The organism is Streptomyces sp. NPDC007971, from assembly GCF_042958635.1.
Taxonomy (GTDB): domain Bacteria; phylum Actinomycetota; class Actinomycetes; order Streptomycetales; family Streptomycetaceae; genus Streptomyces.
The window spans coordinates 1-229,663 of the sequence record NZ_JBIBJK010000003.1 but is presented as its reverse complement, the minus strand read 5'-3'; the positions used below and the strand labels follow the sequence as shown (position 1 = coordinate 229,663).

Annotated in this window: 192 protein-coding genes and 8 pseudogenes (1 of these 200 cut by a window edge); 102 read left to right on the top strand and 98 right to left on the bottom strand. The window is 70.6% G+C overall.

Features of this window, described 5'->3' with window-relative positions:
* A protein-coding gene (locus tag ACFZCP_RS07820) for a hypothetical protein (protein ID WP_391425076.1) crosses the window boundary here: on the bottom strand, positions 1-363 show its 5' end (the start). Its footprint begins 1,617 nt before the window's first position; the window shows 363 of its 1,980 coding nt (coding positions 1-363); its start codon is at positions 361-363; its stop codon lies off the left edge, out of view.
* Positions 364-553: 190 nt separating this feature from the next.
* Between ACFZCP_RS07820 and ACFZCP_RS07815 the strand changes: the two genes are divergently transcribed.
* The 9 genes from ACFZCP_RS07815 (at position 554) to ACFZCP_RS07775 (ending at position 9,757) form a co-directional block, all read left to right on the top strand.
* On the top strand, positions 554-760 hold the full coding sequence (locus ACFZCP_RS07815; protein ID WP_391425074.1) for a hypothetical protein: 207 nt from the start codon (positions 554-556) through the stop codon (positions 758-760).
* Positions 761-835: 75 nt separating this feature from the next.
* Entirely contained in the window at positions 836-2,185 is a 1,350-nt protein-coding gene (locus ACFZCP_RS07810; RefSeq protein ID WP_391425072.1) for a helix-turn-helix domain-containing protein, read from the top strand.
* A gap of 360 nt (positions 2,186-2,545) precedes the next feature.
* Positions 2,546-3,427 (top strand): hypothetical protein, encoded by an 882-nt coding sequence (locus ACFZCP_RS07805; RefSeq protein WP_391425070.1) that lies wholly within the window; start codon positions 2,546-2,548, stop codon positions 3,425-3,427.
* Positions 3,424-4,380, top strand: a complete 957-nt coding sequence (locus ACFZCP_RS07800; RefSeq protein WP_391425069.1) for an ATP-binding cassette domain-containing protein — start codon at positions 3,424-3,426, stop codon at positions 4,378-4,380. The genes ACFZCP_RS07805 and ACFZCP_RS07800 overlap by 4 nt, the downstream gene beginning before the upstream one ends.
* A complete protein-coding gene (locus ACFZCP_RS07795; RefSeq protein WP_391425068.1) occupies positions 4,377-5,141 on the top strand; it encodes an ABC transporter permease in 765 nt (254 codons plus the stop codon). The genes ACFZCP_RS07800 and ACFZCP_RS07795 overlap by 4 nt, the downstream gene beginning before the upstream one ends.
* Positions 5,138-5,947 (top strand): ABC transporter permease, encoded by an 810-nt coding sequence (locus tag ACFZCP_RS07790; RefSeq protein WP_391425066.1) that lies wholly within the window; start codon positions 5,138-5,140, stop codon positions 5,945-5,947. The genes ACFZCP_RS07795 and ACFZCP_RS07790 overlap by 4 nt, the downstream gene beginning before the upstream one ends.
* A 471-nt stretch (positions 5,948-6,418) precedes the next feature.
* Positions 6,419-7,666: an insulinase family protein gene (locus tag ACFZCP_RS07785; protein WP_391425065.1), complete on the top strand. Its 1,248-nt coding sequence runs from the start codon at positions 6,419-6,421 to the stop codon at positions 7,664-7,666.
* Complete coding sequence (locus tag ACFZCP_RS07780) at positions 7,663-8,568, top strand: hypothetical protein (RefSeq protein WP_391425063.1); 906 nt, start codon at positions 7,663-7,665, stop codon at positions 8,566-8,568. Before ACFZCP_RS07785 ends, ACFZCP_RS07780 begins: the two co-directional genes overlap by 4 nt.
* Positions 8,569-8,671: 103 nt before the next feature.
* The gene (locus ACFZCP_RS07775; protein WP_391425061.1) at positions 8,672-9,757 is read left to right on the top strand and encodes a hypothetical protein; all 1,086 of its coding nucleotides are present in this window, start codon (positions 8,672-8,674) and stop codon (positions 9,755-9,757) included.
* Here ACFZCP_RS07775 and ACFZCP_RS07770 read toward each other — a convergent pair.
* Both ACFZCP_RS07770 and ACFZCP_RS07765 read right to left on the bottom strand, forming a co-directional pair.
* Positions 9,732-10,391, bottom strand: coding sequence for a hypothetical protein (locus ACFZCP_RS07770; protein ID WP_391425059.1), 660 nt, complete (start codon positions 10,389-10,391; stop codon positions 9,732-9,734). The two genes, ACFZCP_RS07775 and ACFZCP_RS07770, sit on opposite strands and share 26 nt — an antisense overlap.
* Complete coding sequence (locus tag ACFZCP_RS07765) at positions 10,384-11,463, bottom strand: TauD/TfdA family dioxygenase (RefSeq protein WP_391425058.1); 1,080 nt, start codon at positions 11,461-11,463, stop codon at positions 10,384-10,386. Before ACFZCP_RS07765 ends, ACFZCP_RS07770 begins: the two co-directional genes overlap by 8 nt.
* Positions 11,464-11,585: 122 nt before the next feature.
* Between ACFZCP_RS07765 and ACFZCP_RS07760 the strand changes: the two genes are divergently transcribed.
* The 8 genes from ACFZCP_RS07760 to ACFZCP_RS07725 all read left to right on the top strand — a co-directional run bounded on the left by ACFZCP_RS07760 (position 11,586) and on the right by ACFZCP_RS07725 (position 20,687).
* A complete protein-coding gene (locus tag ACFZCP_RS07760) occupies positions 11,586-13,052 on the top strand; it encodes a radical SAM protein (RefSeq protein WP_391425056.1) in 1,467 nt (488 codons plus the stop codon).
* Positions 13,053-13,078: 26 nt separating this feature from the next.
* Positions 13,079-14,551 carry a radical SAM protein gene (locus ACFZCP_RS07755; protein WP_391425054.1) on the top strand — a complete coding sequence of 491 codons (1,473 nt, stop codon included), beginning with the start codon at positions 13,079-13,081 and terminating at the stop codon, positions 14,549-14,551.
* 11 nt (positions 14,552-14,562) lie between these two features.
* The gene (locus ACFZCP_RS07750) at positions 14,563-16,020 is read left to right on the top strand and encodes a histidine phosphatase family protein (protein ID WP_391425052.1); all 1,458 of its coding nucleotides are present in this window, start codon (positions 14,563-14,565) and stop codon (positions 16,018-16,020) included.
* Positions 16,017-16,832 (top strand): hypothetical protein, encoded by an 816-nt coding sequence (locus ACFZCP_RS07745; protein ID WP_391425050.1) that lies wholly within the window; start codon positions 16,017-16,019, stop codon positions 16,830-16,832. Before ACFZCP_RS07750 ends, ACFZCP_RS07745 begins: the two co-directional genes overlap by 4 nt.
* Positions 16,829-17,011, top strand: a complete 183-nt coding sequence (locus tag ACFZCP_RS07740) for a hypothetical protein (protein WP_391425049.1) — start codon at positions 16,829-16,831, stop codon at positions 17,009-17,011. Before ACFZCP_RS07745 ends, ACFZCP_RS07740 begins: the two co-directional genes overlap by 4 nt.
* Positions 17,008-17,283: a hypothetical protein gene (locus tag ACFZCP_RS07735; RefSeq protein WP_391425047.1), complete on the top strand. Its 276-nt coding sequence runs from the start codon at positions 17,008-17,010 to the stop codon at positions 17,281-17,283. The genes ACFZCP_RS07740 and ACFZCP_RS07735 overlap by 4 nt, the downstream gene beginning before the upstream one ends.
* Positions 17,280-19,061, top strand: a complete 1,782-nt coding sequence (locus tag ACFZCP_RS07730; RefSeq protein ID WP_391425045.1) for a carbamoyltransferase N-terminal domain-containing protein — start codon at positions 17,280-17,282, stop codon at positions 19,059-19,061. Before ACFZCP_RS07735 ends, ACFZCP_RS07730 begins: the two co-directional genes overlap by 4 nt.
* Positions 19,062-19,127: 66 nt before the next feature.
* Complete coding sequence (locus ACFZCP_RS07725) at positions 19,128-20,687, top strand: hypothetical protein (RefSeq protein ID WP_391425043.1); 1,560 nt, start codon at positions 19,128-19,130, stop codon at positions 20,685-20,687.
* An 83-nt stretch (positions 20,688-20,770) separates the two neighbouring features.
* On the opposite strand, the gene ACFZCP_RS07720 is transcribed toward ACFZCP_RS07725, so the two are convergent.
* Together ACFZCP_RS07720 and ACFZCP_RS07715 are read right to left on the bottom strand one after the other, a co-directional pair.
* A complete protein-coding gene (locus ACFZCP_RS07720) occupies positions 20,771-21,574 on the bottom strand; it encodes an IclR family transcriptional regulator C-terminal domain-containing protein (RefSeq protein ID WP_362683697.1) in 804 nt (267 codons plus the stop codon).
* 92 nt (positions 21,575-21,666) lie between these two features.
* Positions 21,667-22,617 carry a zinc-binding dehydrogenase gene (locus ACFZCP_RS07715; protein WP_391425040.1) on the bottom strand — a complete coding sequence of 317 codons (951 nt, stop codon included), beginning with the start codon at positions 22,615-22,617 and terminating at the stop codon, positions 21,667-21,669.
* 931 nt (positions 22,618-23,548) lie between these two features.
* Here ACFZCP_RS07715 and ACFZCP_RS07710 point away from each other — a divergent pair.
* On the top strand, positions 23,549-24,826 hold the full coding sequence (locus ACFZCP_RS07710; RefSeq protein ID WP_391425038.1) for a hypothetical protein: 1,278 nt from the start codon (positions 23,549-23,551) through the stop codon (positions 24,824-24,826).
* A gap of 138 nt (positions 24,827-24,964) precedes the next feature.
* A complete protein-coding gene (locus ACFZCP_RS07705) occupies positions 24,965-25,465 on the top strand; it encodes a TetR family transcriptional regulator (protein ID WP_391425036.1) in 501 nt (166 codons plus the stop codon).
* A gap of 156 nt (positions 25,466-25,621) precedes the next feature.
* Here ACFZCP_RS07705 and ACFZCP_RS07700 read toward each other — a convergent pair whose 3' ends face one another.
* Positions 25,622-27,124 (bottom strand): long-chain-fatty-acid--CoA ligase, encoded by a 1,503-nt coding sequence (locus ACFZCP_RS07700; protein WP_391425035.1) that lies wholly within the window; start codon positions 27,122-27,124, stop codon positions 25,622-25,624.
* 151 nt (positions 27,125-27,275) lie between these two features.
* Here ACFZCP_RS07700 and ACFZCP_RS07695 point away from each other — a divergent pair, with 151 nt between their 5' ends.
* Complete coding sequence (locus tag ACFZCP_RS07695; RefSeq protein ID WP_391425033.1) at positions 27,276-28,541, top strand: helix-turn-helix domain-containing protein; 1,266 nt, start codon at positions 27,276-27,278, stop codon at positions 28,539-28,541.
* 54 nt (positions 28,542-28,595) lie between these two features.
* Here ACFZCP_RS07695 and mdlC read toward each other — a convergent pair whose 3' ends face one another.
* The 3 genes from mdlC to ACFZCP_RS07680 form a co-directional block, all read right to left on the bottom strand.
* Positions 28,596-30,206 (bottom strand): benzoylformate decarboxylase, encoded by a 1,611-nt coding sequence (gene mdlC / locus ACFZCP_RS07690; RefSeq protein WP_391425031.1) that lies wholly within the window; start codon positions 30,204-30,206, stop codon positions 28,596-28,598.
* A gap of 114 nt (positions 30,207-30,320) precedes the next feature.
* Positions 30,321-31,100: a crotonase/enoyl-CoA hydratase family protein gene (locus tag ACFZCP_RS07685; RefSeq protein WP_391425030.1), complete on the bottom strand. Its 780-nt coding sequence runs from the start codon at positions 31,098-31,100 to the stop codon at positions 30,321-30,323.
* 41 nt (positions 31,101-31,141) lie between these two features.
* Positions 31,142-32,359, bottom strand: coding sequence for a CoA transferase (locus ACFZCP_RS07680; RefSeq protein ID WP_391425028.1), 1,218 nt, complete (start codon positions 32,357-32,359; stop codon positions 31,142-31,144).
* Between the two features lie 762 nt (positions 32,360-33,121).
* On the opposite strand from ACFZCP_RS07680, the gene ACFZCP_RS07675 reads away from it, so the two are divergent.
* Together ACFZCP_RS07675 and ACFZCP_RS07670 are read left to right on the top strand one after the other, a co-directional pair.
* A complete protein-coding gene (locus tag ACFZCP_RS07675) occupies positions 33,122-34,111 on the top strand; it encodes a 3-hydroxyacyl-CoA dehydrogenase NAD-binding domain-containing protein (protein WP_391425026.1) in 990 nt (329 codons plus the stop codon).
* Entirely contained in the window at positions 34,108-35,001 is an 894-nt protein-coding gene (locus tag ACFZCP_RS07670; RefSeq protein WP_391425024.1) for a 3-hydroxyacyl-CoA dehydrogenase, read from the top strand. The genes ACFZCP_RS07675 and ACFZCP_RS07670 overlap by 4 nt, the downstream gene beginning before the upstream one ends.
* A 7-nt stretch (positions 35,002-35,008) precedes the next feature.
* On the opposite strand, the gene ACFZCP_RS07665 is transcribed toward ACFZCP_RS07670, so the two are convergent.
* The gene (locus ACFZCP_RS07665; protein ID WP_391425022.1) at positions 35,009-35,635 is read right to left on the bottom strand and encodes an isochorismatase family protein; all 627 of its coding nucleotides are present in this window, start codon (positions 35,633-35,635) and stop codon (positions 35,009-35,011) included.
* A gap of 221 nt (positions 35,636-35,856) precedes the next feature.
* Here ACFZCP_RS07665 and ACFZCP_RS07660 point away from each other — a divergent pair, with 221 nt between their 5' ends.
* Positions 35,857-36,339, top strand: coding sequence for a MarR family transcriptional regulator (locus ACFZCP_RS07660; RefSeq protein ID WP_391425020.1), 483 nt, complete (start codon positions 35,857-35,859; stop codon positions 36,337-36,339).
* Positions 36,340-36,455: 116 nt separating this feature from the next.
* Here ACFZCP_RS07660 and ACFZCP_RS07655 read toward each other — a convergent pair whose 3' ends face one another.
* The 3 genes from ACFZCP_RS07655 to ACFZCP_RS07645 form a co-directional block, all read right to left on the bottom strand.
* Positions 36,456-37,463, bottom strand: coding sequence for a zinc-binding dehydrogenase (locus ACFZCP_RS07655; RefSeq protein WP_391425019.1), 1,008 nt, complete (start codon positions 37,461-37,463; stop codon positions 36,456-36,458).
* Between the two features lie 57 nt (positions 37,464-37,520).
* Positions 37,521-38,138, bottom strand: coding sequence for an NAD(P)-binding domain-containing protein (locus ACFZCP_RS07650; protein ID WP_391425018.1), 618 nt, complete (start codon positions 38,136-38,138; stop codon positions 37,521-37,523).
* A 168-nt stretch (positions 38,139-38,306) separates the two neighbouring features.
* A complete protein-coding gene (locus tag ACFZCP_RS07645) occupies positions 38,307-39,029 on the bottom strand; it encodes a hypothetical protein (RefSeq protein ID WP_391425016.1) in 723 nt (240 codons plus the stop codon).
* Between the two features lie 649 nt (positions 39,030-39,678).
* Between ACFZCP_RS07645 and ACFZCP_RS07640 the strand changes: the two genes are divergently transcribed.
* Complete coding sequence (locus ACFZCP_RS07640) at positions 39,679-40,623, top strand: alpha/beta fold hydrolase (protein WP_391425493.1); 945 nt, start codon at positions 39,679-39,681, stop codon at positions 40,621-40,623.
* A gap of 228 nt (positions 40,624-40,851) precedes the next feature.
* Here the strand turns inward: ACFZCP_RS07640 and ACFZCP_RS07635 are convergent, their stop codons facing one another.
* Positions 40,852-41,676: a TetR/AcrR family transcriptional regulator C-terminal domain-containing protein gene (locus tag ACFZCP_RS07635; RefSeq protein WP_391425014.1), complete on the bottom strand. Its 825-nt coding sequence runs from the start codon at positions 41,674-41,676 to the stop codon at positions 40,852-40,854.
* Positions 41,677-41,957: 281 nt separating this feature from the next.
* On the opposite strand from ACFZCP_RS07635, the gene ACFZCP_RS07630 reads away from it, so the two are divergent.
* The 5 genes from ACFZCP_RS07630 (at position 41,958) to ACFZCP_RS07610 (ending at position 49,006) form a co-directional block, all read left to right on the top strand.
* Positions 41,958-43,670: an MFS transporter gene (locus tag ACFZCP_RS07630; RefSeq protein WP_391425012.1), complete on the top strand. Its 1,713-nt coding sequence runs from the start codon at positions 41,958-41,960 to the stop codon at positions 43,668-43,670.
* A gap of 183 nt (positions 43,671-43,853) precedes the next feature.
* The gene (locus ACFZCP_RS07625) at positions 43,854-44,603 is read left to right on the top strand and encodes a maleylpyruvate isomerase family mycothiol-dependent enzyme (RefSeq protein ID WP_391425010.1); all 750 of its coding nucleotides are present in this window, start codon (positions 43,854-43,856) and stop codon (positions 44,601-44,603) included.
* A 462-nt stretch (positions 44,604-45,065) separates the two neighbouring features.
* On the top strand, positions 45,066-45,767 hold the full coding sequence (locus ACFZCP_RS07620; RefSeq protein ID WP_391425008.1) for an HAD-IA family hydrolase: 702 nt from the start codon (positions 45,066-45,068) through the stop codon (positions 45,765-45,767).
* A 229-nt stretch (positions 45,768-45,996) separates the two neighbouring features.
* Positions 45,997-47,691 carry a tetratricopeptide repeat protein gene (locus ACFZCP_RS07615; protein ID WP_391425005.1) on the top strand — a complete coding sequence of 565 codons (1,695 nt, stop codon included), beginning with the start codon at positions 45,997-45,999 and terminating at the stop codon, positions 47,689-47,691.
* A 610-nt stretch (positions 47,692-48,301) separates the two neighbouring features.
* The gene (locus ACFZCP_RS07610; RefSeq protein WP_391425003.1) at positions 48,302-49,006 is read left to right on the top strand and encodes a histidine phosphatase family protein; all 705 of its coding nucleotides are present in this window, start codon (positions 48,302-48,304) and stop codon (positions 49,004-49,006) included.
* 75 nt (positions 49,007-49,081) lie between these two features.
* Here ACFZCP_RS07610 and ACFZCP_RS07605 read toward each other — a convergent pair whose 3' ends face one another.
* From ACFZCP_RS07605 to ACFZCP_RS07590, 4 genes are all read right to left on the bottom strand, one after another.
* Entirely contained in the window at positions 49,082-49,969 is an 888-nt protein-coding gene (locus tag ACFZCP_RS07605) for an alpha/beta fold hydrolase (protein WP_391425001.1), read from the bottom strand.
* A gap of 134 nt (positions 49,970-50,103) precedes the next feature.
* Complete coding sequence (locus ACFZCP_RS07600) at positions 50,104-50,847, bottom strand: TetR/AcrR family transcriptional regulator C-terminal domain-containing protein (RefSeq protein ID WP_391424999.1); 744 nt, start codon at positions 50,845-50,847, stop codon at positions 50,104-50,106.
* A gap of 409 nt (positions 50,848-51,256) precedes the next feature.
* Positions 51,257-52,045 carry an AAA family ATPase gene (locus ACFZCP_RS07595; RefSeq protein ID WP_391424997.1) on the bottom strand — a complete coding sequence of 263 codons (789 nt, stop codon included), beginning with the start codon at positions 52,043-52,045 and terminating at the stop codon, positions 51,257-51,259.
* 615 nt (positions 52,046-52,660) lie between these two features.
* Positions 52,661-53,971 carry a serine hydrolase gene (locus tag ACFZCP_RS07590; RefSeq protein ID WP_391424996.1) on the bottom strand — a complete coding sequence of 437 codons (1,311 nt, stop codon included), beginning with the start codon at positions 53,969-53,971 and terminating at the stop codon, positions 52,661-52,663.
* A 376-nt stretch (positions 53,972-54,347) separates the two neighbouring features.
* Between ACFZCP_RS07590 and ACFZCP_RS07585 the strand changes: the two genes are divergently transcribed.
* Both ACFZCP_RS07585 and ACFZCP_RS07580 read left to right on the top strand, forming a co-directional pair.
* Positions 54,348-55,331, top strand: coding sequence for a trypsin-like serine peptidase (locus ACFZCP_RS07585; RefSeq protein WP_391424994.1), 984 nt, complete (start codon positions 54,348-54,350; stop codon positions 55,329-55,331).
* 323 nt (positions 55,332-55,654) lie between these two features.
* Complete coding sequence (locus tag ACFZCP_RS07580; RefSeq protein WP_391424992.1) at positions 55,655-57,244, top strand: multicopper oxidase domain-containing protein; 1,590 nt, start codon at positions 55,655-55,657, stop codon at positions 57,242-57,244.
* Between the two features lie 205 nt (positions 57,245-57,449).
* On the opposite strand, the gene ACFZCP_RS07575 is transcribed toward ACFZCP_RS07580, so the two are convergent.
* Positions 57,450-57,899, bottom strand: a complete 450-nt coding sequence (locus ACFZCP_RS07575) for a hypothetical protein (protein WP_391424990.1) — start codon at positions 57,897-57,899, stop codon at positions 57,450-57,452.
* Between the two features lie 386 nt (positions 57,900-58,285).
* On the opposite strand from ACFZCP_RS07575, the gene ACFZCP_RS07570 reads away from it, so the two are divergent.
* Positions 58,286-58,555 carry a DUF3761 domain-containing protein gene (locus ACFZCP_RS07570; protein ID WP_362683787.1) on the top strand — a complete coding sequence of 90 codons (270 nt, stop codon included), beginning with the start codon at positions 58,286-58,288 and terminating at the stop codon, positions 58,553-58,555.
* Positions 58,556-58,747: 192 nt separating this feature from the next.
* On the opposite strand, the gene ACFZCP_RS07565 is transcribed toward ACFZCP_RS07570, so the two are convergent.
* Together ACFZCP_RS07565 and denD are read right to left on the bottom strand one after the other, a co-directional pair.
* Positions 58,748-59,809: a sulfotransferase gene (locus ACFZCP_RS07565; protein ID WP_391424987.1), complete on the bottom strand. Its 1,062-nt coding sequence runs from the start codon at positions 59,807-59,809 to the stop codon at positions 58,748-58,750.
* 436 nt (positions 59,810-60,245) lie between these two features.
* Positions 60,246-61,241, bottom strand: coding sequence for a D-erythronate dehydrogenase (denD, locus tag ACFZCP_RS07560; protein WP_391424985.1), 996 nt, complete (start codon positions 61,239-61,241; stop codon positions 60,246-60,248).
* Positions 61,242-61,533: 292 nt separating this feature from the next.
* On the opposite strand from denD, the gene ACFZCP_RS07555 reads away from it, so the two are divergent.
* Positions 61,534-61,773, top strand: coding sequence for a hypothetical protein (locus ACFZCP_RS07555; protein ID WP_391424983.1), 240 nt, complete (start codon positions 61,534-61,536; stop codon positions 61,771-61,773).
* A 201-nt stretch (positions 61,774-61,974) separates the two neighbouring features.
* Here the strand turns inward: ACFZCP_RS07555 and ACFZCP_RS07550 are convergent, their stop codons facing one another.
* Entirely contained in the window at positions 61,975-63,225 is a 1,251-nt protein-coding gene (locus ACFZCP_RS07550; protein WP_391424981.1) for an MFS transporter, read from the bottom strand.
* A gap of 201 nt (positions 63,226-63,426) precedes the next feature.
* Between ACFZCP_RS07550 and ACFZCP_RS07545 the strand changes: the two genes are divergently transcribed.
* From ACFZCP_RS07545 to ACFZCP_RS07515, 7 genes are all read left to right on the top strand, one after another.
* A complete protein-coding gene (locus ACFZCP_RS07545) occupies positions 63,427-64,311 on the top strand; it encodes a hypothetical protein (protein ID WP_391424979.1) in 885 nt (294 codons plus the stop codon).
* A gap of 210 nt (positions 64,312-64,521) precedes the next feature.
* Positions 64,522-65,415, top strand: a complete 894-nt coding sequence (locus ACFZCP_RS07540) for a tyrosine-protein phosphatase (protein ID WP_391424977.1) — start codon at positions 64,522-64,524, stop codon at positions 65,413-65,415.
* A gap of 385 nt (positions 65,416-65,800) precedes the next feature.
* Positions 65,801-65,923, top strand: coding sequence for a lasso RiPP family leader peptide-containing protein (locus ACFZCP_RS07535; protein WP_362683808.1), 123 nt, complete (start codon positions 65,801-65,803; stop codon positions 65,921-65,923).
* The gene (locus tag ACFZCP_RS07530) at positions 65,911-67,743 is read left to right on the top strand and encodes an asparagine synthase-related protein (protein ID WP_391424975.1); all 1,833 of its coding nucleotides are present in this window, start codon (positions 65,911-65,913) and stop codon (positions 67,741-67,743) included. The genes ACFZCP_RS07535 and ACFZCP_RS07530 overlap by 13 nt, the downstream gene beginning before the upstream one ends.
* Positions 67,744-67,929: 186 nt before the next feature.
* The gene (locus ACFZCP_RS07525) at positions 67,930-68,187 is read left to right on the top strand and encodes a lasso peptide biosynthesis PqqD family chaperone (protein ID WP_391424973.1); all 258 of its coding nucleotides are present in this window, start codon (positions 67,930-67,932) and stop codon (positions 68,185-68,187) included.
* Positions 68,184-68,642, top strand: coding sequence for a lasso peptide biosynthesis B2 protein (locus ACFZCP_RS07520; protein WP_391424971.1), 459 nt, complete (start codon positions 68,184-68,186; stop codon positions 68,640-68,642). The genes ACFZCP_RS07525 and ACFZCP_RS07520 overlap by 4 nt, the downstream gene beginning before the upstream one ends.
* Before the next feature lie 363 nt (positions 68,643-69,005).
* On the top strand, positions 69,006-69,710 hold the full coding sequence (locus tag ACFZCP_RS07515; RefSeq protein ID WP_391424969.1) for a VC0807 family protein: 705 nt from the start codon (positions 69,006-69,008) through the stop codon (positions 69,708-69,710).
* A 321-nt stretch (positions 69,711-70,031) separates the two neighbouring features.
* Here the strand turns inward: ACFZCP_RS07515 and ACFZCP_RS07510 are convergent, their stop codons facing one another.
* The 6 genes and pseudogenes from ACFZCP_RS07510 to ACFZCP_RS07485 all read right to left on the bottom strand — a co-directional run bounded on the left by ACFZCP_RS07510 (position 70,032) and on the right by ACFZCP_RS07485 (position 75,332).
* Positions 70,032-70,316, bottom strand: coding sequence for a hypothetical protein (locus tag ACFZCP_RS07510; protein ID WP_391424967.1), 285 nt, complete (start codon positions 70,314-70,316; stop codon positions 70,032-70,034).
* Positions 70,317-70,716: 400 nt separating this feature from the next.
* A pseudogene (locus ACFZCP_RS07505) lies at positions 70,717-70,983 on the bottom strand (nucleotidyltransferase family protein); the annotation flags it as partial.
* Between the two features lie 325 nt (positions 70,984-71,308).
* Positions 71,309-71,869, bottom strand: coding sequence for a hypothetical protein (locus ACFZCP_RS07500; protein ID WP_391424965.1), 561 nt, complete (start codon positions 71,867-71,869; stop codon positions 71,309-71,311).
* Positions 71,870-72,188: 319 nt separating this feature from the next.
* Positions 72,189-73,346 carry a DUF4185 domain-containing protein gene (locus ACFZCP_RS07495; protein WP_391424963.1) on the bottom strand — a complete coding sequence of 386 codons (1,158 nt, stop codon included), beginning with the start codon at positions 73,344-73,346 and terminating at the stop codon, positions 72,189-72,191.
* A gap of 184 nt (positions 73,347-73,530) precedes the next feature.
* Positions 73,531-74,229, bottom strand: coding sequence for a DUF6585 family protein (locus ACFZCP_RS07490; RefSeq protein WP_391424961.1), 699 nt, complete (start codon positions 74,227-74,229; stop codon positions 73,531-73,533).
* Complete coding sequence (locus ACFZCP_RS07485; RefSeq protein ID WP_391424959.1) at positions 74,226-75,332, bottom strand: BTAD domain-containing putative transcriptional regulator; 1,107 nt, start codon at positions 75,330-75,332, stop codon at positions 74,226-74,228. The genes ACFZCP_RS07490 and ACFZCP_RS07485 overlap by 4 nt, the downstream gene beginning before the upstream one ends.
* Before the next feature lie 126 nt (positions 75,333-75,458).
* Here ACFZCP_RS07485 and ACFZCP_RS07480 point away from each other — a divergent pair, with 126 nt between their 5' ends.
* The 3 genes from ACFZCP_RS07480 (at position 75,459) to ACFZCP_RS07470 (ending at position 80,020) form a co-directional block, all read left to right on the top strand.
* Entirely contained in the window at positions 75,459-77,984 is a 2,526-nt protein-coding gene (locus tag ACFZCP_RS07480) for a helix-turn-helix domain-containing protein (RefSeq protein WP_391424957.1), read from the top strand.
* A 122-nt stretch (positions 77,985-78,106) separates the two neighbouring features.
* Positions 78,107-78,868 (top strand): PE-PPE domain-containing protein, encoded by a 762-nt coding sequence (locus ACFZCP_RS07475; protein ID WP_391424955.1) that lies wholly within the window; start codon positions 78,107-78,109, stop codon positions 78,866-78,868.
* A 492-nt stretch (positions 78,869-79,360) separates the two neighbouring features.
* Entirely contained in the window at positions 79,361-80,020 is a 660-nt protein-coding gene (locus tag ACFZCP_RS07470; RefSeq protein ID WP_391424953.1) for an NAD(P)H-dependent oxidoreductase, read from the top strand.
* 254 nt (positions 80,021-80,274) lie between these two features.
* Here the strand turns inward: ACFZCP_RS07470 and ACFZCP_RS07465 are convergent, their stop codons facing one another.
* The 4 genes from ACFZCP_RS07465 to ACFZCP_RS07450 form a co-directional block, all read right to left on the bottom strand.
* The gene (locus ACFZCP_RS07465) at positions 80,275-80,550 is read right to left on the bottom strand and encodes a hypothetical protein (protein WP_391424951.1); all 276 of its coding nucleotides are present in this window, start codon (positions 80,548-80,550) and stop codon (positions 80,275-80,277) included.
* Positions 80,547-81,368 carry an HD domain-containing protein gene (locus tag ACFZCP_RS07460; protein ID WP_391424950.1) on the bottom strand — a complete coding sequence of 274 codons (822 nt, stop codon included), beginning with the start codon at positions 81,366-81,368 and terminating at the stop codon, positions 80,547-80,549. Before ACFZCP_RS07460 ends, ACFZCP_RS07465 begins: the two co-directional genes overlap by 4 nt.
* Positions 81,365-81,712, bottom strand: a complete 348-nt coding sequence (locus tag ACFZCP_RS07455; RefSeq protein WP_391424948.1) for a helix-turn-helix transcriptional regulator — start codon at positions 81,710-81,712, stop codon at positions 81,365-81,367. Before ACFZCP_RS07455 ends, ACFZCP_RS07460 begins: the two co-directional genes overlap by 4 nt.
* A 127-nt stretch (positions 81,713-81,839) precedes the next feature.
* Positions 81,840-82,895, bottom strand: coding sequence for a methyltransferase (locus ACFZCP_RS07450; RefSeq protein WP_391424946.1), 1,056 nt, complete (start codon positions 82,893-82,895; stop codon positions 81,840-81,842).
* A gap of 205 nt (positions 82,896-83,100) precedes the next feature.
* Here ACFZCP_RS07450 and ACFZCP_RS07445 point away from each other — a divergent pair, with 205 nt between their 5' ends.
* Positions 83,101-83,661, top strand: a complete 561-nt coding sequence (locus tag ACFZCP_RS07445) for a VOC family protein (protein WP_391424945.1) — start codon at positions 83,101-83,103, stop codon at positions 83,659-83,661.
* An 84-nt stretch (positions 83,662-83,745) separates the two neighbouring features.
* Here ACFZCP_RS07445 and ACFZCP_RS07440 read toward each other — a convergent pair whose 3' ends face one another.
* A complete protein-coding gene (locus ACFZCP_RS07440; protein WP_391424942.1) occupies positions 83,746-84,336 on the bottom strand; it encodes an NAD(P)H-dependent oxidoreductase in 591 nt (196 codons plus the stop codon).
* Positions 84,337-84,612: 276 nt separating this feature from the next.
* Complete coding sequence (locus tag ACFZCP_RS07435; protein ID WP_362683880.1) at positions 84,613-85,536, bottom strand: RNA polymerase sigma-70 factor; 924 nt, start codon at positions 85,534-85,536, stop codon at positions 84,613-84,615.
* A 416-nt stretch (positions 85,537-85,952) separates the two neighbouring features.
* Here ACFZCP_RS07435 and ACFZCP_RS07430 point away from each other — a divergent pair, with 416 nt between their 5' ends.
* A complete protein-coding gene (locus ACFZCP_RS07430; RefSeq protein WP_391424941.1) occupies positions 85,953-86,537 on the top strand; it encodes a TerD family protein in 585 nt (194 codons plus the stop codon).
* 274 nt (positions 86,538-86,811) lie between these two features.
* Here ACFZCP_RS07430 and ACFZCP_RS07425 read toward each other — a convergent pair whose 3' ends face one another.
* Entirely contained in the window at positions 86,812-87,741 is a 930-nt protein-coding gene (locus ACFZCP_RS07425; protein ID WP_391424939.1) for a GNAT family N-acetyltransferase, read from the bottom strand.
* Between the two features lie 200 nt (positions 87,742-87,941).
* On the bottom strand, positions 87,942-88,235 hold the full coding sequence (locus ACFZCP_RS07420) for a twin-arginine translocase TatA/TatE family subunit (protein WP_391424937.1): 294 nt from the start codon (positions 88,233-88,235) through the stop codon (positions 87,942-87,944).
* 225 nt (positions 88,236-88,460) lie between these two features.
* On the opposite strand from ACFZCP_RS07420, the gene ACFZCP_RS07415 reads away from it, so the two are divergent.
* The 3 genes from ACFZCP_RS07415 (at position 88,461) to ACFZCP_RS07405 (ending at position 91,876) form a co-directional block, all read left to right on the top strand.
* Positions 88,461-89,177, top strand: coding sequence for a hypothetical protein (locus ACFZCP_RS07415; protein WP_391424935.1), 717 nt, complete (start codon positions 88,461-88,463; stop codon positions 89,175-89,177).
* 571 nt (positions 89,178-89,748) lie between these two features.
* Complete coding sequence (locus ACFZCP_RS07410; RefSeq protein ID WP_391424933.1) at positions 89,749-91,008, top strand: DUF5933 domain-containing protein; 1,260 nt, start codon at positions 89,749-89,751, stop codon at positions 91,006-91,008.
* A 151-nt stretch (positions 91,009-91,159) separates the two neighbouring features.
* Positions 91,160-91,876, top strand: coding sequence for a PaaI family thioesterase (locus ACFZCP_RS07405; RefSeq protein ID WP_391424931.1), 717 nt, complete (start codon positions 91,160-91,162; stop codon positions 91,874-91,876).
* A gap of 352 nt (positions 91,877-92,228) precedes the next feature.
* Here the strand turns inward: ACFZCP_RS07405 and ACFZCP_RS07400 are convergent, their stop codons facing one another.
* Together ACFZCP_RS07400 and ACFZCP_RS07395 are read right to left on the bottom strand one after the other, a co-directional pair.
* Complete coding sequence (locus tag ACFZCP_RS07400) at positions 92,229-92,699, bottom strand: DIP1984 family protein (RefSeq protein WP_391424929.1); 471 nt, start codon at positions 92,697-92,699, stop codon at positions 92,229-92,231.
* A gap of 106 nt (positions 92,700-92,805) precedes the next feature.
* Positions 92,806-93,384, bottom strand: coding sequence for a TetR family transcriptional regulator (locus tag ACFZCP_RS07395; RefSeq protein ID WP_391424927.1), 579 nt, complete (start codon positions 93,382-93,384; stop codon positions 92,806-92,808).
* A gap of 386 nt (positions 93,385-93,770) precedes the next feature.
* Between ACFZCP_RS07395 and ACFZCP_RS07390 the strand changes: the two genes are divergently transcribed.
* The 3 genes and pseudogenes from ACFZCP_RS07390 to ACFZCP_RS07380 form a co-directional block, all read left to right on the top strand.
* Positions 93,771-93,992, top strand: coding sequence for a hypothetical protein (locus ACFZCP_RS07390; RefSeq protein WP_391424926.1), 222 nt, complete (start codon positions 93,771-93,773; stop codon positions 93,990-93,992).
* Positions 93,974-94,234: a hypothetical protein gene (locus ACFZCP_RS07385; RefSeq protein WP_391424924.1), complete on the top strand. Its 261-nt coding sequence runs from the start codon at positions 93,974-93,976 to the stop codon at positions 94,232-94,234. Before ACFZCP_RS07390 ends, ACFZCP_RS07385 begins: the two co-directional genes overlap by 19 nt.
* Before the next feature lie 959 nt (positions 94,235-95,193).
* Positions 95,194-95,610 (top strand): annotated as a pseudogene (locus ACFZCP_RS07380) (transposase family protein); the annotation flags it as partial.
* 67 nt (positions 95,611-95,677) lie between these two features.
* Here ACFZCP_RS07380 and ACFZCP_RS07375 read toward each other — a convergent pair.
* The gene (locus tag ACFZCP_RS07375) at positions 95,678-96,685 is read right to left on the bottom strand and encodes a substrate-binding domain-containing protein (RefSeq protein WP_391424922.1); all 1,008 of its coding nucleotides are present in this window, start codon (positions 96,683-96,685) and stop codon (positions 95,678-95,680) included.
* A 214-nt stretch (positions 96,686-96,899) separates the two neighbouring features.
* Here ACFZCP_RS07375 and ACFZCP_RS07370 point away from each other — a divergent pair, with 214 nt between their 5' ends.
* Positions 96,900-97,223 carry a hypothetical protein gene (locus ACFZCP_RS07370; protein WP_391424921.1) on the top strand — a complete coding sequence of 108 codons (324 nt, stop codon included), beginning with the start codon at positions 96,900-96,902 and terminating at the stop codon, positions 97,221-97,223.
* Between the two features lie 168 nt (positions 97,224-97,391).
* On the opposite strand, the gene ACFZCP_RS07365 is transcribed toward ACFZCP_RS07370, so the two are convergent.
* Positions 97,392-97,733, bottom strand: coding sequence for a hypothetical protein (locus tag ACFZCP_RS07365; protein ID WP_391424919.1), 342 nt, complete (start codon positions 97,731-97,733; stop codon positions 97,392-97,394).
* Between ACFZCP_RS07365 and ACFZCP_RS07360 the strand changes: the two are divergent.
* Positions 97,687-98,109: pseudogene (locus ACFZCP_RS07360) on the top strand (MFS transporter); the annotation flags it as partial. The gene ACFZCP_RS07365 and the pseudogene ACFZCP_RS07360 overlap by 47 nt on opposite strands.
* Positions 98,110-98,607: 498 nt before the next feature.
* Here the strand turns inward: ACFZCP_RS07360 and ACFZCP_RS07355 are convergent.
* Positions 98,608-100,332 carry an acyl-CoA dehydrogenase family protein gene (locus tag ACFZCP_RS07355; protein WP_391424917.1) on the bottom strand — a complete coding sequence of 575 codons (1,725 nt, stop codon included), beginning with the start codon at positions 100,330-100,332 and terminating at the stop codon, positions 98,608-98,610.
* Positions 100,333-100,543: 211 nt separating this feature from the next.
* On the bottom strand, positions 100,544-101,116 hold the full coding sequence (locus ACFZCP_RS07350; protein WP_362683988.1) for a PadR family transcriptional regulator: 573 nt from the start codon (positions 101,114-101,116) through the stop codon (positions 100,544-100,546).
* Between the two features lie 420 nt (positions 101,117-101,536).
* Between ACFZCP_RS07350 and ACFZCP_RS07345 the strand changes: the two genes are divergently transcribed.
* Both ACFZCP_RS07345 and ACFZCP_RS07340 read left to right on the top strand, forming a co-directional pair.
* On the top strand, positions 101,537-102,802 hold the full coding sequence (locus ACFZCP_RS07345; RefSeq protein ID WP_391425491.1) for an SLC13 family permease: 1,266 nt from the start codon (positions 101,537-101,539) through the stop codon (positions 102,800-102,802).
* Positions 102,799-103,299 carry a universal stress protein gene (locus tag ACFZCP_RS07340; protein WP_362683991.1) on the top strand — a complete coding sequence of 167 codons (501 nt, stop codon included), beginning with the start codon at positions 102,799-102,801 and terminating at the stop codon, positions 103,297-103,299. Before ACFZCP_RS07345 ends, ACFZCP_RS07340 begins: the two co-directional genes overlap by 4 nt.
* 44 nt (positions 103,300-103,343) lie before the next feature.
* Here ACFZCP_RS07340 and ACFZCP_RS07335 read toward each other — a convergent pair whose 3' ends face one another.
* The 5 genes and pseudogenes from ACFZCP_RS07335 to ACFZCP_RS07315 form a co-directional block, all read right to left on the bottom strand.
* Positions 103,344-103,829 (bottom strand): methyltransferase, encoded by a 486-nt coding sequence (locus ACFZCP_RS07335; RefSeq protein WP_391425489.1) that lies wholly within the window; start codon positions 103,827-103,829, stop codon positions 103,344-103,346.
* The gene (locus ACFZCP_RS07330) at positions 103,780-104,535 is read right to left on the bottom strand and encodes a hypothetical protein (protein WP_391424915.1); all 756 of its coding nucleotides are present in this window, start codon (positions 104,533-104,535) and stop codon (positions 103,780-103,782) included. The genes ACFZCP_RS07335 and ACFZCP_RS07330 overlap by 50 nt, the downstream gene beginning before the upstream one ends.
* Before the next feature lie 192 nt (positions 104,536-104,727).
* Positions 104,728-105,893 (bottom strand): annotated as a pseudogene (locus ACFZCP_RS07325) (4-hydroxybenzoate 3-monooxygenase).
* A 349-nt stretch (positions 105,894-106,242) separates the two neighbouring features.
* Positions 106,243-107,484 (bottom strand): D-mannonate dehydratase ManD, encoded by a 1,242-nt coding sequence (gene manD, locus ACFZCP_RS07320; protein ID WP_391424914.1) that lies wholly within the window; start codon positions 107,482-107,484, stop codon positions 106,243-106,245.
* Between the two features lie 206 nt (positions 107,485-107,690).
* Positions 107,691-109,136 carry a gluconokinase, GntK/IdnK-type gene (locus ACFZCP_RS07315; RefSeq protein ID WP_391424911.1) on the bottom strand — a complete coding sequence of 482 codons (1,446 nt, stop codon included), beginning with the start codon at positions 109,134-109,136 and terminating at the stop codon, positions 107,691-107,693.
* A 486-nt stretch (positions 109,137-109,622) separates the two neighbouring features.
* On the opposite strand from ACFZCP_RS07315, the gene ACFZCP_RS07310 reads away from it, so the two are divergent.
* Entirely contained in the window at positions 109,623-109,745 is a 123-nt protein-coding gene (locus tag ACFZCP_RS07310) for a hypothetical protein (protein WP_362684006.1), read from the top strand.
* Positions 109,746-109,855: 110 nt separating this feature from the next.
* Here the strand turns inward: ACFZCP_RS07310 and ACFZCP_RS07305 are convergent, their stop codons facing one another.
* Positions 109,856-109,981, bottom strand: coding sequence for a hypothetical protein (locus ACFZCP_RS07305; protein WP_362684009.1), 126 nt, complete (start codon positions 109,979-109,981; stop codon positions 109,856-109,858).
* A 420-nt stretch (positions 109,982-110,401) separates the two neighbouring features.
* Between ACFZCP_RS07305 and ACFZCP_RS07300 the strand changes: the two genes are divergently transcribed.
* Positions 110,402-111,334: a hypothetical protein gene (locus tag ACFZCP_RS07300; RefSeq protein ID WP_391424909.1), complete on the top strand. Its 933-nt coding sequence runs from the start codon at positions 110,402-110,404 to the stop codon at positions 111,332-111,334.
* 153 nt (positions 111,335-111,487) lie between these two features.
* On the opposite strand, the gene ACFZCP_RS07295 is transcribed toward ACFZCP_RS07300, so the two are convergent.
* A complete protein-coding gene (locus tag ACFZCP_RS07295) occupies positions 111,488-112,294 on the bottom strand; it encodes a hypothetical protein (protein ID WP_391424907.1) in 807 nt (268 codons plus the stop codon).
* A gap of 503 nt (positions 112,295-112,797) precedes the next feature.
* On the opposite strand from ACFZCP_RS07295, the gene ACFZCP_RS07290 reads away from it, so the two are divergent.
* From ACFZCP_RS07290 to ACFZCP_RS07275, 4 genes are all read left to right on the top strand, one after another.
* Positions 112,798-114,042, top strand: a complete 1,245-nt coding sequence (locus ACFZCP_RS07290) for an alpha/beta fold hydrolase (protein WP_391424905.1) — start codon at positions 112,798-112,800, stop codon at positions 114,040-114,042.
* Positions 114,043-114,328: 286 nt separating this feature from the next.
* Positions 114,329-114,721: a hypothetical protein gene (locus ACFZCP_RS07285; protein WP_391424903.1), complete on the top strand. Its 393-nt coding sequence runs from the start codon at positions 114,329-114,331 to the stop codon at positions 114,719-114,721.
* A 7-nt stretch (positions 114,722-114,728) separates the two neighbouring features.
* Complete coding sequence (locus ACFZCP_RS07280) at positions 114,729-118,199, top strand: NACHT domain-containing protein (protein ID WP_391424901.1); 3,471 nt, start codon at positions 114,729-114,731, stop codon at positions 118,197-118,199.
* A gap of 416 nt (positions 118,200-118,615) precedes the next feature.
* Positions 118,616-120,988: a SpoIIE family protein phosphatase gene (locus ACFZCP_RS07275; protein WP_391424899.1), complete on the top strand. Its 2,373-nt coding sequence runs from the start codon at positions 118,616-118,618 to the stop codon at positions 120,986-120,988.
* Positions 120,989-121,151: 163 nt separating this feature from the next.
* On the opposite strand, the gene ACFZCP_RS07270 is transcribed toward ACFZCP_RS07275, so the two are convergent.
* A complete protein-coding gene (locus tag ACFZCP_RS07270; RefSeq protein ID WP_391424897.1) occupies positions 121,152-123,263 on the bottom strand; it encodes a SpoIIE family protein phosphatase in 2,112 nt (703 codons plus the stop codon).
* A gap of 482 nt (positions 123,264-123,745) precedes the next feature.
* Here ACFZCP_RS07270 and ACFZCP_RS07265 point away from each other — a divergent pair, with 482 nt between their 5' ends.
* The 11 genes from ACFZCP_RS07265 to ACFZCP_RS07215 all read left to right on the top strand — a co-directional run bounded on the left by ACFZCP_RS07265 (position 123,746) and on the right by ACFZCP_RS07215 (position 136,660).
* Entirely contained in the window at positions 123,746-124,408 is a 663-nt protein-coding gene (locus ACFZCP_RS07265) for an isochorismatase family protein (RefSeq protein ID WP_391424894.1), read from the top strand.
* Between the two features lie 238 nt (positions 124,409-124,646).
* A complete protein-coding gene (locus ACFZCP_RS07260; protein WP_391424892.1) occupies positions 124,647-125,333 on the top strand; it encodes a DUF1275 family protein in 687 nt (228 codons plus the stop codon).
* A gap of 253 nt (positions 125,334-125,586) precedes the next feature.
* Positions 125,587-127,467 (top strand): amidohydrolase family protein, encoded by a 1,881-nt coding sequence (locus ACFZCP_RS07255; protein ID WP_391425486.1) that lies wholly within the window; start codon positions 125,587-125,589, stop codon positions 127,465-127,467.
* Positions 127,468-127,589: 122 nt separating this feature from the next.
* Entirely contained in the window at positions 127,590-128,084 is a 495-nt protein-coding gene (locus tag ACFZCP_RS07250; protein WP_391424890.1) for a DoxX family membrane protein, read from the top strand.
* A 74-nt stretch (positions 128,085-128,158) separates the two neighbouring features.
* Positions 128,159-128,656, top strand: a complete 498-nt coding sequence (locus ACFZCP_RS07245; RefSeq protein ID WP_362684042.1) for a MarR family transcriptional regulator — start codon at positions 128,159-128,161, stop codon at positions 128,654-128,656.
* Positions 128,657-128,968: 312 nt separating this feature from the next.
* Positions 128,969-130,897: an iron-containing alcohol dehydrogenase gene (locus ACFZCP_RS07240; protein WP_391424887.1), complete on the top strand. Its 1,929-nt coding sequence runs from the start codon at positions 128,969-128,971 to the stop codon at positions 130,895-130,897.
* 17 nt (positions 130,898-130,914) lie between these two features.
* Positions 130,915-132,690 carry an FAD-dependent monooxygenase gene (locus ACFZCP_RS07235; RefSeq protein WP_391424885.1) on the top strand — a complete coding sequence of 592 codons (1,776 nt, stop codon included), beginning with the start codon at positions 130,915-130,917 and terminating at the stop codon, positions 132,688-132,690.
* Positions 132,691-132,701: 11 nt separating this feature from the next.
* On the top strand, positions 132,702-133,487 hold the full coding sequence (locus tag ACFZCP_RS07230; protein ID WP_391424882.1) for a CoA-transferase: 786 nt from the start codon (positions 132,702-132,704) through the stop codon (positions 133,485-133,487).
* Positions 133,484-134,137 carry a 3-oxoacid CoA-transferase subunit B gene (locus ACFZCP_RS07225; RefSeq protein ID WP_391424880.1) on the top strand — a complete coding sequence of 218 codons (654 nt, stop codon included), beginning with the start codon at positions 133,484-133,486 and terminating at the stop codon, positions 134,135-134,137. The genes ACFZCP_RS07230 and ACFZCP_RS07225 overlap by 4 nt, the downstream gene beginning before the upstream one ends.
* Positions 134,134-135,324 carry an acetyl-CoA C-acyltransferase gene (locus tag ACFZCP_RS07220; RefSeq protein ID WP_391424878.1) on the top strand — a complete coding sequence of 397 codons (1,191 nt, stop codon included), beginning with the start codon at positions 134,134-134,136 and terminating at the stop codon, positions 135,322-135,324. The genes ACFZCP_RS07225 and ACFZCP_RS07220 overlap by 4 nt, the downstream gene beginning before the upstream one ends.
* Positions 135,325-135,487: 163 nt before the next feature.
* Positions 135,488-136,660, top strand: coding sequence for a serine hydrolase (locus ACFZCP_RS07215; protein WP_391424876.1), 1,173 nt, complete (start codon positions 135,488-135,490; stop codon positions 136,658-136,660).
* Between the two features lie 87 nt (positions 136,661-136,747).
* Here ACFZCP_RS07215 and ACFZCP_RS07210 read toward each other — a convergent pair whose 3' ends face one another.
* Both ACFZCP_RS07210 and ACFZCP_RS07205 read right to left on the bottom strand, forming a co-directional pair.
* Positions 136,748-136,906, bottom strand: coding sequence for a hypothetical protein (locus ACFZCP_RS07210; RefSeq protein WP_391424874.1), 159 nt, complete (start codon positions 136,904-136,906; stop codon positions 136,748-136,750).
* A gap of 8 nt (positions 136,907-136,914) precedes the next feature.
* Entirely contained in the window at positions 136,915-137,784 is an 870-nt protein-coding gene (locus ACFZCP_RS07205; RefSeq protein WP_391424872.1) for a helix-turn-helix domain-containing protein, read from the bottom strand.
* A gap of 252 nt (positions 137,785-138,036) precedes the next feature.
* On the opposite strand from ACFZCP_RS07205, the gene ACFZCP_RS07200 reads away from it, so the two are divergent.
* From ACFZCP_RS07200 to ACFZCP_RS07185, 4 genes are read left to right on the top strand one after another with little or no spacing between them, the layout of a single operon-like run.
* Complete coding sequence (locus ACFZCP_RS07200; protein WP_391424869.1) at positions 138,037-139,053, top strand: DJ-1/PfpI family protein; 1,017 nt, start codon at positions 138,037-138,039, stop codon at positions 139,051-139,053.
* On the top strand, positions 139,050-140,957 hold the full coding sequence (locus ACFZCP_RS07195; RefSeq protein ID WP_391424867.1) for a thiamine pyrophosphate-binding protein: 1,908 nt from the start codon (positions 139,050-139,052) through the stop codon (positions 140,955-140,957). Before ACFZCP_RS07200 ends, ACFZCP_RS07195 begins: the two co-directional genes overlap by 4 nt.
* Positions 140,929-141,582: an SRPBCC family protein gene (locus ACFZCP_RS07190; RefSeq protein WP_391424865.1), complete on the top strand. Its 654-nt coding sequence runs from the start codon at positions 140,929-140,931 to the stop codon at positions 141,580-141,582. The genes ACFZCP_RS07195 and ACFZCP_RS07190 overlap by 29 nt, the downstream gene beginning before the upstream one ends.
* Positions 141,579-142,598: a 3-oxoacyl-[acyl-carrier-protein] synthase III C-terminal domain-containing protein gene (locus ACFZCP_RS07185; protein ID WP_391424864.1), complete on the top strand. Its 1,020-nt coding sequence runs from the start codon at positions 141,579-141,581 to the stop codon at positions 142,596-142,598. Before ACFZCP_RS07190 ends, ACFZCP_RS07185 begins: the two co-directional genes overlap by 4 nt.
* An 81-nt stretch (positions 142,599-142,679) precedes the next feature.
* Here the strand turns inward: ACFZCP_RS07185 and ACFZCP_RS07180 are convergent, their stop codons facing one another.
* Complete coding sequence (locus ACFZCP_RS07180; RefSeq protein WP_391424862.1) at positions 142,680-142,847, bottom strand: LuxR C-terminal-related transcriptional regulator; 168 nt, start codon at positions 142,845-142,847, stop codon at positions 142,680-142,682.
* Here ACFZCP_RS07180 and ACFZCP_RS07175 point away from each other — a divergent pair.
* From ACFZCP_RS07175 to ACFZCP_RS07165, 3 genes and pseudogenes are all read left to right on the top strand, one after another.
* Positions 142,815-143,294: pseudogene (locus ACFZCP_RS07175) on the top strand (ABC transporter ATP-binding protein); the annotation flags it as partial. The gene ACFZCP_RS07180 and the pseudogene ACFZCP_RS07175 sit on opposite strands and share 33 nt — an antisense overlap.
* Before the next feature lie 582 nt (positions 143,295-143,876).
* A complete protein-coding gene (locus tag ACFZCP_RS07170) occupies positions 143,877-144,056 on the top strand; it encodes a hypothetical protein (protein ID WP_391424860.1) in 180 nt (59 codons plus the stop codon).
* Between the two features lie 177 nt (positions 144,057-144,233).
* Positions 144,234-145,412: a CapA family protein gene (locus ACFZCP_RS07165; protein ID WP_391424858.1), complete on the top strand. Its 1,179-nt coding sequence runs from the start codon at positions 144,234-144,236 to the stop codon at positions 145,410-145,412.
* Between the two features lie 124 nt (positions 145,413-145,536).
* Here ACFZCP_RS07165 and ACFZCP_RS07160 read toward each other — a convergent pair whose 3' ends face one another.
* From ACFZCP_RS07160 to ACFZCP_RS07150, 3 genes are all read right to left on the bottom strand, one after another.
* Positions 145,537-147,138, bottom strand: coding sequence for a M4 family metallopeptidase (locus tag ACFZCP_RS07160; RefSeq protein ID WP_391424856.1), 1,602 nt, complete (start codon positions 147,136-147,138; stop codon positions 145,537-145,539).
* Positions 147,139-147,286: 148 nt separating this feature from the next.
* Positions 147,287-148,267, bottom strand: a complete 981-nt coding sequence (locus tag ACFZCP_RS07155) for a LysR substrate-binding domain-containing protein (protein ID WP_391424854.1) — start codon at positions 148,265-148,267, stop codon at positions 147,287-147,289.
* A gap of 315 nt (positions 148,268-148,582) precedes the next feature.
* Positions 148,583-148,954: a nuclear transport factor 2 family protein gene (locus tag ACFZCP_RS07150; RefSeq protein ID WP_391424852.1), complete on the bottom strand. Its 372-nt coding sequence runs from the start codon at positions 148,952-148,954 to the stop codon at positions 148,583-148,585.
* Positions 148,955-149,128: 174 nt separating this feature from the next.
* Here ACFZCP_RS07150 and ACFZCP_RS07145 point away from each other — a divergent pair, with 174 nt between their 5' ends.
* Entirely contained in the window at positions 149,129-150,130 is a 1,002-nt protein-coding gene (locus ACFZCP_RS07145; protein WP_391424850.1) for a hypothetical protein, read from the top strand.
* A gap of 370 nt (positions 150,131-150,500) precedes the next feature.
* Complete coding sequence (locus tag ACFZCP_RS07140) at positions 150,501-151,538, top strand: NlpC/P60 family protein (protein WP_391424848.1); 1,038 nt, start codon at positions 150,501-150,503, stop codon at positions 151,536-151,538.
* 94 nt (positions 151,539-151,632) lie between these two features.
* Here ACFZCP_RS07140 and ACFZCP_RS07135 read toward each other — a convergent pair whose 3' ends face one another.
* The 5 genes and pseudogenes from ACFZCP_RS07135 to ACFZCP_RS07115 form a co-directional block, all read right to left on the bottom strand.
* Positions 151,633-151,974, bottom strand: coding sequence for a TetR/AcrR family transcriptional regulator C-terminal domain-containing protein (locus tag ACFZCP_RS07135; RefSeq protein ID WP_391425484.1), 342 nt, complete (start codon positions 151,972-151,974; stop codon positions 151,633-151,635).
* 64 nt (positions 151,975-152,038) lie between these two features.
* Positions 152,039-152,266, bottom strand: a pseudogene (locus ACFZCP_RS07130) (6-pyruvoyl tetrahydropterin synthase family protein); the annotation flags it as partial.
* A gap of 4 nt (positions 152,267-152,270) precedes the next feature.
* Positions 152,271-152,938, bottom strand: a pseudogene (locus ACFZCP_RS07125) (7-cyano-7-deazaguanine synthase).
* 525 nt (positions 152,939-153,463) lie between these two features.
* A complete protein-coding gene (locus ACFZCP_RS07120; RefSeq protein ID WP_391424846.1) occupies positions 153,464-155,242 on the bottom strand; it encodes a protein kinase in 1,779 nt (592 codons plus the stop codon).
* A 642-nt stretch (positions 155,243-155,884) separates the two neighbouring features.
* A complete protein-coding gene (locus tag ACFZCP_RS07115; protein WP_391424844.1) occupies positions 155,885-156,478 on the bottom strand; it encodes an ALF repeat-containing protein in 594 nt (197 codons plus the stop codon).
* A gap of 619 nt (positions 156,479-157,097) precedes the next feature.
* Here ACFZCP_RS07115 and ACFZCP_RS07110 point away from each other — a divergent pair.
* A complete protein-coding gene (locus ACFZCP_RS07110; protein WP_391424842.1) occupies positions 157,098-157,994 on the top strand; it encodes a phosphorothioated DNA-binding restriction endonuclease in 897 nt (298 codons plus the stop codon).
* 163 nt (positions 157,995-158,157) lie between these two features.
* Here the strand turns inward: ACFZCP_RS07110 and ACFZCP_RS07105 are convergent, their stop codons facing one another.
* Positions 158,158-158,838: a methyltransferase domain-containing protein gene (locus tag ACFZCP_RS07105; RefSeq protein WP_391424840.1), complete on the bottom strand. Its 681-nt coding sequence runs from the start codon at positions 158,836-158,838 to the stop codon at positions 158,158-158,160.
* A gap of 93 nt (positions 158,839-158,931) precedes the next feature.
* Positions 158,932-159,963: a zinc-binding dehydrogenase gene (locus ACFZCP_RS07100; protein WP_391424837.1), complete on the bottom strand. Its 1,032-nt coding sequence runs from the start codon at positions 159,961-159,963 to the stop codon at positions 158,932-158,934.
* A 128-nt stretch (positions 159,964-160,091) separates the two neighbouring features.
* On the opposite strand from ACFZCP_RS07100, the gene ACFZCP_RS07095 reads away from it, so the two are divergent.
* Positions 160,092-160,757 (top strand): TetR/AcrR family transcriptional regulator C-terminal domain-containing protein, encoded by a 666-nt coding sequence (locus ACFZCP_RS07095; RefSeq protein WP_391424836.1) that lies wholly within the window; start codon positions 160,092-160,094, stop codon positions 160,755-160,757.
* A 60-nt stretch (positions 160,758-160,817) separates the two neighbouring features.
* On the opposite strand, the gene ACFZCP_RS07090 is transcribed toward ACFZCP_RS07095, so the two are convergent.
* Positions 160,818-160,970 (bottom strand): hypothetical protein, encoded by a 153-nt coding sequence (locus tag ACFZCP_RS07090; protein ID WP_391424834.1) that lies wholly within the window; start codon positions 160,968-160,970, stop codon positions 160,818-160,820.
* 24 nt (positions 160,971-160,994) lie between these two features.
* Here ACFZCP_RS07090 and ACFZCP_RS07085 point away from each other — a divergent pair, with 24 nt between their 5' ends.
* Positions 160,995-161,660: an NAD(P)-dependent oxidoreductase gene (locus tag ACFZCP_RS07085; RefSeq protein WP_391424832.1), complete on the top strand. Its 666-nt coding sequence runs from the start codon at positions 160,995-160,997 to the stop codon at positions 161,658-161,660.
* A 38-nt stretch (positions 161,661-161,698) separates the two neighbouring features.
* Here the strand turns inward: ACFZCP_RS07085 and ACFZCP_RS07080 are convergent, their stop codons facing one another.
* Complete coding sequence (locus tag ACFZCP_RS07080; RefSeq protein WP_391424830.1) at positions 161,699-162,316, bottom strand: prolyl oligopeptidase family serine peptidase; 618 nt, start codon at positions 162,314-162,316, stop codon at positions 161,699-161,701.
* 675 nt (positions 162,317-162,991) lie between these two features.
* Positions 162,992-166,771, bottom strand: a complete 3,780-nt coding sequence (locus ACFZCP_RS07075; protein ID WP_391424829.1) for a hypothetical protein — start codon at positions 166,769-166,771, stop codon at positions 162,992-162,994.
* Positions 166,772-166,923: 152 nt separating this feature from the next.
* Here ACFZCP_RS07075 and ACFZCP_RS07070 point away from each other — a divergent pair, with 152 nt between their 5' ends.
* From ACFZCP_RS07070 to ACFZCP_RS07060, 3 genes are all read left to right on the top strand, one after another.
* Positions 166,924-167,391 carry a ricin-type beta-trefoil lectin domain protein gene (locus ACFZCP_RS07070; protein WP_391424827.1) on the top strand — a complete coding sequence of 156 codons (468 nt, stop codon included), beginning with the start codon at positions 166,924-166,926 and terminating at the stop codon, positions 167,389-167,391.
* 767 nt (positions 167,392-168,158) lie between these two features.
* A complete protein-coding gene (locus ACFZCP_RS07065; protein ID WP_391424825.1) occupies positions 168,159-168,638 on the top strand; it encodes a hypothetical protein in 480 nt (159 codons plus the stop codon).
* Positions 168,638-168,949 carry a hypothetical protein gene (locus tag ACFZCP_RS07060; protein ID WP_391424823.1) on the top strand — a complete coding sequence of 104 codons (312 nt, stop codon included), beginning with the start codon at positions 168,638-168,640 and terminating at the stop codon, positions 168,947-168,949. Before ACFZCP_RS07065 ends, ACFZCP_RS07060 begins: the two co-directional genes overlap by 1 nt.
* Before the next feature lie 233 nt (positions 168,950-169,182).
* Here ACFZCP_RS07060 and ACFZCP_RS07055 read toward each other — a convergent pair whose 3' ends face one another.
* The 3 genes from ACFZCP_RS07055 to ACFZCP_RS07045 are packed head-to-tail and all read right to left on the bottom strand — an operon-like array spanning position 169,183 to position 170,947.
* Positions 169,183-169,638, bottom strand: coding sequence for a hypothetical protein (locus ACFZCP_RS07055; RefSeq protein ID WP_391424821.1), 456 nt, complete (start codon positions 169,636-169,638; stop codon positions 169,183-169,185).
* The gene (locus ACFZCP_RS07050; protein WP_391424819.1) at positions 169,635-170,654 is read right to left on the bottom strand and encodes a metallophosphoesterase; all 1,020 of its coding nucleotides are present in this window, start codon (positions 170,652-170,654) and stop codon (positions 169,635-169,637) included. Before ACFZCP_RS07050 ends, ACFZCP_RS07055 begins: the two co-directional genes overlap by 4 nt.
* Positions 170,651-170,947, bottom strand: coding sequence for a plastocyanin/azurin family copper-binding protein (locus tag ACFZCP_RS07045; protein WP_391424817.1), 297 nt, complete (start codon positions 170,945-170,947; stop codon positions 170,651-170,653). Before ACFZCP_RS07045 ends, ACFZCP_RS07050 begins: the two co-directional genes overlap by 4 nt.
* A gap of 586 nt (positions 170,948-171,533) precedes the next feature.
* Here ACFZCP_RS07045 and ACFZCP_RS07040 point away from each other — a divergent pair.
* The 3 genes from ACFZCP_RS07040 (at position 171,534) to ACFZCP_RS07030 (ending at position 173,790) form a co-directional block, all read left to right on the top strand.
* Entirely contained in the window at positions 171,534-172,136 is a 603-nt protein-coding gene (locus tag ACFZCP_RS07040) for a sigma-70 family RNA polymerase sigma factor (protein WP_362684164.1), read from the top strand.
* Positions 172,137-172,161: 25 nt separating this feature from the next.
* Entirely contained in the window at positions 172,162-172,932 is a 771-nt protein-coding gene (locus tag ACFZCP_RS07035; protein ID WP_391424815.1) for a zf-HC2 domain-containing protein, read from the top strand.
* 429 nt (positions 172,933-173,361) lie between these two features.
* Positions 173,362-173,790, top strand: a complete 429-nt coding sequence (locus ACFZCP_RS07030; protein WP_362684170.1) for an ATP-binding protein — start codon at positions 173,362-173,364, stop codon at positions 173,788-173,790.
* Between the two features lie 431 nt (positions 173,791-174,221).
* On the opposite strand, the gene ACFZCP_RS07025 is transcribed toward ACFZCP_RS07030, so the two are convergent.
* From ACFZCP_RS07025 to ACFZCP_RS06970, 12 genes are all read right to left on the bottom strand, one after another.
* A complete protein-coding gene (locus ACFZCP_RS07025) occupies positions 174,222-176,162 on the bottom strand; it encodes an FHA domain-containing protein (protein ID WP_391424813.1) in 1,941 nt (646 codons plus the stop codon).
* A gap of 227 nt (positions 176,163-176,389) precedes the next feature.
* Positions 176,390-178,198 carry a protein kinase gene (locus ACFZCP_RS07020; RefSeq protein ID WP_391424811.1) on the bottom strand — a complete coding sequence of 603 codons (1,809 nt, stop codon included), beginning with the start codon at positions 178,196-178,198 and terminating at the stop codon, positions 176,390-176,392.
* Positions 178,199-178,600: 402 nt separating this feature from the next.
* Positions 178,601-179,203, bottom strand: a complete 603-nt coding sequence (locus ACFZCP_RS07015) for a sarcosine oxidase subunit gamma family protein (RefSeq protein ID WP_391424809.1) — start codon at positions 179,201-179,203, stop codon at positions 178,601-178,603.
* Complete coding sequence (locus ACFZCP_RS07010; protein WP_391424807.1) at positions 179,196-182,456, bottom strand: sarcosine oxidase subunit delta family protein; 3,261 nt, start codon at positions 182,454-182,456, stop codon at positions 179,196-179,198. The genes ACFZCP_RS07015 and ACFZCP_RS07010 overlap by 8 nt, the downstream gene beginning before the upstream one ends.
* A gap of 24 nt (positions 182,457-182,480) precedes the next feature.
* On the bottom strand, positions 182,481-183,713 hold the full coding sequence (locus tag ACFZCP_RS07005; RefSeq protein WP_391424806.1) for a sarcosine oxidase subunit beta family protein: 1,233 nt from the start codon (positions 183,711-183,713) through the stop codon (positions 182,481-182,483).
* Positions 183,710-184,993 (bottom strand): serine hydroxymethyltransferase, encoded by a 1,284-nt coding sequence (gene glyA, locus ACFZCP_RS07000; RefSeq protein WP_391424803.1) that lies wholly within the window; start codon positions 184,991-184,993, stop codon positions 183,710-183,712. Before glyA ends, ACFZCP_RS07005 begins: the two co-directional genes overlap by 4 nt.
* On the bottom strand, positions 184,990-185,850 hold the full coding sequence (locus ACFZCP_RS06995) for a bifunctional methylenetetrahydrofolate dehydrogenase/methenyltetrahydrofolate cyclohydrolase (RefSeq protein ID WP_391424801.1): 861 nt from the start codon (positions 185,848-185,850) through the stop codon (positions 184,990-184,992). The genes glyA and ACFZCP_RS06995 overlap by 4 nt, the downstream gene beginning before the upstream one ends.
* Positions 185,851-185,872: 22 nt before the next feature.
* Complete coding sequence (locus ACFZCP_RS06990; protein WP_391424800.1) at positions 185,873-188,311, bottom strand: FAD-dependent oxidoreductase; 2,439 nt, start codon at positions 188,309-188,311, stop codon at positions 185,873-185,875.
* Between the two features lie 261 nt (positions 188,312-188,572).
* Entirely contained in the window at positions 188,573-189,538 is a 966-nt protein-coding gene (locus ACFZCP_RS06985) for a glycine betaine ABC transporter substrate-binding protein (protein WP_391424798.1), read from the bottom strand.
* Positions 189,539-189,551: 13 nt separating this feature from the next.
* Positions 189,552-191,552, bottom strand: a complete 2,001-nt coding sequence (locus tag ACFZCP_RS06980; protein ID WP_391424797.1) for an ABC transporter permease subunit — start codon at positions 191,550-191,552, stop codon at positions 189,552-189,554.
* Positions 191,552-192,643, bottom strand: coding sequence for a betaine/proline/choline family ABC transporter ATP-binding protein (locus tag ACFZCP_RS06975; RefSeq protein ID WP_391424796.1), 1,092 nt, complete (start codon positions 192,641-192,643; stop codon positions 191,552-191,554). The genes ACFZCP_RS06980 and ACFZCP_RS06975 overlap by 1 nt, the downstream gene beginning before the upstream one ends.
* 20 nt (positions 192,644-192,663) lie before the next feature.
* On the bottom strand, positions 192,664-194,133 hold the full coding sequence (locus tag ACFZCP_RS06970; protein WP_391424795.1) for an aldehyde dehydrogenase family protein: 1,470 nt from the start codon (positions 194,131-194,133) through the stop codon (positions 192,664-192,666).
* Between the two features lie 220 nt (positions 194,134-194,353).
* Here ACFZCP_RS06970 and purU point away from each other — a divergent pair, with 220 nt between their 5' ends.
* Positions 194,354-195,226 carry a formyltetrahydrofolate deformylase gene (gene purU / locus ACFZCP_RS06965; RefSeq protein WP_391424794.1) on the top strand — a complete coding sequence of 291 codons (873 nt, stop codon included), beginning with the start codon at positions 194,354-194,356 and terminating at the stop codon, positions 195,224-195,226.
* Between the two features lie 58 nt (positions 195,227-195,284).
* Here purU and ACFZCP_RS06960 read toward each other — a convergent pair whose 3' ends face one another.
* Both ACFZCP_RS06960 and betA read right to left on the bottom strand, forming a co-directional pair.
* Positions 195,285-196,121: a 5,10-methylenetetrahydrofolate reductase gene (locus ACFZCP_RS06960; RefSeq protein ID WP_391424793.1), complete on the bottom strand. Its 837-nt coding sequence runs from the start codon at positions 196,119-196,121 to the stop codon at positions 195,285-195,287.
* 3 nt (positions 196,122-196,124) lie between these two features.
* On the bottom strand, positions 196,125-197,795 hold the full coding sequence (betA, locus tag ACFZCP_RS06955; RefSeq protein ID WP_391424791.1) for a choline dehydrogenase: 1,671 nt from the start codon (positions 197,793-197,795) through the stop codon (positions 196,125-196,127).
* Positions 197,796-197,950: 155 nt separating this feature from the next.
* On the opposite strand from betA, the gene ACFZCP_RS06950 reads away from it, so the two are divergent.
* On the top strand, positions 197,951-198,748 hold the full coding sequence (locus ACFZCP_RS06950; protein WP_391424789.1) for an IclR family transcriptional regulator C-terminal domain-containing protein: 798 nt from the start codon (positions 197,951-197,953) through the stop codon (positions 198,746-198,748).
* A 66-nt stretch (positions 198,749-198,814) separates the two neighbouring features.
* Here the strand turns inward: ACFZCP_RS06950 and ACFZCP_RS06945 are convergent, their stop codons facing one another.
* The 8 genes from ACFZCP_RS06945 to ACFZCP_RS06910 form a co-directional block, all read right to left on the bottom strand.
* Positions 198,815-199,948: an SRPBCC family protein gene (locus tag ACFZCP_RS06945; RefSeq protein ID WP_391424787.1), complete on the bottom strand. Its 1,134-nt coding sequence runs from the start codon at positions 199,946-199,948 to the stop codon at positions 198,815-198,817.
* A 130-nt stretch (positions 199,949-200,078) separates the two neighbouring features.
* Positions 200,079-201,242, bottom strand: coding sequence for an FAD-dependent oxidoreductase (locus ACFZCP_RS06940; protein WP_391424785.1), 1,164 nt, complete (start codon positions 201,240-201,242; stop codon positions 200,079-200,081).
* A complete protein-coding gene (locus ACFZCP_RS06935; RefSeq protein ID WP_362684227.1) occupies positions 201,239-201,601 on the bottom strand; it encodes a bifunctional 3-phenylpropionate/cinnamic acid dioxygenase ferredoxin subunit in 363 nt (120 codons plus the stop codon). The genes ACFZCP_RS06940 and ACFZCP_RS06935 overlap by 4 nt, the downstream gene beginning before the upstream one ends.
* Positions 201,602-201,851: 250 nt before the next feature.
* A complete protein-coding gene (locus tag ACFZCP_RS06930; RefSeq protein WP_391424783.1) occupies positions 201,852-202,484 on the bottom strand; it encodes an MBL fold metallo-hydrolase in 633 nt (210 codons plus the stop codon).
* Positions 202,484-203,569, bottom strand: coding sequence for an S-(hydroxymethyl)mycothiol dehydrogenase (locus tag ACFZCP_RS06925; protein WP_391424781.1), 1,086 nt, complete (start codon positions 203,567-203,569; stop codon positions 202,484-202,486). The genes ACFZCP_RS06930 and ACFZCP_RS06925 overlap by 1 nt, the downstream gene beginning before the upstream one ends.
* A 281-nt stretch (positions 203,570-203,850) precedes the next feature.
* Positions 203,851-204,993: an extracellular solute-binding protein gene (locus ACFZCP_RS06920; RefSeq protein WP_391424779.1), complete on the bottom strand. Its 1,143-nt coding sequence runs from the start codon at positions 204,991-204,993 to the stop codon at positions 203,851-203,853.
* 418 nt (positions 204,994-205,411) lie between these two features.
* Positions 205,412-208,123, bottom strand: coding sequence for a SpoIIE family protein phosphatase (locus ACFZCP_RS06915; protein WP_391424777.1), 2,712 nt, complete (start codon positions 208,121-208,123; stop codon positions 205,412-205,414).
* A 733-nt stretch (positions 208,124-208,856) separates the two neighbouring features.
* On the bottom strand, positions 208,857-209,684 hold the full coding sequence (locus tag ACFZCP_RS06910; RefSeq protein ID WP_362684239.1) for a ZIP family metal transporter: 828 nt from the start codon (positions 209,682-209,684) through the stop codon (positions 208,857-208,859).
* A 541-nt stretch (positions 209,685-210,225) separates the two neighbouring features.
* Here ACFZCP_RS06910 and ACFZCP_RS06905 point away from each other — a divergent pair.
* Entirely contained in the window at positions 210,226-210,897 is a 672-nt protein-coding gene (locus ACFZCP_RS06905; RefSeq protein ID WP_391424775.1) for an ATP-binding cassette domain-containing protein, read from the top strand.
* 87 nt (positions 210,898-210,984) lie between these two features.
* Here the strand turns inward: ACFZCP_RS06905 and ACFZCP_RS06900 are convergent, their stop codons facing one another.
* Together ACFZCP_RS06900 and ACFZCP_RS06895 are read right to left on the bottom strand one after the other, a co-directional pair.
* Complete coding sequence (locus ACFZCP_RS06900; protein WP_391424773.1) at positions 210,985-212,004, bottom strand: M48 family metalloprotease; 1,020 nt, start codon at positions 212,002-212,004, stop codon at positions 210,985-210,987.
* A 5-nt stretch (positions 212,005-212,009) separates the two neighbouring features.
* A complete protein-coding gene (locus ACFZCP_RS06895) occupies positions 212,010-212,438 on the bottom strand; it encodes a BlaI/MecI/CopY family transcriptional regulator (RefSeq protein ID WP_391424771.1) in 429 nt (142 codons plus the stop codon).
* A 141-nt stretch (positions 212,439-212,579) separates the two neighbouring features.
* Here ACFZCP_RS06895 and ACFZCP_RS06890 point away from each other — a divergent pair, with 141 nt between their 5' ends.
* The 5 genes from ACFZCP_RS06890 (at position 212,580) to ACFZCP_RS06870 (ending at position 218,234) form a co-directional block, all read left to right on the top strand.
* Complete coding sequence (locus tag ACFZCP_RS06890) at positions 212,580-213,968, top strand: glycosyltransferase (protein ID WP_391424769.1); 1,389 nt, start codon at positions 212,580-212,582, stop codon at positions 213,966-213,968.
* A complete protein-coding gene (locus ACFZCP_RS06885) occupies positions 213,965-214,768 on the top strand; it encodes a polysaccharide deacetylase family protein (protein ID WP_391424767.1) in 804 nt (267 codons plus the stop codon). The genes ACFZCP_RS06890 and ACFZCP_RS06885 overlap by 4 nt, the downstream gene beginning before the upstream one ends.
* A 59-nt stretch (positions 214,769-214,827) precedes the next feature.
* A complete protein-coding gene (locus ACFZCP_RS06880; protein WP_391424764.1) occupies positions 214,828-215,496 on the top strand; it encodes a VTT domain-containing protein in 669 nt (222 codons plus the stop codon).
* Positions 215,497-216,204: 708 nt separating this feature from the next.
* The gene (locus ACFZCP_RS06875; RefSeq protein WP_362684347.1) at positions 216,205-216,867 is read left to right on the top strand and encodes a response regulator transcription factor; all 663 of its coding nucleotides are present in this window, start codon (positions 216,205-216,207) and stop codon (positions 216,865-216,867) included.
* A complete protein-coding gene (locus tag ACFZCP_RS06870) occupies positions 216,864-218,234 on the top strand; it encodes an ATP-binding protein (protein WP_391424762.1) in 1,371 nt (456 codons plus the stop codon). Before ACFZCP_RS06875 ends, ACFZCP_RS06870 begins: the two co-directional genes overlap by 4 nt.
* An 84-nt stretch (positions 218,235-218,318) precedes the next feature.
* On the opposite strand, the gene ACFZCP_RS06865 is transcribed toward ACFZCP_RS06870, so the two are convergent.
* Entirely contained in the window at positions 218,319-219,803 is a 1,485-nt protein-coding gene (locus ACFZCP_RS06865; RefSeq protein ID WP_391424760.1) for an ATP-binding protein, read from the bottom strand.
* Entirely contained in the window at positions 219,800-220,558 is a 759-nt protein-coding gene (locus ACFZCP_RS06860; RefSeq protein ID WP_362684266.1) for a response regulator transcription factor, read from the bottom strand. Before ACFZCP_RS06860 ends, ACFZCP_RS06865 begins: the two co-directional genes overlap by 4 nt.
* 589 nt (positions 220,559-221,147) lie before the next feature.
* Here ACFZCP_RS06860 and ACFZCP_RS06855 point away from each other — a divergent pair.
* The 4 genes from ACFZCP_RS06855 (at position 221,148) to ACFZCP_RS06840 (ending at position 227,081) form a co-directional block, all read left to right on the top strand.
* Positions 221,148-222,743, top strand: coding sequence for an IucA/IucC family protein (locus tag ACFZCP_RS06855; protein WP_391424758.1), 1,596 nt, complete (start codon positions 221,148-221,150; stop codon positions 222,741-222,743).
* A 98-nt stretch (positions 222,744-222,841) separates the two neighbouring features.
* On the top strand, positions 222,842-224,557 hold the full coding sequence (locus tag ACFZCP_RS06850) for an IucA/IucC family protein (RefSeq protein WP_391424756.1): 1,716 nt from the start codon (positions 222,842-222,844) through the stop codon (positions 224,555-224,557).
* Positions 224,554-225,765 carry an alanine racemase gene (locus ACFZCP_RS06845; RefSeq protein WP_391424754.1) on the top strand — a complete coding sequence of 404 codons (1,212 nt, stop codon included), beginning with the start codon at positions 224,554-224,556 and terminating at the stop codon, positions 225,763-225,765. Before ACFZCP_RS06850 ends, ACFZCP_RS06845 begins: the two co-directional genes overlap by 4 nt.
* Positions 225,762-227,081, top strand: coding sequence for an MFS transporter (locus ACFZCP_RS06840; protein ID WP_391424752.1), 1,320 nt, complete (start codon positions 225,762-225,764; stop codon positions 227,079-227,081). The genes ACFZCP_RS06845 and ACFZCP_RS06840 overlap by 4 nt, the downstream gene beginning before the upstream one ends.
* Positions 227,082-227,229: 148 nt before the next feature.
* Here ACFZCP_RS06840 and ACFZCP_RS06835 read toward each other — a convergent pair whose 3' ends face one another.
* The 3 genes and pseudogenes from ACFZCP_RS06835 to ACFZCP_RS06825 form a co-directional block, all read right to left on the bottom strand.
* Positions 227,230-228,330 (bottom strand): metallophosphoesterase, encoded by a 1,101-nt coding sequence (locus ACFZCP_RS06835; RefSeq protein ID WP_391424750.1) that lies wholly within the window; start codon positions 228,328-228,330, stop codon positions 227,230-227,232.
* A 392-nt stretch (positions 228,331-228,722) separates the two neighbouring features.
* Positions 228,723-229,373 carry a phosphatase PAP2 family protein gene (locus ACFZCP_RS06830; protein ID WP_391424748.1) on the bottom strand — a complete coding sequence of 217 codons (651 nt, stop codon included), beginning with the start codon at positions 229,371-229,373 and terminating at the stop codon, positions 228,723-228,725.
* Between the two features lie 190 nt (positions 229,374-229,563).
* Positions 229,564-229,663: pseudogene (locus tag ACFZCP_RS06825) on the bottom strand (IS481 family transposase); the annotation flags it as partial.

Sequence of the window (229,663 nt, the reverse complement as noted above, 5' to 3'; positions counted from 1 at the left end):
CAGGATGTCGCCCCTGTGCGTGACTTCGCCAGGTCGCCGGCCTGTCTCCAGGAACGACAGGACGGTCTGTACGGCGCCGTCGGCGTGGGTGGTGCCGGACGACGCGGCGAGTGCGTCCAGCAAACCCCTGGCGGCGTCGGGCCCGTGAGCCGCCGTCAGGGCCGTGAGACGGAAGAGGAGTCCGGCGACCGCGCGGAGGACGCGTTCGGAGGCCGCCGCCTCGTCCGGTTCCCCCGTCGCACCGGCTTCGGCATCGTGTGTCTCTTCCCGCGCGGTGGGGTTGTTGTGCGGCGCACGGAGGCGATCGTGGCCGTCGAGCATCGCGTACGCCGCCAGGAGCCGACGGGCCGTGAGGAGTTCCATGGAGCGGATTGTGTCCGCGGATGATCAACAGGGCCTCTACGGGCCGCCGCCGCTGTCCGCACGGGCGTACAGCGCGCGGGGATCGAACGTAGATCGGGATGCCTCAAGGTCGCTCCAAGCAACGGTGCTCCGGTCCTCCTCGACCTCCGGTCCGGGCACCCCGAATCCCACGAGCACGAGGAGTCTCCCCATGACCACGTCCGCCGTCACCCGCACCTCCGGAATCTCACGGCGCCGCACACCGGCCGTCACGGTCGTCGCCGTCCTGACCCTGGTGTCCCTGCCGGTGCTCATGAGCGGGGCGACGGCAGAACCGTCCGTCGCCCGGGCTCAGGACTCCGCACCGGCCTCCGTCCAGGACGCCTCGGTGGACACGGATTTCCCACCCTGCTGCTGAGCGGCTTGACTGCCTGTTGAACCCTCTGGTTAACTTTCCGGTAACATACCGGAAGGGCTGAATCCAGTGTCCGACATGGCGGAATTGGGATCGCGCATCCGTCGCCAGCGCCGGCTGAGGCGAATGTCGCAAACCGATCTCGCAGGCAGCGATCTCTCGCACAGCTACATCTCACTCCTGGAGAGCGGAAAGCGCACCCCTTCCGAGGAGGTACTGCGCCGTATTGCCGCGCGCCTCGAATGTGAGCCCGGATACCTGCTCGAATGCCTCGCGCCCGAGCTCCCCGGCAGTCTCGAGGTCGAGGTCTCCTACGCGGAGATGTCCCTGGCGAACGGCGAGCCCGAGGCGGCACTGAACGCCTTCCTCGGCGTCCGGGAGCGAGTGGGCGACGACGGACCGGCCGACATCCGGTCCACGGTGGGATTCGGCGTGGCGCGCTCCCTGGAGGCGCTCGGCCGCCTCGAGGAGGCACTGGTCGAGTACGAGCGGCTGCGCGAGACCGACACCGAGAACCAGGGACAGACGTCGAGCGCGGTCGCGGACCTGACCGTGGTCATCGCGCTGTGCCGCTGCTACCGGGAACTCGGCGATCTCGCGCACGCCGTGGAACTGGCCGAGTCCAAGCTGGCCGACCTGCAGCGGCTGGACATCCCGTCGTCCGTCACCGCGATCGAACTGATGTCGACACTGGTGGGGCTGCACACCGAGCGCGGTGACCTGCACCGCGCCGGATACCTCGCCTCCCGTGCCATCGAGCAGGCCGAGCAGCTCACCGACAACCGGGCCCGGGGTGCCGCGTACTGGAACGCCAGCCTCGTCGCACACCGCAACGGCCGGGCGGCGGACGCCCTGACGTTCATCCGCAAGGCCCTGGCCCTGTACGCCGAGGGCGAGGACCAGCGAGCCATGGCCCGGCTGCGCAACGCCTACGCGGTGGTGCTGCTGGACGCCGAGACCCCGGACGCGCCCGCTGCGAAGGAGCAGCTCACCCTCGCGGAGCAGGAGCTCGACCGCCACGGCAGCACCGTGGACCAGGCCTACTGCCAGACGGCGATGGCCCGTGCCGACCTGGCGCTGGACGACTGCGCGGCCGCCGCGGACCGAGCCCGGTCCGCACTGACCCTGCTGGGCACCGGGCACCGGCTGCAGAGCGCCCGGGCCCTTCTGGTGCTGGCCAGGGCCGAGCTGCGACAGGGCCACGCCGAGCGGGCCCGGGCGGCCTGCGAGCGGGCCGCTCTCTCCCTGGAGGCGTCCGAGGCCACCCGCCAGGCCGGCTTCGCCTGGGCCGAGCTGGCCGAGATCCAGCAGGAGTCCGGGGACGAGCGGGGCAGCCTCGCGGCCTACCGGGAGAGCCTGCGCTGCCTCGGGTACCGCTCCGGCACCATCTCCGCAGCCGAACCGGCCCGCGCCACCGCAGACGGCTGACGATCCCTCACACCCCCCGCCCCACTCTCACCCAGCCCGTGGACCGCCGTGGTCCACGGGCTTCTTCTCGCCCCTCCCCTTTTCCCGCCGGGACGACCGGCTTCCCGCCGGGACGACCGGCTTCCCACCGGGACGAACCGGCTCCCCCTCCGACGACGGCTTCCCGCCCCGACAGCCTCTTCCCCTGGACGACCGGGTTTCCGTCCGGACGACCCGGCCTTCCACGACCGAGCGCGCCTCAGAGGCACAGATACACACCCCCATGTTTGTGACTGACAATATTGACTTCCTAGTCACAGACATGTGACCATGGTCGGGACGGCGCAGCCGAATATCGACCGGGAAGGGGTGGTGCTCACCATGAGAGAAGCAGAGTCCATCCCTTTCGGCGGACAGGGCGTCACGGTTCTCGGAATGTCCGCGGGGGTCGGCAAGACCGGTGTCTCGATCGGCATTCTGCGTAATCTCCTTCAGCGGGGTACGAGCTGCGCCCCGTTCAAGGCGGTCGCCGTCGTCACCCCGGACGAGTACGCCGGGCGGTCACTGCCGCCCTGGCGGCGGGGCGCGGTCCAGAGCTGCGCGGCCGCCGGGGTGGTCCCCCGCTGGTGGCACAACCCCGTCCTGGTGGACCTCCCCGCCGCGCGCGCCCCCGAGGGCGATCTCTACGTGCGCGGCCGTCGTCTGGGACGGGTCCCGGTGACCGGGGCCGACCGCCTCGATCTCGGCTCCCTGCCGGACCGGCTGCGCCGTCGCTGCCAGGAGGCGGTGGAGGAGGGCTTCCAACGCCTCGCCGGCCAGGTGCCGTGGGTCCTCGTGGAAGGCGCAGCGGGGGCCGGCGACCTGCCCGCCGCCGCCGACCTGGCCAACCAGATCCTTCCCGAGCGGGCGGGACTGCCGGTGGTCGTGGTCACCAGCGCCCGGCACGCGGACCCCGCGGACGCCTCCCGGCTCGCGGACCGGTTGACCCCGGCGCTGCGCACTCTCCTGCTCGGCTTCGTGCTCAACCGGGTGAGCGACCACCCGGCCGCCGACGCCGCCGCCGAGCGGCTCACCCGCGCCACGGGCCTGCCGGTGCTCGCGCGGATCACCGATGCACCACCCCCCATCGGGTACGACGGCTCACCGGAGAAGATCGACCTCATGTGCGAGTACCGCGCCGCGTGCGTCGGCGAGTCGGGGCTGATGCACCTGCTCGACGCATTGTCCGTCGCCGGTCCCGACCCCGTGGAGGCCCTGCGATGAACGCCGTGGAGGTCCTCGGGCTGCACCGGAGTTTCCCGCCGTCACGAGGCGGGGGAACCGGGCGCATCGCCCTGGACGGCATCGATCTGTCGGTCGGCGAGGGCGAGGTGCACGCACTGCTCGGCCCCAACGGAGCGGGCAAGACGACTCTCTGCAAGATCCTCGCCACCGTCCTGGTGCCCGGCGAGGGCAGCGCGCGGATCCTCGGGCACGACGTGGTGAGCGAACTCGCCGCGGTCCGCCCGCTGATCGGATGCGTCTTCGGCGGCGACCGGGGGCTGTACGGCAGGCTCTCCGCCCGGCGCAACCTGCACTACTGGGGTGCCCTGTACGGCGTACCCGGCCGCGAGATCCGCCGACGCGCCGCCGGGCTCCTGGAGCGCTTCGGCCTCACGGCGCACGCCGACGAGCGTGTGGAGACCTTCTCGCGGGGCATGAAGCAGCGCCTCCACCTCGCCCGCGGGCTGATGCACGGCCCGCGGGTCCTGCTGCTCGACGAGCCGACCACGGGAATGGACCCCGTCGCGGCCCGCGACTTCCGTGCCCTGATCGGCGAGTTGCGCAAGGAAGGGCGGTCCGTCCTGCTCACCACCCACGACATGGCGGAGGCCGAGGCCGTCTGCGACCGGGCCACGCTCATCGACGGCGGGCGCATCCTGCGCACGGCGACCCCCCGTGAACTCGGCTCGCTCCTGACGCGGTACGAGCGCATCGAGGCCAGTGGCGTGCCGGACGACCTCGTCGGGCGGATCAGGGTCCTTCCCGGCGTGGTCACGGCCGGCACCGATCCCCGCGGCACCACCCTGATCGAGGTGCGGGACCAACAGAGGCTCACACCCGTCCTGCGGCTTCTGGTGGACGCCGGGGTCACCGACCTGGCGACCTCTCGCCCAGGGCTCGAAGAGGTCTATCTGGCGCTGATCGGCGAGCGCGGCATGGAGGTCGCCCGGTGAGGGCCTTCCTGGCCGGCCTGAGCCTGCAGGCCGCCCTGCTGCGCCGGTCCCCCGGCGAACTGCACACGCTGGCGACCGTGCCCCTGTACACCCTGATCCTCCTGGCGATGACCGACGACCCCGGCCGGCCCGGCATCGCCGCCAACGCGGTCGTCGCCCCCATGCTGATGGCTCTCTGGTCGCTGGGACTGTTCACCGCCGGAGACCTCATCGACCGGGACCGCTACAGCGGCACCCTCGAACCGACAGTGGCGGCCCCCGCCCCGATGGCTCTGGTCGTCGGCGGCCGCATCTGCGCCGTGACCGCGGCAGGCCTGATCGCCTTCGCCGAGGCCTGGGCGGTCGGCCTGTGCTTCGGGGTCCGTCTGACGGTTCACCATCCGGTCGCCCTCGTCGCCGGCATCCTCGCGTCCTGTCTCGCCACGGCGTGCACGGCCGCGATGATCGCGGCGGTACTGGTCCTCACCCGGCGCGGGCGGCCCTACCAGAACTCGCTGAGCTTCCCCTTCTATCTGCTGTCCGGCATCGTCGTACCCGTCGGGGTGCTTCCCCACTGGCTTCATCCGGTCAGCCGGCTGATCTACCTGTCCTGGTCGGCCGAGCTGCTGCGGTCCGCCTTCCGGCCGGACGCGCCCCGGCAACTGCCGGTGCAACTGCTGGCGCTGGGCCTGCTCGCGGCGGCCGGCCTGGGCGGCGCCGCACTGCTGCTGCGCCGGGTGCTCGCCCGCGTGCGCGTCCTGGGCACCCTGGGGCACGCATGACGCCCCGCCCGCGCCCCAAGGCGCTCACCATCCTGCGGCACGGAGGCGCGATCGCCCTGGCCGAGCTGGCCGCCGTCTACACCTGGCGGACCTGGCTGTTCGGCTGGCTGGTCCGGATGCTCAGCCAGGTGGTGTTCTTCACCCTCGTCGGACGGCTGACCGGCGCCGGCGGCGACGAACGGTTCCTGGTCACCGGCAACGCCCTGATGGCCTGCGCCATCGAGGCCACCATGGTCGTCGCGTCGAGCGCCTGGGAGCGCTCGCTCGGCACCCTGCCGCTGCTGGTCGCGGCGCCGTCACAGCTCGCCTGGACGTTCGTCGTGCGCAGTCTGCAGTGGGTCGTCAGCGGTACGGCCACCTCGGCGGCCGCACTGTTCGCCCTGGGCCCGGTGTTCGGGCTGCGCTGGACGCCGGGCACCGTCCCCATGGCGTTGGTGCTGGTCATGCTGACGGCGCTCGGGACCTACTGCTTCGGGCTCACGCTGGCCGCCCTCGTGACCGACCGGCCGGCGCTGCGCAACGTCGTCTCCAACACGGCCTACCTCGGCATGATGGCGGTCTGCGGGGTGCAGGTTCCGACCGGCTACTGGCCCGGGCCCGTCGAGGCGGTGGCCCAGGCGCTGCCGCTGACCCACGAACTCGCCGCTCTGCGCGGCCTTCTCGGCGGCGCTCCGGCCGTGCGGGTGCTGCAGCAGGCCTCGCTCGGCGCGGCCGTCGGAGCCGGCTGGCTGGCCGTCGCCGTCCTCGCCTTCGGCCGGGTCGCGCAGCGCGGACGGCGCACCGGAGCCATCGAGTTCGGCACATGACCCCACGACCAGCCCGCACCCGGCCGGCAGGCACACGGCCATCGAGCGCACGACCACCCGGCACGGGGCCGTCAAGGACCCGGCCGCCCCTCACGCGACCACCCAGCACGCGGTCATCGAGCACGCGACCGCAGGGGCTCATGGCCCCATGAGCCCGGCCCATGAGCCCCTGCGCGGCGCATGGATCCCGAACCACCGGTACCGCGCCACGGTGCGGCACCGGCGGCCGGCCGGAGGTTCCCGCCCGGCAGGCCATCGTCCCCCGGCCCCGACCCGTGAGAGGAGGTGCACCATGGAGCGCAACCACGTCAGCCTTCTTCGTCCCCGCCTGGACAAGATCAAGGTGAAGCCCGTCAAGTAATGCCCCGCTGCCGGGAAGCCGCCGTGCTTCCCGGCAGCGTTCGTCCGTCCACCGGCCAGGGTCCGCCGTGCGCCCGGCCGACCGGAACGTGATCCGCTGAGCGAGGGTGTATGAGCACGATGATCAGTGACCTGCCGGTTGCGGTGATCGGCGAGAGCGACGGGCGCTGGAGAACCACGACGCTCTGCCTCGCCGTCGACTTCGGTTCCCGTGACGATCCGCCGGGCCGAGGCGGCGTCGCCCACCTGCTGGAGCACCTGCTGATGTCGGCGCCCGTCGACGGCGGCCACTCGCTCAGCGAACGGGTCGAGCGGCTCGGCGGCCAGGCGAACGCCACCACCGGCCTCGACCGCATGTTCTTCCAGGCCCAGGTGCTGGGTGACCACGTTCCGGAGGTGGCCCGCCTCCTCACCCGGGCCGTGCTGGATCCACGGCTCGACCACGCCGTGGTCGAGACCGAGCGCCAGGCGGTCCTGCAGGAGCTGGCCGCCGCGGCTGCCGACCCCAGTGACACCGTGCAGGACGCCTACCTGGCCGCCTGCTTTCCCGGCCATCCGCTCGGCCGCCCGGTCGGCGGATCCGACGAAGCCGTGCGTGCACTGGAGTTGACGGATGTGCTCGGCGTGCACCGAGAGGTCTTCCTGGGCAGGCGCATGGCCCTGGTCTGTACGGGAGGCACCGCGCCCGGCGAGGTGGCGGAGCACCTCGCAGGCACCGCCGTCACCCGTGTCCCCGCGTCCGCCCCGTCCGTCCCGTCCGCCCCGCCCGTCGCGGTGGAGCCGGTGGCCGATCTCGCGGCGCTGCCCTGGGCACCCCAGGGCGCCGGTGCCGATCCGGACGGCTTCTCCTGGCTGGCGACCGGAAGCCGTGCCCCCTCGACCGGCGATCCCCGCCGTCATGCGTTCACCGTCCTCGCCCACCTGCTCGGCCCCTCCCCCGCCTCCTTGCTCTACCGCAGGCTGCGAGGCCAGGAGGGGCTGGTCTACGCCTTCTACACCTGGTCGCGCAGCTACACGGAGACGGGAGCCTGGCGCATCATGGCCGGGGTCGAGAACCGCAATCTGCGGCGCGCGCAGGAAGTCGTCCGCGAGGTGCTGCTGGAGGTCGCCGGGCGCGGTCCCGATCCGGAGGACCTCGCGGTGGCCCGGCGCCAGGCCGTGACGGACCTGGTGACCACGGCCGAGCGGCCCTGGGACCATGCGATGACCCTGAGCCAGGAGACCGGGCTGGGCACCCGGTCGTGGTCCCTGGAGGACGGGATCCGCGCCCTGGAGCGCGTGACGGCCGAAGAGGTACGGCTGGCGGCCGTGGCCGTGACCGAGCGTCAGCTCACCGTGGTACGACCGGAGCCGGCATGATCCCCGATGGGCCCGGCCCCCGGGACGCCGACCCCGCCTACCTGGCGGCCTGCCGGGACGCCGGCCTGCTGGTGGACATCGGTGCGGGGCACTGTGTGCTGGGGGCGACCCGGGACCCGTTGAGCGGCCGGGACTTCTGCCTCGTCGAGTACGCCCACCCGGCTCCCGCGTCGCACGAGGCGGCCGAGGCGCTGCGCCGGCATGCCGCAGCAGTCCATCCCGGCACCAGCGGGGTGCTGCTGCGCACCGCACCCGACGTCCGGCTGTGCGCTCCCTGGACCCCTCATCTGACCTATCTGCGCCGCGACCCGCCGGACCGCCACTCCGGCGGCGACACCGCGTCGGGTTCCCCCGGCAGCGACACCGCGTCGCGTTCCTCCAGTGGCGACACCGCGTCGCGCTTCTCCGGTGGCGTCACGGTGGTCCCGGCGGCACCGGAGCACCAGGGGCGTATCCGTTCCTGGATCGCCGATGCCTTCGCGGCCGGCGCGGCCCAGCAGGGCACGACGGCGCGGCGCGAGGACGCCGAGGCGCAGGCGGACACGGTCATGGCAACACCCGGGCGGTTCACCCTCGTCGCCGTCATCGGCGCCGAGCCCGCCGGGCACGCGACACTGCTGCCGTTCACCGACGAGGTGACCGCCACCGCATATCTCGAACTCTTCGACACCCTGGTCGCCGCCCCCTTCGACGTCCGCGCCGTCACCGGGCTCCTGGTCGAGGCCTCGCTCGCCCGGGCCGCCCGCGCCGGCCTTCCCCTGCTCGGCAATGTCGTGCACGGCGGCGCGACCGGCGTCCCGGAGCACGGCGCCCGCATCGTCGCCTCGCTGCACCGGCGGGGCTGGCGCACCGAGCACGTCTACTGGCACGCCCCGACCCCGACCGATACCCCAGGAAACTGATGTGACCGCCCGCAACCTTCGCCATGAGTCCCATGAGTCCCATGAGTCCCGCCATGAGTCCCGCCATGAGTCCCGCTGTGATCACCGCGGTGGTCCCCGCCCGGTGCCGGACCTGGCCTTCTTCCGCCGCCTGCTGGACCTGCACGAGGAGGCCACGCCCTACGAGACGGTGACGGCGGCGGGCCGGGTCTCGCAGGCGTTCCGGGCCCTGGTGATGACGGCAGCCGCCCGGGAGGGTGTCATCGGCACCGGCTCGGCCGACGAGTTGCGGCGCCGGGCCGAGCGCACCGCCTTCTACGCCCGTGTGCAGCGCAGCTGCGAACCCCTGGGCGCCCGCCCCCTCAAAGGGCTGTCCCTGGCCGCGTGGTACCCGGACGACCTGCCCCGGCCGATGAACGATCTCGACCTGGTCGTACCGGACGCGGCCGCTCTGTGGCGGGTCGTCGGCGCCCTCGTGGCCGATTACGGCCCGCGGGAGGTGGACCTGACGGTGCTCGACGGCGAGGCACGGCACTTCGTGGTGGCCCTGTCCTGGCCGGGGGCGGACCCTCTGCTGGACTACGAGACCCGCGTGGAGATCCTGACCTGCGCGCTGACCGGCGACCAGGGTGCGGTGCCCCTGCGGCCCGGGCTGCCGCAGGACCCGCTCGCCGCCGGGCTCCTGGCCGTCGCCGAGGAGCGCTTCCAACGACCGTTCAACGGCAAGGACGTCGTCGACGTCATGATGGCGCTGGCCCCCGGGCGCACCCTCGATCTGCCGCTGCTCGCGCGCACCGCCGACGAGTTCAGCCTGGCTCCCGAACTCGGTGAGCTCCTCGAACTGTTCGCGGGTACGGAGCAGGACACGGCGCACCTGCCGTCCGGTTTCGGCACGCTGGTGACGGCGCTCGCCGAGGCGTCCTCGCGTGAGCTGCGGCGCCGCGAGAACTGGCGGCAGCGGCACTCGGCGGCGGACCCGGCGGATCCGGGCCCGCTGCGCCACGGCATGCGGCTCACCCCCGTCGAACCCGGGCCCCGACCGCACCGCGCCACGGATGCCGCGACGCTGCATCCCTTCGACGGCGGCACCCTGTTGCTGACCCCGGTCGCCGACTTCCTGCTGGTGACCGGGGCCCTGGTCGATCCCGCGCTGTACGACGCGGCGACGCGTGCTCTTCCGGTAGTCAGTCCAGCAGCCCCAGCGTGCTGAGCAGTGTCCCGAGGGCGTCCGCGTCGGCCGTGCCGAACGGCCTCTCCGGGCGCTCCCTGCGCCCTTCCGAGGCGACGCCGCCCTTGCGTTCCGCGAACGCTGTCAGGTCGCGGTCGAGCCGCACCGCGTACTCGCCCACGGCCGGTCCCCTGAGCAGCAGCGACACGGTTCCGGCCGCGGCGGTCGCGGAGTGCACGGCCTGCGGGGACAGGACGTAGAGGCTGCCCGCCGACTCGGTGCGCTCCAGCAGGGGCCGCGCCGGGCCGCCGCCACCGGCCAGGCGTCGTTCCACGTCGGCCACGTCGCCGTAGAGCCGGTGGACGTAACTGCCGTGCAGGATGGTGGAGGCGAAGGCCCAGCGGTGGTTGTGCGGCCGGCCGTGCGGGTCCTTGTCGCCGCCCGCCCAGTGCTGCAGGCGCAGCCGTGCGCCCGACGCCGGGTCCTCGTGGAGCACCATGCGGTTGCCCCAGGGCCTGACCTCGGAGAGGCCGAGCAGCCGCGGGTCGGTCCGCGCCGAGCGCAGGAGTGCGGCGAGCCGGTCCGGGCGGGCGTACCGGCGCAGCGCCCCCTCCAGGGCCTGGGCGGTCGCGGCCGGGTCGCGCCGGACGGCCTCGGACAGGTGCGGTTCAGTCATGGGCGTGCGCGGCAGCGGCGGGCGGCTGCGGCAGGGCGTACTGCCGGGCGATGCCCCGGGCGTAGGTGTCGCTCAGCCGGCGGCCGTCCGGGACGGTGAGCCACATCCGCATCAGATGGCGCTGCTCGTCGGGACCGGTGCCGTTCTCGAAGCCGTCCCGGGCGTGCAGGACCGTGTGGTTGTTGACGTACTGGACGTCACCCGGCACCAGGTCCATGGACAGGGCGATCCCGGGTTCGCCGGCGATGGCGTCCATCAGTTCCAGCGCGTCCTGCTGCTGCGCGCTCGGCTCGGGGGGCGCCTCGTCGCCCGACGGCTGGAGGTAGGCGGGCTGCCCGTTGGCGGCCGCCCTCCGGCGCCAGGACGGCCGGCGGCGGAAGGACAGCCTGCCGTCCAGCCAGGAGATGTGGGAGGCCGCGTAGTAGGGGACGCGGTCGCCGTCGGCCTCGTCCTTGTTGTTCATCCAGAACGGTTCGTAGAGACCGTCGACGAGATCCGGCCTGCGGCGCAGCAGTTCGTTGTACACGGCGACCGAGCTCGCCACGCGCGAGGCGCCTCCGCTGCGGGACCGGCCGACACACAGCAGCGACACGATGTCGCACCAGTCGGTGTGGAAGGGCAGTTCCACGTTGGTCTGGTAGGCGAACCGGTCGGGACGCGCGGGTCCGTCCTCACGGACGTGGGCCAGGTACAACTCCCGTTTGTCCTGCGGTGTCGGGACCCCGATCGCGCTGGACAGGGCCCAGTACATGAGTTCGAGCCGCTCCTGCGACTGGCCGGCCACCGGCATGCCGCGCACGAGCAGCACTCCGGGACCGCCCTCCAGGTGCCGTCGCCAGCCGACGGCCTTCACCGCGAGCCGCGGCAGGCGCAGTTCCTCGACCGGGATGTGGTGCAACGGGCGGGACCCGCGGGCCAACCGGGCGGCCAGCGCGGTGAGTTCGTCCAGGTCCTGGTCGGTGAGGCGGACCTGCCAGTCGCCGGGGCGGGTGGCCATTCGGTCACCGCGCCAGGCGGCCGGGGAGTCGAGCGGGGCGCGCAGCACCGCGCCTGCCGTGAGGTCGGATTTCATAAGCCGACGCTAGCCGTCGGCGACGGTTTGTGACAAGCAATTGTGACTTGCTTGTCACAAGGTCTTGATGGCTTGCTCGAAGCTCTGCCATGATGGGCGCCCCGACGCCACTCAGGAGCAAAGTGAACGCTCATATCCCTCTCGCGGATCCCCTCGTCCGCCGGTCCACCGTGACCACCATCGAGCCACTGGAGCCCGTGGACGTCGTGGTACGTCACGAATTCTGCGGACCGCTGCTGTGGAGCAATCGCCGCCACGCGTTCTTCCTGCCTCGCGAGAGCAGCGAGAACTCCCTGGTCACCAGGGCCATCGAGCGCAAACGGGCGGGCCAGGACTGGGACGACGGGTCACTTCCCACAACCCTCGCGGACGACCTGCGCGACTTGGGCCTGGACGGCCGGATCCGGGAGATCCGGTCCCCCTATCAGAACCGGCTCAGCGGACCGCTGGAAATCTACTTCGATTACACCTGGCTGTGTAATCTGGCCCGGCACAAATGCGGCCAGGACTCGTTCTGCTACGCGGCCGAGTTCCTCGGACCGACCACGATGCGCGAACAGCGTGTGCGTGAACTCATGGCCGAACTCGCCCAGTGGGGCGTCATGCGCGTCCATCTGGCAGGCGGCGAGCCGACCATCAACAAACGCGCCCTGGCGAACTACCTCGACAGCGCCGGCGAGCAGGGGCTCTACACGTCGATGGCGACCAACGGTCTCCTCATCGACGACGAGACGCTCGACATCATCCTCCGGAACAAGCTCAAGTCCGTCAGCTTCAGCATCGACGGCGCGTCGGAGGAGACGTTCGCGGCGGTGCGCGGCCCCGGTCTCTTCGACAAGGTCGTCGCCGCGTTGCGGTACACCGTGCGGCGCAAGCGCGAGACCGGCTCCGACATGCGGGTGTGCGTCAAGCCGACGTACACGCCGTCCACCCCCTACTCGGAGCTGGAAGCGCTGGTCGAGCTGGGCATCGACGCCGGTGCGGACGTGGTGAAGTTCGCCAACCCGGAGCGCTGCCTCCACCACGAGCAGGGCTTCTACTCCCAGCAGGTGGACGAGTACTACGCGGCCATCGAGTTCATCGGCCAGTTGCAGAAGGCCTACGGCTCGCAGATCTCGATCACCAACGTGAGCAACCCGATGGCCGGCTGCGGCGACATCGGGATCCCGGGCCTGTCCGGCTGCATCGGCGGCCAGGAGCTGATCGCACTCAACCCCGACGGCAGCGTCACGCCGTGTCTGATGCACCCGCGCAAACTCGGCAACATCGACGACCAGTTCACCGGCCTGCGGGACTTCTGGAACGGCTCGACGCAGCTCACCGACTTCTGGAAGGCCCTGGAGAAGCCCGAGGGCTGCTCCGGCTGCGACATCTACAGCTCCTGCCGGTCCGGCAGCACCACGCGCCGCATCGTCCAGATCGGCCGCTTCGACCCGGAGCGCACCACCGGCGACTTCAGCGCGGTCAAGGACCCGCTGTGCACCCGGGACTACCTCGCCCGGCATCCCGAGAAGAAGCTGCCCGAACCGGCCGAGGACCCGACGGCTCTGCGGCACTTCCGCGAGATAGCCGTGCGCCACTCGCTGTGAACTCCCCTGTCCTTCGAGGAGCCCCCATGAGAGTCGCGCTCGTCAGTTTCTTCGACTCGAAGCGCTTCGCCGAGTTCCCCATCACCCACGCGCTCAGCTCCATGCGACTCGGCGCCTACCTGCGCCGTCGGCATCCCGAGTGGGAGATCCGGCTGCGGGCGTTCGACGAGCAGGACTGGTCGGCCCCGGCGGCCGGGGCCTCACTGCTGGCCGAGGGGTTCGACGTGGTGGGCGTCCCCGCCTACATCTGGACCCTGGAACGCACCCGGCAGCTGACCGTGGAACTGTCCGGCGCCCCACAGGCCCCGCTGGTGGTCTGCGGCGGGCCGGAGACGAGGGCCATGCCCTACGCCGACTGGCCCGACGGAACGGTCTTCGCCATGGGCCAGGGCGAGGAGCCGCTCACCTGGCTCTGCGAACAGCGGGCCGACAACCCGGGCTTCGACGGCCTCCACCTGGAGAACGGGCTGGCCCAGCCTCTGTACTCGGCCCGCCGGGAGCGCCGGGACGCCTACCGCCACGCGGTGCCCGACCGGCGCGACCGCCGTCTGCCGCACGGCATCGAGCTGTTCGGCCCGGAGTTCGAGGAACTCCTCGCCGGAGATCCGGTGGAGACCGACTTCACCTGGTACGAGACCGCGCGGGGCTGCATCTACGACTGCAGCTTCTGCGGCCACAACACCCTGCCGTTCTTCGCCACCTTCGACACCGACTTCGTGCGCACCGAGATCAGCAACATGCGCGCCCGGGGGATCCGCCGCCTCTTCCTGATCGACCCGATCCTCGGCGGCAAGGCGGCCCGGGGCAAGGAGATCCTGCGTATGTTCCGGGACCTCGCCCCGGACATCGCGATCAACGCCTACATGCGCCCGGAGTTCCTCGACGACGAATTCGTGGACATCCTCGTCGAGTCCAACATCGAAGAGCTGCTGATGGGGCTTCAGACGACCAACCCCAGCGTGCCCAAGCACGTACGCGGCAACCACTTCGGGAAGATCATGAAGTACGTCCCGCACCTGACGGCCCGGGGCATCCCCTGGCGGGCCGAGCTCATCGTCGGGCTGCCCGGAGACGACATGGCCGGCCTGCGGGAGTCGCTGCGGTTCACCGTGGAGGAGCTGCGCCCCTGGTCGGTGCACTCGTACCACCTGACAGCCATTCCGGAGACCAAGCTGTTCGAGCTGCTCGACCGCACGGACGACGAGATCTGGATCAAGGCCGACGAGAAGCTGCGCGTGGTCTCCGCCAGCAGCTACAACGAGCGCGAGCTGCGGGACATGCTCATCTACGCCGGGGCCGTCACCTCCCTCCACGCCCACCTGCGCGAACAGGGCGAGTTCGACACCCCGTTCAGCGAACTCGACACCCAGGTCGGCCGGATCCTGTCCGACCCCGCCGCGCGGGCGGCCCGCTCGACCTTCCTGCGCATGGGCCAGGACGCGGGGCGGGCCGTCTGGGCCGCGCACGGTGTCGGCACCGCCACGGCCGCCGCCGGCTGAGGGGGACGGTCGTGGCCACACACACCCCGGTACGGCTGATGGTGCGCCGGCACGCCGAGTCGGAGTGGAACGCACAGGCCCGGATCCAGGGCGCCATCGCCTCACCGCCGCTGACCGCGGCCGGAGCCGCCGAGGCCGGCCGCTGGGCGGCCGGGCTCGCGGACGACGCGGGGATCCGCACCGTCTGGAGCAGTGACGCGGTGCGCGCCCGGTCGACCGCGGCCGCTGCCGGACGCCGGCTGGGTCTTCCCGTGACGAGCACCCGCCTGCTCGCGGAAGTCGGCGCCGGCGTGCTGGAAGGGCTCACCCATGCCGACGCCGCGCGGCTCTTCCCCGAGCACCACCGGGTGTGGAAGGCGCGCGGCGACCTGGACGCGATCCCCGGGGCCGAACCGGGCGACCGGCTCCAGGCCAGGGCGATCGCCTTCCTCACGGCCTCGACGGGCCCCGGCGGAGCGGATCTGTACGGCCGCACCCAACTCGCCGTGACGCACGCCGCGTTCCTGCGGAGCCTGGTGAACACCGCGCAGCAGCGAGCGCGCACCACGCCCGTGGCGATCGGTCACGGTGACACCCATCTGCTGGCCGATCCCTGGACGGCCCTGCGGCCGGAGCGGCTCAACCAGCTCTGGCGACCGGCCGCCCACCGGGTCGCCCCGGGCCCCGACGATGCCGCCCCTGTCGTCCAGTACGTGGTCAAACTGGTACCGGGTCTCGGCGCCGAGGGCAGGCTGGGCCGTTACCGCGCCGTCCAGCACGCCGTGAGCACCGCGACCGGCACTCCCCCGCTGCTGGCGGCCGCGGCCCGCAGCGACGGCTCGGCCGTCACGGTGCGCCGGTTCCTACCCGGCGCCACCCTCGGCCACCGTCTCGGGCACGACGAGGAATGGGAACTCCTCGACTTCTACGAACGCTTCAACACACGGCTCGCGGCCGCGGTGGACGCCGATGCCTTCACCGGTGTCCGTTCCCTCGGCGACCGCATCGACATCGCGCTGTGCGGACCGGACAACGAGGCGGTGCGGCAGCTGCGCGCCCTCACCCGCGATCACCAGCTGCGGGAGCTGTTGTACGAGCGCTCCCACGTCACGGACTTCGACCTCCACCGCGACAACACCGTGCGTACCGACACGGGGCAGCTGGTGCGGATCGACCTGGACTCGCTCTGCCCCGGCCCCCGGCTGCTCGGACAGGCCTGCGCCATCGTCGGCGCCTCCGCGCTCTACCCCGCGCTGCAGTCCGCCGCACGGCACGAAAGACCTCACGCCCGGCTGCTCGGCGGCGACTCGGACCATGCCCAGGAGCTGCGGCGACTGGTCCGGGTCCGGCTCCTGCTGGGCCTCTGGTTCTTCCTCACCGCCCCCGGAGTTGCCGGCACCGAGGGCAGCGAACGGCATGCCGCGCTCTACCGCGCGGCCCTGACCGAGCTGACGGCGCTCGACCAGGAGAAAGGCAGTTGCACCCGATGACCCCACCCACCGAGGACTCGTTCCTGCTCCTCAAGCCCGACGCGCTGGAGAGGGGGCTGGCCGACCACGCCGTCGACGCCGTCCGGCGTGCCGGCCTCACCGTGACGGGCCGCGTGCCCCTCAGGCTGACGGAGAGCCAGGTGGCGGGGATCTACCCGCAGGTCGACCCGGAGCAGCGTCCGCTCACCGCGGGCATCATCCGTCGCTATCTGATCGGCAGGCCCGCCGAGTACGTGCGGGTGAGCGGCCGGGATGCCTGCGCGCGCGTGGTGGAGGTCAAGACCGCGCTGCGCCGCGAGCTCAGCGACGTCCTGTACGGCAACCTCGCGCACAGCCCCGACACCCCCGACCAGGCCGCCTCCCAGCTGCTCGTGCTCTCCGGACACGGCCCACGGGCCGTCTTCACGCCCGGGCCACGCCCGTGGCACGGCTGGAGCCAGGAACGCATCGAGGCGGCGCTCGACGTGTGGGCCGCGGATGCCGCCGAGGTGGGCACCCGCAGGCCCACCCGCTGGTCGCCGCTGGAGGCCACGCAGGGGCCGGTGGTACGCGTGGCCGTGCCGCGCCGCTGGGTCATCGCCTTCGACGACATCGCGGCCTTCCTCGCCCGGCTCGCCGGAAGGGACGACCCCGGCTTCGCCGTGCGGGCGACGCTGGCCGCGCTCTACGACCGCGACGGCCTCCCCCTCGAAGCCCCCACCGCCGCCCGGGCGGATGCGCTGGTCGCCCAGGTGACCGGCTTCGGCCTGGAGGCCACACCCGCGGTCGGGACGGACAGTTCGCAACGAGTGGCAAGGAGTGGCACACGATGAACAGCAGGAAGGGCAGCGCCGTCCGCAGAGCGTCGGACCTGTGCTTCCGCGCGCTGTCGGCGGTGGCCAGACGGCTCACCCCGGGAGCGCGCGCCTCCGCCAGGGAAAGCACGGACTCGGATCTGATCCGGTTCCGGCGGGCGCGCAACCGCAGCGGCGACAGCTACCCGCTGTGGTGAGCGCCGTCGACCGGGCCGCGTCCGCCGTGTCGTACGCCCTGACCTGTGCCGTGTACTACGCCGTGCTCACCCCGCTGGCCCTGGTCGTGCGGCTCGGCGGCGCCCGCGACCCGCTCGCCCTGCGGGCCTTCGGCGCCGGTCCGGGCTCGGCCCTGCGCCGGCTGGACCGGACGTACGGCCCGGCCGACTTCCTGGCCGGCCGGGCCGGCACCGCACCCTCCGAACGCTCCTGCCACCGCCGCGGCAAGCCGAAGGGACGGGTCCTGCCATGACCACCATCGTGGGCATCTCGGCCTTCTACCACGACAGCGCCGCGGCACTGGTCGTCGACGGTGAACTCGTCGCCGCCGCGCAGGAGGAGCGCTTCTCCCGGCACAAGCACGACCCCGCCTTCCCCCGGCGGGCCCTGTCCTATCTGCTCGAACAGGCACCCGGCGCAGTGGACGCGATCGCCTACTACGAGTCGCCGTGGCTCAAGCGCCACCGCGTCCGCTGGAGTCTGCTCGGTGCCGCGCCGGACGGGGCCGCGGCGTTCCGGCTCGCCGTGCGCGGCGGCATCGCGCGCCCCGACGGCACGGAGCGGCTGATCCGTGCCGGGCTGCGCTCCGTGGGGCTGTCCGAGGACCTGCCCGTCCTGTGGTCGAGGCACCATCTGTCGCACGCGGCGAGCGCGTTCTACCCCTCGCCGTTCGAGCGTGCCGCCGTCCTGACCGTCGACGGGGTGGGCGAGTGGGCGACCACCGGCATCTTCCTCGGCGAGGGAGCGCGGATCACCGCCCTGGCCGAGCAGGTCTTCCCGCACTCCCTCGGGCTGCTGTACTCGGCGGTGACCCATTTCTGCGGGTTCAAGGTGGACAGCGGCGAGTACAAGCTGATGGGTCTCGCGGCGTACGGCGACCCCGACTCCCCGCAGACCCACGCCTTGCGCGAACTGATCCTGGAACGCCTCGTCGACGTGCGCGAGGACGGCTCGTTCGTCCTCGACATGCGGTACTTCTCCTTTCACCGCGGCGCCACCATCATCGACGTACGGCGCTGGGAGCGGATGTTCGGGATGGAGCGCCGCAGGCCCGAGACCGGCGGTGCGGAGCGGTACGCCAACCTCGCGCTCGCCGTGCAGCAGGTCACCGAGGAGGTGATGGTGCGTCTCGCACGCCACGCGCGGGAGCGCACCGGCGCCGACGCGCTCTGTCTGGCCGGCGGTGTCGCGCTCAACTGCGTGGCCAACGCGCGGGTGCTGCACGAGGCCGGGTTCGACCGGGTGTGGATCCAGCCCGCCGCCGGAGACGCCGGCGGCGCGGTGGGGGCCGCCCTCGCCGCCCACCACCTGGCACTGCACGGACCGCGGCCGGCCGCCCCCGTTCCGGACGGGATGAAGGCCGCCCACCTGGGCCCGGACATACCCCACGGGGCCGTCGACGACCTGGTGGCCCGCTACGGCGCGCACTGCACGTCGTACGACGACTTCGGCAAGCTGGCGGAGGAGGTGGCCGGGGAGCTCGCGGAGGGGAAGGTGGTCGGGTGGGTCCAGGGGCGCATGGAGTTCGGTCCCCGGGCGCTGGGCAACCGCAGCATCCTGGCCGACCCGCGCAACGCCGCCGCCAAGTCCTGGCTGAACTCCCGGATCAAGGCCCGGGAGGACTTCCGCCCGTTCGCGCCCTCGCTCCTCGCCGAGGCGGCGGACGAGTACCTGGAGCCTGCCGTGCCCTCCCGCTACATGCTGCTGACCACCCGGGTCCGCCAGGGCGACGACGGCTCACCCATCCCCGCCGCCACGCATGTCGACGGCACCGCCCGGCACCACACCGTCGAGGCGGCCGACAACCCCCGGTTCTGGCAGCTCATCGACGCCTTCCGTGCCCGCACCGGCTGTGCCGCCCTGGTGAACACCAGCTTCAACGTACGGGGTGAGCCGGTGGTCGCCACCGCCGACGACGCCTACCGGTGCTTCCTGCGCACGGGCATGGACCTGCTGGTCATCGGCGACCACCTGTTCCGTCAGGCCGACCAGTCGGCCGAACTGGCCCACGACAGCCTGCCGCTCGACTGACCCGACCCGGACCGGACGACCGGACGACCGGCCGCCGTGTCCGCCGCAGGAGGAGAAGGACAACTCATGACCACCGCGCTGCTGTGCACCGGCTGGCCCCGCGGGATCGAGGCGGCGCTGGAACGGCTGGAACGCGACGGGCGACGCCCTTCGCTGCTCATCCTGCCGGACTCGGTGGCCGGCGACCGGGAGCGGGCGGAAGACTTGGCCGGCCGACTCCGGCTGCCGGTCCTGGCGCTTGCGCAGGCGGAGATCGGCGCCGGCCTGCTCTCCCGGGAGAGCAGGCGCGCGGTGCGCGAGGCAGGGGTGACCGCTCTGCTGGTGTTCCGCAACGACGGCGGCGCGGTCGACCGCAGGGCTGCGGTCCGGTTCGCCGTCTCGGTCCCGGTGCGCGAGCTGCTGATCATGCACGGGCGCGGGGAGGTGACCCGGTACGGGCGTGCGGCGCTGCTGACCTCGCTGTTCCGCGATCGCAGGCCGGGACGCGGCCGTCGGGAGACCGCCCCGCCGGCGGAGCTGTTCGATCCGGTGGCCGGACGCCACCTCCCGCGGGGCGGCGACTTCGCCGGTGTCGACGCGCGGGGCGGGCTGGAGGTCGGTCCGCTCGGTTTCCTGCGCGTGCCCGGCATGGCGGAGCCCGCCGATCTGGAGCCCTCCGCCCGGCGCAGGGTGATCATGCTGGGCGGCAGCGCACTGTACGGGCTCGGCCTGCCGGACAACGCCGCGACCGTCCCCGCACGCCTCCACCGGCACCTGGGCGGCGCGGACGGCGGCCCCGAGGTGCTCAGCTTCGCCGTGCCGGGAGGGTGGTCGCGCGGCGAGTCCGCGATGCTGCTCTACCGGCTGCGGTACGCCCGTCCGGACAGCGTCGTGACCCTCTCCGGCTGGAACGACTTCAACACCCTGTTCGCCATGGACCTGGTCAACGGGCCGGGGGCACAGGTGCTGAACTGGACCTTCTCCGACTACCACCACTACCTGAGGATCCACGCCCCGCACGAGATCGACGAGACGCACGTCCCCTTCGCCCGCAGACCGTCGGTCGTGCGAAGCCTGCCGCAGCTGGACTCCGCCGTCTTCCCGCGTTCGGGGGCACGGCTGCGCAGTTCCGTCTGGCTGGACAACCAGGCGCTGATGGCGACCGTCTGCGAGCAGCAGGGCATCCACTTCGTGTGTGCGCTGCAGCCGCACTCGCTGCTCCAGCCGGCGCTGGGCACCGCGTTCACGAAGAACTGGGTCACCTCGCACTACGACTTCGCCTTCACCGGCAAGGCCGGGCAGCCCGGCCGGGCCGAGCTCTTCGACGCCTACGCTGCCTCGATCGCCTCCGTCTACCAGATCTACCGGGAGGGCCTGGCCGAGCTGTCCTCGCGTTTCCCGGCCGCGACCTTCCTGGACCTGTCCACCGCGTGCGCGGGCGAGGAGACCCCCTGTTTCCTCGACGGAGTCCATCCGACCGCGCACGGCGCGGACGTACTGGCCGAGGCCCTCGCGGGGGCGCTGCGGCAGCCGGCCGACCGGGTCCGCGACGGGGACGGAACAGCGCCGGCCGGGATCGGCGATCCGATGCGCGCCGAGGACCCGCCGGGTGCCGCGGTGGCTGACCCGCCGTCGGTACAGGCCTGAGCCGTACGCCGTGGCGGGCAGGCGGCGGTCCGGAGAGTCGCCGCCGGTGCGGGGACGAGACGTCCGCGCCGTGCGGCAGGTGCTCAGTCGGCCGGCCACGCTCCGCCGAGCTGGCTGAGCCGGGCGGCCGCCGTGATGGTGGCGTAGATGTAGTGCTGGGGAGCCTCCGGCATGACGTCCATGGGCTTGAGGAGCAGGACCGCGCCCCAGATCGCGCCGTCCCAGATGACGGGGGCGGCGACGGAGTTCCACTTCGCCATGCACTCCTGGTAGCCCAGGGCGTATCCCTGGTCGCGGACGTCGGCGAGGGAGGCGAGCAGTTCGTCGGCCTCCCGGATGACACCGGGACCGGCTTCCTCCGGGACCGGGTCGGCGGCCACCCGCTGCTGGATCTGTTCGGGCAGGTAGGCGAGGATCGTCCGCCCCGAGGCGCCGGTGCGCAACGACCGCGTGACGGAGAGGACGTCGCGCGGTGTCATGCCGAGCTCGACGAGGTCGGAATCCCCCACCGCCATGTCCAGGCACTGACGGCCCGCTATGCCGAAGGGGGCTCTCATGTACAGGAAGACCAGGCCGTTGTCGGTCGCACTGCGCAGGCCCTGCAGGACGTGCGCGGCCTCGCCGCCGGAGAGGTTGTCGTCGGCGAGTGCGTGGAGCCCCAGGTCTGCGACCGTACTGCCGAGCTGGTAGAGGCCGCGGTCGATGCGCACGAAGGTGCTGTTGTAGGTCCCGGCGGTGAGCATGCGGCCGGTGGTGGAGTCGTCGAGATCGGCGGTCTTGGCGATCTCGGACAGCCGGTGGGCACCGGGGCCCAGAGTGATGAACGCCTGTTGCACCCGCATGAAGCGGTCGGCGTAGCTGGTCCCGGTTCCACGCTGTCCACTCATCGGCCATACCCCCTTCGTCGCGACCGCGCCCCCATATGGAGCGCGGCGGTACGCGGTGCTGGCACCACCGCGTACGGTATGGCACAAGATTATTACGCAGTGGTATCGAGGCTGAACTTGCCCATGCTGCTACGGCTGTTGAGTGCATGGTGCACCTTGGCGGCGTCGGCCAGCGGATGGGTTCCGCCGGTGACGATCCTGAGCGTGCCGTTGCCGACGGAGTCGAAGAGCTGCCGCATGGACGCCGCCAGCGGGAGCGTCCGGTCGGCGTACAGGTGCGGGAGCCAGAATCCGGCGACGGTGATGGACTTCTGCAGCAGCGTGTGCACGGGGACGTCGGCGAGCCGGCCGCCGGCGAAGCCGTATACGACGAGCCTGCCGCGCGGGCCGACCGCGTCGAGGGTCTGCTGCAGCGTCCTGCCGCCGGTCATCTCCAGCGCGGCGTGAACGGGCCCTCCCGCCGCGTCGAGGATCCGCTCCGTCAGTCCCTCCTCGTCGGAGGAGTCGACGGCCGCCGTCGCCCCGAGCTCCAGGGCCAGCCGGCGCTTCTCGTCCGTGCCGGCGAGAGCGATGACCCGGGCGCCGGCCCGGCAGGCCAACTGCACGGCCAGCGAGCCGACGCCGCCTGCCGCGGCGGGGATGACGACGGTCTGCCCCTTGGTGATGTGCGCGACCGTGAAGAGGAGGTGGTAGGCGCTGTTCCCCTGCAGAGCCAGCGGCACCGCCTGCTCGTCGGTGATCTCGTCCGGGATCTCCCATTGCAGCCTGCGGTGCACCGCCGCCTTCTGCGCGTAGCCGCCGCCCCGGGTGAGCGCCACCACGCGCCTGCCCTCCGGGGTGGTGCCCACGACCTCGTTCCCGGGGATGTACGGCAGTTCGACCGGAGCAAGGTAGGTATTTCCACGAACGTGGACATCTGCGTAGTTGACACCCGCCAGCCGCACGTCCAGCAGAATTTGCCCGCGCCCCGGCTCAGGCTCGGGAGCGTCCTCCAGCCGCAATACCTCGGGGCCGCCGAATTCCCTCATGACAATGGCGCGCACAGTGCTCCTATCAACGCGGGCCAGATGTGTACGACGACAGGCTAGGGCATCCGTATCACGGCCCCGACCTGGGCCTCTTGCTTCATACATCTTTCTCACGAGGTGAGAAATGACCGCTCATTTCTCATCCGACGAGAAGGTTCAACATCGAACTTCTCGGGAGATGAGAATTGAAATCCGCGGGTTGCATTTGCCCTTTCGGAGAGACATAGTGATGCCGCCTCGCTCTGCCAGGCGGTTCCCCCGCAGCCGAGACCACCACGGGGCGGCCGTCAGCACGGGAGGAGAGGGAACGACTCATCGACCCGGGCCGGAACTCCGGCAAGGACTTGGGGGAACCCGGCTTCAGGGTCGGAACGTGAGCGCTCCAGGAGGCGTACGGGGACAGGTGGAGGACACCGAATGAACGACCAAGTGCCGCAGTGGGCGGCGGCGAACCGAGTCCCCCAGGGGACTGCCCGGCTCTTCCATGTCCCGCAAGGGCGGAGCGCTCACCGTGTGACGGCCGTCCAGCGCCTCGCACCGAGATCCGGCACCGTCTGCCGGACCGCTGCCCAAGACGGCTCCTGAGCCGGGTCCGCGACACCACACCACTGTCGGCCGACCGCAGTGCCGTCACACGGCGGCTGCGCTTGTCACGGCTTCGCCGAAGCGCCTGAGCCGGGGGCGCCCCGGCACCACCCCGAACGGATTCGCTCACGACACCTCCGAGCACGACCGCCGGTGCACGCCGGACGGCGTGGTTCGGCCCCTCATCTACCGGGAGTGCCCATGCCTGCAACTCCGCCCGCCACAGGAACGCCTTCCGGCCCGACCGCATCCGGAGGCGACCGGCAGGGAAACGCGCGCATCTGGTCCTCGTAGCCGGCCCACGCCCGGCTGTACCGCCACCCATCGCCCTGACACATCGTTCGTCCTGGAGCCCGTTGCCATGGCCATCACCACCACCGCACCCGTCCTAGCCCCCCGGTCCCAAGTCGCCGCCGGGACCGTGGCGATCGTCGCTCCTTGCGGCGGCTTCGCCCACGCGGATGCCTTCGCCCGGCAGGGATGGCGGACCGTGGCGGTCCGGCCGGACGCCGGGCACCGGCCGTCGGCACTGGCAGCGGCGCCCGGACCGGGCCGCTGCACGGACTCGGTGGAGCATCGCGGATCCCTGCGGCAGACGGTCAAGGCGCTGCGCGGGCTGGGGGTGTCGGACGTCGTCGCCGGGAGCGCTGCGGGCGTCGAGCTGGCGGAGCGGATCGCCTGGCAGCTGGGTCTGCCGCAGGGGGATCCCGAGACGTCGCGACTGCGCTACGACCGCGGCGCACAGGCGGCCGCGCTGGCGCGAGCCGGCATCGATGCGCCGCGCGGCATCCGCAGCGCGCATCTGGCCGAGGTGCTGGCCTGGGCCGGGTCCTGCCCGCTGCCCGGCTACGTGCTGGCCCCGGCTGCGGCCGGCACCCCCGTCGATCCGGTGGCCTGCGACGGGGCGAACCGGATCGACACCGCCTGGCCCGTCATGAGGCGAGCGCTCGCCCGGTACGCGCACGACGCGCACCTCGTCCTCACCGAGCGACTGCCCGCCCGGCAGTTCGTCGTCAACAGTGTCAGCCGGCCCGGCGCGGACGGGCGGCCGGACCATGTCGTCACCGACGTGTGGGCCGAGAGACGCTCCGGCGACGGATCCCTGGACCGCACGGACCTGTTGCACCGTCACGAACCGCTGGCGCGCGTCCTGTCGGCGTACATGATGCGTGTGCTCGACGTCCTGGGCGTGATGCGCGGTCCGGTCACCGCGCGCGTCGCCCACGACGAGGACCGGGGCCCGCTCCTGGTCTCGGCGCTGGCGGTGCCCGGGATCTCACCGGCCGACGAGGCGCTGCGCAGGGCAACCGGCTACGACCGCGTGACGGACGTACTGGACACCTGGATCCCGCCGGTGCCCGCTCCGCCCGCTCCCGGCCAGGCCGCTCACCGCATCGTCCGGGTACACCTGCACCGGGGCAGTGGCGAGGATGCCGCGCCGGGCGCGGGCCGCATCCTGCGGCGGCTGCCGACCGTGGTCGCGGTCGGCCCGGACCTGCCGGGGTACGCCCCGGTCATGTCGGCGGCCCGGTCCGTCGAGGTCGTCCTCAGCAGCGCCGACCCGGAGGCCGTCGAGGCTGACTACCGCATCGTCCGGGCCCTGGAGTGCGAGGGCGTCCCGGGCGCAGTACGCCCCTGAGCACGGGCGGCGCGCTCCCGGCCCGGAGCGGGCTCTACGACGAACGCGGAGAACTTAACGCCAAGAGGTGCACGTTACAGTGGGTGCATAGTTGGAGAACCGTCCCCGCGGCGGCGCACCGGCGGCCGCAGCGCGCTGGTGCTGGCGTCCGTCCGGAAGGCCGTCGAGGAGCTGATCTCCGAGCGGGGCAGCGAGGCCGTCACCATCCCCATGGTCGCGGAGCGCGCCGGAGTCAATCACTCGAGCATCTACCGACGATGGGGCGACGCCCGGACCATGATCAATGATCTGGCGACCTACCGGCTCGACCCGGACCGCGGGCTTCCCGACACGGGAGACCTGCGCACCGATCTGACCGCCTGGGCACAGGAGATGATCAACCACTACAGCGTCCCGGTGAACGCCGCCCTGCTGCGCGGCGGAGCTGCCTCGGCGGGCGAGAGCGAGTCGGACTGTCTGCGCGACCGGCGGGCGGAGGCGGCCCGCTTCGCCGCGCGGCCCGACAGCGCCTTCAGCGGCGACGACGTCATCGACCGGGTGGTGGCCCCCATCATCTACCGGGCCGTCTTCCTGCCCTGGACGCTGCCCGAGGTGGAGGCGCGGGCCTACGTCGACGACCTCTGCGACCGATCCGGCTGATCGGCCGTCCTCCACGGTGCTCATCGACGGCCGCCTTCTGTACGCGGTCGACGAAACAGGCTCCGCCGCCGAACGGGGGCCACGTGGCTGCACCGGGGTTCCACGGCTGCCACGGCCCCGGGTCGCGCCGCGTCCCCCGTGCTCCCCCGCAGCCACTCATCGGAGGTCCGGCCCGGCCGGCGGGACGATCTCCCTCTTGAGGATCTTGCCCGTGGGTCCCTTCGGCAGGGCGTCCGCGATCCAGACCTTCCGGGGGTACTTGTAGGCGGCGACCTGTCGTTTGACGTACTCGCGCAGTTCCCCGGCCGTGGTGCGGGCGCCCGGGGTGAGGACGACCGCCGCACCGATCTCCTCGCCGAGGTCGGGGTCGGGAAGGCCGACGACGGCGGCGTCGGCGACGTCGGGGTGCTCGTAGAGCACGTCCTCGACCTCGCGCGGGTACACGTTGTACCCGCCGCGGATGATCACGTCCTTCGTCCGTCCGACGATCCAGAAGTATCCGTCCTGGTCGACCCGTCCGAGGTCGCCGGTGTGGAACCAACCGTCCTGGATCGCGGCGGCGGTGTCCTCGGGACGCTGCCAGTACCGCTTCATCACGTTGTGCCCGCGGATCGCGATCTCACCGGTCTCCCCGCGCGGCACCTCCTTGCGGTCCCCGTCGACCACCCGCATCTCCACGCCCTCGATCGGCATGCCGACCGAACCGGGCCTGGGGCCCGCCTGCAGGGTGTTGAACGAGGCGACGGGCGAGGTCTCGGACAGCCCGTACCCCTCCAGTACGACGCAGTCGAACGCGGCCTGGAAATCGTGCAGCACCTGGGCCGGAATCGCCGCGCCGCCGGCGAAGGCCACGCGCAGCCGGGAGACGTCGTAGGAGTCCCGGTCGGACTGCTGCAACAGTCTGCTGTACACCGTCGGCACCCCGGCGAAGACGGTCACCCCGTGCTCATCGAGGATTCCCAGGGCCTTTCCGGCGTCGAAGCGCGGCAGCAGCGTCAGGCACGCGCCGGAGGCGACGGCCGCGTTGAGGGTGCAGGTCTGCCCGAAGGCGTGGAACAGGGGCAGTCCACCGAAAATCACGTTCTCGGCCGTGAGTTGGAACAGCTCGTCGACCACGCTGTGGCAATTGCGGGTGAGGTTGGCGTGGGTCAGTTCGGCTCCCTTCGGCTGACCGGTCGTCCCCGAGGTGTAAAGAATGACCGCGGTGTCGTCCTCGCGCCGGTCGGCCAGGTCCGCCAGAACCGGGGCGGATTCCAGCAGTTCCTCGAATGCGCCGGGTTCGACGACGACCGCGTCCGCCTCCGTCTGTTGCGCACCCGACCGGGCCTCGCCGGCGAAGTCATGCCAGGCGAACAGCAGCCGGGCGCCCGAGTTGCCGAGGTAATAGACGATCTCACGGGACTTGAGCAGGGGATTCATCGGGACGACGATGCCTCCGGCCCGGAGTACGCCGAAGTAGACGAACGCGAACTCCGGCACGTTCGGCACCATGATCGCAACCCGGTCCCCGGGCTGCACGCCACGGTCACGGAGCATTCCCGCCATCCGGGCGCTGACCTCGTCGAGCATACGAAAGGACACAACGGCGTCCCCGAGACGAAGCGCGGTGCGATCCGGATGCGTCCGGGCGCTGCTCACCACATGGGATGCGAGATTCATGCCGGTTCCTTTCCGCCGCGCCCCGGGCAGATCCAGCTCGGCCCGGACGGCTTCGGCGACTGTCGTCCCTCTCTCGTGCGACCGGGTTGAGGCCGGTTCCGCCCTCTTCGAAGAAAAGGATGAATCACGGTCCGCGCTGTAGCATCGGATCATGGCTGCGGAACATCCCGAGGCCGCAAAAATGCTGTCCGTGGTCGCGGAAAACGTAGGGTCTCACCTCCCGGAGGTCAGCCGCGACATCTCGGAGTACGTCATTTCCGAAATCCCGGAGCTGCGCGGGGACCCAACCGTCGTTAAAATTCTCCATGCCAGCATCGCGGAAAATGTCGCCACGTTGCTGCATGTTTTCGAGAACGACATACCCCTGGACCGGATCGAGGGACCCGCTGCGGCCCTCGAATACGCCAGGAGGCTGGCTCAGCGCGGTGTCCGCCTCCATTCGATGGTCCGGGCCTACAGGATCGGGCACTGGCGCTTTCTGCAGTGGTGTCTGGACGAGCTCCACCGGCAGGGCGCCGACGGCTGCGAACTCTCCACCGCGGCCAACCAGCGCATGCTGCAGGTGAGTTTCGGCTACATCGACCGGGTGACCGAACACGTCATCGCGGTCTACCAGAAGGAACGCGATCACTGGCTGCTCAGCCAGACCGCGGCCCGCGCCGCACGGGTGCGGGACATCCTCGCCGAGAACGACGTCGACCTCGACTCGGCAGAACCGGCTCTCGGATACCGGCTCAGGCAGTATCACCTCGGACTGGTGGCCTGGCTGCCCGCGCTGAGCCATGGGGGTGAGGGGCTTGCCCGGCTGCACCGGATCACCGAGGAGATCGCCTCGAAGCTGCCCTGCTCGGGCAGGCCGCTGTTCGTCCCCCGGGACGCCATCCTGTCCTGGGCCTGGCTGCCGCTCGGCTCCCTCGACGACGTCGCCGGCGAGGAACTGTCGAACGTGCTCGAACGCAGCGACCCTTCCATACGCATGTGCGCCGGAAGCGTGGGGTTCGGCATCGACGGGTTCCGCACCACGCACCGGCAGGCACTGCGCACCCAGGAACTCGCGGAAGCCGCCAGTCCGGCACCCCGGTTCACCGACTTCTCCGCTGTCGCGCCCATCGCCCTGATGGCCGGAAACATCGGGGACATGCGCGCCTGGGTGTGGGGCGTCCTGGGCCCGCTGGCGGTCGACGACGAGAACAGCGCCAGGCTCCGGGAGACGGCGCAGATCTTCCTGGACAACGGAGGCAGCTACACGGCGACCGCCAGCGCTCAGATCCTCCACAAGAACACCGTGCAGTACCGCATCCGGAAAGCCGAGGAGATCATGGGGCACCCGGTCCAGAAGGGGCACACCGATCTGGAAGTCGCCCTGCGCGCGGTTCGGTACCTCGGCTCGACGCTCCTGCGCGCGAGCCCCGAATGACCTGCTCGGTGATGCCGTCACTGACCTGTCCAGCCGCTCGTTCGGGCCCGTTTACTACAACATGGCCTTCTGGGGTTGTGTGGGGACCACGATGACCGTGGTGGTGCCGGCGGTCAGGGCCGCCTTGAACTCCCGCTCCAGGTCCTCGGTCGTCTTCACATCCACCGCGAGGCATCCGAAGCCGCGGGCCACCGTGGCGATGTCCAGCCCGGGCAGGTCGAGTCCCGGAACGCCCGGGGTCTCTTCCAGCACCGCGAACGACTTGAGGATCGAGTACTCCTGGTTGCGCATGACCACGTACACGATCGGCAGGCCGTGCTGCGCCGCCGTCCAGACGGCCTGCACGGAGTACTGGAAGGAACCGTCGCCGATCAGGCCGACCACCGGCCGCTGCACGCCCCGCTCCCGGTCGCCGAGCGCGACGCCCACCGCGGCCGGGGTGCCCCAGCCGATCCCCCCGCTCGCCGTGGCGAAGAACGAACCGGAGCGGACGGTGGGAAGCCACTCCACCTGCTGTGCCATCGTGGACGTCGACTCGTTCACGATGACCGCGTCCGGCGGCCGGACCCTGCTCAGGGCGGCGTACACCTCGGGCGGGGTGAGCGGGCTGCTGGGGACCTGCGGCAGTGCGCGCGGCCGTTGCATCGGCTCCGGCGCGCTGCGCGCCGAGCCCTCCGCGACCGTCTCCACGAGCAGTTCGATCGCCAGCCCCGGATCGCCCAGAAGGCTGTCGCCGACCCGCGCCGTGGCCGCAACCCCCGGATCACCGGTGATCTGGAGCAGCTCCGTGCCCGCGGGCAGGTAGTCACCCGGTACGTAGGGGTAGTACCGGAACACCTCCGCACCGATCACCACGACCAGATCGTGCCCCGCGAGCCGGTCGCCGACGGTCTTGACCGACATGCCCAGCGGCCCGGCGAACAAGGGGTGGTCCTCGGGGAAGGAGGTACGGTCCGCCAGCGGGGGGCCGTAGACCGCGGCGTGCAGCTTCTGTGCCAGTGCGACGGCCGCGTCCCAGCCGCCGGCACGGTCGACCTCCGGCCCGAAGACCAGCGCGGGACGGCGGCTCGCGGAGATGCGGTCGGCGAAGGCGCGCAGCCGGCGGGCGTCGGGGGCGACGCGGTCGCTCACCGTCCGTACCCGGGTGAAACCGGACAGCGGTCGCTTCCAGTCGTCCATCGGAATCGACAGGTAGACCGGCCCGGCCGGCGGCTGCACCGCCTGGGCGTAGGCCCGCATGAACGCCTCGGGCACGTCTTCGGCGCGGGCGGGCTCGTAGGACCACTTCACCCACGGCCTGGGCAGCATGGTGGCGTCACGGTTGCCGAGATAGGGCTCCCCGATCACCAGTTCCCGGTGCTGCTGCCCCGAGGTGACGATCAGAGGCGTGTTTCCGTGCCAGGCGGCCACCAGGTTGCCCACCGCGTTGCCCATGCCCGCCGAGGAGTGCACGTTCACCAGTGCCGGACGGCCGGTCACCTGCGCGAAGGCGTCGGCCATCGCGATGACCGACGCCTCCTGCAGTGCCAACACGTAGGTGAAGTCGTCGGGGAAGTCCTGGAGGAAGGGCTGCTCGGTGGAGCCGGGGTTGCCGAAGACCGTGGTGAGTTTCAGGGTCCGCAGCAGGTCGTAGGTCACGCTGTGGACGGTGGACTGCTCGTTCATCGTGGGCGCCCTTCCTTGCGGTGCGGTGGTGGCTGTGCCGACGGGGCCGTGGTGGCTTGCCTGCGGGGCGGGCCCGGGTACAGGCCCGCGGTCATCTGGCGGGCGGGGCCGGTGTCAGCGGCCCTGCCAGTGCGGTGTGCGCCTTTCCGCGAAGGCGTGGGCGCCCTCCTGGGCGTCGTGGGACTCCAGGACCGGCGCGACGATCCGGTCCTGGTCGGCGAAGGCGTCCTGGTCGGAGAATGCCCGCCGCTCGTTGAGGACGCGCTTGACGGCTGCCACGGCCAGGGGCGCGTTGTGCGCGATGCTGGTGGCCAGTTCGAGGGCCCGCGGCAGGGCCTGGCCCGGTTCCGTGAGGTGGTTGACCAGGCCGAGTCGCTCGGCGCGCTCGGCGGGCAGGGGGTCGCCGGTGAGCAGCAGTTCCAGGGCGATGTTGCGCGGGATGCGTTCGGGCAGCCGGACCATACCCCCTTCGGGCGGCACGATCCCGTAGTGGACCTCGGTCTGTCCGAAGGTGGCGTTCCGCGCGGCCACGATCATGTCGCAGGCGAGCGCCATCTCGGTTCCGCCGCCCAGCGCATAGCCCTCGACGGCGGCGATCAGCGGGGTCCTGATCCGGGCCCGGGTGATCCCCGCGAAGCCCCGTCCTTCGACGATGGGCTTGTCCCCCGCCGCGAAGGCCTTGAGGTCCATGCCCGCGCTGAAGATGCCGCCGGCGCCGGTGAGGATGCCGACCATGAGGTCGTCGCGGGAGTCCAGGTGGTCGACGGCGGCCGCCAGGGCGCGGGCGGTGGCTCCGTCGATGGCGTTGCGGGCCTTCGGCCGGTCGATCGTGATCACGAAGATGCCGTCGTTGTCCTCGGTTCGCACCGTCGGTGTGTCCTTGGCCGTGGTCATGATGGTCGTTCCCTTCTGTGCGGCGCTGCCGGGATGGGGCCTCAGCCGATGGCTTCGGCCCTGCGCAGTTCCTCGATTCCGGCGGTGTCGAAGCCGAGGTCGTGCAGCACGGCCTCGGTGTGTTCGCCCAGATCGGGGGCCGGGCCGGGACGGACCTTCTGTTCCTGGTCCAGCCGTACGGGGCTGTCGATGGTCAGATGCGGGTCGTCGCCGCCGTCGTCGATCGGCACGAACACCCGGTTGGCGAGGAGCTGGGGGTCCTGGGCGCACTCTTCGAGCGTCTGGACGACTCCGTAGGTCAGGCCCGCGGCGTCGAGGACCTCGCGCCACTCGGCCAGGGACCGCTTGGCGAACGTCCTGTCCAGCAGGGCTGCGATCTCGGCGGCGTGGGCGCGGCGGCTCGGGGTGTCGGCGTAGCGCGGGTTCTCCGCCGCCTCGGGATGGCCGATGGCCCTCAGGAAGAGCGGGACCTGCTTGTCCTCGTTGACGAAGACGAGGACGATCCACCGGTCGTCGGCCGTGCGGTACATGCTCCCGAGCGCGTTGGGCGGGTCCGACCGGTCGACGGGCCGGGGGGACTTGGCCCCGACCAGGACGGCTTGCAGCCACATGCCCGCTGCCCAGGCGCCTTCGGCGAGCAGGGAGACCGTGACGCGTGCGCCCCGGCCGGTCCTCTCCCTGCGGTACAGCGCGGTCATGATGCCGGCGAACAGCGTGATCGCCGTGGAGTGGTCGCCCGATCCGAACACGTTCATGGCCGGCGGCACGTCCCTTTGGCGGGTGAGGTCCATCAGCCCGCTGCGCGCCCAGAACGCCGTCACGTCGAAGCCGGGCAGCTGCGCGTCCGGCCCCTCCTCGCCGAAGCCGGTGACATCGGCGTAGATCAGCCGGGGGTTGAGGGCGGCGAGAGCGTCGTAGTCCAGGCCCAGCTTGTCGCGGGTCCGCGGGGGGAAGTTGGTCACCAGGACGTCGGCCCACCGCACCAGACTCTCCAGCACGGGCCGTGCTCCGGGCGACTTGAGGTTGAGCGCGATGCTGCGCTTGTTGCGGTTGTCCAGCTGCCAGGGGTAGTTGACCCCTTCGACACGGGGGTTGGGAGGGATACGGCTGAGCGAACGATAGGCGTCGCCGACGCGCGGGGGTTCCACCTTGACGACGTCGGCGCCGAAGTCACCGAGGACGGTGGCCGCGGCGGGCCCGGCGATGAAGCTCGCGAGATCGACGACGTGCAGTCCCTCCAGGAGAGGCGTGTTGCTCATGGCTGTTCCTTGCCTTCGGCGGGGTCGCACGCGGCGCCCGTTGCTCGTCGGTGAGCAGGTTGTCCGGCAGGCAGGAACCGGAGCGCTCGGGTCCGTCCGGGACCGGCTGCTCCGCCCCGGTCGGAGTTCCGCCTGGGCGCGGGAAGGCACTGTTCAGGACGGCGTGACCCGGGATCGGCCGCAGTACGGTGTGCCGCCGTCATCTGCCGCTCCTTCCGGTCGGGGATCCGATGGGATCGGTACGACCGACGCTAGGAGCCGGCAGCGGTCCGGCCACTGGGCGCGGAACACCACATTGACGACTAATTTGGTGTTCATGGACCAATTCGCCCGACGGGTCCTCCCGACCGGGCCTGCGGATCGTCCCCGAGGACCCGACGAACACCCCGGACCGGCGGACGGCGACGCGTTCACACACGGGCCCTCGCACGCGGGCCCCCACACAGGGGGCCCTCACACACGGGCCCTCGCACACGGACCCTCTGTACCGCGACACCAAGGAAACGCTCGAATCCTGGGCGCGCAGCCCGATGTGCAGGCCTTGCCGACAGCCCAGGGTTGGCTCATGCACACCGCACAGCCCTCTGCACGCACCGACGTCCACCGGCGCTCACGGGTGGGCTGACGGCGAGCGAGGACGCGCCGGACAGGCGCGAGGGCGTTCGCCACGGAGCGTGCCCGGCCCGGCCACGGACGCCGGTCCCGCCGGCCGCCTCGCTCCCCCCACAGCCCGTGTCAATCGTTCAGGAGCAGTGACCAGCCATGAAAGCGCACAGGCCCGTCCAACGCGTGGCGATCGTCGGCACCGGCACCATCGGTGCGAGCTGGGCGACGCACTATCTCGTACGCGGCTTCGACGTCACGGCGACCGACCCCGCCCCCACCGCGGAGACGGCCCTGCGGTCCTACGTGGAGGCCGCTTGGGACGCGGCCGCCTCGATCGGGCTCGCGCCCGGAGCCTCGCGCGAGCGGCTGAGCTTCACCGCGGACATGCGCCAGGCCGTCGCGGACGCCGATCTCGTGCAGGAGAACGCGCCGGAGCGCCCGGAGCTCAAGGTCAAGCTGTTCGCCGAGATCGACGACGCCTCGCCGCCGGACGCGATCATCGCGTCGAGCTCGTCGGGCATCACGATGAGCACCATCCAGGCCGACTGCCGGCATCCGGAACGGACCGTCATCGGCCACCCCTTCAATCCCCCGCACATCGTCCCGCTGGTCGAGGTCGTCGGAGGGACGAGGACCGCTCCGGAGACGGTCCAGGACGTCATGTCGTTCTACGCTGCGATCGGCAAGAAGCCGATCCACCTCAAGAAGGAACTTCCCGGGCACGTCGCCAACCGCATCCAGGCCGCGCTGTACCGCGAGGTCGTGTACCTGGTCCAGGAGGGGGTGCTCGACGTCGCGGACTCCGACGACGCGGTGTCCTGGGGGCCGGGGCTCCGGTGGGGCGTCATGGGCCCCCATCTGCTGTGGCATCTGGGCGGAGGCGAGGGCGGCATCCAGCACTTCATGGACACGCTCATGCCGCGGATGGTGTCGTCCTGGCAGGACCTGGGCACCCCCGACTTCACCCCCGAGCTGCAGGAGACGATCGTGGCCGGAGTCCTGAAGGAGGCCGACAGCCACTCGGTCCACGAGCTGGCCGCGCGACGCGACGCGATGCTCTCCGCCTTGCTGGCCGTGCGCGCCCAGCACGACGCGTCCGCTCCGTCGAGCGCCCAGCGGGGTTCCGAGGCCGAGGAGGGACCATGACCGGGCGCCGGGAGAGACTGTTCGTGCTCGAGGCCAGCAGCGGCGGTCGCATGTTCTCCGTGAACCCCGACGGCTCCGACAAGGAGTTCGTCGTCACCGGGTGCAGGGTTCCCGACGGGATCGCCGTCGACGCTGCGGCCGGGCACGTCTACTGGACGAACATGGGCGTCCCGCCGGAGAACGACGGCTCGATCGAGCGCGTGGACCTGGACGGGGGCAACCGGACGACGATCGTCCCGAACGGCGGCACGCACACGCCGAAGCAGCTCCACCTGGAGGCCTCCGACCGGAAGCTGTACTGGGGTGACCGCGAGGGCATGCGGGTGATGCGCTGCGACCTCGACGGCTCGAACGTCGAGACCCTCGTACAGACGGGGCAGGGCGACGACGACCGCCGCGACGAGACCCGCTGGTGCGTGGGAGTCGCCGTCGACCCGGTCGGCGGACACCTCTACTGGACGCAGAAGGGCCCGAGCGACGCGGGACTCGGGAGGCTCCTGCGGGCGGGGATCGACCTGCCCGCCGGGCAGAGCCCGGCCGAACGCGGCGACATCGAGGTGCTGTTCGAGGGACTGCCGGAGCCGATCGACCTGGAGCTCGACCTCGGGGAGCGCACGCTGTACTGGACGGATCGCGGGGACCCGCCGCGGGGCAACAGCGTGAGCCGCTCGCCGATGCAGCTGCCGGACGGGCAGCAGACGCCCGAGATCCTCCTCACCCACCTGATGGAAGGCATCGGCATCGCCCTCGATCCGGAGGGCGGCCACATGTACGTGACCGATCTGGCCGGCAGCGTCTATGCGGCCGGCCTCGACGGATCGGACCGGAAGGAGATTCTCGCCGCGCAGGGCAATCTCACCGGCATCGCCCTGGCCGTGCTGCCCGCCTGAACGCGGGTCAGGCCCGGTGGGCCGCGGCGATCTGGCCGACCAGCACGGCGAACGGCATGTCGAGGGCGGCGTACAGGGCGCCGGCCTCGGGGACCGCGTTGTCGGCGAGGGCCTCGACCATGAGGGTGGCGTAGTCACTGACGACGACACCCGCCTGCTGCATGCGCAGGAGCCCCGCCTCACGCTTGGCCCGGCTGAAGGTGCCGGAGGCGTCCACGGCGACGTACGCGTCGTACCCTGCGGCCGTCGCGGAGATCGCGGGGAGTGCGGCGCACACTTCGAGCGACACCCCCGCGAAGACCAGCTTGCGCCTGCCGGTGGCCTCGATCGCCTCGCGGACCCGGTCGTCGTGCCAGGCGTTGACCGTGCTGCGGTCGATGATCTTCTGCCCCGCCGGCAGCGCCTCGACCAGTTCGGGAGTGGTCGGTCCCCACATGCTGTCGGCCGCGGTGGTGGTGGCGACCAGCGGGATCCCCAGCACGGTCGCGGCTCGCGCCAGGGCCACCACGTTGTGCTTCAGCTCGCCGACCGGGATGTCCCGGACGCCGGACAGCAGGCCGACCTGGTGGTCGACCAGCACCACGGCGGCGTTCTCCCGGGTGATCGATTCCAGGAACTTGCTGCGCTCGCTCATCTTGCCGCTCCTTCGGGGTTGAGCCGCACCCCCATCGGTCAACAAAATTGATAGTCAATTTCGGTGACTAATTTGACGCTATACCTCGCCCCACTGGAGCGCAAGCACCGGTCCGACAGGGCGCCCGGGACCACGACGACGACGCCCGCACCCCTCGGACCGGCGCATAAACTCGCTGGTGACCCCGCACAGCCGCGGACGACCACCGAGAGGGAGAGGCGTTGACCGGGCACGAGAGCGCACAACCGGACCTCGGCGTGCTCGCCGCCCGGATCCTCCTGTCGGTGCAGCGCGAACTGTTCACCGCGCTCGCCGAGCAGGGCTTCGACGACATCCAGCCCCGCACCGGCGCCGTCCTCGCGCACCTGCGGGCCGACGGCATCCGGGCCAGCGAACTCGCCCGCACCTCCGGACAGCACAAACAGGTCATCGGCACCCTCATCGACGACCTGGAACGCCTCGGGTACGTCGAGCGCAGACCCGACCCGGCGGACCGCCGCGCCAAACTGATCTGCCCCACCGAACGCGGTCTGCTCCAGATGGAGGCCGCAGCCGCGATCATGCGCGGGATCGAGGAGCGCCACGCGCAGGCACTGGGCCGGGAGGAGTACGCCTCCTTCAAGGCGGCCCTCCACAGCGTGGCCGAACTCCAACGCGAGGCCGGGCACGCAACCCCGGCTCCGGGACGCGACCAGGACGACTGAGCCACGCCCGGGGCTGGTTGGACCCCACGGCACGACGCCCCAACACCCTGGACGCCGCGTGAACCGGTGCCCACGCCGAACTGCGGCCCGAGCGACCCGACCGGCCGCAGGGGTGGCTACCAGGGGTGGACGAGGACGGTGCCGACCTTGCCGGGCCGTACGGCGTGTTCCACGGCCGCTGCCAGGTCGCCGAGACCGTAGCCGGCGGCTACGTCGAACTGGTCCTGGAACTCCGTCGCGATCAGCTTCGCCGCGGCGACGTCGGATGCCTGCCTCTCGGCGGAGGTGTCCGACATCCAGCGGCCGACGGACATGCCGCACAGGGTCAGCGACTTGTGCAGCAGCGTCGACGCGGGCAGCGAGATCGGCTCCGCGGCCATCTGCCCATAGCAGATGAGTTTTCCGCCCGGCGCCAGCAGGTCCAGAAGGCTCTCGGCGAGTTTCCCGCCGATCGGGTCGAGGGCGACGCTCACCGGACGGCCGTCGGCCGCGCTGCGCACGGCGTCGGCCCAGCCTGCATGCTCCGTCGCCGTCACCGGCACGTCCGGGAAGCGTTTTCGCAGTTCCGCGGCACCGCGTTCGCTGCGGACGACGTTGACGATCGAGATGTTGTGGGCCCGGCACACGGCGGTCAGCAGCCGTCCGACCGACGAGCCGGCGGCGGTCTGCAGCAGCACGCCGTCGTACCCGATGGAGGTGTGCGCCTCCGCCTCGCGGCGCAGCATCACGGCGGTGATCGGGTTCACCAGCATCTGCGCGGCGACCTCGTCCGGCACTTCCGCCGGTACGGCGACCACCACGCGGGCGGCCGCCATGATCCACTGGGACCAGGCGCCGGGGTGCGGGAAGACCGTCACCCGCGCGCCGGGTTCGACCCCCGGTGCCACCGGTGTGTCCGGGCCGATGGCCTCCACCACGCCGGTGGCCTCGACACCGGCCGGGACCGGTGGTCCGCTGGTCCCCGGATACGCCTGGACGGCCTGGAGATCACCAGGGTGCACGGGGAACGCGGTGGTGCGGACGAGTACTTGACCGGTCTGCGGCGCCGGCGGCTCCGGCTCCTCGATGACCGTCAGGACGTCGGCGGGCGCCCCGCCACGGGTGTGGACGACACGACGGCTCATGACGCTCCTCCTGGATGTGCTGGACGTGCGTGCCCGGCGGGACCGACGCCCGGGTCGTCAGCCGGCGTCCTGAAGCAGGAAGTGCCGGGCGCTGAGCGGGCCGTCGAGCTGCATCAGCCGCCCGCCCTCCCGCAGACCACCGAGGTCCAGTGCGGCGAACCCGAACCGGTCCAGCAAAGCGGCCACGGCCGCCTTCGCATCGGCGTCGTCGCCCGCGTAGAAGACCACCTGGCGGCCTTCCTCGTGCCGGGGGTCCGCGGCGATGAAGGCGGCGAACAGGGTGTTGAACGCCTTGACGATCCGCGCTCCGGGAAGGCGCTCGGCCACCCATTCGCTGCCCGTGAGGTCACCGACGTCGTACCGCCCGCGCCAGGGGTTGGCCGCGGCGAACTGATTCGTCGTGTCGACGACGATCTTCCCGGACCAGTCGGTGAGGCCGGTCAGGTCCGGTACGGCGAAGAACGGCACCGCGAGGAGGACGAGGTCCGGCTGCGCCGCCTCCTCGGCCGTCACCGCGTGGGCCTTCGGCCCCAGTTCCTCCACTACCGCCCTGAGTGTCTCCGGGCCCCGGCTGTTGCCGATGAGTACCTCATGTCCGTGACGGACGGCCTTGCCGGCGACGGCCCGGCCGACCTCTCCCGCGCCGAGGATGCCGATGGTGCTGTGTTCGGCCATGCTGCTCATCCTTAGATCGTGTGCAGGGGGCCGTGCCGACGCCCCGGCAGCGGCGGTGTGATCGGCTCCGGCCGCTTCCTGGGGCGCCGTCGGTCAGCACGTCCGACGACGGCGCGCCGGCCGTTGCGCTGGCGCCGTCGAGGCCGAGCAGCGCCGGATCGGAGGACGTCATGAGAAGGACACGTCGCTCAGCTCGATGCTCACCATGACGTGATCGTGGTCGGGGCTTTTGTCGGGCCCGCGCAGATACGCGCGACGTCTGGTCGGGAACTTGATGCCGTCCGCTTCCTCGATGTCAGTGACGTACTGGGCGGCCGCGAAGCCGCCGGCGATGTCCACGTGGTAGTCGTGCCGTCTGAGCAGGAGGTCGTCACCGAAGTAGAAGTCCTGGACCGTGCTGTGGCTTGCGATGCCGTCCGGGAAGGTGACCCGGAGACGGCGCCAGCGCTCGGTCGGCGATTCGGTCCATGGTTCCTTCTTCTCCACGGTCATGCTGCTCATGATCATGAAGATTGGGGTGGCCAGGTACGTCCACAGCGCGTAGCCGTTGAAGTAGGCGCGGTCCAGCGGGTCCCAGGGGGTGTCCAGGACATGCCGCGAGAACGACGTGTGCGGGTCGAGGCGCTCGGCCACGACCGTGCCGTCACTCCGCATGATCGCTACACGGTCGGGCGTGAAGTCGGTGTACTGATCCGGAGAGCCGAAGGGGCTCACCGACGCGCGTTCCTCATGCAGACTGAGTGTCATGCGGCGCGGCTGGAGGTCCTGCGGCAGGCCCTTGGCCGCGAAGAGTTCGCCGCCGCTGACGATGGTGGCCGTCGCGGTCGTCAGCTGCTCCCACCGCTTCACGCCGCCGTGGGCCTCCAGAACGTCCGAGAGCAGGCCGCTCATTCCTTCTCCTCAACCCGTTGGTACGAGAGCACCGTGCACGAGCAGCACGTTGGCGGACGAGGCGGCCGAGGCCATGTCCACCCTCCTCTCGTATCCCGCCGACGACCTCGGCTGCACGGGGAGGCACCGGGCCTGGTGCGGGCGGGCACCCCGCGCTCCAGGCATGCGGGACGCACCCTCGAACACGACAACGTTCCAATGAAACGCACGATCCCGCATCCCGTGCCGTCCACAGTCGGCGGACGACCTCACTGCGTGAGACTCGGACGCGGGTGACGGCATCCCCTCACCACCACGCACCAAACGGAACGGCTTACGCGGTTGAGCGACCGCGGCATCGACACCCTGGTGCTCACGGGGATCAGCACCAGCGGTGTGCTCTGTTTTCACGCTCATCGACGCCGCCGACCGCGACCACCGCTCTCCCACACTGCCCGATGGCGTCGCCGATCCCGATCCGGAGGTCTGCCGACTGCTGATCGACAAGGTGTTCCCGGCCCGGGCCCGCATCCTCGACACCGCCGGGCTGCACGAGCTTCTGCGGTCCGCCTCAGGTACCGAAAGCGGCGACACCGGCCGACGGCGCACCCAGCAACGCACCGCCGTCCGAAGATCAACGCGTACGCTCGCGCACATGGTTGAGCATCGCATGGCTGACGTGAACGGCGTTCGGCTGCACATCGCCGAACAGGGCGAGGGCCCCCTGGTGGTGCTGCTGCACGGCTTCCCCGAGTCGTGGCACTCCTGGCACCACCAGTTCGGCCCGCTGGCCGACGCGGGTTTCCGCGTGGTCGCCCCCGACCAGCGAGGATACGGACGCAGCGACCATCCCGACGGCGTCGACGCGTACACCCTCTTCCACCTGGTCGGCGACGTCGTCGGCCTGATCCGGGCCCTCGGCGAGGAGAAGGCGTACGTCGTCGGGCACGACTGGGGCGCGCCGGTCGCCTGGCACACCGCACTGCTGCGACCCGACATGGTGCTCGGGGTGGCCGGCCTGAGCGTGCCGCCGCCTTTCCGGGGGACGCAGCCTCCGCTGGCCGCCATGGACAAGATGTTCGGCGGCCGCTTCTACTGGAACTACTTCAATCGCCCGGGTGTCGCCGACGCCGAGTTCGCGAAGGACACACGCACCTCTCTGCGGAAGTTCTTCTACTGGGCTTCCGGCGACGCACCCGACGCCGGAGAAGGCAGGCAGCCCCTGGTCGACCCCGAGGTCGGCTGGCTCGGGTCCATGCCGGACCCCGAGGTACTGCCCGAGTGGTTCACCGAGGACGATCTCGACATGCTCACCGCGAGCTTCTCCAACGGCTTCACGGGAGCCCTCAACTGGTACCGCAACCTCGACCGCAACTGGGAACTGACCGCTCCCTGGCACGACGCCGTCATCACCCGGCCCGCCCTCTACATCTACGGCGACCGTGACCTCGTCCCCGCCTTCCCCGGGACACCCGAACTCATCGAGAAACTCCCCGCCCTGATGCCCAGCCTGTGGCGCAGGCCCCTCAAGCTGGAGGGCTGCGGGCACTGGACACAGCAGGAACGCCCGAACGAGGTGAACGCGGCCCTCATCGAATTCCTCAGGGCACATTGAGCAACTGCTCGGACGCGCCGGCCCGGCGGGGGACCCGTACGGCACCTCGGCCGTGCTGGCCCCCCGGCCGTCCTGGCCCCCCGGCCGTCCTGGCCCTCTCGGTCGTCGTCGCCCTCTCGGTCGTCGTCACCGGCTCGGTCGTCGTCGCCGTCTCGGCCACCCTGCCATGGCCGTCAGTGAGAGTCGGTCAGTGAGATTCGATGCGCCGGGCGTCGGTGGTGTTGCCGTTCAGGGTCGGGGAGCGTCCGGAGCCGGGTCCGCATCCGGAGCCGGAGCCGCGTCGGACGCCCGGGCCGGCAGGTAGCTCGCGAGGCCCCGCAGGATGATCTCCAGACCGATGTCGAACCTCTCGTCCGAGGAGCCGGTCACCATCAGCCCGGCCAGGGCGCGCAGGTGGGGAAAGTCCTGCGCGGGCAGGGACGCGAAGTAGTTCTGCATCTCGTCGGCCATCTCGGCCCAGTCGGGCTGGGCCAGGGAGGGACCGCCACCGCCGCGCTCCGTGGCCCGGTCCTGCCACATGCCCTCCTCCAGCACGAACCCGTCGATGTAGGTGGAGATGAGGTCGGGGGCCTCCGCGGCGATGCGGTCGGGCAGCCCGGCGGTACGGAACACGGCGAGCAACGACTCGACATGGGGCAGCAGTTCGGCGGTGAAGGGGACGTGGGCCATGGAGATCCTGGCCATGTCCCGGTGGGACCGCAGTCGCTGCCGTCCGGAGCGGGCGAACTCCCGCACCTGCTGCTGCCACCGCTCCGGATCGGGTGCGGGCACCCTGAAGCCGTCGAAGAGCCGTGTGTACATCAGCTCCAGGAGGTCGTCCTTGGAGCTGACATGGGCATAGAGGGCGGAGACCGTGACTCCCAGTTCAGCCGCCACCTGGCGCATCGACAGCCCGTCGAGCCCCTGACGGTCCAGCACGGTGAAGGCGGCTTCGACGACCCGTTCCCGTGACAGCGGGGCACGCGCGGGAGTGACGTGCGTGCGAGCGGGGCGCCCACGCTCCCAGGGGGAGGGCGGAGGGGTTGCGGGGGTGCCGGCGGCCGCGTCGCTCATGGGGACAGTCTAGGCGCCGGAAGAACAGTGTTCTCTTCGGGTGAGCGCCGTTCACATCCACAACGAACACGATATATCTTGTCCGGTGTCACCGATTGCGCTATATCTTAATGAACAGCGTTCTCCCGGTGAGCACTGTTCTGCTAGGGTGAACACCGTTCTTCAGGTCTGCTCCGTCGTCCGTCTCCCGGGCCGCACCAACCAGCCGGGCAGGCACACCCATCCGTCCCACCGCGCCCGCGGGAACTCCCCGCGGTGCGGCTCATGTGCGAGGAGTCCCCATGTCCACCACCGGTGTCGCGTCGGCCGAGGCGCCCACCGACTCGCCGGCGCCCTACAGATGGCGCTGGGCGGCGCTCTTCGTGATCCTCGCGGCCGAGGTGATGGACCTCCTCGATGCGGTCGTCACGAACATCGCCGGCCCCTCCATGCGGGCCGACCTCGGCGGCGGTGCCTCCACACTGCAGTGGCTCGCCGCCGCGTACACCCTGTCGATGGCCGTCGGGCTGGTCACCGGAGGACGGCTCGGGGACATTCACGGCCGCCGCAGGATGTTCCTGGTGGGCGCCGCCGGCTTCACCCTGGGTTCGCTGCTCTGCGCCGTGGCCGCGTCACCCGAGATGCTGATTGCCGCACGCGTCGTCCAGGGACTGTTCGGCGCGGTGATGCTGCCGCAGGGCCTCGGCATGATCAAGGAGATGTTCCCGCCGAAGGAGTCGCAGAAGGCCTTCGGCATGTTCGGCCCGATCATGGGACTGTCCGCGGTGTGCGGCCCGATCCTGGCGGGATGGCTCGTGGACGCCGACTACTTCGGCACCGGATGGCGGATGATCTTCCTGATCAATCTGCCGCTGGGTGCCGCGGCCATCCTCGGCGCCCTGCGCTTCCTGCCGAGGGGCCGGTCCGCCGACAAGCCGCGCCTGGACATCCCGGGCATGCTCCTGGTCTCCCTGGCCGCGCTGCTCATCATCTTCCCGCTGGTGCAGGGCCGTGAGTACGACTGGCCCGTGTGGACGTTCGGGATGATGGCCGCCTCGGTCGTCGTCTTCGCCGCCTTCGGCCGGTACGAGTCGCGCATCAACAAGGCCGGCCGCGACCCGCTGGTCGTCCCCAGCCTCTTCCGCAAGCGTGGATTCAGCGGCGGCATGGTCCTCGGCCTGGTCTTCTTCTCGACCATGCAGGGCTTCATGCTGGTCTTCAACCTCTACACCCAGATCGGCCTCGGCTACTCGCCTCTCAAGGCGGGACTCGTGATGGTGCCCTGGTCGGGCGGCATGATCGTCGGCTTCGGGATCGCCCAGGGTGTCGCACGGTTCGGACGCGCCGTGCTGCAGGCGGGCACGCTGGTCATGGCCGTCGGCGTGTTCGGCGTGTGGCTGACCCTCGACAGGGCCGGAGACGGCGTCGGTCCCTGGCAACTCGTGCCCTCCCTCCTCGTCACCGGCATCGGGATGGGCCTGCTCATGGCACCGTTCTTCGACATCGTGCTCGCCAGTGTCGAGCAGCACGAGACGGGCTCGGCGTCCGGCACGATGACCGCGATGCAGCAGCTCGGCGGCGCCTTCGGTGTGGCCATCCTCGGCACCGTGTTCTTCGGCCTGCTGGGCGGCGGGATCGCCGACGCCGTCGACCACCACTCGGACGGCCTGCGCAAGCAGCTGGCCGCCGCGCACGTGGCGCCCGCCGATCAACAGCGGGTCGTGGCCGACCTGCGCAGCTGCGCCTCGGACCGCGGTGTCGCCAAGGATCCTGCCGCAACCCCGGCGTCCTGCGCGCGCCTGGAGAAGGACACCCGGTCCGCCGTGACCTCCCCGCAGGCCGGCGCCCGGATACCCGCCGCGCTGACGTCCACCGCGTCGTCCGCCTTCAAGAGCGGGTTCGGCACCGTCATGCAGACGGTGCTCTGGATCGTCGACGGCATGCTCGTCCTGACCTTCCTGCTCGCGTTCCTCCTGCCGCGCCACGCACGCCCCGAGGGGTCGGGCGGGCACTGAGGCCCCGGCCGCACCACGACCGGCGAACGGGACGGCCGGGCACCCCTGAATCAGGGGCTGCCCGGCCGTCCCGTTGCCGCCGGCACCGAGCGCCGAGGTGGGTCGCACCGTTCCGAGGCCACCCGGAGCGCGGCCGCCTGCCGCCTGCCACCTGCCCGGCGGTCGGCCGTAGAGTTCCGAGCCGTGACCGACACCACCGGCCCCGACCGCGCCGACATCGCCCTCCTCCTCGATGACGTGACCGAATCGGCCGCGCGCCTCGCCGCCACCCTCGATGCACTGACCGACGTGAAGGCCCGTGAACCGTCGGCGCTACCCGGCTGGAGCCGCGGTCACGTCATCACCCACCTGGCCCGCAGCGCCGACGCCTACCGATGGCTGCTGACCCTGGCCCGCACCGGTACCGAGCCCGGACCGCGGGCCGACGCCGCCGCCCTGGAACGCGCGCTGCGCGACGGTGCCCGGCGGGACGCCGCCGCCCTTGTCACGGACCTGCGCCAGAGTCTGGACCGCATGCTCGACGCGGCAACAGCCATGCCCACCGGACGCTGGCCCACCCTTGTCAGTGCTCTCGCCGGATGGCGACACCCCGCGTGGTACACCCTCCACCGCGCCCGGCGCGAACTCGAAACACACCACGTCGACCTGAACCTCGGTCACACCACCACCGACTGGCCCGCCGACTATGTCGCCTGGGCACTCGACGAATCCGTAGCCGCCCTGACCGCACGCGGCTTCCCCCTCGCCCGCATCGAGGCCCCCGACCTCGCCCGCGCCTGGACCCTCGCCCCGACCGGACCGACCGCCACCGGCCCCGGCCACGTCCTCCTCGCCTGGCTCACCGGCCGCGCTCCGGCCACGCACCTCCTGTCGGACCGTCAGCTGCCGACCCCGCCGCCGTGGCCCCTCCCACCGGTGCCGGGCTGGACCTGAGCCTCGCCAACTGCGCAGCGGCTGTCGCTGACGGCGGGACCACTGCGGCTGCTCGACGGGGACTTCCCCGACCGGGCGGTCATGGCGGGCATCGCCGAGTACAACCTGAAAGAGGCGCCGCAGTGGGCGGCGGGTTCTTCACGGTCCCGCCGACCGGCCCCCGACCGCGATCGACCCTCATCCATGTGACGCCGTGGCCGCCTGTCCGCGCAACCAGCCTCCCCCACCCGCCGCGAGCGCGTCCGCCGACGGTCCGAGCACTCATCTGCCCGATTTCGGGCAGGATCATGGACGTTCTCTCGTCTGCTGCCTAGGGTGACTGATCATGATCACCCTGTCCGCGTCGGAGACGTTCACCCTGACAGCAGGGCTTCTCACGCTCACTCCCGGAAGGGGAACGGCCGCCGCACGAACCCCCTGCATCGCCCGAAGCGAAGGGACATCTGCATGAAGGAAATCTGCATGCACGCACTCCCCACCAGTACCGAGGCGGTGGTCTTCGACTGCGACGGCCTGCTGGTCGACACCGAAGCGTGCTGGACCGTTGCGGAGACAGCCATCTTCGCGGCGCACGGCCATCCCTTCGGGCCCGAGCAGAAGGCACTCGTCATCGGCCGCACCGTGGAGGCCGCTGGAGAAGCCATGGCCCAATACCTCGGTTTCCCCGGCTCCGGGCCCGAACTCGCCGCCGATCTCCTCGAAGGAGTCCGCAAGGAGATTTCCCGAGGCGCCGCAGCCCTCCCCGGGGCTGCAGAGCTGGTGCGCGCCTGCCGTGCGGCCGTGCCCATCGCCGTAGCCAGCAACAGCCCCCGGGAACTGCTGGACGCGGCACTGTGGTCGGCCGGCCTCGCCGACTGCTTCACCCACTCGTTCGCCGCTGACGAGGTACGGTCCCCCAAACCCGCGCCGGAGCTCTACCTCACGGCATGCGAAACACTCGGTGTGACCCCGGCGCGTTCCGTCGCCTTCGAGGACTCGGCCACAGGCATCGCCTCGGCCCGCGCTGCCGGGCTCTACGTCGCGGTCGTACCGTCCCTTCCGGGAGTCGCCCTCGACCACGACTGGCTGGGCATCAGCCTGGCCGAGCCCGAACTGCAGGAGTGGGCCAGGGAACTTGGGCATGGCACTTCCTGCACTGCCCCCACTGCATGCGCGACAGACTGATCAGCCCCGCTCCCCGAGGTGACGGTCCGCCGCCGATTGCGGGTCAGGTGGTCTCGTCGGTCGCCGCTCCGTCGGTCTTCGGAGTCACAGGCGCGGTCGTCCTCCGTTTTCCTCATGAATGACAGGAATGAGCAGTATCCCGGCCGTTCTTCGCTAGGGTCGGTGCACCCGTCATCGTCGTGTCATCCCGGTCACCGGGGCGGTTGGCCGTCAGCCTGGAGGAGTTCGTATGCGGTACTACGATCTCGGCAGCCACGGCCGGCGCGTGACGACGTCGTCCTCCGAGGCGCAGACATGGTTCGACCGCGGGCTCAACTGGACGTACGCCTTCCACCACGAGGAGGCCGTCCGCTGTTTCGAAGCCGCCGCGGCGGCGGATCATGAGTGTGCCATGGCCGACTGGGGCCTGGCCTACGCGCTCGGCCCCAACTACAACAAGCCCTGGGAGTTCTTCGACGAGCAGGACCTGGGGCGGACGGTGGAACGCGCGCATGCCGCCGTGCAGCGGGCCCACGCGAAGGCTGCCGGCGCCACCCCGGTCGAGCAGGCCCTCATCGGTGCACTGAGTGCCCGCTATCCACGGGCCCAGGCTCCGGACGTCGCGGACTGTCCGGTGTGGAGCGCCGCCTACGCGGACAGCATGCGGGCCGTCCACGAAGGGGCGGCCGACGACCTCGACGTGGCCACCCTGTACGCCGACGCCCTGATGAACCTCACGCCCTGGCAGCTGTGGGACATCCGCACGGGCAGGCCTGCCCCGGGCTCGCGCACCGTCGCGGCCAAGGCCGTACTCGACCGTGCACTAGCCACGGAGGCGGGCGCACGGCACCCGGGCCTGCTCCACATGTACATCCACCTGATGGAGATGTCCCCCACCCCCGAGGCAGCCCTGCCGGCGGGTGACCGGCTGCGCGGCCTGGTGCCGGACGCGGGCCATCTCCAGCACATGCCGTCACACCTGGAAGTGCTCTGCGGCGACTACCGGCGGGTGGTCTCCGACAACTCCGAGGCGATCGCAGCCGACGAGAAGTTCCACGCCAGGGCCGGGGCGATGAACTTCTACACCCTGTACCGGTGTCACAACTACCACTTCAAGATCTACGGCGCGATGTTCCTCGGCCGCTTCCAGGACGCGATCGAGACGACCGCCCGGCTCGAAGCGGCCGTGCCCGAGGAACTGCTGCGCGTGGACAGCCCTCCCATGGCGGACTGGCTGGAGGGCTTCCTCGCGATGCGGGTGCACGTGCTCATCCGCTTCGGCCGCTGGGACGACATCCTGGGCCTTGCGATGCCCGCCGACACGCAGCTGTACTGCGTGAGCACGGCCATGCTGCGGTACGCGCGCGGAGTCGCTCTCTCGGCCACCGGCCGCGTCGACGAGGCCGACAGGGAACGCGAGCTCTTCCGCGACGCGCTCGACCGGGTCCCCCAGTCACGGATGCTGTTCAACAACACCTGTGCGGACATCCTGGCGATCGCCGCCCAGATGCTCGACGGAGAGCTGGACTACCGCAAGGGGAAGTACGAATCGGCGTTCGCGGCACTGCGCCGGTCGATCGAGCTGGACGACGGTCTTCCGTACGACGAGCCGTGGGGGTGGATGCAGCCCGCCCGGCACGCATACGGCGCGCTGCTCCTCGAACGCGGCCTGGTCGCGGAGGCCGAGGCCGTCTACCGCGCCGACCTCGGACTCGACGACACGCTGCCGCGCCCACTGCAGCACCCGGGCAACGTCTGGGCCCTGCACGGCCTCCACGAGTGTCTCGTGCGGCTCGGCAAGGAGGGGGAGGCACAGATCGTGGCCCAGCAGCTGAAGATCGCCGCGGCGATGGCGGACGTGCCGATCGAGGCGTCCTGCTTCTGCCGTCTGGAGACGCTCGCGGGCTCCGCGCCGCGCCACGGCTGCTGCACCGAGGAGGGCTGAGCATCGCAGAGCGTAGTCCTGACCGGCTGTCCCCCGCTCCGCCGGTGCGGCCCGTGGGACGAGGTGCCGTTCTCCCGCTTTCGTGGTAGGAAGCGCCCCTTTGCGGCAGGAGGCGACCTTCCGGGGCGGGGGCGACGGGCCCCGGCGGACGGCCGTCGGCTGCTCCACCACTGTCCGACGACTACCGCACAGGCGGCCTGCAACGGGTGTCGGGTTCGGCCGGGTGGCGGGGCTGCGTCAGTCAGTCGGCGGGGTGGTTCCGGACACGTGACGGATAGGGCGGCGGGGGACTTCCCCGCACGCTGGAGTGCATGAGCCACGACATCGCGCCGGCCGCCTCGTCCTCTGCCGGGACCCGGCCGCTCCGCCTGACGGCCGCTTTCGGCCGGGCCGCTGCACCGCGCCGGTCCGGACGGATCGCTGCACCGTACCGGTCCGGCCTGCGAACCGGCAGCCCCGGGCCCGTACGCGGCTCTGGCCACCAACCCTTCGACGCGGACCGCCGGAGTACCTCCCGCACGCCGCGACCGCACCAGCCCAACTGATCCATTGCCCGTTGCGTGGTCTCGCAGCATCCGGGGCATGCCGGGCCGAGAAGGAGGTCGGTGTCATGACGATCCGCGTCACGTTTCTGTGTGCACCTGGCGGTGACGCCACCGTCGATCCGCTGCTCGGCGACGTCCCCCTGAGCGACCTCGGCCTGCACAGGGCAGCCGCCGCGCAAGCGATGCTCCCGCCCCACGAGCTGGCCGTCCGGGCGCCCTCGATCCGCTGCTCGCAGACCGCCGCCGCCTTGGGTCTGGAGGCAGCGGTCGAGCCCGCGCTGCACGACCTCGGCCTCGGCACATGGTGCGGTCGCACCGTGGACGAGGTCGCCGCGGCCGACCCTCACGGGTTCGCCGCCTGGCTGAAGGACCCCGATGCCGCGCCCCACGGAGGTGAGTCGGTACGCCGGCTGTGCCGCCGCACGGCGAACTGGCTCGGCAGCATGGCGCCCGACACGGGTCACACGGTGGCCCTCACCGAAGCGGCCGTCGTCCGGGCCGCACTCATTCATGCTCTGGGCGTACCGGCGCGAGCCTTCTGGCATCTCGCTGTGCCACCCCTGTCCACGGTCTCCCTCACCCTGGAGGGTGGCTGCTGGGACGTCCGGGTCGATGACGTCGACGCCGCCCCGCAGGACGACCGGCGATGGCCCCACTCGCGGCCGGCCATGCTCGTCCACGCGCGTAGTGATCAGTCGGCGTCGCACCGCTTCGGCGGCGGGAAACGACCAGGCACGCCCCAGGAAGCGGCCTTCGCCGCCTGCCGGTAGGCCCGACCGGCGAACGCTCCCTCCCGGTCGCCGGGCCGGTGCGGTCGCTCGGTCGGTGCCCGTGAGACAGCCGGTTCACCGGATGCCGAGGAAGCGGACGAGGTGTGCGCTGACCTCGTCCGGAGCCTCCACCTGGGGATAGTGGCCGACGGCGGGCGGTCCGGCGAGTTCACTCACGGTCGCCGAGGGCATGCGCCGGCGGATACGGGCCAGCACCTGGGCGCCGCTGATCGGGTCGGCGGGTCCCCACAGGAACAGCGTCGGGCCGCCGTAGCCTTCCAGCGCCGGGACCCAGCGTGCCTGATGCGCGCGCCGCTCGTCGATGTAGCGCAGCAGCCGCGGTGCCAGCCGATGACCCCGGTCGCGGCAGATGCTCTCCCACATGGCGTGCAGATCCTCGCCCGGCACGGGCCTGCCCAGCACCTGGCGCATCGTGGTGCGGAATCCGCGTTCGGTGACGGCACGGGCGAGGAGCGGGCCGAGCGGGCCGTGGAGGAGCCGCTGTACGCGGACGGGGCGGTGCAGGTCCGGGTAGAGGCCGCCGTTCAGCCAGGCCATGCGGGTGATCCGGCCGGGGCTGCGGGCGAGCAGCTCCTGGGCCACGCTCACGCCGTAGTCGTGGGCGACCAATGCGGTGTCGCCGATGTCGAGGCCGCGCCAGACGTCCTCCACCAGATCGGCCTGCTCCAGCACCGAGTAGGCGTGACGTCGCGGTTTGTCGCTGTACCCGAAGCCGAGCAGGTCGAAGGTGGTCACCCGGTGCCCGCGCGCCCCCAGTGCGGGCACGATCAGGGACCAGTCGTGGGAGGAAGTGGGAAAACCGTGCACGAGGGTCACCGGCGGGCCCCCGGCGGGACCGTCCTGGCGGACGAACAGCGTGTGCCGGCCCGTGCGCCCGTGAACGGTGATCCGGCTGCCGCCTGCGGCCCAGTCCGCGCCGCTGGGCATGGCGGTCCGGGTCATCGGCGGCCCTCCCGAGTGCCGGTCCAGGGGCGGCTCTCCCGTGTCAGGGGTCAACGGCGGCTCTCCCGTGCTCGGGGTCATCAGCGGGTCTGCCCTGCTCGGGGTCGTCGGCGGCTCTCCCGTGTTCCGGGTCATCAGCGGGCCTCCCGTGTTGCGGCGATGCCGTCCAGGAGGCACCGCAGACCGAAGTCGAACTCCCCTTCGCCGTCCAGGTCGTTGAGGAGTGCCGAGTGGGTGGTGAGCAGAGGGTGCGTCCGGGCCGGAAGGGAGGCGAACAGGTCGCTCATGGCCGCACGTTCGCCCGGTGTGCGCGCCGCTCCCCCGGTGTCCAGGAGCACGGCGCCGACCACGTAGTGCGTGACCGTCAGGTAGATCCGTACGGCGTTCTCGGCGGGCCAGCCCGCCCCGGTCAGCAGCCGCAGGCCCTGCTCACGGGCGCGCAGGGCATGGGGTCCGAGCAGCTGCCCCCGGGTCAGCAGGGGCACCAGTGCGCGGTGCGCCAGCAGGACACGTCGGTACTCCCGGGCCCCGGCCTCGGTGCCGGCGCGCCAGTCCGGGCCCGGCGCGGGCAGGGAGATCTCCCCCAGCATGTGGTCGACGAGTTCCACGAGCAGTGCCTCGCGGCTCGGGACGTGCCGGTACAGCGAGGTGTGCCGCAGCTGCATCCGCTCGGCCACGGCTCGCATCGTCAGCGCGTCCAGGCCCTGCTCGTCGGCGATCCGGAGCGACGCGTCCATGATCAGGTCGAGGGTGAGACCTCCCGGCCGGGAGCGCTGGCGTGCCCGGGCGGCATGGCGCCCGCTCCACCAGGCGGCCGAGCCGACGACAGGTGTCTGCTCGTCCACCGGGTCGTTCTGTGCGGTGCTGCGCTGGGCCATGTGAGGGCTCACCGTTCGCGAAGGGGCGGGGCCAGAGGCGGGGAGCATGGCATCGCCGCCGCACCGTTCGCCTGGGTGGCGTCGGGCAGCTGTGCGTCCACTGGACGCACCTTATGCGTCCAGTGGACGCATCACAACCATGACGGCTGGTCGCACCCCGTCTCCGTGGTGCCGCAATGCCGGCGCCCCTGGCTGCCGGCATCTGACGACGGTCTGTACATGTGCTGATCGAGGCGTGCGCCGACGGCGCCCTCACCTTCGACGGCGCGGTCAGTGTCGTCGTCCTGCAGCCCAAGGGGCTGGTCCTGGACGTCACCGGCCGTTGACCCGCGATGGCAGCCCGCTGACCAGGGAGGTCAGCGAGCCTCAAGGGTGCGGCGCACACAGGCGGCGATGACCGCACACCCGCTCAGTGCCAACTGCCCCGAGCAGCGCCACTCTCGCCGTTGTCGAGGAGATTCTTCAGGAACCGGCTCGGCGCTCCGAGGAACTCGCGCGTCAGGCGCACGGGGAGGGCCTCGTCGAACGCGACCTGTTCCAGCCCGCCTTCGTCGGAGATCTCCATGATGGTCGCGCCCGGAAGGGCGAGAAGTACCGGTGAGTGTGTGGCCACGAGGAATTGGCTGCCCTGGGCGGTGAGTTCGTGCATACGGGCCAGAAGGGCCAGGCAGCTCTGGACGGAGAGGGCCGCCTCCGGCTCGTCCAGCAGGTACAGTCCCGAGGGCCCGAAACGGTGGGTGACCAGATCGAGAAACGATTCTCCGTGGGAGCGCTCATGCGGAGACACCCCGCCGTAGGCCGACAGCAGCGGCCCTCCTCCGGCCGCATCGAGCCTCTCGATCTCGCTGGCCACGTTGTAGTACGACTCGGCCCGCAGGAAGAAGTCGGTGCGAGGCCGCCCGATCCCCCAGGTCAGGATCAGGTGATCGCCCAGGTCGGACTCGGTGGCGCGGGTGGCGAACCGGAAGTTCCGGCTGCCGCCCTCGGGATTGAACCCCGCCGCCACCGCGATCGCCTCGATCAGCGTCGATTTGCCCGCGCCGTTCTCACCCACCAGGAACGTGACCCCCGGCGGCAGGGTGAGTCCGCCCGGACCGGCGAGTCGCCGCACTGCGGGAAGGGTGAAGGGGTACCGGCTGCCGTCGGCGCCCGGGGCCAGTCGGATCTGCCGGATGAACGTGCCGTGAGCAGAGGCCATCAGACACACGCCCCGCCCGCGTGCAGGGCCATGGCCCGGTGCCTGCCCGGTGGCGACACTTCATCGTCGTTGGCCATGTGGTGCTCCCGAACATCCCGGCTGCGAGGCGAAAGGCTGCGTTTCCGTCACGCTACAGGCCCTCACCCGACAGCCCGGAGGGAGCGGGGCGGGTCGGGGCGGAGCGCGGGTGGCCCACGCCGACGAGAAGTCCGCCGCCTACGCCACCTGCGTCCGCTGCGCCGCCCTCCCGCGGCGCGCGGCGGCCCCCTCCGCTGCACCCGGGATCCGCACCATCGGGGATCCGCAGCATCGGGGGTCCGCCGGATGCGGGACCGGCGGCGTGTGGGGCCGGATGCGGGACCAGCTGCGTGCGGGCTTGGCCGCATCCGGGATCTGCGATCTGCCCCATGCGGGATCGGACGCATCGAGCACGGCCTGGCCCGCCATGTCCGGGTCTCTTTTCCACGCCTCAACACCTGTGGCCTGAGCGGCACTTGACGCAGTCCCACCCCGGCGAGGGCGATGGCCGTGCCTACGGCAGGGCACACATCGCTCCAAGCCCCCGACGGGGTGCGGCTCGCCACGGGAAGGCGTCGCGGTCCTGCGGGCAGTGCCTCAGCGCAGGGTCCTGGCCCACACTCCCGGCGACAGGTCCGCCGTCGGCAGCACCGTCCGGGGCGGCGACGTCACCGCAGCGGAGCCGGAGGGCGGGGCAGGCGTGGTCGCTGGGCACAGTGCGCGGACGACCTCGTTGCTGAGCGCGTCGTCGATCGGGCTCGGTTCGAAACCGGTGCCGTCGGGCTTGAGGCGCTCGTACTTCATGAGGTTCCAGCCCAGGGCGACCTGGCGCTTTCCGTCGGGACTGGAGTAGACGAGGGTGCCGGCACCGAAGACAGCGCCGTCGTGACCCCAGAAGCGGCCGCATCCGGTGATGTCGACGGCGTAGATGCCCAGGCCGTAGTTCATGCCGTCGGCCGGGACGGTGCGCTGCATCTCCCGCAGCGCGGCCGGGCCGATCAGCTTGCCGCCCAGCAGGGCGCGGTAGAAGCGGTTGAGGTCATCGGTGGTGGAGACCAGCGCGCCCGCGGTGTACGCCCAGGACATGTCGTAGTCGCTGTAGTCGCGCGGAGGGTCGATCAGGCCGTAGAACGACTCGTACATACGGGCGTGCGGACCCTCGATGAACGGGGTGCGCGGGAACGAGGTGTGGTGCAGACCGGCCCGGGCGATGACGTGGCGGGTGATGTACGTCTCCGCGTCCTGGCCGGTCACCTTCTCCAGGAGCAGCCCGGCGACGACGTAGTTGGTGTTGGAGTACGACCACTTCTCGCCGGGCTTGCCCGTGGGCGGCGCCGCCAGTCCGAGGCGCACGAGTTCCTCGGGGCGCATGGAGCGGAACCGGTCTTCGTCGAGACTGGCCGTCGAATTGTGGGCGAGGGAGGGGAAGGCGCCGATGACGTAGTCGCCGATGCCGCTCGTGTGGTTCAGGAGCATGCGGACCGTGATCTGACGGCCGCGCTCACCCGGGACCAGGTCGGGGAGATAGTCGCCGATGGGCGCGTCGAGGCGGACACGGCCGCGTTCCACCTGTTGGAGGAGGGCGACGGACGTGAAGGCCTTGCTGACGCTGCCCACCCGGTGGAGCACGCCCGGTCGGACCGGACGCCCGGTCCCGACGTCGGCGACGCCGGCCGCGCCGGTCCAGCGCTGAGCGCCGTCGCGTGCGGAGGCGTAGATGCCGTACATACCCGCGTCGTGAACAGCCCGGAGGCCCTTGTCGAGCGCGGTCTTGTCCAACGCCTGCCCACCTAAGGGAGATTCGGAGGACTTCGTGGCCGTTGTGGCGTCCGCCTGTGCGACCGGCGCCGTGGCGGTCAGCAGCAGTGTCGTGCTCACGGCGGTTCCGACGAGCCGGAGGATGCGCAAGGAGTACCCCTTCCCTCGGATCCGGACCCCGCGTCCGGACCTCGCCCGGCCATCGTCATCGATCATGGATGCGCCTTACATCCTTCCTGCGGAGGATCACCGCGGGCGCACCGTACGACCGAAGACCTGCCGCACGACGATCACGGCTGGTGGAGACGGGCCTCGCCCGCCCGCCCCAGCGCCCCCAGCGCCCCCGCCCATGGGGCACATGGACGAGCACTGCGTTCAGACATCCCAGACACCTCACGCATTGGCGCGCTCCTGACAAGATGAGATTTCCGTGGCACCCTGCCCCACGTACGTCTATCCGCACCGCTCTTCGTTCCCCCACCTTGCCCGGACCCGACCAGTCCCGGCACGGCAGAAGGAGACATGCGTGAGACGCCATCGCACAACTGTGGGAATCCTGCTGGCCGTTGGCGCCCTGTGCACCGGCGGCCTCGTCGACGCCGGAGCCGCCGCCGCAGCAAGCCCCGAAGCGGCATCCGGGTCCTCGGTGCCTGCCCGGATCGCCTCGGCCGCCGAACAGCACGCATCGCGCACCTTCTGGACCCCCGAACGCATGCGCGGCGCGACCCCGCTCGATCTGCTGCTGACCCCCGGCGCGGCCAAGCACCTGAAGACGCCCGGGACCGGTCGGCGGTCGACGACCGTCGAACCCACCGCCGCCCCTGCCTCCTTCCCGCAGGCAGGGGGGCCGTGGACCGGCACGGGCGCCGTCGCCACGACCTCCGGCCGCGTGTTCTTCACCTTCCAGGGGCGCACCGCCTCCTGCACCGGCAACGCCGTGACGAGCCAGAACGCAAGCACCGTCATCACCGCAGGACACTGCGTGAAGTACCAGGGCAGCTGGCACACCAACTGGGTGTTCGTGCCCGGTTACAACAACGGCAATGCGCCATACGGCCAGTGGGCCGCGAGCAGGACGCTCACCACGCCCCAGTGGGAGGCGAGCGAGGACATCAACTACGACGTGGGCGCCGCGGTCGTCGCGCCCCTGAACGGCAAGAAGCTCACCTCGGTGGTCGGCGCACAGGGAATCCAGTTCAACGGCGGCTACAACAAGCAGATGTACTCCTTCGGCTTCCCGGCCGCCTCCCCGTACGACGGCACCAAGCTCATCTACTGCAGCGGCAACAGCTCGAAGGACTTCCTCTTCTCGCAGGACCACAGCCTCGGCTGCAACATGACAGGCGGCTCCAGCGGTGGGCCCTGGTTCACCGGCTTCGACGAAGCCGGCGGCACCGGCCTCCAGGTCTCGGTGAACAGCTTCGGCTACACGTTCCTCCCGAACTGGATGTTCGGCCCGTACTTCGGCGACGAGGCGAAGGCCCTGTACGACAAGGCCCAGACCTCCTGACGGCCGGCCACCGACCAGCACACAGGGTGGACGGGGCCTTTGGCCCGGTCCACCCGACTGCAACCGCCCACGGCCGCGGCCACGGCGCCACCGACAACGACCACGACGGTTGACGACGGCGACGGACGGGCGACGGGCGACGGCGACATCGCCGGCATCGGAAATGGCGATGGCGATCCGATTCTGAGGGTCCTGGAGGTGGAGCCGATCGCCCCCTGCTGACGCAGACCCCACCCGCCAACTGGGGCACCGATAGCCAACATCCCCGGCGCGCATGCCGTATTTCCCCCCTATATCGCCCTAAAACGTGTCTTATTGCAGCCATGCACACACCTTCGCGGCGTACCTTGCTCCGTGCCCCGCTCGCTGCCGCCGGCGTAGGGCTCCTGCCATTCCGTACCGACTTCGCTCTTCGGCCGGACCACCGCCCGGCGGGGACGACGCTCGGCGAGGCCGGTCTCGCCCCGTCGGAGGTCGGGAACTATGTGAACCCGTCGGGTCCGGAGGTTCTCGCCGCCGAGCGGAGACGCGGTTCCGGCCCGGTGCGCAGCTTCGGGTTCACCGCCGCCGAGTCCACGCTGGACCTGGGCGGGAGGACCGTACGGAGCTGGGCCTACAACGAGAGGCTGCCCGGGCCGCTGGTACGCATCACCGCCGGTGACGTCCTGAGTCTCACTCTCGCCAACCGTCTGCCGGCCGCCACCACGGTCCACGCGCACGGAGTGCGACTGCGCAACGACATGGACGGCGTCCCCGACGTGACGCAGAACGCCACCCGCGCGGGAGCGGACTTCACCTACCGTTTCGCCGTCTCCCACCCGGGGACGTATCTCCTCCACTCCCATGTCGGACTCCAGCCCGACCGTGCGCTGTACGCCCCCCTGATCGTCGACGACCCCAGGGAACCCCTCGCCTACGACACGGAATGGGTCGTCGTCCTGGACGACTGGGTCGACGGTGTGGACGGCTCCACCCCGGATCGCGTGCTCGACCAACTCACGCGCGGCATGCGTACCTCCATGCCGGGAGGCGGCATGGCCATGGGGCCCGGCAGGGGCAGCTTCCCATCCGGTCCCTCCCGGGTGCTGCGCAACTCGCACAGCCGCCTGCTGGAGAGCGCCGGGGGCAGTGTGGCCTACCCGTACTACCTGGCCAACGGCCGACTGCCGAGCAGCCCCCCGGTGTTCCGGTGCCGCCCGGGCGACCGCGTCCGGCTGCGCATCCTCAACGCGGGCTCCGAGACGGCCTTCCGGGTCGCGCTGGGCGACCACACCATGACCGTCACGCACACCGACGGCTATCCCGTGGAGCACACGGACACCGACGCCCTTCTCCTCGGCATGGCCGAGCGGTACGACGTCGTCTTCACCGCCCAGGACGGCGTCTTCCCCCTCGTCGCACTCGCCGAGGGCAAGAGGGGCCAGGCCCTCGCCGTGCTGCGCACCGACAGGGGCAGGTCCATTCCCCTGGGAAGCGTCCGCCCGGACGAACTGAACGGACGCGTCCTGCCCGCGCACAACCTCTCGCCGGACGAGTCCGTGGCGCTGGACGAGCAGGAACCCGACCGTGAAATGCGCATCAGGCTCTCCGGCACCATGCAGAGGTTCGACTGGAGCTTCGACCACCAGCCCTACGACCCGCGCAGGCGCCACCCGGTGCGCGCCGGTGAGCGGGTACGGCTCACCCTCATCAACGCCACCGACATGTGGCACCCCCTGCACCTGCACGGCCACACGTTCGCGATGACCGGCCTCGACGCCTCCGGCGCCCGCAAGGACACCGCGCTCGTGCTGCCCCACCGCAAGCTCGTCGTCGACTTCGACGCCGACAACCCGGGTCTGTGGATGCTCCACTGCCACAACCAGTACCACTCGGAGAGCGGCATGATGACCATCCTCGGATACCTCAAGTGACCGGTGTCGGGTACCTCAACTGACCGGCGGCCCCTCGCACGAGGGGCCGCTCGTCGCCGCGGGGCCCAGGAGACCGGCCGCGTTCGCACCGCACACACCCAGTTCGGTCAACACCGCCTGCGCCCTGTGCGCTTGTGTCGACGTACCGCGCGAGGCCGGCCTGTCCTACCGATTCCTCGCCCGACATGGGCGGATGCCTCGCGGCTCAGCCTGCGAACACCCTGCCCTGCTTCACGACGTAGTGCGCCGGCTCGGAGCAGCCGGTCGACGGCGTGATCTGCAGGCTCACGGTGAGGGGAGCGGGCTCCGTGCCGGCCGTCGAGAACTCGCAGACGGCACCGCTGCCCGTCAGCGGGTACCAGAACCAGCCGTCGACGTCGCCCACGGTGACCCGGTCGGACTCCTTCCAGACTCCTTCGGTCTGCTTGTAGACCTGTAACCGTACGGAGGCGGCGAGCTGGTCCCCGGTCGACCGCAGCGCGGTCAGCGTGATCTTGTAGTCGCTCCCGAGGACGGACGAGGCGATCAGCTTTGTCTTCGGTGCCGCGCTGTCGGCGTTGGACGCTCCGGCGCCGGCGGCACCGAGGACGGCCGCCATGAGGAGGGTGCCGGCCGCGGTCGCGGCGACACGCGTGCGGTGGTGAACGAAACTCATGTTTCCCCCTGTTGGGCCAAGTTGTACCGGAAGGCCGGATTGGTTCCTCGGAGACAGAGACCCGTCACCCGGCTCCAGGGTTGTACTGCGATTCCTGCGCCATTGATCGGTGTGAGCCGCTGACGGCAAAGACACGGGCGGGCCTGCGGCCGTCCGAGCCGCGAGTCGTGCCGTGTCGCACTTCCACGGGCGTGCCCGGCAGCGACAACGGAAGCGTCCGGATCATGTCTGCCGTTCGGGCCCCGCCGCTGACACCACCCCTGACACCCAGGCTGTCCCTCAATGTCTGAAGGTTCCTCAAATTCCAGGTACTTCCGTGCTTCGTTCATCCTTGAAGCGATATAAACTCCCGCTGCAATTGCTCACTTCAAGGGGGAGGGATTCCTTTGCGCGCACGTATTGCTGCCTCGGCAGTCGCCGTGGCCCTGGCCGGTGTCTTCTTCAGCGCACCGACCGCTTCGGCGGCGACACTGCCGTCCACCAACACGGCCCACCACTGCACCCACCACACGACCGGCCTGTGCGGATGGACGCACCACCAGAGGCCGAAGGACAAGTACGAGACGGCCAAGTGCAAGGACGCGTCTCTGTCGTACTCACGGCACTCCCAGGGCACCTGCTCGCACCACCACGGCGTCCGGTACTGGTTCAAGTAGTCCGCACAGCACAGGTCGCCTCCTCCGGCCGAGGTAGGGGGCGGCCTGCCGGAGCCGACGACGACGTGCGCGGCCGACGGCCCTACAGGCCATCAGCGAACGCAACTCGGACTACTCCTCCTTGCTCTCATCGCCTTGATCTCCTCATCTTGCTCCGACCACTTTGATCTGATCACCTTGATCTCGTCAGCCCTACGGCCGTCCACGACCCTTTTCCCCGGCCCCCGCCTGCCGTTCCTCCAACACGCGGGTCCCCGGAGCGCAGCTCTCCCTCAGCTCGTCGAATTCAGCGGCCGACAGCCGCCGGGCGGAGCCACGCGGGCTGTGGTCGAGCCGTGCGGCTGAGGTGCGCAGCCACTGCGGGAGGGGGTCGACCCCGATGAACTCGGCCAGGCGGGTCAGCTCTTCGGCGGGACGGTCGAGGAAGTCCTCGTAGGCCAGTGTGGTGCGCTGGTCGTCGGGCAGTCGGCCGAGGAACTCGGTTCCGTCGGTGACCAGGTCCGACCACAGACTGCCGAACGTCCGCAGCGGCATGTCCCGGTCGAGCACCAGGGCGGGATCGAAGCGCTCCTCCAGGAGCGGCGACAGGTCCGCGGGCAGCGAGCGCACATGATCGTCGGTCAGGTCCGCGAAACTGTCGATGCCGGCTCGTGCCTTGATCTCGCGCAGCAGGGAGATCGTTCGGTAGCCGGGATGACGGCTCATGGACAGGGCGCAGTCCGGTCCGTCCCTGAACACGTGCACGAACCTCGCATGCGGGAACGCGGCTCGCAGCCCTGGTGCCCAGCCCGTCGAGTATCCGGATCGTTCCACCACGGCGGAACGTCCGAACCGCGCGCAGAGCAGGCCGAACAGCGCTTGGTGGTGCTCGGCGGCGGTGCGCTCGGGCCATGGGACGACCGCCGCGCCCAGCTCGTCGAGGAGCCCGTCCGGGTCGTCGGTGAGGTGAGGCAGGACCATCAGGGAGAGAGCGGGAATGCCGGTGGTCTTTGCCGCGTACCTCCCGGGACGGCGTGTATAGAGGAATTCCGGCAACGGCAGCCCGCTGCGGATCATCCGCTCGAAGTGCGGGGCGGGCCGGAAGAGCGACTGCCAGAACTCCGTACCGCTCACCTTCCCGTCGGGGAAGGCGGCGTCGCCGACGGATGCCATGAACTCGTTGAGGCTCAGTACGTCCGGGTGGGCGTTGAGGATGCGTGACAGCGCGGTCGAGCCGCTACGCCCCGTGCCGATGACAAAGGTCAAGGTGCGCATGTTCGCCCTCCGCCGCTTCGTGACTCTCACGCCGGGATCAAGCCCCGGTCATCGCAGCCTTCCCGCGACCGGGAAGCCTCCAACGGCTCTGCCACAAGTTCCACAGAGTATGCAACGCACCCGGCAATCGGCCGGAATGCACGGTCCCCGCGGGAGCCTGCCGGGCCGGCCGGGGCTGGTCGCACCACGCCGACGAGCCACGCGCCCGAGCCGAGCTCCGTCGCCGGGCGAACAGGGGCGGCGAACAGCGGCGGCCAACCTGCGCGGTACTCCACGCCCACAGGGCGTCGCATACGGGTCGGTCCCCGTTGCTCGGTTCCCCGCCTCCCGGCCGGAAGTCGATCAGCCTCGTACGGGCGGACGTACGGGCGAGTCATGAAGAGTGCGCGGTCGGGCGAGGGCCTGGACGTCACGGAAGTCACCGACGTCACGAACGTCACTGGGCGCGATCGGCGAGGTAGTCCCGCACGACCGACAGGAAGCTCGGGTCGGGCTCCAGGCCGAGTGCGGCAGCACGCCCGTTGTCGAGGTCCGCGGGCCACGAGGCCACGATGGACTCGACGGCGGGGTCGGGCGCGATGGTCACCAGGTCGGCGACGGCTTCGCCGGCCACCTGCCGCAGCGTGGCGAGCATCTCGGCGACCGAGACCGTGAGTGCGGGAAGGTTGACCGGATTCCTGCCTGCGAGCCGACCGGGCCCGGAGCCGCGCCCGGCCTCCGCAACACGGAGGAGTCCCTGGACCGTACGCCGGGGCGAGGCCAGGGCCACACGCAGGTCGGGCTGTACCGGGCAGGTCGCGGGGAGTCCGGCGAGTGGCTCGCGAATGATGCCGGAAAGGAAGCCGGAGGCGGCCGCGTTCGGCCGGCCCGGCCGTACCGCGACGGTCATCAGGCGTGCGACGCGCCCGTCGAGAAAGCCGCGGCGGGTGTAGTCCGCGATCAGGTGCTCGCAGATGAGCTTCTGCGTCCCGTAGCTCGACCGCGGCGTGGGCAGCGTCGACTCGCTGACCACCGGCGGCAGGGGCGGCGCCGGGTCAAAGCCGTAGACGGCAAGGCTGCTGGAGAACACCACCCGCGGCGCCGGTCCCCCGGCGGTGGTCTGGGCCCGCGCGGCCTCGAGCAGCGCGCGAGTGGTGTCGACATTGGCGCGCATGCCGAGGTCGAAGTCGGCCTCGCACTCGGCCGACACCGCGGCGGCGAGATGGAAGAGCACATCGACCGGCCTGCCGAACAGGCGGGCGAGGTGATCGGTCAGGTCGCCGTGCACGATCTCCACGAGCGGATCGGCCGCCGCCGGAGAGCCGGGCTGCACGACGCGGTCGACGAGCACCAGCCGTTCGATAGGTGCGCCGTCGAATGTCCGGGCCCGCAGCAACGTGCCGGTCAGCCGGCGTCCCAGGAAGCCGAACGCGCCGGTGATGACGATCCTCAAGGGTTGTCTCCTCACGTCCGTGCCCGGCCGGGGCGAGTCAGAGGCCCCGACCTACCCAGGCCGACATGTCCGGCAAACACCCACCAGCCGGATCCACCTCCGGCTGCGTCTCGCTGCGCCTCTCTGACTCTGTCCGCCGCTCGCCGCCACTCGCCGCCCGTGTGACAGCAGCAGGAGCGGCCCTGGGGCCTACGACGACTCCGGCCTCACCGCGCGGCGAATCCGACGCCACCCGATCGGGCGGTACGTCGGACGGTCGGCAAGCAGAGTCGGCCGCCTAGGATCCGTGCCCGTGGCAGACGTCCCCGAAAACCTGGTCGCACTGGAACGTGTAGCGGAGCAGGAGCGCGCCCGCCTGGCGGGACTCACCGGGGAGGAGTACGAGGCACAGTGGCGCCGCTGGCGTACCGCGTCGGAAGCGGTGCGGGCCGCAATCGACTCGCACTCCGCGGAGACAGGCATCGGCCGGTGCGAGCTGGAGCAGTCGGTGAAGCAGGCCGTCCGGCACACCGAGGAGGATCCCGCGCAGTGACCACCCGCGATGCCGGCCGGAAGCGCCTCGGGGCACCGGCGTCGCGGACACGGGCGTGGGTGTGCCGGACACAGGCACGGGTGTGCCGGACACAGGCACGGGTGTGCCGGACACGGGTGAGGGCATCCCGGTCAGGCGCGAGAGCGTCCCGGACACTCGTGCCGGCGCCGCGGACACGGGAGCGGGCGGGCGTCTCGGCCGTCATGGTGCGCCGTGCCTCCGCACGGAAGGGAGCGCCAGTACCACCCCGACAGCGGTCACCTGCCACACCACGCCGAATCCCAGCAGCCGTTCCGCCCCCAGGACACCCGATACGGGCCCTGCCAGTGCCAGCCCGAGCGGCCCCAGGGCGAAGGCTCCCAGACTGTCGAACGCGCTGATGCGTCCGCGGACCTCGGCGGGGATCTCCCGCTGGGTGACGGTCGTGAAGAGGGTGTTGCACACAGCCGCCCCGGCCCCCGCGGGAAGTGCCGCCGCGGCCACCCAGGCCTGCGGCAACCGCGCAGCCAGTGCGGCCGCCGGTATCGCCCAGCCCACGGACGCACCCATGGACCAGGCGAGTGCCCGGCGGGGGTTCCTGCCGAGCATCGCCAGGCCCCCGACGATCGAGCCGATGCCGTACACGGCCAGGACAAGGCCCCAGGCCCTCGCGCCGCCGAGCCGCTGCTGGGCCAGAGTCGGTCCCAGCACCAGGAACGGTGCCCACAGGACGAAGTTGAACAGGCCCACATGGAGGGTCGTCACCCACAGCCATGTGCGCGAGGTGAACTCCTTCCAGCCGCGTCCCAGGTCGGTGAACAACCCCCGGCGCGGCACGGCCGACCGCGACAGCGGCAGCCCCGCCAGGGCCAGGACGCTCACGCCGTAGCTGACCGCGTCGGCCGCGATCACTGTGTCCGCGTCAGAAACAGCGATGAGTACTCCGGCCAGGCCGGGACCGACCACCGAGGCGATTGCCTGGGCGATCTGCAGCAGCGAGTTGGCGTCCGTGAGGTCCTCCGCCGGAACCAGGCCGGGCACAAGGGCCGTCAGCCCCGGGCTGAACCCGCCCTCGCCGATTCCCAGAACCACCGCCAGCGCCACCACTTCCCAGATCCTCGCCCCTTCGGTGAACAGCAGAACGGCCAGGACGCCCTGAGCGGCCGTACGGAGCAGATCCGCTGTCAGCATCACGGACCGGGCCCCGAGCCGATCGGCGAACACGCCGCCGAGCAGCAGCACGACCAGGATCGCCAGGATCCGTGCCGCCATCACCACGCCGACGGCGTCGACCCCGCCCCCGGGCATCCGCAGCACGACGAACGTGGTGCCGATCGTGTTCATCCCGGAGCCGAGCAGCGATGTGCTCTGGCCGACGAGGAAGCGGCGGAACCGGGAGTGCCGCAGCACGTGCAGGCGGCGCGCGACCGTCCGGGATCCCGCCACCGGGGAAGAGCTTGTGCGAAGCGTCATGGCCCAGCAATATTCCGCCGCCTATCCATTTCCCACAACCTTTTCCCGGAAAGAAGGACGCACCCTGCCCAAGTATTTTCACTTCGCGAGCATCGACCGCAGTAAATGCGCTCCATTTACTGCAACATGCCTGCTGGTAGGCTTCGTTGGAGGAGAAGGAAGTCGAATCAAGAGACCTTATTTACTGCGGATGTGGCCACTATGAGTCATCAGCAGACCGACGGCGCCGGCACGCTTCGCACAGCACCGGTGGAATACAGCGCCGCAGTCGACCCGTACCTCGCGGCGGCCGGCCTCGGCAGCTCCTCTCGTCGCATCTACCGAATCTCGCTGCACGGGTGGGCCTGGCCTCTGGTCGACCGTCAGGTCCCGACCGGTCGCGAGCGCAGGGGCGCCCGGCCGCCCGTGGTTCCACTGGCCCAACTCGACGACCCGCACGCCCCGGAACGCCTCCGACGCGGACTCTCCGACCGCGCCGCCGCTGCCGAACCACGCACGCTGGCCCGCGAACTGGCCTGCCTTCGAGCCGCGACCGCATGGTGGCGGTCCCGAGGCTGGATCACCGAGGATCCGGCCGCCGGTCTGGCACTGCCGACACCATGTCGTGGACCGGCACCGACCCCTTCGGGAGTTTCCACGGCCACGGGTGCGCCTGTGGCCGACCCGGATCTGGCCCGCGCCGCCCTCGCTCTGCGGGCCCCGCTCAGGGAGTTGGCCCTGTGGCACTTCCTCCATGAGTCGGGAGCCCCCGTCGAGCGGGTACTCGCTCTCGACATCGGCCACCTCGACCTCCCCGGTCGACGCACCAGGGCGAGCGCGGCAGCGCCGCTGAGCTGGGGATCGGGCACGGCACGCCTGCTGCCCATGCTGCTGGCCGGGCGCACCGCGGGGCCGGTGTTCGTCACCGGCCGACGGGCCCCCGCCACCACACCGGCGGCCGACCGCTGCCCGGTGACCGGCCGAGGACGGCTTTCCTACCGCCGGGCCGCCGAACTGTTCACCACCGCGACCAGGCCCCTCGATCCAGCCGGGCGCGGCTGGACCCTGCTGGTCCTGCGCGACCGCGCACCACGCATCACGCATTAGTCAGTCCGGTCCACCAGTGTTCAGCTCTGCTCAGGCAGGTTGCCTCTCGGCACCCCACCGGCCGGGCGCCTGGTGCCGACGGGCCGTGCCGACGTTCCTCGATGTCCGTCTTCAGATTCCTAGATCCACCCGCTAGCGTCCCGCCTCCCGCCGAGAGAAGGGACTTCCAGCATGCGACCGATGACACGTGCCACCAGATCGTTGGCCCTCATGACAGCCCTCGCCGTCCCCTTGACACCTGCCGCCGCGCACGCCGCGACAGCGACAGCGACCCACGGACGACTGACGTACACCCACGGCACCTTCACCGCCTCCCACCAGCGTGTGCTGGCAGTCGCAGGTACCGTCAACGCCCGTGACACCGGCGGCTACCGCACCTACGACGGCAAGACCACCCGGTCGGGAGTGCTGTACCGGTCCGAGGCCCTGTCCGCGCTGCCGCCGGACGGCGTCACCGCCGTTGGCAGGCTGGGGCTCAGCAGGGTCATCGATCTGCGCACCCCCACGGAGATCCAGTACGACGGCACCGACAGACTGCCTACCGGAGTCGCCGCGACACCGCATCCCCTGGACGACACCGGCCTGTACTTCCTGATGCGCCAGGTCGTCGGATCCAAAGACCCCGCCTACCAACAGGCCACACTCGGCGACGGCAAGGCCGAGGAGCGCATGCGCACCCTCTACCGCGGCTTCGTCACCTCCGCCGCCAACCGCGCCGCACTCGGAGCCGCCGTCAGGGACATCGCCAACTCGACCGGGCCCGTGCTGTTCCACTGCTCGGCGGGCAAGGACCGCACCGGTGTCCTCGCGGACATCGTCCTGCGCGCCGTCGGTGTACCGGCGGCGGTCTCCGAGCAGGACTACCTGCTCTCCAGCGAACTGCGGGCCGCGTCCGACAAGGCTCTGCGCGATCAGCTCAAGGCAACTGGCTACATGCAGAATCCGGACCTGCTGATCCCCCTCCAAGAGGTGCGCACCGACTACCTCTCCGCCTTCCGCGACCAGGCCGTACAGGACTACGGCAGCTTCGGCGGCTTCCTCACCGACGGTCTCGGACTCGACGCGCTCACCCTGGCACGACTGCGGGCCCACACCGTGGGCTGACCACACCCTGAAAGCCTCCGGCCGGCTCCTGACCCCGCGGGAGGACGGTGACGGTTGACCCTGCGCGTCGAGGGCAGCGAACGCCGCCCGTACCGCGTGGATCACCAGGACCGGCAGCAGTGGACCGGCCCGATCGCTCTCCGGACCTGCCCCGTTGCTCCTCGGACCTGCCCAAATTCCTCCTCGGACCTGCTCAAGTCCCTCCTCGCGCCTGCCAGTTTCTCTTGGACCGGTCTCGGCCGCGCACGCGGGCGCACCGTCTCCGCACGCTCCGCCGTTCGGGTGGCATACCAGAAGGCTTCTGGTAACCGCACACGAATGGGCTAACCATGAGAAAACGCGAAGAACCGCGTGTTCTTGTCCTCTTCGTAGGGATGGGAGTGGCATGGAGGAGAAAGAGCAGAAGGTCTACGTCCCACCGGCCCTGGAGGAAGTCGGCGACTTCACCGAGGAGACTCTGGGCTGGGCCGGCACCAACTGGGAGCCGGACTTCTGGTGGGGGATCTGACCGTCGGCGTCGGCGGCAGCTGGTTCGCCGTCGTTCCTGATGGTCCGGCCGGTGCTGCCGCCGCCACGAGGCTGCGGCAGCACTTCCCGGACCGGCTGTCCGTGGTGTCCCACCCGTCCGGCTCGCCTTTCCTGCTTGGCCGTTGGGCGCCTGAGGAGCTCACCGTGATCTCGGCCGGTCCTCTGTGCGTGGTGGTACTCGGCCGGTGCTCGGCGGGCGCCGGGCGTCTGTCGGCAGCGTTGGCGCACACGCGTGATCTGAAGGACCTGGACGCGGTGCTGGATGTGCTGCCCGGTTGCTTCCACATGGCCGCCTCGCTCGGCGGCCGAGTGCGGGTGCAGGGCACCGTATCCGCCGTCCGCCAGGTCTTCCACACGCAGATCGAAGGGACAACGGTTGCGGCCTGCCGCGCCGATGTGCTCGCCAGGCTGTCGGGAGCAGCTCTGGACGAGCGGCTTCTCGCAGCGAGGTTGCTGGTGCTGCCGCCCCCGCACCCGCTCGACACCCGTTGCCCATGGCGCGGTGTGCACTTGGTGCCCGCGGACAGCTTCCTGGTCCTCAACACGGACGGCACGGCACGGCCGGTGCAGTGGTGGCGTCCGCCGGATCCGCTCCTGCCCCTGAAGCTGGGCGTGGCTGGTGTGCGACAAGCACTGGCGGAGGCCGTGGCGGCGCGCACCGCGGCCGGCGGTGTGGTGAGCGCGGACCTGTCCGGGGGCATGGACTCCAGCAGCATCTGCTTCCTGGCCGCACGTGGCCCGGCCCGGCTCATCACCTATCGTCAGGGCACGCGTGATCCGGGCAACGACGACGCACGGTTCGGGGCCTTGGCCGCGGCTGCTCTGCAGGAGGCGGAACACACAGTCGAGGCGCCCGAGCAGATCCCGCCGATGTTCGCTCTGCCTCCCCTCCTGTCCGCGGGCGACGAGCCGTACCGATGGATCCGTTCACAGGCACGTGCGGCGCACACCGCGCACCGGATGGCCTCTCGCGGTTCGCGGCTTCATCTGTCCGGCCACGGAGGCGACGAGTTGTTTCTGGCGGCCCCCTCCCATCTGCACACCCTGGTCCGCACCCGCCCCTGGGCGTCCGTCGGCGCCCTGCGTGCCCGACGGGCGCTGAGCCGCTGGCCCGTCTCCCGGGCGCTCCGGGCGCTGGCCGACTCGGCCGACTACGCGACTTGGCTGGCCGCCACAGCCCGTTCACTGGTCAACCCGTCCCCGGTGACGTCCGCACCGCAGCTTCAGTGGGGCGCTCCCCCGCGGATGCCTCCCTGGGCCAGCGATCAAGCGGTCCACGCCGTACGGGAGTTGCTGACGGAGGCTGCGGCCGACGATGTCGCTCCGCTGCATGTGCTCCGGGCCCAGCACGAGGCCCTGCACCACGTGAGAGTGTGCGGCAGGGCCGCCCGGCAGGCTGACCGGCTGATGTCCATGGCCGGCGTTCCTCTGGAAGTGCCCTTCCTGGACCGCCGAGTGGTGGAAGCGGCCCTGGCAATCCGGCTGGAGGACCGGGGCACGGCTCGGCGCTACAAGCCGCCTCTGGCCGCCGCGATGCACGGCGTCGTCCCCGACCTCCTCCTGCTGCGCACCACCAAGGGCGGTTACGGCGATGACGTCTATCGCGGGCTGCACGACCAACGCACCACGCTGCTCGACCTGTTCGAGTCTGCCGAGCTGTCACGCCTCGGCCTCATCAAGCCGCAAGCCCTGCGGGCCGCGCTGCTCGCACCGCACGCCACCGCCCGCACTCTCATCCCCCTGGAATCCACCCTCGCGTGCGAAGGCTGGCTCCAGAACCTGCCCGACGCCACCCCTTGATGCCGCTCCTGACGCCACCCGCCCATGCGCTCATGCCACTTCTGACACCACCCGCCCATGCCACTTCTGACACCACCCGCTGATGCCACTTCTGCCCCAATCGCCCCCGCCCCACCAATCACCCCTGCCACTACTTCCGCCCCTGCCCCCTACCACCGCTAGCGCCCGTACGCCCCGGGAGTCGCCATGACGTTCGCGTTGAGCCCCCACGTCCATGCAGCCACGACCGGCGACGGCATGGTCCTCCTCGATGAACGCGCCAACCGCTATTGGCTGCTGAACGCCAACGGCGTCCTCGTACTACGAGCGCTCCTGGGAGGAGCCGGCGCAGAGCAGGCCGCCCGACAACTCGCCGACGCCGAGCCGGTGGCGCCCGACCAGGCGACCCGTGATGTCACCGCCCTGATCACCGCCCTGAGCGCGGCTCGCCTGGTCGCGTCATGAGCGCGCCCCTCACTCTGTCGGCGAAGGTTCACGTGCCGCTGCGAGACCGTCTCGCCGCCCGTCTCGCGGTGGCCGTGGCCCGCCCTCTGGCAGCGCTGCCCGCCGGACGGCTGCGGCGCCTCCTGTGCGTCGTACGCCGAGGTGCCTCTCCGGCCACCCCCGCGCAGGCCCTCGCCGCCCGGCAAGCCGTTGTCGCCGTGAGCACCCGCTGCGCAGGCCAGAACTGCCTCCAGCGTTCCGTGGCCACCGCTCTGATGTGCCGGACGCGCTCCGCATGGCCCGTCTGGTGTGTGGGCGTGCGAACCCAGCCGTTTCGCGCCCACGCCTGGGTGGAGGTCGAGGGCCTTCCCGTCGGCGAGCCACACGCTCCCGGCTACTACCACCTGATGCTGGCAGTCGGACCACCGACCGACGGGGTCAACGACGAGACCAGCGAAGTCAGGCATCAGGCATAGGGTTGCGCGATGCGGAGCTGTCGCACTGGGACGGTGTGGCCTGCCTTGTGACGGATCCTGTCGAAGCCCCATGCCCGAAGGCGAACGCCCGGCTGCCGATGCCGGAGGCCGGCTGCCGCGTGAGCGCCCGAAAGGCCTCATTTCGACTCCACCCACGGGTGCGGTGAACCGGTGGAGATCGAGGCCCGCCCTTCCACCCCTTTTCCACCCGGCACTCCACCCCTGCTCCGATCCGCCGACCCCGACCCCTCGCATAGCGTTTTCCCACCGGCCGGCAGCGCCCTGCCGCAGCTCAGGCAGCCTGGCGCCGCCACGACCGCGCCGCCCGGGCTCGGCATCACATCAGGGAGAGGAGTGAGAGCGATGAAGGACATGGCCTGCGCACCACCCTCGGCTACGGCCGAGAAACCGACCGGGACGGTCCGTGGACCGCTGCTCTCGCTCGCCGCCGACATCCTTCTCCCGCTCGCCGTCTACTACGCGGCCCGCGCCCTGGGTGCCGGCCAGGCCCCCGCACTGCTGCTGAGCGGCGCACCACCTGCTCTTCGCCTGCTGGCCGGCGCGGTACGGCAGCACCGGATCGATGGCGTGGACCTGTTCTTCACAGTCCTATTGGCCAGCGCCGCACTGGTCTCCCTGTTGGGCGGCGGCACCCAGGTGCTGCTGTGCAAGGACGCGGTGTTGTCCCTCGTGGTCGGCGGCTGGGTCCTCAGCACCGCATTCACCCACAGACCGCTCGTCCTCCAGCTGGGCCAGCGTCTGCACCGGGGCACGGCTGCCCGGGCGCGGAGCAAGGCGTGGCAGGACTCCGCCGAATTCCGCCGAGGCCTGCGCGTTCTCACTGTCCTCTGGGGTGCCGAGCAGCTGCTCGACGGCGGACTCGGCGCGCTGGCCGCCCTCACGCTGCCCACCGACACGGTGCCCTTGCTCGCTCGCGCCCAGTCCGTCGCACTGCTCGCCCTGGCGGCCGTGGTCACCGCCGTCTACTCCCGCCGCTTCCGCACTCGCCACGGTCTCCCGCTGTTCGGCATACCCACAGCAGCAAGGAGAGCGCCACCAAGCCCTTGAGCGGGAAGCGGCAGGCGGCCCCAGACAAGGCTCTCGGTCGAAGGCTCTCCGTGTTGCGCTGCCGCCCTGCCGGGGCAGATCCTTGCAACGGCGAAACCCAAACCCGCTGCGCCCCCGCTCGCGCGCCGCCACTGCCATTGAGCCGGTCACCGTACCCGTCTCACCTGCAGGGAGGGGACACTGCGTCGCGGAGCGAGAGCTGACACGCAACGGCTACGCCACCGCCCACTACCTCTCCCCCGGCGTCGACTTGGTACCTCAGGTACCGTCCCGCTCTGTTGGCACGGGGGTGTCTGGGAACCAGCGCCGCCCCGGAAGCCGCTACCCAGCAGCCACAACCTGGCCGGCCGCGACCTGAGGGGGGTTGGGGAGAAGTGACTCGAGGTGGTCCCGTACGAAGTCCGCCGCCCTCTTGACCGACTCGTCGGCCCCGGCCTGGTCTTCGAAGACGCTCATGGAGACCATCACTCCGCCCCCGGCATCGACCCAGTAGTAGGCAACGAAGCCGGGGACTTGGCGCAGGAGAGTCACGAACCCCTCGTCCACCCGGCGTCCCGCCTCGGCAGGGTCCGTCACCCCTTCGTACCGCCGCACTACTGCGTACATGGCTCGTCTCCTCATGGATCCCAAGGTCACCTGGCGCGAAAACGACATACCCCGGACCACGTGTCTCTCGCTCGCGGAACGTCCGGAAGGCACTCGGATAGGCGCATGGTAGATCCGAGCCGGGCATCTGCCGTGGCCGCGATCGAGAGCGGGGCTTCTTGGAAATGCGGTCGGAGCCCCCTTCAGGAACCGCCGTCGTGGGGCGGCTGCGGCGACTCACCCAAGCCGCTCGGGACCCGGGCCATGACGCCGGCGCGCGGGGACGGCCGTGGACGGGCCGTTCACCGGCAGCCCGCGCGATGGCGCGCGACGCCCGCCGCCGACACGTCGTAGTCGTCGCCGGAACCGCTGCTGTGGGGACTCGCGCGCTGGGTCGTGTGCCTGTGTCGGCTCCACTCGGTCAGGACGAGGAGCGGGCGGATTCGGTGGGCGCTGAAGGCCAATCCAGAACGGTCAGTTCGGGGCACTGTCGTCGCCATCGTGCCGTCTTGGTCTCGTACACCTCACGCGGGGCGAGCACAGGATTGGGCCGCACCACCAGACTGAAGACGTCGGAGAGGCCGTGGGGCGCGTAGACGCGCCATGCCCCGCCGGGCTCCAGGCGCACGCCCAGGCAGCACGTGGTGGCCGCGAAGCTGTCGATGGCCTCCTCGGTGGAGGCGTAGGGAGCTTGGCCAGGCTCACTGTCCGGCCAGGCTCACTGCCCGGCCAGCCCATGGTGCGACCAGGCCTGCTGTCCGCACGGGATTGCTGTTCGCTCGGGGTGTTTTCCGGGCGGGCGGGCTCACTTTCCCGGCTGCCTCGTCGCGATCTTCTCGACGGCGGCAGCCGCGAGCGCCTTGGCGCCGTCGCACACCTCGGAGTTCCGCCCGTCCCTGTTGCCGCACCGTCAGCCGGAACAGCCCGATGGTCCGGTCGCCGACCGGGTCCGTGAACGTGCGGTGCGGCGCGTAGACGACGCAGCTGTCGTCCCCCTCCTCCTTGGGGGAGATCTAGCTCGTCGTTCCGGCGATCCGCGCCGGCCGTCCGTTGTCCGACAGGTCGTTGTCCTGTGTGAACTGCAGCTGTGCATAGGCGTGTTCGCCGTCGCGGCTCGCCCAGGAACAGGTCCAGTTCGCGAAACCGCGATCCGTCGGCTCCGGGCGAAGGCCGGGCACCCGCTTGAGCGCCTTCGGGCCAAGGAGGGTGCAGGCATCCAGCCGGCCCAGGGAGTCGGCGGGCCAGGCCGCCGAGCGCCGGGGCACCGGCCCCTGGTCCAGAACCGTGACCGCGTGGTCGACGGCGGCGTCCGACAGGGCGCAGGGGTCGGGCCCACCGGCGTCCTCCCGCTTGCCGTTGACCACGATCTGCTTGCTGTCCGAGGTGGTGATGAAGCGCAGGCACTCGTCCCCGTCGCGCTTCAGGGACGCGACCTCGACGTTGCCGACCCTCCTGACGGGTACGCCGCTGTCGAACTCCTGCAGATCGCTGCTGAAGTCGACCTCGGCGTCGGCGGTCTCGTCCCCGCCGGAGTTCTGCACCAAGGCGTCGCAGCGGTTCAACTTCCCGTACATGGGGGCCAGTTGGCGTGCGGCGCAGCCGGAGCGTCTCCTGCGAGGCCCCCCTGCACGCCCTGACTCAGGTGCTCCTGAGCCCTCCGCTCCAGCAGTTCGTCCCGAGCCTGCCAGACGACGCCCATCCCGCCCTGCCCGATGGGCTCCTGCAGCCGGTACCTGCCCCCGACCCTGTATCCGGCCTCCGGTGTCACCGGCACCGCCCCACTCCCTGCCCACACCGACACACCTGGTCCCGCGCCGGTCACAGGGTGTACTCAGCGGCGATCAGCCGCAGGCGGCATCGGGCCGACCGTCACAGGATCCCCTCAGGACCGGTTCACGCTTTGATTCCGTCGAATTGCCGTACCCAGTAAGGTGCTTGGCCGACGACGCCGTTCCACTGCGACACGATCAGGGTCAGTGAGTTCGCGCTCGCGCTGCCGGGGTGGATGTAGCCGCCGTAGAGGTTGGGCACCGTGAGGGCGGTGATCTGGGGAACGGGCAGGCTCCACGCGGCGTCGGGACGGGGAGCGGTGCGAGTGAAGATCGCGCCCATGTCGACGTCGAAGTAGCTCATGCAGTAGGTGCCGCCGATCCGCTTGACGGAGAACTCGCCGGTGTTGTGCCCGGTCAGGATCAGCGACGGCGGCGCCGCGGTGGTCCACTGCCAGGAGCCGTCGAGATAGGCCCAGTTCTGCTGGGCGCCGAAGTTGCCGTCGCGGAAGTCGCCCGGCTGGATCCGGAACAGCTGGACGGCTCCCCCGTCGGCGGTGTTCCTGTGGGTGCCGTTCCAGCGCTTGGAGAAGATGTAGAGCCAGCCGTCGGGGTCGATGCCCGCGAAGGACCACATGCCGTACAGGGACTGGTTCGTGCCCTGGGTGTCGCCGGGCCAGTGGTAGTCATAGTCGTTCCAGGTCACCCCGTAGTCGTCGGAGTACGCGACACCCGACATCAGCGAGCCGTCATAGCCGGCCGGCGGCTCCCAGGTGGCCACGGAGGTGTACTGGATGTACGTGCGGCCGCCGAACTCGATGCAGTCGTTGGGGATGCGGCTCACCTCGTAGCCGTGGCCGTTGTCCGCCCGCGTCCGGTAGTCGAACAGTTGGCGGGCCTGGCCCCCGGTCGGCATCGCCCAGGTGAACGAGACCGGTGCGGCGCCGGACGCGTCGAAGCGGTCCTGGTTCAGCATCACCGGGGAGCCCATGTAGTCGCCGCCCTGCTGCATTCCCGTCCACGAGTCGCCGAAAACGTAGCCCCAACTCCCGTCGTGTTCACGATAGTACGGGATGCCGAGGTCGCCGGAGCCCAGGCCCTGGCGGCTCGCCGAGTCATCGGGCCGGTCACACAGCGGGGTGCCGTTCTGCCCGGCGGCCGCCGCGGGTGCGGCACCGAGCAGACCCGCTCCGGCGAGGGTGACGCCGAGGCCCACGCCCGTCCTGAGAACGGAGCGGCGGCTCGGGCCGGAGGGACGCGGAAGGCGAGAAGGGACGGACATGCGGTTGATCCTCCGGATGTGGTCGGCGTTTCCCCATGTTGATCTTGTTCCCGGACGCGGCCGCGCTTCTGGGAGCTGTCCGTGCCTTTGACGGCGGTAGGTGCTTCCGGATGCGCTCGGTGTTCCGGTGCTGCCGGACGCTAGGAGCTGCCGATGAAATCGTCGTGAAACGAGGCGTCCTGTGTCAGTCGTGGCCCTGTGGAGCGTTCGGTCCGGCGCCCTTCGGTGGCAGGCCGGTCAGATGCTCCGCGAGCGCGTGGACGACGAAGGAGTTGGGGATCCCGGAGGCTATGGATCCCCAGACGTGCCACCGCCCGGCGACACGGACGGCGACGGTACCCGTGCGGATCTCGACCCGCTCGACCTGCGGCCACCGCAACGACACCCGTCCGGATCCGATCCCGTCCCCGGTGATCCAGACTCTGCCGAAGTCGAGCCGTTCCCCTCGGGCCAGAGCGGCCAGGGCCCGCGGCACCTGGGCCTGTGTGACCGCGCGCCGGATCTCGGGCACCCACACCTCCGGGTGAGCGAAGTGGCCGTCGCGCAGCACGATCCGCTCGCCGTCGACATCGGTGAGCACGCAGGCTCGGGTGAAGCCCCGGGCGAACAGGACTCTGCGCCGACGCACCACGGTGGTGTCGAAGCGGACGACGTGGATCCGCCCGTCCACGGCCGCTGTCACCCCGTGCTCGTAGCAGTCCAGCCGGTCCCCCGCGCTCGCGTTCCTCCCGCCACCGCGACGCCGCCGGCGCCGGATGCCCGTCACCGTGGCAGGCGCCCGATGGGTGGCGCGTCGCCTGCCCAGCCGTGCCCGGCCGGCGGCTTCGGAGACCCTCGCCAGCAGCAGCTCCTCCTCGCGGTCCTGGGGCATTCTCCAGGTCACGCCACCTCCGCCCGACCGTGACCGGATCCCGCGGCGCCCTCACGCAGGATCTCCCACCGTGCCCGGCGCAGCAGTTCACCCGGCGCCACCCCCAGGTCGTCGGCGAGCCGCCGTCGGGCACGCTCGAAGACGGACAGCGCCTCGGCCCGCCGGCCGCCGCGCTCCAGCGCGCGCATCAGCAGTGCGGCGACCGGTTCGTTCAGCGGCTGCTCCCGCGCCAGGGCGGACAGTTCGGCGATCGTCTCGGCGACGCGTCCGAGCCTCAACTGCCAGGTGGCCTTGCGCTGCACGAGGGAGACCCGGCGTTCGACGAGCCGCAGCCGCTCCAACTCGGCCAGTGGCCCCGGCAGTCCGGCGAGCGGCTCGCCCCGGAACAGATCCAGCGCCCGGGCACACAGCCGCACCGCCTCGGGCAGCTCCCCGGCCCGCTCGGCCGCACCGGCCGCGGTGACGAGGTCCTCCACGCGCGCCACGTCCACCTCGACCACACCGCGGACCAGCCGATAGCCGTAACGGTCGTACCGGATCACCGAGTCGGGGCACTCCCCGAGACGCAGGTTCTTGCGCAGCCTGTAGACGTAGACCGGTACGACATTTCCGCCCGGCGACTCCATTCCCCATACGGCGTCCAGCAGTTCCTGCCTGCTCACCGAGCGTTCCGGGCTGAGCGCCAGCGCCGCCAGCACGGCCTGCTGCCGTACCGGGCCGATGTCCACGGACCGCCCGGCACGCCAGGCACGCACCGGGCCCAGCACGGAGATCCGCAGCCATGGGTCGCAGGCGCGGCCGGTGCGTTGCCGGGCGCTGAGCAGCGAGGCCGCGCCCGCCCTCGGCCGGCGCGGGCCCTGGCCCGGCACGACCAGCCCGCAGTCGAAGGCGTGCACGATGGCGGCGGCCCGATCTCGCAGCCCCAGCTTGGTCAGGACGCGCCGCAGATGCCCGGCGACCACGTGTTCGGGCAGCGCGAGGGTGTCGGCGATCTCGGAGTCGGCGAGGCCGCAGCCCAACGCGTAGAGCACGTCGCGTTCGTGAGCGGTGAGTACGGTGAGCGCGGCGGATGTGGCGGCACCGGGGTGTCCCTGGAATGCGGTCGTCGAAGGCATGACCCGACGGTTGCTCGGGTGGAGGAAACGTGGACAGGCCATTGAACCGGTCATATGTGACCGGTAGCCACGATAGAGTCCCTCACCTGCGAAAACTCGACATCTCTGAGGGAAGGGCCGTGACTTGTGGCCAGTGGGTTCGGCGCGGTCCTGCGACGGCTGCGAGACCGGGCGGGGCTGACCCAGGAGGAGCTGGAGCGGCGTTCCGGGGTGAGTGTGAGCACCATCCGCGGCCTGGAGACCGGCAAGCGCTCCAACCCCCGCATGAGCACGGTGGAGCAGCTCGCCGGCGGTCTGGCACTGCGGCCCGAGGAACGCGAGGAGTTGCTGGTCGCCGCCGGCCTCCTCGATCCGTTACCCCCCGGTCCGTCGGCGCCCGGGCCGGCACTGCCCGATCCGTCGAGGTCCGGGCCGCCACCGTCCGATCCGTCGGCGTCCGGGACAGCGCCGTCCGATCCGTCGGCGTCCGGGCCGGAGCCGTCCTCTCCATCAGCGTCCACACGGTCAGCGTCCACACGGCCAACGCCCATCCGCTCGGCGTCCGATTCCGTATCACCCGTTCGGGAGCAGTACGGGCCGGCTGACGACCCCGCCGGCGATCCCGCGGCCGAGCAGCTGGCCAGGCTGGTGGCCTCCCGCTGGCAGCGCGAGGAAGAGCAGCGGCAGGTCCAGGATCCGTTTCCGCTGCCGGTCCGCTGGCGGACGGCTCCCGATGCCCTGACCGACCACTGGTCCAACATCCTCCGGCTTCCCCCGAAGGCCACGGCCCATCCCCTCGACCTGAACGGCCGGCTGGACGAGATCACCGGCGTGTACCGGCGCATCCCGTCCGGGCGTCTGGTGGTCCTCGGCAGATCCGGCTCGGGAAAGACCATCCTGGCCCTGCGCTTCGTCCTGGACCACCTGGCCACACGCAAGCCCACGGAACCGGTTCCGGTGATCTTCAGTATCGGCGCGTGGAATCCCACCACCATCACCCTGCGCGACTGGCTGACCGCTCAGCTGACGCGCGATCACCCGGGCTACGCCGCGCGCGTCCCGGGCGGGGAGAGCCAGGCCTCCCAGCTGGTCGAGTCCGGCCGCATCCTCCCCGTCCTCGACGGCTTCGACGAGATCGCCGCCGGCCTGCGCCGCCCCGCGCTGGAGGCCATCAACGCCACCACGCTCCCCCTCGTTCTCACCAGCCGCCCCGCCGAATACGCCGACGCGGTCGCCGAGACCGACGTACTGACCTCGGCCGCCGCGATCGAACTCACCGACCTCACCCTCGACGACCTGGCCGACTACCTGCCTCGCACCACCCGCAAGGCCGGCCGTGCGGACCCGGCCACGAACGCCTGGGACCCCGTACTGACCGCGCTGCGCGAGCGGTCACCACTCGGGCCCGCGTCCCCGCTCGCCGCGGTCCTGGCCACGCCCCTCATGGTCGCGCTGGCCCGCACCATCTACAGCGACACCCCCGAACACGACCCGGCCTCGCTCCTGGACACCGAACGGTTCACCAGCCCCGAGGAGCTGGAGGACCATCTCCTGGACAACTTCATCCCGACCGTCTACCGCCGCCGGCTCCCCCGGTCCCAGGGCACCGCTCCGCATCCCGGCATCGCGCCCGAGCGCGCCCGCCGCTGGCTCGGTCACCTCGCCCACCACCTCAGCCGTCTCGAAACCCCCGACCTGGCATGGTGGCGGCTGGGCAGCAGTCTGCGTCGCTCCACCCGCACCCTGGTCACCATCCTCGTGACGGGACTGGTCATCGGTGTCGTCGACTGCGCCGTCGGCGTGGCCTTCACCGGCACGCTCGCAGGCTCGCTCGTGGACGCGACGGCCGTCGGACTCCTGGCGGGAGTCATGTTCGGGCTCGCGCACTGGCTCACCTTCACGGTCAAGGGCCTGCCCGTGACGCCGTCCGCCGTGCGGCTGCGCATCCGCGGCAGGCCGGCGTCCCTCCAGTGGAGCGCCGGCCCCCGACTGGTGATCGGCACACTGGGCGGGGCGTTCTTCGGCTTCGCGTACGGAGGCGTGGTCGGCCTGGTCAGGTCATACGTCTGGCACACCTCGGTGTCGACGGCACTGCACATCGCGCTCATCGACGGGATCCTCTTCGGCCTTGTCTTCGGCGGCGGCGCCGGGATCACCTTCTGTCTCCTCGGGCTGCTCGAAACCCCCCTCGACATCAGCTCCGCGGTCAACCCGCGCAGTCTGCTGACCACCAACCGGCGCACCGTCACCACCCAACTGCTCGTCTGGGCGCCCGCCTTCGGGACCGTCGTCGGGGTCGGTGCCGGAACGGCGGTCGATCACCTGCAGGGACTCCTGGGGCCCCTGACCTGGAACACCACATCCGGACTCGTCCTCGGCATCATCAGCGGCCTCGGCGGCTCCCTCGGCTACACCCTCACCCTGACCGCCTGGGGCCAGTGGGCCGTACTCACCAGGATCTGGCTGCCGTTGACCGGGCGGCTGCCCTGGGCCGTCATGGCCTTTCTGGAGGACGCCTACCAGCGCGGCGTACTGCGCCAGGCCGGTGCGGTCTACCAGTTCCGCCACGCCCGCCTGCAGCATCACCTCGCCGGTATGCACCGGACCCGGGTTTCACGGCTATTTCATCGTTCCTCCCTAGCGTCCGGAAAGCGCGTCGGGCCCAAGGCGTGAGTCTGCTCCGCCGGCCTCCGGCGCCGTCCTGTCCGTCACCACCGACCAGTAGGAATTCCGGCACCACCGACCCGACGGGCATTCCGTCACCACCGACCCGACAGGAATCCGGGGGAACACCCATGCCGATCAGCAACAGGCTCACGCGCTGCGCCAAGGCCGTCGCCCTGGCCGCGGCGATCACGGCCGCCACGGCCGTAGCTCCCGCAATCGCCCAGGCCGATCCCGTCCACCACTACTACATCGAGCTCGGCGGCACCGGCTCCAACGCAGACGCGCCGACCTGCACCAACACCTATTACTACGCGAACCAGCACCTGGACGGCGGCATCGCCGTTCCGGTCTGCTATCCCGCCAGCGCCGGCCCCTGGCTCAACGGCCACAACGCGCCCGACCTGACCGCGCCGAGCTACGACAGCAGCGTCGGCCAGGGCTATCAGAACCTGCTGGCCACCGCCGAGGACACGTATCACAAGGACCCGGGCGCACGCTTCACGATCGTCGGCTACTCCCAGGGGGCACAGGCCGCCGACCAGCTGCTCGAAACGATCGCCGGCGGTGGCACGGACATCCCGAAGGAGCAGGTCGAGGGCAAGCTGTACGCCGACCCGAAGCAGCCCGACACCGGTCTGTGGGCCAAGGTCCCCAAGGGCCTGGGCGCCCTCGGTTTCACCTCCGCCGGAGCCGGCCCGAAGGACTTCTCCGGCATCCCCGTCGCGCGCTACTGCATCCACAAGGACATGGCCTGCGACGCCACGACTCCCGTGTCCGCCTACAACTTCTTCCTCACCGACACGCACCGGCGCTATGCGCAGGACGGAAACGTGATGACCCAGACCATCGCCCACGACGGCGAGAACGGCGTCTTCTGGTACGACTCCTGACCCCTGCCGCATGAGATGCCCAGGTCAGAACACTCTCTGACCTGGGCTTTGCCGTGCCGCTACGGTGTCGCTGCGCCAAGCGGTCGGCCTGGAACTGCATGAAGATCTGATCCCCGCACTCGCCCGGCCTGCCCTTCAGGGGCCCGGGCCGGGTGGCGAAGGCGCGGAAGACAGGCGGCGGGGAAGCGGCGGACGGCTCAGACGGCTCGCGCGTGACGCCGAGGTCGCGCCGTCGTCGAAGGCGCGACCCCATGATCAGGGCCCCGGGGATGTCATGGCCGGTCCCCGGGGCGCGTGGCGTCCCGACCCGATCAGGACGGATCTGCCCACGCAGCGGCTGCGGCGCCGGTCACGGTCCGTTGTCGCCTGCCGCGGGCAGTGCCGTTCTGGGCGACGTGGACGTGGCCCGGTCGCACGGCAGCCCTCTGCGAACCACACTGAACGGTGGGGCGCCCCGCCCAGGGCGCGTGCCCACGACGAAAGGACAGACCCATGCCCACGGACACGCCTCCCGGCCCGCTGCGCGTCCTGGTCTTCGGCGCGGCACTGCGGGCCGATTCGGCCAACGCCCGCCTCGCCTCCCTCGTGGCCCGGCTCATCTCCGACACCGGTGCCACCGTCGACCTCGCCGCCATGCGCGACTTCGACATGCCCTCGTACGACGGCGACATGGAGACCGCTCAGGGGCTGCCCGACGGCGCGCTCGCCCTGCGCGAGCGACTCGAAGCGAGCGACGCCTTCGTCATCTCCTCCCCGGAGTACAACGCCTCCGTGCCCGGAGTGCTGAAGAACGCGATCGACTGGGTCTCCCGCGTCCGCCCGCAGCCGTTCAAGACCAAACACGCAATGCTCGTCTCCGCCTCGCCGTCCCTGGTCGGCGGCAACCGCGGGCTGTGGGCCCTGAGGGTCCCCCTGGAGCACCTGGGCACCCGTGTCTACCCGGACATGTTCAGCGTGGCCAACAGCTACCAGGCCTTCGCCGACGACGGAACACTGTCCGATCCAGGGCTGCAGCAGCGCCTCGCCGACACCGTGTCGGCATTCCTCAGTCTCGTCGAAGCGGACGTGCGCTACGTCTGCCTGGAACGCCGCTGGTACGAGTTCCTCGGGGACCGCACCGAAGCAGCCATCACGCAGCGAGCCGAGAAATAGCCCCGGCGAGCAGCTCCGACGAAGGCAACGGGCGAGCAGCGCCAGGTAGAGCATCGGCGCGCGAGTCAGCCCGTGGCTGTCGTCACCCGACCGCTCCATCGCTGTCGTCACCCGACCGCTCCATCGCTGTCGTCACCCGACTGCTCCATCGCTGTCGTCACCCGACTGCTCCATCGCTTTCGTGCCACCGGTGTCCCGATCGCACTGACACCGCGGCGGGACGCGGTCGGGTGACGTACGGCGGTGCGTCCCTGTCAGCCGCCTTCTTCACCGAGCGAAGCCGGAGCGCTCGCCGCCCGGTCCGGCTCGGCCTCCCCCACGACGCCCGGACTGCGCCAGACCTGGATCAGCCGGCCCAGGCGTCGGGCCGGGGTTTCACTGGGCCCGAACAGGACGGCCGCGGCCAGGACAAGGGAGGCCGCACACAGTCCCGCTGTCACCCAGGCGGGCGGACCGCCGCCCACGACGGCCATCACGGACGCCGTTGCCGCGGCCCCGAGCAGGCTTCCGGCGCGGGCGGCCGTACTCACCACTGCTGCTCCTGACCCACAGCACGGCGCAGCGTCATCGACAGGGCCGGGGTGTGCAGCAGGACCCGGACCGTGTAGCGGGTCCGGTCCCGGCGGGTACGAAGGGCCGCCAGCTCGGCGGTCCATTCCTCCTGCCACCGCGCGCGTCGGTTCGAGGGGAGCAGCAGTGCGAGGACGGCCAGTGTCCGCCCGGTCACGGCGTAGGCGGCCGGGGGACTCTGCAGAGTGGCCGAGGCCAAGGCGTGCAGCTCTCGGCTCACCTCGGTCAGGCCCGCCGCACGGGCCAGGGGTGCGAAGACCTCCACGGTTTCACGGGCCTTGCGGTAACGGGTGGCCTGGGAGAGGAACGCAATCGTGCGCATGTTGTGCAGCCGATCGGCAAGCCGGATGACCAGGACGGACGTCTCGAAGGAGGGAACGGCTCCGGATGCTTGCGGACCCATGGCCGGGGCGGTGGTCCCGAACGGAGCGGCCGGGATCGCCGCCACCAGTTCGGCGATGCCGGAGCCGAAGAGGTCTGCGATGCGCCCGGGCGGGCAGGAGGTGTCCTCGATGTCGTGCAGCAGGGCGGCGCAGACCACGCTCGGCGGCATACCGCAGTCGGCAACGATTTCTGCGACCGTCAGGCAGTGTGTGAGGACCGGATGGCCGCTGTGGCGTGTGTGGCCCTGGTGCCACAAAGCGGCCTCGACGTAGGCGCATTCGAGCAGCGCCGTGTCGGCCGCGGGATGGTGGGCACGCACGCTCGCCAGGACGTCGTCGAAGGACGTGGACCCACTCGCGCGACTGGCGCGCCATGGCCGTAACCTGCACTTCATGACGCTCCCCCGTCGGCGGTCGGGAGGGCGGCCGCCCATCCCGGCAAGGGCTGCTTGCGGGAACGGTAGGCACGCGCCAGGGCTTCACGAGCGTGTTCGGCACCGTCCCGGGTGATCCGGTAGAAGCGGCGGCGCGGTCGCCCGGCCGCCTCGTGCACGGCCGGGTCCTCCCAGATGCTGTCCACCCAGCCCGCCTGTTCCAGTCGGGCGAGGATCGGATAGATCGTGCCCGATGGCAGTTCCGCCAGTTCGCACAGCTCAAGGCCATAACGCTGCTTGGCGGGATCCTCCAGCAAAGCCCGCAGCACCAGCTGAGTCTGCAGGGTCATACGCAGCATCGCCATACTCGTACTCTACATAGCCCATATACAGGCTGTCTAGAAGAAGGGCCAACCGTCGAGCCCACCCCTCCTCGCCGATCCCCTCTCCCAAGTTCCTCTGCGTCACTTCAAGTTGACTGTCCATCGGCATTCACGGTCCGGATGGCAGCATGGATACTCGCGCGAGGCGTCCCGCCACTCTCAGGCCGGCCTTGGCGAAGAGCGCGGGCAACTCGTCCCGGGAGCGCAGCCCGAGACGTTCGGCGAGGTCGGAGATGATGAGCCATCCCTCACCGCCCGGGGCCAGATGCGCGCAGAGTCCGTCGATGAACCCACGGAGCATACGGCTGCCGGGGTCGTAGACGGCGTGTTCGAGCGAGGTTCGGGCCCGGCCGGGAAGCCACGGAGGATTGCAGACGACCACGGATGCCCGGCCGGCGGGGAACAGGTCCGCCTGCTGGACATCCACGACCGTGGACACGCCCAGGCGGCCGAGGTTCTCCTGCGCGCAGGCGAGTGCGCGTGCGTCGCAGTCCGTGGCCACCACCCGTCGGACACCGCGCCGGGCCAGTACGGCAGCGATCACGCCGGTGCCCGTGCCGATGTCGAAGGCCGTTCCCTGTGCCGGAAGCGGTGCTTCGGCCACCAGGTCGACATACTCGCCCCGTACCGGGGAGAACACCCCGTAGTGCGGCGTGATCGGCTCCCCGAGTGCCGGTACCTGGACCCCCTTCCGGCGCCATTCACCGGCTCCGAGTACCCCCTGCAGCTCGCGCAGTGACACCACATAGGGCTCTTGGCACTGCCCGTAGGCCTGCTCGCAGGCGAGCCGCGCGTCCGGGGCCCGGCGCAGCCGGATGACATGCCCCGCCTCGACCGGCAGAAGAAGCATGCCGAGGATCCGTGCACGCCGCGCCTGCGCTTGACGGTACACATGGAAGCTCTGCAGAAGAGAGCCACCCGGTCTTGGCGCTTTGCGGTCGGCACGACGGGACATCGCCTGCAGCAGCTGACGCGCGTTGTGGAAGTCGCCGCGCCATAACAGCGCCGTCCCTTCGCAGGCCAAGCGGAATGCGGTGTCCGCGTTCATGCGGTCGTCGGCCACCACCACCCGCTTGGGCGGCAGTGCACCGCTCTCCGACCGCCACAGGGCGCAGCGCTCCTCTCCCGAACTCTCCCACCAGCGAATGTTCTGTTCTGCAGTCACCCCTTCATCATCCCGCGTTCACCTGCGCGCACCGCACTCGTCCCCCACCGGCCCCCGGGGTGACTGATTCCGGGTCACCCTCCCCGGTCCTTCTGCTCCGGCCACTGAACTCCTCGGCGCGGGCGCCTCCTTGCTCGGCCGGCCTCCGTGCTCACGACAGGTCGTCGCGCCCCAGCCACGTCGGCCTGACCGGCACCCCGTCCGCGTGCCGCTCCGGCTGCTCCGGCACCTCCGGCGGGGCAACGGCCCCGGCCGACGCCTCCCTCACAGGTTTCGGGCGGCCGGCGAGGCAGAGTCCTCCAGCAGTTCTGCCACCGTGAACCGTGTGACGAACGACTGGCACGCGCCGTCGACGACGAGCAGGAACTACGGTAGGAGGTGCACAGGAACTGGTGTGCGCGTGTGCCGTGATGCAGAACCGACCGTCGGACGTTCGTCGGCACCGTCTGATCAGGTCAGTGGCCCGGGACGCAGTTGGCGATCTGCGCACTGGTCGTCGTCCCGCCGCCGAACCGCGAGCCCTGAGCTTTGCGACCCGTCCAACGCTGTGCCGACCGTCTGGTTCCAGACATCCGGAAGCGAGGAACCCCGTCAGCGCTGGCACCCGGACGTGTGGGTGGATCCCGCGCAGGTCCAGTCCCGCATCGACGCCGCCCTCACCGTCGGCGGCACCCTGGTCAGCGATGCAGAGGCGCCGAGCTTCTGGGTGCTCGCCGACCCCGAAGGCAACCGGGTTTGCCTGTGCACCTGGCAGGGTCGCGGCTGAGACCAGCCGGCACCCGGCATGGGCCGTCCCACCACGAACCCAGCCGCGCCTCGACGCAGAAGACCACCGGCTACTGCTGGAGCACTAGTGGGACGCGCGCGCTCGGGGGGAAGCCGGGCGCAGTGTGCCGAGTGCCTGTGCCCACGCCAGCAGCTCGTCGACCAGCCCGTGCACCTGCGCCGTGTGCAGATCCCGTGGCCGGAACTCGGTGAAGTGCAGGAAGTCCTCGTGCAGCGACAGCGCCACCTGCGGCCCGATGTCGGCCATCCGCAGGGCGCCCGCCTGCGCGCGAAGCTTCTGCACCGCCATGACCGCGCCGTAGATGCCGTAGCCGACGTAGGCGACCGGTTTGCCGCCCCACTCGTGGTGAAGGTAGTCGATGGCGTTCGTCAGGGAGGCGGGCGCGGCGGTGTTGTACTCGGGGGTCACCATGATGTAGCCGTCGTACGTGCCGATCCGCTCGGCCCATCGCCGGGTGTGCGGCTGCCGTCCCGGTGCCTGGGCCGCCGGAACGGCCTCGTCGAGCAGGGGCAGCGCGTATTCAGCGAGGTCCACGAGCTCGAAGTCCGCGGTGTCGCCCGCGTGTTTCGCCGCCAGGTCCCGTATCCAGGAGGCCACCCGGTCGCCGTTGCGGCGGGGGCGGGTGCTGCCGATGATGATGCCGATCCTGATCATGTCCGACTCCCTTGTCCTGGTTGCGGTGTGAAGGGCGCGCCGTGGCCCGGCACGCCCACGAGGCATCGCAGCTCTTCGGGCCTCTGTGTGACCCTCTGCGCGATCCTCTGTGCCGTTCTCTGTACGGGGCCCTCTGTACGGCCCTCTGCGTGGTCCTCTGCATGGCCCTCGGCGCGGCCGGAACAGCTCTCTACGGGTTCGCCCGGTCCACCGATCCCCCCGGTCCGCCCGGTAGGCGTGGCACGACGAAGGGTGGAGCGCAGGCGGTTCTCCCGGTCAGTCCGTGTCCCTGTGGGCCTGCTGCGCTTCGCGCAGGAGGGCCCAGGCGTCCCCGACGGGCCCCACATGCCCGAGCTTGTCAGGGTTGCTCACCGTGCGAATCGCCTGGATCTGCCCGTCGAGGATGTCCAGCGTCCAGATGTTGATGACGTTGGCGTCGCGGTCGCGGAAGATCGCTCCCGGCTGGCCGTTCACCGGGTGCGGTTCCACCACACCGCCGACCCGGTCGAACCGGGGGAACAGCGCGACGAGCACCCGGGACACACGGTCGGCGCCGAAGAAGCCCTCGGCCCAGCGCGGCGCCTTGCCACCGCTGTCCGCGACCATCTGCACATCGGCTGCGAGCAGTTCCCGCAGGCCGTCGAGGTCTCCTTCCCGGAAGGCGTCGAAGAAGCGCTCGGCGAGTTGTTGGCGCGCGCGTCGGTCGGCCTCGAACCGGGGTCTGCCCGCGTCCATGTGACGGCGCGCCCGCACCACCAGCTGGCGGCACGCCGCCTCCGAGCGGCCCACCACCGACGCGATCTCCGGGTAGCCGAAGGCGAACACCTCCCGCAGCACGAACACCGCACGCTCCAGGGGGCTGAGCCGTTCCAGCAGCAGAAGCGCCGCCATCGACACGGAGTCGGCCAGCTCCGCAGAGCGCTCGGGATCCTGGTACGGGTCTGTCACCAGCGGTTCCGGGAACCACGGCCCGTCGTATTCCTCGCGCCGCACTCGGGCCGAGCGCAGCACGTTGATCGAGACGCGGGTGACCACGGTGGAGAGGAACGCCTTGGCCGAAGCAGGGGAGGTCAGGGTTGCCTCGTAGCGCAGCCAGGTCTCCTGGACGGCGTCCTCGGCCTCGCTGACGCTGCCCAGGATCCGGTAGGCAATCGAGAACAGCAACGGCCGCAGTTCCTGGAACTCCTCGGTCCGGGTCACGCCGCCCCCTCCAGCAGGTCCAGGGGACCCTGTCCGGCCGTCTCCCGGCCGCCCTCGCGTTTGCCGTTCGTGCCCCCGGTCCCGCCTGCCACGACCGCCCGCATGGCCATCCCCTTCCCGACGTGAGCATCTGCCTTCGCTACCCGAGACAAGACAGCCCGGTCGGCTGTGACATGGGAGGGCGGAAGTCGGCGTCGCACCGGCGCAGCCCATACGGGCTGCCGGTCGCCGCCGCGCCGACGTCCGCGAGGGGCGGCGGCACCCGCGTGCTCCTGCGCGGCGGCGAGTCCTGGGACACATGGACCCTCGCCCGGGAACCGATCGTGCGTGCAGACCGTGCCCCCTTGGACGGGATGAGAGAAACTCCCGGCACACTCTCCGTATTGCAGTCCCTTCACCAAGAGGATGAACCACGAATGATCACGCTCACCAAGGAAGACGGCCCGGCCGATCTGGACGGAGTGACCCACCTGTCGATCGGCGTGTCCTGGGACCCCACCGGGGGCGCCAGCGGTGGAGTCATGGGCGTGCTCCGCCGCAAGGCCGGCACCGACCTGGACCTCATCGCCATCGCCATGCAGGGTTCGGACCCCGTGCGCCTGGCCGGCCTGGACTCTCTGGACCCCATGGGCAACGGCTCACTGGTGCACAGCGGGGACAATCAGACCGGCCGCGGAGACGGGGACGACGAGACGGTGACCGTCGAGTTCGCGCGCGTCCCCGGCAATGTCACCTCGATAGTCTTCGTCGCCGCCGCCTTCAAGAGGGGCAGCTCCTTCCAGAAGGCGCGCAACATCAGCTTCAAGGTGTACGACGCGACCGGCGGGACCTCCCAGCAGGTCGCCGACATCTGGCCCAGCCTGCTCACCCAGGACAACGGCTGCGCCGTGGCCAAGGCCATCCGCGTGGGCGGCGCATGGAAGCTCGAGGTGATCAACGTGACCGGGAAGATCAAGCAGGGTGACGAGCACGCCCTGATGCGTTTCGCCATCAGCAAGTAGTGCGTCGGCCCCGTCCGTCCCCCGTGGCCCAGGGGCACGCGGGACGGACGGGGCGGCTTGCCCGGGACGGTTTTTCCCGTCACTCCAGCCTGGGAGTCGCGCACGGCGAGCCCTCCGGCTCGCGGGCGGGAGGGCGGCCGAGCCGCCTCCAGCGCCGTCGATGAGCCGGCAGCCTCTCTGTACCTGCACCTGGACCTGGACCTGGACCTGCACCGTCGACCCGGCAGGTGCTTGTCTTCCTCCCTGCTGTCACCAGTGCGTGCGTGTCGGCGGATCAGCTTCGTGGTGCCAGGTGTGTTGTCTGCCGGTCGTGGTTCTCATCGGCGGCTTCTGGTACGTCGCAGGAGAAGTTGTACCCCGTGAAGTCGGCAACCGGTACGTAACCGATTCGCTGGTAGAGGGCGTTGCTGGTGGCGTTGGCAGGGTTCGTGAACAGTACGACCTCGGTCGCGCCCGCGGTCAGTGCGGCTCTGGTCACCTCGACCGTCACGGCACCGGCGTAGCCACGGGCCCGAAGGTGGGCCGGGGTGTACACGGGATCCACCCGGATCATGCCGCCGATCATCGAAGTCGAGCCGGCCATGGAGACGGGAGTGCCGTCCGGGGTCTCCCAGAATGTGAAGTGCTTGTCGGCGAAGCGCGAGCCGGCCCAGGAGTCGGCGTCCAGGGAAGGGGCTTCTCCGACGTCGGCGGCGAACTCGTTGCACCAGCGGATGAGTCGCTCGTGGTCCTGTCCGACCGCGACACGCCCCTGGCCCTCTGGGCGCGGTGCCGGTGGGGTGAGCGTGCCGAGACGGTGGAGACGGCCCCACCAATGGGCCTGCGGCTCTGCGCCTGTGTGCCGCTGCCATGCCTCGGCGAAAACGGTGGCGGTGTCGTGGTCCGCGGTGACGCCGGACACCGGACGGCCGAGGTCGGCCAGGCGGGCGGCGAGATTGTCGGCCTGCCCGGGAGTAAGGGTGGTGACGGTCAGGCGGCCGCGCGGAGTGCGGTAACAGAGGGCGCGAACCTCGCCCCGCGACTCCAGCCGGCCGAAGACGGTGGCTTCGGCGCCGGATGCGTCCGCACCGTGTGCGTGTGCGCGCAGCTTCTCGATCGTCGTCAGCGGCGTGTTGTGCAGGGCGGGGCGCGAGCGCAGGAAGTCTCCGGCTCGGGCGAGGAAGTGGTTGACGTCTTCGGTGAAGTGCCAGTCGTCCAGGCGCATGCCTCATGATTGCCGATGCACTCGACGGAGGGAGCGCTCTCCCAGAGACAAACTGCCGCCACAGCGGGTGCAACGCATGCCGGTCACATGAGGCAACTTCCCCCGATCGCGAGCGGGTTCGCCTCGCCCACCGGCCGACCGGCCGACCGGCCCACCGGCCCACCGGCCCACCGGCCCACCGGCCCACCGAAAGAACCTTCTCAGGTACGTGGTGCGGCGTCATCCCGGTCGACCACCTTGCCAAAGACCACCCGGCCGCCCGCATCGGAGACCACCTGGTCGCCCGCACCGGAAACCACTCGGTCCCCTGTACGGGGCCCCGCCCCGCCACCCGTGCCCGACCCCGACGCGTCCTGCCCCTTGAACGCCTTGGCCTCACTCTTGAAGATCCTGACCGCCTTGCCCGCCGACCGCGTCAGCTCGGGCAGCCTCTTGATCCCGAGGACCACGACGACGACTACGAGAATCACGGCCAGCTCACTCAAGCCGAACATCAGGTCTGCCCTCCACACAGGAATCTACAGCGTTGTAGAAGTATCTCCCTGAATGTGATCACGGAACAAGCCCGACTTCCAGCTCGGACCGGAAGGACCGCAGGAACCGTCAGAGCGGGCGGCCGTCGGGGCTCCTCTCAGAATGGCGGCAGCTGCACGCCGGAGCGGCACCGGCAGGATTTGCCCCGGACCGGCCAGGCCGAGGCACATCCTAGGATCCTCAGCATGGCAAAGCGCGCGGTACACCGACGGGTCCGGAAGATACTGGGCGACGAGCCCGTGGCCCTGGTCTGGTGCGAGATCCACAAGCCGATTCCCGCACCACCCAAGGATGTACACCGCGCGGCAGGCCGGGGGCGACTGAAGCCGGGGCACCACTGGCTGCTGTACGTCGGGGCCGTGGCCTTCTTCTTCGTCGTCATCCCGATGATGCTGATCAGCAAGCTGGACGCCCGGCTCGAACGGTCGCTCCGGTCCCGACGGAGTCACGAACCACACGCGGGTCGGCCGCAGACTCCGCCCGACGCCCGACCCGACACCTCAGCGGCCGCCTCAGCCGCCGCCTCGGATCGCGGCCGTTCCCGCAATCGCCGACAGGACCCGGCCAACGGCGTCTTCGACGGCGACTGGAACCTGACCGCAGGCCAGTTGCTGCTGCGCTGGTACGGGCATTCACCCAACCCGAAACGCCTGGTCGTTCTGGCGCACGACCGCGTCTGCATCGCCGCGTCACCTCGCCGCCGGCTGACGCCCACCAAGGCCGACGACTTCCGGACCGTCGTGGAGTTCCCCCTGGATCAGGTCCGCGTCGAAGGTGAGGCGGGCCAGCCGCGCGGATTCGCCACTTTCCGGCTCTGCTTCGCCGACGGCTCCTGGGTGGAGGCAGGAAGGCTGGCCGAACCCGAGGACGCCGACCACTTCCTCCGTACGGTCAGCGGCTGACGGGCCCTCCCGGGCCGCCGTCGCGCACCACCCCTTGATCCTCGGCCGGGGCGAGACGCACTGGAAGGCCGCCCCGACGGGTGACCCGAATTCGGTGATGGGCGCAGCGTGGTGCCGGTTGAATGGTGGGATGAGCGAATACGGGACGCCCGCCCTTCACGCGGTTGAGCACGACGATGCGGAGCCCTTGGACGGCCCGCCGCCGACGGGAGGCGATCCCATGAGGCTCTCGGCGACGTCGCCGTAGGCGGCCGCAGTCGTGATTCCTGCCGGCTCGGCATGCCGCGAACCGTCGAGCGCAGGTTCGGTTCGCATCGCGCCACGCGTGGCCGACGAAACCCACCCGCACAACACCGATAACATGTTCGAACTCGTGACGATCGGCCCCACCACCCGAGCCTCAACAGAAAACTACGCCATCCAGGCCAACAAATAGCCCATATAGTCAATATCTAACAAATCGGCCAAATAATTGATATCGATAGTATCGCGAGTTTTCTCGCGACTGAACTGCAGAAATGCTCTCGCCGCGTGGCGTCAACCGCGGGCGATACTGTGGACCGCAGCGGCTGTGGTAACCCTCGGGTTCCTCATCACACTTGAGATCGCAGCACGCCACTACGGTCTGCCGGGGCCTGTCACCAACCAGGCGCGAGAGCTGATATTCCCCCCGAAATCGGGGCCGCTGCTGTACGCCAGCATGGCGCTGATGATGGTGGTGCTCACCTGGCGGCAAAGGTTCATCGCGGCCGGCATCGCCATCGGCATCGACATCACACTGTTTCTGGTGCGGTGGGCGGTCGATGCCAGGACGACCGAAGGCCACCCCTTCGGAAACGGCGCGCTGTGGGTGGTTCTGGGCTATGCCGTCGTAGCCGTCACGCGCCGCGTCGGCCGGGAACGCACCCTGCTGCTGAAGGGCGTCGGGCTGGCCCTGCTGCTGGTCGCCGGCCGCAAGACCGGAGATGCCTGGCTGCTCATCACATCGAAGACACGCCCGGCGGTGCTCGACCAGTACGTGGCAACCGCCGACCACGCGCTCGGCGACCCGTCGTGGCTGGTTGGCCGGTTCGTCCGGGCCACCGGGCCGATCGGCTCCCATGTTCTCGACTACGTCTACATTCAGCTCGCGGTGGCCGCGGTCGTCGTCGCGCTGTACCAGCTGCGCAACGTGGCGGTCGAGCGCCGATTCCCGCGCCATCATCTGGTGCGCACCTTTCTCGTGATCGGCCTCCTGGGACCGGGCATCTACATGATCTTCCCGGTGGTGGGACCGGTCTTCGCCTATGGAGCCGACGGCGGGCACTGGGCGGTGGCCAACCTGTGGCCGGACACCCCGCCGGTGAATGCGCCGCACCCGATGGTCTTCGACGAGATCACCCCACGAAACTGCATGCCCAGCCTGCACACGGCGTGGGCCACCGCGATCTTCATTCATTCCCGCAAGGGCCCGCGGATTCTGCAATTCGGCGGCGCGTTCTGGCTGGTCGCCACGCTCGGAGCAACGCTGGGATTCGGCTATCACTACGGCGCGGACATCATTGCGGGCGTGGTGTTCACGCTCACCATCGAGGCGGCCCTGCGCTCGCTCGAACGTGGCTGGGACAGGTCGGGAATCAGACTGGTCGCATACGGCACAGCCGTCTTCACCGCGCTCTTGGTGTCGTATCGCTATCTGCCGGTGACGATGGCCGAACATCCGTGGGTGTTCGGCCCACTGCTCATTCTGGCGATGGCCTCGGTCATCCAGGGCTACATACTCACGACCAAACAGTGGGAGCCGAAGGCCACACCGGCACCGCAACCGGAACCACAACCCGAACTGGTGTGAATCGCGCCGACGACCCGAGGCTCACCAGGCGAGTGACACGCGGGCGCCGAGCGCGTCTCCGGCCCGGTGGGGACGGGACGAGGGCAGCGCATCCGCGCTTTCTGCGATCCCTCCGGCCGTCGGGATCGGGGGGTGTGGTGGAGTGGGCGTCATGACCGACATCGAGACGATCACGGTACCCGGCCATCTTCGGGGGTACCCCGGGGTGGCGTTCGGCGGATACGTGGCGGGGGTGCTCGCCGGGCGGGCGGCAGCGAAGACCGTACGGGTGGACTTCCGGCGGCCGACCCCGGTGGAGGTACCGGTGGGGCTCGCGGAGAGTGCCGATGGCGGGGCCGTGCTGACCGGCGCGGACGGAGTGCTCGCGGTGGCCACACCCGACGAGCTCGACCTCGAAGCCCCCGAACCGCCCTCCTGGGACGAGGCCTCGGCGGCGGCCGATGCGTACCGCGCGGCACCGCCGGAGGGGACCGTCGACTGTTTCGGCTGCGGACTCGACCGCACGCCCGACACCGGGCTGCGCCAGCACTGCGGACTCGTGCCGGGGCGGGATCTCGTGGCCGCGGCGTGGACGGCCGGGCCCGCGCTCGCCGACCCGGAGGGGATGCTGCGGGCAGAGCTGGTGTGGGGGGCGCTCGACTGCCCCGGGAACGCGGCGGGCCGGCTGCTGGGGAAGCTGCGGGAGGGGGCCGTGACGGCTTCGCTCTCGGGTCGGCTGCTCCGGCCCGTGCCCGTCTCCTCACGGCTGGTGTCGTACGCGTGGGTCCTCTCGGAGGAGGGGCGTAAGCACCGGGTGGGTGTTGCCCTGGGCACGGCGGAGGGCGACCTGTGCGCAGTAGCGTCGGCCCTCTGGGTCGACCCTCGTTAGCATCGCATCCCGGCGTCCGCCGAGGGCTCAGGAAACCGGCAGCTCTGCCCCCACGGGGTTCGGCCGACTCGGCGGACCCCGTGCCTGCCCGTCACGGGCGCCGTCCTGCGCCCGTCCGGTGTGTTGTGGAAACCCCGAGCCCACCCTCGCTGTCCTGGATCTGCACGTGGTGATGTGCTGTGCGTTGTGCACCATTACCTGTACGCGATGCTGAGCTGCACTGTTGATGGGGAGTCGAACCCCTGCGTTGCTCCTCACGCGCCAGGCGTGGGCCGGAAACCGCCGGCCCTCGGTGTGTGCACGCCTCCGAGGCAGCTACCTGCTCCACAACGTCACGCCCTGCCGGGACTGCTCAGTCCAGCAGGTCGGCCTCCCAGTTCGTGCGCTGGATGCGCACATCGATCTCCCGGATCTCCCGCGCGAGCGTATCTGCCTGTGCGCGAAGGTCTGCGACGGGAAGTGCGGGAAGCATCATCAGTTCGGATCGGAGCTGCCGACCGTAGCCCCGCTCGCCGGTCCCCGCTGCCGCATCGGCTGCAGCAGTGATCACCGAGTGGCGCAGCCGCAGTGTGTCCCGGCGCGCAAGTGCATCGGTGAGGGTGCCGTCATGGCCCATGTCCGTCGCGGCGTTGGTCCGGTTGATCCGCCGGATCAGTGTCTCCAGGGCGGCCAGCACCTCGTCGGCCTCGGCCAGCAACTGGTCCGCGGCCTCGGCCGGCGTCTCGCCCTCCTGGTAACGCGCGCTGCTCACGATGCGCGCTCGCAGCTGCTCCACGCGGCGTGCCGCTTCGGCTCGTTCCGCGAGCGCCTCGGCAAGCTTCACTGTTTCCCTGTCCTGTCCGTTGCAAATATCGCCTGAGTATACGAATCAGGCGGGACCCGGACGCACATGGCCCGGGTGGCGGGGCGTTGTTCTGTGTCCTGCCCGCCTACTCCGCCGCCACGATGCGCTCCACCGCGGCCGTCACCAGCTGTTCGCGCTCCGCCTCCGTGAAGACGTCCGGCAGGGTGAGCTGCTCGACGATCAGCCAGTTCAGAGCCAGTATGAGCAGCTTGACGGCCATGGCGTCGCCGGGGAGGCCCGAGGCCTCGTGGTAGGCGACGTTGGCGTCGACGTCGGCGCGGACCCGTTCGGTGAGGACCTTGCGCAGCTCGGGGCGGCGGGTGGCCTCCAGGCGGAGTTCGAGCAGGGCCAGATAGCCGGTGCGGAAGGAGGCGACGCGGCCGACGAGTTCCCGCATCGTCTGCGCGTAGGCCTCCCGGTCACGGCCGGCCGCCCGCTGGCGGGCGATGGTGGCCTCGTCGGGCTGGAGCCGCTCGTAGACACGGGCGCCGGCCTGGGTCAGCAAGTCGTCGCGGCTGGCAAAGTAGTTGGACGCGGTACCGGCGGGCACGGAGGCCTCGGCGTCCACCGCCCGGAATGTCAGGCCCCGCGCGCCGTCCCGGGCCAGCACTTCGATCGCAGCGTCGACGAGTGCGGCGCGCCGCTGATCATTCCGCCTCACCACGGGATGCCACTCCATCTGTAGTACTACGTTTGAACCACTTCGGTCAGAGTACTACTTGCCGTGTCGTCGAGTTACTACTTGCCGCGTCGTCGAGGACCCGCCCGCACCGCCGGGAGGGGTCTTCCTTCAGGTCGCCTCGTCTCCCGAGACGAGGACAGCCGCCAGGTGCCGTGCGGTGCAGCGCCTGCGGTACAGCGCAGTGCGGTGCAGTGCAGTGCAGTGAGCCTCCGCCAACTTGAAGTAGCAGGCCAAAGGACTGGTGTGACCGGCTCTCCGGGTGCTCACGCCGGTCGTGGGCGGCAGTCTGCGGAGTAGATCGTCTGACGGAGCGTTCGGCTTGCCAGTTCCTGCTCGCGGTGGCGGGGTGGCCTTCTACGATCCAGTGCATGCTGGATCCCGAGCTGCTGGAACGGATCACCGCGCGGCGCGCGGAACTGGACGAACTCGAAGAAGAGTTAGCCAAGCAGTTGGCGGAGGTACGGGCCGAGCGCGACGAACTCGCGGTCGCCGAAGGGGTCCTGGAGCGGATGAGTGAACAGCTCGCCGGCGAACGCGCCTCGGCCGCGCGGACGCCCGGGCAGGTGGGCAGGTGGGCGGACAGGCGGTGATGCTGATCCCACACCGCACACCGGGCATGGAAGATGCCGCGCTCCCGCCGGACTACCAACGCATTCTCGCCGCCGTGAGACAGGCCGCCGGGCCGGCCATGGCCCGACAGGTCGGCGAAGTGCTGGGAGTGGACGTTAGCGTGCGGGCCAAGCTGGAACCGCTGCGCGGGAAGCTGGTCAGACTGGCCGACCGCGGTTGGCTGCGCAAATTGCCCGACGGCCGGTTCACCACGCGCTTGTGACCAGGTGTCTTCGACTGGGTGTCTCTGAAGACGGACCGCCCCGGTGTACGGGGGAGACACCGGGGCGGAACGCCAGCATCGTACGGCCGCGCCGTGCTTGGCTTTGGTAGCGTGTCAGATCAGAACGCAGACGGCATAGACCTCACTGCGTGTAGGAAGGCCTTCCACGGTCCAGGCGGTCGTGCTGGATGGGTAGCTAGCGGGAATGCCAGCCGGCAGATCGTACGAGCCGAGGATGTTGTATCCGCCACCCGTCACGCTGTAGCCAGCGGGGCATCGCGCGGTCGCATTGTAGAATGCCTCTCTTACTCCGATGGTGTCGCGGTGGGGGGGTGGGGGGAACCTGGGCGAGTGGACTGCGGCACCACGAGTAGGTGGAAGCCTCCCGTTCCTCGACCTCCTTGGCCATCACCCACGCGGGGGGGGCGCAGGCGCGCGTCCCTACAAATCGCCCCCGCAACCGCGGACGCCACGCGCAACCCCCGTCCAGCGAGCCCTTGCTGACTCATCAACCCGGTACCGAGGCGCAACGACCTGTCAGAAAACAGACCAAGCATTACCGCTGCCCGGAGCGGAGCGGCGCGGACGTAACCGGGGCGCCCCCGACGGCCGTTGGAACTGTGTGACGACAACCAAAGGGCACGCCGAGGACACCGCCCCGCCTGTCTACCGGTGCCGTCTGCCGCTGTCCACGCACACCGTCAACCACCTCGCCGATCTGCTGCGACGCCACCTGAAGGCGATACGGTCCAGGTGGCGGATCCTGCCGCCCGGACGGATCGCGGTGATCGTCCTGGCCGTGCTTCGTCACGATCAGCGCCTGGCGGACATGGCCGGCGGCAACAACGTCTCCGAGTCCACCGTCCGCCGTTGGCGCGACGACCTGATCGCTCTGCTCGCCGCGCGGGCCCCGGCGCCTGGATCGCGCTCTGAAGAAGGTCGCCAAGCGGGGCGGGGAGGTGGTCCTGATCGACGGAACCCTCATTCCCATCCAGCGTCGCACCGGAAGGGCCGACCGGCGGAACTTCTCCGGCAAACACCACCATCACGGCCTGCACTTCCTCGCCCTGACCGACGAGAGAGGCCGGCTGATCTGGATATCCGCCCGGCCCGGCCGTACCCACGACATCACCGCAGCACGCCACGACCGAGTCCTGGCCCACCTGCGCGCCGCAGGTCTCGGCGCCCTCGCGGACCTCGGCTTTCGCGGCCTGGACAACGACGTACGCGATCCCGTGATCGTCACCGGCTTCACAGCCACCCGCGCCCACAAGCTCACACCCGGCCAGAAGACTGCCAACCGGGTCCTCGCCACCCGGCGCGCACCAGTGGAGCACGGCTTTGCCCACCTCAAGAACTGGCGGACTCTCACCAAGCTCCGCACCGATCCCGCTCGTGCCACCGACCTCCTGCGCGCCCTGCTCGTTCTGACGAACCTCGAAGTCACGAGGACTGACGGTGGACGAGAACCGGCTCCAGGCCCGGAACGTCGGGCGGCGTGCCTCGGTCGACGAGCTCGTGCAGCGCGTCGGCGACCTGGGACGGCGTGGGCAGGTCCAGCCGGACGGTCGTCAGCGGGGGCTGCTGCAGGGCCGACACCACGAGGTCGTCGGCTCCGACCACGGCCACGTCCTCCGGGACGGCGAAACCCTCGGTGCGCAGCGCGTGCAGCAGCAGCGCCGCGTACTCGTCGTTGTAGGCGAACACTCCGTCCAGGCCCAACTCGCCCCAATTCCCTGCCAGTTCGGCTGCGGACTCGTGGGTGTAGGACATCTCGACCGCGGTGACGGTCGCCGTGCTGCGAGCGGCGACGCCCTGGGCTCCGGCCAGGCGTGGCCGGGCGAAGGTCGCCAGTCCACGCTCCTGCGGCATGAGCACGCCGATGGTGCGCCGCCCGCGCGCGACGAGGTGCTCGGCGGCGAGTGCGCCGACGCGCGCGTGGTCGAAGTCGATGGTGTGGACGCCCTTCACCTCGTGGGAGGCGAACGCCATGACGCCCCGCACGCCGGCTCTGCTCAGGACGTCGGCGGCCTGGTCGGTCAGGCTGTCGCCGTCGAGGGCCAGCACCGCCGCCGGGCGCAGTTCGGCCCAGGCCCGGGCGGCGCTCACCGCGTCGGAGAAGCGCCCGGCGTGCAGCACGGTGACGTACCCGTGGTGTTCCAGTGCGCTCTGCAGGTCGTCGATCCAGGTGCTGACCAGGCGGCCGACCGCCGAGACGGACGCCGGCATGAGCACGAGGTTGCTCCGGCCCGCCCGCAGCGACCGGGCGGCGGCGTGCGGTACGTAGCCGAGCTGCTGCGCCGCCGCCAGCACGCGGGCACGGGTGGTGGCGCTGACCCGGTGCGCCTGCGTGTTGTTGAGGACGAAGGACACGGTCGCCCGCGACACCCCCGCCAGACGCGCCACGTCCGCGCTCGTGACGGCCGCCGGTGCGGCCGGCTCCTTGCCCATGAAGATTCTTACCCCGTCCCACTGGTCACCTGATCAGCTCCCTCCAGGTTACACGCGTTACCGGTCAGCGCCGCAAGGCAGCTCAGAACCGTACGAGCCACCACCGAAGGAGTCCGATGAACCCTGGAGCCACGCCGGTTCCCCGTCCTCGTGCCCGTGCCCCGCGGGCCCGGCCCCACTGCACGGCCGGGGGCTGGAACAGGACCTCGACGCCGTGTACGCCGGTCTGCGCCGGCGCACGGGACCGGTCGTCGCGGTGGAGATCTCCCCGGGCGTCGGGGCCTGGCTGGTGCTCGGCCACCGGGAGGTGCTCGAAGTCGTCTGGCACCCGGAGCGCTACTCCAGCGACCCGCGCCGGTGGAACGCCGTGGTCCACGGACTGCCGCCCGAGGACTCGCCCCTGCTGCCGCCGCTCGGCCCCCGGCCCACCGCCTCCCGGCTCGACGGGGAGGAGCACCTGCGCCACCGCCGCGCGATGACCGCGGCCCTCGGCCGCATCGACCTGCGGCAAAGCTGCGCGTCGATGCATCACGAGTAACTAGGTGGCCCGCTCCACACGACCGGAACGACTGCAACCAGATCACGCCGACCACCTACTCAAAACGCGCCACGGGCCTGCACAAGTCGGCACCGAGTGCTGCAACACGTGTAACCCCTTGGTTCCGTCGCTGCCGCCACACGCACATGTCATCCAGCGTTCGCAGCCTCACCACCTCAGTTCAGCTCTCAGCTCCCCGCCCGAGGAGTAGCCATGTCCTGCCTCGTCCCCGCTGCGCGGACCACGCGCCCGCACTGCCCGGTGGTACCAGTGACCACTGATGAACGCATCCACCCGAAGCTGACGGAAGCGGCGCACGAGCCACGTCAACGCGGCCTGATGCTGCTCCTGCTGCTCGCCAACTCCTCCATGCTCGCCGTGTACACGGGCGTCGGCTCCGTTCTGCTGCCGCCGCAGATCGCCCAGATCGACCCGGCCGGAAAAAGTCACCGTCCTGGGCATCGTGGGCGGTGTGAGCACGGTGTTCGCCACCGCGTTCAACCCGATCACCGGTGCCCTGTCGGACCGCACCGGCCGCAGGAACCCGTGGATCCTCGGCGGTGCGCTCGCCTCGCTCGCCGGGCTGGTGTTCCTCGGCAGCGTCCGCACCGCCCTCCTCGTCGGCATCGGATGGTGTCTGGTGCAGGCGACGATGAACGTCTACCAGGCCGCCGTCACCGCCGTCGTACCGGACCGGATTCCGCCGGTCCGCCGCGGCACGGCCTCCGCCCTCGTCGGACTGGGGCTGCCGATCGGCGGCACCGTCGGCGTGATGATCGCCTCGCAGACGGCCGACCGGCTGCGGGTCGGATACCTGGTGCTCGCAGGGGTGGCGGCCGGTGCAGCACTGCTGCTCGCCGGGTTCTGCCGAGACGTACCGCGCCGGGAGCCCTCGCCCCCTGTGTCACGGCGCGAGCAGCTGGCCGCCTTCCTGTCCGCCCTGTCCCATCACGACGGCCGACCACCGCCTCGATGTGCCGGCAATGACCGCGCCAAGGCCCGCGCCCTGCACGGACTTTCAATCCATGCCCGTGATCGTGTCATTCCGTCACCATGTCGACCGGATCGATTCCATGGTCACCGCACAGGGCGACGAGCGTCTGTCCTGGACGGTACGGGAAAGCAATCTTCGCAAAGGAAACGACGGCGCCGCCGGCCTCGTCGTCGGTATCGGACCGTCTCGGTTTCCGGAGTCTTCGACGAGGCGACCTTCCGCGGAGCCGCCCGGTACCAGCGCAACCGCGGCATCACCGGCGCCCCCTTGGGCGTGTTCGGTCCAGCGACCCGTGCGTCCTCAAAGGCCGCTGGACGATCAGCAGAACATGCCGGGCAGTCGACCGCTGGACGGTGCGGCTGCGGGGTGGTCGACCACCCGGCGGTGCGGCTACTGGCCCATCTCGTACGCGCCGGACAGTGCCTCGACCCGCTGCCAGACCCGGTCCGTGCGCGCCTCGTCGACGACCGGCCGCCGCACCGAACCCAGCGCCCACTCCTGCTGCTGTTCGGTCGCCGAGTCCTTGCCGTGCAGTTCCACGGCGTGCGCGGAGAAGTCCCGTACGAGGACGGCGAAGAGTTCGTCGAGCACGTCCTCGTCGAGTCCGGTCAGGGCCGCCTGCTCCAGGACGAGCTGCCCGTGCACGACGAGGGCGAAGAGCTGTCCGACCGCGAGGAGGAGGTCGAGGTCGCGGCTCTGCTCCGCGTCGGGGGCGGCCGTGGTGACGAACGCGCAGAGCGCGTCGGCCTGTTCGCGGAAGCGGGTCACGTTGGGCAGGTGTGCGTACCCTTCGAAGGCGGGTCGCCAGTCGTGGAAGCGGACCGAGCCGAGGCCGCGGGCCGGACCCTGCCGGAAGAGGAAGTCGTCGTCGGCCGCGTCGAGGCGGGTCGGCACGGCGGGGTACTCGGCCGGGTCGAGGAGGTGGTTGCGCATGAACTTCAGGATCAGGGCCAGGTTGACGTGGACCGTACCCTCCAGCTTCGGCAGGCCGCGGATCTCCACGGCCGCCTGGGCGAAGTAGTTGTCCTTCTCGAAGCCCTTGGCGGCGATCACGTCCCACATCAGGTCGATGACCTTCTCGCCCTCCGTGGTCACCTTCATCTTCGTCATCGGGTTGAAGAGCAGGTAGCGGCGGTCGTCCGGGCCGGCGGAGCGGAAGTAGTCGACGGCGCGGTCGCTGAACAGCTTCATGCCGACGAGCCTGACGTAGGCGTCGGTCAGCTCGCGCCGCACATGCGGGAAGGCGGTGACGGGGCGGCCGTAGAGGATGCGGTTGTGGGCGTGGGTGACGGCCTCGTACATCGCGTGCTCGCAGATGCCGATCGAGGCGGTGCACAAGTTGAACTTACCGACGTTGACGGTGTTGAGGGCGGCGTCGAAGGCGGCGCGCCCGGTGTGCAGGACGTCCTCGGCCGCTACGGGATAGTCCTCCAGGCGGAACTCGCTGACGAACTTCGACGAGTCGACGACGTTCTTGACCAGGTGGTAGGCCGGGTGGCGGCTGTCCGCGGCGAAGAACACATAGCCGTCGGGGCCCTCGACGTCGGTTCGGCGGCCGAAGACGGAGACGAGTCCGGCGGCGTTGCCGTTGCCGATGTAGTACTTGGAGCCGGTGGCGCGGAAGCCGCCGTCGCCGTCGGGCTCCAGCAGCATGTCGGTGGAGTAGATGTCGGCGCCGTGGGCCTTCTCGGACAGGCCGAACGCGAACACCTCGCCCTCGGTGAGGAGTTCCGCGGCGCGGGTGCGGGCCGCGGCGTTGTCGCTCTGCCAGACGGGGCCGAGACCGAGGATCGTGACCTGCCAGGCGTACCAGTAGTCCAGGCCGTAGAAGCCGAGGATCTCGTTGAGCGCGGCGATCCGGGCGGTGTCCCACCGCTTGTCGGGTTCCCCCTCCCCCGCCGCGGACGACGGTGTCAGGAAGGTGGCGAACAGGTTCTCCTTCGCGGCGAAGGCGAGGAAGTCACCGAGCCACGCGCGGGTCCGGTAGTCCTCGATCAGCTGCCGCTTCCCGCGCTCCTCGAACCAGTCGACGGTGGCACGCAGCAAGCGGCGGGTCTCAGGGTCGAAGTGCGCGGGGTCGTACGTGCGCGGGTTGAACAGCAGCTGGTCAGCCATGGTCAGGACGCCTTTCGGCTGGTGGGCGGGCGGGATTCGTGAGGTGTGAGGGCTGGGCGGGCCGGTTCGTCAGGACCGGCGGGGGTGCGGCCGGCCGGGGGACCGGCGGCGGGGTGCGGTCCGTCGGGAGGATCGGCGCCGGGGTGCGGTCGGTCGGGAGGATCGGCGCCGGGCGGCCGGTCGCGAGGACCGGCGGTGGGCGCGGCGGCGGTCAGCGGACCGGACCGAACCGGGCGAGCGTGGCGAGCACGTCGTCCAGCCAGTCGATCATCATCCGCTCGTACGCGATGCCGCCCCGCAGCACGACGTGCTGGAGCTCTCGTTCCGGGTCGAGCGGTGCCTGCGGGCCGGACGCGACCGGCTCGGGCCCCGTGAAGTCCCGCACCTCTCCCGCGAGATAGTGCGCCAGCCGGTCCCGGTGAGCCTGCCGGTGCCGCTCCACCTCGCGGATCAGGGCGGCCGGGTCGTCGAAGGCGGCGCCCCGGATCTTCACGGCCAGATCGTGGCGGACGGTCTCCGGCTCGATCGGGTCGTGCAGCCAGGAGGACAGCGCGGCCCGGCCGAGGTCGGCCACGGAGTACTCCTTCTTGTCCGGCCGGCCCTGCTGCGGGACGTCCCGGACGTCGACCCAGCCGTCGTTCTCCATGCGCTTGAGCACGCGATAGATCTGCTGGTGCGTCGCGGTCCAGAAGTAGCCGATGGACCGCTCGAAGCGCCGGGCAAGCTCATAGCCGGATCCCGGCTTCTCCAAGAGCGACACCAGGATCGCGTGTTCGAGCGCCATGCCGTCGATCCTTCTATGCAACTCGTTGCATAGCAACCCTCGCCCGCTCCGGTGCGACGCGGCTCACCCTGCCGACGGCCCCTGGACGACAGCCGACGGACACCCGGTCGCGACGTGCCGGGCCGAGGCACTGCTGACACTGCGAGAGGCCGGGTGTTGGTCCGGCCGTGTCCTCCGACCAGGGCGCATCTAGCAGAAGAAGGGCTGAGCGCATCCGGGGAAGGGCAGGAGATGGGGGCACGGCGTGCTCGACGCCGCGGACGAGCAGTCTCGGGGTGGTCGTCTCCGGCGTCGGGATGCCACCCCTGAAGGCCTCCGGTCCTGAAGGGCTCCCCCACCCCCGACAGGCTCCGGTCCTGAAGAACCCCACCCCCGACAGGTCCCCCTCCTGAAGGGCTCCGCCCGCGAAAGGCTCCGCCCCTGAACGCGTCCCTCGCAGCCGCGCTCTCCGCTGCCCTGCTCCTGGCCGTGCTTGCCTGCGCGGTGATCCGGCCGTGGGGCTGGCCGGAGGCCGTCGTCGCCGTCCCGGCCGCCGGGGTGGTCATCGCCACCGGGGCGATCTCCCGGGCCGACGCGGCTGCCGAGGCCGCGCTGCTGGGGCCGGTGATCGGCTTCCTCGCAGCCGTACTGGTCCTGGCTCAGCTGTGTGACGACGAGGGCTTGTTCCATGCCTGTGGTGCCTGGATGGCCCGCAGCGCGGCGGGACGCCCGCGCCGGTTGCTGGTGCAGGTGTTCGTGGCCGCGTCCCTGATCACCGCGGTGCTCAGTCTGGACGCGACGGTGGTGCTGCTGACCCCGGTGGTCTTTGCCACCGCGGCCCGGATCGGTGCCCGGCCCAAGCCCCACGTGTACGCCTGCACCCACCTGTCCAACACTGCTTCGCTGCTGCTGCCGGTGTCCAACCTCACCAATCTGCTCGCCTTCGCCGCCAGCGGGTTGAGCTTCACCCGATTCGCCGCTCTGACGGCCCTGCCCTGGCTGGCCGCCATCGGTGCCGAGTACGTGGTCCTCCGGCGGTTCTTCGTCACGGAGCTGGACGCCGGAGCCCAGGCGCCCCCCACCGCCGAGCCGCGTGAGGTGCCGGTGTTCGCGCTGGTCACGGTGGCCTGCACACTGGTCGGCTTCGTGGTGACCTCTGCGGCCGGAGTCAACCCGGCGTGGGCGGCCGCCGCGGGCGCGGCCGTGCTCGCCGCCCGCGCCCTGGCCCGGCGCCGCACCACCCCCACGGCCGTCGTGCGCGCCGCGACGGTGCCCTTCTGCGCGTTCGTCCTGGCTCTGGGCATCGTGGTCCGTGCGGTCGTCGACAACGGCCTCGGCGACGCGCTCGGCCACGTGGTACCGGGCGGGACCGGCTTCGCGGCCCTGCTGGGCCTCGCGGCGCTGGCCGCCGTGCTCGCCAACGTCATCAACAACCTGCCCGCCGTCCTGGTACTGCTGCCGCTGACGGCCCCCTCGGGGCCGGGAGCCGTCCTCGCGGTGCTGCTGGGAGTGAACATCGGCCCGAACCTCACCTACGCCGGTTCACTGGCCACCCTGCTGTGGCGGCGCATCGTGCGCGCCCACGACGGTGACGTGGAACTGGGCGAGTTCACCCGGCTCGGGGCTCTCGCCGTACCCGCCGCCCTGCTGCCCGCGGTGGTGGCACTGTGGATCTCACTCCATGTGATCGGAGGCCGAACACCGTGACCGTCATCGCCTGGATCGTCGAAGGCACCTGGCCCGGCTGCGTCGACGCCGCCCGCACCCACGCCCCCGCCGACGCCGACATCGTGCTGCTGCACGTCACCGGCACGGAAGTGCCCGGCGCCGCCCACGGTGCCTACGCCGGACTCCTGGGCCGCGCCCGCCCCGACCGCGACCCCGGAACCGCCGTGGAGCACCTCGCCGCAGCGGCCGGCGAACATCTCCTGGCCGCCGCGGCCGAACGGCTGGGACGCCCCTGCACCCGCACCGAGCGCCTCGGCCGCATCGAACGGGAGGTCGTCACCGCCGCCGAGGGCGCCGACCTGCTCATCCTCGCCCGGGACGGTGACCGCACCCACCTCGGGCCCCGCAGCCTCGGCCCCGCCGGCCGCTTCGTCGTCGACCACGCGCCCTGCCCGGTACTCCTGGTCTGGCCGGAGGCGGCACCCGGCACGGCCACCATCCCGGCACCGCCTCCCCACCCACCGCACCACCGGTAGCCCGTCCGGCGACCAGCGACGATCGACCACGGCGGGCCGCGGGCTCAGACCGTCGTGTCCCACATCGAGGACCACTCCGCACCCGCTGCGGTGGAGACGCGGTGGGACGCCCCCGCGTACTCCGCCACCGGGGCCTTGCGGGCGTGCATCACGCCGGCGCCCAGGGGCAGTGCCGAGTGGTCCACGGGGGTGAGTCCGGCATCGCCGAGGAGCCGGGCATAGTGGTTTGCGCGGCGTTCGCGGCCGCCGACGTTGCACATCATGTGCAGGTCCCACGAGGTGGCCAGCGAGGGTGAGCCGTCGACGGGCAGCACGCGCTCGACGATGAGGAGGTCGGCGTGGTCGGGCATCGCCCGGGAGCAGTGGCGCAGGATCTCGCGGCAGCGCTCGTCGTCCCAGTCGTGCAGGACGCGGGAGAGGACGTAGACGTCCCCGCCCGGCGGTACGTCCGCGAAGTCGCCCGCCCGGTAGGCGCACCGTTCACCGCAGCCGAGGGCGTCGAGGCACGAACAGCTCCGCCAGTTCGGGATCGCGGGCGAAGTGGTCGAAGTGGTTCTCGCCGAAGAGGTGCTCGAAGGCGACCTGCCCGGTGCGCACCGTGTGTCCGAGGCCGGCGAAGGACTGGTAGAACGGGCCGCCGTACATCAGGGCCAGCGGCCGCATCGAACCCGGCGCGTCCGCGCGCAGCAGTGCGCCGAGCGGAGTGAGCCGGAAGCCGTCCCGGTCCTGTGTCACCACGTCCAGCATCGCCAGGTAGCGCAGGAGCCTGGCCAGGTTCTCCGGGACGGCGCCGACCGTCCGTGCCAGGGCCTCGACGCCGATCCGGGTGTCCGTGTCCATGGCGTCCGGCACCCGTAGCTGCGCGAACGCCGCCAGTGCCTGTGTCGTCCACGCCCCGGTCAGCAGGCGCAGGAGCGCTTCGGCGGGCTGTCGTGCGCTGTGCTCCTCCAGATGGGCGGCGAGCGCGTCCCGGTGATCACCCTGCGCATAGAGTTCCACCCGTCGGTAGCCGGCCTTCGAGTCGGCGGGCGCGGCGAAGTAGAACACGGTGCCGTTCTCGTGCGCGTTGTAGCCCCCGCCGCCGGGAACCGCGCCGCGCCGCGTGAGGACCGCGCACAGGCCGCGCAGCATCAGCGGCTCCGCACGCTCGACCTCGAAGGCGAGGTGCGCCTCGTGCTGCCGGGCACGCTCGTGCTCCGCGATCCCGGCCAGCTCAGAGCCGGGCGGCACGGTCAAGGCGAACACCTCGATCGTGCGGCGTGCTCCGTCCGGACCCCTCACTCCCGGACGCAGAATCCTTACCTCCAGCTCCTTCGCGTCCCGTCCGTGCCGCGAGGCGAGCCGCTCCGTGGCAGGCGGGCTGCGTCGCCCGGCATCGTCGTCATCATCGCGAAGGCATCCTCATTTCGGTGCTGGGTGGAACGGTGCTCATACGCCGACGTAGTTCTCTGCGAACCAGTCCTGTTGACTGCGCGAGGTGCGCAGGGCCTCGATGCGGGCACGCCGTACGGAGTTCTGGAACAACGATTCACCGTCCGTGCCGGACGGGCCGTGCAGCAGCCGGATCATCCACTGCGAGAAGTCCTGGGCACGCCAGATGTGCGGCAGGCACCGGGCCGAGTAGCGGGCGAGGCCCTCCGGATCGCCGTGGGCGAGGTCGTCGATCAGGGCCTGGGCGAGGATCTCCGCCTCCAGCACCGCGAGGTTCGCGCCCTGGCGGCGGACGGGCTGATCAGGCTCGCGGCGTCGCCCGCGAGGAAGAGCGATCCGTGGCGCAGCGGTTCCAGCACATCTGACTGCAGGTCGACGACGCTGCGCTGAAGGATCGGGCCCCGGTGCAGCGGACCGTGGTCCTCGGCACGCATACGCAGCTCCAGCTCGTCCCAGATCCGGTCCTCGGACCACGTGTCGGCAGGACTGTCGCGCTCCCACTGCAGGTAGTAGCGCGTGACCTCGGCGGTGCGGGCCATGTGCCCGGCGAAACCCCGGCCGTGCATCGCGTAACCCACCGCGTCCAGGCTCGGTGGCGCCTCGGCGAGCAGCCCGAGCCAGGACACGCCGTGGTCGCGTCGGCGGTGACGGACCGCGCCGGGCGGCAGTGAGCGCCGAGCCGCGCCGAGCCGTCCGTCACAGCCGGCGACGTACCTGGCTCGCCACTGGCCGGGGCGTCCGTCCGCGTCGCGCACCGTGACCGCGGGCCGGGCGCACTGCGCTCCCAGCACGTCCAGGGCTTCGGTCTCGAAGCGGATCCGGCCGCCGGCGTCCAGGAAATGCGTCAGCAGATCCGCGACCAGATCCTGCTGCGGATAGACGGTGTGCCGCTCGCCCCGCCCGAGCTTGCTGTAGTCGAGGCGGAACCGGCCGTCCTCCGTGCGGAATTCGCAGGTGCTGTGCTCCAGGCCGCGCCGGTGCAGGCCCTCGCTCAAGCCGTGCCGGTCGAGGATCCGCACGGTGTTCGCGGCGAGGAAGCCGGCACGCGCCCGGGTCTGCACGTGCGCGCGGCCGGCGCGCTCCAGAACGACGCAGTCGATCCCGCCCCTGTGGAGGAGATTGCCGAGCACCAGCCCGGCCGGTCCGGCGCCGAGGATGACCACATCAGCCGTGTTTTCGGCTGCTCGAATTGTCTGACCTTCCGTCACAGGAGCGGATCTTAACCACACATAAACACACAGACAGGCCAAGATCACTCGAAGGAGATCAGTACGTGCGAATGTACTGGTGAGAGGCGGGGAAGCCCCGGCACGTGCACGGCGCTCCCCCGCATGGTGATCGGCCGGCCCCTGCCGGACCGGTTGCCCGGGAGCCCCCTCGGCACGGAACCGAACCGCTCGTCGGCGGCGGCCTCCTCGAACCCGGCAACTCCGGGATCACAGCCCAGCACCGTGAGCAGGGGACGTCACCGCCGGCCCGCAAAGATCCGCCCCCGCGGCCTCGTTCCCGCCCTCACCAGTCGTGCATGGTCCCGTCGCTCAGCCTGCTGACCGGCAAGTACGCCTGCTGATAAGGGAAGCGGCGTGCCGCCTCGACGTCCAGGACGACCCCCAGACCCGGTGTGTCGGACGGATGCAGAAGTCCGTTCTCGAAGCGGTAGGAGGTCCGGAACACCTCCAGGGTCCGCTGGGAGTGCCGCATGTACTCCTGGATGCCGAAGTTGTGCACGGCCAGGTCCAGATGGAGGGCGGCGGCCATGCCCACCGGGGAGATGTCGGTGGGCCCGTGCATTCCGGACCGGACGCCGTAGACGGCCGCGAGGTCGAGCAGCTTCTTCATCGCGGTGACGCCGCCGGTGTGGGTCACCGCGGAGCGCACGTAGTCGATCAGCCTCTCGCTGAGCAACGTGGTGTAGTCGTGCACGGAGTTGAAGACCTCGCCGATCGCCAGCGGTGTCGTCGTGTGCTGCCGGATCAGGCGCAGGGCCGCCTGGTCCTCCGCCGGCGTGGCGTCCTCCAGCCAGAACAGGTCGTACGGCTCCAGTGCCTTGCCCAGCCGGGCGGCCTGGATCGGTGTCATCCGGTGGTGTCCGTCGTGCAGCAACGGCAGTTCCGGGCCGAACTCCGCGCGGACGGCCTCGAAGACGCCGGGCAGGTGCCGAAGGTAGGCGCGGGTGTCCCAGGTCTCCACGGTGGGCCGGGACCGGTCGCCGATGGTGCGGCGTGCGGGCTCGTAGTCGTAGCGGTCTCCGCCGCCGGCGCTCGACGTGGCGACTCCGTACACCGAGTCGAAGCCGGGGATCCCGGTCTGGATGCGGATGGCGCGGTAGCCCTGCTCCTGGTGCGCGCGTATGGAGTCGAGCAGCTCGGGGACATCGCGGCCGGAGGCATGACCGTAGGCGAGCGCACCGGTGCGGGAGGCACCGCCGAGGAGCTGGTAGAGGGGCATCCCTGCGTACTTGGCCTTGATGTCCCACAGCGCCGTGTCCACGGCCGCGACGGCCGCCATGGTCACGGGGCCGCGTCGCCAGTACGCCCCTCGGTAGAGGTACTGCCAGGTGTCCTCGATGCAAGAGGCGTCGATTCCGATGAGCAGGGGCACGACATGACTGTCCAGATAGGAATGTACGGCCAGCTCACGGCCGTTGAGGGTGGCATCGCCGAGGCCGACGACGCCGTCCTCGGTGGTGATGCACAGGGTGACGAAGTTCCGTCCCGGGCTGGTGACGATCACCTCGGCGGACACGATCTGCATGGTGGATCCCCCCTCTTTCCGACGTTCGTTCGGTCGGATGGTTCGTTCGGTTCGGCTCGGTTGGTTGAGTCCGTTCACTCGGTTCGGCCCGCTCGGTCGGCGCGGTTGGTTCGGCCCCTTCGCCCGCCCGGCCGAGTCGGATCGGTCGGTTCAGCCGACTCGATCGGTTTGCTCCGTTCGCCCGCTTCGGGGTCAGCGGCCTGGGGTCAGCGGCCCCGGGCGCGCCGGGCCAGCTCGGTCTGGACCTCGGCGACGATGCGTTCGACCGGCAGGGTGGCGTCGACGGTCATCCCGGCTTCGTCGTCCTCCAGTGGCTCCAGGTCCTCGAACTGCGAAGCCACGAGGGTGGCGGGCATGAAGTGGGACTTCCTGCTCTCCACACGCGAAGTCGCCTCGTCCCGGTCGACCGTCAGGTGCACGAAGAACGCATCTGGCCGGGCCACGCGCAGCAACTCACGGTAGATGCGCCTGAGTGCGGAGCAGGTGATCACCAGCCCCTCCTCCGCGCCCGCCGCCCGCATACGGCCCGCAAGGGCGGCCAGCCACGGACTGCGGCTGCGGTCGTCGAGAGGGGTGCGGCTCTCCATCGACCGGACGTTGCGCCGGGGATGGAAGCTGTCCCCCTCCTCGAACGGCACTCTGAGCGACTCCGCCAGGTAGCTGCCCACGGTGCTCTTGCCGCACCCGCTCACACCCATGACGACAACGGGTGCGCGCCGGGCATGGAACAGGCCGGCCATGGCGTCCTGGAACCCGGCTCGGTGAGCGGGGGGCAGACCGTTGGTGTTGAAGTGGTCCAGGCCCGCCCGCAGTCGGTCGCGTACACCGGGGTCGTGCAGTCGTCCGCTGCGGATCTCGGCGAGGAGAGCCTCCGCGAAGGCCTCTGCGGCCGTGGCCAGGCCCTGGTCGATGGCGTAGGCCAGCCCCATGTGCAGCCACATGGCGATCGGCTCCGGGCGAGCGGGATAGCTCTGGACGGTGTCGGTGCCTGCGACGACCGGCGCCGGCGTGATCACCGCCTCCTGGAGAGCGCCGGCCCAGTTCCTGTCGATGCGGTGGTTCAGCGCCATGACAACCGGATAGGAGAGGCGCACGAACAGTTCGTTGCGCGAGCCGGCGAGGAGAGTGCGGTGGAACGCCGCGTCGACATCCCTGAAGCGTTGCCGGATCTCCGCGCCCTCCCGTGGCTGTGCGAAGTCCGGGTCCTCGCTCAGCGCGAGCAGGGTGCGGGCGTGGCTGGTGAGGTCGTGGCAGATCTCCGCGGACCGGCTCAGGGCGGCCAGCCTTGCCGCGCGGGGCTCGATCACCTCTCGCAGCTCGGTCAGCGACCGCATCTGGCTGTCGGGGGCCACTTCCAGACGCCACGCGATCACGTCGGGGTCCAGCAAGTCCCACCGTTCCAGCGCCTGGACGGTGGCCCCGATCCGCGGCTGCAGATTCACCAGGCCCTTCTGGTGCAACGTCTGCAGGGCCTCGCGGGCCATGGGCCGAGTGACCTCGAACTCGTGCGTGACGGCGTCCACGGTGAGGTGGTGGTCGCGGGGCTTGCCGCCTTCCACGATCTGGCAGCCCAGTCGCTCCACCACCCTCGCGGTGGAACCCCTTAACGCGTCCTCGGAACCTTCTGGCAGGTCGACTTCGGGACCAGTCATGGTGGAGATGCTAAGTCACAGCGGCTCACTGGTCAGCCATCCGAGCGCCGCCAAAAGGAGTGCGGAACCCCCTTGGGGCGCACGCCGGAGCGTACGGCTCGCCACAACCACTTCCCTGCGAATCCGAAGCCGGTCGATGAGGCATCAGAAGCCTTTCCTGACTCCCATCAGATGAGTACGGTGGTCACTCATTCGAAGTGCTTCGGTAGTGCGGGAACCGGGCCAGGGCGAGTGGATATGTGCCGTCACATGGCCGGTATCGACGCGCGGCAGTTGATGCAGGGCCGCCTCGTCCACGTTGTGACGCAGCCTCAGGAGATCCGTATGCCCGAACCGACCTCGCCCACGCCACCACCTACGCCACCTTCACCGACGCCTCCACCTTCGCCTTCGCCTTCGCCTTCGCCTTCGCCTTCGCCTTCGCCTTCAACGCCACCTACACCGGAGCGGCTGTCGCTACGCTGGGCGCTCATCCTCTTAGCCGCGGTGGTGGCAGGCCTGCTGGCCGGCCTGCTGACGTACGCCCAGACCCGCAACTGGCCGGGCTCGCTCCTGGCGGCCCTCGGAGCGAGCGGTGCGGCCCTGGTGAGCCTTCCGCTGCTGCTCTGAAGCACTGGCGGAGTCGGTAGGCAAAGCCGGCTGCATCCTGCCCTCGGCATCCTCGCCAGTCTCATCCGCTACTGCCGTCCGGCCCATGGGGACGACCTGTGGTGCGCGCTCTACGACTCGTCGACGTACTCGGTGTACGGCAGGGGGTCCGTGCCCCAGCCCGCCGCGAGCACCAGCCGCGAATGGCGGTGCAGGGCGAGGAATCCGAGGGTTCGTACGCCGCCTCCAACGGCCACTCGTGGAACGGCTGCAGCCACTTCGTGCACATCGCCAGCCCGCTCACCGGCACCAGTTCGGTCTCGTCGGTCAGCGCGACCAGCCAGCGCTCGATCAACCCGCCGGTCCGCTTCACGGCCCAGGCGTCCAGTGCCCCCTGGTCCCCCGTGACGTTCCCGGTGAGCTACGGCTGGGATCCAGCGCCGTTGGACTGTCCCGAAGCGCTCCAGCCCGAGCCGCTGGTGTTGAGGCACTTCCCCTCTCCGTCCCCCCTCCCTCCCCTCCTGCGGCCGGACATGCAACCTGCTCGATCCGTTCTCGGTCCGCGGTGCCAGGTGCGTTCCGCCGGACGGCGGAGGCGGGTACGCCCTGCGCGCGATGTGTCCGGCTGCGGTTGCGGGTGAGGGTGGAACTCCCAACTGCGAGAGAGGGGACCCTCTGTGGACCGGTTCGACCGAGTGGGGCGGCTGGCGGCATACGGGGCGGCGCTGGCCATGACGCCCTACACGCTGATCAAGGTGTCCTGGGTCGTGGGCGCGGTGGCCGGGCTGTTGCCGATCGGTGAGGGGTTCGGCCTGGCCGGCTGGGTGGTGCTCAATGTCGTGACCATCTGTATGGCAGCCATCGGGATCGTCATGGCCCTCGCCCTGGTGCGGCCCTGGGGCATGCGGATACCGGGGCCGCTGGTGGCGTTCGTCGCCTGGGTGGGCACGGGTTTCCTCGTCCCCATACTCCCCTACGCCCTGCTCGACTCGCTGCTGGGACTGTCGAGCAGCGGGCGAGGGCACCAAGACGGCGACGGTGCGGCCATGCCCGGCTGGGAAGCCGCGCTGATTCAGATCAGCTTCGTGGGGATGGGACTGGGCCTGGCGCTCGCGCTGCCGGCGTATCTGCGACGGCGCTGGCCGGACGCGTTTACGGGCCGGGTGTCCGAGCGCCACGAGGGAAGCACGCGCCGTGTGATGTGGGCTGTCGGCGCCGGGGCGATGATCGGTGCGGTGTGGCTGTATTGGGCGTTCGGTGGTACGGCGGGTGTCGAGCATCCGGCGGACCAACACGCAGGCGAGCGCCTGTTGACGGGAATATGGGGACTCTGGGCGCTCATCGCCTCCGTTGCCACATGGGTGGTGAGCCGGGGGCGGCCCGCCCGCTTGGCGCGCTGGATCCCTTTGACGCTCGGCTGGCTGGGAACGGGCTCGCTCTTCACGTGGAGCGGCTGGAAGCTGCCGGTCACGTTGTATGTGGCGCTGGCACATCCTGCTGGTGTGTCGTTGCCGGACAACCTTGCCCTCGCGGCCGCTCTGTACGCCGCCGCCGTAGTGACCAGCGCGGTCATGCTCTCTGCGCTCGTCCGCGAGGTCGGCAGGGCCTGACGGTGTCGGCAGGTCACCGCAGGAGAGGCCTCTGGCCGGGTGGCCAGGCGACCACGCTGAGACTCGCCGCGTCGGGATCCACGTCCAGGCATGGCAACGTGAGCTGCTTGCCACGCTCCCGAGGTGTCCAGCCATGGTGATACAACGCCTGGCTCACTGCCCGAGGATCTGCGAGTTGGGCTCGAAGCGAGGCTTGTCGTCCGACGCCGGGTCGTCTTCGAGATCGGTGAAATAGAACGACGATGTCGTACCGGTCATCACATCGAGGAGGAACTGGCTGCAGGAAACCGGATGGGCCTCCCAGAGGGGGCCCCGGCCTTCGTTGAGGATGACGGTCCATTCCTCAGGCTCGACATCGGGTCGGACGAGCCAGTACAGGAAGTGCCCGCCTCCTTCCGCATATCCCCACGGCACCAACCTGACGCCGCCCTGATCGAGTTCCGACGGCTTCTCCTCACCCGCGTCCCAGAGCCCGGCGAGGATCTCCGCACGTTGCGTCGTCTGGGCGACCAGGTCGTACATGGCATCCGGGCAGTCCGGTTCCAGGAGCCACAGAGCCCCTGCGAAGAGACCGCCCCCGTACTTCTCGACGAGCCGCTTGTAGTCGCCCGGGAGGGCGATACCCAACGCCTCCTCCACGACGGACCACTTCACTGTTCGTCCCTCGCCGGGCGGCGGGCAGAGCCGGACGAGCGGTTCGGTGTGGCACAGGCTCCTGGCCGTCCGTATGTCGCAGGGCAGGGCGCTGAGCCGGGGTGGAGTCCTGGAGGCGTCAAGGACCACGACACGCAGCCGGTCACCTACTTCGGCGCGGGGGGTGTCCGACCTCCATGAGGGGTGTTTGACCTGGTCGATGAACCCGTCGTCGATGAACCCGTCCTGCCCGTCTGCATGGACGACGACTCCGACCGAAGCCACCGCCGTGACGACCACGTCGAGCTCCTGATGATTGGCAAGCATGGCGTCCACCCTCCACCATGGCGGCCGGCGGGAACACAGCGGGTGGCCGGGCCGGGGCCCGGTATCTCCGCGGGCCCGCACGGTGGGGCGGACCAGGGGCCGGCCCGTGACCCACCGTCGGCATGTTGTCTGAGGCGGACATACCCGGAGGCGGGCACAGAAGCAGGAGCGGAAGCGGAAGCGGTGCTTAGCCGCCAGGTGGGCGTCCCCGGGGATCGGTTGGGCGTCCCCTCCGGCCGGTTGGGCGTCCCCTCCGGCCGGGAGACCGGCCGTACCTGGGATGAAGTGGACAGCACTGGACAGCTGTCGCCCACCGTCCGGCCTGGAAAGTGGACACCACTCGCGTGAAACCTGTGCTCCATGAGCCTCGCAGGGGTGCAAACGGATCAGGCACCGTCCCGAACTCCCCGGCCGGGCACACCGGCACGACCGCCGACCGCGCACGACCACCGACCCCGCCGCGCCGCGCCTGACGACAAACACCGACGTCAAGGAGAAGATCCATGGAACAACTGCTGTTTCCCGGTGACGCCCAGTTCTGGTACGAGACCCTGCGCTCGTTCGGTCATATCGCCTACGGCGGCGCCGACTTCGGCGAGGTGGTCGCCACCAGCCAACGTATCACCGAGGGTGATTACGGCAGTTGGCACAACGAGTGGCTGGCCACGGCCGACCGGGTGGCCGGCGAGGCCGCATGGGCCCTGGACGCAGGCCATCCCGTGAGCGCCCGGGACGGTTTCCTGCGGGCCTCGAACTACTACCGGTCGGCCGAGTTCTTCCTGCACGGCCACCCCTGCGACCCGCGGCACGAGCACGCCTACGAGCGCTCCGTGGACTGCTTCCTGTCGGCGGCAGCCCTCTTCGGGCCCCGGATAGAGCCGGTCCGTATCCCGTACGGGGACACCACCCTGCCCGGCTACCTCTACCGGGCCGACTCATCGGGGGAACCTCGCCCGACCGTGATCATGCACAACGGCTTCGACGGCACCGCCGAGGAGATGCACTTCTTCGGAGCGATGGCCGGCGTCGAGCGCGGTTACACCGTGCTCGTCTTCGACGGTCCCGGTCAGCCAGGGCCACTGCACCGCGAGGGTCTGGTCTTCCGCCCCGACTGGGAGAACGTGGTGGGTCCGGTACTGGACTACGCCATGAAGCTGCCCGAGGTCGACAGCCACCGGGTCGGGCTGCTCGGCAACAGCATGGGCGGCCTCCTCGCCCCCAGGGCCGCGGCCTTCGAGCACCGTCTGGCGGCGGTCGTCGCCCTCGACGGCGTCTACGACCTGGGTCCCGCGGTCACCAACCTCCTGCCCGGCGAGCGCAGCGAGACGGAGCGCCGGCTGCGCGCCGACTCCGATCCCGAACTCGATGCCCTCCTCGACCGGATGACCACCGAGAACCCCGTACTGCGCTGGGCGATCAACCACGGCATGTACGTCATGGGCGCGGCCACCCCCCGGGCGTTCGGCGCCGCCTACCTCGACTACCACCTCCGTGACGGCATCGCGTCACAGATCCGGTGCCCCGCCCTGATCTGCGACGCCGCCGAGGACCTGTTCTTCGGCGGACAGGCCAGGCAGCTCTACGACGACCTCACCTGCCCCAAGACCTTCCTGGAGTTCACGGCGGAGGAGGGTGCCGACGCCCACTGCCAGGCCGGCGCGCAGCGGCTGGCACTGGCCCGGATATACGACTGGCTGGACGACACGCTCGGGGCCGTGCGGAGCACTGCGCGCATGCTGGCCGACTGAGTCGGGCATCGAAGGACGGCGCTTCTCCAGGGGTGCCGTCCTTTCACCCGGCCTGCTTCACCTCCGTCTTCAGATCCCTCTACGGATCCCTCTTCTGGCCCTTCTTCAGATCCCTTTTCAGGTCCGCCTTCGTCCGTCTTCATGTCCGTCTTCACGTCCGTCTTCATGTCCGTCTTCATGTCCGTCTTCATGTCCGTCTTCATGTCCGTCTTCGGGGCCTGTCTTCGGGGTAGTTGCCCTACGCTCGATGCACGAAGCGTGTCCAGGCAATCACAAAGGGGTGTCCATGGAACCGATAGCGCCGGAACTGCTGACGGCTCTCGCGAGCGGGACGGCCGGTGCCGCCGGGCAGCAGATGTGGACGGCCCTGCGTGATCTGGTCCGGCGCCGGACGGACGTGGAACCGAACGGCATGGGCGAGTTGACCGCGCTCGCCGCCGCGGTCGGCAGCGCGGAACGCGCCGCGCTCGCCGAGCGGCTGGCGCAGGTGCTGGCCGAGCGGGCCGGGCGGGACTCCGTGTTCGCCGATGCGCTGCGGGCCTGGCGGCAGGACGCCCGCGACGTGGTCCGGACCGGGTCCGGCGACGTGCACAACGAGGTCTCCGGGGGCCGGCAGCAGACCGTCATCCAGGCCCGCGACGTCCACGGCGGCATCAATCTCGGCAACCACGGCGGATAGGCGCCGGGTGACGGGGCACGGGCAGCCCTCGGGGGACACGCACAACGTCACCAGCGGTGGACAGCAGGGCTTCCTCATCCAGGCGCGGGACATTGTGAACCTGTACGTCCAGCCGCACGTGGCGGTGGGCGCACGGGGGCTTGTCGCGGGCTTCGGACTGTATCTCCTGGCCGTGCGGCCCGAGTTGCCGCTCCCCCGCGGCTACGACCCGGGGCCGGTGCGGTTCGGCTGGCTGCTGCTGGCCCTGGCGGTGGCGTCCGGGGTTGCCGCACGGGTGCTGTCCGCGCGGCGCAGGAAGCGTGACCGGGCCTGGCAGTCGCCGGAGCACCTGCAGCGGGTCGCCGACGGTCTCGCCGACGTGCTGCGGCGGCAGTACGCCCGCGACGAGCGGCTGCTGCACATCTCGGAACCCCACCCCATCGAGGTGGAGTGGACGCCCGCGGGCCACAACCCGCGGGCCTCCGTCTCCGAGTACTTCGAGGGCACCCCCGACCGGAGGCTCGTCGTGCTCGGCGGTGCGGGCGCGGGCAAGACGGTGCTGGCCCTGCGGCTCGCCTCCGAACTGCTGGAGGCACGCGCCGCGAACTCTCCCCGGCCCGTCCCTCTGGTGGTCTCCCTCGCGTCCTGGAACCCACGGCGGGGACTGGCCCAGTGGCTGGCCCGGCAGTTGGCCGCCGACTGTCCCCAGGTGTGCACGCCCGTGCCCGGGGTCCGCCCCTACGATGTCGCCCTCCACCTCCTGCGCTCCACCGACCGCGTCCTGCTGATCCTCGACGGATTCGACGAACTGCCCGCCGCGCGCCGCAAGGACGCCCTGCGCCAGCTCGGCGAGAGCCTGCGGGGAAAGCCGTTCGCCCTCACCAGCCGTGAGGACGAGTACCGCGAGCACGCACCCGACCCGAGCGTGTTCACCCGCACGGAGATCGTCCTGCAGAGCCTCACGGACGACGCCGTGGGCACGTACCTCAACCCCTCGGGCTCGGACCGCTCCCCCTGGGCGCCGGTCCTGGACCGGCTGCGCGACACGCACGACGTGTCCGCCGAGACGGTTCGGCTGCGCGAGGTGCTGCGCGTGCCGCTCATGGCCGGACTGGCCCGGGTCGCCTACGGCTGGGACGGCAACCATCCCCGGGAACTGCTGTCCCCTGGCCGGTTCACCGAAGAAGGGGCGCTGGAACGGCACTTGTACGACGCGTTCCTCGACACCGCCTACAGCGCCTCCCACGACGTACGCGCCGAGCACGGCGGCTGGGAGCCCGACGACGCGCGCCGGTGGGTGGGCTTCCTCGCCGTCCGGATGAAGGCCGCCAACGAGCAGGACTTCGCGTGGTGGCGGCTGCAGGAGGAGATGCCGTGGCCGGTGCGGGGACTGTGCCTGGCGCCTTCGTATCTCCTGCTGGTCCTGCTGGTGGCGTGGACCGGCGTGGGAGTCGCGTGGTGGGGTGCACGACCGTCGGTCTGGGCCGCTTTCGCGCTGGTCTGCCTGCTCACCCTCTACGGCTTCGCCGCCGACCCCGAAGACGAGCGGACCTCCCCGTGGCGGTTCGCCCAGCCCACGGGGACGCAGGTGCGCACGGCACTGCGGGCCTGGAAGGTACGGGCGGTGGCCGCGGCCGGCGTGCTCACCGCCGGGGCCGCCGTCGCCGCGGCCGTGACCCACTGGTGGGTGGTGGCGGGCTGTTGTGTGCTCGTCCTCGGGGCCCAGCTGCAACCGGTCGTGCTCGCCGTGTGGCGGTTCGCCGATCCGGCGGCGGGCCTGTCCCCGAAGGAGGTGCTCCACGCCGACCGGCGCCTGGTGCTCACCCTCGGCTGGCTCGCGCCGCTGAGGCTCGGAAAGGGTGACCCGGGGGTCTCGTTGTATCCGCTGGCCCTGCCGCCGATGGTGTTCACCGTCTGGCAGTGGACCGGCCGCGGCCCACACGTCGCGACCCCGCTCGACTGGGCGATCGCCGTGGCCGCCACCCTGCTCGCCTGGTGGCTGTACGCCGCCGGCTTCTCTGCCTGGGGCCGGTACAACGCGGCCCGTGTCTGGCTCGCGGCCACCGGCCGACTCCCCTGGCGCCTCACGGCATTCCTCCAGGACGCGCACGCCAGGGGGGTGCTTCGGCAGGCCGGGGGCGTGTACCGGTTCCAGCACATCGAGCTGCGGAACCGACTGGCGGAGGCCTACGACACGGGTGAGTCCCGGCTCCGTACTCCGGTGCGGGCACCGTTCGCGCTCTCGGCCTCCCTCTGCGGTGGCCTCGCGCTGTTCGTCCTCTTCTTCAGCGCCGCGGCCGCAGAGCCTCCGCCGGACCCGGTCGCCTCCGCTCCCGAGGCGTGTTCGCTGCTGGACGGTCACGAGATGCGGCAGGTGATGACCGACGGCACGAAGTCCAGCAGTACGAAGACACACTTCGTCATGCTGCCGGGCCTGTGGCCGGGCGTCCCGGGCGGCCATGTGTGCGTCGCCTCCGAACAGTCCCCGTTCGCGCCGGACGTGGAGATCGGAACCGCCGCCGTGGGCTGGAAGTCGACCAAGCAGTTCAATGGAGTCCGGTACGCCACCGAGCAGTTCCGCACCATCCGGAAGCAACGCCTCGCGAAGGGAGAACAGCGGCTGGCAGGGCTCGGTGACGAGGCCGCCGAACTCGTCAAGAAGGACTGGTTCGGGATGTCGGCCATGGAGGCCGAGCCCTGGCAGGCGATGGTGCGGGTACGGGTCGGCAACGCACTGTTCGTCGTCACCTACGCCGAGGAGTTCGCCGGCCGGGAGCGCACCAGGGAGATCGCTGAGATCCTGATGCGTGACTTCCTGCGGCGCGCGGGCCTGGACGACTCCGGTGGCGGGCACGGGACGGGGACGCTGACGGCGAGCCGTCGCCGACTGGCCGATGTTCCGCGCGCCGAGATCCCGAAGCAGGGCACCAGGCTGGTCAAGTACACCCGCATCCCGGGCCAGTCCGTGTACGGGGCGACCTGGAAGGAGAAGGAGCGGTCGTACCTGTGGGCAACCTGGCGCCTGCCGTTCGCCTTCCGCGCGCCCAAGCCGCTGTTCTGCCTCACCGGCGGCGAGGGCGATCTCTTCACGTACAAGTGTGACCGCAGCGCCATGGCGACCGCGGCCGGACTGGTGCCCGACATCAGGATCCGGATCGCGTCCAACCTCGGCTGCGGGGCCTCGTGCCACGAAAGAGACGCCGACGCCTACGAACATGCTCTCCTGAAGTACGGCACCCCACGGTGGACGAGCATCCCGTTGGCCCCCGCGCGCGGTACGGCCGACTACGCGCAGGAGACCAGGACCGTGGGCCGGGAGCGGCGCTACGCCATGTATCTGCGCCGGAGCTTCGTCTGGCACAGCAAGGGGAGGCAGCTGACGTGGCGGGTGTGGGTGAAGGTGGACGTGCCGGTGAAGGACAGTGACCTGGCCCAGAAGGTGGTGAACGACATCTTCACGCAGTCCGGCGGGCGGGGCCGGGCCACGGGCGGGAGCTGAAGTCGTTCCGCCGGCGGTTGGGCGGCCGAGGACCGGACACCAGGCACCTGCGCGTCGGCCGCCGCCAGGCTGTGTTCCTCCCCTCCCGGACGCGCCGACAGCGAGGAGAACACCCGAGAGTCCCTCCGGCTCCGGCCGGGTCGGTCAGTTATTCCTTGACCTTGCCGTTCTCGACGGATTCCGCGATTCCGCCTCGGTAGCCATCGCAACTCTCCCCTTCCGTGAAGTTAATCAAATGCTCGATTGATAATATGGGCACCGCCAGAAACCTTGTCAAGCAATCGTTTGAGTTGTTTGGTGTCGCACGTGAGGACCGAGGGCCCCGTCCGCCGGTGCGGTTCCCGTCCGTCCGCGGGTGCGGTTGTCCTCCGTCGTGCGGCACGGGATGCTGAGGGAGCACGAAGGGAAGCGGTGCCATGGATCGTTTTCCGAATGCGGCCAACGTCGATTTCCACAGTCCTCTGGACCTCTCCAAAGCTGCCGCCGCGGTGCTGGACGCCGAGGGCCGCATCTCCGGGTGGGGATCCTCGGCCCAGCGCCTCCTCGGACATTCACCCGAGGATGTCCTCGGCCGGCCCGCCGGCCGACTGCTGGCGACGACCCCCGGACAGCGGCTGTCCGCCTTCTGCAAGTCGCACAAGCCCCGCAGCACCGTCCTGGACCTCTGCTGCCGGGACGGACGTATCCTGCGCGCGGCCGTCACGTTCAGCCCGCTCGATCATCTGGGCGTCGCCGCGACCGTCGTGGCCGCGGCCGACGTGGAGGCGCTGCGCAGTTGGGAGGCGCAGCTGGCGATGCTCCAGGGACTGGCGACCGAGTCCTCCGTGGGGCTGACGATCTTCGACACCGACATGCGCGTCGTGTGGGGGAACGTCTCCACCGACCTGGAGCTGGCGGGGATCGCCCAGTACATCGGCCGGCCGGCCGCGGATCTGTTTCCCGAGGGGGAGTTCATCTCCCGCCACCACCCCCCGGACGAAGACCAGATCATGGAGCACGTGCTGACGACGGGGGAACCGATCATGGGCATGCACTATCGCGGGCGTGCCCCCGCCGACCCAGTGCGCGAGCACGTCTGGTCGTGCTCCTACCACCGGCTGGTGGACGCCCGGGGCGAACCCCTGGGGCTGTTCGAGGAGTCCCTGGACATCACCGACCGCTACCGCGCCCAGGAACGGCTGTCGCTGCTCGTGCGGGCGGGAAAGCGCATCGGTGCCTCGCTGGACGTGCGCCGTACGGCCGCGGAGCTGGCCGACGTGGCGGTACCTCAGCTGGCCGACGAGGTGCTCGTGGACCTGCCGCCGGCGGTCATCGAGGGACGGCAGCCGCCGACGGGCTCGGCGCCCGGACACAGCCTGCTGCGCATGCACGGCCGGACCCCGGAAGAGTTCCGGACCAGCCCCGTCTCCTACCCACCGACGTCACCGCAGGCCCTGAGCCTGGCCACCAGCCGCCCCGTCGTCGACGCCTCCGCCACGGACGCTCGCTACGAGGCAGGACCATCCGCCTCGCACTACTGCCTCTTCGTGCCTCTGCTCACCCGCGACGCAGTGCTGGGCCTGGCCACCTTTCTGCGCACCAGCAACCCCGACCCCTTCGGCTCCGAGGAGCAGACCCTCGCCGTGGAACTGGCCGAGCGAGCCGCCGTCGGCATCGACAACGCCCGCCGCTACACCAGCCAGCACGCGGCCGCCCTGGTACTGCAGCGAAGCCTGCTGCCGCAGCACCTGCCCGAGCAGAGCGCGGTCGACGTGGCGTACCGCTACCTGCCTGCCGACAGCCGCGTGGGGGTGGGCGGCGACTGGTTCGACGTGATCCCGCTGTCCGGCGCCCGAGTGGGTCTGACCGTCGGCGACGTGGTGGGCCACGGCGTGCACGCGGCGGCGACCATGGGACGGCTGCGCGCCACCGTACGGACGCTGGCCCTGCTGGACCTGGATCCGGCCGAGCTGCTCACCCGGCTGGACGATCTGGTCGCGCAGGACTCGGAATCCCAGGCGGAGGACGGGCTGAGCGACGAGTCGCTCGGGGTGACCTGCCTGTACGCGATCTACGACCCGGTAAGCGGCCGGTGCGTCTGGGCGAGCGCGGGCCATCCCCAGCCGATCGTGGCCGACACGAGCGGCTCGGTGGCGTTGTCCGCGCTGGCGCCGGGGCCACCCCTGGGGCTCGGCGGCCTGCCCTACGAGAACGTCGAGCTGAACCTGTCCAGCGGCAGCGTCGTGGCGTTCTTCACCGACGGCGTCGTGGAGGACCGGCTCACCGACATCGACAGCGGAATCGACCGCCTGGCCCAGATCCTCGCCTGGCAACGCTCCCCGGTGGAGGAGCTGTGCGACCGGGCGCTGTCGGCCCTGCCACCCGGACCGCAGGCGGACGACGCCACGCTGCTGCTCGTGCGCACCCGGCGTCTGGGCGCCGACCATGTGACGGACCTGGAGCTGCCACCCGACCCGGCCGTCGTGGCCCAGGCCCGCACGCTCACGGAGCGCCAGTTGGCGACCTGGGACATGTCCGAACTGTCTTTCACCGCCGCACTCGTGGTGAGCGAGCTGGTCACCAATGGCATCCGGTACGCCACCGGGCCCGTCATGCTGCGGCTGATCAGGGACCGCTTCCTGCTGTGCGAGGTCTCCGACAACGCGCACACCGCACCCCACCTGCGGCGAGCGCGCAGGGACGACGAGGGGGGCCGCGGCCTGTTCCTCGTCGCCCAGGTGTCCCAGCGCTGGGGCACGCGGTACACCTCGTCCGGGAAGACCATCTGGGCCGAGCTGGCCATCCCCTAGGGGCCCTTGCCGCGGTGGACGCAGAGGAGCCCCTGGAGCGGCGGACGTATGGGAGCCGCTGCCGCGGTGGCCGCATGCTGACGCGCCGAGTCGCATGTGCCGGCTTCGAGGACGGGGGCTGCCCCGGGGCTGCCCATGGGCTGACCCCCCTCCCCAGGATTGCTCAGGCCTCGGCTCGGGCGATGAGCAGAGCGACGTCGTCCTCGCCCCCGGGAGGCCGCAGAATCTCCAGGATGAGGTCGCAGGTGCGTTCCGGATCGTGGCCACGTGTCGTGGTGAGTGCGTCGAGGAGGGTGTCCAGGCGGGCGTCGATGGGTTCGCTCCGGGTTTCGACCAGGCCATCGGTGTAGAGGGCCAGTTCGTCGCCGGGGCGGAAGGCGATGGTGGTGGCCTCGAAGGGGACACCACCGACGCCCAGTGGTGCGCCGGTGGGCAGGTCGAGCAGTTGCGCTGCCTGGCCGGCACGCATCAGGGCCGGGGGCAGGTGGCCGGCGAGGCAGATCCGGCACTGGCCCCGGTGAGGGTCGTAGACGCAGTAGATACAGGTGGTGATGGCCTGCTCGCTGCCCTCGGTGAGGTGATCGAGGTGGCGCAGGGCCTCGGCGGGGGCCAGGTCGAGCTCGGCGAAGGCGCGGGCGGCGGTGCGGAGTTGACCCATGGTGGCGGCGGCGTTGATACCGCTGCCCATCACGTCCCCGACGACCAGGGCGGTCTTGTCCCCCCGCAGAGGGATGGCGTCGAACCAGTCGCCGCCGACCTCGCTCGCGGCGCCCGCGGGCTGGTAGCGGCAGGCCACCTTCAGGCCCGGCAGGTCCGACGGGGGCTCGGGAAGCAGGCTGCGCTGGAGGGTGAGGGCCGCGTGGCGCTGCGTCTGGTATCCGCGGGCGTTGTCGATGCACACCGCGGCCCGGCCGGTGAGTTCTGAGGCGAGGAACGCGTCGTCGTCATCGAAGGGCGCGGGATTCCGGGTGCGTTTGAGTTCGAGGGCGCCGAGGACTTCACCCCGTGCCACGAGCGGCACGGCAAGGTAGGAGTGCACATCGGCGTCCACGAGGAGGGAGCCGGGCTCGGCATGGCGGGCGATGCTCCCCGGATCGGTGTTCCCAGGACCGGTGCTCCCCGGATCGGTGCTTCCGGCGTCCCGACGGGTGGTGTGCGGCACGAGGACCGGCAGGCAGGTGCGTACGCAGCGGGAGATCAGGCGGTCGTCGTAGTCGGTGAGTCCCCGGCGGCGATCGGCCACACAGACCGAGTCGGCGAGGCCGGCCCCGCGGACGGCAAGGACACGGAACCGTGGTGAGCCGGCGTGCGGCGCGCTCCGGTCGTGCAAGGCGTCGTCGAGAAGGACCACGGCCGCCACATCGGCCAGGACCGGTACGACGACGTCGGCGAGTTCGCGCGCCGTCGTCTCCAGGTCGAGGGTGCTGCCCACACAGGCGGAGGCCTTGGCGATGAGTGCCAGCCGCTGCCGGGCCTGTGCGGCTTCCAGTGCGGCCTGATGACGTTCGGTGACGTCGATGACGGAGTACGCCAGGCCCAGCACCCGCCCACCGGAATCCTCCAGCCGGTAGTACGAGACGGACCAGGCATGATCATGGTCCGGGTCGGCGGGGGGACGACAGACGATGGACCGGTCCACGACCGACTCGCCCGTCTCCAGGACACGGCGCAGGCGTGCCTCCGGGTCCGTGCCGAGGAAGGTCAGGATCTCTCCGACCGGCCGGCCGAGACGCTCGGCGGCGGACTGGCCGGTGATGCGTTCCAGAGCCGGATTCACGGCCAGGTACCGCAGGTCGGGATCCAGAATGGCCAGCCCGATCGGGGACTGGGACACCAGACGCATGGCCAGGGCGGCATCTCGCTCGACCTGTTGCACGGCTGCCTGGTCCGCGGCCAGGCCCAGGGCGTAGACGTCACCGAGGTCGTCCAGCAGCCGCATGTTGCGGAACTCCACCAGGCGTGTGCTGCCGTCCTTGTGCCGGATCGGGAAGGCCCCGGCCCAGTCGTTGCCGGATTCCATGACCTCGGCGAACAGCTTGATCACCTCGTCCTGGTGCTCCTCGTGCACCGTCAGCTGTGCCGCGAATTCACCCAGTGCCTCTTCCGAGGTGTAGCCGAAGAGTTCCTCGGCGTGGGGACTCCAGAAGACCACGCGGCCCTCCGCGTTCAGGACCACGGCGGCAACGCTCAGCAGATCGAGCAGGCCACTGGGCGGCGTGGCAGGACCCGCCGCCGGCCGGCCAGCGCCTGCTCGGGAGGAGTCCGTCATGCCCATTGCCTCATTTTCCCTCCCGCTCGGCGCTTCGGCTCGCGCCTGCCGGCGGGTGTTCCGCCTTCATCCATGGTCGCCCCAGCCGGGAAGCGCCCCTGCCCGGTGCGATCGCAACGCCGCAGACCGGACCGCGGAGCCGCCCATGAAGATCCCGAGCCTCCGAAGTACCCACCTGGTCGACTCGCACGCGCGCGTACGGCAGCCGGGCCCCCAGGAGCGAGGTTTGCCCGCGTGACGCACCTCGCATGTTGTTTAGTATTCAACCTCTTGCGCAGAAGCTTCTGGCTTGGAAGATTGATTGATGTGGGCGTCCCCCCGGGGGGACGGAACCCCGTCCTCACGAGAAACCCGAGGAGGCCGCCATGTCGGCATCGAAGAACCGACCACCGGGACTGCTCGTGCGGGTCGGCCGCCTCTTCGGCCGGCCCGCCGCCAGGCACGCAAGGCGCGTGTCCCCGCTCGCACCAGAAACAGAGGAACCCATCATGTTCAACATCGCCAACGTCAAGGCCGCCCCGAGCCCGGACCTGCTGACTCCCGACAACTCGGTGATGCTGTTCGTCGACCACCAGCCGCAGATGTTCTTCGGGACAGGCAGCGGCGACCGCACCGCGATCGTCAATGCCACCGTGGGCCTGGCGAAGGCGGCCAGGGCGTTCGGCGTGCCGACGGTTCTCACCACCGTGGCCGCCGAGTCGTTCTCCGGCCCGCTCCTGCCCCAACTGGCCGAGGTCTTCCCCGGTCAGGAGGTCATCGACCGCACCACGATGAACGCCTGGGAGGACAACGCGGTCGTCGAGGCGATCAAGGCCACCGGCCGCCGGAAGATCATCATCTCGGGGCTGTGGACCGAGGTGTGCCTCGTGCTCCCGGTGCTGTCCGCGCTCGGGCAGGGCTACGAGGTGTACGTGGTGGCCGACGCCTCCGGCGGTGTCACGCCACAGGCTCACGAGCACGCCGTCGCGCGCATGGTCAGTGCCGGCGCGGTTCCGGTGACCTGGATCCAGGTCCTGCTCGAACTGCAGCGCGACTGGGCGCGTGCCGAGACCTACCTCCCCGTCATGGAGATCGTCAAGGAGCACGGCGGGGCCTACGGCCTCGGCGTCGTCTACGCCCAGTCCGTCATCGGCGCCCACGCCGCGGGCTGACCACCGCGTCGCCGGCCCGAGGGCGGCCCCGCCCCGGGCCGACGCCGGCCCGCTGCCCGTGACCCACCAAGGCCCGTGCCGCCCCGCCAGGCCTGTGACCCGCCAAGGCCCGTGCCGCCCCGCCGAGGCCTGTGACCCGCCAAGGCCCGTGCCGCCCCGCCGAGGCCTGTGACCCGCCAAGGCCCGTGACCTACCAGGGCCTCTGCCCCGCCGAGGTCCGTGACCCAAGGAAACGACTGTGAATCTCCCTCATTCCTCGGCGCCCGGTGCGTCGGGCGGTCGTGAGCCGCTGCTGCCCGCCCTGATGACCGTGACCGCGGTGAGCGGCCTCATCGACGCGGTCAGCTATCTGGGGCTGGGCCATGTCTTCACCGCGAACATGACCGGCAACGTGGTCATCATCGGCTTCGCCGCCGCGGGCGTCCCCGGCTTCTCGGTGCTCGGCTCGCTGGTGTCACTGGCCGCCTTCCTGGTCGGAGCCGGGGCGGCCGGCCGCCTGGAGACCGTGATGGGCCGCCGCACGGCGCCCTGGCGGCTGCGCTGCGTCCTGCTGCTGGAAATGGCGCTGCTGGTCACGGCCACCGCCGTCGCCTTCACCGCGAGCCATGGGACCAACGTGCTCATCGCCCTGATCGCCGTTGCCATGGGCCTGCGCAACGGGACGGTCCGCAAACTCGCCGTTCCTGATGTGACCACGACGGTGCTGACGCTCACTCTGACCGGGCTGGCGTCCGACTCGCCCCTGGCAGGCGGTACCAATCCGCGGGCCGGCCGTCGGCTGGCCTCGGTGCTGGCGATGCTGGCCGGCGCCTTCGGCGGTGCGCTGCTCGTGCAGCACACGGGGCTCGGCTGGCCCCTGCTGGCGAGCACCTTCGGTACCGCTGCCGCCGCCTTGGCCGTACCGCGCCGTCCCTCCATCGACTGACCCGAGCCCGCCGGTCACACGACGCCTCCTACCTCACCGGGGCCGCGATCCCCCCTCACCGCGGCTGTACTCCCCCGCACCGAGGCCCCACTTCCGACTCAACCAGGCCCCACTTCCGCCTCACTGCGGCCCCACCAGCCGCTGCATCCCCTCGCCACCCTTCTGCCCCTTCACCCTCACCACCCTCCTGAGAACCCCCTGGCGAGAACCCTCTGCCCACCTCTGCCCGCTGGAGATGATTTCCGTGGCTGCTATGCCCGTGGCCGGCCTCCCTCCGGTCAGCGACGACCACGTCGCCGACCTCGTGGTCCGCAACGCCAAGATCTACACCGGTGACCCCGTGCGCCCGCAGGCCGGCGCCGTCGCCATCAAGGACGGCAAGGTCACCGTGGTCGGTGACGACAAGGACGTCGCCCCGCTGATCAGTGCCCGGACCCGAGTGGTCGACGCGCTGGGCCGCCGGGTCGTCCCCGGCCTCAACGACTCTCACCTGCACGTGATCCGCGGCGGCCTGAACTACGTCCTGGAACTGCGCTGGGACGGCGTGCCCACGCTGCGCCAGGCACTGGCGATGCTGCGCGAGCAGGCTGCCCGCACTCCCAAGGGACAGTGGGTCAGGGTGGTCGGCGGATGGTCGGCGGACCAGTTCGCCGAGAAGCGCCTGCCGACCCTGGCCGAGCTGAACGCCGCCGCGCCGGACACGCCGGTGTTCGTGCTGCACCTGTACCAGTCCGCCCTGATGAACCGCGCGGCACTGAAGGCGGCCGGCTACACCAGGGCCACCCCCGATCCCAGGGGCGGCCACATCGTGCGCGGCCGTGACGGGGACCCGACCGGCATGCTCCTGGCCGCCCCCAGCGCACTGATCCTCTACTCGACCCTCGCAGCGGCGCCCACCCTGCAGGGAGAAGACCTGAAGACCTCCACCCGGCACTTCCTTCGCGAGCTGAACCGGTTCGGCCTCACATCGGCCATCGACGCGGCCGGCGGCTTCCAGAACTTCCCCGACAACTACGGCACCGTCATCGACCTCGCCCAGGCCGGCCTGCTGTCGCTGCGCATCGCCTACCACCTCTTCCCGCAGACCCCGGGACAGGAGATCGACGACCTCAAGCGCTGGATCGGCATGGTCCGTCCCGGAGACGGCGACGAATGGCTCCGGCTCAACGGCGCCGGCGAGAACCTGACCTGGTCGGCGGCCGACTTCGAGAACTTCACCGAGCCCCGGCCCGAGCTGGCCGCGGACTACGAGGAAGGCTTCGAGCAGGCCGTGCGGCTTCTGATGGAGAACGGCTGGGGCTTCCGCCTGCACGCCACCTACGACGAGACGATCCGCCGCGACCTCGACGTCTTCGAGAAGCTCGCCGCCGAGGGGCTCTTCCCCGCGGGGAACCGCTGGCTGTTCGACCACGCGGAGACCGTCTCGGGCGCGAGCCTCGACCGCATCGCCCGGCTCGGCGGCGCCGTGTCCGTCCAGAACCGGATGTCCTTCCAGGGCGAGGCGTTCGTACGCCGTTACGGCGCCGCTGCCGCAGCGGACGCCCCGCCGGTGCGCGCCATGCTGGAGCGCGGTCTGACCATCGGCGCCGGCACGGACGCCACCCGGGTGTCCTCCTACAACCCGTGGGTCGCGCTGCACTGGCTGGTCTCCGGCCGGACCGTCGGCGATCTGGCGATCCACCCGCCGGAGAACCGTGTCAGCCGGGAGACCGCACTGACCATGTACACCCAGGCCGGTGCCAAGCTCACCGGGGAGCAGAACGTCAAGGGCATCCTCAAGCCCGGCTTCTACGGCGACCTCGCCGTCCTCTCCGACGATTTCTTCAGCGTCCCCGAGCAGGACATCCCGCACATCGAGTCCCTCCTGACCGTCACCGGCGGACGCATCGTCTACGCCGCGGCCGAGTACGAGGGGCTGGACGAGGCGATACCGGCGATCAGCCCGGCCTGGAGTCCGGTCGCCCACTACGGCGGCTACCAGGCCACCGTCAAGCCCAGTATCTCGGGCGCGCGACAGGCCGAGCTGCTCGGCCAGGCCGTCGCCGAGTCCGAGCAGCACCGGCACTGGCGAGCCCGGCGTGGCTTCGCCCCGGAGGCTCCGACAGAGATCTTCGACACCTGCTTCGTGCTGTGACCCACCACGACCGGCCCGCCGGCACTACCGCAACCGAAACCGCACCGACCACCCACCCATCGCACCCGCACCCGCACCCGCACCCGCACCCGCACCAACCACCCACGCATGAGGAGAGTGAGATGAACACCGGACTGCTGATCCTGAGGCTGGTCACCGGCCTGCTGTTCGTCGGGCACGGCATCCAGAAGGTCAGCCACCGCCTCGGCGGGCACGGGATCGAGGGCGGCGCGGCGGAGTTCCGAGCGGACGGGTTCCGCGGCGGCCGGCTCACCGCGGCCGCCGCGGGCCTCGGGCAGATCACTGCGGGACTGCTGCTCGCCGCAGGAGCGCTCACCCCTTTGGCGGCCGTCACGGCGGGAGGCGTCATGACGGTCGCGGCCACGGTGAAGTGGCGCAACGGGCTCTGGGTGCAGCACGACGGCTACGAGTATCCGCTCGTCCTGATCGTCCTGCCGGCCGTGCTCACGCTCACCGGACCGGGCCGCTGGTCGGTCGACCGGGCTGCCGGGCTGCTTCCCTGGGCCCCGTGGTGGGCAGCCACGGCCGTCGGCCTCGGCGTTTCGAGCGGGCTGATGACCCGCGCCCTCCTCGCACGGCCGGTCCCCGACCACTGAGCGAGCAGGAACATCTTCGCCGCCGAGGCGTTGAGAGTGGCATGGAGAGAAAGACGAGGGGTCGGCGCGGAGCCGTGTCACCGCCCCCCGCCGACAGTGGCGACGGCCGAGGTGCCGCCGAGAGCATTGATCGTGAACTGCTCGACTGGTGGATGCTGGTGATGCAGGGCTTCCACGCCACACAGGACTCCCTCGCGAGCGAGCTGGCCGAGCGCTTCAGCCTCGGCCAAGGCGCCTCCGACGTTCTGGTGCGCCTGCTCGCCGCCCCGCGGCACCGGATGCCGATGACCCGCCTGGCGCAGGAGGCGCGCATGTCCAGCGGCGGGTTCACCAAGCTTGCCGACCGGCTCTGCACGGCCGGTCTCACCCGACGTGTGACCTGTGAGGACGACCGGCGTCTGGTCTACCTCGAACTGACCGGCCACGGCGAGGACACGGCCCGCGCCGTATCTCAGGCGGTGACGCGGTTCCTGCGCGCCCGGGTCCTCACTCCTCTGGGGCGCGACGGGCTGGGCAGGCTCGCCGAAGCCATGGGCACACTGCGCGACGCCAAGGACGATCCCGGGAAGTGACGGCAGCACACGAGGCTTCGTGAAATGACGGCAGCACACGAGGCTTCGTGAAGCGACGGCGACGCACCGAGGCTTCGTGAAGCGACGGCGGCACACCGAGGCCTCGCCCACGTCGGCCGTGCCGGGTCTGCCGGTGCGGGCGACGCCCGGACCGTTGCCGCTCCGCCCTCTTCCTGGCGGTGTGCCCCGGTACACACGCGTGTTTCGTGCAGTGGGACGCGCGGATCGTGCAGGAATTCACGCGGGTGTCGTTCGCATACTCGGTGACTCAAAGGACCGATGCGACCGGCTGACACGCGGAGGCAGAGTTCAATGCGGACGTTCGTCTACACATCCCGCCCCTCGCGGGTGGTCTTCGGTGCCGGCACGGTCGACCGCCTGGCCGAGGAGGTCGAGCGGCTCGGCTGCTCGCGGGTGCTGCTGCTGTCCAGCGGGCCCCTCGCGGCAGCCTCGGCACGGGTTCGCCAGGCGCTCGGCGGCCTCCTGGCCGCGGAGTTCGGCGGCGCCGCGATGCACACGCCGGTCGAGGTGACCGAACAGGCACTCGACCTGCTCAGGGACTCGTCCGTGGACGGCATCGTCGCCGTGGGCGGCGGTTCGACGACGGGCCTGTCGAAGGCGCTGGCGCTGCGCACGGGACTGCCGCAGGTGATCCTGCCGACCACGTACGCCGGCTCGGAGGTGACCCCCGTCCTCGGTGAGACCCGGGACGGCCGCAAGGTCACCCGGTCGTCGCCGGAGATCCTGCCCGAGACCGTCGTCTACGACGTCGACTTCACCCTCACCCTGCCCCTGTCGCTGTCGGTCACCAGCGGCATCAACGCGCTCGCCCACGCCGTCGAGGCCCTGTACTCGGATGAGGCGAACCCGGTCACCGACCAGCAGGCCCTCGACGCGATCTCCCGCATCGCCCGGTCCCTGCCCCGCCTCGCGGCCGACCCGGCCGCCCCGGAGGCGCGCGCCGACCTGCTGCACGCGGCCTGGCTCGCCGGGACCTGTCTCGCCACCGTGGGCATGGGCCTGCACCACAAGCTGTGTCACACGCTCGGCGGGAGCTTCGATCTGCCGCACGCCGAGACGCACACCGTCGTACTGCCGCACGCCATGGCCCACAACGCACCCGCGGTGCCCGGCGTGATGCGTCGCATCGCCGATGCCCTGGGCGTGCCCGACGCTCCCAGCGGCGTGTACGACCTGGTCGCCTCCCTGGGCGGCCCCACATCGCTGCGCGACCTCGGCATGCCGGAGTCCGGTCTGGCCCGCGCGGCCGAGCTGGCCACCTCGACGCCGTACCCGAACCCGCGTGAGCTGACCACCGAGGGCATCACGGAGCTGCTGACCGGCGCCTGGCACGGCCGCCGCCCCGAGGGCGCCCCCTCCACGGAGGCCAAGCTCGCGCGTCTGACCGAGCAGGTCGTGGCCAGCTTCGCGCAGGCTCCGGACCCGCGCGTCCGGACCCTGCTGAGCGACCTGGTCCGGCACCTGCACACCTTCGTGGCGGCCAACGACGTCACCGATGCCGAATGGCAGTACGCCGTCGACTTCCTCACCCGTACCGGCGAGAGCTGCAGCCCGACCCGCCAGGAGTTCGTGCTGCTGTCGGACACCCTCGGTGTCTCCAGCACCGTGGATCTGCTCACCAACTCCCGTACGCCCCACACCACTCCGTCCGCGGTGCTCGGCCCGTTCTATGTGGAGGGCCCGCCCGACACCCCGCACGGCGGCGACATCTCCAAGGGACTGCCCGGTACCCCGCTCTGGGTGGACGTGCGGATCACGGACACCGAGGACGCGCCGCTCAGGAACGCGGTCGTGGACGTGTGGCAGTCCAACAAGGACGGTTTCTACGACGTCCAGCTCCCGGATCTGGACGGGCCGGTCCTGCGTGGCCGGCTGCGCACCGACGCCGAGGGGCGGATCACGTTCTGGTCCATCCTGCCGTCGGAGTACCCGATCCCCGGGGACGGGCCGGTCGGGCAGATGCTCGACGCGGTCGGGCGCCATCCCTTCCGGGCGCCGCACCTGCACTTCATGATCGATGCGCCCGGTCACCGCCGGCTCGTCACGCAGTTGTTCGTGTCGGGCGGCCCCTACCTGGACAGCGACACCGTCTTCGGCGTCAAGGACGAGCTCGTCGTCGACTTCGCGCCGCAGACCGGCCCCACCCCCGACGGCCGCCCGGTCGACGGCGAGTGGCGCCGGCTCGAATACACCTTCCGCCTCGCCCCCCTGGCCGGATGACCGAGGAGCGCCCGCCCATGACCACCACCGACACACCACGCACGTACGACACCGACGTCCTCGTCGTCGGCAGCGGTCCCGCCGGGGGTTCTGCCGCGCTGCTGCTGGCCACCTACGGCATCCGGACCCTGCTGGTCACGAAGTACGGCTGGCTGGCGAACACGCCGCGGGCGCACATCACCAACCAGCGCACCATGGAGGTCCTGCGCGACCTCGGAGTGGAAACCGAGGCGCTGGCCGTCGGCAGCCCGTCCCACCTGATGGGCGACACGGTGCTGTGCACCGCGCTGACCGGGCAGGAGATCGGCCGAATCCGCAGCTGGGGCACGGGGCCCGCGACGGCCGGCGAGTACGCGGCGAAGAGCCCCTGCGAGATGATCGACCTGCCGCAGACCTACCTGGAGCCGATCCTGGTGAACAACGCGGCGGCCCGCGGTGCCAAGGTGCGCTTCGACACCGAGTTCCTCAGCTTCACCCAGGACGAGAACGGCGTCACCGCGCTGCTGCGCGACCGGGTCCGCGGCGACGAGTTCACCGTACGGGCCCGCTACCTGATCGGCGCGGACGGCGGGCGCAGCGCGGTCGCCGAACAGCTCGGCCTCCCCTTCGACGGCCGTATGGCCAAGGCCGGCAGCATGAACATCGTCTTCAAGGCCGACCTCGCCCGGTACTGCGCCCACCGGCCGAGCGTCCTGTACTGGGTACTGCAGCCCGGGGCGGAGACCGGTGGCATCGGCATGGGCCTGGTCCGCATGGTGCGTCCGTGGAACGAGTGGCTGCTGGTGTGGGGGTACGACATCGAGCAGCCGCCGCCGGAGGTGGACGAGGAGTCGGCGCGGCAGATCGTGCGTGACCTGGTCGGTGACCCGGACCTGCCGGTGGAGATCACGTCCACCTCGCTGTGGACGGTCAACCACAGCCATGCCTCGGCGTATTCGTCCGGGCGGGTCTTCTGTGCGGGCGACGCGGTGCACCGTCATCCGCCGTCCAACGGGCTCGGGTCCAACACCTCGATCCAGGACTCCTACAACCTCGCCTGGAAGCTCGCCATGGTGATCCGTGGCGAGGCCGGCCCCGCGCTGCTCGACAGCTACTCCGCCGAGCGGGCCCCCGTCGGGCGGCAGATCGTCGAACGGGCCAACCTCAGCCGCGACCAGTTCGGCCCGATCTTCGAGGTGCTCGGCATCGGCGCGGGCAGCGACCACGCGACGATAGCCGACGGCCTCGCGGCGATCGGCGCGCCGACGTCCGAGGGCGCCGAGAAGCGCCGTCTGCTCGAAGAGGCCATCCGGCTCAAGAACTACGAGTTCAACGCGCACGGCGTCGAGATGAACCAGCGTTACGTCTCCTCCGCGGTGCTCGCGGACGATGGCCTCCCCGGCGAAGTGTGGTTGCAGGACCGTGAGTTGGTGGCCCAGCCGACCACGCGGCCCGGCGCGAAACTGCCGCACGCCTGGCTCGTCGACTCCCGGGGCGAGCGGCTGTCCACGCTGGACGTCGTCGGTGACGGCGCCTTCACCGTGCTGACCGGCCTGTCGGGCGACGTCTGGGACACGGCCGCGGCCGCCTGCCGGGCGGACCTCGGCGTCCCGCTGCGCGTGGTGCGCATCGGGGACGACAACTCCCGTGACGCGTACGGCGAATGGAGCCGGGTCGGCGAGATCGCCGAGGACGGCGTGCTGCTGGTGCGCCCGGACGGCCATGTCGCCTGGCGGCGCGCCACCGGCCCCGCAAGCCCGCGGTCGGCCCACGACGAGCTGCTCGGCGCACTGCGCCGGGTCCTGGCCCGGTAGGAGAGAACGCGATGGACAAGGTGATGGCCACGGCCGAGGAGGCCCTGGCGGACGTCACGGACGGACGGTCGTTCGCCGTCGGCGGCTTCGGGCTGAGCGGCGTCCCCGAGGTCCTCATCGGCGCCCTGTACGACAGCGGGGCGAGCGGTCTGACGGTGGTGTCGAACAACTGCGGCGTCGACGGCCGCGGCCTCGGCATCCTGCTGGCCGCGGGCCGCATCGCCCGGGTGACGGGCTCGTACATCGGCGAGAACAAGGAGTTCGCCCGCCAGTACCTCGCGGGCGAGCTGGAAGTCGAACTGACGCCGCAGGGCACGCTCGCCGAGCGGCTGCGGGCGGGCGGCGCCGGTATCCCGGCCTTCTACACCACGGCCGGCGTCGGCACACAGGTCGCCGACGGCGGACTGCCGTGGCGCTACGCCGCTGGGGGCACCCCCCGGACGGAGTCCGGGGGAAGTACGGTCGCCGTGGCCTCGCCGCCCAAGGAGGTGCGGGCCTTCGACGGCGTGGACCACATCCTGGAACACGCCATCACCACGGACTACGCGCTGGTCAGGGCGGCGCGCGGGGACCGCCACGGCAATCTCGTCTTCCGCCGCGCGGCGCGCAACTTCAATCCGCTGGCCGCCATGGCCGGGCGCATCACGGTCGCCGAGGTGGAGGAGCTGGTCGAGCCGGGCGTCCTCGGCCCCGACGAGATCCATCTGCCGGGCGTGTTCGTGCAGCGCGTCGTGGCGCTGACCCCCGAGCAGGCGGCGGACAAGGGAATCGAGAAGAGGACGGTGCGCGGGCGATGAGCTGGAGCAGGGACGAGATGGCGGCGCGCGCCGCGGGCGAACTGCGGGACGGCGACTACGTCAACCTGGGCATCGGACTGCCCACCCGCGTGGCCGACTTCCTGCCGCCGGGCGTCGATGTCGTCCTGCACTCGGAGAACGGGCTGCTCGGTGTGGGACCGTACCCCTCGCCCGACGAGGTCGACCCGGACCTCATCAACGCGGGCAAGGAAACCGTGACCGTACGGCCGGGGGCGTCCTTCTTCGACTCCTCGCTGTCCTTCGCCATGATCCGCGGCGGCCACATCGACACCGCCATTCTGGGCGCGCTCCAGGTCTCGGTCCGCGGTGACCTCGCCAACTGGGCGGTCCCCGGAAAGATGATCAAGGGGATGGGCGGTGCGATGGACCTCGTCCACGGCGCCGGCCGGGTCGTCGTGCTGATGGAACACCTGACGAAGGCCGGCGACTCGAAGATCGTGCAGGAGTGCACGCTGCCGCTGACGGGCCGCGGCTGCGTGGACCGGATCATCACCGACCTGTGCGTCCTCGACGTCACGCCGCAGGGTCTCGAACTCGTCGAGACCGCACCGGGTGTGACGGCCGAACAGATCGCCGCCCGGACACCCCTGACCCTCCGTCGCGAGAAGCCCGCTGGGAGCAATCGATGATCGAGCGACCGCGTGACGTGTACGTCGTCGATGCCGTCCGTACCCCCTTCGGCCGCTACGGCGGCGCCCTGGCGGACGTACGCCCGGACGACCTGGCCGCCGGAGTGCTGCGCGCCCTGGTCGACCGCAGCCCCGGCCTGGACCCCGCGCGCATCGACGATGTGCTGCTCGGCAACGCCAACGGCGCGGGCGAGGAGAACCGCGACGTGGCCCGCATGGCCGCCCTGCTCGCCGGGCTCCCGGTCACCGTGCCCGGCGCCACGGTCAACCGGCTGTGCGGCTCCGGTATGGAGGCCGTCGTCCAGGCGGCCCGCGCCATCGCGCTCGGTGACGCCTCCATCGCGGTGGCGGGCGGCGTCGAGTCGATGAGCCGCGCACCCTGGGTGCTGCCGAAGCCGGAGCGCGCCTTCCCGGCGAAGGACCAGCAGCTGTACTCGACGACACTGGGCTGGCGGATGGTGAACCCGCGGATGCCCGCTCAGTGGACCATCCCGCTCGGCGAGAGCGCGGAACTCGTGGGCGCCAAGTACGCGGTCACCCGTGCGGCGCAGGACGCGTTCGCCCTGGCCAGCCACCGCAACGCCGCCCGCGCCTGGCGCGAGGGCCGCTACGCGGGAGAGGTCGTGCCCGTCGAGGGCGTGGATCTGACCCGTGACGAGGGCATCCGGGACGACACCTCCCTGGAGGCCCTCGCCCGGCTCAGGCCCGCCTTCACCGCGGACGGCACCATCACCGCCGGCAACGCCTCACCGCTCAACGACGGGGCGGCCGCCCTGCTGCTCGCCGACGAGGAAGGGCTGGCCGCGATCGGACGTGAGCCCCTGGCCCGCGTGCGGGCGGCTGCGGTGACGGGCATCGAGCCGCAGTACTTCGGACTCGGCCCGGTCGACGCCATCCGCAAGGTGCTCGCCAAGGCGGCGGTCGCTCCCGGCGATCTGCACACGATCGAGCTGAACGAGGCTTACGCGGCACAGGCGCTGGCCTGCTTGGCCGGGCTGCCGGAACTGGACCCCGAGGTGGTCAACCCGCGTGGCGGCGCCATCGCCATCGGCCACCCGCTGGGCGCGTCGGGCGCGCGCATCACCGGAGCGGTCGCCCACCAGCTGGCCGCCGCGGGCACCGGCACGGGCCTGGCGGCGCTGTGCATCGGGGTGGGCCAGGCTCTGGCGCTGGTGCTGGAGCGCTGAGGAAAGGCCCCCGCCTCCTCAAGCACCCCGGAGGTGAGTCGGCGACGTTGCGGGACAGCACACCTGGGTCCTGTGGTCGACCTCCTGCCGCCGCGGGAATGACCGCCCGGGTACGGCTGTTGTGATCTCCCGACCGACAGACGATCAACGACGGGGGCGGGCCATGACGCACGACGACGGCAGGGTGTACGGGACCGTGGAGGCGGGCTTCGAGGGCGTACGGGAGGAGTTCGCCGCGGTGCTCGGGGAGATGCGCGACGCGCCCGAGGCACAGCTCGTGGTGCACGTCGACGGCCGCCGGGTGGCCGACCTGTGGGCCGGTCCCGGTACGACGGCGGACACGCTGACCGGCCTCTTCTCCATCACCAAGGGTGCCGCGCACCTCGTGGTCGCGCTCCTGGTCCAGGATGGCGTGCTCGACCTGGACCGCGAAGTGGCCGCGTACTGGCCGGAGTTCGGGGCGGAGGGCAAGGATCGGCTCACCCTGCGCGAGCTGCTCGCACACCGATCCGGCGTCGTTGGCGTCGACGGCGGTTTCACCGTCGGTGAGTTGGCCGACGACCGGCTGATGGCCGCGCGGCTCGCGGGCCAACGGCCGTTCTGGGAGCCGGGAACGGCGTACGGGTACCACGGTTTCGTGATCGGCGCCCTGACCGGCGAGGTCGTGCGGCGGGTGACCGGCCGCTCGATCCAGGAGATCTACGAGGCGCGCGTCCGGGCGCCGTACGGACTCGACTTCCACCTGGGCCTGCCGGAGGCGCTCGAATCGCGCTGCGCCGAGGTGCTGCCGCTGCTGCCGACCCCGGAGGAGGCCGAACGGCTCGCGGCCGGCGCCGCGGCCCCGGACAGCATCAGGGGCATCGCGTTCAACCAGAACGCGGTCCCGCCGACCGATCTGGTGGCCTTCGCGAACACCCGGGCCGTGCGCGCGCTCGGGCCCGCCTCGTCCGGCGGCGTCGGCACCGCGCGGGGTGTGGCGGGGATGTACGCCGCGGCCATCTCCGGGGTGGACGGCCGGGTGCCGCTCCTGAAGCCGGAGACCATCACCGAGTTCGCCCGGGTCCACTATCGCGGTACCGATCTGGTCACCGGGAACGAGGACGTCTTCGGCCTGGGCTTCGAGGAACTCAGTGGCCGCTATCGCGTCCTGGGCCCGGACGCGTTCGGCCACAGCGGGGCGACCGGCTCACTCGCCCTCGCCGACCCGGACAGCGGCGTCGCCTACGCGTACACGCGCCGCCGCTTCGGCATGCCGTCAGGGTTCGGCGCGGGCCCGGAGAACTATCGGCTGATCGAGGCTGCGGTACGGGCGGCCGGCGCGCGCCAGGTGTATTGATCACGAGCGCCTGCACACCTACCACCACCGCTGCCACACCGCACCCGGCGGCCGGCCACCCATCACCCGCGTGAACAACCCTGCGGGTCAGTACAGCTGGGCCTTGTCGTCGAACCGCGCGTCCGGCAGTTCACGGCGACGTGACACCCCACCGTGATCCATCGGCCGAGATCGCTTGAAGGCGGTGCCCAGGACGCCGCCGCAGCCGGACCGGCGCAGCGGCCGGGGAGCCACCCAGCCGGGCACGCGCCTCCTCAGCCGGACCGCCGCAGGGCCGCCGGGGTGGTGCCCAGCCGGGCACGCATCACCCGGGTGAGATGCTCCTGGTGGGAGAAGCCGCAGGCGGGGGCCACCTCCGCGATCGGGGCGGAGCCGGTGCGCAGCATCCGGCAGGCGGCCTCCAGGCGAAGCCCGAGCAGGAACTGGTGAGGTGAGTGGCCTGTGCTCGCCCGGAATCTCCGCGTGAACTGGCTCGGGCTCAGCGCAGCCTCGGCGGCGAGGTCCGCGATCGGCAGAGGTTCGGCCAGGCGCTGCTGCATCAGCTCGCGGACGGCGGCGAGCTGCCGGCCGGACAGCCCGGACCGGTCGGGCGGGGGCGCGGTCGCGCGGGTGCCGTGGCGGCGTGCGAGCTGGGCGGCGAGCATGCCGGTGAGGTGGTCGATGTACGTGCGGGCCGACGGCTCCCAGGAGCGGACCGCACCCTCCATCGCCAGCATCAGCTGTTCGGCGAGTGGATCACTGGCCCCGAGTTCCTCGGACAGCTCCACGGGCTGCCCGGCGTTCGCGTCCCGCAGGGCGTCGTCCGTGAGGTAGGTGTGGATCGTCTCCAGCCGCCCGCCGAGCTCGACGGCGAGGGCCCGGCCGGCCGGCTGCAGGAAGAGCCCACCGGCCGGGACCGTCCGTGACCGCCCGTCCGCGCCCTGCCCGCGCCGTACGGTGACGGGTCCGCTGAGGTGCAGGATCAGCAGATGGGTGGGGGCCGGATCGAACGCGGCGCGGTAGGGCTGCTCCTGCTGCGCGGAGAGATACAGCCGGTCCCATCCGAGCCCTGTGCTGGTGTGTCGTGTGCGCACGCCGGGCTGTCGCAGCATGCCGACCGTGTCCGCCAGCCCCAGTTCCGTCATGGTGCGACCTCCTCTCGGCACCCCACATGATTGAATAGTAAATCAAATGCGGGGCCGGCGAGAAGGAACCGGACTCGGCTGCGCCGGTGCCGGGGCGGCCCCCCCTGTGAGTTGCCTCACCCACCACGGTCGGCTCCTGCGCACAAACTCGCTGGCCAGCAGCCCGCTCGCGCATCCGGCGAGCGACCATTGGCCGGATACGTCAGTAATCTGTCATTGCAGCCAGTGTGGTGATCGATACAGGCTGTGACCGTGTTAGAGCGACGTGTTGTTGTGGTGGTGTACGCGGGCGCCATGGCCCTGGACATCACCGGACCGATCGAAGTGTTCGACACGGCCAACCGGCTTCTCACCCCGTCGGGCGCCCCCTACCGGATCGACCTGGTGTCCGCCGACGCACCGCTGGTTCGCATGAGTTCCGGGTTGGCCGTAGAAGCCTCACCACTGGAGGCGGGGCAGGGCCCCATCGACACGCTTCTCGTGCCGGGTGGCTGGAGCCTGGGCGAAGCACTCCGGGACCGGGCGCTGGTCTCCTGGATCAGTGGGGCAGCAGCCCGGTCGCGCAGAGTGGCCTCCGTATGCGGCGGATCCTTTCTGCTGGCCGAGGCGGGCCTCCTGGACGGCAGGCGCGCCACCACGCACTGGGCGTACAGCGAAGCGATGGCCTGCCGCTATCCGGACGTGACGGTGGACGCCGAGCCGATCTTCGTCTGGGACGGCCCCTACGTGACCTCGGCAGGGGTGTCGACCGGGATCGACATGGCGCTGGCCCTGGTGGAGGCCGATCACGGTGCGGCGCTCGCGCTGGAGACGGCCCGGTTCCTGGTGCTCTTCCTGAAACGGCACGGAGGGCAGTCCCAGTTCAGCGCCGTCCTTGAGGCCCAGCTGGCCGACCATCCGCCGATCCGGACCGCACAGGAATGGATCCTGGACAACCTGCACAACCCGTTGCCCGTGGCCGAGATCGCCCGGCGGGCCAACATGAGCCTGCGCAACTTCGCCCGGGTCTTCAGGCGCGAAGTGGGCGCGACGCCCGGCCAGTACATCGAGCGGACGCGCATCGCCCGCGCGCGCGACCTGCTGGAAACCACCGACCTGACGATCAATCAGGTTGCCGCCCGGTGCGGGTTCGGCGCCCCCGAGACGTTCTTCCGTTCCTTCGGACGAACCCTGGGGCTCACCCCGAAGGAGTACCGGCACCGCTTTCAGGTCATCTCGCCATCCGGCCTCATCGACCGGCACCATGAGACGGACAGGAGCCCCGTATGATCACCCCGACCTCGGAGTCACCCGGGGCAGGAACGGTACGTCTGGTCGACCACCTGGCCGGGGAACTCGCCAGGGCCGGCGTCACCCACATGTTCGGCGTCGGCGGCGCGAACATCGAGGACCTGTACGACGCCGTGCACCGTGGCGGCACCGTCCGCTGCGTCGTCGCCAAGCACGAGTTCTCCGCCGTCACGATGGCCGACGGGTACGCCCGAACCACCAATCGCCTGGGCGTGGTTGCGGCCACCTCGGGCGGCGGTGCGATGAATCTGGTGCCGGGCCTGGCAGAAGCGTCGGCGTCCCGGGTCCCCGTGCTGGCCCTGGTGGGCCAGCCGCCGACCGGCCAGACGGGTCACGGGGCGTTCCAGGACTCCAGTGGCAAGGGGGGTTCCTTCGACATCGCGGAGGTCTTCGCACCGGTCTCCCGGTTCTGCGCCTGGGTCGAGGACGCGGACGCGCTCATGGAGTTGCTCCCCCGGGCGATGGCGGCGGCACAGGCCGATCCGCGAGGGCCGGCGGTCCTGCTGCTGCCCAAGGACGTGCAGCAGGCACAGATCCGGCTGCCTGGCCACGACCGGACGCCGACACCGACACCGACACGGTCACCGGACGGGGCGGCGACGACGCCGATACCGACACCGGACGTCCCGACGACGACACCGGACGTGGCGACGACGACGCCGACCCCGAACCGGCCGACGACGACGCCGATGGCGGACGTGCCGCCGACGCCGATGCCGGCGCCATCGGCTCCGCGGCTCGACAGCTCGGCCCTCACCGCCGTGTCGGACATCCTCCGCGGGGCCGACCGCGTCCTCGTCGTCGCCGGTGAAGGCGTCGCCGCCGCGGACGCACGTGCGGAGCTGGCCGAACTGGCCGGCAACCTCGGAGCGTGGGTGGCGGTCACCCCCGACGCCAAGGATGTCTTCGACAACCGTGATCCCCGGTTCGCCGGCGTGGCCGGAGTGATGGGCCACGCCAACGTCGAGGAGTGCCTGTGGCGGGCCGAGGTCTGCCTGCTGGTCGGTACCCGGCTGCCGCTCCTGGCACGCGCCGGCCTCGACCGGGCGCTGGCCGCCACCGACGTCGTGTGTCTCGGTCCCGAACCGCCGTTCGTGCCGGGCACCGCGCTGGGCGGGAGCCTGCGGGACGTGCTGCGCGCGGTGACCGGCCGGCTCCCGCCACGCGCACGTGCCTGCCCGCAGCACGCCGGTCCCGTCCCCACCCCCATGCCGGACAGGGCTTCCCGGGGACCGGGACGAACCGTCCCCTACGCCCAGGCGATCGCCGCGGTGGAGGCCGCACTTCCCCAGCGTGCGCACGTGTTCGTGGATGCCGGCAACGCAGGGGCCAGCGCGGTCCATCTCCTCCCCGCACCCCGCCACGGCCGCTTCGTGGTGGCGGTCGGCATGGGCGGCATGGGCTACACCTTCGGCGCGGGCATCGGCGCCGCGCTCGCCACCGGGCAACGCACCTACGTACTCGCCGGCGACGGGGCCTTCTTCATGCACGGGACGGAGGTGCACACCGCCGTGGAGTACGCGGCCCCCGTGACCTTCGTCGTCTTCAACAACAACGCCCACGCCATGTGCGCGCTGCGCGAGGAGTTCCTCCAGCAGGGCAACCGCAGCGACGACCTGTTCGGCCGGACCGACATCGCCGCCGCGGTGGCCGCCGCCTTCCCCCGTCTCGACGTCACCGGAGCCGACGACGCGGCGCAGTTGCGCACGGCACTGCTGCGCGCCAACGCGAGCGGCGGCCCCGCGTTCGTCGCGCTGGACTGCGACCCGAAGGAGATCCCTCCGTTTCTTCCCTTCCAGTCCTTCGCCACAGACACCGACCGCACCGACCACCCCGGCAGCAAGGAGAATTCGGATGAGCGAGGAATCGTCCACGTTGGCTGACATCCCCGGCCTGATGCGGATCGAGAACCCCGGCAAGGAGGAGCTGACCGCCCACTGCATGGAGCTCACCCACGCCGTCTACCCCCACCATCAGGTCTACGGGCAGTACTGCACCATCCACGAGTACGTCGACTGCCCCCCTGAGTCGGCCTACGACTACCTCCGCCAGGGCCACCACCTGGAGGAGTGGACCTGCAGCCTGCGGGACTTCGCACCCACCGGCACACCGGGGCTGTGGGTCGGCCACGACCGGCTCGAGGACGACACCAGGATCTACTGCAGGGTGACCGCCCACCCCGAGGCCATGACCGTGGACTACCACTGCTCCTGGGACCAGGGCGACAAGCTGTGGATGATCTACCTGATGCGTGTGGTTCCGGCCCGCCTGGTGCTCGACAAGCCGGGATCGGTGATCACATGGACCAACTGCCGGCACCCCTACTACGACGCCAACCCGCACCCCGGCATGGCACCCCGCCCGGACCGGCCCTGGGTGGGCGACTACTGGGACCTGTTCTACGCGGGCCACACGCTGGAGATGAACAACCTCAAGGCCATCCTGGAACACCGCCACCGCAACGGCCTGCCCGTCAGCGTGGCTCCGGCGACGGCGGTCCCGCGGTGACCACGGTCAGTCTCACCGACGTCGCAGGCTATCTCCCCGGCGAGCCGGTTCCCGCCGAGTTCTACACCGACTACCCCGGAGCCGAGGACAAGCTCCGCAACCATCCCATGTTCAAGGTCCCGCCGCTGCGGCATCACGTGACTGCGCAGGAGACCAACGCGGACATGGTCGAGCGGGCCGTACAGCCCCTGATCGAACGGCACGGCAGAGCCGCGATCCGGGGCGTCGACGTGCTGTTGGTGCACAGCCAGCTGCCCGACCTGCCCTTCGTGGGCGCCGGCACCGAGGTGGCGCGCCGGCTGGGGCTGAAACCGGAGTGGCTCGTCGACATCGCCAACGCGGGCTGCGCCTCGTTCGTCCACATGCTGAAGCTGGCCCGGCAGATCCTCACCACCACCGATGCGAAGACCGCGCTGATCTGCAACGCGCAGAGCGCCGCGGGCCAGTGGTTCACGCAGTCCGAGGTGCGCAGACTCGCCCAGGCGGCCATTCCGGGCGACGGCTGCGGCGTCGGGTATGTGACGAGATCGGCCGACACCCCGGTCCTCGACGTGGAGACCCGGCACATCGGCGAGTACGCCGGGGAGATGACCGTGGCGGTCGACGACGGCCGCAAGTACTGGGAGCCGGGAGAGTCCCAGTTGCGGATCGGGTTCACCGACTCCAGCGTGGCCAAGGTCCTGGCACGCGGCAACCGCCTCGTGCCGGAGGCCGTCACGGACCTGTGCCGACGGCTCGGCGTGGCGACCGGCGACATCGACGTCCTCATCACCAACCAGCCGAACCGCACCTTCCTGCGGAACTGGCAGGAGGCGCTGCAACTGCCTGCCGAGCGGCACCTGAACACCTTCGACCAGTACGGGAACCTCTTCGGAGCGGCCATCCCGATCACCCTGGACCACGCGATCCGCTCGGGTCGGGTGAAAGACGGTGACCTGGTGGTGCTGGCGGGATTCGCCCACGCGGGCGACTTCGCCGGCGCCGCCGCCGTCCGCTGGCGCGGCAGCCGGGGATGACCGGGTCCCCCGCGGCCCTCGGCAGCTGCGAGCGGTGGGGACCGTAGCCTGCCCGTCGGCGGTCTGCACGCGGGGCTCCGCTCAGCCCACGATGCCGTTCTCCCAGGCCCACGCCGCGATCTCCACCCGGTTGCGGGCCGGGAGTTTGTCCTGGATGCGGCTGAGGTGGCTCTTGATCGTGCTGAGGGACAGCGTCAGCTCTTCGGCGACCTCGTGGTGGGTGCGGCCGCGGGCGACCAGTGTCACCACTTTGAGCTCCTGCGGGGTGAGCCGTCCTTCCTCGCCGTCATGGGGCCGTCGGGGTCGGGGAAGTCGGCGCTGATGCACTGCCTGGCCGGGCTGGACCGGCCGACGTCCGGCACGATCACCATCGAGGACACCGACATCACCACGCTGTCCGAGCGGCGGCTCACGGACCTGCGGCGCGACCGCATCGGCTTCGTGTTCCAGCAGCACCACCTGCTGTCCGAGCTGAACGGCTCCGAGAACATCCTGCTGCCGCTGCGGATGGCGGGCCGCCGGCCCGACCCGGCCTGGCTGGAGGCGGCCGTGGACGCACTGCGCATCGGCGACCAACTGTGACGGCGTCCCCCGGAGTTGTCCGGCGGCCGGCAGCAGCGCGTCGGGATCGCCCGCGCGCTGGCGGGCCGGCCCGCCGTCGTCTTCGCCGACGAGCCCACGGGCAACCTGGACGCCGCCGTCCATCCGACGAGCTCGTACGCGGTCCCGTACGGCCAGACCTACACCAAGGGAACCCTGACCTGGTACAACAGGTCGGTCCAGCTCACCGGGGAGCAGAAGTCGGTCAGCACGTCGAGCTGCCGCCTGACCTACATCGCGGCCTACCGGTCCGACGGCGGCCCCCACTACACACGGCTGAGCGAACGCACCACGAAGCCGGTCTGCGGCAAGTCGATCGGCATCTCCGTGGCCGTCCCCGCAGACGTCGTCGGCGGAGCGGACTACGTGTACATCTGCCTGGACGACACACGCAACCACCTGAACTGCCTGACCTTCGACAGGCCGTAGCCGGATACCGATCCGATGGGCTGCACAGCCCTTGGTGCGCAGGGGCCGTCCGTACTCCGTGACGGCTCCTCCTCCTTGAAGTCACCCGGCAGCCGCCCCCTGCCGCCCTGTACCGCATGCGGGCGGAGGGCTCCCCGTCCGCCGACCACCGCAGAGGTGATGCTCAAGATCTCCTCAAAGCTGCGGAACCCCACCTGCCGGATGGTGCACCCTGCCTGGCAGGACCACGTACACAAGGGGGGAACACCTATGAAGGCCCTGTTCAACCGAGCCGTGACTCTCATGCGGGACATCGTTTCGGGCCGTCAGCGTCTGAAGACGTACGGCGACCCGGAGGCCCACCGTCACCGCCACAACCGCGACGCCAACCTCGCCAACCACCACATCCCGGCACCGCAGATGCCCATGAACGGCCCCGGTGGTTTGTAGACCGCGCTCATTGCCGCCGCCTACCGCACACCCAGCCGGTCGACCGTGGCGTCCTCGGCCGGCTTCGCTCCAGAACAGCCGGGGCCTTCGTCACGCGTGGGAGCGCGAACGGCGTCGGGAACACGCCAGCGGATGATCCTCCACGGAGGATGGATGCGGGCTTCGTAGCATGAGCCGATGATCACGTCCGAGGAACGGCGCCCCGAGCAGCGGCGCGAGCGGCAGCAGGCGGTGCACCGTCACCGTCTGTTCGCCCTCGGCCTGGTCGGGACCGGCGTGGCGGTCGTCGCGGCGTTCGTGTTCCGGGCCGGGTCCGAGGACACCGCCTCCATCGGCCCCGCCCAGGCCCCCCTGCGGCCGACCGGGACCACGATGTCCGGTGCGCCGGCACCGCCGCACCCTGCCGGCATCGTGCGGATCGCCGCCGTGGGCGACATCGTGATGGGCTCGCTCCCGGACGCCCTGCCGCCGGACGACGGCGCGTCGTTCTTCGACCCGGTCGACGACCTGCTCGCCGGCGATGTGGTGCTCGGGAACCTGGAGGGCACACTCACCACCGGCGGCTCCAGCAAGTGCGACGACAACGACAGCCCGAACTGCTTCGCCTTCCACACCCCGCCGTCCTACGGCCGCTTGATCAAAAGGGCCGGATTCACGGTCATGAACGTGGCGAACAACCACATCGACGACTTCGGGGCGGAGGGGCGGCGCCAGACGTTCGCCGCCCTGAGGTCGGCGAACCTGCCGTTCACCGGCCGCCTGGGACAGATCGTCATCCAGCGGGTCAACGGCATCCGGGTCGCGCTGATCGGGTTCGCTCCCGACCGAGGGGCCAACGACCTCACCGACATCCCCGCCGCCAGGCGACTCACCGCCCGCGCCGCATCGATGGCGGACCTCGTGATCGTCACGATGCACGCCGGTGCGGAGGGCTCGGACCGCACCCACGTAGAGCCTGGCACCGAGTACTTCCTGGGCGAGAACCGCGGCGACAGCTACCGCTTCAGCCGGGCGGTGATCGACGCCGGCGCCGACCTCGTCGTAGGCAGCGGCCCCCACGTGATGCGGGGAATGGAGTTCTACAAGGGCCGACTGATCGCCTACAGCCTGGGCAACTTCTCCGGCTACAAGGTACTCGGCATCGGCGGCATGCTCTCCACCAGCGGCGTGCTCCACGTCAGTCTCCGCGCCGACGGCACCTACGCGTCCGGACACCTGTACCCGACCCGGATCGTGCCGCCAGGCACACCGGAACCGGGCGGCGAGGCGATCGACCTCGTCTCCGGCGTCTCGGAGGAGGACTTCGGCTCGCACGCCGCGCGCATCTCCGCGGACGGGACGATCCAGCGGCCGTAGGCGGAACGCCGGCGCTGTGGCGTCGCCCTGCGGGCGTTGCCGCGGGCCGGTGCCCGGGCGACGGCTGTGGGGCAGTCGTCGTCGCCCGGGCCCGTTCCTGCGGATCAGACGGTGTGCCGGTGCGTCAGGAGACCTTGACCGCGCTCCAGGCCGCGGCCACGGTGGCGTACTCGGGGCTACTGGCGCCGTAGAGGTCCTTCGCCGCGTTCAGAGTCGCGGTGCGAGCGCCCTTGTAGTCCGTGGTGGAGGTCATGTAGACGGTCAGCGCCCTGTACCAGATGGCGGAGGCCTTCTTGTTGCCGATACCGGTGACGGTGGAGCCGTTGCAGGTGGGGCTGTTGTAGGAGACGCCGTTGATGGTCTTGGCGCCGCTTCCCTCGCTCGCGAGGTAGAACCAGTGGTTGCCGACGCCCGAGGAGTAGTGCACGTCGAGGCGGCCCACCGACTTCGACCAGCAGTCGGCGGAGTTGCCGTCCAAGGACGGCTTGTCGAAGCGGCGCAGCCACGGCGGGGTGGACTGGTCGCTGAAGAGGTAGTCGGGGGTGTCGACCGGGTTGTTGGCGTACCACTCGACCATGGTGCCGAGGATGTCGCTGGTGGCCTCGTTCAGGCCGCCGGACTCACCGCTGTAGCGCAGGTTGGCGGTGGCCGAGGTGACGCCGTGCGTCATCTCGTGGCCCATGGTGTCGAGGTCGACCTGCTCGGGGTCGGTGGTGCCGTTGCCGTCGCCGGTCATCATGCAGAAGCAGGCGTCCGACCACTGGGCGTTGTCCCAGTTGGTGCCGACGTGGACGAAGACGGTGGCGCCGCGGCCGTCGTTCTTGATGCCGTTGCGGCCGAAGGTCGCCTTGTAGTAGTCGAACGTCTCCGCGGTGTTGGCGTGCGCGTCGACGGCGGCGGTGGCGCGGTCGGTGGAGAACTTCTTGCCGTCGCCCCAGATGTTGTCGGCGTCGGTGAACAGGGTGCCGGAGGAGCTCTTCAGGGACGAGGACGAGATGTTGTGCGCGTCCTTGGTGATGTGGCCGCGCACCGGGTCGATCAGGGCGAAGGTGCCGTCGGCCTGCTGGGTGGTGTCGAGGCCGACGTCACCGGTGTACTCGGAGTGGCCGGTGCCGGTCGCCTCGTGCTCCACGTCGTAGTTCTCGATCGCCGCGCCGGTGGTGGCGTCGGTGACGAAGACCTCGCCGTGCGGCTGGCCCTTGTCGCCCAGGCCCTGCACGGTGGTGCGCCAGGCCAGGCGCGGGGTGCCGTCGGCGGCCCACACGATCAGCTCGGGGGTGGTCCTGGCGTTGCGCACCAGCCCGTGCGAGCGCTTCAGGGCGCCGGCCGCGGTGCCCCTGGCGTCGACGGCGGGAGTGACGGACCTGAGCGCCACCTTGTGGGCCTTGGCGCGGGTGGATCCCTTGAGCGATCCGTCGGCCTTCTGGTGGACGACGAAGTCGCCGCCGACGACGGGGAGGCCGTGGTAGGTCCGTTCGAAGCGGACGTGCTGCGTGCCGTCGGCGTCGATCACGACGTCCTTGACATCGAGTCTTTGGCCCGCGCCGAACCCGAAGGTGTCGGCGTGCCGGGTCACGTTCGCCTTGGCCCGGGCTATCGCCGTGTCGCGGACGGAGGTTCCGCGCTGGACTGCACTGGTCTGCGAGTGCGCGGGTACGGCCATCGCACCTGTGGTGATGACGCCGGCGGCGACCATCGCGGAAAGGGCAAGAAGAGGACGGGACATGAGGTGGGGAATCCTTCGCTCGTCGTGGGGTGACGACGTCCTGGGACGTTGACGCGAAGTGTCCAATAAGTGACATGTCCCTGACCTGATCCCATCTGGGATATAACCGCGGAGCTATAGGGCGCGGGAGAACCCGTGGCCCGGCCGGTCACATGCCGTCGCCGCGAGCGAACTCCTCGCCCCCCTCCTCCCACCAGGCCAGATACCGCGGCCGCTGCCGCACCAGCGACAGATAGGCGGCCAGCACACGCTCGCACGCCGCGTCGGCGAGCTCGGGCGGGACCGATTCCGTGTTCCAGGCCAGCAGCACCCGCCGGTGGAACGGGACGTCCACGAGGGGCCGTTGCACGGTGCCCTGGGCGGTGACGTCGGCGGTCGGCCATATGCCGCAGACGGCACGCCGGCCTGCGACCAGGATCTGTGCCAGGGACAGGTCCGGCGTGACATGGGCGATGCGCGGAGTGAAACCCGCCGCCTGGCACGTGAGATGAAGGTACGCGTGCACACCGCTCTCGTCGGCCTCCGGCATGACCCAGTCCTCGCCCGCCAGCTCGTGGAGAGCGACCGTCTCCCGGCACGCCAGCGGGTGGTCCTCGGCCAGCAGGACGAAGACCGGCTCGCGGAGCAGTGTGCGCGTCGCCACCGACTCGCCGAACGGAAGCGGGAAGCCCGGGAACTCACCGAACACCGCGATGTCGCATTTCGACTGGCTCAGCGATTTCACCAGGGTGTCCACGGAGCGGCGGGCATCTATGGTGAGCCGTCGTTCCGGCACGAGTTCGAAGAGGGCGGAGACCAGCAGGGACACCAGGGGGCCGGCGGTTCCGCCCGCCCTCAGCGGGACGGTGGCCTGCCGGTCCGCCTCGGCCGCCGACCGCGCGTGCTCGCGCAGCCGGTCGAAGCCGACGACCAGATCACGGGCGCAGCGCAGGACGTACTGTCCGTTCTCGTTCGGCTTCACCCCGTCGGCGCTGCGGATGAAGAGCGAGCCGCCCAGCTCGTGTTCGATCCGCTTCAGCTGGGCGCTCATGGCCGGCTGGGAGAGCTGGAGCCGTGCGGCGGCCTTGCGGATGCTGCCGGCCTCGGCGACGGTGAGCAGGACACGGAGGTGCCGGAACTCCAGGTGCATGAACATTCCCCGCTCAGCGCGGAGGGGCCCAGGCACCCCCCGTGACCAGCAGAACCGGCTGCCGGACGGCATGGTGACCAAGAATCCGACGTACCCGTGGGGGCCGCAAGCACGGGACGGTAAAACCTGTGCCTGCGCACGAACGTGACGGCCGACTCGCCGACACCGCGTCTGCACCGGCGCCCTCGGCGTCGGCGCCTTGACGACCGGCAGCGAGACGGCCGAGGCAGCCGCCGCGGGCGTTCGGGCGGCGGCCTCCTGCCGCGGTACGGCAAGGCGACGCCTCGCCGGGGGATCGAGCCGGTCCCCGGGGATCTATGCCCCCGGGAGCCGGTCGAGGAAGCCGAGGACGGAGGTGATCCGGCCGTCCTCGGCCAGGGTGACCACGTCCGAGCCCGCGACCGGCGCCGAGCCGTCCGTGGTGGACACGAGCTCCCAGCTGAAGCGGGCGATGTGATGGTTGCCGTCCACGTCACCGGCCAGCCTGAACTCGAAGCCGGGGAACTGCTCGTGCGCGGCCCCGATGACCGCGGCGATCTGCTCGTGGCCGCGCACGTCGGCCAGCGGGTCGGTGTAGGTGCCGTCCTCGGACCAGGCCGCGGCGACCGCCTTGGCGAGCGCGTCGGCGTCGGTGGTGGCGTTCCAGGCCTCGAAGTAGCGGACGACGGCAGTGGTGTAGATCGACATGGCGGGACTCCCCATCAGGTGAAGTGGTCTGGTTCTCACGTCAGTTGGTCCGGACTCCGGGCCGGAGTGCGCCGGCCCGGAACCCGATGGCTTCACCTTGCCGCGCCCCGCCCGCCCGCGCGATTACCGCCCAGGTAATGAGGCCTGGAAGCGGCTGCCGTATCGTTGCCGCCCATGTGGCCAGGAGAGCAGTCTTCGAGGGGCGGACAGAATCCGCAGCAGCCCCCGGTAGGACACCAGCCGAACGGATACCAACAGCCCGGCCCTGGCCAGCCGAACCCGTACTCGCAGCCCGGTCCCGGCCCGTTCCAGCCGAACCCCTACCAGCAGTCCGAGCACTGGCAGACGCCCACACAGCCGGTCGGCGGCGCGCCCGTGCCCCCGCCGACGGGTGGTGGCCGGAACCGGACCGGTCTCATCGCGGTCATCACTGCGGCGGCCGTCGTACTCGCTGCGGGCGTCACGGGATTCCTCGTGCTCGGCGGCCACAAGCAGGGCGAGCCCGATCCGAAGCCGACCACCACCGCGTCTCCTGCGCAGAGTTCCGCCAACCCGCGAGGACCCGACACCCGGACCGCCACGATCAAGGGCTGGAAGGTCGTGACGAATCCGACCCAGGGGATCGCGTTCGACGTCCCGCCCCAGTGGGAGATCCAGTCGGCCGGCTGGGTCTCCTACGTCTCCAGGAACGGGGACCCGGACGACAATCCGCTCATCGCCATACGCAATGTCGCGATGCTGCAGAAGAACTGGTGCTCCTCGGACGAGAACCGGGACGGCACACCGGAGAACACGCCTCTGGCGCAGGTGGGCACGAGGGGCAGCAACGGCTACCGAAGCACTCAGGACATCGCCGGTTCGGACCCGAAGACCTGGGTGTACGGGGGGTACACGCAGCCGGACAGGACGAAGGTGAAGACCGGCACCGCCGAGGCGTTCACCACGAACTCCGGCCTCAAGGGCACTCTGGGCACCGCCTGGTCCGTGGGCGTGAAGAAGTCGAAGAAGTGCGCCGGCGACGGCAAGGCATGGACCTTCGGCTTCAAGAACACCGCAGGGAAGCTGGTCTCCTGGTCGTTCTTCGGAGCCAAGGACGTGTCCGACGAGGTGCCGGACGAGACCGTACGCAAAATCGCCGCCACCGTAAGGCTCTACAAGGCACCGCCGGAGTCCTGATTCCGACCCGGACGCAGGCTCCACGCCCAGGCCCTCCGCGGCCTCGGCCTCATGCATGGCGTCTGCCGGCCGGCACACCTTCCGACACACACACGCCGGGTCGGGCCCTGCGCGAGCGGCCTTCAGCCGCAAGCCGGTACACGGACCGGCGTCCGAAGCTCTGCCACACCGGGCCACGGCACCCGGAGGACGGGCATGGCGGCGCACAGCGAGCGGGATTCTCCATGCAAACATTTGATCTGAGCATGGGACAGTCATTAAGGTCTTGATCCAACCCTCACTGAGGTGATCGCTCAGAAGGAGTGACGGTGGAGGGGCACCGCCCACCGACGTGTTGGCAGGCGGCTGGAGGAGCAAGGAGCTGGCCCCTGTGGCGTCCCATCGTCGGCCCAAGCAGCCAAGCCGCACGCGTGTCACCGTGCTGACCACCGCAGCCGCAGCTGCCGTCGCGCTGAGCGCGAACGCCGCCGATGCCGCGCCGAGCCAGAAGCTCGGCAAGGACGAGGTCAAGGCGAAGGTCGACAAGCTCTACGAGCAGGCGGAGCAGGCCACCGAGAAGTACAACGGGGCCAAGGAGAAGCAGCAGAAGCTCCAGAAGGAGATCTCCGCGATCCAGGACAGCGTCGCCCGTGGTCAGCAGGAGCTGAACAAGTTGCGCGACGGCCTCGGTTCGCTGGCCACCGCCCAGTACCGCTCGGGCGGCATCGATTCCTCTGTTCAGCTCTTCCTCTCCTCCGACCCGGACGACTTCCTCGACAAGGCCTCCACGCTCGACCAGTTGAGCGGCCAGCAGGTCGAGGCCCTGAAGAAGATCCAGGACAAACAGCGCGAACTCGCCCAGGAGCGCTCCGAGGCCACGGAGAAGCTCAAGGACCTCGCCTCCACCCGCACGGAGCTGGGCAACAAGAAGAAAGAAGTCCAGGGCAAGCTCGCCGAGGCACAGAAGCTGCTCAACTCCCTGACCGCCAAGGAGAAGGCCGCGCTCGCCGCCGAGCAGCAGCGTGCCGACCGTTCTTCCAGCCGCCGGGTGGACCTCGGCAACGACACCTCCGCCTCGGGCCGGGCCGGGGCGGCCTTCTCCGCCGCCCAGAGCCAGATCGGCAAGCCCTACGTCTACGGCGCCACCGGGCCGTCCTCCTTCGACTGCTCGGGCCTGACCTCCTGGGCCTACGCCCAGGCCGGCGTCTCCATACCGCGCACCTCCGAGGCCCAGACGGGCATCGGCACCCGCCTCACCCGGAGCCAGCTCCAAGTCGGCGATCTGGTCTTCTTCTTCAACGACCTGCACCACGTCGGGCTGTACGCGGGCAACGGCCAGATCCTCCATGCCCCTCGCACCGGCACGGTCGTGCGGTACGAGTCGATGGACACCATCGGCGGACCGTTCATGTTCGGCGTCCGGGTCTGACCCGCACCCTCGCCCCCCACTCCCCCTCGTCGTCGAACGGAAGCTCGCCGGACTTCCTCACCGCCCGAGTGACCTTGCCCGTCCCGGCACGCGCCTACCGTCTGTCGGGCGAGTAGCGGCTTAAGAACATCGCGACAGCCTCCTCCATGACGAGTTCGTCGGACGGGAGGCTTCTTGCGTCCGGTCCGATCGACATGACATGCGGCCAGATGACGAACTCCTGCAGAAGTCCCACGAACTGGTGTGCCGCCAGTTCCGGACTCGGGCAGGAGAGGACGCCGTTCTGCGACATGTCGCGCAGGCAGGCGGTGAACGTCTCCACCAGGGGCGCCTTGCCCAGGCGGTAGAACTGCTCGGCGACCCAGGGAAGCCTGCGGGACTCGGCGACGACCAGCCGGGTGAAGGCGACCTGATCCGTCCCCCTGACGAACTCCAGGATATTTTCCGCGAACTGACGGAGAAATTCCGCCGGCTGGGAGATTCCTGCCGCTGATCACGTCGTTGAGGTGGCGGTGGTCGAGTTCCGCGTCCAACCACTTCTTGAAGTCCGCGAGTTCACCGTAGTCCCGCACGAATCCGGCCGGCGTGAGTTCATCATGCGACTGCACGGAGAGTTCCAGCTGAACGGTGTAGTTGTGACCGTGAAGGCGCGCGCACTGGTGGTCTTCGGGAAGGTGGTCAAGCCGGTGGCTCGCGGAGAACTGGAAGTCCTTGGTGATGCGCAGCATTCATTCAGTCCCTTGCATACTCGGTGGGGTCCATCACTCCCGCTTTGGCGAAAGCGGTCCGGCGGTCGTAGCAGGTGGCGCAGGTGCCACACTGCGTCTCGCCTCCTCGGAAGCAGCTCCACGTCTCCTGCCAGCGGACCCCGAGGGATTCCCCGAGGCGGATGACGTCGGACTTCTGCATGTCGATCAGGGGAGCCACCACGGACAGGCCGGCCGGTGCGAATTCCGCGGTGGCCACTCGTTCCATGACGTTGAAGGCCACGAGAAATTCCCTGGTGCAGTCGCCGGTCTGGGCGTCACCGGCTATGGAGCCGATGGCGACCTGATCCGCCTGCTCGACGACTGCCACCGCGAAGGCGATGGAGAGCAGGACGGCGTTGCGGTTGGGAACCACGAATTCACGTCCGCGGACGGCGGGGTCGTAGTCCGCACGTCGACCGTGTTGTCGGTCAGCGAATTGCCGGGCAGCAGCCCGCCCACCTGTCGAATGTCGATCACACGGAGCTCTGCCCCGAGTCCGTCCGCGATGATCCGGGCGGACTCGTGCTCGCGCCGGTGCCGCTGCCCGTAGTCGATGGCCAGCAGCCGGAGTTCGTGACCCGCCCGACTCAACTGGTGGGCCACCACGGTCGACTCCACCCCGCCGGAAAAAAGCACAACCGTCTTGGGCATCACTTGTTCCTGAGGTCGCTTCGTCAACCGGGTTTTCGGTAAACCCGGTCATTGCTTCGAAGAGACTTGCACCGCTGGATATACGGCGGATCTGTCGATCGACCTACGCCCGTAGACGAGCGATGACCAGTACCAGGGGTGGCGGGGAGCCGGACGGGACCGGACACGGCGGCAGGGTCCCTGCGCTCCGCCTCGGCTCGTGCGACCCGGACGGCATTCAAGAGACCCGCATGGCGTTCAGGGGTACGGGACGAAGGTCTGGACGAGCGCATGACCCTGCCCTGCGCGGGACGGCTGCGGGCAGGGTTCTCCACCCGCTTGGGCGTGCAGATCGCCTCGGCATGACCGGAGTCACGAGGTGGGCGGCCGCCGAGACGATCTCCGATCCCACCGCGGCACGGTTACAGGTGAGCTACTCGCCGACGTTGCTCCAGTGGATCCGCCGCGACGCCCGTTCAAGGAGACGAGCCGATTCGTCCGCACCCCGTAGGGGCGCCGACGTGGCGTGCGCGGCAACGGCCGCCCTCACTCCTCGTAGGGCATCACCTTCACCACCTTGCCCTTGGAATCCGCCTGGAGGTAACCGAGTTGGCTGTAGGCATTGCTGAGGTACACGGCCATTCCGACGGGCGTGCCGAAGTCGTTGTCCGCCAGGAGCAGGACGAGGTAGCGCGTGGTCACGTGATCGACGTTCAGCTTCTTCTCACCGTCGCGCAGCAGGGCCGGCACCGCGTCCCAGTCGAAGCCGTCGAGGGTGACGGGTTTGTCGCCGTTGAACAGCGTCGAGCTGATGATGCCCTTCTCGACGGCCTGCCCGGGACGGTACGTGTACGTGTCGTACTTGGTGTCGCTGCCGTTCACCATCAGATCGGCGGTGACGTAGTCCGGATAGACCGTCAGGCCTCCGAAGCGGTTGCGGCCGGTCTCCTTCTTGAACGCCGCGACGGCGGCGCGGATGCCGACCGGTGTCAGCAGGTCGGTCTTGCCGGTCCGTTCCTTCCCGGCCGGCGAGGCCGACACGGGGGCCGATCCACCCGATGGCGCTCCCCCGGTGGTGGCATCGGCGGACTGCGAGGGGCCGGACCCGCCGGACGCGTGGGTGCCTCCGTCCGGCAGCAGCGTCCACAGGAGAGTGCCGGCGAGCGCCACTCCGGCGACGGGCACACCGGCCCACATCCAGCGCCGGCGGCTCTGGTGTACTGCCACGGTCGTGGACCCGGGCCGCGCGTCGTGGGGGCCCGGTGCCACGGTGTGCCCGGGGCGCATGTCGTAAGGTCCCGGGAACATCGAGGGTGCCGGACCGAAACCGTCCGTCGCCGCCGTGCTGCCGGCAGCCGGTATCGCGGGCATCGCCGGAGCGGGGCCGCCGGCCGGTGCGGCAGGCGTCTGCGGCTCGTTCACGGGAGGCGGTCCGCCGAGCGGGGGGTGCAGTTGGTACGAGGTGGGTGTCGCGGCTTCGCGGGACACGGCGTCCAGCATCCGCTCCAGCTCTGCGGCGCCGGGCCGGGCCGCAGGGTCGCGGACGAGGACCCGGGCCAGGACGTCCCTCAGCGCGCCTGCCCGGACCGGTGGCGGGATCTCTTCGCTCAGGACGGCCGCCAGCGTCGCGAGCGTCGTGTTCCGGCGCAGCGGGTGATGGCCCTCCACAGCCGCGTAGAGCATCATTCCCAGGGACCACAGGTCCGAGGAAGGGCCGCCGTCGTGGCCCGAGACGCGTTCCGGTGCCATGTAGTCGGGAGTGCCGATGATCGACCCGGTGGCCGTGAGGGCGGTCGACTCCCGGATCGCCGCGATACCGAAGTCGGTCAGCACCGGGCGGCCGTCGGGACGCAGGAGAACGTTGGCCGGCTTCACGTCTCGGTGCTGGATGCCGACCTCGTGCGCCGCGCGCAGGGCGGCCAGCACCTCGCGTCCGATCAGCGCCGCTTGCCGGGGTTCCATCGGTCCGCGGGCGAGACGATCGGCCAGGGAACCGCCGGTGACGAGTTCCATGACGATCCAGGGGTAGGTCCCCGGGCCGGCGTCCACGATGTGGTGGATCGTCACCACGTTGGGGTGGTCGACCCGGGCCAGGGCGCGAGCCTCCCGCAGGACCCGCTCCCGGAGCATCCGCGCGGCTTCCGGGTCGTACTCGGCGAGGTCCGGATCGGACGGCCGGACCTCTTTGACGGCCACGCTCCGCTGCAGCACCAGGTCCCGGGCCCGCCAGACCGTGCCCATGCCGCCACCGCCGAGCCGTTTCTCCAGCTCGAACCGCCCGTCGACAACCCGTCTGCCGCTGTTGTCGCTGCCCGCATCGCTCATGGACGGGAGCATAATCGGCGCTGCCGACACCCTGCGCGGGCCTCCCTCGGCCCAGCGTTCCCGCTGCGTCGGGCGACGCGGCCTACGGGGCCGCAGGCGACCGGGACATCGCCGTTCCTCTGCCGCGCGAGAGCAGTCCGCTGATCAGCGTGCGGTACGCGAGGAAGTGCGTCACGGTTCCGGTCACGGCCCACCACGGCGGCAGGAAGACACGGAGGCACCGCGCGAAGGGGATCCACCGGATCAGTTCGCCGGTGACGACGATGACGCCGGGGCGCGGAGGAGGCAGAGGTGGAGGAGACGGCGGAGGCGGTCGCTGACCCGAGGCTCAAGGAAAATACAGTGACGCTTTCTCCAGTACGTGACGCTTGGACATCCCGCCGTACGCGACCCGGCCCCGGTACATGGTGACCCTGGTGGCCCGCGAGGTCGTCGTCTGTGCCGTCACGGGGCCGCCGCCCTTCCGTTCGGACCTCGGCCGGCCGGCAGCGCCAGGCCGTCCCGCTTCCGCCGCACGCCGCCCGCCGCCCGCCGCCCGCCGCCGAGCACGCCCGTCGCCGAGCACGGCCGTTCCACGGTCACAGAGGTAGCTCCGCAGCACTTTGACGGTGCGGACGGGCGAAGACCGAGCCCGGGCAGGTCCTAGTGGGGGCGGTGCTCCAGGAAGTACCTCAGCGCCTCCGGTGTGCCGACGTCGAGGGCTCGCTCCGCCGCTGCGCGGAGCGACGCGCTGGTGGTCGGATCGGCGAGGATCCGGAAGATGGCCACGCTGTCGTCCTCGGCCTGCGCGAGGCGGTAGCCGGTCACCACGAAAGCGCGCAGAGCGGCCGGGGAGCCGTCGTCCAGAGCCTTGGTCGCCTCCCTGACGACCGCCTTGTCGTTGTTCTTGCGAGCGGCCGCGAGGATCCGGAAGACGGCGACGCTGTCGTCCTCGGCCTGGGCCGCCGAGCGGCCGGTCCTGAGGAAGTTCCGCTGGTCCTCGATGGTGCCGTCCATGGCCTTCTGCGCGGCGGCGTAGACCGCCCTGCCCGTGCTGGGATCGGCGATGATGCGCATGATCGCGATGCGCACCTCGTCGTCGGACATCTGGTCCACCGGCGTGGTCGGGCCGTCCGTGGCCGCCGCGCGGGTGGTCGGGGCACCGGCCGAGCCGTGGGCGAACGCGGGGGTGGCGATCAACAGTGCCGGCGTCAGCGCAGCGGCCGCGACGGCCAGGGCGGCGCGGGTCAGTCTCACGTGCGAACCTTCCTGGTGAATCGAGAACGGGTACGTCAGTTAAGGATCTTCGCGCGGAAGAGGCCGGATTCCACTGCCGGACGCAGGCAGTCTTCACGGTGCGTTTGTTGCCGACGCGGCGACCGTCGGCGCCAAGCGCTCGGCGATCCGAGGGTGATGCCCGGGTCGAGGTACCTGCACATGATGGCCTCGACCACGTGGCGATGAACTCCTCAGCCGGTCAAGGAGATTCGCGCCGGGTCGGCGAGCGCCGTGCCTGGCCCGGTGACGGGTACGTCTACCACCGGCCGCACAATTCGGGCAGTGCCACGGTCCACCGGCTCGCGACTCGGCGATGCGGTATCGGTCAGGACAGCGGAGCCCTGGTGGCCCCGGAGGCATGGTCACCACCGACCGGGGCGCCTGTTCCGCACCACGCCGTCGGAGAAACCGTACGGCCGATGGCCGCCTCCTCCGCGGTCCAGGTACCGCCGCCGCACGGACCACCACTGGCCTGCTCCAAGGTCCGTGCGGCGGCCGACTCGTCAGTCGGCTTCTCCCCTCAATGCGCCGCCGTGGGCGGGGCTTTCGAGTCCCGCCCTCGTCATCCGCCCGGACGGACTGTCTACGATCAGCCGCTATGGACTGGCTGGAGCGGACCGCGAACCTGAGGCAGTGGACCAGGAGCGGGACGCGTGCGCCGCACAAGCCACTGCTGCTCCTGTATGCCCTCGGCCAGTTCCAGGCGGATGCGGAGGGCGGCCTGCGATACAGCATGGTGGAGCAGGACCTGCAGCGACTGCTGACCGAGTACGGCCCACCGAACAAGACGACTCCCGCCTACCCCTTCCACCACCTGGTCAGCGACGGCGTATGGGAGGTGCACACCGATCGCGGGCCCGGCAGTCCCGGAAGCGGGATTCGGGAACTGCGGGAGACGCGTGCCACGGGGCGGCTCGCGCCGGACCTGAGGGCGGCTCTGCGGCGCGATCCGCAACTGCTCGGCAGGATCGCGCGATTGCTCCTCGATCTGCATTTCCCGCCCTCCCTCCACGGCGAGCTGTGCGAAGCCGTCGGCCTGGAACCGGAGGCGTCCCCGGAGACCGGGCAGCTCTCGACGGCGCGCCGCCAGCGGGACCGGCGGATGCGGGAGCTGGTGCTGACCGCCTACGAGTACCGGTGCGCCTTCTGCGGTTACGACGGCAGGATCGGCGCGGTGCCGGTCGGGCTGGAGGCCGCCCACGTACGTTGGTGGGCGTTCGGCGGCCCCGACGACATCGAGAACGGGCTGTGCCTGTGCTCACTGCACCACAAGCTCTTCGACAAGGGCGTCCTCGGTGTCGGAGACGGTCATCGCGTCCTGGTCTCACAGCGCTTCGTCGGCCACAGCCCGGCCGCCCGCGAGCACGTCGTAGCGCTCGCGGGCCGTCCGCTCGTCGGCCCCCAGCCCGGGGCAGGCCCGGTGGCGGCCACCCACCGCGCATGGCACGCCCGCCAGGTCTTCCACGGCGAGCCACGCCCTGTCACCAGTGCCTGACGCCGGGCTCCGGAAATGTCGGCGTGTCCCGGTCGGCACTCCGTCGGCACCCATGCCTGCTCAGGACACCCCCCTTCACGACATGTGAGAGACCGCGGTCCGTTGTCGGTGCAGCGGTCGTCGAGTCTGCCCGGCCGCCGGGCCTGCTGCGAGCCGAGAGGTCTCAGCGCAGTCGGCGCACACGCAGCACCAGGTCGTCGGTATGGTGCGCGCCGGCACCACCGTCGGGTGCCACGCGTGGCCGTTGCTCGTCCACCTCGACCTCCCAGTCGTCGTCGAGCAGATCTGCGACCATCGAGGGCCAGACGTAGTCGGCCGGGTCGAAGCCGCTGTCCTGCGCCTGCTGGGTGTCCATCCCCGCGTGGTGCACGAGCAGCAGCACACCGCCGGGCGCGACGGCCGCGAGCAGCGCTCGCTCAGCGGCGGAGTCGGGGGTGCGCAGCAAGGCCGGGTACTGCACCGAAACCAGGTCGAAGGAGGCCGGCGGGAGCGCCGCCTCAGTGAGTGTGGCGTGTACCCAGTGAACGGCGAGGCCGGCGTCCCGCGCGTGCTGGGCCGCCCGCTCCAGCGCCACGCCCGAGACCTCGAGCGCTGTCACGTCCCAGCCGCCGCGCGCGAGCCAGACGGCGTCCGCGCCCTCGCCACAGCCGACGTCGAGCACCCGCCCGGGTGGAAGCCCGGCGACCTCGGCCACGAGGGCACCGTTGGGTCGGCCGCTCCACAGCTGTTGCCGGTCGGCGTACCGGTTGTCCCATTCCGCACGCACGGCGGGGTCTCCGACGTAACCGCCGGCGGGCGAGGGGGTGTCGGGCGAAGGCGGTCCTGCTGCGATGTAGTCGGTCACGGGCTCACCGTCGCCCACCGCGTCCCGGTCATGCCACTGTTGTTGCCGGTCCGGCAAAACGGCGTCCAGGGAGCGTCGCAGCGGACGTCGTCGTCACTCCGCGGCCAGGCTGAGCGCGACTTTGCCCGTGACGCGGCCGTCGAGGAGGTGCCGGACAGCTGTGGCGGTCTCGGTGAGCGGGTAGACGCGGTGCACAACGGGGCTGAGCGCACCCCCGTCGATGAGCGCGGTCAGGTCGCGCAGCCCGTCAGCGTGCTCGCAGCAGATGAAGGTGCCCAGGTGCCGGCTGGTGAACGGGGACAGCATCTGTGCGCGGAGCTGCCGGTCGGTGCCGCCGAGCCAGGCGCCGTTCGTCTCACCGCCGGTGATGACCAGTCTGCCGCGGGGCGTGAGGGCGCGGCGCAGATCCCGCAGACCGCGGTTGCCCGCGATGTCGATGATGGCGTCGTAGCGCCGTGGGCCGGCGAGGACGTCCTCGCGGGTGTAGTCGATCACGTGGTCGGCGCCCAGCGCCCTTACGGCGTCGAGCTTGGGAGTGCTCGCGACGGCCGTGACCCGGGCGCCGAGGGCGTGGGCGAGCTGGACGGCGAAGGTGCCCACGCCGCCGGCGGCTCCCGTGATCAGGACCTGCTGGCCCGCCTGGACCTTGGCCTTGTCACGAACCGCCTGCAGTGCGGTGAGCGCGCTGACGGGTACCGTCGCCGCCTCCTCGAAGGTGAGTCCGGCGGGCTTGGGAGCGATCCTGTCGGGACGGGCGGCGGCGTGGTCGGCGAACGCGGCGGCTGCCGTGCCGTACACCTCGTCGCCGGGTGCGAAGCCGGTCACTTCGGGGCCGACCGCCTCGACGACGCCGGCGATGTTGCGGCCGGGGTTGGGAAGCTTCGGCCTGCGCAGCCCGCTCACGGGCCGAACCGCGTACGGCAGACCGGCCATCAGGTGCCAGGTGCCCCGGTCCACGCTGGAGGCGCGCACCCGCACCAGTACCTCGTCCGGCCCGATGCCGGGCCGAGGGAGCTGCGCCGTGCGCAGCACGGCTTCCGGATCGGCGCCGTACCGCTCCTGCACGACGGCCGTCATGGTCCTGCTCCCGGCGGCGGTTGCGATCGCCCCGCTCTTGTTCCGCATCGTCGCTGCTCCCCGACTCCGACACCACACACACTTACGCTGTAAGCAAGTACTTACGCCGTAAGTAGAGCACTTACGGCGTAAGCTCGTCAACGCTCGGAGACCACGAGAGGAAGTGACCGTCCACCATGACCCGCCGCACCGCCCCGCAACCGGCCCGCGAGACGCTCACCCGGGAGCGGGTGCTGCGCGCCGCCGTCGAACTCGCCGACGCCGGCGGCCTGGAGACGCTCAGCATGCGCAAGCTCGGCGAGGCCGTCGGGGTCGAGGCCATGTCCCTGTACAACCACGTGGCCAACAAGGAGGACCTGCTCGACGGCATGGTCGACCTGGTCTTCGGTGAGGTCGACCTGCCCACGCCCGATGACGACTGGCGACAGGCGATGCGGCAGCGGGCCATCTCCATGCGCCACGTGCTGTCCCGCCACCGCTGGGCGATCGGGCTGATGGAATCACGCTCCCATCCGGGCCCCGCCACCCTGCGTCATCACGACGCCGTTCTCGGCTGCCTGCGCCAGGGCGGGCTCTCCCTCGCCCTGACCGCCCACGCCGTCTCGGTCCTCGACAGCTTCATCTACGGGTTCGCCCTGCAGGAGAAGACCTTGCCCTTCGACACCCCGGACGAGACCGCCGAACTGGCGGAGTCCATCATGAGCGGTTTCGGCGACGGCGAGTACCCGTACCTGACCGAGATCGCGACCGCTCACGTCATGCGGCCCGGGTACGCCTACGGCGACGAGTTCGAGTTCGGGCTGGATCTGATCCTGGGCGGTCTTCAGCAGGCAGCTGGTTGACACGCCCCTCGACTCGTCACCGGATCGCCGCGAAGCTCCTGGTGATCTCGATACGGGTACTCAGCGGGAAGACATGCCCTGTACCTGCAAGGGACGTCCGACGAGGGAATCGAGGATGTCGCGGGCGGCGACCAGGTCGTCGATCGCCGCGGTGATCCGATCCCGCTCCTGCGCCAGGCCGTCGACGAGTTCCGGGCACCTCCCGGACAACACGACCTCCAGCTCACACCCGTCACCGTGCTATCGACGGAGGGCTGGGAGGGCCGACATCTGGTCAATCTCACCAGCGGTGAACCGGCCCAGGCCCGCGCGACGGCGGTCCGGGCATCCGCACGCGGAATCGACTACCTGGACGGCGCGATCCTGACCCCGACCCCCGCGGTCGGCACCCCCTCCGCCGCCGTCCTGTACAGCGGTGCCAGTGAGGTCTACGACGTCGTCGCAGCAACGTTGGCTGCCATCGGCGGCACCGCGACGTATCTCGGTGACGATCACGGCCGGGCATCTGCCTACGACGTTGCCCTGCCGGACCTCTTCGCCACCTCGGTGAACGGGATCGTGCACGCCTTCGCCCTCTCCTCGGCCGAGGGCATCGCACCGGAGCAGTTCGCGGCATTCGCCACCGGAATCGGCGGACTCCTACCTGAGATGATCACCCGTTTCGCCCAGCAGATCCAGGCCGACGACTGCCCCGGAGACCGATCCACGATCGCTTCCGCGGCGTCAGGCATCACGCACGTCATCAACACCTCTGCGACCCATGGAATCGATGTGGGGGTACTCACCGCTGCGAAGACCGTCATCGACCGCGCAGTCGCTGACGGCTACGGACCACAAGGACTCGCACGCCTCACCACAACCCTGCACAAGGACGGTCGAGCGTGGACAACGGAAAGCACGTGACGTGGGCCGCGCCGATGAGTTGCGGAGAAGCAGTCCGGTCACGGGGCGGAGTGGGGCCGCGGGCGGAGTTGTTCGGCGATCCAGGACGCTGCGAACGTCGTCCACGTGTCCGCGTCGCCGACGCCCTGCGCGAGTCCGAGGCTGTGGGGGCCGTGGGCGTACACGTGCACGGTGTGCGGGACGTCGTGCGCGGCCAGGGCCGCGGCGAGGCGGTAGGTGTGCTCGGGCGGGACGTAGATGTCCTCGGCGGTTTGCCAGAGAAAGAAGGGCGGCGACGCCGCGGTCACCAGTGCATCGAGTGACGTTGCGCGGCGCAGTTCCGGCGAGGCGTCCTCGCCCAGGAGGATCATCCGCGACGGCCGGTACGTCTCGGTCTCCATCGACGTGATCGCGTAGCCGAGGACGGCGAACTGGACCGACTCGCGCGGGTCGTTGCCCGGTGCCAGGGCCGCCAGCCCGGCCAGGTGCCCGCCGGCCGAGAACCCGACCACTCCGATGCGGTCGGCCCCCTGCTCGCGCCGACGCCGGATCTCGGCCCGCAACGCCGCAAGGGGTGCGGGATGCCGCACGTTCAGCGGATACCGGAAGACGCCGGCCGACAGCCCCAGCCCGGAGAGCCAATCGGCGATCGGCTCCGCTTCGTGCTCCGCGTGCACCGCATAACCACCACCGGGCAGCACGATCAGGTGTGCCCCAGAGGACCCAACCCCGCCATCGAGTCCTGTGTCCCGCCCATCGCCCACGGCCGACCTCCGCTCCTTCCGCCCGCGGACGCCGCCACCGGCCCTCAGCCGCGAGGTTGCCCCCAGGTCATCACCCCAGGGAGCACCTGGCCATCACGCGAACAGGTGAGGCGAAGCGCGGACTCTCCCTCGGACGGTCGTCGCCCCCTCCTTCGCGCAAGGGGCGACGACCGCGCCGGATCACCTCGACGCGAATCGGCCCGATGCGGAGCAGCCCGGTGCGGAGCAGTCCGATGCGGAGCAGTCCGATGCGGACGCGGGCGCCTTGTCGGCGCTGCCGCGCGTGCCGACCAGCACGTCGTCGATGACCTGCACGGCCAGGACGGGGCTGCCGTCCACTCGCGCGGCCCCCGGCCGTAAGGTGATCCACGCCATACAAGCAGGTCCGAACTTCCGTCCTGCTCGCGCAGCTTGAGGGTGTTCACCGAACAAACTTCAAGATCGGAAGCCGAGATGGTCCCACCTGTCGCCGGCCCTCTGACCACGGCAGTCCACACCGTCGAGGTGGAGGGCACCGTCCTGCGCCATCACGTCCACGGCACCGGACCGCTGCCCGGGTGTTGCGGTCGGGACGGGCGGCGAGGGATGTCATGTGGAGGGGCAGGGTGGGTCGAAGTCGACCGCCGGGAAGTACCGCGCCCATTCGGTCCTGGTGATCCGCGGGTACGCGCTGTCGCAGATGCGGGCGACGACCCTGTCGAGGCCGGTGTCCCACAGCCGGATCGTGAAGTCGTTGCCTCCGGTGGCCAGGGTGTCGCCGTGCGGGCCGAACGCCACGGCCGGTACCGCGCTCGAGTGGCCGGTCAGCGCGTAGGGCGCCGCCGCACCGCTCACGTCCCACAGCAGGGCCTTGCCGTCCCCGGCGCCGGCTGCGAGTCGTCGGCCGTCCGCGGAGAAGGCCAGTGCGTAGAGCCAGGAGCCGGACGCCTGTAGCTGTGTCACCTCCACCGGGCGGCCGAGGTCGCTGATGTCGATCAGCCAGACCGTCTTGTCCGTCCGCTGGAAGGCCGCCAGGGTCCGGTTGTCCGGGCTGAACATGCCGTTGGTCAGCGGCTCGGATCGGAACGGGGACGCACGTTCCCTCGGGCTGCGCGGGTCGCTGATGTCCCAGAACCGCAGCGAGCCGGACTCGCCGGTGCTCGTCACCAGCGTGCGGCCGTCCGGCCGGAACGACGCCATCGTGACGTCCGGCCCGCCCTCGGCGATCCGGCCGAGCGGCCGGGGACGGCCGGGATCGGTCAGGTCCCACAGTCCGGCCGCACGGTGCGCCCACACGGCCAGCAGACGGCCGTCCGGGCCGAAGCCGGCCCCGGCGACCTCGCCGGCACCGGGGGTGAGGACCGACGTGAGCCGCGGTCTGTGTGGATCGGTCACGTCCCAGATGCGGACGGTGGTGTCCTCGCTGGCCGTGACGAGGGTGCGCCCGTCCGGGCTGAACGCCACGGACCGGACGAACTTGGTGTGCCCGCGCAGGACTGCCAGCGGCCACAGCGCCCGGCCGCCGGTGACCTGCCACAGGCGGGCGGTGCCGTCCCAGCCGGCGCTGGCGAGCAGGTGGCCTCCGGGGGCGAACGCCAGGGACGTGACCACGTCGTCGTGGGTTGCGAGCGACAGGTCGCGAAGGTCCAGCAGCCGGTCGGAGTTGGCGAACAGGCGGCTGTCCGGGCTGAACGCGGCTTGGTAGGCCCCACCGGGAACCGTGCTGACGCGCTTCGGGTGCGCCGGGTCGGTGACGTCCCAGAACAGTTCGGACCCGCCGACCGAGACGAGTGTCCGGCCGTCGGGGCTGAACGCCACCGACCAGACGATCGCGGAATGGCCGGCCAGGACGGCCGGTGGCCGTGCCCGCGGGCCGTTGCCGATGTGCCAGATCCGTGCGGTGTGATCCCAGCTGCCGGTCGCCACGCTCCGGCCGTCGGGGCTGAACGCCGCCGAGGTCACCGTGTCGGTGTGTCCGCGCAGCACGTCGAGGTGGCGCGGATGCGCGGGGTCGCTGACGTCCCAGAGCCTGGCGGTGGTGTCGCCGGTGGACGCCAGCGTGCGGCCGTCCGGACTGAACGTCACCGAGGTGACCGCGCCGGTGTGGCCGTGGAGGGTGGCCAGCGGCCTCGGATGCCGGGGATCCTTCACGTTCCACAGCCGCGTCGCGCCGTCGGTGTGGCCGGTGGCGATGACGTCGCCGTCGGGCCGGTACGCCACCCACGTCGGCGCGGCCTGCTGAGGCGGCAGGGTGCTCAGCTCGACGGGCGCTCGACGGTTCGTCACGTCCCACAGCCGTACCGATCGTTCGCTCACGGTCGCCAGGACGCGGCCGCCCTGCCCGAACGCGACCGCCAGCATCCGCCAGGGCTGGTGCAGGAGCGCCAGCTGGGCGGGGTGGTGGGCGTCCTTGACGTCCCACAGCCGGACCGTGCGGTCCCAGCTCGCGGTGGCCAGGACCGTGCTCCTGGGGGCGAAAGAGATCGAGACCACGTCCGAGGTATGGCCGGTGAGCCAGCTCGTGTACGGCGTCGCGAACGCGCTCATCAGCTGATCGCGGACGTCGTCGGTGGCCGCCAGCCGGTACGCGGCCAGGTTCAGCTGCGCGGCGAGCGCGGGGTTCTGCTTGCGTATCTCGGCCGCGTCCGCGGCGGCCTTGCGCGCGATGGCCACGTTGCGCTGCTGGATGGCCGAGTTGCGCGAGCCGACGGCCAGCCCACCCGCAGTGACCGCGACGACCACCAGCACGGTGAGAAGGGCGACCAGCTGCCGCAGGCGGACCGTCCGCCGTCTGGCCGCCGCCAACTCGCCGGCCTGCCCGTCCCTGCTGGCGTCGAGGAAGCACCGTTCCCTGGACGTCAGCCGGCTGCCGTCCGCAGCGGCCAGGTCCAGTGCCGCGGCAAGCCGGGCACCCCGGTACAGGGCGTGCGGGTCGCGGTCCTGTGCCTCCCAGTCGGCGCTCGCGTCGGTGAGCCGCCGGTGCAGGAGTATCTGCTCCCGGTCTTCGGCCAGCCAGCCGCGCAGCCTCGGCCAGCATCGGATGATCGCCTCGTGGGTGATCTCGACGCACTCCTCGTCCAGTGTCACCAGCCGTTGCCGGGCGAGGGATTCGAGCACGAGGACGGTGTCGGGGCCCGGGTCCAGCTCGTCCCGGGTGATCCGGCGCCTGGTGTCCCCCGTGCCGTCGCCGAGCGCGGTCAGCCGGAGAAACAGCGATCTGGCGAGGTTCTGCTGCGCCGGGGACAACGCCCGGTAGGCGGTCTCCGCGGTCTGCGCGAGCGCGTGCTGGATTCCGCCGGCCGCCAGGTACCCCTCCAGGGTCAGGCGGCTGCCGCTGCGGCGGCGCCAGGTCTCGACCATCGCGTGCGAGACCAGTGGCAACGCGCCCGGCTGACCGGTCGCGTCCCCGACCACGGCGGCCAGCAGCGGGCCGGTCACCGTGCAGCCGGCGAGCTTGGCCGGCCCGGTGATGGCCTCACGGAGTTCCTGGCTGCTCATCGGGCCGACCGCGAACTGCGCGTCGCGCATCGCCTCGGCCAGCAGGGGGTCCTGGACGCAGTGGCCGTAGAAATCGGCGCGCACGCCGAGTACCACGCGGGTCCGGGCGGCCGTCGCGGTGGTGGCGGCGATCAGCAGGGCGATGAACGCGTCCCGTTCGTCCCGGTCCCGGCAGAGGGTGAAGACCTCCTCGAACTGGTCGACCACGATCAGTGTGTCGATGTCCGGTGTGCGGTCGATCGTGGCCTGCCGGATCCGCAGGTGCAGCGTGGCGGGATCGTCGCGCAGCTCGGCGATCAGCGTGCCGGGGGCCTCTCCCGTCACCGCGGCCAGGCGGATCGCGCACTCCTCCACGGGGTGGAGCCCCGGAGTGAAGAGCATCACCGGCCACCCCGATGCCCGCGCCCGGGCAACGAGCCCTGCCCGTAACAGTGAGGACTTACCCGATCCGGACGGCCCGAAGACCGCCAGGAACCGGCGCTCCCGCACCTTCGCGAGCACCTCGCCGCTCAGCCGGTCGCGGCCGAAGAAGCGGTCGGCGTCCTCCGGCTGGAACGCCGCCAGCCCGACGTACGGCGTGGTCTTCTGGCCGGCTTCCCCGGGTTCGTCACCCTGTGGGCCCGCGGCGATCTCGGCGGCGACCGCGTGCCACCGGGATTCCCATGCGCGGCGGTCGCCCTGGCACGCCTCGACATAGGCGAGCGTGACACCCAGGCTCGGAAACGCGCGCCCGGCTGCGGCGTCCGACAGGGTCGTGGACGAATAGTGCGCCTTTTGGGCCAGTGCCCGATAGGGCGGCCGTCCCGCCGCCTCGCGCAGCTTTCGCAGGTCGGCCGCGAACCGTGTCAGCGGACCGGTGTCCGGGTCGAGCGGACGTTCGCCGCGTGGCATGGCGTTCCTTTCTGCAGCATTTCCGCAGCCGCGATGCATGGTCATTGTCCGGCTGTTGATGTCCGGCGTCCAAGTCCCGGCGCCGGACAACCCTCGGCAGCTAGGTATGTGGCCAGCGCAACCGCGCACCACTGGCCATCGGGAGGGAAAGCATGAAAACTGCGAAGCGGCTGATGCCGCTGCTGGCGGCCGTCGCACTCGCCGTCGGCGGTGCCCTGGCGGCGCCGCCGGCATACGCCGCGGCCCCGCTGCTCAAATCCAACCTGAACGGAAAGTGCGCCGACATCTTCATGTTCCACCAGGAGAACGGCGCCTCCACCGTGACGTGGGACTGTACCGGCAACACCAACCAGCAGTGGCGCTGGGACGGCGAGCAGATCCGCTCCGGCCTGAACGGAAAGTGTCTGGAGATCTACGCTTTCAATCAGGGCGACCAGGGATCGGTGAGCATGTGGGACTGCGACGGTGGCAGTAACCAGAAATGGTTCCGCATCGGCAACGAGATCCGTAGCCGGATGAACGGAAAGTGCCTCGACATCCTGGGCGGCCGGCCGGAGAACGGCCAGCTCCTGGTGAGCTGGAGCTGCAACGGCGCGCTGAGCCAGAGCTGGGACTTCTGAACGGTGGCCCGGCCCGGCACCTGAGGTGCCGGGCCGGGCCACGGTCACCTGGGGCCCCGGTCTCCCTGGTCGACTCGCGCAGCCGTCCGGGTCGGACGGCTCGCTCATCGGCGCCGGGTACTCACATAGTTCGCGCACCACGGCCCGAGCCAACCCACGCCTCCACGACTTCGTCCGGACAGGCCAACCCACGCCTCCACGACTTCGTCCGGACAGAAGGAATGCCCGACAGGCAGAAGACTGGCGCACTGCGGATGAGGCCGGATCAGAACGGCCCGCAGTCACTCGGACGAGGCATCAGGCCCAGGTCCAGATCCAGGCCAGGTGCAGGCTCAGGTCCAGGCGACCTCTTGGCCAAGAGATGGTCCGGTTTCCGTGAAACACTCCCCCATGACTTGATCGACTAGCTGTTCGAAGCAGGCGGCAGTCACGAGGGGGAGCGGATTGTCGTTCGACGAGGAGTGGGCCCGGTTGAAGGCCCACGCCCTGGCGCGCCGGTCGGCGGGCATGCAGATCGATCAGGTACCGGCCGACGGCCGCGGAGGCCTCGCGCCCGCCGGAAAGCTGGTGGCAGAGGCTGACTCGCTCAACGGCAACGCGAACCTGCTGATCGAGATAGCCGGTTTCCTCCAGGAGGGCCGTCCGGACTTGGTGCGAAGGACAGTTACTGGAACCCGCCCGGCAACGCCCAGGAGCGAACCGAATGGATCGCTGCGAACAGGGAGATCATCAAGGCGGCCGCACACAACTCCGGACTTCCGCCGGACATGGTCGCGGGTATCGCCCGGCAGGAGATCGGTGGACAGCCGGGCATCCTCGACGACATCACCGACACGATCCGTGAACAGGCCGACTCGCCGCTCAGTCCGATCGCGCCCGAAAGCCTGCCATGGCGTCTCGGCGGCGATCCCGACAACACGTCGATGGGCCCCATCGCCATCCAGGTGAGGCGGGGTGCCGAGGTCCTGGGCTACGATCCCGACCACCTCACCGACCAACAGCGCAGCATGGTGGAAGAGTCTCTCCAGGATCCCGCGCAGAACATCTTCATCGCCTCCGAGTACCTGGCGCAGCTCAAGGCGGAGAGCGAGTTCGCCCAGGTGCCGGCGGAAGAAACGACGCCGGCTCAGTACCAGGAGCTCGCCTCGCGTTACAACGGCGGCCCGTACTGGCGGAGCAGCCACGCCCAGGCCTACGGGAGTGGCTTCATGAACCACCTGAACGACGCAAGGAGTGCTCTGCGCTGATGGACGATCCTTCCCGCGTGGACGACGACCGCGGCTGCCTCCTCCTGGTCCTCGCCGTGCCTTTGGTCCTTCTCACCCTCATGGCCGCGTACTTCTGCTGGACAGCCCTCAGCATCCGCCCCTCCGGGCCATGGGACGACGACGCGGATGCGGGCATCGTCCTGTCGTGCGTCCTGACCATCGGGACGGCCGGTGCGGCGGCGGTCGTGTGGGCACTGCCGCCGGTGCGCCCGGTCATGCGCTGGTGGTGGGTGGGGCCGGCTCTGCTGCTCGGAGTGGTCGCCGCAGTGCGCTGGGCGACGGGCGCTTGAGCCAGCCGCCCCACGCCCGCTGAGGACCCGCCTCCCCGACCGTTCCGGACTCTCGTACCCGGGATGCCCGGGTTACGTCTGCCGATGCCTTGCGAGTCAGGGACCCGAGACCAGGACGGGCTCAGCTGACCGGCTGCCGGGATCTTCCGGCAGGAGACGCTGTCCCGTCCCATCGGACCCAGTCGCCCTCGCTCGGCCGGACGGAGGAAAGGCCGAGGCAGTCGGCAACGCCCTCAGCCGGGTGGTGTACGGGTGGTGACCCGGTCCCGGGCGGGTGTCCTGACGGGTGGTCGGGCCGCGCGGTGTTGTCTTGTTACGGTCGTCTGCCACATCGCAAGGAGCAGCAGGGTGCCGGTCTCGGCGAGGAGGCTGAGGGCGGCTTGTGGGGTGGGCTGCAGGCCGTGTTCGGTGAATCCGAACACGCCCACGGTGCGCGAGGCGGCGAATCCGGCGAGGGCGCCGAGCGTGACGGCGGCTGCGCCGGCCCTCAGCAGCAGGGGCGGCGTTCCCCCCAGCAGCAGGGCGGCGAGGGCGAAGGAAGCGCTGGCCTGGAGCAGGAACAGGGGGCCGATGACGTGGATGAAGCGATACTCGTCGACGTAGAGCTGGGCATGGATGTAGCCGCCGGCGGCGAGGGTGGCGGCGCTCGCCGATCGCAGGGTGGGGGCGAGCAGTCTTCGGGTGTTCATGCCAGCCTCCGATCCTTGACGGCCAGTTCGCGATCGCCTCGGCGGTAGCCGACCGTGCGGATACCGAGTGCGTCCTTGAGCTGCCGGGCGGGGACGACCTGCGGAGTGGGCGCGGGGGCACGGCCCGGCTTGGGCAGGGGGTAGGCGGTGGTGGTGGCGGAGTGAAAGGTGATGTTGCCCTCTGTCTTGGTGAACAGCTGGTGGACGTGCCCATTGAGACAGGTGACCGAGGAGAAGCGGCGCAGGAGGGCGATGACCTTGAGGGCGTCATCGGTGCTCCAGCCCCACTGCGGGTACATGGCGAACAGCGGAATGTGGCTGAACACCACGATGGGGGTGTCCGAGGACAGTCCGGCGACGTCCTTGCGGACGAAGTCGATCTGGTCGTTGCCGAGATGGCCGAGCTTCTCCAGACTCAGCGTGTTGACCAGGGCGATGAAGTGCACGCCATGGGTGTCGAAGCTGTACCAGCCGTCGCCGAGCGTGCCCATGCCGAAGGTCTGCCGGTAGGCACGGCCCGCATCGCCGATGGAGTCGTGCTCGCCCGGCACGGTGAAGACACGGTCTGTCTGCATACCTCTCAGCATCTGCTTGACCTGGTCGAACTGTCCGACCGTGGACAGGTGGGTCAGGTCGCCGCTGTGCATGACGAAGTCGGGTCTGAATCCGAGCGAGTTGACCTGGTTGATCGCTTCGTTGAACGAGCCGGTCACGTCCATGTTCGCCGGGCCCTGGAACCCGATGTGGCTGTCGGAGACCTGTACGAACCGCAGCGCGCCGTTTTCCGCTGCTGCGGCGCCGGCGGGGGCGATCCCGGATTCGGCGGTCCCGGAGTCGATCTCCCGGGCGTCGGCGATGTGGCTGATCACCTCTCCACTGGCCACGGTCAGCACCACGGCGCCGCCGAACCATCCTGCGTGACGGAGAAGTTGGCGCCGGGTCATGCCGTGCTCGGTGGCGAGCGGCTCGGCATCGCCGGCCGGTGCACCGTCGTGGCTGTCGTGGTAGCCGGTCATCGGGTCACCTCCACGGTGGCAGTCATGAACGGATGGATGGTGCAGAGGTAGGAGTAGGTGCCGGGCTTGGTGAACGTGTAGCTGTAGGTTGCGTGGGTGTTCAGGGCCGCCGAATGCAGCGGGCCGCCCGATCCGGCGCTGGTGACGGTGTGGGCGTCGGTGTCCTGATTGGTCCACGTCACCTTCGTCCCCACTGCGACCTTGAGCGTGGCCGGGGAGAACGCGAAGTTCTTGATCGCCACAGCGTCCCCGGTCACCGGCGCGGCCTGCGCGCCCGCGGGCGAGGGACTCATGGGCATGCTCATGCTGGGCATTGGTGATGCACCGGCGGAGCCTGCGGTGTTCCCCGGTCCGGCGGAACCCGGCATCCCGGCCACCTGGTGCTGGCCCGGACCGGGTTTGATGGCGTCGGCCCCCGTGGACGAGGAATGCGACGCCTGGCCGCACGAGCTCAGGAGCCCCAACGCGCCGGCGGTGGCGACGGCAAGCCCGGCCGCGCCGCGTGATCGCCGGCCCGGTGCACGAAAGTTCAGGTACATGGTGTTCGTTCCTCATCGATCAGTCAGGGATGCGGAAGGTGCCGACTGGGCGCGTGCAACCGCGGAGGGGTGTGATGGATGCCGCGTCACGGCCGAGCGACTCCGGAAGAGGAATGCCTTCCAGTCGGCTCCTGTCTGGCTTCACGGGCGACGGGAGGCGTTCGGTTCGGAAGATATGCACCTTTTCCGAATGTTTTTTGAAGATCACCGCAGGTCAGCCAGTCATCCCCTGACAGGCCGGCCGGTCACCCCGTGCTCCACCCGCAGTGCTCGCAGAGCGTCATCTGCACCACGCCGTGCGTTACACGACAAAGCAATACATATGAGCGATGATCGTCTTATGCCATGGAGTTCCCGAAAACGTGACCCAAGGACCGGTCCGAATCGCTCCGCGGACCGTGTCTCTGGTAAAGGGACCCTTTCGAACGCGGACGAGGAACTGCTGCGCACTCTGTATGCGGAGCACGCAGGACCCCTGTTTCACTACGTGCTGCGACTGACCTCAGGAGACTGGCAATGGGCCGAGGATGTCGTACAGGAGACGCTGCTGCGCGCATGGCAGCATCCCGCCGCGTTCGACCCGGCACGCGGCCCGGCCCGGGCATGGCTGTGCACGGTCGCCCGGCATCTGGTCATCGACGCTCACCGGGCCCGGCGGGCCCGGCCAGCCGAGGCCGGTGGCGAGGCGCTGGAGCGAGCGGCGGAGCAGACACAGGGCAAGGACGAGATCGAGCAGGCTCTGCAGAGCTGGGCGGTGGCCGACGCCGTCCGGACGCTGTCGCCCGACCACCGCGCGGTCCTGCTGGAGACCTACTACCGGGGCCGGACCATGTCGGAGGCGGCACAGGTGCTGGGCATCCCGCTGGGCACGGTGAAGTCGAGGACGTACTACGCCCTGCACGCACTGCGGCTGGCGCTGCGGGAACGGGGCATCGAGCCATGACCGTGCCGTGCAGGAGGTGGCGACCATGAGTGCGGAGCACGACGCCCTCCAGCTGGCGCTGGGAGGATACGTCCTGGGCACGCTGCCCCCGGCGGAAAGGGAGCAGGTGGAGGCCCACCTCGCGGGATGCGCCGAGTGCCGGGCGGAACACGCCCAGCTCGCGGGACTGCCCGCGTTGCTGGCGACGGTGACCGAAGCCGAAGCTGCCGGCCGGACGCTGCCGGCGGCCGACGAGGACCTGGCCGACCAGCTGGTGGCACGGGCAACCGAGAGCGCTCAGGGCTCCTCGCCCGCACAGCCTGCCGAGCCTCAGGTGGGTGTGCTGGAGAGGCTGCTCAGGCAGGCCGCGGCCCGGCGCCGCCGGACCTGGCGTCTGCAACTGGCCGGCGCCGCCGCCTCCCTGATGTTCATCGCGGCAGCGGCCGGCGGCACATGGCTGGCGGCCGTCGGATCGGTGGGCAGTCAGGCGACGCAGCCCGGACCGACCGCGCCGACCGCCTGGCGCACCTTCTCCGGAAGCAATCCCGCCACCGGCGTCTCCGCCTCGGTGAAGGTCTCGCCCTCTGCCTGGGGCAGTGTCCTGCAGGTCTCCGCCAAGGGGGCGCCCGCCGGGATCACGTGCCGGCTGCAGGCGGTCGGACCCGGCGGGACCAGGGCCGACGGCGCTACGTGGCGGGCAGGCGAGTACCCTCGCGGCACCACGGTCCCAGGAGCGGTTGCCATGTCACCGGGTGCCATCGAGCACTTCGAGATCCTCGCGGGCAACGGTCAGAAACTGGTCACGATGCAGGCGTGAGGGCGGGAAGCCCAGCCGACGCGGCGTCGGGCGGGCACCTGGCGTGTCCGACCGACGCCTCACGCTGCTCCAGGCCACCGCGAGCGGGCCGAGCGCGAGCGCGGCCGGACGTTCGTCCGGCTCTACGGCGCACGCCCCCTCCGGCCCGTCAAGGGGACCACGGCTGTGGGGGCCGAGCTGCCGATGCCCGGCTCGCCGGATACGGCATCGGGCTCTGCAGGGGGCGAGTGAGCCCGGCCCGGCCATCGGCATCGGCGTGACCCGCGAGAAGTTGAGCAAAGGCGCGAACAACTCGAACCGTTCGGCATGCGGCATCCGTGGAACCGAATGAGCGCTCCCGTGCAGGATCCGGCGTACCGAGCGCCCCTCGAAGTCTTTGGCGGACCCCGCACTCCGGTCTCCGCACCTCCACAGAGGAGCCAGAAGACCATGTCTGTGACCGATTCCCCCCGCCTGACCGCTCTGCCCTCCCGGCACTGCAGCCACCAGGCGCTGCTCACCCTTCCTGCGCAGATGGCGCACGTCTCCGCCGCTCGTCACTTCGCGGCCGATCTGCTGGAGACCTGGAGCATTCCCGCGAGTGAACGGGACTCCGCCGTTCTCATCGTCGACGAACTGGCCGCCAACGCAGCCCTGTACGGCCGCGAGCGCATGACCCTGCTGCTCGTCCTCGACCACAGCACCTTGCACATAGTGGTCAGTGACTCCGGTATGGCCGTGGAGCGCCCTCGCCCCGACATCGACCCGGACGAACACGGCCGCGGCACCGGCATCGTCCAGTACCTCGCGCAGTCGACCGAGATCCACCAGACGCGCAGCGGCCGCGAAGTCCGCGCCTGCCTGAAGTGCTCGGCATGACCGGCCCGGGCGTAACGGCCGGCACGGGCGAAGCGGCCGGCACGGGCGCAGGACAGGAACTTCTCCGCCTCGCAAGCCGAGGCAGGCTTGAACGGCGCGGCCGATCGCGATGTTGCGAGGTCGCTGTACGAGCGGTCGCAGATGTCGCCTCCTCGAAGTCCGCACGGAGTCGGCACCGGAGTTCCCGGGTGCTGGTCGAGGACCACCGGAGGAGAGGAAAGAAGCCCCGGACGCCTGACGCCTGGGACCCTGCCGGACTGCCGCCCTCCGGGTGACCGGCCTGATGCGGGCCGACCGCGGCTGGTGCGGGCAGGGCGACGGGTGGGCCAGGGGCAGGAGCACGGCGGATCACGGAAGGGGCCCGGCTGTACCGGGCCCCTTCTTCTGCTCGGGACGGGATGTGAACCTTCGGCGTCAGGAGCGGAGCACCCCTACGACGCTGGGCCGAGCGCCCTCGGCTGTCGCGGTCCTGCCGCCTGGCCGACGATGCGCGGATCGACGGGACGGCCGACGAAGACCGGGGCGTCCGACTGGTAGAAGATGTCGATGTCGGCCTCCTCGCCACCGACGATCAGTGTGTCCCAGGCGCCGCTCTCTTGCAGGGTCCGCAGGGTCGACGGAGCGAGGGTGGACAGATGGCTGCGCAGTTCCGCGTCCTTGGGCATCCCGGGCAGGCGAGGCGCGAGGCGCTCGCGGATCGCGCCCATGCGGTCGAGGAGGTCGTCCAGATCGGACCGCTCGGCGTCGGGTCCGGCGACGACCCGGTCCCCTTCCATGCTGTCGGCGATGATGTCCTTGATGGCGCGGGTCACGCCTCGTTCGTCGGTGGTGACCATGGCGTTCCAGGCCCGGCTCTTGTGCCGGTACTGGAGCATGGACATCGCCGCCTCGTGCCGGATGAAGTCGGCGTCGCGCAGCTGGCGGCCCTGCCAGACCCGGCTGAGGGAGCGCGAGAGGGAAACGGCCGAGGCGAGACCACTGTTGAGGCCGCGTCCGGGCCAGAAGTGGATGGCGTTGGCGGCGTCGCCCAGCAGGAAGCCGTACGTCCCGGGGCTGGTGGCGGTGGGACGGGTGAGCTGGGCCGTGAACCGGGGGCGCTGCACCATGTCCAGCCTGAACGAGGTGATGGCGCTGAGATCGTCCTCGGCGACGCCGAACAGCTTCAGGCCCTCCTCGATCCGCTTCCACAACGGCGAGCTGCGCAGCAGGGCGGGCAGGAACAGGGTCCCATGGGTCGGGCAGACGAACTCGTTGTCCTCCTGGCGGCTCATCAGGCAGGGCCGAGCCGCGATGCACTCCTCGAAGACCTGCCTGACCGGGTCGATGCCGATCACGCTGCGGGCCTCCTCCCGGGTCAGCCTCATGTTGAGGAACCCCTCGCCACGCAGCGAGTTGAGCAGGAACCGGTTCTGCGCCACGGTCAGCAGGACGCTCATGGGGTCCGTGAGCCGGGACTTGACCCGCAGCCCCAGCACCAGGTCCTGAAGGTGCTCCCCGTCGAGGGAGTAGATCGAGGAGTCGGCCGCGCCGAAACGGTCACCGAAGTGCTCTCGGGTGCGCGACCGGCCGCCCTCGCCGATGACGAGGACGTGTTCCTGGGAGAGCCGGTGCTGCTGCTCCGACGGGTCGAATCGCTTCGGCACCAGGCGGATCGAGGTCTTGGTGTTGGCCAGCTCCAGCAGCTTGTCCTCGATGTAGGCGATCCGGATGTTGCGGGGCGGGCGGCCCTCCACGGAGTCCGGTCCCAGGGGCCACATCTCGGAGTATCCGCCCGCGTCGAACAGGGCCGACTGCATCTCCTCGGTGAGCGCGAGATACTGACGGCTCTGGACGGTGACGACCTGCTGGCGGCGGACGTTGCCCTGGCTCTCGTCCTTCCAGACCACGGTGGAGCCGTTCCTGGCCCAGCGACCGTCGTAGACGGTGATGGACGCCCGCCCCGGCAGGGCGTTCTCCAGCAACAGGGCGAAGGCGAGGCCGACCGGGCCTCCTCCGGTCACCGTGACCCGCAGCTCGCCCGGGTTCGCCGAGGCGTCGGCGCGGGGCAGGTCGAGCTGGGAGAGGTCGATGACCGTCTCCAGGGCCTCCTGCGTCTCGAACAGGAAGGTCTCGTCGCCGATGCGTATGGAGTCGCCGGGCGCGAGCACGTGACGGGTGACGCGCCCGTCGTTGACGAAGGTTCCGTTCTTGCTGCGGTCGTAGAGGACGAACTTGCCGTCCTCCGCCACGATCTCGGTGTGCAGGCGGGATGCGCTCACGCTGACGATGACGACGTCGTTGTCGCTCTTGCGTCCGAACCGGAGCGGAGCGCTGCCCAGAACCACGCTCTGACCGGCAAAGGGACCCGTGCGACCCACGATGACCGACGACACAGAAACTCCTTGCGAAAGTCTCGGGTGCGGCCGGATCAACCGCACCCTGCGGCTGATCCGCTACGGGGTGGGAGCCGTAGGGCACTCCCACAGAACTCCGATCCAGCAGGGCTCACTTGACCGGCGATGTCCGAGTCGGTCCGACAGTGGTCCAACTCGTACGGGTTTAAGTATGGCGGATGGACGGTGCCGCAGGGCAGCGCGGCGTCGCCTGAATACCCGGTTGGTCAGCCGTCCGTCGTCGAGACGCATGTCACCGAGAACGGCACCGCGTTGGACACCGCCTCGAACGGTGAGCGGATCTCCACGGCCATCTGGCTGCGGAGCGTTCCGCTCCGCGCGTACGTCGACAGCCGTACCGTCTCCTGGTGGGAGTGGGGGCCGCCCTCCGGGAACGCCAGCGTCCGCCACTGTCGGTCGATCACGGTTCCGTTCGTCGAGACCCACCGGTACGAGAACTGGAAGGGCAACTTGGGCACCGTGAAGGTCGCGGTGAACCAGGGAGCCTGCGCGTCCTGTGGGGGGCAGTCTCCGACGTACGTGGTCGCACCCCCCGTCACGGCAACCGAAACGGGTTGCCCGGCGGTGCCGCTCGGTCCGCTGCTCGCCGCACCGGAGGCGGCGCGCTGCGCGTGCCCCGTGGGCGAGCCGGTGGCCTCACGGCCGTCTCCGTCGCCGCCGAGCACATAGCCCAGCCCGCCGACGAGCAGCGCGAGCACGACTGCTCCCGCCGCGGTCAGGTACCAGGTGCGCCGGCTCCGCCGCGTGGGGCCGCGGCCTGACGCGTCGGCGCCGTCGGGATCGAGCGCCGTCGACGCGGCGAGCACCGCGGTATCGGCCGTGGGTACGGGCCCCGAGGAGGCCGGGCCGGCCGATACGGTGGGCAACTCGGCGGTGCCCGCAGCCGTAGGAGCCGTTGGCGTGGGTGCCTCTGCTGCGGGTGCCTCCACTGTGAGTGCCTCTGCTGTGAGTGCCTCTGCTGTAGGGGCCTCTGCTGTGGGGGCGTCGACTGTCGCCGTGATGTCCCAGGCGTGCGTGGCGTCTTGCGGGACAGTCGATGCCCCCGAGACAGCCGGTGCACCGGCCTCAGCAGGTGCGCCTCCCGCGAACGGGGACACAACGGTGGGCAGTTCTTCGGTGGCCGCTGCGGGGAGCAGCGCTGAGGACCCGGCCATGTCGGCACCGGAGGTGCCCTCGGCACCAGCCAGACGCAGCTCCTGCTCAGCCTGTTCGGCCGGCATCCGGTCGGTGGGGTCCTTGCGCATCAGGCCTTCGATGACGGACGCGAGGGGTCCGGCCCGATGCGGCGGCGGCAGCTCCTCGTCGACGACGGCGCGCAGAGTGGCCAGAGGGGTGGTCCGGCGAAAGGGCGAACGGCCCTGGACAGCCGCGTAGATCAGCGCTCCGAGGGACCACAGGTCCGAGGCGGGACCGGGGGTCTGCCCCAGGGCCCGCTCCGGCGCCAGGTACTCGGGAGAGCCGACGACCTCGCCGGTCATCGTCAGCGCGGACTCCCCCTCCACGGTGGCGATGCCGAAGTCGGTGAGCACCACCCTGCCGTCGTCGGCGAGCAGCACGTTGGCGGGTTTCACATCGCGGTGCAGCACTCCGGCGCCATGGGCCGCGCGCAGCGCGGCCAGGACCTCGGCACCTATGCGCGCGGCCTCCCGCGGCGTGAGGGCACCCTGGGAGCCGATGACGTCGGCCAGCGACCGGCCGCGGACGAACTCCATGATGATCCACGGCCGGCCGTCGTCGGTGGCGACGTCGTGGACGGTCACGACACCGCGAGCGCTGATGCGCGCCGCCGCCCAGGCCTCCCGCTCCAAGCGGGTGTACATCCGCTCGACCCGCTCCGCGGCCAGCCCGGCGGGAGCGCGTACCTCCTTGACGGCGACCTCGCGGTGCAGTGCCTCATCGCGTGCGCGCCACACGGTGCCCATACCACCCTCGCCGAGAACGGACAGCAAGCGGTAACGGCCGGCGACCAGCCGTTCGGCACCCGCGTCCGGCGACGCCGTGTTCTGTTGTGGCATGAGGGCTGCACTCCCTGTCCTTTGCGAACGGCCGAGGAGTGGCGACGCCCCCGTCCGGTCCATGGCCTGCCGGGGCAGGGTCCTTTCGGTTCGGCCACGGCCGGACGTCCCGCCAGACTTCACCCACCGCCCCGGCGTTCGGTGCGGAAGGAGCGGCGACGCACCGCGCCGCCGACCACGAAGGACACAGCTCCCGGACAGAATGATAAAACCCTGACCTTCGTGAAGTGAGGCCGCCCAGCACCAGCGCCGACAGGGGCACGAGGGTTCCCGTGGCCGGCACCCGACTGGCTCGACCGGGTCGCCGCCGGCCGTCCCGGCATCCGCAAGGGGTGGGTCGGCGGCGGCTACCGCCGGCGGTCCGGATCGGCAAGAAGGACTCGTTCGATCTTCCCTACCCGTTCACCCGTATTCGACGGCCGCGTCCAGCAGCCAGTCCGTCAGGTAGCCGGCGAAGGAGGAGCGCACCAGTACCCAGAAACCGGCCCTGGCCTCGTCGCGGGCGACCAGGAGGATCTGCGTGCGGGCCAGCGTTGTCTGGGCGCAGTGGCCGGGGCCGAAGGCGCGCCGGTGAAGGTCGAGTGGGCAGCCGTGGGAGAGCAGGTCGCGGGCCCGGGGCCCGGTGACCAGGACGGTGGTGCGCTGGGCGGAGACGTCGGTGACGGAGACGGCGTCGCCCCCGGCTGCCGAGCGGACCCGGCTCTCCAGATCCCGCTGGGTGCCGGGCCGGCCGACCACCAGCCATTCGTCGGGGCCGAGCCACACCGCGGTCAGGTCCCCGGCGCGCACGACGGTGTCGGGTTCCAGGGGCAGTTGGAGCCCCAGGGCGAGTCCGACGGCGTCCGCGGCCGGGCTCTTCGCGTCGAGGCGGACGTTCACCTGGGCCAGGAAGGGGAGTTCGGCCAGGCGGACCACCCCCCGGGAAGAGCGCGTCGCGGCGGCCAGGCGGTCGGCGGCATGCGCCAGGGGGCTGCGCTGCCGTGCGGTCGGGGCGGTGTCAGCCATCGCGGCGGGCTCCCTCGGGGTCGTAGAGGACGGGGCTTGCGACGGTCACCGGGAGCAGCCGGTCGCCGACGGGCGCGTACAGGCGCTCGCCGATACGGTCCCGGCCGCCCTTGATCAGGGCGAGCGCGAAGGTCCGGCCGAGCGCCGCGCTGCGGTAGCTGGAGGTGACATGGCCCAGCATCGGGACCGGCGGTGCGGGCAGTTCGCTGTCGGCGACCAGCTGGGTGCCCTCGGGCAGGAGGGCGGCCGGGTCCACGGGGAGCAGGCCGACGAGGTGCTTGCGGTCGGGACGGACGGTGTCGGCGCGGGCGTAGGAGCGCTTGCCGATGAAGTCGGGCTTCTTCTTCGACACCGCCCAGCTCATGCCCAGGTCCTGCGGGGTGACCGTGCCGTCGGTGTCCTGGCCGATGATCGGGTAGCCCTTCTCGGCCCGCAGGACGTGCATGGTCTCGGTCCCGTACGGAGTGATGCCGTACGGGGCACCGGCCTCGTACAGCGCCTGCCACAACGCGAGGGCGTCCCAGGGTGACACGTTGATCTCGTAGGCGAGTTCGCCGGAGAAGCTGATCCGGCACACGCGCGCGTCGATGCCCGCCACGGCCGTCTCCCGCCATGCCATGAACGGGAAGTCGTCGTTGGACACGGCGAGTTGCGGTGCGAGCGAGCCGAGGAGCCGGCGGGAGAGGGGGCCGACCAGGGCGACGGTGGCCCACTGCTCGGTCACGGAGGTGCAGTGGACGCGCAGTTCGGGCCACTCGGTCTGCAGCCACTCCTCCATCCAGTCCAGGACCGCCGCCGCGTTGCCGGTGGTGGTGGTGACCAGGAAACGCTCCCGGGCGAGCCGGATGACGGTGCCGTCGTCGAAGATCATGCCGTCCGGGCGGCACATGACGCCGTAGCGGATCATGCCGACCTTCAGAGTGCTGATCATGTTGGTGTAGAGCAGGTCGAGGAAGGCCGCGGCGTCCGGGCCCTGCACGTCGATCTTGCCCAGGGTGGAGGCGTCCATGAAAGCGACGCCCTCGCGGGCGGCACGGCACTCGCGCAGCACGGCGGATTCCATGTCCTCGCCGTCCTGCGGGTAGTACCAGGGCCGCTTCCACTGACCGACGTTCTCGAAGAGGGCGCCGTGCTCGACATGCCAGCCGTGCACGGCGGTCGTGCGGATCGGGTCGTGCAGCGCGCCGCGGTCGCGGCCCGCGAGGGTGGCGAAGGAGACGGGCGTGCAGGGCGGGCGGAAGGTCGGCAGGCCGAGCGCGGAGATGTCCACGCCGAGGAGTTCCGCGACGATGCCGCTCGCGAGCACCCCGGAGGTCCTGCCCTGGTCGTTGGCGGTGCCGGCCGTGGTGTAGCGCTTGGTGTGCTCGACCGAGCGCAGCCCGGCCCCGGTCGCGCGGGCCAGGTCGTCGACGGTGACGTCGCGTTGGAGGTCGACGAAGCGGGGTACGTCGTCCGGTGCGGGGACGGCGAAGACCTGCATGGGCGGCGACTGCGGCCGGGCGGGGACCGCGGGCAGTGCGGGCGCCTCGGCGGTGTAGCCCTCGGCCTCGGCGGCACGGATCCCTGCCGCCGCACCCTGGGCGAGCACTGCGGCGAGGTCGAAGGTGCCGGCCGCGCTGCCCGCGACCTCCAGCGCCTGACGGCAGGTGTCCGGGACGAACGTGCCGAGCGTCTCGTCGTGGCGGAGCTTGCCGCCGGCCTGGCTGAACAGGTGCGCCACGGGGTTCCAGCCGCCGGAGACCAGCAGGAGGTCGACGGCGAACTCACGCTGCCCGGAAGACTCTCCGTACGGGGCGACCGTTACCGCGGTGAGGCGGCCCTCCCCCTCGGTGCCGGTGACCGCGTGGGCCGCCAGCACCTCGATCCCGGCGGACCGGGCACGGTCGGCCCACTCCCCCGGTGCGGGGCGCGTGTCGACGATCGCCATGATCTCGACGCCCGCTGCCGCGAGGTCGAGGGCGGCGGGATAGGCGCTGTCGTTCGTCGTGAAGACGACGGCGTGGCGGCCGGGGGCGACTCCGTGGCGGTTGACGTACGTGCGGGCCGAGGCGGCCAGCATCACGCCGGGGCGGTCGTTGTCCCCGAAGGCCAGCGAGCGCTCGTGGGCGCCGGTGGCGAGGACGACCCGGCGGGCACGGATGCGCCAGACGCGTTCGCGGGAGACGTTCTCGGGGGCTCCTGCGCCGAGGTGGCCGGTACGGCGTTCGACGGCCAGGAGGTGGTTGTCGTCGTAGTAGCCGAACACGGTGGTGCGGTGCAGGACACGGACCTCGGGGGCCGCCTCCAGCAGGGCGGCGGTGGCCGCGACCCAGTCGAGGTGTTCGGCCGTGCCGAGCAGGCTGCCGCCGGGCTCCGGCTGGTCGTCGGCGAGGACGACACGGGCGCCGCTGCGTGCTGCCGCGGCTGCCGCCGCCAGGCCGGCCGGGCCGGCGCCGACGATCAGCAGGTCGCAGTGGGTGTGTACGGCGTCGTAGCGGGCGGGGTCCGGTGCGGTGGCGAGGCGGCCCTGGCCGGGCAGGCTGCTCGCGACCAGGCCGTCGTACAGCTCGACGGTGGTCGCGGGGAGCATGGGTTCCGGGAAGGGCTCTTCGATCTGGACGACGGCGTTGGGTTCTTCGACGCCGGCGGAGAAGATGCCTCGGGGGCGGCCGAGCTTGATGCTGGTCGCTGCCGCGATGACGCCGTTGGCGAGGAGGGCGGAGGCGAGGGTGTCGCCTCGGAAGCCTCGGTATTCGATGCCGTCGAAGGTGAACGTGAGGGGCTCGTCGCGGTGGATTCGGCCGCGGGTGGGGAGGCGGAAGGGCTGACCCGCGGCGGAGCCGCTGATGGATGCAGCGCCCCCGCCGCCCTTACCCGTCCCATCCTGAAGGGGCTCTGCCCCTTCGACCCCGCCGGGGGCTGCGCCCCCGGACCCCGCTTCGGCCTGAACGGCCTCGTCCTCAAACGCCGGACGGGCTGCATGGGCAGCGCGGGGTTCGGGGGTGACCGGGCGTTCCTCGCCCGTCCTGTACACCGTCAGGATCTCGTTCGTCGCCGTGTCCCGCACCGCGTTGAACCACCGGCGGCACCCCGCCGCGTGGCTCCAGCGCTCGGCGAACGGCCCCTTCGGGTTGTCGCGGAAGAACAGGTATCGCGCCCACTCCTCGTCGGTGAGGGCGGCCGGGTCCTCGGGGTAGGCCACGTGCGCCTGGCCGCCGTAGTGGAACTCTGCCTCGTCGCGGGGCCCGCACCACGGGCAGGGGATGAGCAGCATGTCGTTCGGCTCCCTTGAGGATCCCTAGTGGGCCACCGCGGCCGCGCCGTGCTCGTCGACGAGCGCGCCGGTGGTGAAACGGTCGAGCGAGAAGGGGGCGTTGAGGGTGTGGGGGGTGTCGTGGGCGATGGTGTGGGCGTAGACCCAGCCGACGCCCGGGGTGGCCTTGAAGCCGCCCGTTCCCCAGCCGCAGTTGAGGTAGAGGCCGTCGACGGGGGTGAGGCCGACGATCGGTGAGGCGTCGGGGCTGACGTCGACGATGCCGCCCCAGGTTCGCAGCACGTGGGCGCGGGCGAAGACCGGGAAGAGCTCCAGGGCCGCGGACATCTGTTCCTCGATGATGTGGAACGCACCGCGCTGCGTGTAGGAGTTGTACGCGTCGATGCCCGCGCCCATCACCAGCTCGCCCTTGTGCGCCTGGCTGACGTACACGTGGACGGCGTTGGACATGACCACCGTCGGGTGCACGGGCTCCAGGAGCTCGGAGACCAGCGCCTGCAACGGGTGGCTCTGCAGGGGGAGTTCGATGCCTGCCATCGCCGCCAGCACCGAGGTGTGGCCGGCCGAGCAGAGGGCCACCTTGCCGGCCGCGATCGGGCCCAGGGTGGTCCGGACGCCGACCACACGGCCGCCGACCACGTCGAGACCCGTGACCTCGCAGTTCTGGATGATGTCGATCCCGGCCGCGTCCGCCGAGCGAGCGAAGCCCCAGGCCACGTAGTCGTGTTTGGCGATGCCCGCGCGCGGCTGGTAGGTGCCGCCGAGGACCGGATAGCGCACGTCGGGTGACGTGTTGACGATCGGGCAGACCTCTTCGACCTGCTCGGCGTCGAGCCATTCGGCGTCCACGCCGTTCAGCCGGTTCGCCTCGACGCGGCGCACGCTGTCGCGGACGTCCTGGAGGCTGTGCGCGAGGTTCAGCACGCCGCGCTGGGAGAAGAGGATCGGGTAGTCCAGCTCCTCCTCCAGCCCTTCCCACAGCTTGAGAGCGTGTTCGTAGATGCCCGCGCTCTCGTCCCACAGGTAGTTGGAGCGGATGATCGTGGTGTTGCGGGCCATGTTGCCGCCCGCGAGCCAGCCCTTCTCCAGCACGGCGACATTGGTGATGCCGTGGTTCTTCGCCAGGTAGTGGGCGGTGGCGAGGCCGTGTCCGCCGCCGCCGACGATCACCACGTCGTACGACCGCTTCGGGTCGGGCGTGCGCCAGAGCCAGTCGGGGTGGTCGGGGAGGTCGGCGCCTGGGGTGCTGGGGCTCATCGGGCGTCTCCGGCTTCCGAGAGGTGCGGGTAGAGCGGGTGCCTGGCAGCCAGGGCCTCGGTGCGGGCGCGCAGCGCGGGCACGTCCGGCTCGGGCTGGAGGGCCAGGGCGATCACGTCGGCGACCTCGGCGAAGTCCTCCTCGGTGAAGCCGCGGGTGGCCAGGGCGGGGGTGCCGATGCGCAGGCCGGAGGTCACCATGGGCGGGCGCGGGTCGAAGGGGACGGCGTTGCGGTTGACGGTGATGCCGATCTCGTGGAGCAGGTCCTCCGCCTGGCGGCCGTCCAGGGAGGAGTCCCTGAGGTCGACGAGGACCAGGTGGACGTCCGTGCCGTCGGTCAGCACCTTGACGCCCGCCGCCGCGGCATCCGGCCGGGTCAGGCGCTCGGCCAGGATGCGGGCGCCGGCCAGCGTGCGGGCCTGGCGTTCGGCGAACTCTGCTGACGCCGCCACTTTGAAGGAGACCGCCTTCGCGGCGATGACGTGCTCCAGCGGGCCGCCCTGCATGCCGGGGAACACCGCCGAGTTGATCTTCTTGGCGAGGTCGGCCTCGTTGGTGAGGATGACGCCGCCGCGGGGGCCGCCGAGCGTCTTGTGTGTCGTGGTGGTGACCACGTGGGCGTGCGGGACGGGGCTGGGGTGGAGTCCTGCGGCGACCAGGCCGGCGAAGTGCGCCATGTCGACCATGAGGAGGGCGTCGACCTGGTCGGCGATGCGGCGGAAGGCCGCGAAGTCCAGCTGCCTCGGGTACGCCGACCAGCCCGCGATGATCATCTTGGGGCGGTGCTCCTTGGCGAGGCGCTCCACCTCGTCCATGTCCACGAGGTGGTCCCTCTCGGCGACGTGGTACGGGACGACGTTGAGCATCTTGCCGCTGTAGTTGATGCGCATGCCGTGGGTGAGGTGTCCGCCGTGCGCGAGGTCCAGGCCGAGGATGGTGTCGCCGGGCCGGAGGAGGGCGAAGAAGACGGCGGTGTTCGCCTGGGCGCCCGAGTGCGGCTGGACGTTGGCGTAGCCGGCGCCGAACAGGGACTTGACGCGTTCGATGGCCAACCGCTCGGTGACGTCGACGTGTTCGCAGCCGCCGTAGTAGCGGCGGCCGGGGTAGCCCTCGGCGTACTTGTTGGTCGCGACCGACCCCTGGGCCTCCATCACGGCGGACGGCGCGAAGTTCTCGGAGGCGATCATCTCCAGGGTGGACTGCTGGCGGTGCAGCTCTGCGCGGAGGGCGGCGTGGACCTCGGGGTCCAGCTCCGCCAGGGGTGTGTTCAGCGCGTTCATGGGGTGTTCGCGTTCCTCTCGGCGGCCTCGACGACGTTGGCGAGCAGCATCGCCCGGGTCATGGGGCCCACGCCCCCGGGCATCGGCGCGAGCCGTCCGGCGACCGTGGCGGCCTCCGGGTGCACATCGCCGGCGAGCCCGTGGTCGGTGCGGGTGATGCCGACGTCCAGGACCGCCGCGCCGCGGCGCAGCATGTCCTTGGTGATCAGTCCGGGCGAGCCGGCCGCCGCGACGACGATGTCCGCCTCACGTACGTGCCGGGTCAGGTCCTTGGTTCCGGTGTGGCACAGGGTGACGGTGGCGTTCTCGGAGCGGCGGGTCAGCAGGAGTCCGAGCGGACGTCCGACCGTGATGCCCCGGCCGATCACGCACACGCGCGCTCCGGCGAGCGGCACCTCATAGCGGCGGAGCAGTTCGACGATGCCGCGCGGGGTGCACGGCAGGGGTGCCTCGACGCCGAGGACGAGCCGACCGAGGTTGACGGGGTGCAGCCCGTCGGCGTCTTTGGCGGGGTCCATGCGTTCGAGTACGGCGCCGGCGTCCAGGTGGGGCGGGAGCGGGAGTTGCACGATGTAGCCGGTGCAGGCCGGGTCGGCGTTGAGTTCGTCGATGACGTCCTCGACCTGCTGTTGCGTCGCGTCGGCGGGCAGTTCGCGGCGGAGGGAGGTGACGCCGATCTGCGCGCAGTCCCGGTGCTTTCCGGCGACGTAGGCGTGGCTGCCCGGGTCGTCGCCCACCAGGACGGTGCCGAGGCCCGGCTGCCGTCCGGTGGTGGTGGTCAACTTGGTGACTCGGTCGGCGAGTTCGCGGCGGACGGCGGCTGCGGTCGCCTTGCCGTCAAGCAGTTGTGCGGTCACCGGCGGTACTCCTTCCCCGGGGCTAACCACGCAGACGGGACATGGTCGGGTCGAACAGGGGTTCCTCGGCGACGACCGCCTCGACGCGCTGGTCGAAGTAGCCGATGTGCACGGTGGTGCCGGGGGTCGTGAGCTCGGCAGGGAGCCAGGCGTAGGCGATGCCCTTGCCGATCGTGTAGCCGTAGGCGGCGCTGGTGACATAGCCGACGGCGCGGTCGCCGTCGTACACCGGCTCCTTGCCCATCACGACGGACCGGGGGTCGTCGATGGTGAGGCAGGTCAGCCTGCGGCGGACGTCGGCCCTGCGGCGTTCGAGTGCCGCCTTGCCGATGAAGTCGTCCTTGTCGGGCTTGACGGCGAAGCCCACGCCGGCCTCGTAGGGGTCGTGTTCGTAGGTCATGTCGGTGCCGAAGGACCGGTAGCCCTTCTCCAGGCGGAGGCTGTTGAAGGCGCCGCGGCCCGCGATGATGCCGCCGAGGGGCCGGGCCGCGGCCCAGAGGGTGTCCCAGAGTTTCCGGCCGAGGTCGGCGGTGGTGTACAGCTCCCAGCCGAGTTCACCGACGTACGACAGGCGCATCGCGGTGACGGGGACGCTGCCGATGTGGGCGCGCTTGGCACGGAAGTACTTGAGGCCGTCGTTCGAGAAGTCCTCGTCGGTGAGGGGCGCCAGCACCTTTCGGGCGAGCGGGCCCCACAGGCCGATGCAGCAGGTCCCGGGGGTGATGTCGCGGACCTGGACCGTGCCGTCGGCGGGGAGGTGGCGGGTGAACCAGTCGAGGTCCAGGTTGCCGTTGGCCCCGACCTGGAAGAGGTCGCGGGCCAGGCGGGCGACGGTGACGTCGCTGCGGATGCCGCCGTCGTGGTCGAGGAGGAGGGTGTACGTCACCGAGCCGACCGACTTGGCGACCTTGCCGGTGCACAGGCCCTCCAGGAAGGCCCCGGCACCGGGGCCGCTCACCTCCAGACGCTTGAGGGCCGTCATGTCGTACATCGCGACGGTCTCGCGGGTGACCTGGGCCTCCGCACCGACGATGGGCGACCAGTAGCGGGCGGCCCAGTCGCCCGGGGTCGGGATGGAGCGGCCCTCGACCAGGCCCGCGTTCGCCTCGTACCACTGCGGGCGCTCCCAGCCGTTCGCCTCCAGGAAGAACGCGCCGTGTTCCTGCTGGCGGGCGTGGAAGGGGCTGGTGCGGATCGGGCGCGGCTTCCCGGACGGCTGGAGCGGGTGGAGGATGTCGTAGACCTCCACGAAGTTCTGGCAGTCGCGGGCCAGGACGTACTCCGGGGAGAGCTGGTGCGGCTCGAAGCGGTTGACGTCGCACTCGTGCAGGTCGAAGGAGGAGCAGTGGCCGTCGACCAGCCATTCGGCGACGGCCCGGCCGACGCCCGCGGAGTGGGTGACCCACACGGCCTCCGCGACCCAGAAGCCCTTGACGTCCGGTGACTGGCCGAGCAGCGGGTAGCCGTCGGTGGTGAAGGAGAACAGGCCGTTGATGCCCTCCTCGACCTTGGCCTCCTTCGTCGCGGGGAGCAGCGATCGGGTGGCGGTCCAGGCGTCCTCGAAGTCCTCCTCGGTGAACTTCATGACGGAGGGCATCTCTTCGGCCTCGTCGAAGGAGAGGATGTCGTCGGCGCGGACGGGCATCGGGCGGTGGCCGTAGTAGCCGATGCCGATGCCGTCGAAGCGGTCGCGGTAGTAGAGGTCGGCGTCCTGGTGGCGCAGGATGGGGCGGACCGCCTCCTCCGTCTGGCCGGCGAGGGCCGGTACCGGCCCGGTCCAGGCGAGCTGGTGCGCGAGCGGGGTGAGCGGGAGGTTCATCCCGACCATGCGGGCGATCCTCGGGCCCCAGATGCCGGCGCAGCACACGACGATGTCGGTGGGGATCTCGCCCCGGTCGGTCAGGACGCCGGTGACACGGCCCTCGTTCTGCCGTACGTCGAGGACTTCGTGGCGGGCGAGGAAACGGACGCCGCGTGCGGTGGCCCGGCGGATCTGCGCCTCGACGGCGAGGACGGCCTTGGCGAGGCCGTCGGTGGGGACCAGGAGGCCGCCGAGGACCTTGTCGCGGTCGACCAGCGGATGCTGCTCGACACACTCGTCGGGGGTCAGCAGGCGCGCCTCGATGCCCCAGGCGGTGATCCAGCCGTGGCGACGGTGGAGTTCGGCGAGGCGCTCGGGCGTGGTCGCCACTTCGAGGCCGCCGACCTGCAGGAAGCAGGGCTTGCCGTCGACGTCGAGGGAGCAGAACTTCTCGACGGTGTAGCGGGCCAGCTCGGTCATGGTCTTGGAGGGGTTCGTCTGGAAGACCAGGCCCGGGGCGTGCGAGGAGGATCCCCCCGTGGCCGGGAGGGGGCCCTGGTCGACCACGGTCACTTCGGTCCAGCCGCGTGCGGAGATCTCGTCCGCGAGGGCCGCTCCCACGACGCCCGCTCCGATGATGACCACTCGGGGTCCCGCCATCGCTCAACCTCCGAACTCGAAACCGGTCCAGTTGCTGTCTGCGCAACTTGATTCAGGTTGCGCAACTCAATGTGCCTGCCCCCGAGGAGGGGTGTCAAGGGGGCGCAGGGCGTCGGTGAGCAGCGCGAAAAGCCGACGGGCCCGGTCGGCTGCACTGGCAGCCGACCGGGCCCGTTCAGGGGTTTTCGGGGTCGCCGACGCGTCACCGCTCCACGGCCGAAGACGGTGACGGCGGCAGTGACCCGGACGCGCCTGCGCCCGCTATTTCAGCCAGGCGTCGACCTTGTCGCGGTTCGCCTCGACCCACTTCTTGGCGGCCGCGTCGTCCGACATCTTGTCCACCGCGATGTACTTGGCCACGGCGTTCTGGTCGTCGTTGGTCCAGTGGAACTTCTTCACCAGGTCGTACGCCGGACTCCCGGACTTGGCGAACTTCGCGCTGACGATCTTGTCCAGGTCGTAGACGGGATAGTCGCAGGCGACCTTCGCGGAGTCGGCGTCGCAACCCGTCGTGTATTTGGGAAGGTTGACCTTCACCAGCGGCACCTCGGACAGGAACCACTGCGGCTCGTAGAAGTAGCCGATCACCCACTGCTTGTTCTTCTCGGCCGTCCGGAAGGCCTGGATGAGCGCGGTCTCGCTGCCCGCGTACACCACCTTGTAGTCCAGCTTCAGGTTCTTCACCAGCGCCGCGTCGTTGGTGACGTACGACGGGTCGCCGTCGAGCAGCTGGCCCTTGCCGTCCGACTCGGAGGTCTTGAACTCGGACGCGTACTTGCCGAGGTTCTTCCAGTCGGTGATGTCCGGGTGGGCCTTGGCCAGCCACGGCGGCACGTACCAGCCGATGATGCCCTTGTTGCCGGTCTGCCCCGCCTCGACGGCGGTCTTCTGGCCGGTGATGTACTTCTTCTTCAGATCGTCGTGGCCCCAGTTCTCCAGGACGGCGTCGACCTCGCCGGTCCCGAAGCCCTGCCAGGCGATCTCCTCCTTGAGGTCCTTCTTCTTGACCGTGCAGCCGAGGTCGTGCTGCGCCACGTACGCGACGACCGCCGCGTCCGCCTCGTAGCCCACCCACGGGTTGACGGCGAGGTTGAACGTGCCGCACTTGCCGCCCGAGCCCTTCGAGCCCGCGGAGGAGGTGTCACCGACCTTCGCCCCTGAGCACGCCGTGAGGGTGAGGCCGAGGACGGCCAGGCCGGCCGCGCCGGCTCGCCAGTGTCTTGCCATGGTGTCCTGCTCCTTAAGCCCTGGTGCGTCGCGCCGCAGCCTGAGTGATCCGGTCGAACATGACTCCGAGCAGTACGATGGCGAGTCCCGCCGCCAGCCCCTTTCCGTACAGCTCTCCCTGCGAGAATCCGGCCACGACGTCGTAGCCGAGGGCGCCGGCCCCTACCAGGCCGCCCACCACAACCATCGACAGCACGTAGATCAGCCCCTGGTTCGTCGCGAGAGTCAGGGCGCTGCGTGCCATCGGCAGCTGGACCTTGGTGATGATCTGCCAGGTGTTGCACCCGGCCGAGGTGGCCGCCTCCACGGTGGACTCGGGCACGCTCCGCACACCGTCCGCGATGATCTTGATCGCGACGGGCGCCGCGTAGACGACGGCCGCGACGATCGCGGTGAACCGGGTGGCGCCGAAGAGGGCCAGGAACGGCACGAGATAGACGAACGGCGGCATGACCTGAGCGGCGTCGAGAGTGGGTCGCACCAGCCGGTCCACGAGCGGGCTGCGTCCCATCCACACGCCGAAGACGGCACCGAGCAGCATCACCAGCAGCGTGGCCACGGCGGTCGAGGCGAGGGTCGTCATGCTGTCCGACCACAGGCCGGTGCCGACGAGCAGCCCGACGCACACGGCGGCGGTCACGCCGGCGCGCCAGCCGCCGAGCACCGCGCCGAGCGCGACCAGGACGGCGCCGACGAGCCACCACGGGGAGTCGGTGAGCAGCGTCTGGAACGGGTTGAGCAGGCCGTTGGTGAGGGCGTCCCGAAGGGCGTTGGTCAGGCCCGAGAGATGGTCCTGCAGCCAGGTGGTCGTGGTGTCGGCCGCGCTCGCGATGTGACTGCCGGCGGTGCCGTTGCCGGGGAACTCGGCCGCCCAGACGAACGTGTGGGACAGGTAGACCAGAACGGCCACCGCGACTCCGCCCGCCGCCAGCAACGGCCCGCGCCACTTGAGGAGGTGGCCGCCCCTGCGGCGGGCCGCCTCGGCGCGTCCGGCCGCCGCCGTGGTGACCCGGTCGAGCACGATGGCCATGACGACGATGGCGAGGCCGGCGTTGAAGGCGGTGCCGACGTCGAGTGACTGCAGGGCCTGCACGACGGTCTTGCCGAGGCCCGGCGCGTCGATCAGGGCGGCGATGGTCACCATGGCCAGGGCGGCCATGATGGTCTGGTTGACGCCCATGACCACGGTGCGCTTGGACATCGGCAGCAGTACTTTCAGCAGTTGCTGCGACCTGGTCGTGCCGAGCGAGTCCGCCGCCTCGACGGTGGTCTTCGGTACGGAGCGGATGGCGTGCGCGGTGATGCGGATGGCGGGCGGTGCCGCGTAGATCACCGTGGTGATCACGGCGGAGGCCCCGCCGATGAGGAAGATCAGGGTCAGCGGAGCCAGGTAGACGAAGGTGGGCATCGTCTGCATGAAGTCCAGGACGGGTGTCATGATCCGGTTGAACCGGTCGGAGAGACCCGCCCACACACCGAGCGGGATGCCGATGAGCAACGCCACGAAGACCGCCGAGAGGGTCAGCGCCAGCGTGTCCATGCTCTCCTGCCACAGGCCCTGCAGCCCGAAGAAGGTGAAACCCGCCACCGCCAGGAGGGCGACCCGCCAGTTGCCCACGGCCCAGGAGACGTAGCCGGTGAGTCCGACGACGCCGAGCCAGCCGATCTGCGGGACCGGACGGCTGCCGGTGGGCTGGGAGACCAGGGACTGGACGAACGTCACCAGGTTGTCGATGACCAGGCGGATCTCGTTGAAGAAGTACAGGAAGAGCGGGTTGGAGTTGCGGTTGGCTCCGATGCTGTCGTTGACGTCGTTCAACCAGCGGTGCAGGCCGGTGAGGTCGGCGGCGGCGAGCGTCAGCGTCTGCCGGCCGCGCAGCACGGCGAAGAGCACCAGCCAGGCGACCAGGATCGCCGCCAGCACCATGGGGCGGCCGACCTTGCGGGCAGCCGGCGCGGCCACCGCAGGCGGGACCTTGTCGGTCCTCTCGGGCTTCTCCAGGACTGTGGCCATCACACGCCGCCTTCCTGCCCGGCCACCACCGCGAGGATCTCCTCGTCGCCCACGATGCCCAGCAGTTTCCCGTTCTCGACGACCTTGACCGGCTTTTCGGCGGCGAGCACCGCACGGGTGGCCTCGCGCACCACGACGTCCGGGCCGAACTCGGGGCCGTCGAGGGCGTCGTCGGGCTGCGCGGGGCGCATGATCCAGCGCAGGGTCAGGACGTCGCCGCGCGGCACGTCCTTGACGAAGTCCCGTACGTAGTCGTCGGCGGGGGCGCCCACGAGTTCGTCGCCGGTGCCGCACTGGACCATCCTGCCGTCGCGCATGATCAGGATGCGGTCGCCCAGCTTCAGGGCCTCGGAGAGGTCGTGGGTGATGAAGACCATGGTCTTGCCGACCTCGTGGTGCAGGCGGATGACCTCGCTCTGCATGTCGCGGCGGATCAGCGGGTCGAGCGCGGAGAACGGTTCGTCGAAGAAGAGGACGTCGGGGTCGCCGGCGAGGGCGCGGGCGAGACCGACGCGCTGCTGCATGCCGCCGGAGAGCTGGTCCGGGTAGGAGTTCTCGTAGCCGGCCAGACCCACCAGTTCGACGACCTCCAGGGCTTTCCTGGTGCGCTCGGCCTTGCCCATGCCACGGATCTCCAGGCCGAACGCCACGTTGTCGACGACCCTGCGGTGCGGCAGCAGCCCGAAGTGCTGGAAGACCATGGAGAACTTGCTGCGCCGCAGTTCGCGCAGCCGTCTGGGGTCCGCGCCCCGGATGTCCTCGCCCTCGAAGACGATCTCGCCGGCGGTGGGTTCGATCAGCCGGGTCAGACATCGCACCAGGGTGGACTTGCCGGAACCGGACAGACCCATGACGACGAAGACCTCACCGGGCGACACCTCGAAGTTGAGGTCGCGCACGGCGGCGGTGCACCCGGTCCGGTCCATGAGCTCCCGGCGGGTGAGTCCGCACAGTTCCTCGGAGTCCGGTACCTGGTCGGCCTTCGGCCCGAACACCTTCCACAGCCGGCGCACGGAGATGACCGGGGTGCGGTCCTGGGGGTCCTGGGACGTGTCGCGCCGCTGCGACACCTCGGTCTGTGCTGGGGTCACGATCGACCTCTTTTCGGCGTTCAGCCGCGGAACCAGTGCTGCGGCCGGGGTTGGATGTTCTGCCAGACGTGCTTGGGCTCTCGGTATTCGTCGAGTCCGGTCGGTCCCAGCTCCCGGCCCACGCCCGAGTGCCCGAAGCCACCCCATTCCGCTTGCGGCACATAGGGGTGGTAGTCGTTGATCCACACCGTGCCGTGACGCAGCCGCCGGGCGACCCGTTGGGCCTTGCCCGCGTCCTGCGTCCAGACGGCTCCGGCGAGTCCGTACTCCGTGTCGTTGGCGATGCGGACGGCGTCGTCCTCGTCGTGGAACCGCTCGACGGTGAGCACGGGGCCGAAGGACTCCTCGTGCACCACGCGCATGTCCTGCCGGCACTCGTCGAGGACGGTGGGCGGGTAGTAGAAGCCGTCCGCCAGGGCGGGGTCGTCGGGGCGCTCGCCGCCGCAGCGCAGTACGGCGCCCTCGGCGAGGCCGGCGGCGACGTACGCCTCCACCTTCTCCCGGTGCTGCGCGGAGATGAGCGCCCCGGTCTCCGCCTCGGGGTCGAAGGGACCGCCGAGCCGGATCAGTCGGGCGCGGCGTACGACCTCGTCGACGAAGGCGTCGTGGAGGGAGTCCTCGACGATCAGGCGGGCGCCGGCCGAGCAGACCTGCCCGGAGTGCAGGAAGACGGCGGTGAGCGCGAAGTCCACGGCGGTCTCGAAGTCCGCGTCCGCGAAGACCACGTTCGGGTTCTTGCCGCCGAGTTCCAGTGCGACCTTCTTCACCGTGGCGGCAGCGGTGGCCATGATGTGCCGCCCGGTCGCCAGGCCGCCGGTGAAGGACACCATGTCGACGGCCGGGTCCTCGGAGAGCGGGGCGCCCACCTCGGGGCCGCTGCCCAGGACGAGGTTGGCGGCGCCGGCCGGCAGCCCGGCCTCGTGCAGGGCCCGCATCAGGAGGATCGACGTGGAGGGCGTCAGTTCGCTGGGCTTGAGGACGACGGTGTTGCCCGCCAGGAGGGCGGGCGCGACCTTCCAGGACGCCTGCAGCAGGGGGTAGTTCCAGGGGGTGATCAGTCCGCAGACGCCGACGGGCTCGTAGGTGACCCGGCTGAGGGCGTCGTCGCGGCCGGTGTCCACCACCCGGCCGGCGCTGGTGCCGGCGATACCGCCGTAGTAGCGGAAGCAGGAGACGACGTCGGCGATGTCGTACTCGCTCTCGACCAGGCGCTTGCCGGTGTCGAGCGACTCGGCGCGGGCGAACTCCTTGGCGTCGCGCTCGATGGTGTCGGCGGTACGCAGCAGCAGGGCGCCGCGCTCACGTTCGGGGGTGTGCGGCCAGGGGCCGGTGTCGAAGGCACGGCGGGCCGCGGCGATCGCGGCCTCGGTGTCGGCCCGGGTGCCCTCGGCCACCCTCGCGACGAGCGTGCCGTCCGCCGGGCAGCGGATCTCCCGGTGACCGCCGGCCACCGCAGCGCGCCATTCTCCGTCCACATACAGATCTGCCACGCGCCGAGCCCTTCGAATGGAATTCGTTGCGCATTGTGCATTGAATTGCTTGTGGTGGAACACCCTGGCCGAATGGGCTGACATACGTCAAGGGGTTGGCGGATCCCGATTCGGCCATCACGACAGATGCCGCAACGCTCTTGACCGCGGGCGGCACGAACCCCACCCTTGTTGCGCATCGCTCACCATGTTGTGCCATACGCACCAAGGGAGGCTCTACATGTCCCCTCGACCGCACCCCGGCCGTGAGTACGTCCTCACTCTCTCGTGTCCGGACACGGCCGGACTGGTCCACGCAGTGAGCGGCTTCCTCGTCAGGAACTCCGGCAACATCCTGCAGAGCCAGCAGTTCGACGACCGGCTCCAGGACCGCTTCTTCATGAGGGTCCACTTCGACGTCTCCGATCCGGACGTCGATCTGGCAGTACTGCGTCACCGGTTCGGCCCGGTCGCCGAGGCCCACGGGATCACCTGGACCCTCCGGGACGCCGCGACCCCGACCCGGACGCTGATCATGGTGTCCAGGTTCGGCCACTGCCTCAACGACCTGCTCTTCCGCTGCCGCAGCGGCGCCCTGAACATCGAGATCCCGGCCATCGTCTCCAACCACCGCGACTTCGAGGGGCTGGCGGAGACGTACGGCATCCCCTTCCACCACGTCCCGGTGACCAGGGACACCAAGCCCGAGGCGGAGGCACGCCTGCTGGAGCTGGTACGGGAGCTGAACGTCGATCTGGTGGTCCTGGCCCGCTACATGCAGGTCCTCTCCGACGACCTGTGCAAGGAGCTGGAGGGCCGCGCCATCAACATCCACCACTCGTTCCTGCCGAGCTTCAAGGGCGCGAAGCCCTACCAGCAGGCCTACGAACGCGGGGTGAAGCTGGTCGGCGCGACGGCGCACTATGTGACGCCCGACCTGGACGAGGGCCAGATCATCGAGCAGGACGTGATCCGGGTGGACCACTCCCTGGACCCCGACGATCTGGTCACCGTGGGCCGCGACGTGGAGGCACAGGTACTGGCCCACGCGGTGAAGTGGCACACCGAGAGCCGCGTCATGGTGGAGGGGAACCGCACGGTGGTCTTCCGCTGAACGGCACATCGACGGGGGCGGGGCCGGATTCCGGCCCCGCCCCCGTTCGTGTCCGCCTTCAGCCGCCGAGCCGGTCCGCCAAGGCGCGGCGCCACCGCTCCGTCTCGGCGATCTGGTTGAACGTGAAGACGTGCAGGCCCGCCACCCGAGCCGACGGCACGGCGAGCGCCTCCGCGCTGCGGTCGAGCAGCCTCTCGGGCACGTACCCCCCGGGTGTCGCGAACCGCAGGAACCAGGACGGGTGCTTGGTCAGGAAGCGCGTGGACTCCCCCACCCCGATCTTCGTCGCCATGGACAGCAGCTTCGCGCGCTGCACCGGTCCGGCGACGCCCACGTGCACGGGCAGCGTGACGTCACGGCGTCGTATCCGGGCGATCCAGTCGCCGAGCACGCGCGGATCGAAGCACAGGTTGCTGACGATGTACGTGGCGTGCGCGCGCTTGTCCCACATCGCCTGGATGGTGACGTCGTCGTGGATGAGCGGATGGCTCTCGGGGTATCCGGTGATCCCCAGGTGCGCGAAGGGCCCGCCCAGCTCGTCCAGTCGGCGCAGCACCGGCAGGGCCCCGTCGTACGGCCCGGCCGGCGGGTCGGCGTCGCCCGCCGGGACGAAGACGTCGTCGACGCCCACCGTGCGCAGCCGCTCGACGACGTCCTTGAGGTGCGTGTCGTCCCGCAGCAGCCGCGCGGGCACGTGCGGCACGACACGGTAGCCGCGTGCCGTGAGCCGCTCGGTGAGGCCGAGGGTCGGTTCCAGGCCCTTGACCGGCGACGCCGTGACCGTGACCACGACGTCGCGCGGGACATGGGCGAGGACCTTCTCCTCGGTCGCCTTCGCAGGCAGCACCTCGTAGCGGACGCGGCTCAGCAGTGCCCGCAGGGCCACGGCAGCCAAGGCCTACCCGGCCTGCTGGTGGGCGTCGGGGTGGCGGTAGTAGGCGGCCTTGGAGGGCGCCTCCGGCTCCTTGCCGAGGATCAGGTCGGCCGCCTTCTCGGCGACCATCATCACCGGCGCGTAGATGTTGCCGTTGGTGACGTAGGGCATCACCGAGGCGTCGACGACCCGCAGCCCCTCCAGCCCGTGCACCCGCATGCTCAGCGGGTCGACGACCGCCATGTCATCGGTGCCCATCTTGCAGGTGCACGAGGGGTGCAGGGCGGTCTCGCCCTCCTTGGCGACCCACGCAAGGATCTCCTCGTCGGTCTCGACGGAGGGTCCGGGCGAGATCTCGCCGTCGTTGTAGGGGGCGAGTGCCGGCTGGTTGAGCAGCTTGCGGGCCACGCGGATCGCCTCGACCCACTCCCGGCGGTCCTGCTCGGTGGAGAGGTAGTTGAAGCGCAGAGCCGGGTGTTCCCGCGGGTCCTTGCTCCTGATCTTCACGGAGCCGATGGCGTCGGAGTACATGGGGCCGACGTGCACCTGATAGCCGTGGCCGCCCGACGGCGAGGAGCCGTCGTAGCGGACCGCGACCGGCAGGAAGTGGAACATCAGGTTGGGATAGTCCACGTCCTCGTTGCTGCGGGCGAAGCCGCCGGCCTCGAAGTGGTTGGTCGCGGCCGGACCCTTGCGGAAGAGCCACTGGAGCCCGATGAAGGGGGCACGCCACTTCGCCATGTACGGCTGCATGGAGACGGGCTGCCTGCAGCCGTACTGGACGTACACCTCCAGGTGGTCCTGCAGGTTCTCGCCGACGCCCGGCAGGTCGTGGACGACGTCGATGCCCAGGGCGGACAGCTCGGCGGCGTTGCCGACGCCGGAGAGCTGAAGCAGTTGCGGGGAGTTGACGGCGCCGCCGCACAGAATGACTTCCCCTGCGCGGACCTGCCGGACCGGGCCCCGGCCGCGCTGGTACTCGACGCCCACGGCCCGCTTGCCCTCGAAGAGCACCTTGGTGACCAGGGCGCGGGTGGTGACGGTGAGGTTGGGCCGCTTCATGACGGGCTTGAGGTACGCCTTGGAGGCCGACAGACGGCGTCCGCGATGGACATTGCGATCGAACTTCGCGAAACCTTCCTGCCGGTAGCCGTTGACGTCGTCGGTGGGGGCGTAGCCCGCCTCCTGGGTGGCCTTGAGGAAGGCGCCGAACAGCGGGTTCGTGGCGGGGCCGCGTTCGAGGACGAGGGGGCCGTCGTGGCCGCGGAACTCGTCGTCGGGGTCGGCCGCGAGACAGTTCTCCATCCGCCGGAAGTACGGCAGGCAGTGCGCGTAGTCCCAGGTCTCCATCCCCGGGTCGGCAGCCCAGCGCTCGTAGTCCATGGGGTTGCCGCGCTGGAAGATCATGCCGTTGATGCTGCTGGAGCCGCCCAGGACCTTGCCGCGGGCGTGGTAGATGCGCCGGCCGCCCATGTGGGGCTCGGGCTCGGACTCGTACTTCCAGTCGTACAAGCGGCTGCCGATGGGGTACGTCAGCGCCGCGGGCATGTGGATGAACACGTCCCAGGGGTAGTCGGACCGGCCCGCCTCCAGCACGAGCACCCGGTTTCCGGGGTCGGCCGAGAGCCGGTTCGCCAGTGCGCTGCCGGCTGATCCACCGCCGACGATGACGAAGTCGTAGTGCAGGGGAGCCATGGTGCCTCGTCTCGCTCGCTCGCGCCGTCGATACGCGAGGCATGCTAATACGGGTATCGCTATACGCACTAGGTTGCGAACCGCGCAACTTGCGGGGTCTTCGTTTCCGGCGAGTTACTTGCAAGTGTGTTGTTTACTGCGCGTATAGTTCCGCTATGAGCAACTACAGTCCGGATAGCGAAACGACCAGCCCGCAGTCCGGCGGGGTGCAGTCCGTCGACCGGGCCATCAGCGTCCTCGAGATCCTGGCCCAGCGCGGCGAAGCGGGCGTGAGCGAGGTGGCCGCCGAGATCGATGTCCACAAGTCGACCGCGTTCCGTCTGCTCGGCGCCCTGGAGGCGCGCGGTCTCGTGGAGCAGTCGGGCGAGCGCGGCAAGTACCGGCTCGGCTTCGGCATCGTACGCCTGGCCGGGGCGGTCACGGGACGTCTCGACATCACTCAGCAGGGCCGTCCGGTCTGTGAGCGACTCGCGGAAGAGATCGGCGAGACGGTCAACATCGCCGTCATGCAGGAGCACTACGCGATCAACCTCTACCAGGTGCGCGGCCCGGCCGCCGTCGCCGCGCACAACTGGGTCGGCGAGCTGACCCCACTGCACGCCACCTCCAGCGGCAAGATCATGCTGGCCCACCTGCCCGCCAAGGAGCGCGCCGCACTGCTGGCGGATGCCGGCCTGAAGAAGGTGACCCCCCACACGATCTCCTCGAAGGCGAAACTCGAGAAGAACCTCGCCGAGGCCCGGGAGCGCGGCTACTCCCGGACGCTGGAGGAGCTGGAGATCGGGCTGCACGCCATGGCCGCGCCGATCCGTGACCGGGAGGGCCAGGTCATCGCGTCGATCAGCGCCTCCGGGCCCTCGTACCGGTTCACCGAGGAGCGCATGCACGAGCTGGCTCCGGTGCTGGTCAAGGGTGCGGAGGAGATCAGCCATCGCATGGGCTACCTGGGCTGAGCGCACCGGCAGGGCCGCCGAGGGGCCCGCGTGCGCCGACGCGGGCCGCGGGCACCCGCCCCTGCGCTACTCCGGCTGCCGCGCACCCAGACGCTCGTGCACCCAGTCGTGGAAGGCGCCGATGTGGTGCTCACTGGGGACGAGCACACCGCCCTTGGCGTACAGCCGCGAGCTCATGCCGGGCTGGGTGCGCTCACAGGCGTCGAAGTCCTGGCGGTTGACCCGGTCGAAGAGCTCCACGGACCGGCTGACGTCCTTGCCGCTCTCCACCACGCCGGGCAGGTAGAGCCAGTCGCACTCGACGACCGTGCGGTCGACGGCCACCGGGTACATGCGGTGGAAGATCACATGGTCGGGCACGAGGTTGATGAAGACCTGCGGCTTGACCGTGATCGCGTAGTACCGGCGGTCCTGCTCCTCGGACACCCCCGGGATGCGGTCCAGGCCCTCCGAGCCGTCGACGGTGAAGCCCTGGATCTCCGTACCGAACTCGGCACCGTGGCCGACGTAGTACTGGGCGGCGTATCCGTCGGCGAACTCGGGCAGGACCTCGGTGAGTTCGGGGTGGATCGTGGCGCAGTGGTAGCACTCCATGAAGTTCTCGATGATGAGCTTCCAGTTCGCCTTGACGTCGTAGACGATCCGCCTGCCCACCGAGAGGTTCGCGATGTCGTAGCGCTCGATCGACTCCACGTCGCCGAGGCGGCCGACGACCTCGCCGACGACGTCCTCCTCGAAGGAGGGCGGGTTCTCCGCCAGGCAGACCCAGACGTAGCCGAGCCATTCCCGGACGGCCACACCCACCAGGCCGAACTCGGTGCGGCCGACATCGGGCATCTTGGTGAGGTTGGGTGCCGCGACCAGCTTGCCGTCGAGGTCGTAGGTCCAGGCGTGGTACGGGCACTGGAAGGCGCGCCTGACCTCGCCCGTCCCGTCGGTGCAGAGCTTGGCTCCGCGGTGCCGGCAGACGTTGAAGTAGGCGCGGACCGAGTTGTCCCGGGCCCGGGTCACGAGGATGCTCTCGCGACCCACGTCGACGGTGCGGAAGGCTCCGGGCTTCGGCAGGTCCGATGCCCGCGCGACGCAGAACCACATCGCCTCGAAGATGCGCTCCTGCTCCTGGGCGAAGAAGCCGGGATCCGTGTACGCGGAGCCGGGGAGCGTGGCGATCAGGCTGTCCGGCAGGTTTGTCGAGGTCAACGCTGCACTCCTCGGGAAACGTCGTGGAATGGGCAGTCACGCGCCGGGAAGAGCGACTTCGGACGGCGTTGTGTATGAAGCAACGCTGCGTGTGATGTGCAACGCAGCATCGGATGTCGCAAGCACGGTGTCAAGACGCGGCGGCGGTGAACTGCTTGCGCCAGCGGGTGAACAACCTCGGTTGGTTCATCCCGAGCACGGCGACCGGCCGGCCGGCCCGCCGGTAGACGGCCAGGAAACTGCGGTCGCCGGTCGCACCTTCCTCGACCGTCACGCTGTCGGCCCCGGCGGCGTGGCCGACGAACTGGATCTTCACGCCGTACTGATCGGACCAGAAGTACGCAGGCCTGGGCACACCCGGTTCCGTTGCGCCGTGCGCGAGCAGCGCGGCCACGGCGGCATCGGGACGTTCCAGCGCGCCGGTCCAGTGCTCGACCCTGCGATGGAGACCGGTGTGCGGGTCGTACCAGTTGGCGCAGTCACCCACGGCGACCACCTCGGCAAGAGCGGTGCGGCCGTCGGCGCCGCACTTCACGCCGTTGTCGAGTGCGACACCGGAGCCCTGCAGCCACTCGACGCAAGGACGCGCGCCCACGCCGACGACGACGGTGTCGGCCGGAACGCTGCGACCGTCCTCCAGCAGTACGGCATCCACCCGGCGCTCCCCGCTCAGCCCCTTGACCCCCACCCCGCACAGCAGCCGTACGCCGTGATCTGCGTGGAGGGCGGAGACGATGGCGCCCATGACCTCGCCGAGCGGGCCGGCCAGCGGTGTCGGCGCCGCCTCGACCACGGTGACGTCGAGGCCGAGAGCGTAGGCCGTGGAGGCGACCTCGGCGCCGATGAAACCGCCGCCGATCACCACCAGCCGTCCGCCCCGGGCCAGTTCGTCCCGCAGGGCGCGGGCGTCGTCGAGGGTGCGCAGCGCATGGACTCCGGCGAGGCCCTCGGTGCCGGGCAGGGTACGGGCGGCCGCGCCGGTCGCGATGACCACGCCGTCGGCGCGCAGCTCCCGGCCGTCGGCGAGCCGGATCGCCCGCTCGGCGCGGTCGAGTCCGGTGGCGCGGACGCCGAGCACCCACTCCGCCCGGAGGTCCTCGTCGTCCCTCTCCAGTGCCAGATCCGCTTCGCCGACGGCGCCGGCCAGGAACTCCTTGGACAACGGCGGCCTGTCGTACGGGCGGTGGGGCTCGTCGCCGATGACGACCAGCCGGCCGTCGTACCCCCGTTTCCGCAGCGAGCGCGCGGCCGACAGACCGGCCAGTGAGGCGCCCACCACGGCCACGGTCCTCACGCGGGGCCCTTGGCCAGGCGGGCGGCGATGCACGGCGGCAGGTTGGGCGCCTCCGTGGACACTCGCACATAGACCGTTCCGTCCTCGACGACGACCTCGTGCGTGCGGACCGGGAGCCTGGCCGGCGGGGCGTCCACGGCTCCGGTCCTCAGGTCGAACTTCGAGGCGTGCAGCGGGCATTCCACCTCGCAGCCCTCCAGCCAGCCGTCGGCGAGCGAGGCGTCCTGGTGGGTGCAGGTGTCGTCGATGGCGAAGAGCTCGCCGTCATCGGTGTGGAACACCGAGACCGGCGGGTCGATGTCGAGCCGGTGGGCCTCGCCTCGCGGCAGATCCGCGAGACGGCACGCGGGAATCATCATGACACCTCGGTGCGTATAGCGAAACGGATTGCGATTAGCGCAACGTCAGTTTGGGGGCCGCGCCAAAGCCTTGTCAAGGCGTCCAAGGGTCGGTTTGAGGCGGCCGCGAAGGCGGTTTTCCAGGCACGCCGAAGCACCCCGGACAACTGGGCTGACCAGGGAGAACAGTCTCCGCACAGGGGCGCGACGGCCTCGCCGCCGACGGCGGTGCGAGGGACACCGGCACCGGGGCGAGGGCGTCGCCGGGCGGTCAGAAGCCGCGGTCGATCCACTCCTGGAGATGTGGCGCCTCGGCGCCGATCGTGGTGACCTCGCCGTGGCCGGTATGCACCACCGTGTCGTGCGGCAGCGCGAGGAGCCGTTCCCTGATCGACTCGATGATGGTGGGGAAGTCGCTGTACGACCTTCCCGTCGCCCCGGGACCGCCCGCGAAGAGCGTGTCGCCGCTGAACAGCGCCGCAAGTTCCGGTGCGTACAGACAGACGGCTCCCGGGGCGTGCCCCGGGGTGTGCAGCACGGCCAGCCGGACGCCCGCCACCGTGACGGTCTGCCCGTCGGTCAGCTCGCCGTCCGGCGTCCGGTCGGGATGGGTGTGCTTCCACAGCGGCAGATCGCCGGCGTGCAGCAGGACCGGGGCGCCGGTGCGGGCGGCCAGCTCGGGTGCGGCGTCGATGTGGTCGTTGTGCGCGTGGGTGCACACGATCGCGCGCAGGGTGCGGCCGCCGAGGGCCCGGACGATGGCGTCGGCGTCATGAGCGGCGTCGATGACGACCGCCTCACGGTCGTCACCGACGATCCACACGTTGTTGTCGACGGCCCAGGTGCCGCCGTCCAGGGAGAACGTCCCCGAGGTGACGAGGCGTTCGATGCGCGCGGCTGCCATCAGAGGACCACCACGGAGCGCAGGACGTCACCGTGGTGCATACGCTCGAAGGCCTTCTCGACCTCGTCGAGTGCGATGGTCTCGGTGACGAAGGCGTCCAGGTCGAGGCGGCCCTGCAGGTAGAGGTCGATCAGCATCGGGAAGTCGCGGGAGGGCAGGCAGTCGCCGTACCAGGACGACTTCAGCGACCCGCCCCGGCCGAACACGTCCAGCAGCGGCAGCTCCAGCTTCATCTGAGGGGTCGGTACGCCGACCAGCACCACCGTCCCGGCGAGATCGCGGGCGTAGAAGGCCTGCCGGTACGTCTCCGGACGGCCCACCGCCTCGATGACGACGTCGGCACCGAACCCCCCGGTCAGCTCGCGCACCGCCTCGACCGCGTCGGTCTCCTCGGAGTTGACCGTGTGGGTCGCGCCCAGCTTCTTCGCCGTGGCCAGCTTGCGGTCGTCGATGTCCACCGCGATGATCCTCGCCGCACCCGCCAGCTGCGATCCGACGATCGCCGCGTCGCCCACGCCGCCGCAGCCGATGACCGCCACGGTGTCGCCGCGTCCGACGTTGCCGGTGTTGATGGCCGCGCCGATGCCGGCCATCACCCCGCAGCCCAGCAGTCCGGCGGCGGCCGCCGACGCGGCCCGGTCCACCTTGGTGCACTGTCCGGCCGCCACCAACGTCTTCTCGGCGAAGGCACCGATACCCAGCGCCGGCGAGAGTTCCGTACCGTCGGTCAGGGTCATCCTCTGCTTCGCGTTGTGCGTGCTGAAGCAGTACCAGGGCCGTCCACGCAGACACGCACGGCACTGACCGCACACCGCGCGCCAGTTCAGGATCACGAAGTCACCGGGCGCCACGTCCGAGACACCTTCGCCCACCGACTCCACCACCCCCGCGGCCTCGTGCCCCAGCAGGAAGGGGAAGTCGTCACTGATGCCGCCCTCGCGGTAGTGCAGATCGGTGTGGCAGACGCCGCAGGCCTCGATCCTGACCAGTGCCTCTCCCGGGCCGGGGTCGGGCACGATGATCGTTTCCAGGCTGACGGGGGCGCCCTTGCTCCGTGCGACGACGGCACGGACCTGCTGAGACATGGCCACTCCTCGGCTGACAGAGGGTCGAGATGTTGCCTATTACGGTACGCATCTCGTGTTTCGCAACACAGCATCGCGGAGAGCCCAGCGGCGGTCAAGGATCCGTCACGCGATACGACACATGGCCGTGGGAGGGTCGTCCGAGCGAGAGCGGACCGCGTCGGCGCACGCCTCTTCCGCCGGGCCCGTGCAGCCACTTGCACGGGGGCAGCTTCCGGAACGACGGCCGGCCCGGCCTGGGGCACTGCGCGGACCGGGCGGGCTTGCGCGCGGCCGTCCCGTCAGCGGGAGACGGCCTTCGCCCAGCCCTGAGCGACCGTCTCCTGCGCCTTCTCCAGTTGCGCGTCCGTCGGGAACTGCGGTGTTCCCTCGACCGTGGGCAGCCGCGCCGCGGCGGCCTTGTCCAGGGTGCCGTTCTGCCGCATGACGTCCATGAGCACCGGGCGGGCGTAGCCGTAGAGCCGGAGGTTCTGGCCCTCCGTGCTGAACAGGTACTCCTGCCACAGGCGGGCAGCCGCCGGATGCGGGGCTCTCTTGTTGACCGCCAGCGCGTAGTACTGGGCGAAGCTGCCGTCGAAGGGGATCGCGACCTGCCAGTCCACGCCCTTGTCCCGGAGCTGGTCGGCGTAGCCGAGGTTGACGTAGTCCCAGTTGATGCTGATGGGCGTCCTGCCGTCCTCGACCGTTGCCGAGGTGGACTCGAGGGGATTGAAGTTGCCTCTCCTGCTGAGTTCGGCGAAGAAGTCGAGACCGGGCTGGATGTCGTCGAACGACCCGTTGTTCGCCAGCGCGGCCGCGTAGACGCTGGCCAAGGCGGTACCCGACTTGGTCGGGTCGCCCTCCAGCGCGACCTTGCCCCGGTAGACGGGCTTCAGCAGATCGGCGAAGGTCTCCGGGCAGGGCTTGACCCGGTTGGCGTCGCAGCCGATGGAGATGTATCCCCCGTAGTTGTTGGACCAGCGGCCCTTCGAGTCCTTCTGATTGCCGGGGATCGAGTCGTAAGCGGCGACCTTGTACGGCGCGAGCAGGTTCTGCCCCGCTGCTCTTCGCGCGAAGGTGTCGCCCACGTCGATCACGTCGGGAGCCGTCGGCCGGTTCCCGCCCTTCCTCAGGGCGTTGATCTCGTCCTCGCTGTGGCCCTGCGGGTCCTCGTCCGTGACCTTGATCCCGTACTTCCTCTCGAACCCGGCGATCAGGCCGCCGTAGTTGGCCCAGTCGGGCGGAAGTGCGATCGCCCGGAGCGCGCCCTCCCGTTTCGCCGCCGCGACCAGCGCGCGCATGCCGCCCACGTCGGCGGCGGATGTGGCCACCGACGGCTTCTGGAGGCCGGCGGTCGGAGTGTTCTCGCAGGCGCTCAGGCCGCCCGGTGCCACGAGCGCGAAGCAGCCGAGGACGGCCGCTGCCCGGGCCCGGGGTGTGGTCACGACTGCTCCAGGGCGTGAGGGGGAATGGGGGCGGTCACGGAGGGAGGTCTGTGCACCGAGCTGAAGCCCGAGTCATGGTTGTCGCCCCGCAAGGGGCTGCAGAACGCTGCGTGCCCCCGTCGTGGATTCCGGAAGCTGCCGAGGGCCGAGAGCCGCGGTACCCCGGTCGGCGCGCACACGCGGTCCTGCCGGCCGCCGACAGCATCACGCAGTCCGAAGGGGCGAGCCTCCGCTGCACCTCCTGGGTCTACTGCACCGACGAAATGGGCGAAATGTTCATTGAGGCCAGGGTACCCGGCCGCCTCGATGGCGGAGCCCACCTGCGAAAGCCCGCGATCAGCGCGCTTCGATGGCACCCAGGACCCGCCGCGCCTGTGCTCCGCGTCGCGCCGGCGACCGTCCGGAGTGCACGATCCCCTCACAACGCCGTGTCGTCCCATTGGCCGAGCAGGATCTCGTCGGGTCCCTCCGCCCCCGGCGTGGCACCTTCGTGGAGGGATCGTTCGGCCCAGATGACCTTGCCGGTGGGTGTGTAGCGGGTCCCCCAGCGTGCGGCGAACTGGGCGACCAGGAAAAGTCCGCGGCCACCCTCGTCGGTCACGTTCGCCCGGCGCAGCCGGGGGGAGGTACTGCTGCCGTCGGAGACCTCGAAGATCACGGTACCCGCGGCGGAGCCGCTGATCGGCACCGTGCGAAGCAGTCGGACGGTGATGGGCTCGGTGCCGTAGCGAATGGCGTTGGTGATCAGCTCGCTCAGGATGAGTTCAGCGGTGAAGGTGAGCTGCTCCAGGCCCCACTCCGCCAGCCGGCGGGCGCAGGCGGTGCGCACCGGGGCCACCGCCGCCGGGTCACAGGGCACGTCCCACTCGGCCACCTGATCAGGGCCGAGTCGGTGGGTGCGGGCCACCAGCAGCGCGATGTCGTCCCTGGGCCGGTCGGGCAGCATGGCTTCCATCACCGCCGCACAGGTGGCCTCCGGGGTGCGATCGGGTCCTGTCAGGGCATCGCGCAAGGCCTCCAGGCCGGCGTCCGGATCGTGGCCGCGGCTCTCGATCAGTCCGTCGGTGTAGAGCACCAGCCGAGCCCCCTCGGGCACGATCAGCTCGGCACTCTCGACAGGCAGGCCGGCGCCCAGCCCCAGGGGCGGGGAGACGGGCACCTGGGGGAAGTCCACGGTCCCGTCGGGCAGGACCACCGCCGGTCCAGGATGGCCGGCGGTGGCCAGGAGCAGCTGCCCGGAGGTGGGATCGTAGACGGCGTACTGGCAGGTCGCCCCGGTGATCCCCGGCCTGTCCTGGCCGGCGTCGGCCTCCTCCGCGTCGATCTGGGCCACCAGCTCGTCCAGCCGGCCCAACAGTTCCTCCGCGGGCATGTCCAGGCTGGCGAAGTTGTGCACGGCGGTGCGCAGCCGGCCCATGGTCGCCGCGGCGTGCAGACCGTGGCCGACGACATCGCCGACCACCAGCGCGACCCGGGTGCCGGACAGCGGGATGACGTCGAACCAGTCCCCGCCGACCCCGGCCTGGGCCGGCAGATAGCGGTAGGCCACCTCCAGGGCGGACTGCTCGGGCAGCCCGCGTGGCAGCAGGCTGTGTTGAAGGGTGACGGCCATGGCGTGTTCGCGGGTGTAACGGCGGGCGTTGTCGATGCACACCGCCGCCCGGGCGGCCAGCTCCTCGGCGAAGGACACATCCTCGTCCTCGAACGAAGGTGAGCCGCTCGCCCGCCAGAAGCCCACCGTGCCCAGCACTGCGCCGCGGGCTCGCAGGGGGACCACGAGCAAGGAGTGGATGCCGTGGTCGAGGATCCGCTGAGCACGTCGAGGGTGCTGGGCCCGCCAGCTGATGGAGGTGCTCAGGTCCCTCACCAGGACCGACCGGCCGTCGGCCATCGCCGCAAAGACGGGGTGGCCGGGGACGAACCCGATCAGCGAGCCGACGGGGTGCAGGAGATGGTCCACATCCGGACCGGCGACAGCGGTACGGCGCATCTCGGTGATCCCGGCGGTCGCACCGGAGGCCTCCTCGCCCCGCAGGACCGGGTCCAGCAGCTCGACGGTGGCGACGTCGGCGAACCGGGGCACCGCCACCTCCGCCATTTCCTCGGCGGTGCGCTTCACGTCGAGCGTGGTGCCGATCCGCAGCCCGGCGTCGTAGATCAGGTTCAACCGCTCGCGAGCCGCCTCGGCCCTGCCGGACAGGGCCCGCAGCTCGGTGGTGTCCCGCAGCGTCACCACGCTGCCGACCGGTCCGTGAGGTGCGGTGAGCCGTTTGTTGACCGCGAGCAACAGGTCGGCCGCCATGTGCACCTCGTCGGTGGCGGGGCGGTCGGAGGCCAGCAGCTGGGCGAGGTCCTCCTCCAGCCCCAGATCGAGGACGGGGCGCCGCTCCCAGTCCGTCGGCAGGTCCAGCAGCCGCCGCGCCTCGTCGTTGGCCAGCAGCAGCCGACCGTCCCCGCCGATGATCAGCACCCCTTCCCGCACGGCGTGCAGGACCGCGTCGTGGTGCTCGTACATCCGGGTCATCTCGGCCGGGCCCAGGTCATGCGTCTGCCGCCGCAATCGACGGCTCACCAGGCCCGACCCGCCTGCGGCGACGACAAGTGCCGTGACGGCGCCGCCGAACAGGACCGGCAGCTGCCGGTCCAGTCGGTGCTGCACGTTCTCGACCCTGACAGGTACGGACACGATGGCGACGACCGAGCCGTCGGGAGCCCTGACGGGGACCGCCGAGATCACGGAGAGCCCCAGGGCCCCCTGAAACGTCCTGGTGAACGGCTTGCCGGTCGCCGCCTGCGCGTAGGGCCCGATGATGTGCTTCCCGATCTGACTCCGGTCGCTGTGGGTGAGGGTGATCCCGTCCAGCCTGTACACGATGACGGCGTCGACGCCCGCGGCCTTCCGGGCCGCCTCGGCGTGCGGCTGCAGCACCGCACTCGGGTTCGGGCTGTTCAGCGCCGCCACCACCCCCGGGGAGTTCGCGAACGTCTGCGCCGCGGCGAGCGTCCGGTTCCGGGCGTCCGCCATGGCGTCGCCTCGTGCCTGCACCACGAGGACCACCAGGGTGGCGGCGACGATCAGCACCACGACCACCAGTTGCAGAAGGAAGACCTGGCCGGCGAGGCTGCGCACGCTCAGCAGCGAGTGCAGGTGGCGCGGACGTCGCCCCGCCTCTCCCTCGCCAGGAGGCCGAACGTGCCCCTGTCGGCCTTCGTGACCTCGTACCGGACGAGGATTCCGACCGGGCCCGTGGATCCCCCCGGGCCCGCCAGAATCACCACGCCCGGATTGGTCCGATTCTGCGCGCATATCCCCTTTCTATCGCTTCTGAGTCACCGGCCACGAGGATGACCGGGGCGAGCCGGACCGAACAGCGGCGGTGACGGGCGTCATGACCGACTCGGAGACCGGAGCGCCCGAACCTCCACACCGGGAGCCTTCGACTGCCCGCCGCGCCGCCCGGCGCCACCCGCTGCGGGGCGTGGACACCCCGGACGACCTGGGCACCGTGGCCTGGGATGCCCGCGCCCAGGACTCAGGGCTCCGATCTCAGGACTCAGGGCTCAGGGCTCAGGGCTCACGGCTCAGATCCCAGAACTCAGGGCTCAGGGCTCACGGCTCAGATCCCAGGACTCAGAGCTCACACAGGTACTCGTCCCGATCCGCTTCGACAAGGCGAAAGCGATGCGCAGCGGCGCCGTGCGATCTTCGCGATGCCGATGCCGTTGTCGCGCCGACTCGGCCATCGGTTACAGACCGCATTACCTCCCCCTTGGACATGTCCCACAGCGCCGGCACACCTCCCCGTAGTCACGGTTCACTTGGCAGTACTCCCGTAGCCACGGTTCACTTGGCAGTGCTCGATTCAGGCACCTGCGGCGGTGACGACGGCGTCCGTGGCGAAGCCGAGCAGCAGGCCGAGGAGGATGCACCAGGTGGTGAGTGTCTTCAGCCCGGCCTTGCGGGCGACTGCCAGCAGTTCGATGACGACGTAGAGGATCGAGCCCGCGGCGAGGCCGAGGAAGGCGATCGACAGGGTGTCGTTGACCAGATGCTGGCCGACGAGCGTGCCGAGGAACGTGGGGCCGCCGCCGATCAGGCCGAGCAGCAACAGCGTGGGCCAGGAGGGGCGTTCACCTTCGGCGGCCAGGGGCGCGACGATGCCGAAGCCCTCGGTCGCGTTGTGCAGGCCGAACCCGATGATCAGCAGGACGGCGAGGGACAGCTCCCCCTGGGCGGCGGAGTTGCCGATGGCGAGGCCCTCGGCGAAGTTGTGCAGGCCGATGCCGGTGGCGATCATCAGCGCCAGTGAGGCTGCCTGGCTGCGGGTCTTCGGGGCCAGCTCAGCGGTGGCTGCGGCACCGGGCCCGGCAGGTCGCGAGGAGGCGGCACGCCGACGGGCGATCCAGCTGTCGTAGTGCACGAGTCCGGCCAGTCCGATCGTCAGGCCGGCGATCAGTGTGATCCCGCCCGAGGCGACGGTTCCCCAGTCGTGCTTGCTCAGCGCCCCGTCGATCGGCTCCCAGGCGTGGGCCAGTACGTCCCAGACGAGGAAGATCAGGATGCCGATCGCCACGGCGTTGAGTCCCGCCCTGAGACGGGGCGTGGGTGTGCGAAGGCGGCCGAGGGGGAGGCCGAGGTAGATGGTGAAGCCTGCGATGGCGCCGAGCAGGGCGATGTTCGCACTGGACATGGGGACTCTCCGGTCTTGTCGTGCACAGGAAGCGCCCAGAAAGTAAGGCAGGCAAGGCTTGCCTAACAAGCCCCTGAGGGGTGACCTCGGCAAAGCTTGGCGAAGTCATTGCATCAAGGTCGGCCTGTCGACTTGCGCAGGTCGCGGGAACGGCACGCGATGATCACGCTTGCGTCGCGATCGAGGTCCGGTCGCCCGCGGCACCTGATCCAGAAGACTCACTTTAGATAAGCCTTACCTAAATCCCCTGTGAGTGTTCTAGAACTCGCCTGTGTCCGCCCTGCCCTCGGAGCCGTCTGTGTCCCACCAGCCCGGGCCCGCTCGACGGCTGGGACTGCACGACGCATGGTGGACGGTCACGGCTGCGGCGCTCGCGGCCTGCCTGGCGCTGTCGGCCTGCGCCGGGGATGTCGCTGCACCTGTGGAGGGTGGACGCCACCCTCCACACCGCAGCACTCTTCGTGCACCTGGCCTCTCTCGTGCTCGGCTTCGGAGCCGTCCTGGTCGCCGACTATCACGCACTCCTCTACCTCACGGGGCGGTGCTCCCTGCGCGACACCCCGGGCGCCTGCCCCTGGACGGGATCCCCCTGGCCTCGCACGTACGGCGGCACACCCGTGAACAGCAGCGACGCATCCAATTGGCCCCCCAGAACCCCCTCGCCGCCCTCAATCCGAGGCGTACCGTCGGACATCAGCCGGCCCGGCCCCTGCGCCTGCACACAGCTCTGCCCAAGAGCGCGCTTCCGGATCGCATCGCCGAACTCCTCGCCCAGGTCGAACTCCCGGCCGACCACGCCCACCGCTACCCCGGCGAACTGTCCGGCGGACAGCGCCAGCGCGTCTCCATCGCCCGTGCCCTGGCCGCCGACCCCGACATCCTGCTCTGCGACGAAGTCACCTCGGCCCTCGACGCCGCCACCGCCACCGCCACCGCCACCGCCACCGCCACCGGCGTGATGGACCTGCTGACCACCCTGCGCGAGCGGCACCGCACCACCCTCGTCGTGGTCTCCCACGAGCACCGCCTCGTCCCCCGCTACACCGACACCGTCCATCTCCTCGACTCCAGCCGCGTCACGGACAGCGGTCCGACCGCCCACGTCCTGTCGAGGGCACAGAGCCACGACCGCGCCCTCGCGCTCGGTCGCGAACTGCACATCGCGTCGCCGGCGGCCCCGCCACTGCGCCGTCGCACCGGGTGGCCGGCGTGAGACGGCCAGGACATCCGGTGACGGGGGTGTCACCGGGGCATCCCGCGTCACACGTCAACGACCGGGCGAGCGCGGCTCTGCCACCGGTTACGGCCGGTGCTCCCTGCTCTCCTGACGCTCGTGACGCTCGTGACCGCCGGGACAGGAGCCGGGTGCGTACCGATGCTCCAACGGCGCGCCGGCAGTACCCGCGTGCACCGCACACTGTGCCCACTGCGCGCTGTCCACCATGTGATCGCTGTCGGAAGCGGCGTTGGCCAAACTGGCACAGCACACCGCCAGCAGCAGGCCGCCCGCCACGAGGGGGAGGCTCCGGCGTGCGGGAGGCGGGGCCAGCAGAGCCCGCACCCGCTGCGGCACCGCCCCGCCGGTGACGGCCAGGGCGCGGGATCGTGACACCCCGGCCGATGCCAGAGCCGCGCGCCCTACGGCGTGAGCGACCACCTTGCGGTCGCCGACACGCTCGGCGGCCTCCTCGTCGGCCCAGCGTTCCAGGACGAAACCGCCGGCGACGGCCACGGGCCGCAGCAGCGGGTTCAAGGCCGCGGTAAGCCGCCACACGCTCTGGAACAGGTGGTGACGGCCACGCAGATGCGCCCGCTCGTGGGCGAGCAGGGCCTCGCGCTCGCCGTCGCCGAGACAGCGCAGCATTCCCCGGGAGACCACGATGCGTCCCGGCGTGCCGGGCAGGGCAAAGGCCAGCGGTGCCTCGTCGTCCACCACCGCCAGCTCCGTGTCCCCGGGAAGGTGGGCACATTCCAGTCGCGCCCGCATGAGGTGGCGGACCTGCCGTACGGCGGCGACGACCAGCGAGACGACGCCGACAGCCAACACCAGCGCACTCGCGGCCGCGACAACGCGGTACACCGGATCCTCGGCGCGCAGCGCGGCCACGGACCAGCGGCCCTCGGCGGCGACCTGCGGCACCTGGGCCAGGCCGGTGAAGGCCAGGAGAGCGAGTGCCCCCGCCCAGCCGATCGCCGTCACGAGCGCGGCACAGGCCAGGGCCCAAGCAGCAGGGCGCGGGGGCAGCAGACGCGCGAGCCGCGGCCCGACGACAGCGAGCACGACCGTGACGGCGAACGGGACGTAGACGCTGACCAGCATCCGGCTCACCTCTTCCCGCGAGAGCGCTCACCCTCGGCGGGTGTCTCGTTGTGCCCGGACAGCAGCTGGTGCAGCAGGTGCTCGTCCTGCGCCGACAGTTCCGACACGAAACGAGCCAGCACCGCCTCGCGATCGGAGCCGCCTTCGAGCAGGGAGTGCATGCGATGGGCGGTGTGGGACGCCTCGTCGCGGGCCGGCTCGTAGGCATATCCGCGGCCTTCGCGGTGCCGCACGAGCATGCCCTTCTCATGCAGCCTGGTCAGGATGGTCAACACGGTCGTGTAGGCCAGGTCGCCCGGCACCTGCTTCCGGACCTCACGTGCGGTCAGAGGTCCATCGGCGGCCCAGAGCGCTGCGAGCACATCGCTCTCCAGCTCGCCGCGCGCCCGCCTGCCGGCTGCCCCTCGGGTCTGCTCGTGTCCTTGGTCCTCCACCGTTCGCCTTTCTTCGTCCGCGTCCGTACAGGCTACCCGGCGACCAACTACTAGTTGTAGGAGGTATGCTCCGGACTTCGAACCTCGGACTACTACATCTCGTAGAATTCCGTCGCTCCCTTCACGTGCGGAGGAAAGCCCATGCCCCACGCCGGAAGCACAGCGCCCGGACTCGCCCCAGCGGGCTTGATTCCGCAGCAGCGGACCACGACGACACACGCGGGCCGGATCACGGTCGTGTCCGCGAGCGTCGGAGCCGGCCACGACGGCGCGGCCGCGGAACTCGCCCGACGCCTTGCGGCGGACGGATTCACCGTGGACCGGTTCGACCTGCTGGATCTGCTGCCGGCCCACCTGGGCCGTGCCGTCCAGGAGGGCTACCACCGGATGCTCGTCCGCGCCCCATGGGCCTATCAGCGGATCTACTCCAGCACCGAGCGCACCGGGGGCGGCGGCCCGGCCGCACGGGCGCTGCTCCGCACGGCCGAGGACAGGTTGTCGCGTGCCCTTCATCCAGGCACCGGAGCAGTCGTGTCCACCTACCCGGGAGCCAGCCGGGTTCTGGGCAACCTGCGCTTGAAGAGGCGTGTGAACGTTCCCGTCCTGACGTATCTGACGGATTTCTCGGTACATCCGTTGTGGGTGGCAGACGGCGTCGACGTCCATCTGGCCGCTCACGCCGTACCCGCCGCCCAAGCGCGGGCCGCAGGGGCACGGGACGTGCGGGTGTGCGGCCCGGTCACCGCCCCCCGGTTCCGCCCCTGCGACGCAGAGCAGCGGGCCCGGGCACGCGCGGCGTTCGGGCTGCCGGAGGGGGCTCCACTGGCCCTGCTGGTCGCCGGGTCGTGGGGCGTCGGTCCGGTCCGCAAGGTGGCCCTGGAGCTGCGCGACTGCGGCGCGGCCGTTCCGGTCGTCGTGTGCGGCCGGAACGAAGCCCTCGCCGAGCAGCTGCGCGCGGACGGTATCGATCACGCCTACGGCTGGGTCGACGACATGCCCAGCCTGATGCACGCCGCGGACGTCCTCGTCCAGAACGCCGGAGGGCTCACGTCGCTGGAAGCGTTCGCCTCCGGTTTGCCCGTCGCCAGTTACCGCTGCATACCGGGGCACGGGCTGACGAATGCGGCTGCCCTGGACGCGGCCGGTGCGGCCGTATGGGTGCGCGACCCGGCCGACCTCGAAGCGGTGCTGTGCGACCTGATCGACGGTCCGCTCGGGGAGCATCAGCGGGCGGCCGGCCTCGCCCTGTTCCCCCGGACTCCGGAGGGTGGCCCGGCGGCGGAGATAGCGCGCGTGCACCGTACGGGCCTCCTCCCCGACGGCGATCGGAAGCCCCCGCCGCGGCGGCGCGGTCCGCGCCGGCTCGCTGCCACCGCCGCGGTCGCATCCGCCATGTGGGCGTGCGCCGTCGGCACGGGGATGGCGACGACGTACGACGGTCCGGGCCTCATGCACGCCATCGGAAGCGGCCTCGACCTGGACGGCTTCATGGGCCACCACGCCCACCGGCCGGGGGAGCACCACTCGTGAACGCCGCCCGGACACTTCGCACGGCCGCTGTCACAGCCCTGCCGGCTCTTGCCGTCGCCCATGCCGCGCCGGTGATCTCCACCTTCGGGCCACTGCGCAACCGACTCATGCCCTGCCTGTCGGGCCGGGGCCGCCCCGACCACGTGGCCCTGACCTTCGACGACGGACCCGATCCCCGCTCCACCCCGCACTTTCTACGGCTGCTCGCCGACCGCCGGGTGCACGGCACGTTCTTCCTGCTCGGCAGCGAGGCGCACCGCTCCCCCGCTCTGGTCCGGGAGATCGCCGCCGCCGGCCACGAGATCGGCATCCACGGCTGGCTGCACCGCCCGCTGCTCCTACGCGGCCCCCGCGCCACCCGCGACGACTTCACCCGGGCCCGCGACCTCGTAACCGACCTCACCGGGCAGCCGCCCACGCTCTTCCGACCCCCGTACGGCGTCATGTCGACCGCAGCCCATCTGGCGGCCCGCCGCCTCGGACTCGCCCCGGTCCTGTGGACCTGCTGGGGGGAGGACTGGACCGCACGCGCCACCCCGGCGTCCGTACACCGCACCGTCACTGCCGACCTCGACGGCGGTGGCACAATCCTCCTCCACGACTCCGACTGCACCTCCGCGCCCGGCGCATGGCGCTCGGCCCTCGGCGCACTCCCTCGGATTCTCGACACGTGCGAAGAACGCGGCTACTCGGTCGGCCGGCTACGCGACCACGGATGGCCCCAGCCGGAAACGGGCCGGCGGGAACACCCCTCACCCATTCATCGTCTACAGTTCCGTAGACGGTCTACTTCATTGTAGTCAATCACTCCCGTCCTCTCCCCGATGCCACATCGTCCCCGCAGAAGGGCTTGGCCCGAATGACCCCACCGCTGCACTTCACCTCCCAGCTCGCCGTGAACGTGCTCGACGCCCAGTCGCTGCTGGCCGCCTTCGGAGTGCTGGGCGTCGGCGTGGTGCTGTTCGCCGAGACGGGACTGCTGATCGGTTTCTTCCTGCCCGGCGATTCCCTGTTGTTCACCGCCGGCCTGCTGTGCACAGGAGCGGCCGACCGGCCCGTGAAGTTGTCCCTTGCGCCGCTGCTGGTCGTGGCGGCCGTCGGCGCACTGGCCGGGGCGCAGTGCGGGTACATGATCGGCCGCAAGGCGGGCGGTGCTCTGATTTCCCGCAGCCGGTCTCCGCGGTTGCACGAGGGGGTCAAACGGGCCGAGGAACTGCTGGAGCGGTACGGGCACGCCAAGGCGGTCGTACTGGCCCGGTTCATCCCGGTGGTGCGCACGGTGCTCAACCCGATCGCGGGCGCGCTGGAGGTCCCGGCGCGGACCTTCACCCTGTGGCAGGTGACCGGGGGCTTGGTCTGGTCCCTGGGGATCATCCTGGCTGGATACGCGCTGGGCTCGTCGATCCCGAACGTCGACCACTATCTGCTGCCGCTGGTCGCGCTGATCGTCGTCGTGTCGCTGTCCCCTCTTCTCCTCGAGTTTCTGCGCAGCCGCCGGGCCGCCAAGCCGAAGGAAGGGCGTCGGTGATTCCTGCCCTGCGTCGCGTCGGCCGTCGCCGGCGCCGGCGTGAAGACGGCGGTGTTCGAGGGCGAGGCGACATACAGGGTCACCAGCCTGGGCAAGCCCCCCGTCACCGCATGAGCCGCCACAACTTCTCTCGTCCCGCCGAAGTCACCGGCTTCGGCGGGTGGCTCCTGTTCGGTGCGCCGACCGTGCCGGTTGCCGACCGTACCGGCCCGCTCGGGCCCGACGGCCGATCGCTTTCCTGGTCGATCGGGCACCGCCCCCAGGCGCCGACGGCCGTAGCCCGCGGGGTGAGGACCACCGGGGCCGGTGTCGTCCCCTATATCCTGGCCGTGGTGGTCGGGCTGGTCGCGGGTCGCACGGCGCGGCAACGGCTGCGGGCCATGGCCACTCTGCGTCGCCCGCCTGGCCCGGGGACAGACTCGGCGACACGGCGTCACGGACCTGATGCAGCGTGCACGTCAACCGTAGGTGGACCGGGCCACACACGCCACAGGCTTCGCCCTTCCCCAGGGTCACAGCAGCACATCGGTCATGACGACCGGGCTGGTGATCATCACGGTGACCCTGCGTACCCCGGGCGGTCCGGCCCGCACCGGTGGCCGGCAGTCTGCGGCCGGCCGGCACGGCGCCTCCGGTCAATGGCCCGACGGCTGCCCGAATCGTTCACCGTGGGCATGGCCCGCACGTCCGAGGAGTCGACGGATGACCATGCGCCCGAAGATCCTGGTCGTTGAGGACGATCACGCCTTGCGGGACGTGCTGCGCCGCGGCCTGTCCGAGGAGGGCTTCGACCCCGTCCTCGCCACCGACGGCGCGACGGCTCTACGGCTGACAACCGAGGACGTCGCGGCAGCCATCCTCGACATCGGGCTGCCGGACGCGGACGGGCGAGACGTGTGCCAGGCCATGCGTGCCAATGGCTTCCACGCGCCGGTCATCTTCCTCACCGCCCGGCACCAGCTCTCGGACCGGCTGTCCGGGTTCTCGGCCGGAGGCGACGACTACCTGCCCAAACCCTTCCACCTCGCCGAACTCGCCGCCCGCCTGAGAGCAGCGCTCCGCCGGACAGTCCCGCAGCCTGCGGCCACGGCCGGCGACCTCGTCCTGGACGCGGTCGAGCACAGCGTGACCGTGGGCGACCTCCACCTCTCTCTGTCCCCCACGGAGTTCCGGCTCCTGGCCGCACTGGCCGCCGCGAACGGAGCCCTCGTGCCCCGCCGCGCCCTCGTCCGGGCAGGTTGGCCCGAGGGGGCGCAGGTCAGCGACAACACTCTGGATCAGTACCTGACCCGGCTGCGCCGCAAGTTGCGCGAGGTGGGCAGCGACCTGACCATCAGCACGACACGCGGATTGGGACACCGGTTGTCATGAAGGACTACTTCCGCCGCCTGGCGCCACGCACCCTGCGTGGTCGCCTCTCCTTGGTCGCGCTGACCACTGCCGCGCTTCTGATGACCGTGCTGACCGTGGTGTTCAACGTCATGGTGGACCGGCACCTGCGCAACCAGGCAGACGACGAACTTCGCAATCGCGCGGCCGCCGCCGCCTCGACCGTCGACACGCGAGGTTCCCGGGTGCGCGTCCTGGAGACCGCCGGCGACCAGTTCCTCGACGCGAACGTGTGGATCTACAGCGGTGCCCGTGTGATCGAGAAGCCACCGTCCGCCACAGCGCAGAGTCCGCTTTCCCTGGCCGCCGGCCGACTCGCCGCCCAGAAGCGGCACGCCTGTATCACGGCCGCCGAAAGCCCCGGCTCCGTCCGCCTGTGCGCCCAGCCCCTGCACGACAAGCACGCCGTCACCGTCGTGACGGCCCTGGCTCTCGGCCCCTATCGCAGTTCGGCCGACGTCCTGCTGCTGGGCTCGCTGGCCCTGGACGCCGCGATGCTCGTGTGCACCTACGCGCTGACACGTCTCGCGGTCGGCCGGGCCCTGCACCCGGTGCGAACCATGACCGATCAGGCCATGCAGCGCAGCGCCGTGGCGTCCGTCGAACGCTTCGGCGCAGCGGAACACCCGGCCGAACTCGCCCGCCTCGGTGCCTCGCTGGACGCCCTGCTGGACCGTATACGCACCGTGCTGTGCCATGAACAGCAGCTCACCGGAGAGCTGTCCCACGAGCTGCGCACCCCGCTGACCCGGATCATCATCGAACTCGACTGGTGGCGGGCCCGGCCACGCACGGACGCCGAGACACAGGCCACTCACGAGGTGATCGCCGAGGCCGCCCAGTCCATGCGCACCATCTGCGACACATTGCTCCATGAGGCCCGCGAAAGCATGCCGAGCCCGTCGAAGACCCCCGGCACAACCGACGTCGTGCTCGTACTCGGACGCCTGGTCGAACAGCTCGACCCGCGGGTATCGGTGAAGGTCGTAGTGGAGGCCGAAGACCCGGAGCTGGAGGCGGGGGTCACGCCTGCTGTCCTCGAGCGCGTCGTCAGCCCGCTGCTCTCCAACGCCCTGCGCCACGCCCGCTCCAGCGTGGCCATCCGCGTCCGACGGGCCGTGGGTGCCGTGCGGATCGACATCACCGACGACGGCCCCGGCGTACCCTGGACGTTTCTGAGCGAACTGTTCCAGCCCGGCCGCCGCGCCGACTGCACCGACGGTCACGACGGGGCGGGCCTGGGGCTGCCGCTCGCGCGACGCCTGGCCCGCTCCGTCGGCGGCGAGGTGTCCTACGACCGCGGGCACACCCCCGGGGCTCGATTCACCGTCACCCTGCCCGCCGGGTGACCGCTCCTGCTCCATGCGAGCCGGCCCCCGACCAGTGCCCCAACAGGCAACGTTCGCCCCGGGCCAACGTTGCCTGCCGGGGCACTAGCTTCGACGACCGACCGGTTGCCGGTTGTGTCGTGGCTGAGCGGTGGGAGCAATCCTGCGGTGGCTCATGGAAGGGTTCCGCGTACGTGCTGTCGTGACGGGTCGCAGCCGCACGACGGCGTCCAGGCCGCCGCCCGGTTCCGCGAGCAACGTGACGTCGCCACCGCCGGCGTCGGTGAGTCGCTGAACCATGGACAGTCCCAGGCCCGTGCCGTCGTGGTGCGTGTCTGCGCCACGCCAGAACCGGTCGAAGGCTCGTTTCCGGTCGGTCTCGCTCATGCCCGGGCCTTGGTCAACGACGTGCAGTTCGACCAAGGCCGGCCATCGGTCCCCCTCAGCCGGTGCGGCTGCGATCGCCAGAGTGATGGTGGTCCCGGGAGGAGAAACATGAAGCGCGTTGGAGAGCAGGTTGTCGATGATCTGCTCGAGTGCGCCGGAGACCGCCCACACCTGCCCGCCACTGTTACCGGTCACAGTAATTCCGACGCTCTGTTCGGCGGCGAAGGCCGTCCACATGGCCGCCCGGTCGGCAACGACCGCATCGAGGTCGACGCTCTCGGGGGTGATCGCCGAGTTCTCCAGCCGCGCAAGAGCGAGCAGTCCTTGGACCATGCGGCTGAGTCGCCCCACTTCGCCGATCGCTTCGTTGAGGCTGGCCTGGGCGCAGGCAGCGAGGTGGGGCTCGAAGTTCTCCAGACGCAGGTGCAGGGACGTCAGCGGCGTCTTCAGCTGATGCGAGGCCTCAGAGGCGAATGCCTCCTGGGTTTGGAGCAGGTGTTGGAGCCGAGTGGCCGTGCGGGTGAAGGTGGCGGCGAGCCGACGAAGCTCCGGCGGGCCGCGATCGGCGGCAGGAGGGTCGGTGAGGCGGCCCTCGGCCAACTGCGTCGTGGCTTGCTCCAGGGCCCGCAGGGGACGGGTGGTCCAGCGGGCGAAGACGAACCCGACCAGGGCGACGGCGGCCAGCACACCGACGGCAACGAGAGCCAGTGCCATCCACGTCGCGTGGACCTTCTCGGTGAGGGGCGCCATCGAGTAGAGCGTCCGCACGACGCATGGGGTGGGGTCGCTGGAAGTGCCGGGCACGGTCACGAACAGGACCTTGTCGCCCGGGGCGACATCTTCACTGATACCCGTGGCGGGTCGACCCCGTAGGGCCATGGCGACGTCCGGCTCGGAGGAGAGGTTTCTGCCCACCGCGGAGGAGGTGGCCGTATCGGTGAGGACTCTTCCCCAGCGGTCGATGACGATGACACTGCTGCCGGTCCGCCGAGCATAGCCCCGCGCAATCTCGGGAAGGTCCGCGGCCAGACCGTGCTCCAGTTTCTCCTCGCACACGGCAGCGAACGTCACGGCGCCCAGTTCCGCCGTGTTCGAGAAACGGCTCAGCTCGCTGCGTGCGTAGACGAAGCCGAACGGCACTTCGAGGGCGAGCAGGACCAGCAGTATGAGGCTGAGATAGCTCAACAGGAGGCGACGGCTCATCGGCGTCCCCGCCGCGGCTCTGGCCGTACCGGCGCAGAGACCAGGTGGTCCGCAGGCGGGACCAGGCGGAACCCGATGCCACGGATGTTCTCGATCCATGACGGGTCACCGAGTTTGCGGCGCAGCGCGGCGATGTGCACATCCAGTGTCTTCGTGGGCCCGAAGTAGTCCGGCTCCCAGACCGTGTCGAGGATCTGCTGGCGGGAGCAGACGGCTCCGGGATCCTCGGCGAGGCACACGAGCAGGTCGAACTCCTTGGGAGCCAGGGCGATCGGCACCGCTTGCAGGCACACCTGACGGGTGCGGCGATCGATGCTCAGCGGGCCGATCCACTGCGCGTTGTCGCACGTGCCCGTGATCTCCCAGCCACCGGACACGGCGGGGGGAACTCCGTCGAAGGGACTGGTGCGGGCCCGGCGAGTAACCGCCCGGATGCGTGCGACCAGCTCCCGGACTCCGAACGGCTTCGACACATAGTCGTCCGCGCCCAGTTCGAGGCCGAGCACCCTGTCCACCTCGGAGTCACGGGCGGTGATCATGATGATCGGCACAGAGGAGCGCGCTCGCAGCGCCCGGCAGACGTCGATGCCGTCCATGTCCGGCAGCCCCAGGTCCAGCAACACCATCGCCGGCTCTGCTGCCGCCAGGCCCTCGGCGCCGGTCCGGGCGTGTTCCACGGTGAACCCGAAACGGTGCAGACCCTCCGCCAGGGGCTCGGCCACCCGGTCGTCGTCCTCGATCAGCAAAACGTGCATACCGACAGGCTCACGCACTCCAGCCCCGGCGCGCGTCTCATCGCCGCGCCACTCCCCCGTCCCGGTGATTTCGCACTCGCCGCGTTGCCGATAAAAGAAGTCTGATGAAGAGCTTCGTAGGTGAATCCGCCAGACAGTGGACGCATTCACCTAAAAAAGTTCCGGGACATCAAACGAATCGCCAGCACGGAGTTAGCAATGAGACAAGGACCGGGGCGTCGGACCGCCTCAGACCCCCGTCGGCAACGCACGACAGTCCAGTAAGTGCTCTACATCTTCGGGAGCTTGGCCTCGGTACGACCCCGTCGACTGCGCACACCCCGCGCACCCCTCCCATGGCGCCTCCCCGCCATGTCCCGTGCTCGGGCGTCCACGTTTTCATGCATTCGCCGTCCTGCCGGCGTGGCACCCGCTGTATGTGCGCTGGATTCTCCTTTACAGGACGTCGCCTAGGGTCCGAAGTGCGGCACCGCGTACCAGGGACGCCGCATGGAGAAATACCTTCTCGACTCCTGGGGATGCCCATGCCTGGTCAAGAACCCTGCCATCTCATCGAATACTCGTTCGATTGCAGCCAAAGGCGATGAAGATGCCCGAAACGACGATCGACGCGACGATCGGCGAACTGAGCAGGACGCGCCCGGATCTCGTGCAGCCGTTCATGATGGCGCTCGCGGGGGCAAGGGCTACTGTGCTTGCCCGTCTGTGGGGCGCCTTCGGACGAGAGCCTCTTCCCGGGCTGGCTGCGCGACGGCAGGACGCGGAGACACTGATCGTCGATCTGCGCAACGGGGGCCGCCTCACCGGACCCGAGTCCTGCGCCCGGCGGTTCGCTCAGGTGCCGGACGACTTCACCGTGGCAGGACCCGAAGGACCGATCCGTGAACCGGCCGCACTGCTCGCGCAGCTGGGCCTGCGCACTCGCGCCGCGAGTCGCCTCGCGGAGGAACTCGACAACAGCGTGGTGAACCTCGCGCTGGCCCGCGCAGCGAATGGCCACCTGCCCTCTGCGCTCCACGATTCGGTCGATGCCGAGCAGGCAGTGGTGGACGGCCATCCGCAGCACCCCTGCTGCCGCACACGGAGTGGCATGAGCGTCACCGACGTGCTCGCCTACGCGCCCGAGCACCACCCGGTGATCGACCTCGCCCTGGTTCCGGTCCCGGCGGACCGCTGGCTGGGTGCCGGCAGCTGGCCGGACGAGCTGCGGGACGACGGCACGTTCCTGCTGCCGGTCCACCCCTGGCAGCGGGACCACGTGCTGGTGCGCCACCCCGAACTCGTTCCGACACGACGAACGATCCGGGCCCGCCCCCTGTTGTCGCTGCGCACGCTGGCGCCCGGTACCGGCTTGGCAGGCTGCCACATCAAGACCTCGCTCGACGTACAGGTCACCAACTACCTTCGCACCATCTCACCCGTGGAGGTCGCCGACGGACCGCCCCTGTCGGACCTGGTGTCGGCGGTCCTCGACAAGTCCGGGTTCGGCGAAGGTCTGAGGATCCTGCGCGAGCTGGGCGGCGGGGCCGTACGGGTGAACGGGCAGGCATCCGCGAGCCTCGCGGCCATGATCAGAGAATCCCCCGACTCGCACCTAGGGGTCGGAGAGGTCGCCGTACCCCTGACCTCGGTGCACGCGACCGGAGCCGCTGTCGTGGCGGGTGATCCGGTGCGCTGGCTGATGGACTTCGCCGAACTCGTGCTGCCTCCCGTGCTCACCCTGCTGTCCATGGGAGTGGCGCTGGAGGCCCACGGCCAGAACACACTCGTCGTGCTGCGGGACGGCCGGCCGGTACGCGTGCTCTACCGGGACCTGGACGGGGTGCGGGTCAGTCCGCACCGACTGTCCGACTACGGCTACGCGCTGCCGCCCCTGGCCGGGACCCGCGCCGGCGATGACGTCGACACGCTGCACAGCAAGCTGTTCGGTGCACTGATCAGCGGGGTGTTCAGCGAACTGGTCGAGGTCCTGGCACGAACCAGGGCAGCCGATCCCGCGGAGCTGTGGGCAACGGTGGCAGAGGCCGGCCGCAGTGTGTACGCCGAGCTACCGGACAGCGATGATGCCGCAGCCTTCTTCGGCGCGACCGTACCGCTCAAGGCGACCATTGCCATGCGCCTGGCCGACGCTCCGGGCAGGGCGCAGTGGACCGCTGCCCCCAATCCACTCGCTCTGCATCGCTGACCTTCGTGTGCCCACCCTGACCCGATGGTCGGCACATGACTCCTTCCCGCCCTGCCGGGAGCGACTGAAGCACCGCCTCCGACGCCCTGGAGCCACCCATGACCACGTCCACTACCGTCCCGAACGGCACCATGCCGACCGATCCGACAGCGGCGACGCCTACCACGCCTGCTCAGACCGCCGACACCGTCACCACCCACACCCTCCTCAACTGCCTGATCCGCGAGGTGTCCGCACCCGAGCGCCAGGTGACCGTCGACCGCGACCACCTGCTGCTGCGCCTGCCCCGCCGCGACCTGCTGCTGCGAGCACGGCTGCGCCGGGTATCGCTGATCGGCGCACACCGGTTCCAGGGCCCCCTCCAGCGACTCACCGAGACCGCATGGGTTCCCGTCGGCTGGCACGAACTGGCCGCCTATGTCATGGAGGAGTTGGAACTGCGCACCGGTCACGCCAACGGTGAGTTCCTGGATCAGGTGGCCGACAGCCGCGAGACCATCCGCGCGGCCCTCGAACACCGGGCGCACACGATGCCGCAGCAAGACCCGTATGTGGCCTCGGAACAAGCTCTCGTCTTCGGCCATCGCTTCCACCCCACCCCGAAAGCCCGCACCGGTGACACAGCGGACTGGCTGGCGTACGGACCGGAAACCGGCGCCCGCTTCCGGCTGCGTCACCTGGCCGTGCGCCGTCATCTGGTGCAGGAGGAAGGCGACGTGACCGAACTCGACGCGCTGTGCCCGGTGACCGACCCGGAGTTCGTGACGCTCCCGGTGCACCCCTGGCAGTTCCGGCTGCTGAGCCGGCACAACCGTCTGCGTGCGGCGATGGCCGCGGGGGACGTACTCGACAAGGGCGTGAACGGACCCGAGTTCGCGCCGACCGCGTCGGTCCGCACGCTGTATCAGCCGGACACCGACACGTTCCTCAAGTTCAGTCTGAACATCCGTCTCACCAACTGCGTCCGCAAGCACGCCAGTTACGAGTTGCCCGGTGCCGTTGCCCTGAACGGCCTGCTCCAACCCGTCATGGACCGGTTGGCCGAACGCTTTCCCGGGTGCGCACTGCTCGAGGAACCCGGGTACCGCACCTTCGCCGCAGACGGCGACACCGCGCTGGTGGAGGGATTCGGTGTCATCGTCCGCTCCGGACTACTCCCCCACCTGCGCCCCGGGGTGACCCCACTGCTCGCTGCCGCGATTGCGGACGAGTACGCCACCAGCGCCGCCCACGTCTCCCACCTGCTCGCACGGGGCAACCAGGATGTCCTGAGCTGGTGGGACACCTACCTCCGGCTGCTGCTGCCGCCGGTGTTGAGCGCGTACTTCGAACATGGCGTCGTCATGGAACCACACCTGCAGAACGTCGTGGTCGGCGTGCACGCCGACGGAGCGCCGGCACAGATGCTCTTCCGGGACCTGGAGGGGACCAAGTTGCTGCCACACCACCACGCGCGTTTCCTCGCCACCCTTCCCGATGATGTGCGACAGCCCCTCACCTACGACGTCGAACAGGGCTGGAACCGGGTCGCGTACTGCCTCCTGGTGAATCACGTCTCGGAGGTGCTGGGCGCCCTCGCCGACCTCGAACCGACTCTGGAATCGGCACTGTGGGGCGTGGTCCGCGACCGTCTCGACGCATACGCCCGTACCGCCGGCAGACCACCACGTCTGCGCGCCCTGCTCTCAGGCGTCCCGCTGCCCGCCAAGGCCAATCTCCTCCTGCGCTGGGCCCGCAAAGCCGACCGGCACGCCACCTATGTGCCCCTGCCCAGCCCGCTGGGCGCCTGCTTCCCAAGGGAGTTGAACCAGTGAAAGAGTCGTTGCTCCACCACGTCCGCCACCTCCCCGACACTCAACTTCCTTCCTACGTCTACGATTTGCCGAGCCTGCGGCAGCACACACGGTCCATCCGCGCCACGCTGCCTCGTCGCGTGGAGCTGCTGTACGCGGTGAAGGCCAACCCCGATCCACACCTTCTGCAGGCCCTGGCCGAGCAGGTCGACGGATTCGAGGTTGCGTCCGGCGGCGAACTACGTCATGTCCGTGCCCTCTTGCCCGACGCGGCGATCGTCTTCGGCGGCCCCGGCAAGACTTCGACCGATCTCGACGAGGCGCTGTCCGCCGGTGTGGAACGCCTGCACGTCGACAGCGAGCAAGAGCTGCGCCTCCTGACGAGCGTCATGGGCCACCGCACCTCCGACATCCTCCTGCGCGTCAACGCGCCCGTGGTGATGCGGCAGACGGCACTGACCATGGGGGGCGGGCCCAGCCCCTTCGGGCTGGATCCCTCCCAGTTGGACCGATGCCTGCGGATCATCGCCGACGACGAGCGCATCCGACTGCAAGGGCTCCATGTCCACCTGGCGAGCGGCCTGGACGCCCGAGCCCATCTGGCCCTGGTCGACGAAGTGGTGAGCTGGGCAGACTGCTGGAGGCGCCAGCGGGGGACCGAGCTGACCGAGATCAATGTCGGCGGAGGCATGGGCGTCGACTACGACCGCCCGCACAAGACATTCGACTGGTCCGCCTTCGGCACCGGACTCCAGCGGATCCTCGCACGCCACCCCGGTCTGACGTTGAAAATCGAACCCGGCCGGTCGGTCACGGCCTACTGCGGCACATACGTCACCCGGGTTCTGGACGTCAAATTCAGCCGGGGCGAAGCGTTCGCCGTCCTCCGCGGAGGTACGCACCATTTGCGCACGCCCGCCGCGAAACAGCACGACCAGCCTTTCGAGATCGTTCCCGACGACGCGTGGCACCTTCCCTGGATCCGCCCAGAGGTACGCGACGAGCCGGTGACTCTCGTCGGTCAACTCTGCACACCCAAGGACGTGCTGGCCCGCCGGATCATGATCAACCGACTGCGAGTCGGCGACCGCATCGCCTTCGCCATGGCCGGCGCCTACGCCTGGAACATCTCCCACCAGGGCTTCCTCATGCACCCCCACCCCACCTTCCACCATCACGACGAGGGGGACCGGCCCGTGCCGTACAAGTGTGTCTGCCGGACCGCATGAGTGCGTACACCCGCACCCCCGCCCCCCAGCAGCCACAGACGCCGGGCGCGGTGCTCGCCACCCTGGCCATCCCGGCCTTCCGCCGATATCTGCTCGGCCAGCTGACCTCGAACGTCGGCACCTGGATGCAGCGTGCAGCCCAGGACCTGCTGGTCCTGCATCTCACCGGCAACAACGGCAGCGCTGTCGGCATGGTGACCGCACTTCAGTTTCTCCCCCAGACGCTGTTCAGTCTGGCTGGAGGCGTCCTGGCCGATCGCTGCTCCAAACGCCGACTCCTGCTGGTCACCCACACCGGCATGGCCGTACAGTCCCTGCTGCTCGGCCTCTTCACCGTCACCGGAGCGGTGAGTCTTCCCATGGTGTACGCCCTGGCCTTCGCCCTTGGCACAGCCACCGCCATCGACAGCCCGGCACGCAGCGCCTTCGTCTCCGAACTGGTCACACGCGAGCGAGTGGCGACTGCGGTCAGTCTCAATTCCACCCAGTTCAACGTCGCCCGCATCCTCGGCCCCGCGGCAGCGGGGCTGACAGCGGCGGCCGTCGGGGTCGGCCCGGTGTTCCTCATCAACGCCGTCTCGTACCTGGCAGTCCTGTACGGTCTGCTCGCCCCCGTCGGCGGCCTCCAAGGCCCTGCCCCGTCCGAGCACGGCGGCACAAGGTTGCGCGACGCGTTCCGGCACATCGCGTCAACGCCCGAGCTTCGTCTGCCCATCACCCTCATCGCCTTCGTGAGCACCTTCGGCTTCAATTTCCAGGTCACCACCTCCCTGATGGCGATCACCGTCTTCCACTCGGACGCCGCGGCCTTCGGCTGTCTCTCGGCTGGATACGCGGTCGGCAGCCTCGTGGGCGCGATACTCGGCGCAAGGATCAAACGGCCGCCCACGGGACGGCGCCTGGTCACTGCCACGGTCGCCTTCGGTCTGCTGGAGGCGACGCTGGGACTGATGCCCGGCTACAACACGTTCCTGGCCCTGCTCGTTCCGACCGGCTACGCCGCCGTGACCATCACCATGACCGCCAACTCCCTGATCCAGCTCCACGCCGAACCGCATCTGCGCGGCCGCGTCCTGTCCGCCTACTTCCTCGTACTCCTCGGCGGCACCCCCGTCGGCGCCCCCCTGGTCGGTCTCGTCTCCGACGCCTACGGCGCACGCTGGACCCTGCTGCTCGGCGGCCTCGTCTCGACGTTGGCAGCGGTGACCTGCTCACCATGGACGTTCATGCTCCAGCGGCAGGCTCCGCCAGGACGCACGGGCGACCAGGCAGGCGAACGCCTCGTCGACACGCCGGACTTTGGACCCAGGCGGTAGACCTTTTCGGGGTGCGCGCCTGAGGCCGTCGGCAAGTTCGAGCACGCACCGGAGCGGCGGTCGGCCACTCCTCCCCACCGTGTGGCGGACGCCCGGCGTCACTGGGATGGGGGGCCCTGAACGCATGGCCCCCAACCTGTCGGAGCGGTCAGCGGTTCGCGGGCCCATGACAGCGGGCGCTGCCGGAGTCGGTGTAGCCGGTGCCGTTGGCAGCCTGGTAGGTCCACGAGTAGCCCGTCGGCTTCAGGCTGAAACGGCTGACACCGTAGGAGGCGTCGTTGCCGGTGACACGGTTCGGGGACTGGTCCGCAGGGGCCAGAGTGTCCAGCCCCTCGCCTCCAGTGCCGATGATGAACTCGGTGATGCCCTTGTGAGCATCCACCTTGCCCTGCGGATTCTGCGGCGCGAACCGGGCGTAGAGGTGCTCGTGCCCATTGAGTACGACGTCGACGCCGGCCTTGTGGAGCAGCGGCCACCACTCTGTCTGCGACATCTTCCCCTCGTCGGAGGGTGAGGCGCTGGCGCTGAACGCCGGCTGGTGCCAGTAGGCCAGTGTGCACGTGGCGCCGTCGGCGGCGAGGTCGTCCCGCAACCATGCCGCCTGCTGCTTCACCCAGGTACCGTCCGGGGAGCAACCGCCGGTCTGTACGGCGCATTCGGCGTTGAGGGAGATGATGTGCCAGGCGCCCAGGTCGTAGGAGTACCAGCCCCGGCCGGCGGTGCCCGCCTGGCCGTGCGCGCGGGGCACGGGCTGGCCCTCGGCGTCGGTGAGCGGGCTGCCGGTGGAGTCCAGGCTGCGGCCGTTGTAGTACGAGTAGTAGCCGGAGCCGTCGACTCCCTTCTCTCCGTCCTTGTAGTCGTAGAACTCGTGGTTGCCGGGTGCCGGTCGCTGGAGGTACTTGAACGCGCCGTAGGTCCGGTCGAAGGAGCCCATGAAGTCGTTGTAGCGGCCGACTTGGTACTGCTCGTCGCCCAGCAGGGCCACCAGGTCGGGCTGCATGGTCTCGATCTGGTCGGCCGTGAGCGTCTGGGCGTTCTGGCGGGTGCCGTCGCACAGGTACTTGTGGTCGACTCCCTCGGCGTCCCCGTCGGGCTCGCACGCGATGTCCCCGACCGCCGCGAGGACCGCCGTGCGGTCCGACGTGGGCTGGTACGGCCAGGGGTTGTGGACGCTCTCGGCCGTCGCGGCGGTGGCGGTGAGCAGCAGGGCGCCGGTCGCGGCCAGGGCGGCGAGGGTGCGACGTCTCATTCCAGCAGGCTCCTTCCCCGCCCCGTCCGATCGGAGCGGACGGGGCGTCATGGTTGCGGTCATCGGCGCACGCCACCCGGCCGGTGGGCGAACTGCGGCTGGAGAGAGGATGACTGTTCGGCGCCGGCAAGCGCCCCAGGTCGCCACGTGGGCGGTGCGGCCGACCGTCCCCTTCGGCTGTCTCGGGGATCCACCGCCCCACTGCCTGCTGCAAGCCCCAAGCAGCAGGCACCGATTCCTGTTGTCGGCAGCGCTGTCTGCCGACTCGCTCCGAGCCGGGTGTCGGGCACGGGTGCTCTTGGGTGTTGACCGTTCCCTTTGCTTCATCGGGGTGGCGATGGGTCGCCGGTCGAGTGTGCCGGCCGTCGGGTGCGGTCATCCGTCGGGCACTGCTATGGGACGGCCTGGGTGGCGGCGCCGGGTTCGGCAGTCAGGAGCGGTCGCAGCGCGCCGCGGCTCAGGGCCGCGACCAGAGGGGTGGCCCAGCGACGGAGTGCCAGGCTGGTGAGGTAGGCGACGGGCAACGCGACGACCACGGAACCGAGTACGTCGTGCGGGTAGTGGGCACCGACGTAGACGCGGCTGAAGCCCTCCACCACGGCGAACACCGCGGCAATGACGCTCAGGCGGCGGTCCAGCAGGAACAGGGCGGCGACCGCAGCGGCCGCCACAGTGCTGTGCCCGCTGGGGAAGGCGTAGTCCGACGGTGCGGGGCAGGTATCCACGAGGTAGGCGTGAGGCATCGACCGGCAGGGACGTATCTCGCCCACGACCTTCTTGATCACCTCGGCAACGGCGAAAGCGGTCACGACGGCGACCGGTGCGGCCAGGGCGACGGCCATCGGCTGGGCGCCGCGGCGGCGCGCGGCCCACCAGCCCATGACCATGAGGACCGCGAAAACGCCCAGGCCGAGGTTGGTCCACAACTCCATCGGAGTGTTGAGCCATCTGGTGTCGCGGGCGAAATCCGTGACAGAGGTGAACAAAGATCCGTCGATGCCGGATCCGTCGAAAGCCAGCTGCGCGGTGGCGGCCGCGGTCATAGCGAGACGTCCTTCCCTGAGAGCACGTCGTGTGAGACAGGCACGTGGCGACGCGGTACGGGCACGCGCCACCGGACGACCCCTCCGCCTTGCATGCTGATAACTACGCAGTGACGTGAAGGTGTCCGCTCAGCAAATCTACTACACGTCGTAGAAGTAAAGACTCGGAGCGGTCCGCTGCCCTCGTGCCCTAGGTGTATTGCCCTGTGAGGTTGGGGACGCGGCTGGCGGGTGGTTGGCCCTTGAGCGCGGTGTGTCCGCGGTGGTGATTGTAGGTGTGCAGCCACTCG

Bases quoted from the DNA above. Each gene is read 5' to 3' on its own strand.
- ACFZCP_RS07425 (WP_391424939.1), bottom strand. From the start codon at position 87,741: ATGCGCCTGGACGACTGGCACTTCACCGAAGACGTCAACCACTTCCTC.
- ACFZCP_RS06835 (WP_391424750.1), bottom strand. From the start codon at position 228,330: ATGAGACGTCGCACCCTCGCCGCCCTGGCCGCGACCGGCGCCCTGCTG.
- ACFZCP_RS07015 (WP_391424809.1), bottom strand. From the start codon at position 179,203: ATGGCTGACACCGCCCCGACCGCACGGCAGCGCAGCCCCCTGGCGCAT.
- ACFZCP_RS06855 (WP_391424758.1), top strand. From the start codon at position 221,148: ATGCCCGAAACGACGATCGACGCGACGATCGGCGAACTGAGCAGGACG.
- ACFZCP_RS07285 (WP_391424903.1), top strand. From the start codon at position 114,329: ATGGAACCGATAGCGCCGGAACTGCTGACGGCTCTCGCGAGCGGGACG.
- ACFZCP_RS07030 (WP_362684170.1), top strand. From the start codon at position 173,362: ATGTCTGTGACCGATTCCCCCCGCCTGACCGCTCTGCCCTCCCGGCAC.
- ACFZCP_RS07075 (WP_391424829.1), bottom strand. From the start codon at position 166,771: ATGCCACGCGGCGAACGTCCGCTCGACCCGGACACCGGTCCGCTGACA.
- ACFZCP_RS07780 (WP_391425063.1), top strand. From the start codon at position 7,663: ATGATCCCCGATGGGCCCGGCCCCCGGGACGCCGACCCCGCCTACCTG.
- ACFZCP_RS07035 (WP_391424815.1), top strand. From the start codon at position 172,162: ATGAGTGCGGAGCACGACGCCCTCCAGCTGGCGCTGGGAGGATACGTC.
- ACFZCP_RS07430 (WP_391424941.1), top strand. From the start codon at position 85,953: ATGATCACGCTCACCAAGGAAGACGGCCCGGCCGATCTGGACGGAGTG.
- ACFZCP_RS07150 (WP_391424852.1), bottom strand. From the start codon at position 148,954: ATGTCGATCTACACCACTGCCGTCGTCCGCTACTTCGAGGCCTGGAAC.
- ACFZCP_RS07595 (WP_391424997.1), bottom strand. From the start codon at position 52,045: ATGGCCTCTGCTCACGGCACGTTCATCCGGCAGATCCGACTGGCCCCG.
- ACFZCP_RS07520 (WP_391424971.1), top strand. From the start codon at position 68,184: ATGAGCGCGCCCCTCACTCTGTCGGCGAAGGTTCACGTGCCGCTGCGA.
- ACFZCP_RS07120 (WP_391424846.1), bottom strand. From the start codon at position 155,242: ATGAGCGATGCGGGCAGCGACAACAGCGGCAGACGGGTTGTCGACGGG.
- ACFZCP_RS07420 (WP_391424937.1), bottom strand. From the start codon at position 88,235: ATGTTCGGCTTGAGTGAGCTGGCCGTGATTCTCGTAGTCGTCGTCGTG.
- ACFZCP_RS07460 (WP_391424950.1), bottom strand. From the start codon at position 81,368: ATGAAGTGCAGGTTACGGCCATGGCGCGCCAGTCGCGCGAGTGGGTCC.
- ACFZCP_RS07040 (WP_362684164.1), top strand. From the start codon at position 171,534: ATGCCATGGAGTTCCCGAAAACGTGACCCAAGGACCGGTCCGAATCGC.
- ACFZCP_RS06880 (WP_391424764.1), top strand. From the start codon at position 214,828: ATGACCCCACCGCTGCACTTCACCTCCCAGCTCGCCGTGAACGTGCTC.
- ACFZCP_RS07770 (WP_391425059.1), bottom strand. From the start codon at position 10,391: ATGACTGAACCGCACCTGTCCGAGGCCGTCCGGCGCGACCCGGCCGCG.
- ACFZCP_RS07730 (WP_391425045.1), top strand. From the start codon at position 17,280: ATGACCACCATCGTGGGCATCTCGGCCTTCTACCACGACAGCGCCGCG.
- ACFZCP_RS07510 (WP_391424967.1), bottom strand. From the start codon at position 70,316: ATGTACGCAGTAGTGCGGCGGTACGAAGGGGTGACGGACCCTGCCGAG.
- glyA (WP_391424803.1), bottom strand. From the start codon at position 184,993: ATGAACGCGCTGAACACACCCCTGGCGGAGCTGGACCCCGAGGTCCAC.
- ACFZCP_RS07600 (WP_391424999.1), bottom strand. From the start codon at position 50,847: ATGGCCCAGCGCAGCACCGCACAGAACGACCCGGTGGACGAGCAGACA.
- ACFZCP_RS07170 (WP_391424860.1), top strand. From the start codon at position 143,877: ATGAAGGCCCTGTTCAACCGAGCCGTGACTCTCATGCGGGACATCGTT.
- ACFZCP_RS07220 (WP_391424878.1), top strand. From the start codon at position 134,134: ATGATCGAGCGACCGCGTGACGTGTACGTCGTCGATGCCGTCCGTACC.
- ACFZCP_RS07670 (WP_391425024.1), top strand. From the start codon at position 34,108: ATGACCGGGCGCCGGGAGAGACTGTTCGTGCTCGAGGCCAGCAGCGGC.
- ACFZCP_RS07165 (WP_391424858.1), top strand. From the start codon at position 144,234: ATGATCACGTCCGAGGAACGGCGCCCCGAGCAGCGGCGCGAGCGGCAG.
- ACFZCP_RS07810 (WP_391425072.1), top strand. From the start codon at position 836: ATGGCGGAATTGGGATCGCGCATCCGTCGCCAGCGCCGGCTGAGGCGA.
- ACFZCP_RS07755 (WP_391425054.1), top strand. From the start codon at position 13,079: ATGAGAGTCGCGCTCGTCAGTTTCTTCGACTCGAAGCGCTTCGCCGAG.
- mdlC (WP_391425031.1), bottom strand. From the start codon at position 30,206: ATGAACGAGCAGTCCACCGTCCACAGCGTGACCTACGACCTGCTGCGG.
- ACFZCP_RS07605 (WP_391425001.1), bottom strand. From the start codon at position 49,969: ATGACCCGGACCGCCATGCCCAGCGGCGCGGACTGGGCCGCAGGCGGC.
- ACFZCP_RS07745 (WP_391425050.1), top strand. From the start codon at position 16,017: ATGACCCCACCCACCGAGGACTCGTTCCTGCTCCTCAAGCCCGACGCG.
- ACFZCP_RS07685 (WP_391425030.1), bottom strand. From the start codon at position 31,100: ATGACCACGGCCAAGGACACACCGACGGTGCGAACCGAGGACAACGAC.
- ACFZCP_RS06865 (WP_391424760.1), bottom strand. From the start codon at position 219,803: ATGAGCCGTCGCCTCCTGTTGAGCTATCTCAGCCTCATACTGCTGGTC.
- ACFZCP_RS07045 (WP_391424817.1), bottom strand. From the start codon at position 170,947: ATGAGTCCCTCGCCCGCGGGCGCGCAGGCCGCGCCGGTGACCGGGGAC.
- ACFZCP_RS07225 (WP_391424880.1), top strand. From the start codon at position 133,484: ATGAGCTGGAGCAGGGACGAGATGGCGGCGCGCGCCGCGGGCGAACTG.
- ACFZCP_RS07610 (WP_391425003.1), top strand. From the start codon at position 48,302: ATGACGATCCGCGTCACGTTTCTGTGTGCACCTGGCGGTGACGCCACC.
- ACFZCP_RS06980 (WP_391424797.1), bottom strand. From the start codon at position 191,552: ATGGCCACAGTCCTGGAGAAGCCCGAGAGGACCGACAAGGTCCCGCCT.
- ACFZCP_RS06900 (WP_391424773.1), bottom strand. From the start codon at position 212,004: ATGCTGGTCAGCGTCTACGTCCCGTTCGCCGTCACGGTCGTGCTCGCT.
- ACFZCP_RS07145 (WP_391424850.1), top strand. From the start codon at position 149,129: ATGTGGCCAGGAGAGCAGTCTTCGAGGGGCGGACAGAATCCGCAGCAG.
- ACFZCP_RS07095 (WP_391424836.1), top strand. From the start codon at position 160,092: ATGACCCGCCGCACCGCCCCGCAACCGGCCCGCGAGACGCTCACCCGG.
- ACFZCP_RS07195 (WP_391424867.1), top strand. From the start codon at position 139,050: ATGATCACCCCGACCTCGGAGTCACCCGGGGCAGGAACGGTACGTCTG.
- ACFZCP_RS07700 (WP_391425035.1), bottom strand. From the start codon at position 27,124: ATGAATCTCGCATCCCATGTGGTGAGCAGCGCCCGGACGCATCCGGAT.
- ACFZCP_RS07455 (WP_391424948.1), bottom strand. From the start codon at position 81,712: ATGGCGATGCTGCGTATGACCCTGCAGACTCAGCTGGTGCTGCGGGCT.
- ACFZCP_RS07255 (WP_391425486.1), top strand. From the start codon at position 125,587: ATGCCCGTGGCCGGCCTCCCTCCGGTCAGCGACGACCACGTCGCCGAC.
- ACFZCP_RS07540 (WP_391424977.1), top strand. From the start codon at position 64,522: ATGACAGCCCTCGCCGTCCCCTTGACACCTGCCGCCGCGCACGCCGCG.
- ACFZCP_RS07235 (WP_391424885.1), top strand. From the start codon at position 130,915: ATGACCACCACCGACACACCACGCACGTACGACACCGACGTCCTCGTC.
- ACFZCP_RS07290 (WP_391424905.1), top strand. From the start codon at position 112,798: ATGGAACAACTGCTGTTTCCCGGTGACGCCCAGTTCTGGTACGAGACC.
- ACFZCP_RS07635 (WP_391425014.1), bottom strand. From the start codon at position 41,676: ATGAGCGACGCGGCCGCCGGCACCCCCGCAACCCCTCCGCCCTCCCCC.
- ACFZCP_RS07470 (WP_391424953.1), top strand. From the start codon at position 79,361: ATGCCCACGGACACGCCTCCCGGCCCGCTGCGCGTCCTGGTCTTCGGC.
- ACFZCP_RS07100 (WP_391424837.1), bottom strand. From the start codon at position 159,963: ATGCGGAACAAGAGCGGGGCGATCGCAACCGCCGCCGGGAGCAGGACC.
- ACFZCP_RS07250 (WP_391424890.1), top strand. From the start codon at position 127,590: ATGAACACCGGACTGCTGATCCTGAGGCTGGTCACCGGCCTGCTGTTC.
- ACFZCP_RS07475 (WP_391424955.1), top strand. From the start codon at position 78,107: ATGCCGATCAGCAACAGGCTCACGCGCTGCGCCAAGGCCGTCGCCCTG.
- ACFZCP_RS07110 (WP_391424842.1), top strand. From the start codon at position 157,098: ATGGACTGGCTGGAGCGGACCGCGAACCTGAGGCAGTGGACCAGGAGC.
- ACFZCP_RS07440 (WP_391424942.1), bottom strand. From the start codon at position 84,336: ATGATCAGGATCGGCATCATCATCGGCAGCACCCGCCCCCGCCGCAAC.
- ACFZCP_RS07535 (WP_362683808.1), top strand. From the start codon at position 65,801: ATGGAGGAGAAAGAGCAGAAGGTCTACGTCCCACCGGCCCTGGAGGAA.
- ACFZCP_RS07650 (WP_391425018.1), bottom strand. From the start codon at position 38,138: ATGGCCGAACACAGCACCATCGGCATCCTCGGCGCGGGAGAGGTCGGC.
- ACFZCP_RS07785 (WP_391425065.1), top strand. From the start codon at position 6,419: ATGAGCACGATGATCAGTGACCTGCCGGTTGCGGTGATCGGCGAGAGC.
- ACFZCP_RS07240 (WP_391424887.1), top strand. From the start codon at position 128,969: ATGCGGACGTTCGTCTACACATCCCGCCCCTCGCGGGTGGTCTTCGGT.
- ACFZCP_RS07190 (WP_391424865.1), top strand. From the start codon at position 140,929: ATGAGCGAGGAATCGTCCACGTTGGCTGACATCCCCGGCCTGATGCGG.
- ACFZCP_RS07805 (WP_391425070.1), top strand. From the start codon at position 2,546: ATGAGAGAAGCAGAGTCCATCCCTTTCGGCGGACAGGGCGTCACGGTT.
- ACFZCP_RS06860 (WP_362684266.1), bottom strand. From the start codon at position 220,558: ATGCACGTTTTGCTGATCGAGGACGACGACCGGGTGGCCGAGCCCCTG.
- ACFZCP_RS07565 (WP_391424987.1), bottom strand. From the start codon at position 59,809: ATGCGCACCTTGACCTTTGTCATCGGCACGGGGCGTAGCGGCTCGACC.
- ACFZCP_RS07230 (WP_391424882.1), top strand. From the start codon at position 132,702: ATGGACAAGGTGATGGCCACGGCCGAGGAGGCCCTGGCGGACGTCACG.
- ACFZCP_RS07545 (WP_391424979.1), top strand. From the start codon at position 63,427: ATGAGTCATCAGCAGACCGACGGCGCCGGCACGCTTCGCACAGCACCG.
- ACFZCP_RS07575 (WP_391424990.1), bottom strand. From the start codon at position 57,899: ATGAGTTTCGTTCACCACCGCACGCGTGTCGCCGCGACCGCGGCCGGC.
- ACFZCP_RS07720 (WP_362683697.1), bottom strand. From the start codon at position 21,574: ATGAGTGGACAGCGTGGAACCGGGACCAGCTACGCCGACCGCTTCATG.
- ACFZCP_RS07550 (WP_391424981.1), bottom strand. From the start codon at position 63,225: ATGACGCTTCGCACAAGCTCTTCCCCGGTGGCGGGATCCCGGACGGTC.
- ACFZCP_RS07640 (WP_391425493.1), top strand. From the start codon at position 39,679: ATGGCTGACGTGAACGGCGTTCGGCTGCACATCGCCGAACAGGGCGAG.
- ACFZCP_RS07215 (WP_391424876.1), top strand. From the start codon at position 135,488: ATGACGCACGACGACGGCAGGGTGTACGGGACCGTGGAGGCGGGCTTC.
- ACFZCP_RS07355 (WP_391424917.1), bottom strand. From the start codon at position 100,332: ATGGCTGACCAGCTGCTGTTCAACCCGCGCACGTACGACCCCGCGCAC.
- ACFZCP_RS07205 (WP_391424872.1), bottom strand. From the start codon at position 137,784: ATGACGGAACTGGGGCTGGCGGACACGGTCGGCATGCTGCGACAGCCC.
- ACFZCP_RS07070 (WP_391424827.1), top strand. From the start codon at position 166,924: ATGAAAACTGCGAAGCGGCTGATGCCGCTGCTGGCGGCCGTCGCACTC.
- ACFZCP_RS07495 (WP_391424963.1), bottom strand. From the start codon at position 73,346: ATGTCCGTCCCTTCTCGCCTTCCGCGTCCCTCCGGCCCGAGCCGCCGC.
- ACFZCP_RS07270 (WP_391424897.1), bottom strand. From the start codon at position 123,263: ATGGGCATGACGGACTCCTCCCGAGCAGGCGCTGGCCGGCCGGCGGCG.
- ACFZCP_RS07725 (WP_391425043.1), top strand. From the start codon at position 19,128: ATGACCACCGCGCTGCTGTGCACCGGCTGGCCCCGCGGGATCGAGGCG.
- ACFZCP_RS07675 (WP_391425026.1), top strand. From the start codon at position 33,122: ATGAAAGCGCACAGGCCCGTCCAACGCGTGGCGATCGTCGGCACCGGC.
- ACFZCP_RS07630 (WP_391425012.1), top strand. From the start codon at position 41,958: ATGTCCACCACCGGTGTCGCGTCGGCCGAGGCGCCCACCGACTCGCCG.
- ACFZCP_RS06875 (WP_362684347.1), top strand. From the start codon at position 216,205: ATGCGCCCGAAGATCCTGGTCGTTGAGGACGATCACGCCTTGCGGGAC.
- ACFZCP_RS07060 (WP_391424823.1), top strand. From the start codon at position 168,638: ATGGACGATCCTTCCCGCGTGGACGACGACCGCGGCTGCCTCCTCCTG.
- ACFZCP_RS07765 (WP_391425058.1), bottom strand. From the start codon at position 11,463: ATGAAATCCGACCTCACGGCAGGCGCGGTGCTGCGCGCCCCGCTCGAC.
- ACFZCP_RS07645 (WP_391425016.1), bottom strand. From the start codon at position 39,029: ATGAGCGGCCTGCTCTCGGACGTTCTGGAGGCCCACGGCGGCGTGAAG.
- ACFZCP_RS07800 (WP_391425069.1), top strand. From the start codon at position 3,424: ATGAACGCCGTGGAGGTCCTCGGGCTGCACCGGAGTTTCCCGCCGTCA.
- manD (WP_391424914.1), bottom strand. From the start codon at position 107,484: ATGCAGATCGTGTCCGCCGAGGTGATCGTCACCAGCCCGGGACGGAAC.
- ACFZCP_RS07005 (WP_391424806.1), bottom strand. From the start codon at position 183,713: ATGAGCCCCAGCACCCCAGGCGCCGACCTCCCCGACCACCCCGACTGG.
- ACFZCP_RS06985 (WP_391424798.1), bottom strand. From the start codon at position 189,538: ATGGCAAGACACTGGCGAGCCGGCGCGGCCGGCCTGGCCGTCCTCGGC.
- ACFZCP_RS07740 (WP_391425049.1), top strand. From the start codon at position 16,829: ATGAACAGCAGGAAGGGCAGCGCCGTCCGCAGAGCGTCGGACCTGTGC.
- ACFZCP_RS07050 (WP_391424819.1), bottom strand. From the start codon at position 170,654: ATGACCGGCTACCACGACAGCCACGACGGTGCACCGGCCGGCGATGCC.
- ACFZCP_RS07295 (WP_391424907.1), bottom strand. From the start codon at position 112,294: ATGCTTGCCAATCATCAGGAGCTCGACGTGGTCGTCACGGCGGTGGCT.
- ACFZCP_RS07315 (WP_391424911.1), bottom strand. From the start codon at position 109,136: ATGACTGGTCCCGAAGTCGACCTGCCAGAAGGTTCCGAGGACGCGTTA.
- ACFZCP_RS07485 (WP_391424959.1), bottom strand. From the start codon at position 75,332: ATGCCTTCGACGACCGCATTCCAGGGACACCCCGGTGCCGCCACATCC.
- ACFZCP_RS06935 (WP_362684227.1), bottom strand. From the start codon at position 201,601: ATGATGATTCCCGCGTGCCGTCTCGCGGATCTGCCGCGAGGCGAGGCC.
- ACFZCP_RS07160 (WP_391424856.1), bottom strand. From the start codon at position 147,138: ATGTCCCGTCCTCTTCTTGCCCTTTCCGCGATGGTCGCCGCCGGCGTC.
- ACFZCP_RS06850 (WP_391424756.1), top strand. From the start codon at position 222,842: ATGACCACGTCCACTACCGTCCCGAACGGCACCATGCCGACCGATCCG.
- ACFZCP_RS07065 (WP_391424825.1), top strand. From the start codon at position 168,159: ATGGTCGCGGGTATCGCCCGGCAGGAGATCGGTGGACAGCCGGGCATC.
- ACFZCP_RS07500 (WP_391424965.1), bottom strand. From the start codon at position 71,869: ATGTACGGGAAGTTGAACCGCTGCGACGCCTTGGTGCAGAACTCCGGC.
- ACFZCP_RS07665 (WP_391425022.1), bottom strand. From the start codon at position 35,635: ATGAGCGAGCGCAGCAAGTTCCTGGAATCGATCACCCGGGAGAACGCC.
- ACFZCP_RS07350 (WP_362683988.1), bottom strand. From the start codon at position 101,116: ATGGCGCTCGAACACGCGATCCTGGTGTCGCTCTTGGAGAAGCCGGGA.
- ACFZCP_RS06930 (WP_391424783.1), bottom strand. From the start codon at position 202,484: ATGGCAGCCGCGCGCATCGAACGCCTCGTCACCTCGGGGACGTTCTCC.
- ACFZCP_RS07020 (WP_391424811.1), bottom strand. From the start codon at position 178,198: ATGCCACAACAGAACACGGCGTCGCCGGACGCGGGTGCCGAACGGCTG.
- ACFZCP_RS07055 (WP_391424821.1), bottom strand. From the start codon at position 169,638: ATGAACACCCGAAGACTGCTCGCCCCCACCCTGCGATCGGCGAGCGCC.
- ACFZCP_RS07790 (WP_391425066.1), top strand. From the start codon at position 5,138: ATGACGCCCCGCCCGCGCCCCAAGGCGCTCACCATCCTGCGGCACGGA.
- ACFZCP_RS07155 (WP_391424854.1), bottom strand. From the start codon at position 148,267: ATGCACCTGGAGTTCCGGCACCTCCGTGTCCTGCTCACCGTCGCCGAG.
- ACFZCP_RS07415 (WP_391424935.1), top strand. From the start codon at position 88,461: ATGGCAAAGCGCGCGGTACACCGACGGGTCCGGAAGATACTGGGCGAC.
- ACFZCP_RS06840 (WP_391424752.1), top strand. From the start codon at position 225,762: ATGAGTGCGTACACCCGCACCCCCGCCCCCCAGCAGCCACAGACGCCG.
- ACFZCP_RS06910 (WP_362684239.1), bottom strand. From the start codon at position 209,684: ATGTCCAGTGCGAACATCGCCCTGCTCGGCGCCATCGCAGGCTTCACC.
- ACFZCP_RS07615 (WP_391425005.1), top strand. From the start codon at position 45,997: ATGCGGTACTACGATCTCGGCAGCCACGGCCGGCGCGTGACGACGTCG.
- ACFZCP_RS07515 (WP_391424969.1), top strand. From the start codon at position 69,006: ATGAAGGACATGGCCTGCGCACCACCCTCGGCTACGGCCGAGAAACCG.
- ACFZCP_RS07695 (WP_391425033.1), top strand. From the start codon at position 27,276: ATGGCTGCGGAACATCCCGAGGCCGCAAAAATGCTGTCCGTGGTCGCG.
- ACFZCP_RS07680 (WP_391425028.1), bottom strand. From the start codon at position 32,359: ATGAGCAACACGCCTCTCCTGGAGGGACTGCACGTCGTCGATCTCGCG.
- ACFZCP_RS07010 (WP_391424807.1), bottom strand. From the start codon at position 182,456: ATGCTGCTCATCCCCTGCCCGTGGTGCGGGCCCCGCGACGAGGCAGAG.
- ACFZCP_RS06890 (WP_391424769.1), top strand. From the start codon at position 212,580: ATGCCCCACGCCGGAAGCACAGCGCCCGGACTCGCCCCAGCGGGCTTG.
- ACFZCP_RS07620 (WP_391425008.1), top strand. From the start codon at position 45,066: ATGCACGCACTCCCCACCAGTACCGAGGCGGTGGTCTTCGACTGCGAC.
- ACFZCP_RS07655 (WP_391425019.1), bottom strand. From the start codon at position 37,463: ATGAGCCGTCGTGTCGTCCACACCCGTGGCGGGGCGCCCGCCGACGTC.
- betA (WP_391424791.1), bottom strand. From the start codon at position 197,795: ATGGCTCCCCTGCACTACGACTTCGTCATCGTCGGCGGTGGATCAGCC.
- ACFZCP_RS07275 (WP_391424899.1), top strand. From the start codon at position 118,616: ATGGATCGTTTTCCGAATGCGGCCAACGTCGATTTCCACAGTCCTCTG.
- ACFZCP_RS06990 (WP_391424800.1), bottom strand. From the start codon at position 188,311: ATGGCGGGACCCCGAGTGGTCATCATCGGAGCGGGCGTCGTGGGAGCG.
- ACFZCP_RS07405 (WP_391424931.1), top strand. From the start codon at position 91,160: ATGACCGACATCGAGACGATCACGGTACCCGGCCATCTTCGGGGGTAC.
- ACFZCP_RS07390 (WP_391424926.1), top strand. From the start codon at position 93,771: ATGCTGGATCCCGAGCTGCTGGAACGGATCACCGCGCGGCGCGCGGAA.
- purU (WP_391424794.1), top strand. From the start codon at position 194,354: ATGTCCCCTCGACCGCACCCCGGCCGTGAGTACGTCCTCACTCTCTCG.
- ACFZCP_RS07710 (WP_391425038.1), top strand. From the start codon at position 23,549: ATGGCCATCACCACCACCGCACCCGTCCTAGCCCCCCGGTCCCAAGTC.
- ACFZCP_RS07265 (WP_391424894.1), top strand. From the start codon at position 123,746: ATGTTCAACATCGCCAACGTCAAGGCCGCCCCGAGCCCGGACCTGCTG.
- ACFZCP_RS06870 (WP_391424762.1), top strand. From the start codon at position 216,864: ATGAAGGACTACTTCCGCCGCCTGGCGCCACGCACCCTGCGTGGTCGC.
- ACFZCP_RS07525 (WP_391424973.1), top strand. From the start codon at position 67,930: ATGACGTTCGCGTTGAGCCCCCACGTCCATGCAGCCACGACCGGCGAC.
- ACFZCP_RS06925 (WP_391424781.1), bottom strand. From the start codon at position 203,569: ATGTCTCAGCAGGTCCGTGCCGTCGTCGCACGGAGCAAGGGCGCCCCC.
- ACFZCP_RS07815 (WP_391425074.1), top strand. From the start codon at position 554: ATGACCACGTCCGCCGTCACCCGCACCTCCGGAATCTCACGGCGCCGC.
- ACFZCP_RS06830 (WP_391424748.1), bottom strand. From the start codon at position 229,373: ATGACCGCGGCCGCCACCGCGCAGCTGGCTTTCGACGGATCCGGCATC.
- ACFZCP_RS07580 (WP_391424992.1), top strand. From the start codon at position 55,655: ATGCACACACCTTCGCGGCGTACCTTGCTCCGTGCCCCGCTCGCTGCC.
- ACFZCP_RS07375 (WP_391424922.1), bottom strand. From the start codon at position 96,685: ATGGGCAAGGAGCCGGCCGCACCGGCGGCCGTCACGAGCGCGGACGTG.
- ACFZCP_RS06950 (WP_391424789.1), top strand. From the start codon at position 197,951: ATGAGCAACTACAGTCCGGATAGCGAAACGACCAGCCCGCAGTCCGGC.